The 230,686-nt window shown below is 59.7% G+C and carries 182 protein-coding genes, 10 tRNA genes and 1 pseudogene (2 of these 193 only partly in view); 63 read left to right on the forward strand and 130 right to left on the reverse strand.

Translation table 11 applies throughout. The features are described 5' to 3' along the window. Window positions 1-104, reverse strand: partial view of a cobalt transporter CbiM gene (cbiM, locus tag ACI3L3_RS00280; RefSeq protein WP_404843093.1) — the start only. 511 nt of this gene lie to the left of the window's left edge; the window shows 104 of its 615 coding nt (coding positions 1-104); it begins with the start codon at window positions 102-104; the stop codon falls past the left edge of the window. Between the two features lie 312 nt (window positions 105-416). On the opposite strand from cbiM, the gene ACI3L3_RS00285 reads away from it, so the two are divergent. From ACI3L3_RS00285 to ACI3L3_RS00305, 5 genes are all read left to right on the forward strand, one after another. After that, window positions 417-812, forward strand: coding sequence for a cytochrome c3 family protein (locus ACI3L3_RS00285; protein ID WP_404843094.1), 396 nt, complete (start codon window positions 417-419; stop codon window positions 810-812). A 194-nt stretch (window positions 813-1,006) separates the two neighbouring features. Next, window positions 1,007-2,338, forward strand: a complete 1,332-nt coding sequence (locus tag ACI3L3_RS00290) for an ATP-dependent 6-phosphofructokinase (protein ID WP_404843095.1) — start codon at window positions 1,007-1,009, stop codon at window positions 2,336-2,338. Window positions 2,339-2,474: 136 nt separating this feature from the next. Further along, window positions 2,475-2,894 (forward strand): hypothetical protein, encoded by a 420-nt coding sequence (locus ACI3L3_RS00295; RefSeq protein WP_404843096.1) that lies wholly within the window; start codon window positions 2,475-2,477, stop codon window positions 2,892-2,894. A gap of 121 nt (window positions 2,895-3,015) precedes the next feature. Beyond that, entirely contained in the window at window positions 3,016-4,008 is a 993-nt protein-coding gene (locus tag ACI3L3_RS00300) for a zinc dependent phospholipase C family protein (RefSeq protein WP_404843097.1), read from the forward strand. 11 nt (window positions 4,009-4,019) lie between these two features. Beyond that, on the forward strand, window positions 4,020-4,520 hold the full coding sequence (locus tag ACI3L3_RS00305) for a hypothetical protein (RefSeq protein ID WP_404843098.1): 501 nt from the start codon (window positions 4,020-4,022) through the stop codon (window positions 4,518-4,520). 379 nt (window positions 4,521-4,899) lie between these two features. Here the strand turns inward: ACI3L3_RS00305 and ACI3L3_RS00310 are convergent, their stop codons facing one another. Beyond that, window positions 4,900-5,139, reverse strand: a complete 240-nt coding sequence (locus ACI3L3_RS00310) for a hypothetical protein (RefSeq protein ID WP_404843099.1) — start codon at window positions 5,137-5,139, stop codon at window positions 4,900-4,902. A gap of 298 nt (window positions 5,140-5,437) precedes the next feature. Between ACI3L3_RS00310 and ACI3L3_RS00315 the strand changes: the two genes are divergently transcribed. From ACI3L3_RS00315 to ACI3L3_RS00350, 8 genes are all read left to right on the forward strand, one after another. Continuing rightward, the gene (locus ACI3L3_RS00315; protein WP_404843100.1) at window positions 5,438-7,072 is read left to right on the forward strand and encodes a glycoside hydrolase family 3 protein; all 1,635 of its coding nucleotides are present in this window, start codon (window positions 5,438-5,440) and stop codon (window positions 7,070-7,072) included. A gap of 146 nt (window positions 7,073-7,218) precedes the next feature. Next, window positions 7,219-7,689 (forward strand): chemotaxis protein CheX, encoded by a 471-nt coding sequence (locus ACI3L3_RS00320; protein ID WP_404843101.1) that lies wholly within the window; start codon window positions 7,219-7,221, stop codon window positions 7,687-7,689. A 121-nt stretch (window positions 7,690-7,810) separates the two neighbouring features. Further along, the gene (locus ACI3L3_RS00325; RefSeq protein ID WP_404843102.1) at window positions 7,811-9,967 is read left to right on the forward strand and encodes an AsmA family protein; all 2,157 of its coding nucleotides are present in this window, start codon (window positions 7,811-7,813) and stop codon (window positions 9,965-9,967) included. Between the two features lie 173 nt (window positions 9,968-10,140). Then, on the forward strand, window positions 10,141-11,019 hold the full coding sequence (locus ACI3L3_RS00330) for a DMT family transporter (protein WP_404843103.1): 879 nt from the start codon (window positions 10,141-10,143) through the stop codon (window positions 11,017-11,019). Window positions 11,020-11,058: 39 nt separating this feature from the next. After that, entirely contained in the window at window positions 11,059-14,313 is a 3,255-nt protein-coding gene (locus ACI3L3_RS00335; RefSeq protein WP_404843104.1) for a UvrD-helicase domain-containing protein, read from the forward strand. Continuing rightward, window positions 14,306-14,761, forward strand: a complete 456-nt coding sequence (locus ACI3L3_RS00340; RefSeq protein WP_404843105.1) for a DUF523 domain-containing protein — start codon at window positions 14,306-14,308, stop codon at window positions 14,759-14,761. Before ACI3L3_RS00335 ends, ACI3L3_RS00340 begins: the two co-directional genes overlap by 8 nt. Beyond that, window positions 14,749-17,652, forward strand: coding sequence for a PD-(D/E)XK nuclease family protein (locus tag ACI3L3_RS00345; protein WP_404843106.1), 2,904 nt, complete (start codon window positions 14,749-14,751; stop codon window positions 17,650-17,652). The genes ACI3L3_RS00340 and ACI3L3_RS00345 overlap by 13 nt, the downstream gene beginning before the upstream one ends. 293 nt (window positions 17,653-17,945) lie before the next feature. Further along, entirely contained in the window at window positions 17,946-18,260 is a 315-nt protein-coding gene (locus tag ACI3L3_RS00350; RefSeq protein ID WP_404843107.1) for a hypothetical protein, read from the forward strand. Window positions 18,261-18,452: 192 nt separating this feature from the next. Here ACI3L3_RS00350 and ACI3L3_RS00355 read toward each other — a convergent pair whose 3' ends face one another. Genes ACI3L3_RS00355 through ybgF form a run of 3 tightly spaced genes read right to left on the reverse strand, consistent with a single transcriptional unit; the run spans window position 18,453 to window position 21,561 of the window. After that, window positions 18,453-19,376, reverse strand: a complete 924-nt coding sequence (locus ACI3L3_RS00355) for a tyrosine recombinase XerC (protein ID WP_404843108.1) — start codon at window positions 19,374-19,376, stop codon at window positions 18,453-18,455. 53 nt (window positions 19,377-19,429) lie between these two features. Continuing rightward, window positions 19,430-20,737 (reverse strand): DNA-processing protein DprA, encoded by a 1,308-nt coding sequence (dprA, locus tag ACI3L3_RS00360; RefSeq protein ID WP_404843109.1) that lies wholly within the window; start codon window positions 20,735-20,737, stop codon window positions 19,430-19,432. 17 nt (window positions 20,738-20,754) lie between these two features. After that, window positions 20,755-21,561, reverse strand: coding sequence for a tol-pal system protein YbgF (gene ybgF / locus ACI3L3_RS00365; RefSeq protein WP_404843110.1), 807 nt, complete (start codon window positions 21,559-21,561; stop codon window positions 20,755-20,757). A gap of 202 nt (window positions 21,562-21,763) precedes the next feature. Here ybgF and ACI3L3_RS00370 point away from each other — a divergent pair, with 202 nt between their 5' ends. Next, window positions 21,764-22,723, forward strand: coding sequence for a hypothetical protein (locus ACI3L3_RS00370; protein WP_404843111.1), 960 nt, complete (start codon window positions 21,764-21,766; stop codon window positions 22,721-22,723). A 90-nt stretch (window positions 22,724-22,813) separates the two neighbouring features. Here the strand turns inward: ACI3L3_RS00370 and ACI3L3_RS00375 are convergent, their stop codons facing one another. From ACI3L3_RS00375 to ACI3L3_RS00410, 8 genes are all read right to left on the reverse strand, one after another. After that, window positions 22,814-25,726 (reverse strand): Hpt domain-containing protein, encoded by a 2,913-nt coding sequence (locus ACI3L3_RS00375; RefSeq protein WP_404843112.1) that lies wholly within the window; start codon window positions 25,724-25,726, stop codon window positions 22,814-22,816. An 85-nt stretch (window positions 25,727-25,811) separates the two neighbouring features. Next, window positions 25,812-26,183, reverse strand: coding sequence for a response regulator (locus ACI3L3_RS00380; protein WP_404843113.1), 372 nt, complete (start codon window positions 26,181-26,183; stop codon window positions 25,812-25,814). A gap of 9 nt (window positions 26,184-26,192) precedes the next feature. Continuing rightward, complete coding sequence (locus ACI3L3_RS00385) at window positions 26,193-26,876, reverse strand: chemotaxis protein CheW (RefSeq protein ID WP_404843114.1); 684 nt, start codon at window positions 26,874-26,876, stop codon at window positions 26,193-26,195. After that, on the reverse strand, window positions 26,863-27,645 hold the full coding sequence (locus tag ACI3L3_RS00390) for a ParA family protein (RefSeq protein WP_404843115.1): 783 nt from the start codon (window positions 27,643-27,645) through the stop codon (window positions 26,863-26,865). Before ACI3L3_RS00390 ends, ACI3L3_RS00385 begins: the two co-directional genes overlap by 14 nt. An 87-nt stretch (window positions 27,646-27,732) precedes the next feature. Beyond that, the gene (locus tag ACI3L3_RS00395) at window positions 27,733-28,125 is read right to left on the reverse strand and encodes a PilZ domain-containing protein (RefSeq protein WP_404843116.1); all 393 of its coding nucleotides are present in this window, start codon (window positions 28,123-28,125) and stop codon (window positions 27,733-27,735) included. A gap of 41 nt (window positions 28,126-28,166) precedes the next feature. After that, a complete protein-coding gene (locus ACI3L3_RS00400) occupies window positions 28,167-29,042 on the reverse strand; it encodes a CheR family methyltransferase (RefSeq protein ID WP_404843117.1) in 876 nt (291 codons plus the stop codon). Window position 29,043: 1 nt separating this feature from the next. Continuing rightward, window positions 29,044-30,975 (reverse strand): HEAT repeat domain-containing protein, encoded by a 1,932-nt coding sequence (locus tag ACI3L3_RS00405; protein WP_404843118.1) that lies wholly within the window; start codon window positions 30,973-30,975, stop codon window positions 29,044-29,046. A 52-nt stretch (window positions 30,976-31,027) separates the two neighbouring features. Next, window positions 31,028-32,107 (reverse strand): chemotaxis response regulator protein-glutamate methylesterase, encoded by a 1,080-nt coding sequence (locus tag ACI3L3_RS00410; RefSeq protein WP_404843119.1) that lies wholly within the window; start codon window positions 32,105-32,107, stop codon window positions 31,028-31,030. 299 nt (window positions 32,108-32,406) lie between these two features. On the opposite strand from ACI3L3_RS00410, the gene ACI3L3_RS00415 reads away from it, so the two are divergent. Then, a tRNA-Pro gene (locus ACI3L3_RS00415) sits at window positions 32,407-32,483 on the forward strand. Window positions 32,484-32,685: 202 nt separating this feature from the next. Here ACI3L3_RS00415 and ACI3L3_RS00420 read toward each other — a convergent pair. Both ACI3L3_RS00420 and ACI3L3_RS00425 read right to left on the reverse strand, forming a co-directional pair. After that, the gene (locus tag ACI3L3_RS00420) at window positions 32,686-33,756 is read right to left on the reverse strand and encodes a hypothetical protein (RefSeq protein WP_404843120.1); all 1,071 of its coding nucleotides are present in this window, start codon (window positions 33,754-33,756) and stop codon (window positions 32,686-32,688) included. A 33-nt stretch (window positions 33,757-33,789) separates the two neighbouring features. Beyond that, window positions 33,790-35,208, reverse strand: a complete 1,419-nt coding sequence (locus tag ACI3L3_RS00425) for an MBOAT family O-acyltransferase (protein ID WP_404843121.1) — start codon at window positions 35,206-35,208, stop codon at window positions 33,790-33,792. Between the two features lie 317 nt (window positions 35,209-35,525). On the opposite strand from ACI3L3_RS00425, the gene ACI3L3_RS00430 reads away from it, so the two are divergent. Further along, window positions 35,526-36,530 (forward strand): hypothetical protein, encoded by a 1,005-nt coding sequence (locus ACI3L3_RS00430; protein ID WP_404843122.1) that lies wholly within the window; start codon window positions 35,526-35,528, stop codon window positions 36,528-36,530. Between the two features lie 393 nt (window positions 36,531-36,923). Here ACI3L3_RS00430 and ACI3L3_RS00435 read toward each other — a convergent pair whose 3' ends face one another. The 4 genes from ACI3L3_RS00435 to cbiB form a co-directional block, all read right to left on the reverse strand. Continuing rightward, entirely contained in the window at window positions 36,924-38,648 is a 1,725-nt protein-coding gene (locus tag ACI3L3_RS00435) for a bifunctional sulfate adenylyltransferase/adenylylsulfate kinase (RefSeq protein ID WP_404843123.1), read from the reverse strand. 25 nt (window positions 38,649-38,673) lie between these two features. After that, a complete protein-coding gene (locus ACI3L3_RS00440) occupies window positions 38,674-40,080 on the reverse strand; it encodes a UTP--glucose-1-phosphate uridylyltransferase (protein ID WP_404843124.1) in 1,407 nt (468 codons plus the stop codon). Window positions 40,081-40,530: 450 nt separating this feature from the next. Continuing rightward, window positions 40,531-40,860 carry a hypothetical protein gene (locus ACI3L3_RS00445; RefSeq protein WP_404843125.1) on the reverse strand — a complete coding sequence of 110 codons (330 nt, stop codon included), beginning with the start codon at window positions 40,858-40,860 and terminating at the stop codon, window positions 40,531-40,533. A 141-nt stretch (window positions 40,861-41,001) separates the two neighbouring features. Further along, window positions 41,002-41,961 carry an adenosylcobinamide-phosphate synthase CbiB gene (gene cbiB, locus ACI3L3_RS00450; protein WP_404843126.1) on the reverse strand — a complete coding sequence of 320 codons (960 nt, stop codon included), beginning with the start codon at window positions 41,959-41,961 and terminating at the stop codon, window positions 41,002-41,004. A 186-nt stretch (window positions 41,962-42,147) separates the two neighbouring features. Between cbiB and ACI3L3_RS00455 the strand changes: the two genes are divergently transcribed. Beyond that, on the forward strand, window positions 42,148-43,134 hold the full coding sequence (locus ACI3L3_RS00455) for a TAXI family TRAP transporter solute-binding subunit (protein ID WP_404843127.1): 987 nt from the start codon (window positions 42,148-42,150) through the stop codon (window positions 43,132-43,134). A gap of 91 nt (window positions 43,135-43,225) precedes the next feature. Here ACI3L3_RS00455 and ACI3L3_RS00460 read toward each other — a convergent pair whose 3' ends face one another. From ACI3L3_RS00460 to ACI3L3_RS00515, 12 genes are all read right to left on the reverse strand, one after another. After that, window positions 43,226-43,684: a tRNA (cytidine(34)-2'-O)-methyltransferase gene (locus tag ACI3L3_RS00460; protein ID WP_404843128.1), complete on the reverse strand. Its 459-nt coding sequence runs from the start codon at window positions 43,682-43,684 to the stop codon at window positions 43,226-43,228. 6 nt (window positions 43,685-43,690) lie between these two features. Continuing rightward, the gene (locus tag ACI3L3_RS00465; RefSeq protein ID WP_404843129.1) at window positions 43,691-44,305 is read right to left on the reverse strand and encodes a hypothetical protein; all 615 of its coding nucleotides are present in this window, start codon (window positions 44,303-44,305) and stop codon (window positions 43,691-43,693) included. A 307-nt stretch (window positions 44,306-44,612) separates the two neighbouring features. After that, window positions 44,613-46,016 carry an MATE family efflux transporter gene (locus ACI3L3_RS00470; RefSeq protein WP_404843130.1) on the reverse strand — a complete coding sequence of 468 codons (1,404 nt, stop codon included), beginning with the start codon at window positions 46,014-46,016 and terminating at the stop codon, window positions 44,613-44,615. A gap of 132 nt (window positions 46,017-46,148) precedes the next feature. Further along, the gene (locus tag ACI3L3_RS00475) at window positions 46,149-47,417 is read right to left on the reverse strand and encodes an aromatic amino acid transport family protein (RefSeq protein ID WP_404843131.1); all 1,269 of its coding nucleotides are present in this window, start codon (window positions 47,415-47,417) and stop codon (window positions 46,149-46,151) included. Window positions 47,418-47,427: 10 nt separating this feature from the next. Next, window positions 47,428-48,771 carry a branched-chain amino acid transport system II carrier protein gene (locus ACI3L3_RS00480; protein ID WP_404843132.1) on the reverse strand — a complete coding sequence of 448 codons (1,344 nt, stop codon included), beginning with the start codon at window positions 48,769-48,771 and terminating at the stop codon, window positions 47,428-47,430. An 80-nt stretch (window positions 48,772-48,851) separates the two neighbouring features. Next, window positions 48,852-51,956, reverse strand: coding sequence for a beta-ketoacyl synthase N-terminal-like domain-containing protein (locus tag ACI3L3_RS00485; protein ID WP_404843133.1), 3,105 nt, complete (start codon window positions 51,954-51,956; stop codon window positions 48,852-48,854). Beyond that, the gene (locus ACI3L3_RS00490) at window positions 51,953-55,423 is read right to left on the reverse strand and encodes a non-ribosomal peptide synthetase (protein ID WP_404843134.1); all 3,471 of its coding nucleotides are present in this window, start codon (window positions 55,421-55,423) and stop codon (window positions 51,953-51,955) included. The genes ACI3L3_RS00485 and ACI3L3_RS00490 overlap by 4 nt, the downstream gene beginning before the upstream one ends. Before the next feature lie 84 nt (window positions 55,424-55,507). Continuing rightward, on the reverse strand, window positions 55,508-57,652 hold the full coding sequence (locus ACI3L3_RS00495; RefSeq protein WP_404843135.1) for a TonB-dependent receptor: 2,145 nt from the start codon (window positions 57,650-57,652) through the stop codon (window positions 55,508-55,510). 154 nt (window positions 57,653-57,806) lie between these two features. Next, entirely contained in the window at window positions 57,807-63,515 is a 5,709-nt protein-coding gene (locus ACI3L3_RS00500) for a condensation domain-containing protein (RefSeq protein WP_404843136.1), read from the reverse strand. 102 nt (window positions 63,516-63,617) lie between these two features. Further along, window positions 63,618-65,339 carry an ABC transporter ATP-binding protein gene (locus ACI3L3_RS00505; protein ID WP_404843137.1) on the reverse strand — a complete coding sequence of 574 codons (1,722 nt, stop codon included), beginning with the start codon at window positions 65,337-65,339 and terminating at the stop codon, window positions 63,618-63,620. Further along, window positions 65,332-67,122: an ABC transporter ATP-binding protein gene (locus ACI3L3_RS00510; protein ID WP_404843138.1), complete on the reverse strand. Its 1,791-nt coding sequence runs from the start codon at window positions 67,120-67,122 to the stop codon at window positions 65,332-65,334. The genes ACI3L3_RS00505 and ACI3L3_RS00510 overlap by 8 nt, the downstream gene beginning before the upstream one ends. A gap of 33 nt (window positions 67,123-67,155) precedes the next feature. Further along, window positions 67,156-68,073 carry a thioesterase II family protein gene (locus tag ACI3L3_RS00515; protein WP_404843139.1) on the reverse strand — a complete coding sequence of 306 codons (918 nt, stop codon included), beginning with the start codon at window positions 68,071-68,073 and terminating at the stop codon, window positions 67,156-67,158. Window positions 68,074-68,129: 56 nt separating this feature from the next. Here ACI3L3_RS00515 and ACI3L3_RS00520 point away from each other — a divergent pair, with 56 nt between their 5' ends. Beyond that, entirely contained in the window at window positions 68,130-69,137 is a 1,008-nt protein-coding gene (locus tag ACI3L3_RS00520; RefSeq protein ID WP_404843140.1) for a helix-turn-helix domain-containing protein, read from the forward strand. Between the two features lie 42 nt (window positions 69,138-69,179). On the opposite strand, the gene ACI3L3_RS00525 is transcribed toward ACI3L3_RS00520, so the two are convergent. Genes ACI3L3_RS00525 through ACI3L3_RS00555 form a run of 7 tightly spaced genes read right to left on the reverse strand, consistent with a single transcriptional unit; the run spans window position 69,180 to window position 84,100 of the window. Next, window positions 69,180-69,974: a thioesterase II family protein gene (locus tag ACI3L3_RS00525; protein WP_404843141.1), complete on the reverse strand. Its 795-nt coding sequence runs from the start codon at window positions 69,972-69,974 to the stop codon at window positions 69,180-69,182. Next, window positions 69,967-71,208 carry a class I SAM-dependent methyltransferase gene (locus ACI3L3_RS00530; protein WP_404843142.1) on the reverse strand — a complete coding sequence of 414 codons (1,242 nt, stop codon included), beginning with the start codon at window positions 71,206-71,208 and terminating at the stop codon, window positions 69,967-69,969. The genes ACI3L3_RS00525 and ACI3L3_RS00530 overlap by 8 nt, the downstream gene beginning before the upstream one ends. A gap of 1 nt (window position 71,209) precedes the next feature. Further along, window positions 71,210-74,584: a non-ribosomal peptide synthetase gene (locus ACI3L3_RS00535; RefSeq protein WP_404843143.1), complete on the reverse strand. Its 3,375-nt coding sequence runs from the start codon at window positions 74,582-74,584 to the stop codon at window positions 71,210-71,212. A 13-nt stretch (window positions 74,585-74,597) separates the two neighbouring features. After that, window positions 74,598-77,234: a beta-ketoacyl synthase N-terminal-like domain-containing protein gene (locus ACI3L3_RS00540; RefSeq protein ID WP_404843144.1), complete on the reverse strand. Its 2,637-nt coding sequence runs from the start codon at window positions 77,232-77,234 to the stop codon at window positions 74,598-74,600. Further along, window positions 77,231-81,421 carry a condensation domain-containing protein gene (locus ACI3L3_RS00545; protein ID WP_404843145.1) on the reverse strand — a complete coding sequence of 1,397 codons (4,191 nt, stop codon included), beginning with the start codon at window positions 81,419-81,421 and terminating at the stop codon, window positions 77,231-77,233. The genes ACI3L3_RS00540 and ACI3L3_RS00545 overlap by 4 nt, the downstream gene beginning before the upstream one ends. Further along, window positions 81,418-83,325, reverse strand: a complete 1,908-nt coding sequence (locus tag ACI3L3_RS00550) for a non-ribosomal peptide synthetase (RefSeq protein ID WP_404843146.1) — start codon at window positions 83,323-83,325, stop codon at window positions 81,418-81,420. The genes ACI3L3_RS00545 and ACI3L3_RS00550 overlap by 4 nt, the downstream gene beginning before the upstream one ends. Next, window positions 83,315-84,100 carry a 4'-phosphopantetheinyl transferase family protein gene (locus ACI3L3_RS00555; RefSeq protein ID WP_404843147.1) on the reverse strand — a complete coding sequence of 262 codons (786 nt, stop codon included), beginning with the start codon at window positions 84,098-84,100 and terminating at the stop codon, window positions 83,315-83,317. The genes ACI3L3_RS00550 and ACI3L3_RS00555 overlap by 11 nt, the downstream gene beginning before the upstream one ends. A gap of 363 nt (window positions 84,101-84,463) precedes the next feature. Here ACI3L3_RS00555 and ACI3L3_RS00560 point away from each other — a divergent pair, with 363 nt between their 5' ends. Further along, window positions 84,464-86,365 (forward strand): non-ribosomal peptide synthetase, encoded by a 1,902-nt coding sequence (locus ACI3L3_RS00560; protein WP_404843148.1) that lies wholly within the window; start codon window positions 84,464-84,466, stop codon window positions 86,363-86,365. An 11-nt stretch (window positions 86,366-86,376) separates the two neighbouring features. After that, window positions 86,377-93,141, forward strand: a complete 6,765-nt coding sequence (locus tag ACI3L3_RS00565; protein ID WP_404843149.1) for an AMP-binding protein — start codon at window positions 86,377-86,379, stop codon at window positions 93,139-93,141. 312 nt (window positions 93,142-93,453) lie between these two features. Here the strand turns inward: ACI3L3_RS00565 and ACI3L3_RS00570 are convergent. After that, window positions 93,454-93,530, reverse strand: a tRNA-Val gene (locus ACI3L3_RS00570). A 130-nt stretch (window positions 93,531-93,660) separates the two neighbouring features. Next, a tRNA-Val gene (locus tag ACI3L3_RS00575) sits at window positions 93,661-93,737 on the reverse strand. Between the two features lie 273 nt (window positions 93,738-94,010). On the opposite strand from ACI3L3_RS00575, the gene rfbB reads away from it, so the two are divergent. The 17 genes from rfbB to recJ all read left to right on the forward strand — a co-directional run bounded on the left by rfbB (window position 94,011) and on the right by recJ (window position 112,550). Next, on the forward strand, window positions 94,011-95,036 hold the full coding sequence (rfbB, locus tag ACI3L3_RS00580; RefSeq protein WP_404843150.1) for a dTDP-glucose 4,6-dehydratase: 1,026 nt from the start codon (window positions 94,011-94,013) through the stop codon (window positions 95,034-95,036). Then, window positions 95,033-95,920, forward strand: coding sequence for a dTDP-4-dehydrorhamnose reductase (gene rfbD / locus ACI3L3_RS00585; protein WP_404843151.1), 888 nt, complete (start codon window positions 95,033-95,035; stop codon window positions 95,918-95,920). Before rfbB ends, rfbD begins: the two co-directional genes overlap by 4 nt. A 39-nt stretch (window positions 95,921-95,959) precedes the next feature. Beyond that, complete coding sequence (gene hrcA, locus ACI3L3_RS00590) at window positions 95,960-96,988, forward strand: heat-inducible transcriptional repressor HrcA (protein ID WP_404843152.1); 1,029 nt, start codon at window positions 95,960-95,962, stop codon at window positions 96,986-96,988. 33 nt (window positions 96,989-97,021) lie between these two features. After that, a complete protein-coding gene (grpE, locus tag ACI3L3_RS00595) occupies window positions 97,022-97,570 on the forward strand; it encodes a nucleotide exchange factor GrpE (protein WP_404843153.1) in 549 nt (182 codons plus the stop codon). A 147-nt stretch (window positions 97,571-97,717) separates the two neighbouring features. Then, window positions 97,718-99,619 carry a molecular chaperone DnaK gene (gene dnaK / locus ACI3L3_RS00600; protein ID WP_404843154.1) on the forward strand — a complete coding sequence of 634 codons (1,902 nt, stop codon included), beginning with the start codon at window positions 97,718-97,720 and terminating at the stop codon, window positions 99,617-99,619. Window positions 99,620-99,765: 146 nt separating this feature from the next. Beyond that, on the forward strand, window positions 99,766-101,961 hold the full coding sequence (locus ACI3L3_RS00605) for an ABC transporter substrate-binding protein (protein WP_404843155.1): 2,196 nt from the start codon (window positions 99,766-99,768) through the stop codon (window positions 101,959-101,961). A gap of 36 nt (window positions 101,962-101,997) precedes the next feature. After that, on the forward strand, window positions 101,998-102,282 hold the full coding sequence (gatC, locus tag ACI3L3_RS00610; protein ID WP_404843156.1) for an Asp-tRNA(Asn)/Glu-tRNA(Gln) amidotransferase subunit GatC: 285 nt from the start codon (window positions 101,998-102,000) through the stop codon (window positions 102,280-102,282). Window positions 102,283-102,319: 37 nt separating this feature from the next. Then, the gene (gatA, locus tag ACI3L3_RS00615) at window positions 102,320-103,789 is read left to right on the forward strand and encodes an Asp-tRNA(Asn)/Glu-tRNA(Gln) amidotransferase subunit GatA (RefSeq protein WP_404843157.1); all 1,470 of its coding nucleotides are present in this window, start codon (window positions 102,320-102,322) and stop codon (window positions 103,787-103,789) included. A gap of 76 nt (window positions 103,790-103,865) precedes the next feature. After that, the gene (gene mnmA / locus ACI3L3_RS00620) at window positions 103,866-104,900 is read left to right on the forward strand and encodes a tRNA 2-thiouridine(34) synthase MnmA (protein WP_404843158.1); all 1,035 of its coding nucleotides are present in this window, start codon (window positions 103,866-103,868) and stop codon (window positions 104,898-104,900) included. Further along, on the forward strand, window positions 104,897-106,303 hold the full coding sequence (gene mtaB, locus ACI3L3_RS00625; RefSeq protein ID WP_404843159.1) for a tRNA (N(6)-L-threonylcarbamoyladenosine(37)-C(2))-methylthiotransferase MtaB: 1,407 nt from the start codon (window positions 104,897-104,899) through the stop codon (window positions 106,301-106,303). The genes mnmA and mtaB overlap by 4 nt, the downstream gene beginning before the upstream one ends. A gap of 111 nt (window positions 106,304-106,414) precedes the next feature. Next, a complete protein-coding gene (locus ACI3L3_RS00630) occupies window positions 106,415-107,296 on the forward strand; it encodes a YicC/YloC family endoribonuclease (protein WP_404843160.1) in 882 nt (293 codons plus the stop codon). Between the two features lie 30 nt (window positions 107,297-107,326). Beyond that, window positions 107,327-107,593, forward strand: a complete 267-nt coding sequence (locus ACI3L3_RS00635) for a DUF370 domain-containing protein (RefSeq protein ID WP_404843161.1) — start codon at window positions 107,327-107,329, stop codon at window positions 107,591-107,593. Beyond that, complete coding sequence (gene gmk, locus ACI3L3_RS00640; RefSeq protein ID WP_404843162.1) at window positions 107,586-108,212, forward strand: guanylate kinase; 627 nt, start codon at window positions 107,586-107,588, stop codon at window positions 108,210-108,212. The genes ACI3L3_RS00635 and gmk overlap by 8 nt, the downstream gene beginning before the upstream one ends. Before the next feature lie 13 nt (window positions 108,213-108,225). After that, complete coding sequence (gene pyrF / locus ACI3L3_RS00645) at window positions 108,226-108,930, forward strand: orotidine-5'-phosphate decarboxylase (RefSeq protein ID WP_404843163.1); 705 nt, start codon at window positions 108,226-108,228, stop codon at window positions 108,928-108,930. 19 nt (window positions 108,931-108,949) lie between these two features. Then, on the forward strand, window positions 108,950-109,813 hold the full coding sequence (locus ACI3L3_RS00650) for a tetratricopeptide repeat protein (RefSeq protein WP_404843164.1): 864 nt from the start codon (window positions 108,950-108,952) through the stop codon (window positions 109,811-109,813). Then, window positions 109,810-110,697: an HDOD domain-containing protein gene (locus tag ACI3L3_RS00655; protein ID WP_404843165.1), complete on the forward strand. Its 888-nt coding sequence runs from the start codon at window positions 109,810-109,812 to the stop codon at window positions 110,695-110,697. The genes ACI3L3_RS00650 and ACI3L3_RS00655 overlap by 4 nt, the downstream gene beginning before the upstream one ends. A gap of 155 nt (window positions 110,698-110,852) precedes the next feature. Further along, window positions 110,853-112,550 carry a single-stranded-DNA-specific exonuclease RecJ gene (gene recJ / locus ACI3L3_RS00660; protein WP_404843166.1) on the forward strand — a complete coding sequence of 566 codons (1,698 nt, stop codon included), beginning with the start codon at window positions 110,853-110,855 and terminating at the stop codon, window positions 112,548-112,550. Between the two features lie 423 nt (window positions 112,551-112,973). Here recJ and ACI3L3_RS00665 read toward each other — a convergent pair whose 3' ends face one another. From ACI3L3_RS00665 to ACI3L3_RS00675, 3 genes are all read right to left on the reverse strand, one after another. Further along, a complete protein-coding gene (locus tag ACI3L3_RS00665) occupies window positions 112,974-114,653 on the reverse strand; it encodes an ASKHA domain-containing protein (protein ID WP_404843167.1) in 1,680 nt (559 codons plus the stop codon). Between the two features lie 24 nt (window positions 114,654-114,677). After that, entirely contained in the window at window positions 114,678-115,724 is a 1,047-nt protein-coding gene (gene selD / locus ACI3L3_RS00670; RefSeq protein ID WP_404843168.1) for a selenide, water dikinase SelD, read from the reverse strand. A gap of 68 nt (window positions 115,725-115,792) precedes the next feature. Continuing rightward, window positions 115,793-116,716, reverse strand: coding sequence for a selenium metabolism-associated LysR family transcriptional regulator (locus ACI3L3_RS00675; RefSeq protein WP_404843169.1), 924 nt, complete (start codon window positions 116,714-116,716; stop codon window positions 115,793-115,795). Between the two features lie 141 nt (window positions 116,717-116,857). Between ACI3L3_RS00675 and ACI3L3_RS00680 the strand changes: the two genes are divergently transcribed. Beyond that, window positions 116,858-117,343 carry a hypothetical protein gene (locus ACI3L3_RS00680; RefSeq protein WP_404843170.1) on the forward strand — a complete coding sequence of 162 codons (486 nt, stop codon included), beginning with the start codon at window positions 116,858-116,860 and terminating at the stop codon, window positions 117,341-117,343. Window positions 117,344-118,064: 721 nt separating this feature from the next. Here the strand turns inward: ACI3L3_RS00680 and rplQ are convergent. The 53 genes and pseudogenes from rplQ to rpmE form a co-directional block, all read right to left on the reverse strand. Beyond that, window positions 118,065-118,436, reverse strand: a pseudogene (rplQ, locus tag ACI3L3_RS00685) (50S ribosomal protein L17); the annotation flags it as partial. Continuing rightward, window positions 118,426-119,469: a DNA-directed RNA polymerase subunit alpha gene (locus tag ACI3L3_RS00690; RefSeq protein ID WP_404844101.1), complete on the reverse strand. Its 1,044-nt coding sequence runs from the start codon at window positions 119,467-119,469 to the stop codon at window positions 118,426-118,428. The pseudogene rplQ and the gene ACI3L3_RS00690, both read right to left, overlap by 11 nt. A gap of 11 nt (window positions 119,470-119,480) precedes the next feature. After that, window positions 119,481-120,107 (reverse strand): 30S ribosomal protein S4, encoded by a 627-nt coding sequence (rpsD, locus tag ACI3L3_RS00695; RefSeq protein ID WP_404843171.1) that lies wholly within the window; start codon window positions 120,105-120,107, stop codon window positions 119,481-119,483. A gap of 27 nt (window positions 120,108-120,134) precedes the next feature. Further along, window positions 120,135-120,524 carry a 30S ribosomal protein S11 gene (gene rpsK / locus ACI3L3_RS00700; RefSeq protein WP_404843172.1) on the reverse strand — a complete coding sequence of 130 codons (390 nt, stop codon included), beginning with the start codon at window positions 120,522-120,524 and terminating at the stop codon, window positions 120,135-120,137. Between the two features lie 80 nt (window positions 120,525-120,604). Then, window positions 120,605-120,976, reverse strand: a complete 372-nt coding sequence (rpsM, locus tag ACI3L3_RS00705) for a 30S ribosomal protein S13 (protein WP_404843173.1) — start codon at window positions 120,974-120,976, stop codon at window positions 120,605-120,607. Between the two features lie 16 nt (window positions 120,977-120,992). Further along, window positions 120,993-121,106: a 50S ribosomal protein L36 gene (rpmJ, locus tag ACI3L3_RS00710; RefSeq protein WP_404843174.1), complete on the reverse strand. Its 114-nt coding sequence runs from the start codon at window positions 121,104-121,106 to the stop codon at window positions 120,993-120,995. 83 nt (window positions 121,107-121,189) lie between these two features. After that, window positions 121,190-121,960 carry a type I methionyl aminopeptidase gene (gene map / locus ACI3L3_RS00715; protein ID WP_404843175.1) on the reverse strand — a complete coding sequence of 257 codons (771 nt, stop codon included), beginning with the start codon at window positions 121,958-121,960 and terminating at the stop codon, window positions 121,190-121,192. A gap of 2 nt (window positions 121,961-121,962) precedes the next feature. Continuing rightward, window positions 121,963-123,276: a preprotein translocase subunit SecY gene (secY, locus tag ACI3L3_RS00720; protein WP_404843176.1), complete on the reverse strand. Its 1,314-nt coding sequence runs from the start codon at window positions 123,274-123,276 to the stop codon at window positions 121,963-121,965. 6 nt (window positions 123,277-123,282) lie between these two features. Further along, a complete protein-coding gene (gene rplO, locus ACI3L3_RS00725) occupies window positions 123,283-123,729 on the reverse strand; it encodes a 50S ribosomal protein L15 (RefSeq protein WP_404843177.1) in 447 nt (148 codons plus the stop codon). Next, window positions 123,729-123,905 carry a 50S ribosomal protein L30 gene (rpmD, locus tag ACI3L3_RS00730; protein ID WP_404843178.1) on the reverse strand — a complete coding sequence of 59 codons (177 nt, stop codon included), beginning with the start codon at window positions 123,903-123,905 and terminating at the stop codon, window positions 123,729-123,731. Before rpmD ends, rplO begins: the two co-directional genes overlap by 1 nt. 10 nt (window positions 123,906-123,915) lie before the next feature. Next, window positions 123,916-124,440 carry a 30S ribosomal protein S5 gene (gene rpsE, locus ACI3L3_RS00735; protein ID WP_404843179.1) on the reverse strand — a complete coding sequence of 175 codons (525 nt, stop codon included), beginning with the start codon at window positions 124,438-124,440 and terminating at the stop codon, window positions 123,916-123,918. A gap of 17 nt (window positions 124,441-124,457) precedes the next feature. Next, on the reverse strand, window positions 124,458-124,820 hold the full coding sequence (rplR, locus tag ACI3L3_RS00740; protein WP_404843180.1) for a 50S ribosomal protein L18: 363 nt from the start codon (window positions 124,818-124,820) through the stop codon (window positions 124,458-124,460). 14 nt (window positions 124,821-124,834) lie between these two features. Then, entirely contained in the window at window positions 124,835-125,368 is a 534-nt protein-coding gene (gene rplF, locus ACI3L3_RS00745) for a 50S ribosomal protein L6 (RefSeq protein WP_404843181.1), read from the reverse strand. 12 nt (window positions 125,369-125,380) lie between these two features. Further along, complete coding sequence (rpsH, locus tag ACI3L3_RS00750) at window positions 125,381-125,764, reverse strand: 30S ribosomal protein S8 (RefSeq protein ID WP_404843182.1); 384 nt, start codon at window positions 125,762-125,764, stop codon at window positions 125,381-125,383. Between the two features lie 11 nt (window positions 125,765-125,775). Beyond that, complete coding sequence (locus tag ACI3L3_RS00755; RefSeq protein ID WP_404843183.1) at window positions 125,776-125,961, reverse strand: type Z 30S ribosomal protein S14; 186 nt, start codon at window positions 125,959-125,961, stop codon at window positions 125,776-125,778. A gap of 12 nt (window positions 125,962-125,973) precedes the next feature. After that, entirely contained in the window at window positions 125,974-126,513 is a 540-nt protein-coding gene (gene rplE / locus ACI3L3_RS00760) for a 50S ribosomal protein L5 (protein ID WP_404843184.1), read from the reverse strand. A 10-nt stretch (window positions 126,514-126,523) separates the two neighbouring features. Beyond that, window positions 126,524-126,847: a 50S ribosomal protein L24 gene (gene rplX / locus ACI3L3_RS00765; RefSeq protein WP_404843185.1), complete on the reverse strand. Its 324-nt coding sequence runs from the start codon at window positions 126,845-126,847 to the stop codon at window positions 126,524-126,526. An 11-nt stretch (window positions 126,848-126,858) separates the two neighbouring features. Continuing rightward, window positions 126,859-127,227, reverse strand: coding sequence for a 50S ribosomal protein L14 (rplN, locus tag ACI3L3_RS00770; protein WP_404843186.1), 369 nt, complete (start codon window positions 127,225-127,227; stop codon window positions 126,859-126,861). Window positions 127,228-127,238: 11 nt separating this feature from the next. Further along, window positions 127,239-127,502: a 30S ribosomal protein S17 gene (gene rpsQ, locus ACI3L3_RS00775; protein ID WP_404843187.1), complete on the reverse strand. Its 264-nt coding sequence runs from the start codon at window positions 127,500-127,502 to the stop codon at window positions 127,239-127,241. 3 nt (window positions 127,503-127,505) lie between these two features. Continuing rightward, complete coding sequence (gene rpmC, locus ACI3L3_RS00780) at window positions 127,506-127,700, reverse strand: 50S ribosomal protein L29 (RefSeq protein ID WP_404843188.1); 195 nt, start codon at window positions 127,698-127,700, stop codon at window positions 127,506-127,508. Further along, window positions 127,700-128,113 carry a 50S ribosomal protein L16 gene (gene rplP, locus ACI3L3_RS00785; protein WP_404843189.1) on the reverse strand — a complete coding sequence of 138 codons (414 nt, stop codon included), beginning with the start codon at window positions 128,111-128,113 and terminating at the stop codon, window positions 127,700-127,702. The genes rpmC and rplP overlap by 1 nt, the downstream gene beginning before the upstream one ends. 2 nt (window positions 128,114-128,115) lie before the next feature. Then, window positions 128,116-128,754: a 30S ribosomal protein S3 gene (gene rpsC / locus ACI3L3_RS00790; protein ID WP_404843190.1), complete on the reverse strand. Its 639-nt coding sequence runs from the start codon at window positions 128,752-128,754 to the stop codon at window positions 128,116-128,118. A gap of 10 nt (window positions 128,755-128,764) precedes the next feature. After that, window positions 128,765-129,094, reverse strand: a complete 330-nt coding sequence (gene rplV / locus ACI3L3_RS00795; RefSeq protein ID WP_404843191.1) for a 50S ribosomal protein L22 — start codon at window positions 129,092-129,094, stop codon at window positions 128,765-128,767. Between the two features lie 18 nt (window positions 129,095-129,112). Then, the gene (gene rpsS, locus ACI3L3_RS00800) at window positions 129,113-129,394 is read right to left on the reverse strand and encodes a 30S ribosomal protein S19 (RefSeq protein WP_404843192.1); all 282 of its coding nucleotides are present in this window, start codon (window positions 129,392-129,394) and stop codon (window positions 129,113-129,115) included. 8 nt (window positions 129,395-129,402) lie between these two features. Further along, window positions 129,403-130,233: a 50S ribosomal protein L2 gene (gene rplB, locus ACI3L3_RS00805; protein ID WP_404843193.1), complete on the reverse strand. Its 831-nt coding sequence runs from the start codon at window positions 130,231-130,233 to the stop codon at window positions 129,403-129,405. Between the two features lie 2 nt (window positions 130,234-130,235). Then, window positions 130,236-130,526 carry a 50S ribosomal protein L23 gene (gene rplW / locus ACI3L3_RS00810; RefSeq protein WP_404843194.1) on the reverse strand — a complete coding sequence of 97 codons (291 nt, stop codon included), beginning with the start codon at window positions 130,524-130,526 and terminating at the stop codon, window positions 130,236-130,238. Next, a complete protein-coding gene (gene rplD / locus ACI3L3_RS00815; RefSeq protein ID WP_404843195.1) occupies window positions 130,526-131,146 on the reverse strand; it encodes a 50S ribosomal protein L4 in 621 nt (206 codons plus the stop codon). The genes rplW and rplD overlap by 1 nt, the downstream gene beginning before the upstream one ends. A gap of 13 nt (window positions 131,147-131,159) precedes the next feature. Then, entirely contained in the window at window positions 131,160-131,789 is a 630-nt protein-coding gene (gene rplC / locus ACI3L3_RS00820; RefSeq protein WP_404844102.1) for a 50S ribosomal protein L3, read from the reverse strand. 15 nt (window positions 131,790-131,804) lie between these two features. Beyond that, entirely contained in the window at window positions 131,805-132,122 is a 318-nt protein-coding gene (gene rpsJ, locus ACI3L3_RS00825; RefSeq protein ID WP_167942579.1) for a 30S ribosomal protein S10, read from the reverse strand. 3 nt (window positions 132,123-132,125) lie between these two features. Further along, window positions 132,126-133,319, reverse strand: coding sequence for an elongation factor Tu (gene tuf / locus ACI3L3_RS00830; protein ID WP_404843196.1), 1,194 nt, complete (start codon window positions 133,317-133,319; stop codon window positions 132,126-132,128). Between the two features lie 13 nt (window positions 133,320-133,332). Beyond that, window positions 133,333-135,402, reverse strand: a complete 2,070-nt coding sequence (fusA, locus tag ACI3L3_RS00835; RefSeq protein ID WP_404843197.1) for an elongation factor G — start codon at window positions 135,400-135,402, stop codon at window positions 133,333-133,335. A gap of 15 nt (window positions 135,403-135,417) precedes the next feature. Next, complete coding sequence (gene rpsG / locus ACI3L3_RS00840) at window positions 135,418-135,888, reverse strand: 30S ribosomal protein S7 (RefSeq protein ID WP_404843198.1); 471 nt, start codon at window positions 135,886-135,888, stop codon at window positions 135,418-135,420. A gap of 17 nt (window positions 135,889-135,905) precedes the next feature. Then, entirely contained in the window at window positions 135,906-136,277 is a 372-nt protein-coding gene (rpsL, locus tag ACI3L3_RS00845; RefSeq protein ID WP_404843199.1) for a 30S ribosomal protein S12, read from the reverse strand. Window positions 136,278-136,678: 401 nt separating this feature from the next. Continuing rightward, complete coding sequence (gene rpoC, locus ACI3L3_RS00850; protein WP_404843200.1) at window positions 136,679-140,836, reverse strand: DNA-directed RNA polymerase subunit beta'; 4,158 nt, start codon at window positions 140,834-140,836, stop codon at window positions 136,679-136,681. Between the two features lie 75 nt (window positions 140,837-140,911). Next, window positions 140,912-145,024, reverse strand: a complete 4,113-nt coding sequence (gene rpoB / locus ACI3L3_RS00855) for a DNA-directed RNA polymerase subunit beta (protein ID WP_404843201.1) — start codon at window positions 145,022-145,024, stop codon at window positions 140,912-140,914. A 338-nt stretch (window positions 145,025-145,362) separates the two neighbouring features. Beyond that, window positions 145,363-145,746, reverse strand: coding sequence for a 50S ribosomal protein L7/L12 (rplL, locus tag ACI3L3_RS00860; RefSeq protein WP_404843202.1), 384 nt, complete (start codon window positions 145,744-145,746; stop codon window positions 145,363-145,365). Window positions 145,747-145,796: 50 nt separating this feature from the next. Then, window positions 145,797-146,327, reverse strand: coding sequence for a 50S ribosomal protein L10 (rplJ, locus tag ACI3L3_RS00865; protein ID WP_404843203.1), 531 nt, complete (start codon window positions 146,325-146,327; stop codon window positions 145,797-145,799). 193 nt (window positions 146,328-146,520) lie between these two features. Beyond that, entirely contained in the window at window positions 146,521-147,228 is a 708-nt protein-coding gene (gene rplA, locus ACI3L3_RS00870) for a 50S ribosomal protein L1 (RefSeq protein ID WP_404843204.1), read from the reverse strand. Between the two features lie 11 nt (window positions 147,229-147,239). Continuing rightward, window positions 147,240-147,665 carry a 50S ribosomal protein L11 gene (gene rplK, locus ACI3L3_RS00875; RefSeq protein WP_404843205.1) on the reverse strand — a complete coding sequence of 142 codons (426 nt, stop codon included), beginning with the start codon at window positions 147,663-147,665 and terminating at the stop codon, window positions 147,240-147,242. 61 nt (window positions 147,666-147,726) lie between these two features. Continuing rightward, entirely contained in the window at window positions 147,727-148,281 is a 555-nt protein-coding gene (gene nusG, locus ACI3L3_RS00880; protein WP_404843206.1) for a transcription termination/antitermination protein NusG, read from the reverse strand. 30 nt (window positions 148,282-148,311) lie between these two features. Then, on the reverse strand, window positions 148,312-148,563 hold the full coding sequence (gene secE / locus ACI3L3_RS00885) for a preprotein translocase subunit SecE (RefSeq protein ID WP_404843207.1): 252 nt from the start codon (window positions 148,561-148,563) through the stop codon (window positions 148,312-148,314). A gap of 24 nt (window positions 148,564-148,587) precedes the next feature. Further along, window positions 148,588-148,664: transfer RNA gene (locus tag ACI3L3_RS00890), tRNA-Trp, on the reverse strand. A 122-nt stretch (window positions 148,665-148,786) separates the two neighbouring features. After that, on the reverse strand, window positions 148,787-148,936 hold the full coding sequence (gene rpmG / locus ACI3L3_RS00895) for a 50S ribosomal protein L33 (RefSeq protein ID WP_404843208.1): 150 nt from the start codon (window positions 148,934-148,936) through the stop codon (window positions 148,787-148,789). Window positions 148,937-148,939: 3 nt separating this feature from the next. Then, a complete protein-coding gene (gene tuf / locus ACI3L3_RS00900; protein WP_404843209.1) occupies window positions 148,940-150,133 on the reverse strand; it encodes an elongation factor Tu in 1,194 nt (397 codons plus the stop codon). 69 nt (window positions 150,134-150,202) lie between these two features. Then, a tRNA-Thr gene (locus ACI3L3_RS00905) sits at window positions 150,203-150,278 on the reverse strand. A 55-nt stretch (window positions 150,279-150,333) separates the two neighbouring features. Further along, window positions 150,334-150,410: transfer RNA gene (locus ACI3L3_RS00910), tRNA-Gly, on the reverse strand. A 67-nt stretch (window positions 150,411-150,477) separates the two neighbouring features. Beyond that, window positions 150,478-150,563, reverse strand: a tRNA-Tyr gene (locus tag ACI3L3_RS00915). Window positions 150,564-150,572: 9 nt separating this feature from the next. Beyond that, window positions 150,573-150,648: transfer RNA gene (locus ACI3L3_RS00920), tRNA-Thr, on the reverse strand. A 226-nt stretch (window positions 150,649-150,874) separates the two neighbouring features. Then, window positions 150,875-151,798 (reverse strand): UDP-3-O-acyl-N-acetylglucosamine deacetylase, encoded by a 924-nt coding sequence (gene lpxC / locus ACI3L3_RS00925; RefSeq protein ID WP_404843210.1) that lies wholly within the window; start codon window positions 151,796-151,798, stop codon window positions 150,875-150,877. Window positions 151,799-151,929: 131 nt separating this feature from the next. Next, the gene (gene prmC / locus ACI3L3_RS00930) at window positions 151,930-152,820 is read right to left on the reverse strand and encodes a peptide chain release factor N(5)-glutamine methyltransferase (protein WP_404843211.1); all 891 of its coding nucleotides are present in this window, start codon (window positions 152,818-152,820) and stop codon (window positions 151,930-151,932) included. Continuing rightward, complete coding sequence (prfA, locus tag ACI3L3_RS00935) at window positions 152,817-153,890, reverse strand: peptide chain release factor 1 (protein WP_404843212.1); 1,074 nt, start codon at window positions 153,888-153,890, stop codon at window positions 152,817-152,819. The genes prmC and prfA overlap by 4 nt, the downstream gene beginning before the upstream one ends. Window positions 153,891-153,907: 17 nt before the next feature. Then, window positions 153,908-154,855, reverse strand: a complete 948-nt coding sequence (locus tag ACI3L3_RS00940) for a DUF1385 domain-containing protein (RefSeq protein WP_404844103.1) — start codon at window positions 154,853-154,855, stop codon at window positions 153,908-153,910. Between the two features lie 174 nt (window positions 154,856-155,029). Continuing rightward, window positions 155,030-155,263, reverse strand: a complete 234-nt coding sequence (rpmE, locus tag ACI3L3_RS00945; protein ID WP_404843213.1) for a 50S ribosomal protein L31 — start codon at window positions 155,261-155,263, stop codon at window positions 155,030-155,032. A gap of 188 nt (window positions 155,264-155,451) precedes the next feature. Here rpmE and gpmA point away from each other — a divergent pair, with 188 nt between their 5' ends. The 3 genes from gpmA to mutY all read left to right on the forward strand — a co-directional run bounded on the left by gpmA (window position 155,452) and on the right by mutY (window position 161,239). Next, on the forward strand, window positions 155,452-156,195 hold the full coding sequence (gene gpmA / locus ACI3L3_RS00950; RefSeq protein ID WP_404843214.1) for a 2,3-diphosphoglycerate-dependent phosphoglycerate mutase: 744 nt from the start codon (window positions 155,452-155,454) through the stop codon (window positions 156,193-156,195). 62 nt (window positions 156,196-156,257) lie between these two features. After that, entirely contained in the window at window positions 156,258-160,067 is a 3,810-nt protein-coding gene (locus ACI3L3_RS00955; protein ID WP_404843215.1) for a class I adenylate cyclase, read from the forward strand. Window positions 160,068-160,138: 71 nt separating this feature from the next. Then, on the forward strand, window positions 160,139-161,239 hold the full coding sequence (gene mutY, locus ACI3L3_RS00960; RefSeq protein WP_404843216.1) for an A/G-specific adenine glycosylase: 1,101 nt from the start codon (window positions 160,139-160,141) through the stop codon (window positions 161,237-161,239). 72 nt (window positions 161,240-161,311) lie between these two features. Here the strand turns inward: mutY and ACI3L3_RS00965 are convergent, their stop codons facing one another. The 4 genes from ACI3L3_RS00965 to ACI3L3_RS00980 form a co-directional block, all read right to left on the reverse strand. After that, window positions 161,312-162,070 (reverse strand): hypothetical protein, encoded by a 759-nt coding sequence (locus tag ACI3L3_RS00965; protein WP_404843217.1) that lies wholly within the window; start codon window positions 162,068-162,070, stop codon window positions 161,312-161,314. Window positions 162,071-162,135: 65 nt separating this feature from the next. Then, a complete protein-coding gene (locus ACI3L3_RS00970) occupies window positions 162,136-162,582 on the reverse strand; it encodes a DMT family transporter (RefSeq protein ID WP_404843218.1) in 447 nt (148 codons plus the stop codon). A gap of 60 nt (window positions 162,583-162,642) precedes the next feature. Then, window positions 162,643-163,554, reverse strand: coding sequence for a dihydroorotate dehydrogenase (locus ACI3L3_RS00975; RefSeq protein WP_404843219.1), 912 nt, complete (start codon window positions 163,552-163,554; stop codon window positions 162,643-162,645). A 19-nt stretch (window positions 163,555-163,573) separates the two neighbouring features. Continuing rightward, the gene (locus tag ACI3L3_RS00980; RefSeq protein ID WP_404843220.1) at window positions 163,574-164,332 is read right to left on the reverse strand and encodes a dihydroorotate dehydrogenase electron transfer subunit; all 759 of its coding nucleotides are present in this window, start codon (window positions 164,330-164,332) and stop codon (window positions 163,574-163,576) included. Window positions 164,333-164,441: 109 nt separating this feature from the next. Between ACI3L3_RS00980 and ACI3L3_RS00985 the strand changes: the two genes are divergently transcribed. Together ACI3L3_RS00985 and ACI3L3_RS00990 are read left to right on the forward strand one after the other, a co-directional pair. Continuing rightward, complete coding sequence (locus ACI3L3_RS00985; protein ID WP_404843221.1) at window positions 164,442-166,487, forward strand: peptidase U32 family protein; 2,046 nt, start codon at window positions 164,442-164,444, stop codon at window positions 166,485-166,487. Between the two features lie 193 nt (window positions 166,488-166,680). Then, window positions 166,681-167,808 carry a (Fe-S)-binding protein gene (locus tag ACI3L3_RS00990; protein ID WP_404843222.1) on the forward strand — a complete coding sequence of 376 codons (1,128 nt, stop codon included), beginning with the start codon at window positions 166,681-166,683 and terminating at the stop codon, window positions 167,806-167,808. Between the two features lie 163 nt (window positions 167,809-167,971). Here ACI3L3_RS00990 and ACI3L3_RS00995 read toward each other — a convergent pair whose 3' ends face one another. From ACI3L3_RS00995 to ricT, 12 genes are all read right to left on the reverse strand, one after another. After that, entirely contained in the window at window positions 167,972-168,319 is a 348-nt protein-coding gene (locus ACI3L3_RS00995) for a phenylpyruvate tautomerase MIF-related protein (protein WP_404843223.1), read from the reverse strand. Between the two features lie 37 nt (window positions 168,320-168,356). Then, window positions 168,357-170,759 (reverse strand): PAS domain S-box protein, encoded by a 2,403-nt coding sequence (locus ACI3L3_RS01000; protein WP_404843224.1) that lies wholly within the window; start codon window positions 170,757-170,759, stop codon window positions 168,357-168,359. Between the two features lie 472 nt (window positions 170,760-171,231). After that, window positions 171,232-172,125: a flagellin gene (locus tag ACI3L3_RS01005; RefSeq protein ID WP_404843225.1), complete on the reverse strand. Its 894-nt coding sequence runs from the start codon at window positions 172,123-172,125 to the stop codon at window positions 171,232-171,234. A 402-nt stretch (window positions 172,126-172,527) separates the two neighbouring features. Then, entirely contained in the window at window positions 172,528-174,909 is a 2,382-nt protein-coding gene (locus tag ACI3L3_RS01010; protein ID WP_404843226.1) for a penicillin-binding protein 1A, read from the reverse strand. Beyond that, window positions 174,906-175,475 carry a zinc/iron-chelating domain-containing protein gene (locus ACI3L3_RS01015; protein WP_404843227.1) on the reverse strand — a complete coding sequence of 190 codons (570 nt, stop codon included), beginning with the start codon at window positions 175,473-175,475 and terminating at the stop codon, window positions 174,906-174,908. The genes ACI3L3_RS01010 and ACI3L3_RS01015 overlap by 4 nt, the downstream gene beginning before the upstream one ends. A 2-nt stretch (window positions 175,476-175,477) precedes the next feature. Beyond that, window positions 175,478-177,031, reverse strand: coding sequence for an ArnT family glycosyltransferase (locus tag ACI3L3_RS01020; protein WP_404844104.1), 1,554 nt, complete (start codon window positions 177,029-177,031; stop codon window positions 175,478-175,480). Window positions 177,032-177,128: 97 nt separating this feature from the next. Further along, a complete protein-coding gene (locus tag ACI3L3_RS01025; protein WP_404843228.1) occupies window positions 177,129-178,121 on the reverse strand; it encodes an SIS domain-containing protein in 993 nt (330 codons plus the stop codon). 29 nt (window positions 178,122-178,150) lie between these two features. Continuing rightward, window positions 178,151-179,539, reverse strand: coding sequence for an amidophosphoribosyltransferase (gene purF / locus ACI3L3_RS01030; protein WP_404843229.1), 1,389 nt, complete (start codon window positions 179,537-179,539; stop codon window positions 178,151-178,153). A gap of 39 nt (window positions 179,540-179,578) precedes the next feature. Next, window positions 179,579-182,812 carry a carbamoyl-phosphate synthase large subunit gene (gene carB, locus ACI3L3_RS01035; RefSeq protein ID WP_404843230.1) on the reverse strand — a complete coding sequence of 1,078 codons (3,234 nt, stop codon included), beginning with the start codon at window positions 182,810-182,812 and terminating at the stop codon, window positions 179,579-179,581. 190 nt (window positions 182,813-183,002) lie between these two features. Next, window positions 183,003-184,028, reverse strand: coding sequence for a glycosyltransferase (locus ACI3L3_RS01040; protein ID WP_404843231.1), 1,026 nt, complete (start codon window positions 184,026-184,028; stop codon window positions 183,003-183,005). A gap of 55 nt (window positions 184,029-184,083) precedes the next feature. Further along, window positions 184,084-186,057 carry a methionine--tRNA ligase gene (gene metG / locus ACI3L3_RS01045; protein ID WP_404843232.1) on the reverse strand — a complete coding sequence of 658 codons (1,974 nt, stop codon included), beginning with the start codon at window positions 186,055-186,057 and terminating at the stop codon, window positions 184,084-184,086. 27 nt (window positions 186,058-186,084) lie between these two features. Then, on the reverse strand, window positions 186,085-187,296 hold the full coding sequence (ricT, locus tag ACI3L3_RS01050; RefSeq protein WP_404843233.1) for a regulatory iron-sulfur-containing complex subunit RicT: 1,212 nt from the start codon (window positions 187,294-187,296) through the stop codon (window positions 186,085-186,087). 239 nt (window positions 187,297-187,535) lie between these two features. On the opposite strand from ricT, the gene ACI3L3_RS01055 reads away from it, so the two are divergent. Both ACI3L3_RS01055 and ACI3L3_RS01060 read left to right on the forward strand, forming a co-directional pair. After that, window positions 187,536-188,141: a nitroreductase family protein gene (locus ACI3L3_RS01055; RefSeq protein WP_404843234.1), complete on the forward strand. Its 606-nt coding sequence runs from the start codon at window positions 187,536-187,538 to the stop codon at window positions 188,139-188,141. 29 nt (window positions 188,142-188,170) lie between these two features. After that, window positions 188,171-188,881: an N-acyl homoserine lactonase family protein gene (locus ACI3L3_RS01060; protein WP_404843235.1), complete on the forward strand. Its 711-nt coding sequence runs from the start codon at window positions 188,171-188,173 to the stop codon at window positions 188,879-188,881. 92 nt (window positions 188,882-188,973) lie between these two features. On the opposite strand, the gene ACI3L3_RS01065 is transcribed toward ACI3L3_RS01060, so the two are convergent. The 9 genes from ACI3L3_RS01065 to lysS form a co-directional block, all read right to left on the reverse strand. Further along, window positions 188,974-189,801, reverse strand: coding sequence for an LpxI family protein (locus ACI3L3_RS01065; RefSeq protein WP_404843236.1), 828 nt, complete (start codon window positions 189,799-189,801; stop codon window positions 188,974-188,976). A gap of 9 nt (window positions 189,802-189,810) precedes the next feature. Continuing rightward, on the reverse strand, window positions 189,811-190,620 hold the full coding sequence (gene lpxA, locus ACI3L3_RS01070) for an acyl-ACP--UDP-N-acetylglucosamine O-acyltransferase (protein WP_404843237.1): 810 nt from the start codon (window positions 190,618-190,620) through the stop codon (window positions 189,811-189,813). Then, complete coding sequence (fabZ, locus tag ACI3L3_RS01075) at window positions 190,620-191,093, reverse strand: 3-hydroxyacyl-ACP dehydratase FabZ (protein WP_404843238.1); 474 nt, start codon at window positions 191,091-191,093, stop codon at window positions 190,620-190,622. Before fabZ ends, lpxA begins: the two co-directional genes overlap by 1 nt. After that, window positions 191,086-192,132 (reverse strand): UDP-3-O-(3-hydroxymyristoyl)glucosamine N-acyltransferase, encoded by a 1,047-nt coding sequence (gene lpxD / locus ACI3L3_RS01080; RefSeq protein WP_404843239.1) that lies wholly within the window; start codon window positions 192,130-192,132, stop codon window positions 191,086-191,088. The genes fabZ and lpxD overlap by 8 nt, the downstream gene beginning before the upstream one ends. Before the next feature lie 17 nt (window positions 192,133-192,149). Further along, window positions 192,150-192,665: an OmpH family outer membrane protein gene (locus ACI3L3_RS01085; RefSeq protein ID WP_404843240.1), complete on the reverse strand. Its 516-nt coding sequence runs from the start codon at window positions 192,663-192,665 to the stop codon at window positions 192,150-192,152. Between the two features lie 109 nt (window positions 192,666-192,774). Then, complete coding sequence (gene bamA, locus ACI3L3_RS01090; protein WP_404843241.1) at window positions 192,775-195,459, reverse strand: outer membrane protein assembly factor BamA; 2,685 nt, start codon at window positions 195,457-195,459, stop codon at window positions 192,775-192,777. After that, a complete protein-coding gene (locus tag ACI3L3_RS01095; RefSeq protein WP_404843242.1) occupies window positions 195,443-196,132 on the reverse strand; it encodes an ABC transporter ATP-binding protein in 690 nt (229 codons plus the stop codon). Before ACI3L3_RS01095 ends, bamA begins: the two co-directional genes overlap by 17 nt. Continuing rightward, window positions 196,125-197,360 carry a lipoprotein-releasing ABC transporter permease subunit gene (locus tag ACI3L3_RS01100; RefSeq protein WP_404843243.1) on the reverse strand — a complete coding sequence of 412 codons (1,236 nt, stop codon included), beginning with the start codon at window positions 197,358-197,360 and terminating at the stop codon, window positions 196,125-196,127. Before ACI3L3_RS01100 ends, ACI3L3_RS01095 begins: the two co-directional genes overlap by 8 nt. Continuing rightward, window positions 197,357-198,874: a lysine--tRNA ligase gene (gene lysS, locus ACI3L3_RS01105; protein ID WP_404844105.1), complete on the reverse strand. Its 1,518-nt coding sequence runs from the start codon at window positions 198,872-198,874 to the stop codon at window positions 197,357-197,359. Before lysS ends, ACI3L3_RS01100 begins: the two co-directional genes overlap by 4 nt. A gap of 289 nt (window positions 198,875-199,163) precedes the next feature. On the opposite strand from lysS, the gene ACI3L3_RS01110 reads away from it, so the two are divergent. The 4 genes from ACI3L3_RS01110 to ACI3L3_RS01125 all read left to right on the forward strand — a co-directional run bounded on the left by ACI3L3_RS01110 (window position 199,164) and on the right by ACI3L3_RS01125 (window position 200,854). Continuing rightward, window positions 199,164-199,239, forward strand: a tRNA-Asn gene (locus ACI3L3_RS01110). A 130-nt stretch (window positions 199,240-199,369) separates the two neighbouring features. Then, the gene (locus ACI3L3_RS01115) at window positions 199,370-199,717 is read left to right on the forward strand and encodes a DMT family protein (RefSeq protein ID WP_404843244.1); all 348 of its coding nucleotides are present in this window, start codon (window positions 199,370-199,372) and stop codon (window positions 199,715-199,717) included. A 203-nt stretch (window positions 199,718-199,920) separates the two neighbouring features. After that, a tRNA-Asn gene (locus tag ACI3L3_RS01120) sits at window positions 199,921-199,996 on the forward strand. Between the two features lie 132 nt (window positions 199,997-200,128). Next, window positions 200,129-200,854 carry a tetratricopeptide repeat protein gene (locus ACI3L3_RS01125; protein WP_404843245.1) on the forward strand — a complete coding sequence of 242 codons (726 nt, stop codon included), beginning with the start codon at window positions 200,129-200,131 and terminating at the stop codon, window positions 200,852-200,854. 69 nt (window positions 200,855-200,923) lie between these two features. On the opposite strand, the gene ACI3L3_RS01130 is transcribed toward ACI3L3_RS01125, so the two are convergent. Then, the gene (locus ACI3L3_RS01130) at window positions 200,924-202,747 is read right to left on the reverse strand and encodes a methyl-accepting chemotaxis protein (RefSeq protein WP_404843246.1); all 1,824 of its coding nucleotides are present in this window, start codon (window positions 202,745-202,747) and stop codon (window positions 200,924-200,926) included. Window positions 202,748-203,208: 461 nt separating this feature from the next. Here ACI3L3_RS01130 and ACI3L3_RS01135 point away from each other — a divergent pair, with 461 nt between their 5' ends. From ACI3L3_RS01135 to ACI3L3_RS01150, 4 genes are all read left to right on the forward strand, one after another. Continuing rightward, on the forward strand, window positions 203,209-204,435 hold the full coding sequence (locus tag ACI3L3_RS01135) for an EAL and HDOD domain-containing protein (protein WP_404843247.1): 1,227 nt from the start codon (window positions 203,209-203,211) through the stop codon (window positions 204,433-204,435). 150 nt (window positions 204,436-204,585) lie between these two features. After that, window positions 204,586-205,776 (forward strand): Re/Si-specific NAD(P)(+) transhydrogenase subunit alpha, encoded by a 1,191-nt coding sequence (locus ACI3L3_RS01140; RefSeq protein ID WP_404843248.1) that lies wholly within the window; start codon window positions 204,586-204,588, stop codon window positions 205,774-205,776. Between the two features lie 11 nt (window positions 205,777-205,787). Continuing rightward, window positions 205,788-206,069 (forward strand): NAD(P) transhydrogenase subunit alpha, encoded by a 282-nt coding sequence (locus tag ACI3L3_RS01145; protein WP_404843249.1) that lies wholly within the window; start codon window positions 205,788-205,790, stop codon window positions 206,067-206,069. A gap of 4 nt (window positions 206,070-206,073) precedes the next feature. After that, a complete protein-coding gene (locus ACI3L3_RS01150; RefSeq protein ID WP_404843250.1) occupies window positions 206,074-207,468 on the forward strand; it encodes an NAD(P)(+) transhydrogenase (Re/Si-specific) subunit beta in 1,395 nt (464 codons plus the stop codon). Window positions 207,469-207,553: 85 nt separating this feature from the next. On the opposite strand, the gene ACI3L3_RS01155 is transcribed toward ACI3L3_RS01150, so the two are convergent. From ACI3L3_RS01155 to ACI3L3_RS01170, 4 genes are all read right to left on the reverse strand, one after another. After that, window positions 207,554-209,368, reverse strand: a complete 1,815-nt coding sequence (locus ACI3L3_RS01155) for a DegV family protein (protein ID WP_404843251.1) — start codon at window positions 209,366-209,368, stop codon at window positions 207,554-207,556. 127 nt (window positions 209,369-209,495) lie between these two features. Next, entirely contained in the window at window positions 209,496-210,902 is a 1,407-nt protein-coding gene (locus ACI3L3_RS01160) for a class II fumarate hydratase (protein ID WP_404843252.1), read from the reverse strand. Next, the gene (locus ACI3L3_RS01165; RefSeq protein ID WP_404843253.1) at window positions 210,899-212,146 is read right to left on the reverse strand and encodes a DNA polymerase IV; all 1,248 of its coding nucleotides are present in this window, start codon (window positions 212,144-212,146) and stop codon (window positions 210,899-210,901) included. The genes ACI3L3_RS01160 and ACI3L3_RS01165 overlap by 4 nt, the downstream gene beginning before the upstream one ends. 109 nt (window positions 212,147-212,255) lie before the next feature. Further along, entirely contained in the window at window positions 212,256-212,792 is a 537-nt protein-coding gene (locus tag ACI3L3_RS01170; protein WP_404843254.1) for an OmpH family outer membrane protein, read from the reverse strand. 194 nt (window positions 212,793-212,986) lie between these two features. Between ACI3L3_RS01170 and lhgO the strand changes: the two genes are divergently transcribed. After that, window positions 212,987-214,183 (forward strand): L-2-hydroxyglutarate oxidase, encoded by a 1,197-nt coding sequence (gene lhgO / locus ACI3L3_RS01175; protein ID WP_404843255.1) that lies wholly within the window; start codon window positions 212,987-212,989, stop codon window positions 214,181-214,183. A 71-nt stretch (window positions 214,184-214,254) separates the two neighbouring features. Here the strand turns inward: lhgO and ACI3L3_RS01180 are convergent, their stop codons facing one another. From ACI3L3_RS01180 to glnD, 3 genes are all read right to left on the reverse strand, one after another. Beyond that, window positions 214,255-215,847, reverse strand: coding sequence for a gamma-glutamyltransferase family protein (locus ACI3L3_RS01180; protein WP_404843256.1), 1,593 nt, complete (start codon window positions 215,845-215,847; stop codon window positions 214,255-214,257). A 202-nt stretch (window positions 215,848-216,049) separates the two neighbouring features. Continuing rightward, window positions 216,050-216,421 (reverse strand): TraR/DksA family transcriptional regulator, encoded by a 372-nt coding sequence (locus tag ACI3L3_RS01185; protein WP_404843257.1) that lies wholly within the window; start codon window positions 216,419-216,421, stop codon window positions 216,050-216,052. A 291-nt stretch (window positions 216,422-216,712) separates the two neighbouring features. Beyond that, a complete protein-coding gene (gene glnD / locus ACI3L3_RS01190; protein WP_404843258.1) occupies window positions 216,713-219,322 on the reverse strand; it encodes a [protein-PII] uridylyltransferase in 2,610 nt (869 codons plus the stop codon). 478 nt (window positions 219,323-219,800) lie between these two features. On the opposite strand from glnD, the gene gpt reads away from it, so the two are divergent. The 9 genes from gpt (at window position 219,801) to ACI3L3_RS01235 (ending at window position 229,604) form a co-directional block, all read left to right on the forward strand. Further along, entirely contained in the window at window positions 219,801-220,292 is a 492-nt protein-coding gene (gene gpt / locus ACI3L3_RS01195) for a xanthine phosphoribosyltransferase (RefSeq protein WP_404843259.1), read from the forward strand. A gap of 109 nt (window positions 220,293-220,401) precedes the next feature. Further along, window positions 220,402-221,469, forward strand: a complete 1,068-nt coding sequence (locus tag ACI3L3_RS01200) for a BMP family ABC transporter substrate-binding protein (RefSeq protein WP_404843260.1) — start codon at window positions 220,402-220,404, stop codon at window positions 221,467-221,469. A 17-nt stretch (window positions 221,470-221,486) separates the two neighbouring features. Further along, entirely contained in the window at window positions 221,487-222,557 is a 1,071-nt protein-coding gene (locus ACI3L3_RS01205; RefSeq protein ID WP_404843261.1) for an ABC transporter permease, read from the forward strand. Further along, window positions 222,557-223,483 carry an ABC transporter permease gene (locus tag ACI3L3_RS01210; protein ID WP_404843262.1) on the forward strand — a complete coding sequence of 309 codons (927 nt, stop codon included), beginning with the start codon at window positions 222,557-222,559 and terminating at the stop codon, window positions 223,481-223,483. Before ACI3L3_RS01205 ends, ACI3L3_RS01210 begins: the two co-directional genes overlap by 1 nt. Before the next feature lie 6 nt (window positions 223,484-223,489). Further along, window positions 223,490-224,992 carry an ABC transporter ATP-binding protein gene (locus ACI3L3_RS01215; RefSeq protein ID WP_404843263.1) on the forward strand — a complete coding sequence of 501 codons (1,503 nt, stop codon included), beginning with the start codon at window positions 223,490-223,492 and terminating at the stop codon, window positions 224,990-224,992. A gap of 189 nt (window positions 224,993-225,181) precedes the next feature. Further along, window positions 225,182-226,930, forward strand: a complete 1,749-nt coding sequence (locus ACI3L3_RS01220) for an ARMT1-like domain-containing protein (protein ID WP_404843264.1) — start codon at window positions 225,182-225,184, stop codon at window positions 226,928-226,930. A 164-nt stretch (window positions 226,931-227,094) separates the two neighbouring features. Continuing rightward, window positions 227,095-227,733 (forward strand): endonuclease III, encoded by a 639-nt coding sequence (gene nth / locus ACI3L3_RS01225; RefSeq protein WP_404843265.1) that lies wholly within the window; start codon window positions 227,095-227,097, stop codon window positions 227,731-227,733. After that, window positions 227,733-228,881: a tRNA guanosine(34) transglycosylase Tgt gene (tgt, locus tag ACI3L3_RS01230; protein WP_404843266.1), complete on the forward strand. Its 1,149-nt coding sequence runs from the start codon at window positions 227,733-227,735 to the stop codon at window positions 228,879-228,881. The genes nth and tgt overlap by 1 nt, the downstream gene beginning before the upstream one ends. 240 nt (window positions 228,882-229,121) lie before the next feature. Further along, window positions 229,122-229,604: a GNAT family N-acetyltransferase gene (locus ACI3L3_RS01235; protein WP_404843267.1), complete on the forward strand. Its 483-nt coding sequence runs from the start codon at window positions 229,122-229,124 to the stop codon at window positions 229,602-229,604. Between the two features lie 910 nt (window positions 229,605-230,514). Here the strand turns inward: ACI3L3_RS01235 and ACI3L3_RS01240 are convergent. Next, window positions 230,515-230,686, reverse strand: partial view of a PEP/pyruvate-binding domain-containing protein gene (locus ACI3L3_RS01240; protein WP_404843268.1) — the final stretch only. The gene runs 2,501 nt beyond the window's last position; 172 of the gene's 2,673 nt are visible here — the last part of the coding sequence; its start codon lies off the right edge, out of view — the gene reads right to left on this strand; it ends in the stop codon at window positions 230,515-230,517.

Genomic DNA, 230,686 nt, shown 5'->3' on the forward strand with positions numbered 1-230,686 from the left:
CTGTCGTAATCCACAGCGCGCAGGCCAAGCGCCGTACCAAGGGTTGTCAGTGCCGCGCCGCCAAGCAGAACCGGGGCCGTCAGCACGCCTTCGGAAATATGCATACATCCTCCCTGATGGTTCCCACCGGATTACACGAACCCTTGGCGCGTGTCACGCGTCGATACGGCGACGAGCGGAATTCATCAATCAGTGGGCGGGCTTCCACTACGCCGATGCGGCCCTGGGGTAAAAGCGCTTCTGCGGCGCGGACTTTTGGGGCATAGCCTCTCTGTACCACCTCTGGTAAAAGGAATGGATTCATGCATAGTTGCACTTGCACGGAGTAACCGCTTGCTGATATTGTGTCCGGGATTTCCGTTTCTTTGTCTGTTTTATGACGCATTCACCTTTTATGGTACAGAACGGAGGTTTACATGTCGCGCACAGTTGTTCTTTTCATGGGCATTCTCGCCCTTGTGGGCCTGTGTTTCGCCCCGGCCTTTGCCGGGATGGAAGCCCCGCAGGACCCCATCACCATGATGGTGCCTGATGGCGAAAAAGCCACCAAGCCCCCGGTGGTCTTCCCCCACGCCAGCCACGGCGACCTGGAGTGTACAGCCTGTCACCACACGTGGGACGGCTCCTCCGACATCATGAAGTGTAAAAGCTCGGGCTGTCATGACCTGTACCCGGACAAGAAGGGCGAGCAGTCCTACTACCGGTCCTACCATGCCAGCACCGAGGGCAGCTGCCTCGGCTGTCACCGCATCAAGCGCAAGGCCAAGGAACCCTACGGCCCCACCAGCTGTAAGCAGTGCCACGCCGAGTAGCTCCGCGTAACGCCACGTATCCGCATCCGGGGACGCGCAAGCGCCGCGCCCCGGATGCGCTTTTTTCCACTCCCGGACGCGCCGGAGTTTTCCAAGCACGCGGAGTATGCTAGACAGAAACAAGACGCCCACGACCAACACACAAGCAGGCCAACGTCTGGCCACGCACTGGCAACCCCGGAGGAACACCCCTCATGCCGACGTCCAAGAAAGGCGGCAAGCGTCTGGATACCAAGATTCCCACTCTCGGCCCGGCAAAAATACCGTCCAACATGCCCTACTGCCGGTTCACGGACGACTCCGCCACCACGGAAATCAACATCGCGCAGGATTTGGACCACGGCACCGCGCCCAACCAAATTCTCAAGCTGGAGCTCGCCGGCCCGCGCGAGCACACCTATTTCGACCCATCCAAGACCAAATGCGCCATCGTCACCTGCGGCGGACTGTGCCCAGGGATCAACGACGTTATCCGCGCCATCGTCATGGAGGCGCACCACAACTACCGCGTGGCCGCAACCCTCGGCATCCGCTACGGCCTTGAGGGTTTCATCCCCAAGTACGGCCACCCCATCGAGGAACTCACCCCCGAGTCCGTCTCGGACATCCACATGTTTGGCGGCACCATGCTCGGTTCCTCACGCGGGCCGCAGCCGCCGGAGGAAATTGTGGACGCGCTGGAGCGCATGAATATTTCCGTCCTCTTCCTTATCGGCGGGGACGGCACCATGCACGCCGCCGAAAGCATCCTTGAGGAAGTCACGCGGCGTAAACTCAAAATTTCCATCATCGGCATCCCAAAGACCATCGATAACGACATCAACTTCGTCTATCAGTCCTTTGGGTTCGACACCGCCGTCGAGGCCGCCACCCTCGCCATCGACTGCGCCCACACCGAGGCTACAGGCGCCTACAACGGCGTCGGCATGGTCAAGCTCATGGGACGCGAGTCCGGCTTCATCGCCGCGCAGGCCACCCTTGCCCTCAAGGTGGTCAACTTCGTCCTCGTTCCCGAAGCCCCCTTCCCCTTGGAGGGCGAAGGCGGCCTGCTGGATGCCATTGAGAAGCGCCTTGAAAAGCGCGGGCATGCCGTCATCGTCGTGGCCGAGGGCGCAGGGCAGGACCTGTGCGAAACCTCCGGCGACACCGACGCCTCCGGCAACCCCATCCTTGGCGAAATCTGCACCATTCTGCGCAACCGCATCGGTGAACACTTCAAGGAAAAGGACCTGCCCCTTACCCTCAAATTCATCGATCCCAGCTATATTATCCGCTCGGTCCCGGCCAACGCCAACGACCGCGTCTACTGCGGCTTCCTCGGCCAGCACGCGGTACACGCCGCCATGGCGGGCAAAACCGGCATGGTCATCAGCAAGATGCGCGGGCACTACATTCATCTGCCCCTGCATCTTGTCACCACCAGCCGCCGTACCATCAAGACGGATTCCGACTACTGGCGCTCCGTCCTCGAGTCCACGGGCCAGTTCATGTACATGCCGTCGTGCTTTAGCGGAAAACACAAGTAGCACATCCTGCCCGCCCGCCACTCACCGGGCGGGCAGGACAGACAACTCCGCGTCACGCGACCGCCGCTCCCACAGAGCGGCCTGCAAACGCTCAACAGACCACCGCCGCATACACCGCTTCTTCCTATGGTGACATATGCTTCGATGCCTCGCCACGCTGCTTCTGGTGCTCACCCTCTGTGCCGCCATCCCCTGCGCCGCCCATGCGCAGGAGGAGCGCGTCACCATGAAATTTCACGGCCCAGACGTCTCCATCCCTGAACTCACCGTCCTCGATGGCGCCCAGCCGCGCATCGTGCTCGACGTCACCGGCGTAGACCGCTGGAATGCCCCCGCACAGCAAGACCTTGACGGCCAGCATCTCACGCGCCTCACCAGCGCCTACCGCCGCGTCGGCGGGCAGGTTCAAGTCGTCATCGGCCTTCGCCAACCGCCCTCGCACTACACAATTTCCACGTTCTACGAGGTTTTTGGCGACACCCTTGCTTTTGTGGTCATCGTCGAGCCGCGCGGCGACAGCCCCCAACAGCGCGCCGCGCCACACAAATCGCCCTAGGAGCCTCGTTCCGCTCTTCCGCGCCCGCACCCCAGCACGCGCAAAATCGCACGAAAAACCAAGCATCTCAGGTCATTACACCCCGAATTGACAAGGGCTCACCTATGGCTATTGTATAGGGATGCGCAACACTCATTTCGCCAAGGCCCTTGTGGCCCTTGTCGCCTGTATTGGCGTCATTCTTTATCCGGACCGCGACGCACTGGCGTGGGGACCCGGCGTGCACATCGCCATTGGCGAGTATTTTCTGAGCAATCTGTCCCTGCTGCCGCCCCTTGTTGCGGAACTGCTGCGGACGTACCCCAGCTCGTTCCTATACGGCGCGCTCAGCGCCGACATCTTCGTCGGCAAAGGCTCCACCGTACACCCAACGCACAGTCACAACTGGAACGTCGCCCAGACCCTGCGTGCCTCCGCGCCCAGCCCCAAGGTGCAGGCCTACGCGCTGGGTTATCTGTCGCACCTTGCTGCGGACACCATCGCCCATAATCACTACGTGCCCAACATGCTCTCCGCCATGCCCATGGCCGGAAAGCTCAGTCATGTCTATACGGAAATGCTGGCGGACAACCTTGTGCGCTGGGACAAGCGCAAGGCCCGCCGCCTGCTGCGCCGTCAAAACGCCGAAGCCGACGTCACCCTGCTTGCCGCCATGGGCTGCACCAAGCTCCCCTTCGTGCTCAAAAAGCACCTCGTGCACAACAGTCTGCGGCTGACCGAGCGCAAAAGCCTCGGTCATTCCCTCGACATCGCCCGGCGACATCTTGCCCCTACCGGCGTGCGGCCCTACTTTCACGACATGTTCGCCCTCAGCATCAACGTCGTCGGCGAAGTGCTCCGCAATCCGGACTCCGCCGCCGCCCTCGCTCACGACCCCGTGGGCACCCGCGCCCTGTGGAGCGTCAAACAAATCATGCGCAAACGCTACCGCCGCAAGATCCATCACGGCCCGCGACGCCTTGGCACCATGTATCCCGTGCCGTCCGACCTCGTGGACGTTCGACCGCCCCTGCGCAGTGCGCACGTCGACGCCGCCCTGCTTCTGAAACATCTGCGCGGGACGCGCCGCCGTTCCGGCTCGCAGTCCCTGCCGCCCACCGGCACCACCGGCTAACCCTCACCACGATGCGACTCTGGCGACGAAGCGTTTCCTACGTTCGGGCGACACCGCTCCCCCACGCCACCAAGTGCGTCTTCCTCTTCCTCTCGTGCCTCAGCGGCATCGAGGCCATAGACGCCATCGCCCATGGCCGCGTCGCCCTCGCCGTCCTCCTCTGGGTCTCCGCCTTCGCCACCCTCGGCGTCAGCATTCTCGCCGCCGCCGACGCCATGACGCGCTATCGCGAATACCAGCGTCTGCGCGATGCCTTCGAGCGCTTCGGCTTCCATCCGCGCATCGTGCACCACGTCGCGCACTCCCGCTGCCAACGCGATGCCGCCCTGCGCGCCGCCGACGAAACCGGCTTCGCCCAGCACACCCGCACCTACTTTCACAGCCTCGGCTACCGCTGGTACCACCTCCTCCCAGATGCCTTCATCCGCCGCCCATGGCTCGCCCTCTCACCCTCCTTCCTCAGCCGGACCTTTCTGCCCGGCAAGCGAGGGCGTCGAGGTACAGGAAAATAAAGAGAGCCACCGGCACTTCGACACGACCCGGCAAAGGGAAAAGCCTCCGGCGGGTTAAGGGCCGTGGGCCCTTAACAATCCCATTTATACGCCAGTAATGCGTCCCGCACACGCGGCCTCTATCTGGCCCCGACAACGGCGCCACGCCCACGCGGGCAACTGGACCCACGTAAAGGGCATACCCACCCGACCCCTTTTTTCGGGCTGGCTTCCAGCCCGAAAACCTCGGGATTCTTAAGGGCCCATGGCCCTTAAGCCGCCGGAGGCACCCTCTCGAACCCGGCGTAACGACCCGGCCCATCGCATGGCACCCAAAAAAAGGCCCGCCGCGATGCGGCGGGCCTTCACTCTTCCCCCGGGAGGTAAAGAGTTCAGGGCGCTAGGCTTTTTCAACCTTAAGCGCGTCTTCGAACAGGGCGGTCAGCTTGAAGGTTTTGCCTCCGGCCTCGAACGTATGTTCGTTGGCGGGAAACAGTTGCACGGTTGGGGACCAGGCATCGCCTAGGAAGACATCCTTGGCTTCGCCGTTGCTTTCGAAGCGCAAGGCCGTCCCGTCGTCTAAGGTCAGTATCTCCCCGTGATGAATCTCAACGGGCAGATCGGATTCCTTGTATTCCATGGTTCACCTCCGAGCACCACCGGGGGACGCCTCCACTATACCCCCACAAAAAGAAAACACAACACTTATTCAAGCAATACAAAAGCATACCAGCGCATTAGGAGATTTTCTTTTACCGCCAAACTGGCAACGCGCAGCAGAGACAGTACACGAGCAATGAGGCGCTATACACATATTGCACATTGACATTGTACAACCATATTGGACCACACAGCGTGTTTAACAGTTCCTAAAACGACGTTGCGGGAATACGCCAAAGGGGGTTGACGAACCCTGTGCTTTTCCAGATTGTTGGCGCATGCAACGATTTTTCCTGACATTCATCCTGTGTGCTGTCCTTGTCTGGGCGCCTCGTGTGGGAGGCGCCGCGGCGCAGTCCACTGTGGACGCCACGCTGTCCCGCATGAGCCTTGAGGAAAAGGTGGGGCAGTTGTTTATGGTGTGGTTTGAGGGGCGCGAAAATGCGCCGCTGCTGCGCGAAGCCATCACCCGCCGCCACGCTGGCGGCATTATTTTGTATGACATTACGGACAATGTTGGCACCCCGACGGAGGTCGCCCGGCTGACCAATGCGGCGCAGCGCATGGCGGCGAAATCTGGTGCGGGCGTCGGCCTCCTGATTGGTATTGATCAGGAAGGCGGCCCTGTGGTGCGGCTGAAGAATGGCTTCACCGTGTTGCCGTCCGCGGCGGCTATCGGGGCCAGCGGCTCGCCGGACCATGCGGCGCGCGCGGCAAGCATCATGGCGCAGGAAATGCGCGCGGTGGGGATCAATGTCACCTTTGCACCGGACGCGGATGTCAATTCCAATCCGGATAATCCCATTATTGGGGTACGCTCTTTTGGCGGCACGCCGTCGCAAGTCACGGCCATGGCCCGCGCGGCCATGGAGGCGACAATGGAGCACGGTGTCTTGCCGGTGCTGAAACATTTTCCGGGGCATGGGGATACGGGATTTGACTCCCATCTGCACTTGCCCCGCGTGGCGCACCCACGTAAGCGGCTGGACGCCGTGGAGCTGGCCCCGTTTCGGGAGCTGGCCCAGTCGGCACCGGCCATCATGACCGCACACGTTGCCGTCCCCGCCCTTGAGCCGAACCCGGATGTTCCGGCCACTCTCTCGCGCCGGGTGCTGACGGACGTCCTGCGTGGACAGCTAGGCTTTGCGGGCCTTGTTGTGACCGACTCCCTCGGCATGGGGGCCATTGCCAACACCTTTGGTGCGGGCGATGCTGCGCTTCGGGCCTTTCAGGCTGGGGCGGACTTGTTGCTCTTTGGCGCGGACAAGGGGCATTCGCCACATGAGGCGCTGGACGCCATGGACACGGTCCTGCGCGCCGCGCGCCGGGGGGATATATCGCGGCAGCGGCTGGACGCATCTGTCCGGCGCATCCTGCACGTGAAGGCGCAGCTTGGCGCGTTGCAGCCACGGCTGGTGGATGCCAAGGCCGCCGTGCGCCGTGTTGGCACGCTGGGCAACCGCCGCGCCGCGGACGCCATTGCTCTGGCCGGAACCCGCATTCTGCGGGACACGCATAATGCGCTCCCCCTGCCCCAAGACTCCGCGCCGGTGGTGGTCCTTCCCAAGGGCGTTGCCACGGCTGACGATATTCTAAAGGCGTTCCCAAGCGGCACATGCCTTATCCGCATTCCCGCGCGCCCGGCGGAACAGGACGCCGCCACGGTGGCGGCGCGGGCAGGCGAACGCCCCATCGTTGTACTCATTGGCAAGACGGGGAAGTCCCCGAAACAGGTTGCCTTTCTCCGCGCCCTTGTGCAAAAGGCGGGTGCGCAGGCGCCCGTGGTTGCGGCTGCGCTGGACATGCCCCACGCGGTGCTTGCAGAGACGGACATCCCGTGCATGGTGGCCACGTGGTCATCGGTCCCGGCCAGCATCCGGGCCTTGGCGCGAACCCTGTTTTACGCCGAATAACGACTGGCGACGCATTTGGCCGCCCACCACCGCCATACGCGCGATAAAGCCGCACCAGAAACGCTCTGGTCATTGATTCCACCACGCATGGCTGGTACATTTAATGGACTCCCAATCATTCCCACAACCGAGCAAGGAAACAGCACATGAGCATCCAGGACGATGTGAGAATAGTTAAACCGTTCCTGGCCGCAGTAAAAAGCGTCATCTCGACCATGGCTATGATCGAGGTTAAATCCGGCCAGCCCTACATCAAGCGCGACACGGTCGCCATGGGAGACGTCACCGGCGTCATCAGCATGTCCGGTGAGCGCAACGGCACCATCTCCGTCACCTTTACGGAAAAAAGCATTCTGACCATCGTCAGCAACATGCTGGGCGAACCCATCACCGAAATGGGGCAGGACATCCGCGACGCCGTGGGCGAAATCACCAACATGATCTCCGGTCAGGCGCGCAAGGGCCTTGCCGAAGTGGGCATGACGTTTGAAGGCGGCATCCCCACGGTCATCATGGGCACGAATCACACCATCACCCACATTTCCAAGGAACCTATCCTCGCCATCCCCTTCTCCACGGATCAGGGGGACTTCACCGTCGAGGTCTCCTTGGAGTGATGCCCCGCGCACGCGCGCTGGCACCTTGCGCCGGTATGTCGGCGGCGCCTTGCCCACTCCCCATTGCTCACACGCCCATGCGCATCTCCGGCACAACTTCCTCCGGCAGTGAGGCTTAATCATGAAGAAGACCTTTATCATTTTCGGCCTTATCGGGGCGGTGCTCGTTACGCTCGTCGCCCTGGCAACCGTGCTGGCCCCCATTTATTTGAATCCCAACGACTACAAGGACGAAATAGCCGACCTTGTGCACAAGCACACCGGCAGAACGCTCACCTTCAATGGTGACATCGGCCTGTCCGTGTTCCCGTGGCTTGGGGTAGAGCTTGGGCCGGTTGCGCTGTCCAACGCGCAGGGCTTTGGGGAGGCGCCGTTTGCCGAGGCCGCGCATACGTCTATTCAGGTGAAGCTGCTGCCGCTGTTGAGTAAGGACGTCCACGTCAAGCATGTAAACGTTGACGGCCTGTCCCTGCACCTTGCGCGCGATGCCAAGGGGGCAACCAATTGGGCGGACCTTCAGGCCAAGAAGACGGCTCCCGCTGCCGAACCAGCCAGCCCAGCCCCGCAGACGGATGCGGGCGGTCCGGCGCTTCCTGTGTCCTCCCTTGCCGTTGGCAGCGTGTCCCTGAATAACGCCCGCATCGCGTGGGACGATGCCACAACCGGCGACAGCTACCGCCTGAGCAGCCTGCAATTCAGCACCGGTCCCCTTGCGCCGGGGCGTCCCTTTGACTTTACCTTTGCCACCACGGCGGCGGCAAACAAGCCCGCCCTCAGCGGCGATGTCCGCCTTGCGGCGCAGGCCGAAGTCTCGCCGGACTTCACCCGGCATACGCTCAAGAACGCTTCGCTGAATCTGGCCGTGGCAGGAGAGGACATCCCCGGCGAGGAAATCGAAGCCGCCGTCTCCGCCGACATTATGATTGACCTGAACAAGGGCAATATTTCCATTGAACAGTTGGCGCTTAAGGCCGCCGGGCTGGACGTGACGGGCAATGTGGACATCAAGCACTTTGACGCCACGCCGCAGGTGGACACGGACCTGTCCTTCAAGCAATTCAACCCGCGTCAGGTTCTGCGCACGCTGGACCTGCCGGAGCCCGAAACCGCAGACCCCACCACGCTGCAAAGCGCTAAGCTGGACATCACCGCCTCGGTTACGCCTACGTCGGTGAACGTGCCAAAGCTGGACCTTGTGCTGGACGACACGTCCCTGTCCGGCTCCGCCCGCGTCAGGGATTTTGACACGCCGGACGTGGCGTTCAACCTTGTGGCGGACGCGCTGGATGTGAACCGCTACCTGCCTCCTGCGCAGGAGGAGGACGGCGACGGGAAAGCATCCACAGGCGGTAAAAACGCAACCTCCGCCGAGGGCGACGGTGCAGGCATCGACAAAGCGTTCCTGCGCTCCCTCAAGGTGGACGGCTCCCTCAAGGTCGGCACGCTCAAGGTGCACAAGCTGCGCTTCAACGATGTGCAGGTGAAGGTGCAGGCCCTTGACGGCCTCATCCGCATCAACCCGTTCTCCGCCGGGGCCTTTGGTGGCCGCCTGCAAACGGCCTTCACAACGGATATGCGAACGGACACCACCACGTCCTCCCTGAAGGCCAACGTGGACGGGCTGAACCTTGGCTCCGTACTTACGGAGTTTGCGGGCAAGGACTACGTGACGGGAACCACCACCGCCAGCCTTGATGTTTCCGGCACGGGGGAAGACTGGTCCACCCTCAGCCGCACCCTCGACGGCGTGGCGGCAGTCACCCTGCGCGACGGCGTGTTCAAGGGCTTCCAGATTATTCCGGAGCCGGTGCGGGCCGCAGCGGCGCAGCACGACCCGCAAAACCGCACCAAAAAGAACATCGAAAAGCAGCAGCCCTTCCAGAGCCTCAGCGCCAGCCTCAAGGTCCGCGACGGGCTGGTCTCCACCAACGACACCGTGCTCACCGCCCCGCACCTCAAGGGCGTGGGCAACGGTACGCTGGACCTGTCGCGCAACTGGGTGGACTACAACACCGCCATCAGCATCTCCGCCCTGCCCAGCGTGCCCTTTAGCATCAGCGGCCCGGTCACGGACCCGTCCTTCTCCCTCAACAAGACGGCGTTCCTCAAAAACCTTGTCACCAGCCCGCTGGATGTGGGCAAAAAGGCCCTCGACATCGGCGGCGATGTGGGCAAGGGCACCATCGACATCGGCAAGGACGTTCTTCAGGGTATCGGCAAAGGCATAGGCAAGGGCCTCGACTCCATCTTTGGCGGCAAAAAGCGCATCGAAGAATAGTCCCCACCGCCCCGGCTTTTCCATCCACCCACGCCGTCTGGCGCACTCCTTTTTTCCCTTTCGCGCCGGACGTCTTCCCGGTTGCTTTTCTCCGGCTTCAAAGGCATGGTTCCCCGTTTGCCAACGCAGACGGATGACCGCACCTTGTGAACCTCTACGCCCGGAAAAGACCAATGACCGCGAAAGGCTACCTCTACGTCATCATCGCCGCCACGCTGTGGGGCATCACCGGCCCGCTGGCCAAATATGCCTTCTCCTATGGCGTGCAGCCGCTGGAAATCGCCTTCTGGCGCTGCGCCATCCCGTTTGTTCCCTTCGCCTTCCAAGCCCTGCGCGGCAGAAGCCTGCGCATTGACCGTGGCGACAGGTTGGCTGTGCTGTCCTTTGGGCTAATCTGCGTTGCGGCGTTCTATGGCGTGTATCAGCTGGCTATTGAGGCTGGCGGCGCGGCCATGGCCTGCGTGCTGATGTACACCGCCCCGGCGTGGGTCGCCATTATGGCGTGGCTGGTGCTGGGCGAAACAATGACGCCTGCCAAGGTCGCCGCCGTGGCCGCCACCCTTGTGGGCGTGGCCGGTGTGAGCGGCGTCTTCTCCAGCGCGGACGCGGGCACGCTGTCCGTCACCGCCATTGTCTTTGGCATCGCCTCGGGCATGACCTACGCCATGTACTTTATTTTCGGAAAGCGCCTCATGCCGCGCTATACCACGCCGCAACTGTTCTTCTACGGCCTGCCCGTCGGCGCGTTGGTGCTGTTCCCCATGGTGGAGTTTCACGACAAGACCCCCGGCGCATGGGCGGCCATTTTTGCGGTGTGCATCCTGTCCACCTACCTCGCCTACTCCTTTTACTACGCCGGGCTGAAGCATCTGGAGGCCACGCGGGCGTCCATTGCCGCCACCATTGAGCCTGTTGTCGCCTCATCCATCGCCTTCGTATGGTGGGATGAAAGTTTCAGCATTATGGGATATATGGGAAGCGCGCTCATCCTCGGCGCCGTCATCCTCATCATCCTCGACGGCAAACGCGCCGAAGCGCCCCTCCCGGACTAACGCCCGGACGCACCCACAACCCGCATCCGCAAAGACGCTATGCTCGTACAAGTGAAGGCTTCCGCCGGTTCCGGCAAGACGTTTGAACTCACCTCGCGCTTTCTGCGCCTGCTCCAGCAGGCCAGCGACGGCGTGCCCGCCGCGTGCGGCGCTGTCCCCGGCGAAGGGTACGGCTGGTCCGAAATTATGGCCGTCACCTTCACCAACAAAGCCGCCGCGGAAATGAAAGAGCGCGTGGTCTCCTCCCTCAAGGACCGCGCCCTCGGCGAAACGGGCGGCCCCGCTGGGGAATGGAGCAAGGGCGAAGCCGCACTGTGGCTCACCCGCATCCTGCGCCATTACCACCAGCTCAACATCCGCACCATCGACAGCCTGCTGAATATGTTCATGCGCATCTTTGCGCTGGAAATCGGCGTCGCGCCGGACTTTGACGTGATTTTTGACGTGGACGAGGTCTTTGCGGAACTGTTCGACGGCCTCACCGCCCGCGCCGAGGACGGCGGCGAGGATGAACAGCAAATGATCCGCGACGCCCTGAGCGCCATGCTCCATATGGAGAATAAGCCCGGCTTCAACCTGTGCCAGAGCTTCCGCGAGCGCCTCACCGCCGTGCTGCGCTACCGCCTGAGCGACCCCGCGCCCTTCCAGACGGACCCGCGCATCCTGCACGATGTGGTGGTGGACCACCGCCAACGCTTTACGGATGCCGCCCGCTCCATGCAGGAGGTCATTGCGGAGCACAACGTGGACGTGCTGGCCAACTTTGCCAAATTTCTGGACAAATGCGTCGCCCACACGGAACGAGACGATGTCCCCAAGTCCACCTATATCCACAAGGACTGCCTTGCGGACTGCGTCAAAAAAGCCGCCAAAAACAGCGTGCCGGACGCCGCGGAGGACGCCTTTGCCGCGCTGCAAACCGCGTGGACCATTTATAAGGACCTCCGCCCGGTCTTTGAGAGCGCGCGCAACCTTGCGCCCTTTATCCCCTTGGCGGACCGCCTGCTGGATGGGCTGAAAAAGCTGGAGGAAGACTCCGGCGTGCTCCTTAATGGGCAATGCCCCGCCATTGCCCACCGCCTGCTGGACGACGCAACGGGCGTGCCCGATGCCTACTGCCGCATGGGCACCCGCCTCATGTACATGCTTATTGACGAATTTCAGGACACGGGCCGCGACCAGTGGCTGGCGCTGCGCCCGCTGACCACGGAATGCGTCGCCAAGGGCGGCGGCATGTTCTTTGTGGGCGACGTCAAGCAAGCCATCTACGGCTGGCGCGGCGGCGACGCCCGCCTGTTTGACGAAATTCCAGAGGACGAAGAGCTTTCGGCCATGGTGGAGGCCACCCGAGCCACCCTGCCCCGCAACTGGCGCAGCAGCGAAGTCATTGTCGATTTCAACAATCAGGTCTTTGAGCGGCTGGCGGACCCCGCCACGGCGCGCGTTGTGGCAAACGCCATGCAGGACGGCGCGCCCAAGCACGCGCGCGAAGCCTTTGCGGAAAACCTCATCACGGCCTTTACCGGCACCGCGCAGGAAGTGGCCCCGCCCAAGGCCGGGTCCGGCGGCTACGTGCGCCTTGAGCGCGTCTTCCGCGACGACAAAGCCGAACTCTTCGAGGCCGTGCGCGACCGCCTGCACGACATGTTTCTTGGCGACCTACTGCGCCGCCGTCCGTGCTCCGACGTGGCGGTGCTGGTACGCTCCAACGCCGAGGCGTCGGAAGTGTCACGCTGGCTCATTGAATGGGGCGTTCCGGTCATTACCGAAAACAGCCTCAGCCTTGCCGAGCACCCCATCATCCGCCAGCTTGCCGCGCTGATGACCTTCCTTGACTATCCCTTTGACGACCTCGCCCTGTGGGAGTTTGTCTCCGGGCATGAAATCTTCCTGCGCCACACGGGGCTGGACATCGACACCCTGACGGACTGGCTGGCCACCTGCGAACGCGGCCCGCTGTTCCCGCGCTTCCGCGAGGCCTTCCCCGAGGCATGGGACAGGCACATTGCGCCCTTCCAGCAGCAGGCCGGGCTGATGAGCCCCTACGACATGGTCCGTGAAGTGGCCGCGCACTTTCACATCATCGAGCGCCACCCGCAGGACGAGCTGTTTGTGCGCCGGTTTATGGAAGTGGTCCACGCCGCCGAGGAATCCGGCAGGCAATCCCTGTCTGCCTTCCTTGAGTATTGGACGCAGTCCGGCGGCGAGGAAAAAGTGCCCCTGCCGGAGAGCATTGACGCCGTGCGCGTGATGACCATCCACCAGTCCAAGGGGCTGGAATTTCCCGTTTGCGTGGTGCCTTTCCACCACTGGAACGCGGACCCGCGCAACGAGCTTGTGGCCGTTGAGCAAGGCGCCACCCGCCTGCTGGTCCACCTGCGCAAGGAGCTGGACGACCTGTACTGGAACCACACCGCCAAGGTCATGCAGGAGCAACTGAACCTGCTGTACGTGGCGTGGACGCGCCCGGTGGAAGAACTCTACTGCCTGCTTACGTCCACCAAACGCTTTCAGGGCTACCCCTTCGTCAAGGGCGTGGACGCCCTTGTGGGCGCGGACCTGTGGCAAACGGCGGATGACGCGGAATTCCGCGAGCACGGCGTGCGTCCACGCATCCCGGACGCGCCCCTGCCGGACACCCTTGCCGGTTCCCAGCCCGAAGGCGGCGACATCGCGCCCCTGTCCGCCGAGGACCGCCACACCGCCGAGACTCCGGCGCGCCCCATGGCGTGGCTGCCGCGCCTCAAGATTCACCGCCACTTCGAGGACGACCTCTCGCACGAGGAACTTCTCGCCGGGCGCACATGGGACGAACGCGCACGCGGCACCCTCATGCATACCGCCCTCGACCGTCTGCGCGTTGAGGACGACATGGACGCCGCCACCCGCCGCGCCGCAGAAAGCGCCGTGGCAACGCATGCGGACATCCTGCCCGTTGGCGCAGAGGCCCGCTCCGCCATCACGGCAGAGGCCGAAGACATCCTGCGCTGGGTGGTCACCGTGCCCGGCTTCCTCGGCTGGCGCGAGCATGGCGCGCCCGAATGCCCCATCCTCGACGCCGAGGGCAACGAACACCGCCCGGACCTGCTGGTTACAGGCCCAGAGGGCACCCACGTTGTGGAGTACAAAACCGGCGCGCCAGACCCGGCGCACGAGGAACAGGTCCGCCGCTATCTGCGCCTTGTGGCGGCCATGGACGCCCTGCCCGCGCCCCACCACGGCACCATCATTTATCTGGACCGCAAAATCACAGTCGACGTCAGCCCGCGTCGTCAGGAGCCGACCAATGCCTGATACTGAAATCTTCATCGTCAGCGCCTGCCTTGCCGGGTGCGCCACCCGCTACGACGGCAAGGACAATGCCTGCGACGCCGTGGTGGAACTGGTGCGTCAGGGCCGCGCCATCCCCGTGTGCCCGGAACAACTGGGCGGCCTGCCCACGCCCCGCCCCTGCTCGGAGCGCCGCGAAGGGCGCGTGGTCACCGACGGCGGCGAGGATGTCACGGACGCCTTCACCCGCGGGGCGCATGAGGCCCTGCGCCTTGCCCGCCTTGCCGGATGCCGCACCGCCGTCCTTAAAATGCGCTCCCCCTCCTGCGGGGCGGGCCGCATTTACGACGGCACCTTCTCCGGCACGCTCATCCCCGGTGACGGCATTTTTGCGGCTCTGTGCAAGGCCGAGGGCATCACCGTCCTGAGCGAAGAGACCTTCACCGCCGAGGGCGCCGCATGTCCCGAATAATCCTTGTTGACTGGCGGCAGGACTTCATCCCCGCCCTGCGCGATATTCTTGTGGAGCGCACCGGCGGCGACATGCGCGGCGCCGTGGTGGTCTTTCCGCATCAGCGCCCGCGCCGCCACCTTGTGGAACTGCTCTGCGCCGACGAGAGCCTGCCCAAGCCGCTCTTTCTGCCCGAAGCCCTGTCCGTGAACGACTGGATAACGGACCTGCGCCACCAGTTGGACCCCAGCCCCCTGCGCACGGTGAATCTCCTTGACCGGGCGGGCCTGCTCTATGACGTGGTGGCCGAACTACGCCAAACCGAAGGCGGTCTGCTTGACGAACTGCCCGTGGAGCGCGAGCGCTTCTTCCCATGGGGCGCGCGCCTTGCCGAACTGCTGGAGGAGCTGTTCCGCCACTCCCGCACGCCGCGCAACCTGCTCCACCTCTCCACGGAAGTGCAGCCCATGGCCGCCGCCCTGCTGGAACATCTGGCCCGCATTCACGAGGCCTATGACGCCCGCCTGACCGAGCGCGGCTGGACCACGCCGGGGCGCGACGCCCGCTATGTGGCCGAGCGCGGCGAGGAGGCGGCGCGGCTCATGGACGGCAAAACCATCATCCTTGCGGGCTTCTACGCCACCACGGGCACCGAGGACGCGCTCTTCCGCGCCATGTGGGAGCACGCCGGGGCGGATGTGGTACTGCACACGGACCCGCAGCTAGCAACCTTTCCCGATCAAGCCCACTGGACGTGCAGCGAGCATCAGCGCTGGCTGGAGCGCTGGGGCGCCATCCCCGAATGCCGGGAATCCGCCGCGCCCATCGCGGAGCCGGAACTGTCCTTTGTGGAGGGCTTTGACCTGCACTCGCAGCTCAGCGCCCTTGAGGACACCCTCACCGGCGCAGAGCCGCGCGACACCGCCGTGGTCATTCCGGACACCGCCTCGCTGATGCCCGTGCTGCACCACCTGCCCGTCAAGGACGTGAACGTCTCCATGGGCTATCCGCTGTCGCACTCCAGCGTGCACCGCCTTGTGGAAATCATCCTGCGCCTGCAGGAGACCTCGCAAGGGCCGGGCCGCTACTACTGGCGCGAGGTTGTCGCGCTGCTGCGGCATCCCTACCTCAAAATGCTGGAACCGGGGGACACCGCGCCCATGCGCGGCATTCTGCGGCATTTTGAAAAATCCATCCGCTCGGGCGGCACCTTTTTAGATCCGCTGGACTGGACGCCGGAGCCGGACGCATGGCCCGAGGACGCGGACCAGCACTTCAAGGACGTGCAGCTTGCCTGCCTGCGCGACGTGCTCACCGCCTGCCTGACGCGTTTTGAACACGTGCGCGACCTTGCAGGCCTTGGCGACGCCCTGCTCGGCGTGGCCGCCGTGCTGGTGCCCGAGGATGGCGCAGGCCCATGGCACCGCTTCCCCATTGACGCGGAGTGCCTGTTCCGCCTTGTCAAAAGCACCATTCCGGACCTAACGGACTGCGCCATTAGTCATGACCCAACCTCGCGCAGTGTGTTGTTCTCCATCCTGCGCCAGCTCATCCGGCGCGAGCGCGTGCCCTTTGAAGCGGAACCGCTCACGGGCCTGCAGGTGCTGGGTATGCTGGAATCGCGCCTGCTGAAATTCTCCACCGTGCACATTGTGGATGCCACGGACGACAAGCTCCCCGGCGCGCCCGCCTACGACCCGCTGCTACCGGACCCGCTGCGGCGTGAACTGAACCTCCCGGACGGCCGTCACCGGAGCCTTGTCTCCGCGCACAACTTCCACCGCCTTATCGCCGGGGCAAAGAGCGTGCGCATCTACTACCAGAGCGGCTCCGACGGCGCAGGTCCCCTTGGCGGCAAAAGCGTGCGCAGCCGGTTCGTGGAGGAACTGCTGTGGCAGGAGGAAAAAAAGCGCGGCCACCGCATCGAAAGCGGCGCGCCGCCGCTGGAGACCGTCTCCTTCCCCGTGCGCGGCATCCCCACAGCGGAGCATGCCATTGAAAAGACCGCCACCATTCAGGACGCGCTGGAGCGCATGCTGGCGACCAAGTCCATCTCCGCCTCACGGCTGGACGCCTACCTGCGGTGCCCGGTGCGCTTCTTTTATCAGGTGCTCACGCCCCTGCGCCCTGTGGACGAGGTCAGCGAGGACGGCGACCCGGCGGAGCTTGGCACCCTTGTGCACGGCGTCCTCCAAAGCTTTTTGACGCCCTATGTGGGAACGCCAACGGACATCGGCGCGCTGTCTGCCAAAGAACTCATGGCCCTGTTCTCAGAGCAGCTCCATGCGTCGGCCTTTTTCTCGCAGATGCCGTGGGACATGCGCACCGCCCTGGAAAGCACCGGGCGCGAACGCCTGCGGCGCTTCCTTGCCGGGCAGGGCATGACCACCATCCTCAAGCTGGAGGACCGCTTTGAAACGCCGTTTGAGGTGGACGACACCTCCGTTCTCATCAACGGCGTCTTTGACCGCGTGGACGAGCGCGACGGCGACGTGCTCATCCTTGACTACAAGACCGGCGGCATGGGCGTGCCTGCCCACGGACTGTGGACGGATGACGACCTGTGGGACCGCGTGACCGCATGGGAGCCGGGAGACGACTCCCCCCTGCCACACCTTGCAGACCGCCTGCCCAGCATCCAGTTGCCGCTGTACTGCGCCATTTACGCCAAAACCACCGGCACCCTCCCCGCCAACGCCGCGTGGGTGGAACTGCGCTCCCAAGGCGCGGAGAACCCGCTCTTCAACGCCAAGAAGGCCGACGACGCCCTGCGCGAAGCCGTCATCACGGACCTGACGCCAGCGGCGGTGCGCTTTCTGCTGCGCCACCTCAGCGCGTGCGAACGCTTCGAGGCGCGGCCCGGACGGCACTGCGAGTGGTGCCCCTACGGCTTTGCCTGCCCCAAGGCATAACGGACCACACGCGCGCCCCGGCCCCACGGCTTGGGGCGCGTTTTTTATCAGCAAAAATATTCCCTTCACCCACGGCCCTTCCCGCAGATTTACCCAATTCCATCCCATCAACCCGTTGCCTCGACGCGACTTTTGGTCTATCTTCACACGTAGGGATACAAATCAAGCAAACCATGCGTGATGTGTAGCACCAAGCCGTATTTCGTATATCTCATCACACGCGTGAAAGACGGCCGCCCTCCACTGCCCCCACATCGGGGCCGTATGGGGACCGCAAGGGAGAACCAAAGCGTATGACGCTTTACAAGACCTACAGCGGTGAACACTTTCCAAAGGTCTACCTCGTCGTCCGCAAGGGGGACATGCCCGAAAAAATCGTCCCCTTTAACATCCTGTACCTCTTCGGGCCGCTGACGCTCTCCAAAGGCTCCATCAACGCCTCGCACCTGCCCTTTGCCAAAGGCGGCCAGCACCGCATAGAGCAAACCATTGAAGAGGACGGCTACTGCTTCTACAAGTGGCCGGGGAAAATCCTTGGCAGCACCCTTGGCGACGTACTGGAGCCGCTGGACGCTCCGCCGCCCCCACGCTCCTGCAACGCGTCCTAATTTCCCTCGCTCTCCCCCCAATGCAGACAAGGCCGCCCGGCACCATCCAGTGGATGGTGCCGGGCGGCCTTGTCTGTGGCGTACAGCGCTCCAGAGCACAAAGGGCGCGGACAACAGCCCGCGCCGTGGCACGGCGGCCACCACAGCCGCCATGCGGGCGCAGGGCGCGCACACAACGCGTCCAAATTCGTATTACTTTTTGCGCGCCAGAGGGTGCGCCTTGTCGTACGACTGCATGATCTTGGACATGGTCAAATGGGTATAGCGCTGGGTGGTGGTCAGGCGCGAGTGGCCCAGCAGTTCCTGCACGCTGCGCAGGTCGGCCCCGGCCTCCAAAAGGTGCGAGGCAAAGCTGTGCCGCAGCATATGCGGATGTACGTCCTCCGGCAGGCCCGCCAGCTTCGCCAGCCGCTCAAGGATGCGGTTGGCCTGCCGCCGCTGGAGCGCGCCGCCACGGTCGCCAAGAAACAGCGCCGTCTGCGTCAGGCTCTGCGTAAACTCATCCCGCACGGCCATATACTCATCCAGCCGCCGCGCCCCGGCCTCGGACAAGGGACACAGACGCTCCTTGGAGCCTTTGCCCAAAACGCGAACCACGCCGGAACCGGTGTCCACATCATCCACGGACAGCCCCAGCGCCTCGCTGATGCGCAGGCCCGAACCATACAACAATTCCGCGAGCGCCATATCGCGCAGGGAGCGCGGGTCGGCCCCGGTCTTGGCTTCCATCAGCGCAAGGGCTTGATCCACATTCAGCGCCTTGGGGTGATGCACCTCCTGCTTGGGGTTCTTCACGCCCGCAACAGGGTTGGACATCGCCATGCCATTCTTGGCCATATACTTAAAGAATGCCCGCAGGCTGGACAGCTTGCGCCCCACGGTCGTCTTCGCCAGCTTGCGGCGGTGCAGGTCCGCCATGAATGAGCGTACGTGCGTGCGGTCCACGCTGTCCGGGTCGGCAAGGCTGAGGCCCCGGCCGTCCAGAAAGCCCTCAAACTGCTCCAGGTCGCGGCCATAGGCGCTGACCGTGGCGGAGCTGTAGCCCTTTTCCACGGCAAGCCAGCCCAAAAAGGCCATGGCCGTATCCGGCAGAGAAAAATCGTCAAACGTATCCATGCTGTATGGTCCTTGTCTCCTTGCGCGGCGGCGCGCCGCTCACGCGGGGCGCATCACTCAAGGCTATATTCCATGCCCGGCCACTGGTGCACCAGCCCCTGCACCTCAAGGAGCAGAAGCACGCTGCTGGTCTGCGCCGCAGGCCAGCCCAAATCGCGCGAGAGGGTATCAATATGCACGCGGTCCTTGCCGCGCAGGGCGTCCACCACCAGCCGGGAATCGTCATCCAACCCGGAAAAGCAGTCTTCATCCTGCCCGTCCGTCACTGGGGCCGCGCCGCCCGCGGCAGCCGCAACACGGGTCCCAGCGCGGGGGACAACGGCGTCCGTGGCCGAACCAACAACCGGGACTGCGCCAGACGCACCGGACGCGCCAAAGGCATCAGCAAGCCGCCCCTGCTCCGGCTTTGGGCGCTCACGCGGGGTGACGGCCTTTTGGGGTCGCACGGCCGCTGCGCCGCCCTCCATCACCGCGCGAATCTGCGGAGCAAGGTCGCGCAGGATGTCCGAGGCGTGGCCCGCAGGGGTTGCGCCCTCGTCCAAAAGCCCCCGGCAGCCGTCAAAGGACGGCATATCGTCCGGTCCGGGCACGGCGTAGACCTCGCGCCCCTGTTCAAGGGCCATCCGCGCCGTAATGCGCGAGCCGCTGCGCCGCGCGGCCTCCACAACCACCACGCCAAGGGACAATCCGCTGACGATGCGGTTGCGGTAGGGAAAATTCTGCGCCACCGGGCCGGTGCCCGGTGCAAACTCGGAGACGAGAAGCCCGCGCTGCTCCAACAGGGCGCGCACATCGGCATTCTCCGGCGGGTAGGTGCGGTCCAGCCCGGTGCCGAGCACGGCAATGGACGAACCGGGACCATCCAGCCCGGCCAAATGCGCCTGCCTGTCTATGCCCCACGCCAGCCCGGAGACCACAGTCACGCCGGCGCCGGACAACTCCGCGCTGATGCGCCGCGCGTGCGAGATCCCCGTGCCGCTGCAACTGCGCGAGCCAACCACGGCAACACAAGCCCCGCGAAGCAAGTCCACGGCGCCGCAATAGTACAGCATAAGAGGTGGGTCGGGGAGCCTGCGGAGCAGGTCCGGAAAACGGGGGTCGTCGTAAAGCAGGACGGGTTGGCGGCATTTGCGGGCGGCCTCGTGCTCTTCGTCCACGGCGGCTTCCCACGCGCCGCGGACGTAGCTCTCCACCTGTCTGGCGGAGGCAAGGCCAAGCCCGCACCACTGGCGGACATCATCGGCGGCGTCACGGGCGCAGCCGTAGTGGTCAAAAAGGCGCTTCCATGTGCGCGGGCCAATGTGCAAGCAGTGGCGGAGAGACAGACAGGCCCGGTACTCGGCAAGACGCTCGGCGTTCATGGCGGCAACGGCTCCGGCTAGCGCAAGGCCCGGAGCTTCTTGCGGCCAAGGGCGGCGGGGTCCGTGGAGCCGTAATCGTCAAGCAGCACGTTCAGATAAAAACGGGCGTTGCCCTTGTCGCCAAGGGCGGCGTAGGCATACCCCAGCTTCAGGAGCGCTGCGGCGGCCTTTTCGTGCTTGGGATATAAGCGGTGCACATCCTTGAAGGCGACGACGGATTCAGGGTAGCGCTTTTCGTGGTAGTAGCTTTCGCCCAGCCAGTACCGGGCGTTGGGCTGGAGCGTACTTTTGGGATAGGTGGCGATAAAGCGCTGGAGTTCGGCGCGGCCTTCTTTGGTCTTGCCCGCCAGAACATGCTTGAGGCCCGCATCGTACAGCGCCTTGGCGCTCATGGCGGAGGCAGACGCTTTGGCGGGTGCGGCTTTGGCAACCTTTTTCGGTGCTTCCACCTTGACCGTACGCGCTCGCTTCTTACCCTTCACTTCCGGATAGGCGTCCCACTTCTTGTCGCTCTGCGGCGTTTCGGCGGCATCCGTGGTGACCGGGCCGGGTTCCGGCAGGTCCTGAGAGGTCAGCAGAGGCTGGTCCTTCTGCTGGGCAGGCGCGTCGTCACCGGGCTGGCTTTCCAGTTGGTTCAAACGCTTTTCAACGATGTCCAGCCGCTCCGCGTGGCTCAGCTGGGTGTTTTTGAACCCGAGGGCTTTTTCCTCAAGGTTTTGAAGCCGCCATTCTTCGCTCTTGCTCCATTGCTTGCCGGTCTGACAACCGCCAAGCAGAACAACGAGCGCCGCGGTAAGAAGTGTTGCCCGAACGCTAAGGGCCATTTCCGCCTCCTGTTGATGTGGTTCTCCGCATTGGTTGCGCATATTAAATAGGCGACAACGAAGGAAAACTCAAGGTGTCCCGGCGGAAAAGAAATGCCCACAGAACTTCGGCAACCTTGCCCTGAGGCGGTTTTTAGGGCAAGTAAAACCCGCCTGTACACAATATGAATCGTCCGTATCCCTATCGAAGGAGCCTCTTGCAATGACGTTTCCGGATTTCAATCCCCGGCTGCTGGGGGGGCATGCACTGCTGGCCATCCATTTTGCAGTGGTACTGACCGGTCTCGGCGCTTTTCCCCTTGCCGTCGTCAGTGAATACATCGCTGGCGCCAAAAAGAAAGTGTTTCTGAAAAAGTTTGCCCAGCAGGTCAGCCTGATGGGTGTGCTGTTCGTTTTCGCCGCGCTGCTTTCCGTGTTCGGCTCCATGGCCTACCTGCACTACACCGGTGCGCAGGACATCCGGCCGTGGCTCACCACACTGCGCCCCATCACCTCTGCCAACTTTGGCGCCCTTGGCGTCACGGCTCTCTTCGCCACCATTTACGCCTTTACGTGGAAAGGTTCGCGCAAGGCTCCGGGCCTGCACAAGCTGTGGGGCGTGCTCGCCAGCCTTGGCACACTGGCCACGCTGGCCTGCCCGCTCAGTACCGAGCTGATGTCCATGGCCAACCGCCCCCTGCCCGGCACCGTGCAGGAACTGAGCACCTTCCTGCTTTCCGGCATGGGCAGCCTGTTCTTTGCGCCGCTCTTTTTGCTGACGCTGACCCTTGCCGTGGCCTTTGCCGCCGCCTTCGGCCTGGTGTGGATGATTCTGCGCCGTGGCCGCGATGACTGGGGCCGCGACTACTACAGCTACGCCAGCCGCTACTGCGCGGGCTGGGCCGCTGCGGCCAGCGTTGCCGCTGCCGCCTGCACCGGGTGGCTGTTCTACACCATCCAGCCCACCGTCGCCGCCGCATCCCTCGGCGAAATGACGCGCTATTTCACCATGGGTGGCGCTGGCCTTGCCGTACTCGCCAGCCTGCTGTGGGCTGTGGTTCTTAAGGCCGCAACCCCCATGCGCCATAAGCCGACCATGGTTATCGCCGCCCTGTGTCTGCTTGTTGCCGCCATGGGCATGTTTGAAACATGGGCCATGACCCTGCTGGCCGCCACGCCGTAATACGCCTGCGCGGACCATTCGTACGCCAACAGAAAAACGCCGGAGTGCACTGCACTCCGGCGTTTTTGTATTGCGATATGGTCTACGGGGCTAAGGGACAGCAGCCGTCGCCCTCGTGGACATGCGGTAGATTTCGTGCGGGTCGAGGATAAGCACCACGGAACCGTCACCCATGATGGTGGCACCGGAGATGCCTTCCTTCTCCCCAAGGTAGTCGCCAAGGGGTTTAATGACGATTTCCTGCCGCTCCAGCAGGCTGTCCACAATGATGCCAAGGCGGCGGTTGCCATCCTGAATCACCACGATGGGCAACTGCTTGCGCGTATCCTCTTCGCCCCCTGAGTCGGAGTCGATTTCCAGAATCTCGGAGAGTTCCAGAATGCCAAGGACCTCGCCGCGCATGGTGACGGCCTTGCGGTTGTTGACCTCGGTGAGAAGGTCGGCATCCAGCTTGGTCGTCTCGGACACGGCTTCAAGGGGAATGGCGTAGACCTGACCGCCCACGGTAATCATCAGTGCGTCGATGATGGCAAGCGTCAGCGGCAGGGACAGGGTAAAGCGCGTGCCCTTGCCGACGTCGGTCTGCACGTTGATGGAGCCTTTGAGGTTTTTGATGTTCGTCTTTACGACGTCCATGCCGACACCTCGGCCCGAGATATCCGTAATCTTCTCCGCGCCGGAGAAGCCCGGAGCGAAAATCAGCTCAATGGCCTGCTGGTCGTCCAGCGCCTTGGCCTCTTCGGGCGAGATAACGCCCTTCTTGACGCCGACTTCGCGCATGCGCTGGGGGTCAATGCCCTTGCCGTCGTCCTCGACCTCAATATTCACGGAGTTGCCCGCGTGGTAGGCGCGCAGGTAGACCTTGCCGGTTTCGGGCTTGGAGGTTTCCTTGCGCTCCGCCGGGGATTCCAGACCGTGGTCCACGGAGTTTCGGATAAGGTGGACAAGCGGATCGCCGATTTCCTCGATGACGCTCTTGTCCAGTTCCGTCTCTTCGCCTTCCATGATGAGTTCCACATTCTTGCCGCTCTTGCGCGACAGGTCGCGGACAAGGCGGGGGAAGCGGGTGAACACGGTCTTCACGGGCACCATGCGCACTTTCATAATGGTGTCCTGCAGGTCATCAGAAATGCGGGCCATTGCGTAAGTGGTTTCCGTCAGATTCGATGCCACGTCCTGCAGGTCCACGCCTTCGCCGCTTTCGCCGCCCTCTTCCAAGTGGCGGGCCAGCATGGTGAACCGGTTGCGGTTGATGATCAACTCGCCAATGAGGTTCATCAGGTGGTCCAGCTTCTCGTGGTCCACGCGGATGGTGGAGGAGACCTTGGGCTTGTGCGCGTCCTTGGCGGCAGCTTTGGCCGCGGGCTTGGCGGCGGGCTTCTTAGGCTCCGGCGCGGGCGCGGGCTTGGCGTCAGCCTTTGGCTCGGGCTTGGGTTCCGGCTTCGGTTCCGGCTTTGCCTCGGCTTTCGGTTCCGGTTTCGGCTCAGGCTTGGGCTCAGGCTTGGGCTCAGGTTTCGGCTCTTCCTTAGGCTCCTCTTTGGGCGCCGCCGGTTCGGGCTGCGGCTCGGCCGCGGGAGCATGCTCCAGCTCCTCTTCGGCAGCGGCGGCCAGTTCCTCTTCGCCACCGCCCTTCAGGCGGGTCACGATACCCTGAATCTGGTCACTCAGGATGCCGCATTCCTGACGCAGGATGTCCAGCATCAGGGAAAAATCCATATCCGCCGTACGGGCCTGATCCACCAGTCCTGCGGTGCGGCCAGCATTGAGCTTGATGTCTTCAAAGCCCATGTATCCGGCGGAGTTCTGCACGGTGATGAGCGAGCGGTACAGCGCGTCCACAAAGCTGGACTGCGAGGGGTCCTTGCCCAGCTCCTCAAGGGAGAGGTTGATGGCGGCAATCTGCTGGTCCACCGTGGCGATGAAGATACCGGCGTCCTCTTCGTCCACCTCCAGCGAGGGCTGAGGCTCGGCGGCGGGCTTGGCGGCCTGCGCGGGGGCGGGTTCTTCGGCTGGTGCGGCCTCCTCCGCGGGAGCCTCCTGCGCTTTGGATTCCTCGTCGCCCTCTGTCTGGGGCAGAAGAATTTCGCCGGTCTTCTCGGCGTGCTGCAGGGCATGCACCAGCTTACGCGTGTCCAAGGATTCCGCCTCGGCGCTCTCGGAGTCCACATTGCCGATGAGGGTTTCAATGGCGTCGGCCACCATGAGCAACAGATCAACCAGCGGCTGCGAGACCTTCATCTCGCCGCGGCGCACAATGTTGAGCAGCGTCTCGGCCTCGTGCGTCAGGGAGTTGAGGTCCTTGAAGCCGACAATGCCGCTGTTGCCCTTGAGGTTATGGTAGTACCGGAAGATGTCGTTGACGGTCTCGTCGGGCGTTTCGTCCTTTTCCAGACCGAGCAAGGCTTCGTTGAGATTCTGGACGATCTCTCGGGCTTCTTCGAGGAAGTCCTCAAGGTGTTCCTTAGCCGCCACGGTGAGGGTGTACCTTTCTACCACGAAGGGTTCCAGCTCCTCCTCCGGCTCGGCGGCTGGCGGCGCGGGGGCGCCCGGCTCGGCGACCGCCGGGGTCTCATCGACCTCGGGCGCAGCGGGGGCGGCCGGAGCTTCACCACCCGCAAGCAGGGCGTCCAGCGTGTTCACCGTGTCGGTGATATCCACATCGCCTTCACCGCCCTCCGTCTCCAGATTATCAATCATGGTCCGTAAGAGGTCCGTGGAGCTCAGGATAACGTCCATAATCTCAGACGTGACCACCATCTTGCCTTTGCGCAGCTCGTCCATAACGTTTTCCGCGCGATGGGCGAGCATATTGATGGTGTTCAGCCCAAGAAAACCCGATGCCCCCTTGAGGGAATGCATGGGCCTGAAGATTTCGTTCAGGAGGTCCAGATTCTCGGGGTTGTTCTCAAGCTCAAGCAGATTTGGCTCAATCGTCTCTAGATGCTCTTTGGCCTCTATGATGAAATCTGCAAATATTTCAGGATCCATGAACTCCTGACTCATTGCCCTACCTCAAAAGTTCGGCGTTCCGGAGTGAGAAAGACCAACCGGACACCCGTTGGAAACAGTCCAGGCGCAAATCGGCCGATTACGCGCCAAGGAGCATTTTGACGTTCTTCACCATGGTATCGGGCTGTGCGGGCTTGACCATGTACAGGTTGGCCCCAAGGTTCAGGCCGGTTTGGATGTCCTTGTCCTGGCCTTCCGTGGAAAGCACGACGATGGGCACATCCCTGTAGGTATCCTGCTCGCGGACCGTCTTGATAAAGGTGAAGCCGTCCATGCGTGGCATGTTCACATCGGAGATGATGAGGTCCACATGCTCTGCGGAGTACAGCTTCTCAAGACCATCCAGCCCGTCTTCGGCGGTCGTCACCTTGAAGCCTTCCTTCTTCATGATGAAGGCAACCAGATTCCGCACAGTCTTTGAATCGTCCACAATAAGAATATGTTTAGACATTTTCTCTCCCTATCCCTTGAGAACCTTGTCCACGATGCGGTCAACCGAAAGGATGCCTACCAGCCTCGCGTCCTCAGCCTTGAGGAGCCCTGCCACGTATTCGACGTTGCCGCCGAGGTGGGTTTCCACTCCCCAGTCGATGCTGTCCTGCTCAACCCTGTACATCGTCTTCACCGATTCAATCAGAAGGCCCACCTGCAACCCCTTGCGTTTACAGACCACGATGAAACGGCAGTCTTCTTTCGCCACGGGGATGCCCATCAGCATGCCGGTCATGACCAGTGGCGTGACGCGGCCTCGCAGGTTCACGATGCCCGAGATAAATCCCGGAGCCGCCGGAAGCTTGGTCGGAGCGACATATTTGATGACCTCCTGCACGGTGTCGATGGGCACCGTAAACTCCTGCCCGCCAAGCGAGAAGGCAACCAGCTGGAGGGAAGGCTCGTTCTTGAGGCTTTCCATCAGGTCTGGTTCGTCTACGGATTCCTGCGCCGTCTGCCCGTCATCAGAACGCCGTGCAAAGCCCGGGGCCGCCTGCACCTGTGCAGGGTCCGGCAGGCTCTGTCCTACGGCGTCCGCGTTTTCCCCGTGCCCCATGTATTTCTTCAGAAAGGCCTGTTCGGCCTCCGTCAGATTCTCATCGGACTCCGGGAGAAAATTGCGTTCCAGAAAGTATTCCTCAGGCGTCTTCATTCGCTACGATCTCTTTTGCTAACAGGGAGTATTCGATGGCGCCGCGGGAGTTTTCATCTATCTCGTAGATAACCTTGCCCTTGGCGCTCGCCTCGCGAAAGTTGGTGTCCAGATTGATGACCGTTTCAAACATCTTGTCGCCGAGCTTCTTTCTCAGCAGATTCAGCACCCGTCTGCACGCCCCGGCCCTGCGGTCGAACATTGTCGGCAGAGCCCGAAACCGGATGGGGCGTGCCAGCACCCGGTTCAGCGTGCGTATTGTGTCAAAGAGCAGCCGCAGTCCATGCAGGGCCAGAAAGTCGGTCTGGATGGGGATAATCACCAGATCCGATGCCACCAAGGCGTTGACCAGAAGCACACCGACATGCGGTGGACAGTCCAAAACGATGTAGTCGTACTCGCCCTTCAACGGCTCCAGCGCATCCTTGAATATTGCCCCGCGCCCTGGGCGGGACTTCAGGTCCATCTCCAATTCGGAGAGGCGGATGCTTGCCGCGGCAAAATCAAACCCCGGTTTTTGCTCCTGGTGGATGATCTTTTTCCACAGCTCGGGGACGTCGTCCTTCTCGGCATAAAAGATGTCGAGAACGGTGTGGGTCAGGTCCTCCGGGTAGTGCGCCAGATGGATGGAGGCGCAGGCATGGGGGTCCAGGTCCATGACCACGGTCTTCTTCCCCAGCCTGTGCAGCGCGGCCCCGAGGCTCAGCGCTGTTGTCGTCTTCCCTACGCCACCCTTTTGGTTGGCGACGGCGAGCACCTTAATACCCAACGTTTTTCCCTCGTCGTGTACGCGCCCGTCCCGCATGGGGCGCATTGTGGCGTCAGCGCGGGACTTTTCTTCCGGGCCTGTCCCCTCTTACACTGCTCTTGAGATAAATCTCCTCAGTGCCTGCAGGTCGTCAAAGTCCACATCCAAAAAGCGAATGCCGTGCTTATAGCGCGTCAGCGGCATAATCTCCTCAATGCGGACAACCTCGGCAATGGCCTGCAGGTACTGGCCTGCGTCACTTTCAAAGACCTTGAAGTAACCGGAATGGAACTTGTTGAGGCTTGGGATAAAAATCTTCACCTGCAACTTGTCCCCGTCCTTGAACTTCTGCCCGCAGACGACGCTCATTCCACTTGCGCTGATGTCCGCGCAGCTGACTTCATGTTTCTTCTGCCGTGCCAAAGGAAAGCGAAACTCTCGCAGCTCCACACGAAAATTCTTGGGGAGTCGGACTTCCCTGCGTCTCTCGGTTGCATTCATCGCGACGGATTTCCTCCTGCATGCAAGTACCACGAGGCACGTTAACCCTTCTTATAGACAATGGCTCCGGTGTAGTGCATCGGCTTGAATGCACGGGTGATGTTATGCAGCGACTCGGAGTGTCCAATCAGCAGAAACCCTCCGGGCAGAAGATTGTCGTAGAATGAACTGATGACATTCTTCTTCATGGCATCATCAAAGTAGATGATGACGTTGCGGCAGAAGACGATGTGAGAGCGTTCCACACGCTTAAGCTGCATACGATCGCTGAGGTTGATTTGTCCAAAGGTGATGAGCTTTTTCAGCTCTGGCTTCACCTTGAATTTGCCGTCTTCCTCATCGAAGTACTTGGGAATAATTTCCTTCGGTGTCGTGCGAAGCGCATACTCCGTATACACGCCCCGGCGCGCCGACGCCAGCACCGCGTCCGAAAGGTCGTTGGCGGTGATGCGAATATCCCAAGAACTAATCTCACTGCGCAGGGTTTCATGCAGCTGGATGGCCATTGTGTAAGGCTCTTCGCCCGTGGAACATCCTGCAGACCAAATGCGCAGCTTTTTGGTGCCCTTCTTGCGCTGCTCATCAAGGATTTCCTTCAGCACATTTTCCTGAAAGACCTTGAGCTGCGGCGGATTGCGAAAAAAGCTCGTCTCGTTGGTGGTGACCACCTCAAAGAGCTTGCTCAGCTCCTGCCGTTTTTGCGCGTCGTACTGCAAGTAGTAATAGTACTCGCCAAAGGACTTGAGGTTCAGGTGCTTCAGCCGGTTCCGGAGTCGGTTTTCCAACAGATACTTGCGGTTATCTGCAATATAGATGCCGCACTTATCGTAGATGAAATCCCGGAGCTGTTTGAACTCCTCCGGAGAAATCGTGAACTCCTTCTTCAGGGAGATGGTCTTGGAGAAGAGAGAAGACATGTTAGCTACCCTCCCCGCCTTGTTCATCCTGAATTCGAGCGAGCGCGTCCTCGGCTGCCGCGGAAAGTTCGGGGTTCTCGGAATTGACGATTTCCAAAAGCGCGCGGAACGCGTTTTCGCCGCCAATGGAGCCAAGGGTCTCCACCACCTTAATCTGCACCAGCGGGGATTCGTCCTCCGCAAGGTCCATCAGGCGGGGAATGGCCTTCTTGGCGGCCTTTTGTCCCAGCGCCTCCACTGCGCGCACACGGACCCAGTCGTCAGCGTCATCAAGCGCGACAAGTAGCATGGGCACCACAGCGTCATCGTCACAGCCGCCCATAAGGTCCACAACGGCCAGCCGCACTTCGCGGTTTTCGTCGCTCAGACGATTCTCGATAACCGGGAGCCACGTCTGCAGGTCTGCACACATGTGGGAGAAGGCCTCAAGGGCCACCTTGCGGATGTCGGGGATTTCGTCCTCAAGGGCGAGCTTGATGTCATCGATATTGGCAGCAATATCCAGCTTGCCCATGGCGTAGACGGCCATAAGCCTGTGGATGGGTTCCGGACTGCGGAACAGCGTGTGGAAGCGCTCGTTCATCGCCTCGCCGCCCACGTTCACGCAGGCTTCCAGCGCGGCTTCCTTCACGTCGTCGTAGGGATGTTCGAGGAAGCCGAAGAGCACCTCTCCGGTGTCTTCGTCCTTGAGCACGGTGCCGAAGTAAGCCAGCGCGCCCTTGAGCACGGTGCCGTCGTTATGCTTCTGCAGCACATCAAGGAAGAAATCCTTCACCACCGCGCCGCAATTGGTGAGCGCGGTAATCAGGGCGCGCTGCACATCGCGCTCGCAGTCCCAGAAGACGTTGGTCATCAGTGAGCAGACCGCGTCGTCCTTGGTCCGGCCCAGCGCTTCCACAGCGACCAGCGCCCTGTGGGTGTCCTTGCCGTGCAGGCCGTCCCTCAGGGCCTCGGTCAGGCCGATATTGGCAAGGGCGTCCACGGCAATGCCAAGGCGCTCCGGCACACGCTCGGGGTCCATGTGCGAGGCGAGCTCCAGAACCTCTGCCGAGGCCTTTTCGCCGCCCACAAAGCCGAGGCCAAGGATGGCGGCGTCCTGGATGTCCTCTTCCTCATCATGGATGGCGATGAGCAGGTACTGCCGGAATTTTTCGCGCTCTTTCTGCGACAGCAGCTTGAGCGACTTGCCGCCGAGGATGTTGACGATGGCTTTGACGATTTTATTGCGCAGAGCGGTGGGAGAGGAGTCCATCTGCGCCAGTAGCATAGGCACGGCCTTGACGTTGGCCATCTCGCCGAGGGCCTCGACGATCATGGACGCAACAAGGTCGGAACTACGGCCCATGGCTTTGGCCAGTGCGCCGATGGAACTGTCTTCGCGCACCTTGGCCAGCGCCTCGATGACGGCGAACTGAATCCATTCCTCATCCTTGAGGGCCTGATTCAAATATTTGGCGCCATGCTTCAGCTGCAATTCACCAAGGCTGACCGCGGCCTGATACCGCACGTTCACCTCGGGGTCCTTCAGCAACATGTCGCCAAGCGGCGACACCGCCTGGGAACTGCCGCTGGAGCCGAGAATGTCGGACACAAATATCCGAATATCCGGGTCCTCGTCGTGCACCAGCTTGGTCAACGACGACATGGCCTCCCCCGCTATCTCGCGGAGGATGTCCATGGACAGGTTACGCACGGGAGCATCATCGGAACGCAAGAGAGGAATGACGGCCTCTGCCGTCTCTACGCCCCCCAGCTTACGCAGCGCCATGTCCGCGGCTTCCTGCAACCCCAAATTGTCCGACAGCAAAAGCTGGGCAAGGTCTGGAATGGCCTCTCGGCATTCCTTGTCTCCCGCGAGGAAAGCGGCTTCGCGCTTGTCCTCCACCTCGCCGGTTTGCAGGACTTTGGCTATCTCCTTGCAGTTCTCCATCATTCTCCCATCCTTGCATCATTCTCCCGGGTTGACGCCCGGGGCGGCATATGGGTCACTTGTAAAGATTGTCGATTATGGCACTGGCCATGTCGTCGATGTCCACAATCTCATCTGCCAGGCCCGCGTCGACTATCGCCTTGGGCATTCCATACACAACGCATGTTGCGTCACTCTGGGCCAAGGCCCGTCCGCCGCGCTGTTTCAGGACCTTCATACCTTCCATGCCATCATTGCCCATACCGGTCAAAATGACACCGAGTGCACGCCGTCCAACCCCTCCGGCTACCGACGCGAGCAATTCATTCGCAGACGGTTTATACAGCGCCTCGGCCGGCCTTTCGGACACGACCACATCGATGCGGCTCACCTTCTGTTCAATGCGCAGATGCTTGCCGCCGGGGGCGACGTACACCGTACGCGGGGCGAAGCGTTCACCATTTTCGGCCTCCTTCACACGCAGCGGGCAGACGCTGTCCAGCCGCTTGGCAAAAGGACCGGTAAACGCGGCAGGCATATGCTGAGCAATCAGTATGCCAGCGGGGAAATCCGCAGGCAGCTGCGACAGCACTTTTTGCACCGCAGGCGGGCCACCGGTGGATACGCCAATGGCGACAACGTCGCGCTTCAGACTGCCACCGATTTTGGGCTTCCTGGGGGCTGCGGGTGCGGCAGGAGTTGCCGCGGGGGACGCCGCCGGTGCGGCCTTGGCCCGGACAGGGGCCTTGGGCGCGCGGAACTTGCGGCGGCCAACAGTGAGCACCTTTTTCCGCAGGTCTTCCTCGATTTTGATGATATCCAAGGAAACCTTGGAAAGCTGCTTGGGAATAAAATCAACAGCCCCAAGCTCCATGGCTTTCAGGGTAGACTCGGCCCCTTCGGTTGTCAGAGAACTGACCATAAGCACAGGTCTGGGCATCTCCATCATAATATGCCGCAAAGCAGTCAATCCGTCCATACGGGGCATCTCGATATCGAGGGTCACCACGTCTGGCTGGTGTTTCCGCACCATCTCAAGCCCTTCTTCGCCATTGCGGGCAGTCGCCACAACACGAATATTGGGGTCTTTTTCGAGCATGGTCTGGATTGCTTTGCGCATGAAGGCGGAATCATCCACCACTACGACCGTCACCACGTCGGGAACTCCTTTTCAACAGCAGGCTATGACACGACGCCTCTGGCACAGAACGAGCGGGTACCAAGGCGAATCTTACCATGATTAGGACACCAATCACAGCAAAAATGGTTTAAGACAAGGGTGTAAAAGAAATACGAGGTGGAGACAACTCCAATTTCCGCCACAGAGGTGCCACACGACTCACTTTCTGCCCCCTTCCCCCTTTGCGGGGCAAAAAGTCTCGACGAAATTTTCAAAATAATCGTAAAAAGTACTTGCCAAACAGGGATAAAACACCTAATCACTCTCTCCGTCGACGGGATGTGGCTCAGTTTGGTAGAGCGCTGCGTTCGGGACGCAGAGACCGCGCGTTCAAATCGCGCCATCCCGACCAGAGAACATAGGGACGTAGAGGCAACTCTACGTCCCTTTTTCCTTTTGGTCAGACAGCCGGGGCCGACATCTTCGCCCCGTCATCCCAAAACGGCCCCGCAAGCCCGCTTCAGGGGTCCACCTGCATTATTCCTTAAGCCCAGCCTTCCCCTCTAAGGAGCCCCCCAGCATTCTAACGGAACTGTCTGCGAGGTATACAAGGGCTATTCTTTTTGTGCGTGTTCTTCCAAGGTTCTGATTGTCGCTCGCCGAAATGTTCGTTTGAATGCATCGGCGAATATATGGCTCATGTATTGGCTCCCTGGCTTATGAAAATGGCGCCCGTCTCCGTACAAAGAGCTGGGCGCACCAGGTGCCGTTTCAATATACTGTGAACGAGGCAGGCCTAAATATTCAAGGAGTGCCGACGCAGACTTGGCATGCTTAGCCAATTTTTTTGGGGGAGCATTATCTGGAATAGGCAAAACTGTGAGAAAGAATCGACTGAATCCATACTTTTGTATGACACTTTTAAGCTTGCCGAGTACCGCGATGTACTCAGGGGTCATATCGGGCACAAACCCACCTCGCAATTTCCAGGAGATGGGCTCTGATTCCTGACTCATATACTCCTCGAGCGACAGATTCATCCCACTGACAATCTGCGGAGATGGATAGTTCCCTGTCTCTGCAATTATGCGCTGAAAATGCGAATAGCCCCCAAATGCCTGGTTCATTGGGGCAGAGACAAAGGGAGTGTCCAAAAGTCTTTTGGCATACAATTGTATTGGAAGTAGACATCGACGGTAAAAAGGGCCCCCAGCAACCGACGCTTTCGCTTCACGCTGAAGAACCTGTGCTATTTTCCTCACCTTACCGTACGGACGCCACTCAGGAAGTCGATAGAACTGCGTTGGGCTTATTGCGATGACGGCATAGGAGTCCGGGTTATAGGTGAAAAAGACATCAACAAGCTCTGCATACCCCTCAGGACCACAGTACCCCGTCGTAGAGAACGATTCTATTGAGAATCCTGTTTCTGTTGCAATTTGCTGTGCAACAAGAGAGTTACTTGCAATACTGTCTCCGAATATCCCTATGTCCGCCCGTATTCCATGCACCCTCATCCACTGCGTATAGGCTATCACAGTACTTGTTTCTTTTTTTATATTATTCAAGACTATTTCATTTTGATCAACATACTGTCCCACATACAGACCAATCGCAAAAAGAATTGTCACAAACAAAGCAACGGATGATAGGTATGCCATCAAGTTTACCTTTGTATTCTTCATTCCGCCAACATGCTCCGTTGCAATCGCTGCTTGCTAGAAATTATAATATATAAAGGCCTGACCAAATTCTTTTTCATACAAGGCAAAACATAGCGTCACCATGATAGCTGTTATTGCAGCCCGGCGTATCGACTGGAACACAAAAAGGCCATCATATTCAATTATTCTCTTTTGAATTAGTTCGACAACCGCTATGACAAACAGAAAAAGTACTGCAACTTTTAACATCATTGTATGCCCAGTAAGCCACGACATATTCGAAAACGAATTGAAACAGTTCATCAATTGCTCAAGTGACCGCACCCTGAACAAAAACCATCCGAATTGAACAGCCAGAGTTGTTAACACCCATCCTAACCAATCCCCTGTGCGAAAAATATTAAGCTTCTTTATTGATCTCATTATATGAACAATGGCCACAAGGAATCCATTATACACACCCCAGACAACAAAATTCCAACCAGCACCGTGCCAGAGCCCACATAGCGTAAATGTTGCAATAATATTAACAACTGCACGCCCAGCCCCCTCCCTGCTACCACCAAGAGGAATATACAGATAATCACGAAGCCATAAACTTAAGCTTATATGCCAACGTCTCCAAAAATCGACTATAGAAGTTGCGGCATAAGGAGCGTTAAAATTCCATACTAGGTCGATACCAAAGAGCTTTGCCGATCCTTTTGCAATAAGGCTGTACGCCCAGAAATCACAATAAATTTGAATAGAAAAAAGCACTGTCGCAAGAACGGTTGTCCACCCCGTATACAGCTTATGGTTGAACGCAGCATCCACGATAATTCCGCAATAATCGGCAATGCAAATCTTCAAAAAGTAACCGATTGTTAATATATATAAACCGCTTTGTATATTCTGCGCGAGCACATTCCTCCTCACACTAATTTGAGGAAAAATGTTATTCGCCCTCTCTATTGGACCCGCTACAAGTTGCGGAAAGAAAGAAATATACAGCGCATAGTCAACAAAGCCACGATAACTACACTTTCCGCGCAATACATCAACTATGTAAGAAATCGCTTGAAACGTAAAAAATGATATCCCAACTGGTAAAACAATCTCACTTGAGACGCCCGTTTTTTTCAAATCTAGAATCAAATTTATATTTTCAAGAAAAAACGATGCATACTTAAAGTATGCGAGATTCATAACAAGGACACCTATCCCAATCCACGCAATACTATATTTAAACCTTGTATAAGTCCGTATTAAGCACGAACACAAATACGACGAAACAAAAGTAAACACTAAAACTGGCAAAAAGTGTATATTTATAAAGGAATAGAAAAACAAACTTGCGCACAGAAGGACAACATTTTGCACGCGTGCCGACCTTGCAAGAGCGTGCAAAGTGAAAGTTACAAGCAATAGGATGGCGTAGACTTGTGTTGTAAACAATACAACTCCCCTCAATATATACTTATCAATATCCACATGGCTTGCTTCATTTTTCCTCTCTCAATCGTAACTCCATCGCTCTATACATCAGTATACTCACGCGACTTTTCACAACAAAAATACACCACCACACTATTTTAATCTCGAATTCCCTCTCTATTGTCAATCCTTCATATACCGAAAAACATTCTTTGCCTTCTTCACCGCACGCTCTATGGATAACAGCTCAACTCTCTTCAATCTCCTACAACGCTCCCCCAGTGTCAGTTGAACACCAAACACGGATGCCTCGACGACATCGACAAAAAAAGATACACAATCTTTTCAGGCTGTTAACATCAAGGAGTTCCTGCATGGGTGCCCCACCTCCCCTTTCGGATCAGGTTACTTGGACTCGCGTTGCGCTTGCTTTGGGCGCGGTGGTCTATTTTGGCGCGTGTTACGGGGCGCTCTTTGTTCCTGTGCTGCGGCGCTATTTTCTCTATGTCACCCCAGGCCTCACATTATGCTTTCTGCTTCTGACGGTCTTCCTGCGCCAGGCAAACGCCCGAAAAGCCGGTGAACTTGCCAAGCGATACGACGAAATAGGGGGAGCGGAGCACAGTGAGAACGACGCCCTTCCTGCGTGGCTTCATCCGCAGCAGGACGCCTTTCTCGCCTTTTCCGTCGGGGCAACCACCGCGTTGTTCTTTTCCATCGATATCGAAGTCATGCTTATCACAATGCGCGACGGGCACATGGTGGCCCCCTTTGATAGCCTCCCGGATTTTTCACTTCTTCTCTACTTCCTCCCGCTGTTCGCCTTCATATCCAAGGCAACACCGCCCCTTCTCGCGCCCTGCGCGCGCCGCTTACGCAGCAGAGGATTTCGTCTTGGCCGAGCCATCATCGTTGCGTCCATTGCCGCTCAGGGTATGACAGCCATTTTTTCGGCGTATTTGCCTACGTTTTCAATCATGGTCAGCATCAGCGGGGCGACGTGCGTGGCCTTGTGCGGTGTGCTTTTCCTCAGCGCCCGGTGGAGTCGCGCCGCTTCCATTCCAACGCAAGTCGCTCCCGGAACCCCCATAATCACCGTCCTCGGCACCGAAATGGACCTCCACCGCACCCGCACCCTGTGCATTGCGGGCATCGCCTTCAGCCTCCTCCACATCGGCCTTGCGTCCCTCTCCCTCATCCACGGCACAAGCTTCAGCCCCCTCATTGGCACCACAGTATGCATCTTGGGACTCAGCGGCATCGTCCTGCACAACAACGCTCATCCTGTGTCGGTCTATGCCAGCGCAAAACTTCTGCCAAATAGTCACCGCCACAGGGGGCCAGCCCAACAGGAGAATCGCGAAGAAGCCCCGGTATAGGCTAAAATTCCCCTTGCCAAAGCTGGCAGGTGTCTTATGTAGAAAGCGGGGGAGGGAAACGCTGATGCAGCGCTCGCGCCGAGTCAGGACAGCTTCCCTCCCAGTTCACCAGCACAGCCCCCACACTGCACCAACCCGTTCCTTCTCCCGTATTTCCTCCGGCTCCTTACCCTCTGGCCGCCTCTTTCATACGCCACGGCGCGACTCGCTTTCGCCAGTGTTCCGAAGCCCGCGATCCGCCACCTCTCCCGCGGCTGGATGCTCCCGGGCGGAGCACCCCGGAACGACATCGCGCAGGAGCCTCACGCGCCGCCCTCCCCCCTTTTTTGCAACGCAAAGCCCCCGCCTGCATGACAGACGGGGGCTTTGCGTTTCGGGGCAATATGGCTGGGGCTAGACGATATACCCCTGCACGGCAAGGTAGCGCAGCACCTCGTGCGCTGCTTCCTTGGGCGTGCGTTCGGTGGTGTCTATTGCAAGGTCGGGCTTCACCGGCGGCTCGTAGGGCGCATCAATACCCGTCACCCCGGCAATACGCCCGGCCCGCGCTTTGGCGTACAGTCCTTTGCGGTCGCGCTGCTCGCACACGGCCAACGGCGTGGACATATAGACCTCCACAAAACCGCCGTACTGCCGCACCAAACGCCGCGCCGCCTGCCGCGACTCCTCATAGGGCGCGATGGGCGCGCATAGGGCGATGCCACGGTTTTTGGTGATTTCACTCGCCACGTAGCCAATGCGGGTCACGTTCAGGTTGCGGTGCTCGCGGGAAAACGTCAGTTCGCTGGACAAATTGCGGCGGACGATGTCGCCATCAAGCAGCGTGACCGGGCGGCCATTCATTTCCAGGAATTTATGCAGCAGCACCTTGGCAAGGGTGGATTTGCCCGCGCCGGACAGCCCGGTGATGAAAATCGTAAAGCCCTGCTTGTGTCGAGGCGGGTGGGCCTTGCGCAGTTCCTCCACCACCTCGGGAAACAGGAACCACTCCGGAATTTCCAGCCCGTGTTCAAGCCGCCGCCACAACTCGCGCGAGGAAATTTCCCTCACGCGCATGTCCTCGGTGACGGCGTCCAGCGGCACGTATTCTCCCCTGCCCTCCACGAAGCACCGGGGGCGCTCTGCAAGGGGCGTCACTCCCGCCTCCTCGGCGTAGCGCTGCACAAGCTCCATCGCAGCGTCGTCCCCACCACGTTGAGGGCGCAGGCCGCCCTCCGCACAGGCGTCATCCTGCCCCTGCTCCTGCCCCTGCAACAGCACGTGCGTACAGCCATAGTTGCCGCGAATCTGCGCCTGCCACAGAGCCTCGCGCGGGCCCGCGCCGCGCCCGGCATACGGGAGCAACGCCAAGGCCGCCATATTTCGCGGAAAGCGCTCCAAGAATTTTCGGTAACTGCGGATAAGCGGGAAGATCTCGGCGCGTCGGTCCCGGCCGGGACTGACATCGAGCATAATGAAAATATTGGCTTCGGCCTCGCGGGCCGCGGCGAGCATCATGTCATGGTGGGCGCAATGCGGCCATGACGCCATCTGAAAGCCCACCACGCGCCGCCACCCACGCTGGGCAAAGGCGCGGTGCACATCGGCGGGAGAAAGTCGCAGTTCGGGGAAATCGTAATGCTGGGGCAGGTGCAGTCCTTCCACACGCCCGCCCACATACCACTCGCCTACCTCGTTATACAGGCGGCGAACCCCGTCATGGGCGGCGGGGTCATCCGTGCCGTACAGCGCGCGGGCTTCGCGGGCCTTGTCCGGCTTCCACACGTCCTGCACGTGCAACACCGCCAGCATAAACCCCTCGCTGTCACGTAGGGCCAGCGGCAAACCGGGCCGCAGCGATTGCGCGACGGCTTCCGGTACATCAAGGCACACCGGCATGGCCCAAAGCGCCCCATCGGCCAAACGCATATCGTCCAGCACCCGCTCATAGTCCTCCCGCCCGAGGTAACCCTCCAGCGGATAGAACGCCCTCGTGAGCAAAAGCTCCAAATCGCACAGCTGACGCCGCCCCAAGTCGACCGAGGCAAACCCCACGGCTTCGCGCCGCAGGACGTCAATGCGCCTTGGGTGCACAAGCAGACTCTCGGAATACGGCGTCATGGGCGGTGCGGGATGCATACCTCCTCCCTTGGGCGCGGGACAATCAGCGGAACACGGACGCGGCCCCCTCTGCACGAATACGTACGTCGCCCTCCAGGGCAACATCGGCGGCAAACGTCACGTCGCCGCACACATCCAGCGATGAGCAATCCATCAGCGACGGAACCCCTTCCGGGAACCGGCACAGAAAATCATCAATGCATTTGTAGTAGTCACCGTCCAAAGACACCTGCGGCAAGTCCTCGGCACGCTCCTCACGCGGGACAAGGGCGTAGTCGTCGCGCAATTCGTAGCAATCGGACATAACGGTCATCAGGTCGGCGGTGGTCTTAACGGGGGAGAAGCGGCGGCGGGGCACCTCCACGGCGGCGGCATCGGCAAAGCACGATATGGCCGCGCCCATGGCGGTCTCCAGCTGAATGACGCGCGGCGAAGAGGCATCGCGTGGGTCAAGGGTCTTCTCGTTGCGGATAAGAGACAGCGGCACCATCCCCTCTTCCAGAATCACCTGCCGCACGGCGGCAAGGTCCAGCCAGATGGAGTTGGTGTTGAAATAGCTGTGCCGGCTTACATCCTGAAATGCCTGACGGTCGGCCTCCGGGCACTGGGCAATCTCGCGCAGGGCCAAACGGCCATCCTTTAAGCGCGCCAAATGTCCGCCCTTGCGGTCCGTCTCCTGCCTGCGGGCCACTTCCATCACGAAAGGCAGGCCTTCCTTGACCATATAGCCAAGCAGAGACGGATCAAACAGCGCGCCAAGGTTATCCACATTGGAAACAAAGGCGTACCGGATGCCGGAATCCAAAAGCTGGGGCAAAATGTGCGAGGTAATAAGCGCTGTATAAATATCGCCGTGCCCCGGCGGATTCCACTCAAGGGAGCGGTTCTCCGGACAATCGGCAGGTTCCAGCGTGTCCGCCAGCACCTTGGGGAATTTGTTCTGCACAAAGGTCAGCGGAATGCCGCAACTGCCGTTGGTGCAATCGCGCGTGGCAGTGAGGGTATCCTGATGGGTCCGGAAGCTATCCATGAACAGCAGCGGCACCGGCACATTATAGCGGGTGCGCAGGGCGTCCACCTGCGCCAACGTGAGTTGCAAAAAGGACATCCCATCGCGCACGGGGATAAGCGACTTAGCCTTCTCCAGCCCCATGCTGGTCCCAAGGCCGCCATTCAGCTTGATGATGGCCACCTTGCCCAGATGGTCCATCCCGTGCCGGGTATACCCATCCAGACTGCCATAGCGCGCCAGTTCGTCACCAGCCAGTGGCGTAATGTCCGACTCAGCCAGTGAACCGGGGTCGCCGTCCAAAAGCCGCGCGTACAGCGACTTGAAAACATTGAGGACCATGGGGTGCTGCCCCGCCTCTTCCATCCGCTCCGCAAAGGGGCGGAACCTGCTATGCAAATCGTTGCCCGAATAAGCGAGCAAATCCCGTAAAGCGTTCATGCCGTCTCCCTGTCCGGTTGCCGGGGTCCGCGCCCGGAGCGACCAGACATTCCGTCCGGGTTTTCTCCATCCCGCGGCGGTACTGCCGCGCTGTGCCCCGCGTTCGGGGCGGCCTGCCAGCGCCTTGACCTCGCCACAAAATCCCTGCCATTTCGGCAGAATAGCGGCATACTTCGCCGCCTTGCGTAGGACAAAGGCATCACATCTTACCGCACTCTGCTGGCTTGCGCCACACCGGCCGTATTTTTCCTGTGGGCCCCTGTCACCCGGACGAAAGTGCCCACATGAGCGTACGGATGCACTGAATGTACCCGGACGCGACAAAAGCCCCCGCGCCCACCGCGTTTGGGGCGCAGAACCGATGTGTTTCGCAAAGGATTTGGGGAATATAGAAAAAACGGAAAAAACGCAAAAAAAAACGCGCCGCAAACTCTGCGGCGCGTTGAAGCGTCAGTGGATGTTGCTGGTGAACATCATATTGGCATAGAGGCTTTTATAAAAATCGTTCACCCGTTCGGCCAGCTCCATACGGGCGGCCTCGGCCTCGTCCTCGGTCTCGAAGAAGGAAGCCAAGTCGCGGGCGACACCGTCTCCGCTGTCACCAACGGGCTGATCCAGGTGCACTCGGAAGTAATACTGTTCCTTCTCGTAGGGACGCGCCGGGTCGGGAAAGGTCTTCTCCACCCAGCCTATGGCCTTAATATGGGCGATGGGAACAAGAAACCCCTCTATAAACACTAAGTAGTCGAATTCAGGATATTCATCCAGCTCTGAATGCATGGCTCATACTCCAATCTTTTTTCAGGGGATTCCCTGCCGCTCTTCCGGCCGGGTGGCGACACTGCGGCCAGAACCGAACGGTCTATACGCATTCCGCCCGAAGGGCAACACCCCTGCGGCCCAAAGGCCCTCCTGCCCCGCCTAGACGAGGCAGTGCGTCAGCCCCAAGACGCCAAGCACCAACGCAGCGCACGCCAGCCCCGAGAGCAGCACCAGCCGCATCAGGCGCTCCGTGGCCTCGGTATCCCAGTCCAAGCGCTTAGGGCCAAGCTGGGGCTTATGCTTGAGCTGACCAAAATAGATGGCCGGGCCGCCCATGGACGCCCCTATAAGCCACGCCGCAGCGGCCATAGGCCACCCCGCATTGGGGCTGGAGCTTTTCCCGGCGTCTGCGGCAATGCGCGCCCACACGCCTTTGGTCCGCGCGCCCATGCACCACGCAACCAGTACCATCACCACGGCTGTCAGCCGCGCAGGCGCCCATGCCAAAACATCGTCAAGACGCGCCGCCGCCCAGCCAAACTGGCGATAGCGCGGCGTCATATACCCCCACATGGAGTCCAGCGTGCTCACGGCCTTGTACACCCACAGCGCCACAGGACCGCCAAGGGCCAAATAGAAAAACGGCGCAACAAAGCCGTCGTTGAGATTTTCGCTCAGGGTCTCGGCAAGGCCGGAGCGCACTTCCGCCTCGCTCAGGTGGGCGGTGTCACGGCTGACCAGCATGGACAGCGCCTTTCGCGCGCCGTCCAGGTCGCCGCCGTCCATCAGTCGCGCAACGCTGCGCGCCTCGCGCAGGAGCTGCCCAAGGGCCAGCCCTGCATACGCAAGGTACAGCCCCACCGCCATGCCGATGACGGGCAGATGAATCAGTCCCCACACCGCGGCGCCACTGCCCCCTGCAAGGATGCATACGCCAAGCACGCCCTTCAGGCGCATGGCGCCGGTGGTGCGGCGTGCGGCCTCCTCCAGGCGGGCCGCAACCCAGCCAAGCAGGCACACCGGATGCGGCAGACGGTGCGGGTCGCCAATCAGCACATCCGCAAGAACGGCAACCACGGGCAGAAAGAGAGCCACAAGGAAATCCTGATGTACGATCATATCATCCCACCGTATGCAAACTCGTCAGTTATGTAATGATGCGCTGCCCACGCCTGGCGGAGACGTCCATGCGACGTGCCGCCCGCCGCTCCGGTTATAAAGTCGTCACAAAGCCTTGACGGTTCTCACCGCCTGCGTGGTATGCTGGCGTGGTGTGCTCAAACCTGTATTCAGGAGCAGTCGGTCATGAAAGGTGGCATCTGGCGCGCAGCGCGCTGTCTTGCGGCCCTTGCCGTCGTCGCCTGTTTGGCGGCGTCCCCGGCTTTGGCCAAAAAATCATACATTGCCTTTGGCGGCGGCCCTGTCGGCGGCACGTTCAACTACTTTGCCAACGCCATGGCCAACCACATTTCGCAGACCTATGACGATCTGGAAATCACGCCGGAAGGGTCCGGCGGTTCGGCGTCCAACCTCAAGCGCCTGCACAAGGGGCACATTGAATTCGGCATCGTCTACTCCGGCGACGCGTACCTTGGCCGACACGGACGGCTGCCGCAGGATACCACCCGCTACGACAACGCCCGCGCTGTGGCCTACCTTTACGGCGCGCCCGCGCACCTTGTGGTGCGCAAGGACAGCGGCATAACCGCCGCCACGGACCTTGTGGGCAAACGCGTCGGCATCGGCAACGCCGGGTCCGGCGCCGCAGCCGCCGCGGAGCGCTTTTTCCGTCACATCGGCATCTGGGACAAAATTAAGCGCCTTAATATGGGCTATTCCGCCGCCGCTACGGCCTTCAGCGCGAAAAAAATCGACGCCTTTTGGGTGCTGGCCGGCGAGCCAAACGCCTCCGTCATCGAGGCATCGGCCCGCAGCCCCATCGCCCTTGTGGACTTGCACAAAACCGCAGTTGCCACAGGATTTTACGACGTCTACCCGTTTTACACCCCTATTCAAATCCCCGGCGGCACCTACAGAAATCTTGATTCGCCGGTGAAGAGCTTTCAGGATGCGGCCTACTGGTGCGCCAATGCCCGCGTCTCCAACCACATCGTCCACCGCGCGCTGTCCAGCATCTTTTCCGCAGCGGGGCTGCGTTATATGACGTCCGTCAACCAAACTGCCAAAGCCATGAACATCGTGGACGGCCTCAAAGGCCTCTCCATCCCCATCCATCCCGGCGCCGCGCGCTTCTGGGAAGAACAGGGACTGAACATCCCCACGCCGCCCTAACCCGCACCGCCCGGCCCAATTGGACCAAACGCCTCCGCATCAAGACAGATGTGGAGGCGTCTTCATTGGCGCGGCATACCGCCGCGCGGCGTTATCCAACAGGAAGAGTCTGCGTCTGGCGCATCGCCTCATACAAGACGATGCCCGCCGATGTGGACAAATTCAGGCTACGCACCTTGCCCCGCCGGATAGGAAGGGTGATGCACTGCCCTATGTCGTCAATAACCTCCACGGGCAGCCCCCGCGTCTCCGGGCCAAGGACGAGCATGTCCGCCGCGGTGTACGAAAAGCGGTCGTAGCGCTCGCCCTGCTTGGAGCTGGTGCACACCAGCCGCTTGCCCTCCGCCGCCGCAAGCAGCGACGACCAGTCCGGGTGGACGGTCACATCCACGTGCGGCCAGTAGTCCAGCCCGGCACGCTTGAGGTAACGGTCCTCCAGGCTGAAACCCAGCGGCTCCACAAGGTGCAGGCGTGTTCCGGTGGCGGCGCACAGCCGCGCGATGTTGCCTGTATTAGGCGGTATTTCCGGTTCGTAAAGAACAATTTCCATGCAATGTCACCCCTCGCCGAATACGGCTGTATGCCGTGTACTGGCATTTCCGCCCCGGCGCAAGCCTTCATATGTCGCCCGGATGACAGATGCAGGACACTCAAAAAGGGGCATGTCGCAGACCTTTGCAGGGTCATGGCGCTGCCGGAGCAGGTGCAGGTGCGCGCACCTCGCCCACCCCGCGCCGTCGCGGTACACGGTCAGCCGAAACCCCATATTTTCATAAAAGGCATTGCGAAGCGGGGTATCCTGCCGCGCAATAAGATTCAGCGAGCGCACATGAGCATCGCCGCATCCATGGGCAACGCCAAAGCACACCAAGCGGCACAGCAAATAGGTCCCAAGCCCCTTGCCCCGCAAACACGGCGGCAACAAAAACTCCCGCCCAAAACACGCCTTGTCCCGGTGCACTGCCAGCTCAAAGCCCTTGGCCCGCACCCGCTGCACACAAACGCGGCCACCAGCCACCCCGCACAGCACCAACGGCGTCACCGCCACACGGCATCCATCCTCCGTTGGCCCGCCGCTGGTCCGCATAAACAACCACTCCCGAACAGAGCCGTCATCACAGACGAACCCCGCCACATGCACCCCGGCATTCTCCAGCCATTTCGAACGCATGCGCGCCTCCTTGTCGGCAGTAAGCATTACCCACCACAGCGACAAGCGCAACGCAAACACAAAGAAAGATCCTCCCCAGCCTCCCTCTCCAATTCTAAAGTGGGGGGGGCAACTCAACGCCTAACAACATCCCCAAGCCCCCGCTTCACGAAACAATGCGGTAAGCGCCCGAGTAGGAAAAGTGGCCCAGCCCTGCTATGACGCGCACACGGAAAAGGGGCCGGATACATTCATCCCGCCCCTTGAGCCCGGGATCCGGGCCGAGACAATTCTTGACAGCGTATAATCACAGAAAACGGAAGTCCATTTACCCCGCGACGCTGACAGGCTCTGTGCTTGGCTCCCGAAAAGCCCAAAACGTATTGCGGACGCGATGTGCAAGAAGCAAACTGACTATAAAGAGCGTAATGGTCAGCGCCAGCCACCAGCCACGTATGCCAAGCACATCAGCGGAAAGGCCCAAGCCCCATGGCAGTGGCATTCCCGACAGCACGTATCCGACAGGAATGCAGACCAGCCAATACACGACAGCGGTAAGCATGAAAGGAATTTTGGTATCCCCCACCCCTCGCAGTATACCATTAAGGCACACCTGAATGGAGTCCGCTAATTGGAAAAACGCACCAAAACGCAAGGCCGAAGCAGCCAACAGCACAACAGCCATATCCGTTGAGAACATTCGCGCAAGTGGCAATGACGCAACAAGCATAAGCACGGTAAACGCCCCGCCTATAAGCACGCTCAGAGTCATAATCCCCTTAATAGCTGTACGCGCCTGTTCATGATGACTTTCGCCCCACAGATTTCCAACCCGGATGGATGAAGCCATAGAAAGAGCCGCTGGTGTAGCAAAAAACAACATCATGCAACTAAAAGCCACCTGATGTGCTGCGACGGCTGTCACCGTCGTCGTACTAATAAAGATAGTAATGACAGACGCCACGAGATATTCAGACGTTATGCCAAAAGCGATAGGAAGGCCCAGGGTAAAAAACTGTTTGATAATCTTGAAGTTTATCCGCTGGAAATGGCGCATAAACCGGACTTCAACAAAATTCTTCGACAGCGCAATATACCCTGTGAGCAACACAAAAAGTATTACCATAGATATAGCTGTGGCGAGGCCGCACCCCTGTATGCCAAGGGCAGGCGCACCAAGTTTGCCAAACATCAACGCATAGTTCAGCACAGCATTACAAAATACGATGATCACAGCCATAACCGTGACAGGGAACACAACATTTTGCCCCTCACAGAAAAATCGCAGGCTCACGGCCATCGCACCCAGCGGAAAGCCCCAAGCTACAGCCCAAATGTACGCTCGGGAGGCCTGCATAAGCGACGCATCTGCGCCATACCACGTGGCATATTGAGAAAGCCCGATAATAATGCATGAAGCCACGACCCCCAGGATGCCGCCCATCCAAAGTCCCTGGTGTCCCAAATCGACAGCGCCTTGCTTATCGCCCGCTCCATGACGCTGAGCCACAAGAATGAGCACACTGATAAGCAGACCAATCACAAACATGTAGACAGGCATCCAGATCGCCACGCCCACAGCCACGCCTCCAAGGTCGGTTGTTCCTAGGCGTGCGGCCATTGCCGTGTCGATAATTCCGTTGGCAATTTGCGCATATTGTGAAATCAACAACGGCCCAAATATCTTAAAAATATCAGGAGCTTCCTGCCGCAAAGCTTTCAAGTAAGACATCACATTCTCCAGCAAAAAGTTAAACGGCCATCGGAGGTCCGAAGATCTGAAGAAACGTATCTGTCTTTACAGCCGAATACTGCTCCATTTGGCAGGAAATATGTACAAAAGGGGCCGCCAAAGCCGCACGGACTACCACGCGGAAGGAATCAGCCCCGCTACAGACAAAGCGGCGTATGCGCCGCTCCCCCAATAAAGAAGGAGAATTATGACCTGAACGGGCCGGCAGGCATACCAACCGCACTGCCATGCCAAACGCTTTGGATTCGTCTTGCGGGCTCGGTTCAACATAAACACAGGCAATGTTGCGATTAACACACCTCCAAATGTCCCGGCAAAGTAGAGGGCATCAACAAAACCAGCAGCATTCGTATATGCAATGAAAAAAGGAGGGAGACACACCAAGCCGAGAACCGCAACGCGCTTGATGGGAACTGTGTCATTTCCAATTTTGAAGTGGTCAAAAATATTGCTTAAAAAACTGCCGCCAAGACCTAAATACGACGACAGCATTGCCAACAATGCAAAAACGTTGGCGGTATAATATGCCCATGGACCAAGTGTACTTCCCCAAGTGATGGTTGCCACCTGACTCAAATTCTTTACCCCCACCAAACTGATCGCAGCCGCCGGTACCACGGCCAGCACAATAAACGTACTTGCAATTCCGATAATAATAGCCGGCGCAAGCCGGCAGGGCGTTTCCTTGTTGCCACGGGCAATTTCAGGAACCATATACTGTGCGGAGAAGCAAAAGACCGCGATATTAAAAATCGGGAGCATATTCGGCCAGTTGGCGTCCCACAAGTTGTGTACGGTTGCATCGTCATGGACAACAGTCGCTACAATTAAAACGGCAATAAGCACGACCATATAGCCGCTCACCATGGTCATGCCCTTGCCGACAGCCTTAAGCCCCAAATACAAAATGGTCACGGCGGGTATAAAAAAAAGCAGACTCCCCAGTGGCCCCGTAAGGCCTACGGAACCGAAAAATGTCTTCATAATTTCACCGCTGCCAGCCATATATGCCGTCAGCGCGCCATAACTGTTGGCCGCCCCCCCCGCAAAGAGCAGCCATGCGCCAAGCTTGCCCATATGGCGATTGGCCAGCCCGCTTAGCTGATGATTTCCTTCGGTCCGCAGGCAAATTTCGGCCACATACAGCATCGAAATACACGTAAAGACACCAGCCACAGCAAGCCACAACAACAGGGGCAAATACCCCGCCTGCCGCGCGGCATAGGCCAACCCCAGTACGCCTGCCCCAATGTTGGTTCCAAGAATGATCCCGATGCCTTCCGCAAATGTCAGTTTATGTACGGAGAGGCCGGAATCGCGCACCGCGAAGTCCTTGCCGTCCAAAACCGTATCCGTATACGTCCGTGCCTGAGTCGGCATAGCGGTGCTCCTATGTTACCGGGGCTTTTTCATGAGTACGGACACGTAGGGCCTCATGGGTCTGCCCAACTACCCAGCCAGCCACCGTCGGCAAGGCAAACGCAAGGCCATATTCATAGCCGGGCACTTGAGCAAGGAGCAGGCTCAAATCTTGACTGCCGAACAGCTTTAGGTATTCCGCACCAGCATCCACGGCGCCCCATAAGGCCGCCGCATAGCATGCAGCTCTCAAACCGCCCCGATATCGGTTGAACAGCGCGTAGCATAAGGCAAGTGCAATGCAAGGCGGGTAAATGAACTGCAACAGCGGTGTCGCCCATGTAAAAATGGCCTCAAAGCCCGCGCAGCTCACAAGAAAGGAGACGACAAAACACAACAGTGACGCTGTCTTATAGGTAATTTTCCCCTGCGCGGCCTCCTCGATAAACGAGGCCGTCCCAGCAAGCAGTCCGATGGCGGTGGTCAGACAGGCCATAATCAAATACACATTAAAAACAGCGCCTCCCACCATGCCCAACTGCCTCATGGCAAGTGTAGCTGACAGCTTGGCATAGCTAAGATCAGGGAAAACACCACTGGCGGTACTGCCCCTGTACATCTCGCCAAACTGCGCGCAGGACATAATCAAAAAACCCAAAAGCCCAGCTACAGCTAAAGCCCTGTTGATGGACCGCTCGTCGTTGTTTAACCGCTTTTGCAAATCACAAATGATAAAGCCAGAGAACATTATGGCGCAAATCAGGTCCATGGTCTGATAGCCGTTCAGAAACCCATATCCTAGAGGATTCAGGGTATAGTTTGGCGCGACGGGTGCCCCCAATGGCTCAAAAATGGAAACAGAAATAATAATGATTTCCATTAGGAGGAAAATAGGAACAAGTATTTTCCCCACCCGATTGATGATGGCCCCCTTCTGATAAAAAAACCATAGCGTTACACCATAGAAGACAAGCATATAGACGATGGACAACGCGAAGGTGTTCCCTCCGGGGTCCATAGCCAAAAGGCTGCTGAGCCCGTCCCACGACGCGGCGCTCATGCGGGGCACGGCAAAAAGCGGCCCCAATGCCAACACCGTTATCCCGCCATATATCAAACTAAATTTATGGCCTACGCTTCGCGTCAGCCCATAAAAGGTTGCCTTTCCTTTGCTGACAGCAAGATACCCCATCCATGGCAATACTATCCCTGAGAGAAAAAAACCCGCGAATGCGACGGTAAAGCTGGCCCCGGAATCCCGCCCCCAAGTCGTTGGCCAAAGCATCGAAGCAGCACCAAAATGCAAAGAAAATATCGTGACCGAGACCAAAAGCAGTCCGCGGAAAGACAAAGTGGAGTATCGAGTCTTGCCCATCGTACCTCCGCCATATCTGGCGATATATTAAGGTTGGCGCAAAAGCGTTTCCTAAATGCCGTCAGCTCATCACAAGATTCTTACGCCTCCTTCGTACCCAAAAGGCGTTGCAAAACAGCCAAGTCCCTACTGTCGACGTCGACGGTTGGCGTCTCTGCATCGGCCTCCACCGCCTCAGGCGCCGAGGATTTGTTTCTTACCTTGCAGATTCGTCGCCCCAATTCCGCAATACTTTTTGTTTCAAAAACATCCTTCAGACTGAACACAATGCCCTGCTCCTGCGCCAGACGAATCATATGCAGAACATGAACGGAGTTCCCGCCAAGCTCTATAAATGAGACGTGACGCTCCACATGGCTCACGCGGAGCACTTTCTTCCATATCTGGGCAAGCACATCCTCCAAACGGTCATCGCTCACGCTAGGCATGGCTGTCCTCTGCGGGGCACAACCTTGTGCCATCCGGCAGACGTCTTCACTTTTGTGTGATTGCGCTTCCGCGCGAAGGGAATCAGCAGATACGGCGCTTGAGACTGGAACTTCCGGCGTAATCCAGAGACGCCTTTTGCGCATAGGGAGTTCAGGCAGAGGGCACCTGCACGCATCTCCGACAAGTTCGTGCAAGAGGATATCCGCGCCATTATGCCACAGCTTTTCCGCTATGGCCCCGGCGGTCGGGCACTCGTCCCCTTCGGCAAAAGGCGAGTAAGCAAAGATGTCCGGGCTCATATGCTGTAGCAACAACGAAGATAAAACCCTGCCGGGCCCAACCTCCAATGCCATGCGCGGCTGGGTAAAGGCGGCCTCCAAGCCTTTATCAAACTGTACGCAGGAGCGAATGTGGCGCACCCAATACTGCGGCGAGGCAATGTCATCACCCGCCCAGCCGCCGGTCACGTTACTGATGACAGGAATCGACGGTGCACTCATGGGAATGGTTGCGGCAACGGACTCAAAGTCGTCCAAAATGCAATCCATGGCGGTAGAATGAAATGCGTGAGAGGTACGCAAGAAAACGCCAGCTCCGCCTGCACGCATCAAGGCATCGCGCACCTTGGCTAGCACATCGTCCGGCCCTGCCACCACGCAGTTGGTTTTGCTATTGGTCACAACAAGCTCAACCTGCCCCCAAAGCGGACCAAGGGCCTGCGCCAACATGTCGTGCGGAAGCAAGGCGGCGAGCATTTTCCCTTTTGGAGCCTGCTGCATCAACGTCCCGCGCGCGGTAACAAGCCGGGCCGCATCAGACGGAGAAAAAACACCTGCAAAGCACGCGGCGGAGATTTCACCCAAACTATGCCCAAGCGCACAAGACGGCCGGATGCCGTTCTCCCAAAACAATGTCGCCAACCCCAGCTCTATGGCGAAAAGAACCGGCTGCATCATGTCCGTCTGGCTAATGCGCTCGAAAGCGCCTGGCTCATCATTCCAACTATCGGAGAGAAGGTGCAGAATATCCGGGCCATTGGCAGCGAGGACATGCTTACGACTTTCCTCCAACAATTCACGAAAACGCGGAGTCTGCTGATAAAAAGACTTAAGCATATGCGCAGATTGCGCCCCCTGACCGGGAAAGAGAAAGCAGACCTCCCGCGCAGGACCAGTAGCGATAATCGGAAATTGCTCATGATCGCCAAGATTCTTCGAAATATCTTGCCGTTCAGTCCCGGCAACAACACGCCGCAACCGCCCATGACGCCGACCGCTCGCAAGCGTAAATGCAACATCCCGCAAAGGTGCATACTCTGAACCGTCATCACCAAGGCATGTAATAAGCCCCTGCTCCAGGTCATGGAGATCCTGCTCCGAGTCTGCCGACAGAGCAAAAGACACTGGCAACTGCCCAAAGTCCTCTCTGCTGGCCCCCGGCTCCGCAACCCCTTGCAGGATCATATGAACATTGGTGCCGCCAAAACCAAAGGAGCTCACCCCGCCGATACGATTCTGCGGATTCTGTGCAAGCGAACGTGATTCAGCGCAGACCTCAAATGGGACAATGCTGTCTCCAAACCGTGGATTAATGCGAGAAAAGTTCGCCGTGCCAGGGAAAATGCCATGGTGCAGACTCAAAGCGGCCTTGATAAAGCCGGCCAAGCCGGACGTTGCATCAAGATGCCCCACATTCCCTTTGACCGAACCTAAATAAACCGGCTGATCATACTGAGCGGCGTATTCATCATACGCCATGCGAAGGGCCGCAACTTCGATGGGATCCCCAAGCGGTGTCGCGGTTCCATGCCCCTCCACAAAGGACATATCCTCCGGCCCGACCCCGGCCATGAGCATGGCCTCGCGAATGACCGTCGCCTGAGCCGTCTGGTTCGGCGCCGTAAAGCTGACCTTCTCACGCCCATCATTGTTGAGGGCGCTTCCTCGCACAACGCACCAAATTCTGTCTTTGGCCTCGACAGCGTCTTCAAGCCGCTTCAGCACAACCGCCGCCACGCCGCTCCCGAAAATGGTCCCGGCCGCATCAGCGTCGTAAGGACGGCAATGCCCATCCGGCGAACGCATTCCGCCGGGTATATACATATACCCAAGTTCTGCGGGCAGAGGGATCGTCGCCGCTCCCACCAAGGCCCTGTCGCATTCACCCGCAACTAAAGCCTGACAAGCTACATGCAGGGCCGCCATGGAAGATGAGCACGCAGACTGCACACCAACAGCAGGACCGTGCAGACCAAGCTTGTACGCAATGCGGGTGGCCAGATAATCTTTGTCATTGCCAAGCAGAACCTCGAATGGATCAAGGGTTCCATTCACCATATGGGTATAGAGATTGCCCATCATATATGAGCTGACGTTCACACTGGCATACACACCGGTCCGCTGTTCCGGGCCGTCACTTCGTGTATCCCCGGCATTTTCAAATGCGCGCCATGCCACTTCCAAAAGCAGACGGTGCTGTGGGTCCATTATTTCCGCCTCAGCCGCGGCATAGCCAAAAAATTCCGGATCAAAGAGATTCACATCCTCAAGGCAGGAGCACATTCGCACATACCCCGGCAACTGCCATGTGTCCTTATGCGGCCCATTTCTCAGGCTCTCTTCCTTGGCCGGACGCATGGATTGATGCCCTGTCAAAAGATTTGTCCAGAATGCATCAAGCGACCCCGCTCCCGGAAAACGGCACGCCATGCCGACCACGGCCAAACTTTCATTGTGCTCTGTATCGCAAGGCATCATGACGAAGACTCCTGACGCGCAATACCTGCTCTCGCGGCCATTCTCCGCGCGCGCAGACCCGCCACGGGTCGCCCCGCCGCAGACAGCGCCGCCGTTTTGACGCCCCCCTGCTGTCTACGCAGGAAAGCCGCCTGACTTTCAATTGTGGGGTGCTGAAATAAAACGGTAAGAGGGAATGTCGTCTCGAATTCCCTCTGAATGCTTTCGTGAAGCTGAACCAACAAAAGGGAATTCCCGCCCGCCTCAAAGAAATTTCTCTCTGTGCATATATTCTGAAGGCCAATAGCCTCACGCCAAAGCTGCTCGAGACTCCTCTCAACAGAACCATGCTCTTGCCGAGTGCAGGTCGGCCCCTCCGGGGCGCGCTCAATCAATGTTCTCACAAGCGACTGTCTGTCTATCTTCCCAGAGGATGTCCGGGGCCACTGGGCGACAACGTCGATGACGTCGGGGACCATAACCGCGGGCAACCGTTCCATCATAAAACTGCGTAACGCTCCCGTCCCCTTGAACTCCCCCTCCGAAGAAGCGCATTCTTCAACCATAATGAACCCCGCCAGCCGCTTGTGCCCAACTCCGTCACGCCACACACTGACAACGGCTTCCTGTACCCCGGCGAACCCCTGCATCACATTTTCAACTTCGCCCGCCTCGATTCGAACGCCGCGAATCTTGATTTGTCGATCTCGGCGTCCCACATAATGCAGATTACCCTCCTCATCTATCCACCCCTCATCATCAATGCGGAACCAGTGACAATATTCGTCCTCATGAGCAAAGGACAAAAAGGCATTGTTATAATTGTCCCCGGCATAGCCCCGTGCCAAGCTCGGCCCGGCTATATGGATTATCCCCGTATTTCCAGCAGGGACCGGAAGCGAAAAATCATCCATCAAGGCCACCGTCGTCCCACCTATAGGAACGCCTAACGGCACATCCTCCATGTGCGCCACCTCGTCTACATTGCTCGGCGATATGCAGAAATATGTGGCGTCCATCACCTCTGTGGACCCATACAGATTGACAATACGAAGCCCGGGCATGGCTCTGACCGCCCAAACGGCAAGTTCCGGAGACAACGGTTCACCACTGCTCAAAATGGTCTTCAGTCGAGGCAACGCCCCGCCACTCGCTTCCGCCACACGCATCATCGCCGCAAGCAGAGAAGGGACAAGCACCATCTGCGTCACAGCATGACGCGTTATCTCCTCCATCATGGCGGGAACATTTCGCGCCGAAGACCGGCCTGTCACAACCAGCGGTGCCCCACCAAGAATCGCCCCAAAAACCTCCCACAAGAAATCCACAAAAAGCGGTGAAGTTTTCATATAGGCGACACTGTCTGCCTCCCAAGGCAAATATGCCCACATCCACTCCCAACGGTGGGTCATGGCACCATGAGTCAGCTCAATGCCTTTGGGCGTGCCTGTGCTGCCGGAGGTATACAGAACGCAGGCCACATCATCTGCGGCAATGGCATGCGCAGGGAGCGACAAGGCCGAACAATCAATTGTGGTCCAATCCTGAGACGACGGCACCAACCGGACCGCGGCGTCATCTCCACCACAACAGAGCAGATTCTCCGCCTGCATGGGGGGGGCAACCAGTATGGAGGCGCCAGAAGTCTTCAAAACATCCGCGTTGTGAAGCGGCGGATGCTCTGGGTCGAGGGGGACCCAAGCCGCTCCGGTCTTCCAAACCGCAAGCATAAAAATGATCAATTCAAGTGGCGAATCTGGCATCAAAGCAACAATTGAGCCTGGCCCCGCCCCCTGATTCGCCAAAAGCCAAGCCGCACCGTTAGCCATCCCCCCAAGCCGGGAATACGTGACATCCTGCGCAAGCTCGTCCCCCAACTCCCGAGGTCGCCACTTAACAACCGTATCCTCAGACCGGTTGTGGACCAATTCATCAAGCCTGCTCCAAGCATCCCGAAACGGAGCCACATTCCCGTCGCCGGAAAGAACAGAAGTCTCGCCTTGAGTCGCAAAGGAAAAAACATCCGGATCTCCCAACAGTTGCCGCAATGGCGTTGCCGGGGCTGTCGACAGTTTTCCCGCTATGGCAGTCAACGCTTGTCCAACCATTTCGGCGGTCCGGTGAGAAAAAATATCTGTTGCATATGTCAGATAAAGCGTGTGCCCCCCTTCCTCGGGTTCGACAAGCAGCTCCATGTCCAGATGCGTCGTAGTAGGAGGAATAAAGAGGGACCGTAACGCCAGCCCAGCTGGAAGCCTTTGGGGCATGGGCGCATTTTGGTAGGTCAGGGCCGCCTGATAGACTGGGTTACGGCTTATATCGAGGTTCTGCCCAAGACCTTCAGCTATGTACTGGAAAGGGAGGCTGGAATGCTCAAGGGCAAGCAGCACGCCTTGGCGCATATCCTCCAGATGGGAGACAAAGTCTCCGCTGGCGTCAATATTGGTCTTGACCACAAGATTATTCAGGAAAAAACCAACCATCCGTTCCGTCTGAGGGTGTTCCCTGCCGGATACGGAGCTGCCGACCGCAAACGAGGCTTGCCCGGACATACGGCCGAGCACCAAAGAATACATTGCCAGCCACACCATAAACGGCGTCGCCCCGTGCTGATGCGCCAAAGCATCAAGGGGAGCGCTTACGGACTGCGGCACAAAAAACGAAAGGGTCTTTCCCTGAAAACTCTGCACGGATGGCCGCGCAGCCCCCTGACGCATATCAAGGCTTGGCACATCACGAAGGTGCTCCTTCCACCACCGCCTTTCACGCTTAGCCCATTCACCTTGCATTTGCTCGCGCTGCCATCTGGCAAACTGAACATAACTGGCAGGCTCAGGCAGATTCGGAGCTGTCCCTGCGCATATTCCCTCATACACGTCAAAGAGTTCCTCAAGGAACACCGCCAACGACCATCCATCAAAGACACTATGATGGAATGTGTAGAGCAGAACGCTTTCATCATCCTTCAGCAGATATACTGTGCCGCGCACCAGCGGGCCACTCTCAAGCGAAAATCCTGTTTTGGCCTCCTTGTCCTTGGCGTCATCCAGCGTCTCTTTCTGGCTTGCATTATCCAAGGCCCTCAGATCAATGGTGCGCAAAGCGCACTGCTCGGGGGCAAGACTCCCCAACACAGGGATGCCGCTTGCCGTAGCGGGAAAAACACTCGTCAGGCACTCATGCCGAGCAACAATGGCTAGCCACGCATCCTGCAAAGCGTCGCAATTAAGCGCACCCCGAATCTCAAGGCCAAACGGAATATTATAAAAGGGATTCTGAGGCGAAAGACGATCCATAAACCACAGACGCTCTTGGGCGAGGGAAAGCCGCTGTTTCCCATCCCCGTCAGACGCTGACAACTCCGCAAAATCCTGAGGGAAGGGTGTCCCGTCTTCAGCGGAGGATGAATCCTCAGAATACACGGAAGATGCAAGGGCCGTGAGCTCTTCAATGGATAACGAGCGCAAATTTTCTCTGGATATGCCCATGTTATGTCCCCATAGCAGGTAAAGGAAGGAGTCAAAAAAGAGGTTCCGTCAGGACAATTGCCGGACGGAACCTCAGGGGGGTAATTAGAAGCGGTAGCTCAGCTCCACGCCCACGGACTGGGGCGGAGCCATGACGCCGACAGCTGTCGTTCCCGCAAAGGACTGGAGATAACGCTCGTCGAAGATATTCTTGCCATAAAGATAGATGTCAAAGTCTTCCGTCTCGTAGCCAATACGGGCATTAAAGACGGTAATCGCATCACGCGAATACTTGTTGGCGTCATCCCAGTAGAGCTTGTCTGCGAAGACACCTTCCACGCGGCCAAAAAGACCTGTTGCATGCCGGTACTGCAAGCCTACCGTTCCAGAGAACTCGGGAGTGTAGGGAATGCGGTTGTCCTCGTAGGAGACTTCCTTGCCCGTACTCATATCCAAGACGGAGTAGTCGTCATACTGCGAGCAGGTGTACCCGGCGCCCAGGTCAAAATCGAGACCTTCGGCAATCCTCCAGTTCACGTCCAGTTCCGCGCCATAGCTCGACGCTTCACCGGCGTTTCTTGCCTCGTAGGCGGTAAGGGCAGGATTATATTCCATAATCTGGAAGTCTTCGAAGCTTGTATAGAACAGGCTCACGTTTGCCAACAGGGAGTTGTCAAACCACCCCGTTTTGGCGCCGACCTCGTAGTTCCAAGCGGTCTGAGAATCATAGGTGAGACTTGTCGGCTTGGATGCGGCGTAGTTGAAGCCGCCGGGAACTGTGCTACGGCTCACGCCCGCATAGACCATGTCGCTGGGGTTGATCTGCCAAGTCAGGGCAAAGCGAGGGAGCAGTTCGCTCCAGTCGTCGTCCGGGCTTGTGCTCATAGGGCTGGCACCAAAGGCCGCCTGCATGTCGGCATTCGGCTCATAGCTGATGGTGGCGGATTTGTACGCATTGTACCAGCGCAGACCAGCGATGGCATGAATCGAATCCGTCAGGGGCACTTCAATCTGACCAAACGGAGCAAACTCCTTGGTGGTCTGCTTAAAGGGCTGGTTCAGCGCGGGCTTCAAGGCGCCCATGGGCATATAGTCGGCATAGATATTTTTGACATCCAGGTCGGAATAGCTCCCGTACAGGCCAAGCAGCCACTTCAGATCACTCTGGGCAGGAGAACTCATGCGGAATTCCTGCGTTACCTCGTCGCGCTCAATATTACGGCCAGACGTATTGGCTATGGGCATAACCGGATGCAGGTACGACTGGAAATCAATGGCTTCATTTCTGTAGGTCGTTACGGAGTCAAAAACCATTGAATCCCAATCCATCGTCGCTGTCAGCGCCAGGTTCAACGTGTCGCTATCAGAAAAGTCGTCGTCATTGGAAAACGAGTCGAGAGTCGCGTCGTTGCCCTTGACGTATGCGGGGCGCTCACGAGACTCGGTGTAGTCGCAGTGCAGGGCAAGGTCGAGAACTTCGGAAGGCGTGTATCGGAAGACGCCCTTGACCCTTTCCTTCTTGTCCGTATTGCTCCTGTCGCGCCCTTCAGCGTCCATGTAGCCTTCGGACTGCTCGTGTAAAGCGGACAAAGAGAAGTACAACATGTCTTCTATAACAGGCCCGCTCACCGTACCGCCAAGACCATAGCCTTCATATGATTCTGCGCGGGTAAAAACCTTCCCCTTGGGGTTGTTGTCGGGTTTCTTTGAGATAATGTTGATGACGCCGCCAAAGGTATTCTTGCCGTACATAACACTCTGTGGACCACGCAGTACTTCAACACGCTCAATGTCCATCAGCGGGGCGTCCAGATTCATGAACGTATCCGCGGGAACACCATCAATATAGATGACCAAAGGGTTCGTCTCGGTAGGGATGGCTGTCGGCGCACCACGGAAGGACATATAGGTCAGCCCACCCATGCCTCGATTCACGGAAAGGTTGGGAATCCTATACAAAACATCATCGATTTCATTAACGCCTCTGTCATTGAGCTTCTGGGAATCGAAGACCGTCAGAGACATCGGCGTTTTCTGCACTTCTGTTTCGCGTTTATCCACAGTCACCACAACAGCAGGCAGCGTACAAGACACCTCGGAATTATGATCCTCAGCCGCACTCGTCGCCTGCTGCTCCGCCTTGGTGTCTTCCGTTTCTCCAGCTATGGCGTCGCCCGGAGACATATACACGCATACTGCGAGCAACGCCGCCAAGCAGCATTGTCCCAATGTCTTCATGAATGGAAACATAGACCCCTCCTCGATGATATTGAATGTCCTTATCAACAGCAAGCTCTTCGTCTTCGTTTCGACATATTCAAAGCAAAGACGACCCCCAAAACAATTTGCCCAAGATAATGACCCCCAAATAAAAAGGCACCACCAGAAATGCACAAAAAGTGTCCTATCTCGTCTTCGGACCGGGAAGCCATCCCTCTTTCATCATAACGCTGTGATACTTTGAAAAAAGATCAAAGGAGAAGCGAGGAATTTGTGGCGAAGCCATGTCCAACGTATTGCTCATGTCAATACCAAGCGACTTAATACTATCCGTTCCATCTTGGCGAACCATGGAAAGCAGTATCCGCAGGTTGTCATCATCAAGCGTTGCCCCCAGCTGTTCAAGATGCCGCACCCACTCAATAGCGGGAACAAGTGAAGCGACGTAGCCGAGGCGCTCCAGATAGGCAGGCCAACATCCCCACGGCTCAGGATTCGGATTACAAATATGGTAGGCGCGGCCATAGCACTGCTCTTGCTCTGCTATGCGCGGAACCAAAGATGCCGCAACATCCACGGGAACAATATCCACAAGCCGCTCGCTTTCAGGGACAAGCCCCGTTTGGCAGCACACTCGAAGCAAACGCCAATAAATCTCCGTGGTGTCGCAATGATGTGTGATTGAGTCACCGCCAACGGTGTTGAATCTGTACAACGCGACAGGCAATCCCCTGCCCCTCGCCCTGCGCACCATATTGTCCATGACCCAGCGGCTGAGGATGTATCCGCTTGAAAGTCCCCTGTTGGAGGCAAAATCCTCATCCTCACGAATAACACTTCCCGCTTCGCGCATACTGTGATCCGCGATGGAAAGGCTGCTGATGAAATGCAGCGGCTTGCACCGTCCCGTGCAGCAGAACTCAATCACATTCTTCGTTCCTGCTACGTTCACCTGTCGTAAATTCCGGTAACTCTGGGCGAGATTGACCTTAAGGCCGCTATGGACAACCATATCAACCTCATGAGCCAAGCGGTCCCATCCTTCGCCAAGTGCAAAGTGCTCCTGGCCAAGTCTTCCGGGCACCATCTGTACGCGTCCGGCGTAGTCACTGCGCCAGCAATGTGCCTCGCGCATCCGCTTTTCTAAGGACTCTAAAGCGTCAGCCTGCCCTGCCCCCTCTGGCTCCTCAAGGCACAGCACGGTGCAATCGCGCCGCTCAAGCAAATGCCCCAGCACCCAAAGCCCAATGGCCCCCGGAGCACCCGTCACAAGGATACGCTGCCCGGAGCTAAGCGGTGCAGCAAAGACGGAATCCGGCACAATGCCGTCGGCCATGCAAACGTCATCATCCGGCAGTCCTTCGGGAATATTAAGATGGGCGTCGGACACGCCTGCCGTATCAGCTCCGGCATCCAACTCGCCAGCAAGATACGCCGCCATGTCGCGAAGCGTCGGAACCTGATACAGATCCCTAAAATTCACCTGCTGCTTAAACTCCTCGCGAAGCATAAAAGCCAACTGCGTGATAGAGATGGAATTCCCGCCCAGCCTAAAGAAATCATCCTCCCGGAAAACGTGCTGGACCGCGAGCAAACCGCGCCATATCTCAGCCAGCTTTTTCTCTTCAACAGTCTGGGGCGGCGTACCATCCGCATGCTGTTCCTGCCGGAAGGGATTGGGAAGCTGTTTGACGTCGATCTTCCCGGTGACGGTTTTAGGAATAGATTTGGAGAAAAGAAGAATCTCTGGCCGCATGGGCCCGCTCAGTTGCGCCTTGAGGTATGTTTCCAGCTCCATACGCAAATGGAGCTGGATGCGGGCATCGGTTGGAGCATTGGACAACGGCGCATCCATACGGACGTCAACGCCAAACGCGGGAAAAGCTACTCTGCCGCTTCCCAAAGGCCGAAAAACAGCATCAAGAGCAAGGCCATCATCCGAGAAATGCACATCCGCCTCGCATCCTGCGTCCTTCGCAAGATCATGCAGGCCTTCTCGCGAAAATCCATCAATCTCGGCAGACGCCTCGCTTCTCTCCAACAACCTGGACATTGGGGCAAACATATCCCCGCAGGACACTGCATCTTCCAACATTTCGTCAAAACGCTGCCATGGTCTCAACCGCACGTTGGCTATGCGGCGCACGCAAAGATCACGCCCCAACTGGACAGCCTCCCGCACCATATGCACCAACTCCTGCCGCCCATGCCGAAAGGCGTCCCATTCAACGGTCTCTCCACAAAATTCACGCAACGGGTTCTCATCAAGGTACAAGACCGCCTCGTACCTAAAGCCCGTCAGTTCATTATCGGCGTATCCACGCTTTGGCATGATACGCACTGCGCAAACTCGAGGCATGATATTCGGCAATTGCTGGAAAAAACGCGGGGACACCAGCAACTCATTCTCACTGCTGTTCATCCGCGCTGTTCGACTCAACACATCGGCAACGAGCAATTCGCTGTGCGCACTCTCCTGATTCTTGTGACTGTGTATCAACAGACTGTAGCGGAAGATGTCCTGCGCATCGTAATTTCTCAGATCGCCAAGATATATCCTTCCACCATACTCAAGCTTTGCCGCCGCCTGTTCCAACGCAGTTACGAGATATTCCCTATCCGGAAAATATTGCACCACGGAGTTATACACCGCCGTGTCATAAGTCTCATCAGCAATCATGGAAAGGTCATGCGCATGCCCCTTGTACAAGGTGAGGCCATCAGTCGAAGCCCGGTCGTCCCGCCACGTTGTGCCCAGTGTCTGGCAGAGACGCATCAAGGCCTCTGGCGCATTGTCCGTTCCTGTATAACGGCGACAAATTTCCCTCAGCGGAAATAGCAGGAAACCCTGCCCACAACCAATTTCCAAAAGTTTTTCAGGGGTCAGTTCATTGATTGAGCGCACGGTTTCCGCCATGCACTCGTCCATTTCAGCCTGCGTTAATGGCTGCCCCGTATAACTGCTCACCCAAATGTGATAGTCAGTTGTAAAATTCCCTTTTTGCGCAATTTTTTCGTATGTCGTATTATACAGATGTTGCCACTGTTCAATGTGACTTGTACTGACGTCAGCATAGTCACTACTTGTGCTATCCGGGGCAATGAAAGCTACCAGCCTTTTTTGCTCCGTTCTGTCCAGAACACCGTAGACAATCGCCTCCGACACTGCGGGGTGCTTCTCCAAAACGTGCCGCACTTCGTCCGGTTCCACGCGCACACCGCGAATCTTAATCTGACGGTCCTTACGCCCCTTATAATAGAGGCAGTCCCCTTCTCCTATATGCGCCAGATCACCGGTTGCGAACCAAATTGCATTTGCTCCAAAGCCTTCCAAAGCCGGGAACTCGCGGAAGCACCTGCGGGTCATGTCGGAATTGTTATGGTACGCCGTCGCAAGGCAAGCTCCGGAAAGAACCACTTCGCCCTCTTCGCCCCGCGGCACAGGGCGTCCGTTTTCATCCACAACTGCCACAACGGTATTGGCTATGGGCCTACCGATGGGAAGCGCCTCGCCATGGGCATCACATGCCGCAACCTCATGCCATGTCGCGTCGGCAGCAAGCTCCGTAGAGCCATACAAATTCAAAAGCCGTATCCTGGGAGCGATCTCTTTCACCATTCGCGCCAACCGCATTGGCAACGCCTCGCCGCTGCATGACAAGACGGCAAGGCCGCTCATCCACCGCGTAAACACCCCTGTTCCTATCGCGGCTGAAAGAAGAGATGGAGTGATGACAAGGCGGCTCACGCCATGATCGTGGATCAATTCCGCAAGCGATGCGATGTCCTTGGCGGAATCCGAAGAAGGAACAACAACCGGCACCCCTGCCAGGAGGGCCCCAAATATCTCCCAAAAAAAATCTGCAAACGCGGTTGTGGTCTTTGCACAAGCCCGCTCCCCCTCCTGCCAAGGATATTCCGCCCACATCCACTGCAAGCGATTCCCCAGCGCCGCATGACTCAGACGAACACCCTTAGGCCGCCCTGTCGAACCTGAGGTGTACAAAAGGCAAGACATATCGTCTCCACGCGCAACATACTCCGGCAACGACGATCCAGCGGCATCCACCACCAAAGCATCATGTGCCTCGCGCGGACAAAAGACATGCCGAAGGGATCCGGGCTTTTGGGTCCTGTCCCACAGGCTCTCCTCGCAGATGAGAATGGAAACACCGGAATCCTCAACAATTCTGGAAGCTTGCTTTGCAGGATACACTGGCGGCAACGGCACCCACGCACCATTCAGTCGCCATACGGCCAGCATGGCGGCGATCATATCCGCTCCGGGTTCAAGCCGGATTCCTGCCGTGTCACCGGCAACAAAGCCAAGGGCATGCAGCTTGGCGGCAAAGCGATGCGCACTTTTCAACAGTTCGCCATAGGTAACAATGCCATCATCCACACCACTCTTTCGCTTCTCTGCCGGAGGTGCCGCCAGCACTAACGCCGTCGCCGCCGGCTGTTTACTCGCCAGCGAATCAAAAAGCCCCCACGGGTCAAAGGGAGAAAAGGACAGCTCCTGCCCAACAAGCACAGAGGCGTCCTTCCGCGGCGAAGCAGAAAGGCTGGAAACCACTTGAGCCAGCGGTTTCTGCGCATCACGCGCCAAGGCAAGAATAAACCGCTGCATGCGCCGGAGGATGGATTCCGCATCCGATGCGCCAAAAAGCTTCTGATCATAAATCAATACGAGACGAAACGGCCGCTCGGGGAAGCCCATGACAGTGAGGGGGTAGCTTGTTTTTTCAAAGCTCTCCTCAACCGTCATCTCGAAGGGCAAGATTCCATCACCCTGCCCAGCAACATTTTCAAACACGGTCATGGTATTGATAAAACTGCCATCCGCGCTCTCATTGCACAGTTCGCGCAACGTCGTAACCGGAACATGACCATACTCAGCAGACTCAAGCATATCGACCTGGATAGACTGGAGCCATTCCTCGCAGGTCTGCCCGTTAAACACAACGCGGACAGGGAGCACATTTAACAGGGGGCCAAATATTCGATCGACCTGCGGCACATCAACCGGACGCAAAGCAAAGCTTGAAGCAAACAGCACATCGGCTCGGCCAGAATTCTCCGAAAGGACATACGCCCAGGCTGCCTGAAAAAAGACATTCAGGGTCAAGCCCATCTCTGCGGCTGCCTTCTCTAGACGCTCTGTCTCCTCCTCAGAGAAGGACAGTTCAAACCTGCCCGGAAAAACGTTGAGAGCTGAGGGGTCCACGGCATCCTGCGACCGCTGTGCACTCCGGGGCAATTGAGGGCACTTGGCATTGTCGAGCTTCGCGCCCCACCACCGAAGCGCTGCCTCGTCACTTTGCTCAGCCAAATAGGTCACGTATGAACGCATGGAAGGAAGGCGACCTTCGCCATCCATAACCGAATTGGGTTCCCCCAAGTAATTGGTACAAAATTCTTCAAACAGCACCCCTATGGACCAGCCATCAGCCACAATGTGGTGCAAAGTCAAAAGCATGTGCAGATGATCGATCTCAAGCCGATGAAACACCAATCGGACGAGCGGCGGGCTATCCAGCGAAAAACTTTTGGAACGGTCTTCCATGACAAAGCGCCGCAATTGCCCTTCCCGCTCATCCGGCGGCAAGGCACGCAGGTCCACATGATGGATGGCATTGTCTACGGATGTATGAACAGCCTGAAGTGGCTGGCTCAGTCCCTCCCAATGAAAGGACGTACGCAAGGAGGGAATCTTGTGAAGGCTCTGCCTCCAAGCTTCGTCGAGCTTTTCCATGTCGAATTCGCCGCGGATGGAAAACGCATACTGTTGTATGTAGACGGAAGAGTCCGGCTCCTTGAGGTCGTGAAAAAGCATCCCGGCCTGAAGTGGAGTTACTGGGAAAACATCTTCAATATTGGCAGGCAAATCCATAACGACCTCGCGTTGGACACATTGGATGGTGTAAAAAAGGGGACCTTCGCATAATAAATGCTGCACCGATGGCCGGGGAACTCAGGCAACCGGTGCAGCGCACTATTGGATACTCCAAGACTTCATTCTTTCCTGAGACTGCCAGAATTGATGGTAAATTCCCTTCTGACTTATCAGCTCTTCATGAGTGCCTCTTTCGGCAATGTCACCCTGCTTCAGCACAAGTATCTGATGCGCCCCACGCACGGTAGACAACCTGTGGGCTATCACCAAAAGCGTCTTGCCCTGAACAAGAGCGCCTAAGGCCTGCTGAATCAGCAATTCATTTTCCGGGTCAACCGAGGCGGTTGCTTCATCAAGCACAAGGAGAGGCGCATCCTTCAGAATGGCTCTGGCTATGGCAATACGCTGGCGCTCGCCACCCGAAAGCCTAGCTCCGCCCTCGCCCACCGGCGTGTCGTACGTCTCTTCCAGTTCCATGATGAATTCATGGCAATGCGCTTTCCGGGCAGCATCCATAACCTCTTCGCGGCTCGCCTCAGGACGAGCCATGCGGATATTATTCAGCACCGTATCGTTAAACAGATAGACATCCTGAAAAACGACACTAAACAGCTTATAGAACTCACTCTGCGAAAAGGTCCGAACATCCGTGCCACCAATGCGGATGCGCCCACCACTGACATCCCAGAAGCGGAGCAGAAGATTCGCGGTTGTTGTTTTCCCGCCGCCGGACTCGCCCACCAAGGCGGTGACTGTCCCCTGCGGCATATGGAATGAGATGTCGTTTAAGACTTGGCGTTGACCATAGGCAAACGACACATTCTCGAAGGCAACGCCCAGATCTTTCGGCGGCGTGTATCCTGGCATCTGCTGGAGGGGCTCTTCCTCAAAGATCGACGCAATGCGCCGCAAGGACTCTGTGGCAAACCGAAACTCCGCCAAAAACACCCCAATATTCTGAAGTGGCTCATAGAACCGGCCACTAATGAGTAAAATAAAGAGGAGAACGCTGGCGTCCGCCCTATTGGTGGACACCGCCCAGCCCCCGACTGCCATAGTCGCTGCAAAGGTGATATCAAGCAGAGAGATATAAGATCGACAAAGGTTGCCAACCTTGACTTCCAACGCGAGGGCAAGCCTGCGGAAATTCTCATTGGCAGTGGCCCAGGGTGTGAAGTCGCGTCCCAAAATACCATTGGCCTTAAGCTCTCCAATACCTCCGAGATATTCCAGAATCGTCCCGTCGGCCAACGCCCGGCTCTCCAAGAACTCCTGCGTTTGCGTACCTGTAGAGGTGTAGGCCTTGTACAAAAGAGGCACCGACGCCGCCACGCCCACAAGAGGAATGAGGCTCAAAAATCCGGTCACAACCCCCATGGCGCCCCCAAGCAACACCACAATGGCGACGCAGGCGGTCATCTCCTGGAGGTACACACAGAATATCGATTCTGCATCGACCATATCGTGCAGAAAGCATCCGCTGATCTTGGAATTATTTGTGCGTCTGAAATATGAAAGGGGCAATCTCCGCAAATGATCGACAAGCCGCACGCGGATGTCCGCCACTATGCCATACCCGGCCTTCAGTGAGGCGGATGTGCCCGCAACGCTCACGAAGTAATACGCAACAGCCAACGCCAAGAGGAGAACGCTAAACCCAAACACACCCCAATACGACGGATCGCCCGCCAAATACAGCATCAAGAAAAACACAACGATATACGCAGCGGTCTGCACTGCCTGAACGGAAAAGGTCCAAACTGCAGCCCGCAACAGCGTCTTTTTCCTACCTTCAATAAAATCCATTATGCTTTTAATCATCTGCGTTCCCGGAGCGGTGAGTTGTTTCAGGAGAGCACAGTTGCCACGACCGCGTCGTCTGCCAAGCGTCCCACAACCGGCTATACACACCGTTTTGCTCCAGCAGGCTGGCATGGGTACCGCTTTCCGCTATAACGCCCTTATCGAGTACAATTATGTTGTCCGCATGGGCGATGGACGACAGCCTGTGTGCAACCACAAGCACTGTCTTATCCTTCAGGAATTGTGACAGACCTTTTTGGATAGCCTCCTCGCTTTCTGGATCAACAAAGGCACTGGCTTCATCAAGCAAAACAACGGGCGCATTTCGCAACGCCATACGGGCAAGGGCCAAGCGCTGTCGCTGACCTCCACTCAAGTGCACATCTCCGCCGGAACCTATCAACGTGTCGTACCCATTTGGCAAATCTGCGATCAATTTATCGCATTGCACCATTCGTGCAGCAGCTTCAATTTGCTCCTGTGAGGCATCCTCCACCCCAAGGCACAGGTTCTCACGCACGCTTCCAGAGAAGATGAAGGGGCGCTGAAAAACCAAAGCCATCAACTTGCCAAGTTCTTCAGCGGCAAACTCGTTCAACGCATGCCCCGCAACAGCAATTTTACCGGAACTGAGACTCTCCATTCCCGCGAGCGCTGAAACCAGAGTGCTCTTGCCCGACCCACTGGGACCGACTATGGCAGTAATGGTAGATGCTCGGGCCTCAAAGCTAATGTCATGAAGCACGGGCTTGCCGTCATAAATCACTGACAGATTCTCAACCCGAAGGTCGGGAACCATGTCACTCTTGTATTTAACGTCGCCTCGCTCTTCGACAGGCTCGTCCAGAAGTTGTTTCATACCCTGGTAGCCCATTCCTGCCTTCCATAAGAACGTGATGAACCGGGGCATCCGCGCAAGCGGAACGAAGGAAATCCACCCCGCCATGATGAACAGCAACACCACATCCAACTGAACGGAGCCAAACTTGTACAAATAGGCTCCAACGATTGCCACTATGACAAATGGCATTGAAGTTATGGTGAGAAAATACATCGATCGTCGCAAAAATACTTCCTGAATAACGCCCTGAACTCTTTTCAAGTCTTCAATAGCGCCATTCATCCTTCGATATGATTCTTTCGTTTTGTTAAATATTTTTATATCCTGCATACCGTGTATGAATTCTACAGCATCAGAATGCAGGACAGCGACAGTTTTGAAATACTCATCATTGAGTGTTGTTGTCTTTATAAGATTCATAGTTATATAGTGCACAGAAATAGCCAACACAGTGACTGACAAAATAACTAATGACAACCTTGCATCAACAAAGAACAACGCAAAAATGCAAAAGAGCGGCAAAAGTACGCAGGCGATGCTGTCTGATATATGATGAGCAATGAAGTGCTCTATCAATTCAACATCATGCTTCAATACCTTTTTGAGTTCGCCTGTGCTTCTCTTGGCAAACCAATGCAAAGGAACCTTTCCAAGATGGCCCATCAGCGTTGCGCACACTTTCGTTCCAAAAGTAAATGAAGCCTTGTGCGCCAAGACCGTACATTTCGCTCGACACCGAGCCCCAAGAACTATCGCACTGACAGCGACAGTAAATAGTATAATGAGCGCCCCAACACTTGCGTTACCTGTGTTAAGCCCCCGATATATCAGCCACGCCATGAATATCGGTATAGGATAGAACAACGCCGCAGCAGCAGCGAACAACACGGATTGACGCAATGGAGGCACACTCTCTGGCGCCAACTCCATGAGGTGACGCACAGCAGATATACTTTTCATATGGCATCTCCAAATATGTTGAACATTTTGTCTCTACTCAATAAGCGAGATGCATCCATTGGCAACACAGCCAATAAAAGCATCATGCTCTTTTACGAAAAACAACTGATCGCCATCAAACGTCTGCATTGCGAAACGACCTGTGCTATATCTATTCCACTCCTTAACGCTTGATTCTGGAGTTATAGAATCATTCACTCCATACAATGATAAAACCGGGAACGAGAATTCCCTGACTACAGAATCAACGATAAACTTTTCGTCCATGCAAAAATCCGCATAGAGCATTGGCAAGTATAAATCGAGAAGCTCTCGATTCTGCAGTACGACGTCAGATACGAAGCCCAAATCAGCCAATGTATCGATAAACGACTCGTCCGACATTGTACTGACTGGAACAGGAGGAGGTGTATGAGGCGCTCTTCCCCCGACAACAATAAGTCCCGAAGGAGGGCGACCCGCCGCCGCTGTTGCTTTGGCGGTGAGGTAGGCGAGGCTGGCACCAAAGCACAGCCCTAAAAGAACATATGGCGTATGAATGTGGGCAAGAATCGCTGCAGCCGCATCCTGCGCGACCTCACCAATATCTTCGGGCAAGCTCTCAGCTTGCCGTTTTTCTTTGCCCGGCAGGGCCACCGGACAAAGCCGCAACCGATGGGGGACAAGATCTTTCTCCCACCCCCTAAAAACCGAAGGACCGCCCCCGGCATAAGGGAATGCGACAATTGCGGCTCTGTCATCCTCTGTCGGCAATTGTGGCAACCACTTTTGTACAGCAGCACCCCGTGAAGCCAAAACACGATTAGGCATGAGCATCCTACTTGTTTGTTTTTTTAGTAGGAGTAGCTCAAAAGGCTGCCTTCCTCTGCTCGAAAGGGCATGAAAAATATCCAGTTTGACGACACAGACAGTACCCAGCAACGCCCAAATGGAATTGACTTTCAATATCAAGACAACTATTGTCTCCTCACAGCGCCACTATTCGCGTTTGACGAGGAGAATGGGTCATGAATGCACAGAATCTATTTGACAAGAACCTTACTCTTTCCCGCGTAGCAGAAATCAGCCGCACACACGGTTGTCACAAAGGGCCACGGGATGTGTCGTTTTCCTGTGACTGGGCAGAAGGCAACGGTGTCGCTTTTGAACCTTTTGATGGAGTTCAGTTTGGGATTTGCGGCCCGCTCACGGTAACAAAAGACAAAATATCCTTATTGCGTTGCGAGGCCCCCGTACTGGTCTGCATTGTGGTTGTCTCCGGCGAGACACAGCTTAAATTCGCAGGAAATGAAGGGGAAGCCATATCAATAAGCTCCAGCATGTTTGCTATCGGTGAGCTCTCTGATGTTGATATTGCTTTGCGGTTGCCAAAACAAAAAGACTACATGCATGTTGCTCTCTTCATGTCCAAAAACTTCTTGGAAAGCATTTTTGGGCAAGGTTCCTATACGAATCTAAAGAAAGTACTCCAGAACATAAAAGACACCAGCGGAGCACCAACGCTTGCCGCAGGAATCGCCAGCGCAGAATGCATGAAATGCGTCAAATGCTTTATTGAAAACAAGGGTTGCATTACGGGAAACGACCTGTATGCAAAGTACTCCATCCTTGAATTTTTCTTCAAAGCAGTACGCAGTGCGGAAACACAAAAGAAAAGCATCCCCGCAAGCTTCATGGATGATGAGATACAAAAAATTCAAGATTTAAAGAACGAAATTGAGCAGTGCTTTTTGATGATAGACAATGCCCGGGAGCTTTATTCCAAGGTTGGGATGAACCGCTCAAAAATTAACCAAGGGTTCAAACACCTTTATGGCGTGAGCGTTGCGAAGTTCGTCCACAAGTGCAAAATGGAATATGCCTACTCCATGCTCAAAGAACGAAAAATGAATGTCAGCCAATGCGCATTCGCTGTGGGGTATTCCAATGTTGGCCACTTTATCAGCGCTTACAAAAAACTATATGGCATTACTCCAAAGCAAACCATGCGACAAATGCAGGAGCTTGCAATATAACTTAGTAGCCATCAGAACTTCGTACTGATGGCTACTTCGCGTTTACGCCGTGTTGCTTTCTGCTCCAACGACCAAGGAAGACGTATGCCGCCGAATGTGCTGGGCTAAAACGCCCGGCACATTGTTTTCCGCTTCGTAAAGATAAAAGTGCCCGCCAGGGAAGAGCTTCACGCTGCACGCCCCCGTCGTCAGCTCCTCCCATCGCCCGAGGAGATGACAAGGCGAATCCTGATCACTGTCGCCGCAATAGACGCAAATGGGACATGTCACAGGTGGCCCAGCCGCGGACACATGCGTTTCTACAAGACGAAAGTCATCCCGCACCACGGGCAACAATTCATTGAGGAAATCTTTGTTTTGGAGAACCTCCTCCGGCGTGCCGCCCAATCTGCGCAATTCGTCAAGCAAGCACTCCGTGGACGCCTGGTGCATCTGCTTAAAGTCCTGCTGGATATGTGGGGGATACCTTCCGGAGACAAACAGCGTTGAAGGTGGGCGTTCCCCTTGCCTTTCAAGTTGCCTCACAGTCTCCAGAGCTACAATGCTCCCAAGGCTGTGCCCGAAGATATAATACTCCCCTGCGGGCATACATGCCGCTATACCCTGCGCCGCCATTTTGGCCGCAAAGGCAACCGAAGAACAATACGCCTCGGCCATACGGCGTCCGCGCCCGGGTAATTCCATAGGATATATCGTCACGCATCCTGCCAACGGACTGTGCCATTGGCGATAGATATCGGCGCTTCCTCCTGCGTGAGCAAAACAAAACAGCGGCGGGCCTGATAGCTGTCCTGACCCCACTTCCGGCAACCACGCAGCTCTTTCCGCATCAGACATATCCGCCTCCCTCCTTCCCTCCACACGAGGTTGCTTTATCCAAATCGTTTTGTGCTGTGTCAAACTGCACAATCAGCGATGCTCCATCCATATGATCAAGGCGAATATCAGCCGTCATGCCATGCTGCGTTGCCAAAGCGATTAACTCCTCGGGAGAAACGCCCCGATGCTGAAGCAAACATCCATCTGCGGCGTCAACCATTGCAACCGCAGCAGCAAGCGAAACATTAGGGCCAAAGCGCTCACCGAACATAATTTCATAAACACAGCGTTCTTTATAGGTTCTGGAATCGGGGATGCCTGTAACACGCACTCCCCGTGTCCACGCTGAACTGTGCTTCGGCAAACGGACAAGACGTTCGTCAAGCACATCCCAAGCACCATGCGAAGCTGCAATATCAGCCCATGAAACCACTGTCCCGGTATCCAAAGCTACAGACTGCTCCCCAACTAGCGTCACATCGTAACGAAACTTCATAAGTTCATTACAGGACGACCCCATTTTGGGTCTGGTAATGCCCCTCATCTGCGCAAGGCGTTTCCCCGGCAAGGCATGCCAAAACGCTGGAGACAACAACAACTCATCCTCAGCGGCCAGTGAATCAAATGCCCTGCGAAATTCTGTCGCTGTCGTGTGTTCCGGAAGCTGATGCAAAAGTCGAGACACACGATACAAATTCGCCGTGTCTGCATTTCGCACGTCTCCGACAAACACCTTACCCCCACTGCGCAAGCGCTCCAAACCTTGCTCCAAGGCGCGCTGCAGATATTCCACATCAGGGAAATATTGCACAACGGAGTTGTAAACGAGGGCATGAAACTCCTCCCCACCTATGGCGCCAAGGTCCGCAGCTTCTGCCTGGCATAAGTCAAGATCAAGCAGTTCCAACTGCTCGGGTGGCAATTTTTCAACAGCCTCACACACGCGGTGCAAGGCCGCAGACGAAAAATCCACTCCAACATAACGCGTGCACTCGCATGCCAAATTCAACAAAACGAGGCCGTGTCCACAGCCAATTTCCAAGATAGATTCGGCGTGAAGGCTTCGAATGGCGTCCAAGGTATTGTTCAACCACTGCCGCATCTCTTCTTGCGGGATAGGATCCCCGGTGCACGCACTTTTCCACAAGGAAAAATCCTCTCCGGCCGACGCGCCGCTTCCCATATGCTGATATGTTTCATCATAGACCGAAGCCCACTGGCGGAGCCTTTCTTGGCGTTCCTGTTCTGTCATTCTATGCGTCCTGCGCGGCGTGAGGTGATGGGGAGTTACCAACGAGACGTTCAAGGATGGCATTCACCACCCCCTCAACCGTTGGGGTGGTAAAGAAGACGGAAAGCGGCAGAGGCACAGGGATAACCTCTCGAATGCGCCCAATTATCTGCATTGCACGCAGGGAATCCCCCCCTGATTGGAAAAAGTTGGCATCCAAATGCGGATCCTGCATCCCAAGCACATCGCCCCAGTGATGCGCAACAAGCTTTTCCAAGGGCGTCTCTGCAAAGCGCAGGGAAGAACCAGAGGCGGCGCACTGCTGCTTCGCTTTGTCCGCAAGGATATGTTCTATGGTCTTTCTGTCCACTTTGCCATTGGCGGTTACCGGAGTCTCATCACCCATCGCCCAAAGACGCGGGATCATGGTCAGAGGTAAGGTTTTTTGCAAACGATGCGACAACTCCTCGGGAACCAGCTGCACGCCGTCTGTCTCCACCCAAACTCCCAGACTTTCCCGCTTCTCATCTCCACGGCTCTGCGTATTGATGCAGACCGGCATAAGCACAGCGCGCGTTACGCCGGGGCATGCGGCAAGCGCGGACTCTACTTCGGCGGGATTGAATCTGTACCCTCCGATGTTTACTTGAAAATCACTCCGGCCCAAAATCTCCACAATCCCACCAGGCCGATACCGCCCCATGTCCCCAGTTCTATACAACCGTTCTCCAGTGCGAGGGTGCGTCGCAAACGCACGCTCATCCGGGCTTGTCGTATGCATGCACACGCCAACGCCGGAGCAATAGAGATCTCCCGGAACCCAGTCGGGCAACTCATTAAGCGCAGCATCCATGACATAATACGAATTGTTGGCGATGGGCATCCCATAAGGAATTGAAGCCCACTCCGGATGCTCTCCCTGTACCGGATACAGGATGTTCCAGAGGGTAGTTTCCGTGGGGCCACCGCAGGAATAGAGTTGGGCTCCCGGACACACAGTCTCAACATTGGCTGGCGTATCCGGAGGTATCCAATCTCCTCCCAGAATATGAAGACGCAGCGGCAACTGCACACCCTGCGCCATGCAATGCTTCATAAGCGCGGTATGAAATCCGGGCACGCTGTTCCAAATGGTTACGCCATGCCGGACAATACACTCAACCCAATGCTTAGGCTCATAGGCCCTTTCCGGATCAAGGGTGACGATGGAGGCTCCTGCCGTTAACGCGCCGAAGACATCATACATCGCCATATCATGATGCATGGCCGTCACAGCAAGAAACGTATCGGCGGCCGTCACGTCAAAACGCCTATTTGAATGGCAAATAGCGTTCAACAACCCCTGCTGGCCAATAGTGACTGCCTTGGGCTTTCCCGTCGTTCCAGACGTCGACATCACATATGCTGCCGTATGGGGCGCGCACAGCTGTTCGCTCTGTTCTGTGCCGCCCCCCCCCACAGCAGCGCTGGTAGCCTGCGAGCCAAACACATACATCGGCAGAGATAATTTTTGCGCGGTCGCGCTATGTGCATCGTCCGCAACGAGAGCGATGGCGCCGCCGATATTTACAAGAGTTTGAAGCCGTTCATCAGGACAAGAGACGTCAAGCGGCATAAAAGGCCTGCCCGCCGCCATCACGGCAAGGGCCGCGGCAAGAGCATGCCACCCGCGCCGCATAAGAATCGCAACGCATCCTCCATGGGGCGGCAACGCCTCCGAAGCACCATCACAATTGCGCACCAAACGCTTCACCTGCTGAGCAACGCGTCCAACTTCTTCTCGCAAAGTCCGGTAGGAAACGGCGTCATCGCCGCACAAAACAGCTATACGATCCGGGCGGGCTTTGGCCTGCTGGTCGAACAACGCCACAAGGTCTGTATTCGGCAGCGCTTCCGGAGGAGCGGCCGCCGCCTGCCGCGCCTCATACTGCGCGGCGGGCAACTTCGCCAAACGTTCGCACTCCCACGCCTCCTTGTTTGTCGCCAGCTGGCGAACAACGCGCGTGAACTCCTGAAACATCGCATCGACCAAACCATCGGGAAACTCATCATCTCTGGAATCCCAATATATGTGCAACCGTCCGGAAAAGATCGAAAAAACGCAATCTAGATGCACCTGAGGTGTCGACCCATAAAGCCGGCGCAACGTACCAATGGGTCGAATGCGCTCATCCAGCCCATCCCCACCCGAACTGTCGTCCGGCATAGCCGTGAAAACAACAGGCATAGCCGCAGCCTCAGCATCTCCCTTTATCCGCGCTAATTCACGCAGCAAAGACATACCGGAAACCCGGCCATGCCGCAGACTCGTCCACGTCTCCTCCTGAAACTTTCGAGCCTTGTCCTGAAAAGACGCTCCGGAATCGTTAACTTCCAGCAACGTAAACGAAGCAAATTCGCCAATAATGTTGTTGATGTCGGGATGCCAACTCAAATCCCTATTGAAGCGGGGCGCATTCAGGGTAAAACGGCTGGTTCCGCTCCACAGGGCCAGCACTTCACCATATGCAGCTCCTAGCGCAGAGGCATAGGACACCCCCTGCGCAGCGCAACGGCGATTTAAACTTGACGTATCGTCAACTGACAACACGCTCTCCCGTCTGGTCACGGCAGTATCTTTGTCGGTGGGAATCAAAGGACTGCGCTTCGGCAGGGACGGGGCCGAAGCCATCTCATGAAGCCTCGCCTTCCAGTAGTTGTCGCTTTTGATATATTCTGCGCCCTGCTGCGAACGCTCCAGTGCGGCCATATAATCACGAAAAGTCATACGCAAAGCTGGCAGATCAGCCTGCGGGGAGGCATACAGCGCCCCCAATTCCTCAAAAATAATCTGAAAGCTCCGCCCATCAATGGCCCATTGATCAAGCCGAAAATGCAACCGTCCAACACCGGATGCCCCCATGCGGCTAAACCGTACCTCTGACTGTGGCCAGCGTGACAGGTCGCTAACCGTAGCGATCATTTCCTCTGCGATGTCCTGAAGACGCCGCTCCTGCGCACTGGCATCAAGGTGACTCAAATCCTCCTCACGGACGGGAAAGGGGGGAGGCGTCTGCAAAATGCGCTGTTGCCCATTTTCAAGCACCACGGCCCGAAGCATGGGATGCCTCTCCACAAGGACATTCAGAGCCTGCTCCAGACGGCCCACGTCCAAAGCTGGGCAGTCAATCTCCACATAACTCTGCATGGCGATCCCGCCACCGCCAATATCCTTATCTCTTCCTATCCAATACGCCTGCTGCATATCGCTCAAAGCAAACGGCTCGGACTGCGGACCGGGAGCAGGCTGAACGAACCATTGGACGGCCTGCTCCTTTTTCCTTTTGGCCTTCAAGGCAAGGGCATTTAATTTTCCCATGCCCGACACGGCTGTTCCTGAAGAATGGTCTGACTGCATAAAAGGCCCCCCGCTATATGGACAACTCTGGCGCGGCTTCAAGTTGTTCGGCAATTGTTTGAATAAGCCCTTCAACCGTTCGAGCCTCCATAAAGGCGCTCATGGTAAGCTCCACGCCAAGCTGTAATTCAATATCTGCAAGTATCCGCAAAGCCGTCATAGACGTTCCGCCTGCGTGGAAAAAATCGTCGTTTGTACCCAATGTCTCTAGGCCCAAGGCGTCTCGCCAAATTGTCAGCATAAGCTGTTCAATCGGTGCGCCGTCGTCAGCAGCGTCCGATGCGGAAGCCTGCGGTGCGGGTGTAGGCTCGTCAAACTCCAGCGGTAGCCAATATCTCTCCGGTGCAAAGGCATAGCCAGGCAAGGAAGCGTACTGCGGCTTCTCACTGACGGAAAAGGGGGAAACACCTCTCAGGAAAAGCTCGCCAAGCGCAATGTCCCAACTTTGAACAAATGAAGCGTCCAGATCAGAGAAATCAACCACAACAGCATGTTCAGATGAAGGCGACTTCTCTTCGCCTGCGGCCTTGGCGGTCAACCGATACTTCAGGAAAACAACGGGCAGTCCGTCTGCAATGTTTATGTCTTCCGCCTTGGCGAAATACGGCACCACAGTCGAATCACTCTTTTCCCCAAACGGGGGTCTGTATGGCTCTGTCGGGGAAAGGGACAACTCCCGCAAACTCTTCTCCCGCGAAAGGATTTTGGCTTGGCACGTCCCTGCAACCTCACCCATGCAGCATTCTGCCACACCGCCAACTGGCAGTTCCATCGCACGCACAAGCTCAGTCAAAGCATGTCCCAATGCGAGGGCCAAACGTTCAAGGCACAACGCGTCCTTCTCCAACACAGGTAGAGACGACACCACATCTTCCACCGCAATTTCATATTCTTGGAGGAAGAACGTAAAGACACCATGCAATTCTGGATATTCGCGGATCAGTTTCATCGCCAAGGCAACCAGACGACTTGGGGAGAGCTGTGAGTAGTCTGACAGAAGAACAACAAGACGAACCGCTTGCGCAGGCTGAGCCGTGCGGACGCGTCCTTCGCGCAGGGCCAAAGCCGCTTCACCTGCGCTGGCGGCCATAAGCATCGCCCTATGGGAAAAATGCTTTCGTTGACCGCGCAAAACAGCGCTCACTGCGGCAATGTCGGCATTGGCGTTGTCGGAGAACCACGTCTCAAAGACCTGAAGCTGCCTCTGTAGCCCTGCCTCATCTGGCGCGCTGAACATCAAGGGATGCTCCCTTGGCACGCCCGTCATGCTGGCATCAGCCTCACAACTATGGGCGCACCTCCCCAAAGCAGAGTCGCGCCGCGCCCAGTCGGGAGTCCGCTCAACAACCATATGGCAGTTGGTGCCTCCAAAGCCGAAAGAACTGACGCCCACTAGTCGAGGCATATCGCGAGGCCAGTCCATGCCCTCAACACAAAGCTGAAACGGGCTGCCGTCAATGGACATCTCCGGATTGCACTTGCTGTAGTAGGCAAGAGGCGGCATGTAGTCATGCTCCAGCATAAGCGCGGCCTTCATAAGCGACGCTGTTCCGGCGGCGATATTCAGGTGCCCGATATTGCCCTTTACGGAACCGATGCGGCAGGGGTGCGCCCTTGGTTCATCAAAGGCCGCGCACAGTCCCGCGAATTCAACAGGGTCACCCAGCTTGGTACCTGTGCCATGGGCCTCTATATAGCTTATGTCCGCACTGCTAACGGAAGCGGACCTGTGCGCCATACGGATGACAGACTCCTGCCCCTTAACACTGGGTGCGGTATACCCGGCCTTTCGTGCGCCATCGTTATTCACTCCATAGCCGCGTATAACCGCATGAATATGGTCCCCGTCGTTTATGGCATCATCCAGCCTTCGTAGCAGCAAGGCGCAGACGCCTTCGCCCATGATGGTGCCGCTGGCGGTGGCGTCAAAGGGGCGGCAATACCCGTCAGGCGAAAGAATTCCGCCCGGCTCAGCCCAATAGCCCCAATGCCGGGGGCTGAAGACGGAAGCCGTAACGACCAAAGCGGCATCGCAACTGTAATCCAGCAAATTCTGGCAGCCCGTTGCCGCCGCAACAAGTCCGGTGGAGCAAGCGGTATTGATATTCACGCTTGGCCCGGTAAGGTTCAGTTTGTGTGAGATCCACGTACTATTGAACCCTTGGCCGCTCAGGACCAAATTTTGACCAAACGCAGCCCCCAAGTGGTCCCTAACCGAGGGGCGCGTATGAAAGAGCCAATAAAAGCTCTGTGCCGCACCGGCAAACACACCCGTAATTCCTGCACGCTCCTCACCCGGAACATGCCCCGCATCCTCAAAGGCATGCCACGATGTTTCCAGCATCAACCGCAACTGCGGATCAAGAGCAAGCGCCTCAGCCGGAGTAAACCCAAAAAAGTCGGCATCAAACTCCTCCGCCCGCTCAAGCTGAGCTGTGACCGGCACATGACAAGGGTGCTCCTTAATTTGTGACGGGCACTCCATAGCTATCAGTTCGGCTTGTGTCATGCGGTGCACCGTTTCACGTCCATCACGCACAACATCCCATAACGCTTCGACAGCATTGGCACCACGAAAGCGCCCTGCCATGCCGACAAGAGCTACGGCATTAACATATTCTTCCTGTTCCCAAGGGGCGGTAGCACTCATGAAATAACCTCACGCTGGCGTTTTCTTTGTCGCCGGGCTTTGCGTTGACTCGCTTCTCTGGATTGCGTGGAAACCCCGGAAGTGACCGGGACGGAACATGCGGCCGCCTTCACCAAAGACGAAATATGCATATGGAGATCCTTGAGGTTAGAGTATGTAAAGATACCCGCCATCCCGATGTCCACGCCAAGGGTCTGCCGTATCTTGTCCCGAAGCGGCGGGATGAGTACCGAACTGCCTCCCACGTCAAAAAAGTTGGCATCAGGGTCGGGCGATTGCACGCCCAGAATGTCCTGCCAAATCCGAACAAGCGCTGACCATGTGCCGCCGGATTCATTTTCGGGTGGCCGCGACACGAGGTGCGGCGCTATCGGAAGGCCACAACGACAAACGAGGGGATGTGGCAACAAGGGCAGCGTCTCGCCCTGCTCTGCGCTGATATGAATATACCGACGGGGGGAGGCAAAGCCCTGCATAGCTCCGGAAGCAATCGCCTCCGTCAGGGACCTGCCTGCAATGGCATTATCGCATCCACTTTGCAGCATGCGCAGAATGTTAAGAATTGCCTGCCGGGCCATGCCCGCGCTGTTGCAATGGGGAATGTGGAGGCACAGATGGGTATGGGGCGCGATCCTGTTCTGGCAGGCAAAATACTCGCAAAGGTTATCGAAGAGTTCGCCAGCCATCCCCGTCCGATACGGAGTTGAGGTCCCTGACGCCCCATCCTCCTGGACGAGACAAAGAACGGGCGCTTCAGGCGCCGCGTGGTGGAATGGGCGGAACAGCGTCTCACCCCACTTTTCGCAAAGCTCATGTAAAGCAGTTCTCGCAGGAAAAGCTGGAAGATGGAGCAGTCCACCTGGCCTGCCCCCGTAACGCAAGCGGCCCTGTTCAAGGGCATGCTGAATTTCCCCGGCTGTCCAAACCGGTCCGGCATACTCGGCCGACCCAGACGCTTCACAAAAAACAACACGCGCCGAAGTCTGCTGCTCCAACTCTTGAATCAACCGTCTGCCAGCTTCACCCTGCTCATTGGCGACAAGGCAAAAGCGATCCGCCGCAAAAGGTTGATCCCAGTCAGGAACACGCCTTCCTCCGGGCATAACCGGATGCACAAAGCGGTCAGCATCCTGCGTGAACAGCACATCAGAGATCGCGTGGTCTGGTTCAGCCGATGTGTCCTGTCCACCAAGGCCATAGCTTTGAGACAATTTTCGCACCACATCAGCATTGCAGACGTTCTCCCCAAGGCTCACTCGCTGGCTTAAAGACGCATCATGTGCATTGCGTTGAACAAACCGCTCAATGAGAGCCTCTGTCGCAACAGGCAAAAGAGACAAAACATGCCGGTCAGGATAACAATCTCGTGTGCAAGGAATTTGCGTCACTTCGACAACATGAGTGCAAGGAAGCCAGCTTGGCATACGAGTCCGCAGTTGCTCCGCAGCAGCGCAGGTCACGTTTGCGTCATGCCACAAAACGCACTCCCCTCGTTTGTCCAGCAGGGAGCCTTCACTTTCATGGGCGACAAAGGTGAATGCTATACGGGGCAACGCCTCTGGTTGGCGCGTGCAGAGTTCATCCGCCAAGGCGTTAAGCGCCACGGATTGCCCCTTTTGCCAAACATGGCCAGCGACTGCGCACGGCAAAGGCACGGACAATATTCCGGGAGCAAGCGGGACAACGTGGAACCATTTGCCCAACCTCGCACGTTCACCATAAGTACAACCGGACGGCAGAATGCCCTGCCCGATGGCAACGCGGCAAAAAAGCTCCGTTCCTAGCCAGGCTTCTTGGTTCAACAGCACTTTACCCCATCGCAATTGGCGCGGAATGCGCACAAAGACATTGCAACGATCGATAACTGCTTGATTTTGTGCCAAATACGCTGCGGGGGGCAAATCATCCATAATCCACAGCGAGCTCGCCCCTTTTTGCAACAGGATGAGAGCGTTTTCCCATCTTGCCGTTACGGGAAGGGCGTCCTCATGAATCGCAGTATCCCAATGCCCCCACGTTACAGGCATATTCTCCATCCAGGCAGCCAATGCCACGAGGCCCGCGCGGTCGGCGTCTTCATCCTCAAGAAAGCACACACGCCTTTTTTCGCCTTGCAGGCGTTGGCGGACTTCATGCAGTCCCGCGACAATGGCATCAGCGCCATACACCTGCCACGCGCCCGGCGTCTCGCCATCGCACACCACAAGTGGTGCAATGTCGTCCGAGTCATGCAAGGCGCTCCGTTCCGCAACCGAGCCTTCCCCGCCACCTGCCAAATCACTCCACAACACACTGACGGCCGGGATTTCCTCACTGGTCATGTCCAAGGCATCAGCGCCACTTTCGCTGACCACTACAATGCCGCGTGGTGCTCGCTCCACAACACGGGTAAGAGCAGAAACATCCTGCCCCTCATGTGCGAGCGCCAAAGGCAATCCACCAAGCACGCATGCCCGCTGTACGAGATGCCGCGCTTCAGTATTCCCTCCCCTCCATATGCAGAGGAGTTCGGAAGCAGAAACCGCAGGAAACGCAACGCCAAACGCATGCCGTATCCGGGCGAGCACCCGTTCTGTTTCATCCGTACGCAAGGCGTTCATGAGCTCTTGCTTGTGCTGATTCAACGCGGCATCGCTCTGCGCCTCCTGCGGTCGAAACGCACAACGACCAAGGGGCAAGCTTCGGCTGGAGTCCATTTCTGAATGCGGTAATACGGCGCAGGCATCGGCGAAACGCTCCATCACAAGCTGAACACGTTCTCGCTCAAAAAGATCTTCCCTGTATTCGACGTGCAGCCATGCCCCATCTTCGGCAAAGTCCCATACGATGAACGACAATTCATGCTCTGTAATGGGATGTAACGGCAGGCGCACCCGCATCTTTTCAGCATTCCGACCTGAAAAAGCGTTCTGCAAAAGGAGCATAACTTGCCCAACAGGATGCCATGAACTGGCACGCGGCACAGCGAGGGCATCAACCATTGCACCAAAAGGAATATCCTGATTGTCCAGCGCCTCCAAAATGGTGGTATGGCTTTGCCACAATGCGTCACCAACGAAGGCGTCCACGTCCAAAGGACTGTACAGCGGCAGGACATTGATGAAACACCCCACCATCCTTTCCGTACCCGCCAACTGCTGTCTATTGGCAGAGACTGTGAGGATTGGAGTCTCCCGCTCCCCGGCCGTCCGATACAGCGCAATGCGCAACGCCGTATGCAACGCCGCGAACAAACTGCACCCGTGCCGCGCCGCCCATTGACGAAGATTCGTCAGCACATCGTCTTGAATCGGCACTTGCAGGAGCCCGCAACGTACGCCGCCGCGCTCTGCTCCGCGGGCAACCCGTGTTGGAAATGCATGAGGTCGCGACCAAGGCGGCAATGTCGCCCGCCAATACGCAGTCTGCTTTTCTTGAATGGCAGGGACCATAACATCAGCGGCCCACGCGGCGTAGTCCGTATACTGAAGCCCCTGCCCCAGACCTGTGCCATCGGCTTCGTCTTCTTCTGTCATCAAAAAGCGCTGCCAATCCTCTAAGAGAATCCCAACGGACCACCCGTCCATAACCAAATGATCCACGCACAAGACAAAAGCGGCCTTTTGTCCCTCTGTAGACACAAAAGCCGCGCGAATAAGGGGCCCGGACGTCATGGAAAAGGGTTCTGCCTTGTATGCGTCCAAAAGATCGACAAGCGTGTGCTCAAAATCCTCCTGCGCCACGCGGAGGCAATCCGGCCGTATATCGCTACGCACGCTGCGAACTTGCTCCGGCCTCCCGGCCGAATCCATACGAATGGCAAGACGCAATGCGCCATGGTGTTCAAGCAGTTTCTGAAACGAGGCGAGAACCTGCCGTTCCGTTGGAACAAATGTTAGATCAAGAACCCCCGTCTGATTAAGCACATTGGTATTGTCGCGTTCACCACAATGCAGGTTGTACAACCCCAACTGATATGGGGATAAGGGAGCGGTTTGCGCATTGGAGGTGACTGGTGCCGGAAGATGGTGCTTGTGTGCGGCATCCGTTCTTTCAAGATGCCGCACTAACGCCCGCGAATTACGCCGCAAGTCCATACGCAACTCTGGAGTCAAAGTACGAGCCGGGCTAACGCAGAGTCGACCATTTCGCCCCTCAACTTTCAGGTTGCGGGCGGCGCAGCGCCGCAGAATATCCTCTACTTTCATCGTTCATTCCCGGAAGCTTTTGCATGCGCGGCAGAACGATTTACTCGCCTGCGAAATGAAAACTTTACAGGAGCGGCCTCGCGGGGCGCTTCAAGGCCGTCTCCATCGGCAGCGCGAGCCGCATCAACATAAGCTTGGACCTTTGCGGCGGTATGCTCTTCAAGCAGAAGGCTGAATGGCACTGGCACCTTCGTCGCCTGTCGAATTTCGCCAATCAGGCGAGCGGCTTTGATTGATGTGCCGCCCATCTCGAAAAACGAATCCTGAAAGCCAAAGTCGCCATAGCCAAGGACATCGCGAAACATCCCGAGAATGCTTCCGTCGCTTAATCCCGTTTGTGCGGTGACCTCAGGAAGACGCGCGCGGTCGACCTTTCCATGCGCATTGAGGGGCAGAGTCTCCACAAGCATATAGTGGCGCGGGGCCATATACTCCGGCAGATGGGCAAGCATATGGTCCTTTAAGGTCGCCATAAACTGCGCCCGAAGAGTTGCGTCCTCCAGCACGGCGACCGAACTGGGAATGATGTACGCAGCAAGCTCCTTCTCTGCCCCTTGGGTCAAGGCAATAAACGCCATCTTCACATCCGGCGCTCCCATCACTGTGGAGCAGATTTCTCCAAGCTCCACCCGGCGACCCGAGACCTTCACCTGATTGTCCTTTCTCCCGAGAACCGTCAGTCGCCCGTGAGCATCTACGCTGCCATAGTCACCGGTACGGTACACACGTCCAGACACACCCGGCACATTCACGAAAGCACGGGCTGTCCGCTCCTCATCGCCAAGGTACCCCAGCCCCACACACGGTCCGCCGATGAGCACTTCGCCGACCTCGGTGCAAGGGAGCACAGTCATATCATCATCTGCGATCATTATTTCCGCGCCACAAATGGGCAGGCCCGCAGGCACAACGGCAGGCTCAAGACTTTGGGGCGTAATGCGCTCCCGCGTAACGTATATGGTGCACTCCGCAGGCCCGTAGCAGTTGAGAATCGTTGTTTCCGGACAAGCGGCGCAGACCCTCATGATGGCCTCCCGGTTGGGCATTTCGCCGCAGATGCAGACATCACGCATCGCCTTAAGTACGGATGCATCCTGAGTAGAAAGAATATTGAAGACACCCGTGGAAAGTATGGCCCAACGGATGCCAAAACGGGCAATATGGGTCTTCAGCCGTTCCGCATCCAAGGTGATATTGGTTTCCGTCACCACAATCGTGCCCGCGTGCAAAAGTGCTCCCCATACCTCCATCATGGAAAGATCAAATGTAACGGCGATGACATGGGCCATCCGGTCATGCCTGCGCACTCCAAACTCCGCAGGGTCCCGCAACACCGCGTAGGCGTTTTCGTGCGTCAGTGCGACGCTCTTGGGCTCTCCCGTCGACCCGGACGTATGAATGACATATAAAGGCAATGCCCCCTCATCCGCCCGCACACATCGAGCCTCAATCTCCGGCGCCTCCTCTGCAACGCCACACAATGCCGCAACATCCAGCACATCCACCGGCCATTCGTCCGGTATAACGTCCGCCCATTCAGCGCACGTAAGCACCACTTTTATCTGACAACGACGCACAATGTTCCGAATCCTCGCCTGCGGCCAATCCTGTGCAATTGGAGCATATGCGATGCCCGCCTTAGCTGCGCCAAGCCAGCACGCGATATTCTCTATGGAGCGAGGCAACGCAACCCCAACCACCTGTACTGTAGCGTTAGCTGTATTGCGGTACGTTTGCTGCAAATGCAGCGCAATACGGTTCGAAACGGCATCAAGCTCGGCATACGTTATGCTTCGCTCGCCCTCCACAACAGCCTCCTGCTTCGGAAAGCGTCGTGCATTCTCCAGAAAGGCAGAAACAAGTTTCGACAATGCAATCTCAAGCAAAGCGGTCTTATTGCACATACTGTTCACCCACATGCCTGACACGTCCCGTGCCCGCATCAAATTGACGTATTCGGCAACAAAGGGGCGTTGCCGTGGGACCGGCCCATGCAACACATAGCGTCCCCTCCTCCAGACAGTCCGCCAAATGAATAAAACGCGCCTGAGCGGGCAACCCGCGAATGTGGAGGCTCCCGGTCCGCAAGTTCATCTCCATAGAAGTAAAACCAATAGACAACCCCCGCCCGATGGCTTTGGAAACGGCCTCCTTCGCCGTCCACACGTGGAGGAATTCTTCTGCCGAAGCGTCTCTTTGATTTAGAGAATCAATTTCATTCTCATGACAAACGTCAGAGAGGAGCGACTGCCAGTTGCCAACATGTTGAGGATGCTCCACGTCCACGCCACAACGGCCGTTACGACAAAGAACGATGACGGCCCAAGGCCAAGAATGAGAAATATTAAAATCGCAAAAGGCATCGGCTGCAAGATACGGCCTGCCATAGGCACTTCTGGCAAAACGCCACTGACGCGGTGCACGACGCCCGCCCGCCACGCTCAGGACCTCACGCAACGCGGCATGGGCCACAACATACAACACGCCATCCTCAAGACGATAAAACCGTCGCGCTTTCTCTTGCTCGTCCGCAGAAAGAACAGAAAATGCCCGTGGCAAAGCGCTTACGCAATCTCCGCATTGCAGCACAGCATCCAACCGGCATCCGTGTGCTATGTAACGCGCCATTTCCGGCACGATGTCCGCCCGGACAATGTACACATCGATATTTTCATTCATCCCTGAAGCCTCATACCAAGGCGGAGCACACGTCCGCCGGATAAAGTGACAGAACTTTCCTGCGAAACCCTCACACCGGAGCACCTCATCCCAAATGGCACTGTCGTTCGACGCTGAGTACGATAGCGCAACGAGGCGATACAGGGTGCCCTTTTTTGTGTTTTTTATGACCAAAAGTTCACTCCCAGCTTACACACATTGCAAAGAGGCTCTCCCCTGGAGCCAATACATTACTCGACCTGTATTTATGGACAAAAAAACACGTAAAAGGGGCATGACCTGGATTTAAACGTGTGTATTGTCTTCCAATCTCCATATTCAGCTTTACGCAAATCAGACATCTTGACTCGCAAGAGAGGAAACATGGCGACTCATCTCCTAAGACGCTTTACAGACGTCGTGCGCTTAAGCCCCAATACGCCAGCGGTTGTCGAGCCAGAATTCTCCATCTCATATGCAATGCTCGACGAACTCTCCGACAATGCCGCCGCATTCTTAACGCAATCTGCACGCACCGAAGAGCTGCAAAACAGCGCGAAGCGCATGCCGCATTCATTGTCCGTGCTCGGGTTTTATCACAGTCGTTCGGCCCGGCATGTCATCGCGGCAGTGGGAGCGGCCAAAGCAGGCATCCCCTACATGCCCATGGGACTCAACTGGCCACCACACCGCCTCAAGGCTGTCATGGAGAACTGCCATGCATGTCTGCTAGTTTGCGACAACAAAACGGAGACATCCGAATGGAGAGGGGATACCCCCTGCATCACTACCGAAGATCTCATCCATGCCGAGAGCGGTCCCTCGACCTGGGATGCGTCAAAGATGGCCGACGTGTTCAAAGCCCGATATGAAAGCACTCCTCCGCCACTTTATGTCATCCACACCTCAGGCTCCACCGGTGCCCCCAAAGGTGTAGCCCTGCCGCATGACGGTATTTGTGCCAACTTCGTCGGATCAAGGGGCATGCCCGGATTCGAGCCCGGAAAACGTGTCCTCTACGGCGGCGCGCTCACGTTCGACCTCTCCATCATTGAACTGTGGATCAGCCTCCTCAATGGCTGCACTCTTGTCCTCACCCAGGAAGAAACCCTGCTCGACGCACAAATGCTGAAGGCCCATCTCGAAAAATGGAGCATCACCACGGCGGCTATGCCCGTCAGCGTCATGAGCGCCCTGGCGGCGCAAGATGCGCATGTATTTAGCCCACTTGAGATTCTCATCTTCGGCGGGGAACTGCCTAACAAAGACGTTATCAGGTCAATCTTGCACGCCTGTCCCAACCTCGTCATGAATAACTCCTACGGCACAGCTGAAACCTGCGCCGTCGCTGCCGCAGAAAATTTGACGCTCCCCCTGCCAGAGGGACCGCTTCCTGTTGGCAAGCCTTATGGCGATGCCGAACTCTATGTCGTTGATGAGGACCTCACCCACTTGCCCGCGGGACAAATAGGCGAACTGCTTATCGGCGGACCGGGTGTCGGCCTTGGATATATCAACGATCCTGAGCGAAACGCCCGCGTATTCGTCACGGACCCGCAAACAGGACGATACTGCTATCGCACGGGCGACATGGCCTACATGCGGCCTGACGGTCGACTCGTTCTGGTGGGGCGCAGTGACGCGCAATTTAAAATTGGCGGGAAACGAGTCGACCCAGAAGAAATCAGCGCAGCCATCCTGTGCAAGCCGGGCATATCCAGAGTGCATATTTCCTTTATCCGAGGGGAATTCCCCGCCATTGTGGCCTATGTCGTACCCCGGCACTGGAATCCAAGCCACCAGCAGGACAATGCCTTTTCAGAAAATCTGCGCACGGCTCTTCGCAAGGAGCTCCCGGCCTACCTTATCCCCAAGCATATTATTCTTCTGGAAACCATCCCGCTCACAGCTCACGGTAAAGTCGACGAAAAAAACCTGCCTGCGCCACCCGCTATGGACTCTTCCTCTGTGGATAACGACATCTGCGCGGCCTTCCAAACGGCGCTCCGTGAGCGCAACTTCTCCGAAGATGACACGTTTTTTGAACACGGCGGCACTTCGCTGGTGGCAGCGCAACTTATCGCTCACTTCCGCTCCACCCATCATGTAGCAGTTCCCTTCAGCCTCTTCTCCCGCCCCCGCACGGCGCACGTCGTCCGTCTCTTTATTGAAAACACATTAATGACAAGCCAAACGCACCCCATCGCGGATGGGGCCACACCATGCCCCTCGGCGCAGGACGACACAGGCCGCACCCCCGAGAACGAGTTGACCTTTACGATTTAGAGGAAGATGCAATGAATGCCGGATATCCAGCCGAACTTCTTGAATTTATCTACACCCTGCGTAGCGAAGGCGTCGTCCTTGCCTCCGATGGCAAGGAAATGACCTGCCGAGGCCCACGAGAAGCGTTAACACCCGCGCGCCTCAGCACACTCAAAGAAAACAAAAAACACGTGCTGCATCTCCTAGAGGAAGAGCGATGCGCCCTTCAAGAGGACATCCCGCAACTCACCCCAGATGCCCCAGGCCGCTTTCTTCCCTTTCCCCTAACCGATAACCAGCAAGCTTACTGGATAGGTCGCGGCGACTCGCTGGATTACGGTCAGGTCGGCATCCACGCATATATTGAACTGGCAGTGCCGCACCTTGACGTGGCACACCTCGAACACTGCCTTAATATCCTCGTCCAAAGGCATGACATGCTGCACGCTGTCGTTGTCGGCGACGGCATGCAAAAAATCCTTGAGGACCATCCTCCTATCACGGTCAAATACACCGACGCCTCAACCCTCTCAAGGCAGGAAGCGGACCAAATTCAAGATGCTATCCGGCAGGACTTTTCCTGCCGATGCTACGCATTAGAAACATGGCCGCAGTGCGCATACCATGCCGTACGCCTTCCGGAAGGAACCGACGTCCTGTTCATAAGTCAGGACACATGGAGCCTTGACGGACAAAGCTACCGCGTTCTCATGGAGGAGCTGGCCGCCTTGTACCACGGACACCCCCTGCCCCCTGCCCCGAACCTGACATTCCGGGACTATGTCCTCGCTATGCAGGACTTCAATACATCCCCCACTTACCAAAATAGCCTGTGGTACTGGCGGCGTAAGGTTGCAACTCTGCCAACCTGTCCCATATTGCCCACCAAGGCCAAACGGGGCTACCACGCGGACAATCAATGCGCCACCTCAACGACGCCGCAATGCACCCTTGAATTTTCCAGACAAGAAACCTGCCTGTCGGAACATGAACTCGCTCCCCTTCGAGCCTCGCTCAAAGAAAAAGGCATCACCTTGGCGGCATTTCTGCTTACGTGCTATACGGAAACGCTGGGGCACTGGGCCGAAGACACTGCATTCACCATCAACGTTCCGTGGGGAAACAGGCTCCCCGTCCATGCGGATGTGGAGTCATGCGTTGGCGAATTCGCCAGCATGACCTTGATACAATTCGACAGCACGGCAGGCGGAAATATCCATGAACGGTCGCGTGTTGTGATGGAACAACTTTTAGAAGACCTGCAACACAGCCATGTTTCGGGAATAACGCTTTTGCGCGAATGGCGTCAGGCCAATGGCCTTGGCCCTGAAGCCTGCATGCCATTTGTCTTCACCAGCGAAACGGACACTGGGGATGGCGCAAGCTCCTCATGGATGGAACCACTTGAACGAATCGGGCGCATACGCCGCAGCCTCAGCCAAACGCCGCAGGTATGGATTGACGCCCAGTATGCCGTTGTCCATGGAGAACTGCGACTGTCGTGGGACATTTTGACGGGCATTTTCCCTGAAGGACTTGCGGAAAGGATGTTTGACGCATTTTCAACGCTTGTCCGCGCCTGCGCGAGCGATGAAGCAATTTGGCATGAACAATTCCCCGTATCTGCCCTCAACTTGCCCATTCCATACAGCTCCGCCTCAGGCGCTCAACGCAGCGTTCCGGATATCGACATCGCGGCTGTTGTGGAAGATTGGGCAGCTACGCAAGCTGGACGCCCATGCATTCAGGACACCCATGGCACTCTTCTCTGGGATGCCATTCCAGAAAAATTCCACATGCTGTCGGACAGTTTGCGCAAAGGTGGCCTGCGTGACGGCGATGGAATCGCCATTCTTCTCGACAAATCACGCTGGCAAAGCCTCATCCCCTTTGCTGCAAAGCATGCCGGAGGAGTCTGCATCCCCCTTGATGTAGAAAGCCCAGCAGAACGCCTGGCAGCAATCGTGCTTCGCTGCGGCGCGGCTATGGTTGTGACCGACACTTCACTGTACAGCAAAGCAAAAACATTTGGTCTGCCCATCTTTAACGTGGACTCCGGCACATGGTCGACGAAGAGCCTTTGGCCCACACAGCGCCGTACATGGGATGCGGACACCTTCTGCATCATCCACACCTCAGGCAGCACCGGCATTCCCAAAGGGGTAGAATTGCCCTTCCCTGGTATTCTCAATGTACGCGACCACATGAAAGACTTAGGACTTGGAACCGACGATGTGGTCCTCGCGCTGTCCCCCCTACAGCACGACATGTCCATTCCCGAATACATGGGCAATATGCTCTGCGGCATGTGCGCGGTCTATCCCACGCCCAGCCTGCGCAAAGACCCGCAGCACTGGTTTGAACTCATCAAGGCGCACCGGATAACATTCTGGCACACTGTGCCTGCCATGCTCACCATGCTTGTAGACTTCTGCCGCGGCCTGCCGGAAAAAGAAGTCACACGCGTTCTCTCCTCCCTGCGCACAATATGCCTCGGCGGCGATTGGACGCCTTTGGAAACAGCCCGCACACTCCTCAAATGGGTGCCCAATGCTCGGATCGTCTCGGTGGGCGGCCCCACAGAAATCACGGTATGGAACGTCACCCACACAGTCACACACGTCGAGGACGGCTGGACAAGCCTCCCCTATGGCACGCCTATCGCCAACTGCGGCTGCACGGTTGTAGACACAGCAGGTAATCCCCGCCCCCGCGGGGTTGTTGGCGAGATGTCCTGCACCGGGGCATTTATGTCACCGGGGTATTTCAACGACGCCCAACTGACAAAACAGGCTTTCCCCCTCTGCCCTCAAACTGGCAAACGTCAATTCAGAACAGGCGACATGGTTCGTATGCATGACGATGGCGTTTTGGAATTTGTTGGGCGTAAGGACAACCGGGTCAAAATTGGTGGCTACCGCATAGAACTCAGTGAGGTCGAACTTCATATCCAATCCTTCCCGTCTGTGGAGCAAACGGTAGTGCTCACCCAAACCGGTCCAGCAGGCACACCCGTCATGGTCGCATGGGTCACAGGCTATAGGGAGTGCGACATAAACATCAATGAGCTCAAAACCCATCTTTTACAGACGCTCCCCTCCTATATGGTTCCCGCATTTATTGGCGTATGCCCGGCCTTTCCCGTGACCACTAACGGTAAAGTAGACAGGAAAGCCATCCGCGAATGGCTGTTGCCTCAATCAGCCGAAAACATCAGGCTCGACACGCCACTGCGGGCCACCCTCGCCAAAACATGGGAGGACGTGCTTGGCCGCAGACCAGAATCAGAAACGAGCAACTTCTTTGAATACGGCGGCGACTCCATTACAGCCATTCGCCTCCTCAACAAACTTATGTCGGCCGGTTTGCCCCATCTGAGCATCATGAAGGTTTTCCAAAATCCTTCATTCGCAGCCCTTGCTGACTGCCTAGGGGAAATCAGTGCAAATTCAGACGCCGACACGCTTCCGTCCCTCAAAGAAGCTGCCGCCACCTCGCCCCAACAATCCGGCACACATCCCGCCTCACACGCACAGCAACGCATCCGGGTTGACGAAATGATCCAACCTGTGCCCGGGCTGTACAACCTGCCTTTCAGGTTCAAACTCCATGGCGAAATCAATACCAACCGAATCATCGCCGCATTCCAAACGGCAGTGAACGCCAATCCGGCACTTCGGACGGTTTTTATCGAAATGCCAGAGGCCGACGGCATAACACTCCACCAACAGGTTCTGCCCAGCATCGATGTTCCTTTCGACATTCTGGACTTCCAACAGATGACCCCGGGCAGCGCCGCCGCAGAGTGGATGGCCATAGCCACGCAAAAAGGCGCACAGCCGCTCAGCATGATGGAAGGCCCCCTTATCCGAGGCTTTCTAGCCCTTATGCCTTCGCAAAACGGAACCGCCCAAACAGCTGAACTCCTCCTTGTGGTGCATCATGCGGTCTTTGACGGCTGGTCAATGAAGCTCTTTCTGGAACAATGGCAGCAGGCTATGACCAAGACAGAAGTCCAGCCAACGCCATACTCTTACGGCGACTTCACGCGTTGGGAACGCTTGCCAAAGGTTGCCGAAGCCATGAAGCACCACACGGCAGCATACAGCGCAGCCCTGCGCGAAATCGATGCGCAACCAGCGGGCTTCCATTCAAGCCTTGCCTCAACAGAAGAACACCTCCATGGCACAAGGGGTCGCCAATGCTTCCATAGGCACACAATGCCCCGCGCCCTCTCAGAGCGCGTACGCCGGACCGCGGTGCAACAAAAGGTCACGCCGTTTATCTTCCTCCTGGCCAGCTTCGGTCTGCTGACCTCTCGCCATACGGGAAGCGAACGTATCATCCTTGGCACATACTCCGCACAACGCTTCCTCCCGGATCTGGAAAACATCGTAGGCATGCTGGTCAATCCCCAGCCTCTAGCCTTTAACTTTGAGGGGGCCCATAACTTTCAGGATATTCTAAATGCCGCGCACAAAGGGCTAATGCTCGCCAAAAAGCATGAACTTGCCCCGTTCGAATTATTGGTGCGGGACCTTGACGCAAGCACGGACTCATCCGGTCAAGCTCTCTTTACCATTACCTTCAGTCAGGACAACACGGATAAAACCCCGATTTCGGCCGGTGATGTCACCTTGTCCATCGACGCAGGCGGAGACCACAAAAGCAGCATGGATATGGAGGTTGCTCTGCATGAAGCGGACAACAGCTTCGGCTTTGTCGTCATATTCAACGACGCAGTGATTGCCCGGCCGCATGTGGAGGCGCTCTTTGCCAGACTCGATCACATTGTCTCCCAGTTCACCCATGACCCCATGCTCCCCCTCTCCGACGTCCGCTACTGCTTAGAACACGAGACAACACTTCTTGACGCCATAAACAATGACGCCAATGCCCCTTTACACCATGCGTCCCTGTGGGCATGGTTTGTTGAAACTGCGCGTCAACATCCACACCAAATCGCCACAATGGAGCACGCTGACGGGGTGCGGCGGGAATATTCCTATCTTGATATCTATGCCCGAGCGATAAGCATATCGGAAGCCATGGAAGAGGCACTCCCCGCCCTTGGTGACGATTCCTCTCCCCTGCATCCTCACGTGATGGCGCTCTTCATGTCGCGGGGAACGGAGCTTGCCGCTGCCATGCTCGCGGCGTGGAGACTGGGCATAGCAGCAATGCCCATCAGCACCACGCTTCCGGCCCAAAGAGCACGGGCCATACTCAAGCACTCTGCCCCCAGCATCCTTGTCGCGGGTCGCACCGACGATGCCACGCACCTTTGCTCGCCCCCGGACAACACGTTCTCCGGGCCTATTCTTGCCACGGAACAATGCCCACACCGCCAACTCAAGGAATCCGCCCTCACAGCGGAACAGCCAAGAGACACCACGGCACACACGGCCTGGGTCATCTTTACCTCCGGTTCCACTGGCAAACCTAAAGGGGTAGCGCTCTCCCATGCCGGTCTTATCGGACGGCTTGAATGGGGTGCCCAAAAGATGCCGCCGCTTCACGGGGAAAAAGGCGGCTCCAAAACGGACATGGCCTTCGGCGACTGCCTCTGCGAAATCTTCGGGCCGCTCCTGTACGGCTTCCCTGTATACTTCATGGAAGAGAAGCACATCGCTCATGTGGACACGCTGTACGAAACCATCAAAACGGAAAAAATCACGCGTCTGGTCGCGGTGCCGAGCCTCTTGCGCGAATTCGTCGGCATAGCGCGCCAGCGCAACGAGTCCTTAACAAGCCTCAAGTACGTTGTTTCCAGCGGGGAGGCCCTCCCCGCTCTCTTGGCCGATGAGGTCCAAAACATGTGCCCTTCGGCGAAGGTCTATAACTTCTACGGAAGTACGGAAATAACCTGCGACGCGGCGTGGCATCACTTCTCTCCATCCACACCCAAAACCGCTGCCATTCCGGCAGGCAACCCCATCGCCGGTGGCCGCATTCAACTTATGGATCAAGCCCAAGCCGTCCTGCCACCTACCATGCGCGGACAAATATGCATTCGCGGTAGGATGGTCTGCCAAGGCTATCTTCAGGAAGATGGGAACATTTCCAAAACCAACGCGTTCTTTACGCATAATGGTGAGCCTGCCTTTAACACTGGCGACATGGGCATTTGGCTGAAGGGTGGTGAGCTTCTCTGCCTCGGCAGAACAGACCGTCAAATTAAAATCCGTGGACAAAAAATTGCCCCACAAGAAGTAGAAGCACAACTGCTGGCCGCAGGCGGCATTCAACAGGCCTCCGTGCTGTGCATTGACGACAACGGAAACGACAGTCTAGTCGCATGCCTTGCCACTGGCCCTGGGAATATGCCTCACGGCTACAATACTCCAAAGATGGAAATCCTCCCCCCCGCGTTGCGCCGCCACCTCAAAGACAAGCTCCCCCCGGCCTTCATTCCCCGCTACACACTGTGGATGGAAGACATGCCGCGCATCCATACGGGCAAAGTCGACCACACAGCGCTCTGCACAATGTGCAAGGAAGGACTAACCCTTCTGGTGGAGCAAACTAGCCAACAGCCTTCTGCTCTTGACGACGGCCCAGCGAGAGCCCTGAGGGATTGGTGGGTCGACATGTTCCATGTTCACCCCGCAAGCGACAGCAACTTCTTCCATGACGGTGGCAGTTCCTTGCTTGCTGTTCGCCTGATCCATTTTCTGCAGCAGGAATTCGACATCTCGATGAATGTTCGTCAAATATATAATGCAGTTACGTTCTCTGGCCTTCTACAAGCCATAACGGACATACAATGCAACGACGAAGAATGGGAAGAAATATGACCAGCAGAAGACCGTACTCATTTGGAAATGGCACACAGACGGTGAACGCTTCTCAGATCAGCTAACAAAAAGAATCACCCGCCGTCACAATCACAGTGTCCCGGGAGAGACGCGGCGGACAAGGGCTTGCCCCCTCTTTGTCCCCTCACACTCCTCGCCTGCCTGCAGGAACCTTAAGAAGGCACAAGCACGTGAGACATGAAAGGGGGATGCTGCACAGCCGCAAAGCGGCGGCAGCATCCCCCCTTTCAGGAAGCAAAAGCCCATACAATAAAAAACCCCGGCCTTTTCAGACCGGGGTTTTGAAATCGATGGTGGGCGATACTGGATTTGAACCAGTGACTTCCACCGTGTGAAGATGGCACTCTGACCAACTGAGTTAATCGCCCGTTTTTTCTACGGCATTCAGCCGAGAATGTTTTATGCCCGACAAGCTGCGGGTTGTCAATGCTGCGGCATTGGCTTTCGCGGCTTTCTCCCCGATGTGGGGACGGGCTGTCGGGACCCGGAGGAGCAAAGTGGTGGGCGATACTGGATTTGAACCAGTGACTTCCACCGTGTGAAGATGGCACTCTGACCAACTGAGTTAATCGCCCACTTTGCCATGCATGCGACTGCACCCTGTCAATATTGCATGACTTCGTGCTCGTGTCGCTGCGGGAAATGGTTGATAGCTCCACAGCCCCCAAAGGGTCAAGGGATTTTTTCATTTTTCCCCAAATGGACCTTTTTTCCTCCGTAATTGCCGGACTTTGCGGACGGGCAATTTTACGCTAGAGTCTGCGCTGTACCGGAGATATGGTCCGGACTCCCGCACGGGGCGGGGCTGGCGCACATGCCAGCGGCAACCAGCAAGCAAAGGATTGGACATGCGACTGCTCGTCACCGGTGGATGCGGATTCATCGGTACCAATTTCATTTACCATATGCTCGGCACCAACCCGGATGTCGAAATCGTCAACGTTGATAAACTGACCTACGCCGGAAACAAAGCGAACATGATTCCGCTGGAACAGTCCGAAGAAGGCAAACGCTACGCCTTTTGCCGGGCCGACATCGCGGACATGGACGCCATGCGCGCCATCATCGCCGAGCACAAGCCCGATGCCGTGGTCAACTTTGCCGCGGAATCGCACGTGGACCGCTCCATCCACGACCCCTCTCCCTTTGTGACCACCAACGTCCTCGGCGTGCAGACGCTTATGACCGCCGCCATGGACGCCGGCATTGAACGGTTCGTGCACATCTCCACGGACGAGGTATATGGCACACTCGCCCCGGACGCGCCCGCCTTTACCGAAGGCCACCCCCTTGAGCCAAACAGTCCGTATTCCGCCTCCAAGGCCTCGGCGGACCTGTTCGTGCGCTCGTTTTGGAAGACCTACGGCTACCCCGCCGTGATCACGCGCTGTTCCAATAACTATGGCCCGTGGCAGTTCCCGGAAAAGCTCATCCCGCTGATGATTACCCTCGCCGAGCAGGACAAGCCCCTGCCCATCTATGGCGACGGCATGCAGGTGCGCGACTGGATTTACGTCACCGACCATTGCCGCGGCGTGGAAATGGCGCTGAAGGCCGGACGCCCCGGCGCGGTGTACAACTTTGGCGGCAATGCGGAAAAGGCCAACCTCGACGTGGTGCGCGCCATCTTGTCCGCCATGGGCAAGCCCGATGACCTCATTTCCTATGTGAAGGACCGTCCCGGGCACGACCGCCGTTACGCCATGGATTATTCCCTCGCCAAGGACGAACTTGGCTTTGAGCCGCTGTACGACTTTGAGCGCGGCCTTGCCGAAACCCTCGCATGGTACACCGACCACCGCGCATGGCGCGACAGTGTGCAAAGCGGCGAGTACCGCTCCTTTATGGACGACTGGTACGGGGAAAGACGATGAGCGAAGAGCAATTACCACGGGCGCTTGTTCTGGGCGGAGCCACCGGACTGCTGGGCATGGCCCTGAAAAGCGCCCTGACCGCAAAAGGCTGGGACGTCACCACCACCCCCCGTCCCGGCGACTGGGCCTTTGACGTGGAGCGGCTGCGGGACTTTATTGCCACCGCGCGCCCCGACGTTATTTTCAATACGTGGGCCTACACACAGGTGGACCTTGCCGAGGACGAACCCAAGGAAGCCCGCCGCGTCAACGCCATCCTGCCGGGCATTCTGGCCCGCGCTGTGAAGGATATGGACCTCACCCTCGTGCACTACTCCACGGACTTCGTCTTTGACGGCAAAAAGGAAACACCCTACGCCGAGGACGACACCGTGGCCCCGCGCTCCGTCTATGGCGAAACAAAACGCGCCGGAGAGCAGGCCCTTCTGGCCGAGGAGCTTCACCGCCTCATCATCATCCGCACCGCGTGGCTGTTTGGCCCGGACAAACGCAACTTTGTGCGCACCATGCTGTCCCTGTGCGCGGAGCGCGACACCCTCGGCGTGGTGCACGACCAAGTGGGCTCGCCCACGTACACGCCGGACCTTGCGGTCTACTCCCTCGCCCTTGTGGAATCCGGCGAAACGGGCATCTTTCACATCACCAACTCCGGACGCGCCAGTTGGTGCGAACTGGCCTGCGAGGCCGTGCGCTCGGCGGGCCTACCCTGCACGGTCACGCCCATTGCCACGGACGAGTACCCGCAAAAGGCCACACGCCCGGCATTCTCCGTACTCGATACCAGCCGCTTCACCGCGGCCACGGGCATCACGCCCCGGCCATGGGTGCATGCCGTGCAGGAATACGTGTACAGTGAAACGGCACCGGAAACGCCCATAGACTAGACAGCACCGGACGCCAGCCGTCCGCAGCGGAAAACCACCATGCCCCTGAGTTCACGTGAGACAGCAGTCCTGACCACCATTGTCGAGGACTACATCCGACAAGCCACGCCCCAAGGCTCGCGCACCGTTGCGCGGCGCTGTGGGCTTGGGCTGTCTGCGGCCAGCATCCGCAACACCATGGCCGACCTCACGGAAAAGGGCTTTCTGGCCCAGCCGCACACGTCCGCGGGGCGCGTTCCCACGCCCCGCGCCTTTCGCCTGTATTTGGATACGGTCCTCACGCCCCCGGAACTGGCGGGCACGGAGCGCGAAGTCATCCGCGAGAGTTTGGACAAGGCCGGGCTGGAGATTGCCGACATCCTGCGGCAGTCCTCGCGGCTTTTGGCCGCGCTGTCCCAGCAGGTGAGCATGGTGCTTGCACCCGGACACTCCGACGTGCGCTGGCGCAGCCTCGACTTTGTCCCCGTGCGCACGGGGCTGGTAATGGCCGTGCTGATCATGGAAGGCGACATGGTGGAGCACCGCCTTGTGCCCGTGGAGCACGGCGTCACCCGCGACGACCTGACGGCGTTCAGCAACTACCTGAACCACCACTACGCCGGAAAAACCCTCGGGCAGGCGCGCGCCCATATCCATTTGGAACTCAAAAGCGCCCACCGCCGCCTGAACCGCCTGTACCTGCAGGCGCTGACCCTTGCCCGCGACACCTTTGAGATGGACGCGGAGCGCGACTTCTACCTTGATGGCACCGCCCACGTCCTGACCCAGCCCGAATTTGCGGACGTGGACACCATGCGTGAACTGCTCCAGCTTCTGGACGAACGTTCGCGCCTGCTGGAACTCTTGGACGGCACCATCGATGCCGGGCACACCAACGTCACCTTCGCCAAACACGACCCCGCCATTTCCAAAGGCCCCTACGGCCTCATTTCCGCGCCATTCGGCGCGGCGGACACCAGCAAGGGCGCTCTTGGCGTCATCGGTCCGCTGCGCATGGACTACGCAAAAATTCTCCCGGTGGTTGACTTCACCGCCCGGATGCTTACTGAACTTCTCAGCAATCGCTAACACCAGCACATCCAAGCGATCCTGGAGACCGCAATGACAAAGAAGCAGAATGTTGAACCTGCCGAAACCGAGCAGGAAACTCCCGAAGTGGAGGAAATTGAACTCACGGACGAAGAGCTGAGTGCCCTGTGCGCCGAGCGCGTCTGCCCCGAATGTCCGGAAAAGAAACACGCCGACGACGAGCGTCTGCGCCTGCTTGCGGATATGGAAAACACCCGCAAGCGCCTTGAGCGCGACAAGGACGAGTTCCGCAAGTTCGCCGCCGACAAAATTCTGGGCGACATGCTGCCCATTCTGGACAACCTGGACCTTGCCCTGCAACACGCACCAGACGACGAAGCCTGCAAGAACTTCGTCCTTGGCGTGCAGATGACGCACAAGATGTTCCTCGACACCCTTGCGGGGCACAACCTTGAGCCTGTGGGCGAAGTGGGCGAGGAATTCTCCCCCGAAATCCACGAGGCCGTGGGACAGGAAGAGCGCGAAGGCATGGAGGCCGGGCGCGTCGCAACGCTGATGAAAAAGGGCTATAGGCTCAACGGTCGCCTGCTGCGTCCGGCCATGGTTGTGGTGAGCAACTAACCCCCAACCAACCCCGTCGCCTGCGCTTTTGGTGAAAAAATTTTCACTCCCCTCTTTACAGCCGGGTCAGGCGCATTACTTTGAACAGCGTAAGTGACAAACGACTTTTCACGTCGAAAGTTTTTTCCAAGAGGAGGAATTCATAATATGGGCAAAATCATCGGTATCGACCTGGGAACCACAAACTCCTGTGTCTATGTGATGGAAGGCAAGGACCCCAAGTGCGTCTCCAACCCTGAGGGTGGCCGCACGACCCCGTCCATCATCGCCTTCACCGATAAGGAACGCCTCGTGGGCGAGCTGGCCAAGCGCCAGGCCGTCACGAACTCCGACAAGACCGTCTTCGCCGTTAAGCGCCTGATGGGCCGCAAGTTCGAGGATCCGGCCATTAAGGGCTGGGCCGACAACTGCCCTTACAAGATTGCCGCACACTCCAACGGCGACGCCTACGTCGAGCTCGACGGCAAGCTGCTCAGCCCCGCAGAGCTGTCCGCGAACATCCTGCAGAAGCTGAAGTCCGACGCCGAATCCTACCTCGGCGAGACCGTTACCGAGGCCGTTATCACCGTTCCGGCCTACTTCAACGACTCGCAGCGTCAGGCCACCAAGGACGCAGGCCGCATCGCCGGTCTTGAGGTGAAGCGTATCATCAACGAGCCGACCGCCGCGTCCCTCGCCTATGGCTTCGACAAGAAGGCCAACGAAAAGATCGCCGTGTTTGACCTTGGCGGCGGCACCTTTGACATTTCCATCCTCGAAGTCGGCGACAACGTCGTGGAAGTCCGCGCCACCAACGGCGACACCTTCCTCGGCGGCGAAGACTTCGACAACCGCGTCATCGACTACCTCGTTGAGGAGTTCAAGCGCGAAAACGGCATCGACCTCTCTCAGGACCGCATGGCCCTGCAGCGCCTCAAGGAAGCCGCAGAGAAGGCCAAGAAGGAACTGTCCTCCTCCATGGAGACCGAGGTCAACCTGCCGTTCATCACCGCTGACCAGACCGGCCCCAAGCACCTGCTGGTGAAGCTGTCCCGCGGCAAGCTGGAGCGTCTGGTGGAAGACCTTGTGGCCCGCACCGTGGAGCCCTGCAAGAAGGCCCTGTCCGACGCCGGCCTGTCCGCGTCCGACATCGACGAGATTATCCTCGTCGGCGGCATGACCCGCATGCCCCTCGTGCAGCAGAAGGTCACCGAGTTCTTTGGCAAGGAGCCTAACCGCAGCGTGAACCCTGACGAAGTGGTCGCCATGGGCGCATCCATTCAGGGCGGCATCCTCGCTGGCGACGTAAAGGACGTGCTGCTCCTCGACGTTACCCCGCTGTCCCTCGGCATCGAAACCCTTGGCGGTGTGTGCACCAAGCTCATCGAGCGCAACACCACCATCCCGACCAAGAAGAGCCAGGTCTTCACCACGGCGGCTGACAACCAGCCCTCCGTGTCCATCCACGTGCTGCAGGGCGAGCGCCCCATGGCCGCGGACAACAAGACCCTTGGCCGCTTCGAGCTGACCGGCATCCCGGCCGCCCCCCGCGGCGTGCCGCAGATTGAGGTCACCTTCGACATCGACGCCAACGGCATCGTTAACGTTTCCGCCAAGGACACCGGAACGGGCAAGGAACAGTCCATCCGCATCACCGCCTCCAGCGGTCTGTCCGAGGACGAGATCGAAAACCTCGTCAAGGAAGCTGAAAACCACGCAGAAGAGGACAAGGCCAAGCAGAAGCTCATCGAAGCCCGCAACCAGGCCGACACCCTCATCTACACCACCGAAAAGTCCATCACGGATCTGGGCGACAAGCTCGACAGCGCCGTGAAGACCGACATCGAGACCAAGGTAGAAGCGCTGAAGAAGGCCATGGAAGGCGACGACCTCGCCGAGATTGAAGCCGCAACCAGCGCCCTTGCCGAAGCCTCCCACAAGCTGGCTGAGCAGCTCTATGCCCAGCAGCAGGACGGCCAGGACGCCGGTGCTCAGGCTGGCGGCGCCCAGGCTGGCGGTGCAGCCAAGGACGACGATGACGTCGTTGATGCCGACTACAAGGAAGTCTAAAAACCATTCGGCGAAGTACCGCGGGGCCACCGGCCCCGCGCTTGCCTTCGCTCTGGAACGGGTATAGCTTGGCCTGTCCGCTCATCATGGGCGGACAGGCCGATTTTTATATCCAGCCCATAGCGGCGACACCCCGAACACCACTTATGCCGATGAAAAACGCACGCGACCGTTCCCCATATTCGCCAGCGGCCCGCTATGCCGCCCTGTTTCTGATGCTCCTGTTTCTTGTGACGGCCCTTGGCTGTGGCAAGAAATCCCTCCCCACCACACCAGAGCCCATGCCCGGCACGCCGCGCGCACTCCCGCTGGACCAGCGGGCCGAAAACGCATGGAAGGCCAAGGACTACGGCGAGAGCGAAATGCTCTACGCGCGCCTTTTGGAGCGTGGCGGCCTTGCCGCCGCTGATGAGCGCCTTGCCCTGATGCGCCTTGGGCAGAGCGCCGTCAAAAACGGCCACGCCCACATTGCGCTGGACGCACTGGACACGCTGGCCACCACCGACCCCACGGTCCGCGACGCGTGGGACTGGCATATCATCTTTGCCGACGCCATGGACCTGCTGGGCAAGCGCGATGAAGTCCGCCAGCACCTCACCGGTCTGCTGCATGACACCAGCCGCCCGTGGGAGTTGCGCTTTAAGGCGGGCATCACCTTGGCGCGCCTGCAGTGGGTGGATCAGGAGCTGGACAATGCCATGCGCACCCTTGATGGCATCTACGCCAACTCCCCCGAACCCGCAGAGCTGTCCCACGGTCAGCTGGAACGCGCCCTTGCTGTGGAACTGCGCGACGAGCGGGCAGACATCCTCGACGCCCTCGTGGACATCATTCCCCCCTCCCGGCAAAACGAATTTCCCTACACCATCATCCGTCTGGAAAAAGCCCGCCGCCTCGCCCAAAGCGAGGACACGTGGTCCAGCGCGTGGCACAGCCTGAACCGTCTCTCCCGCGAGGGGAACTTCGCGGACAAAGGACTGGTCAGCAGCATCCTCGCGCCGCTTCTGGAGCAGCGCGACGTGCCCGAAGAGGCCGGCGGCATCGCCCTTGCCCTGCCCCTGTCCGGTCCCTACGGCGAAATCGGCTGGAAGATTCTGCGCGGCGCGGGCGTGGCCCAGTGGCGTATCCTGATGCAGGGCGGGCACATGAACATCCGTGTCATCAACACCGCCGCCCATGGCTGGCAGCAGAAGCTGGCGGCCCTGCCGGACACCATCCGCGTTGTGGGTGGTCCCCTGCGCATCAGTACCTTTAAGACCATCCACGCCAACGGCCTGACGGACGGGAGGCCCTACTTCGCCTTTCTGCCCAGCCTTGGCAGCGCCCGCGAGGGCCGCGACGCATGGCGCTTCTTCTCCAGCCCGCAGGATCAGGTCAGCACGCTGCTGGATCTTGCCGTTGATACCTACGGCATCACCGACCTTGCGGCCCTGCATCCTGACGAGCCGTTCGGCACGCGCCTGACGGAGATTTTCCGCGCGGAGGCCGAAGCGCGCCTCGCCAGTGTGAACGCAACCGAAAGCTATCCGCCGTCCGCTCCCACCAAGTGGGGCGCGCCGGTGCGCCGACTTGTCAACACGCCAAAGCTTGACGAAAACGGCGAAGAACAGCAAAAACCTGTGCTCGCCAACGGCGACCCACTGCCCCCGAACCCGCCCTTCAAGGCGCTGTTCATGCCGGACGGCTGGGCGCAGGCCGAGCAACTGGTGCCGCAGCTGTTCTTCTACGACGAAGACCGACTGCTGCTTATGGGGCCGTCCCTGTGGGCGCAGGGCATCGCCCGGGACAATGACATCGAGGCGCGCTACTTCCGCCTTGCGGTGTTCCCCGGCGCATGGTGGGACGACAATCCCTCCCCGGCCGCGCAGCAACTGCGCACCGCCCTTGAGCAGGACGGTTTGGGCGCTCCGGATTTCTGGATTGCCCTCGGCTACGATTTCGTCCATTTTGCGCAGGCCCTCGGCCCGGTGAAGAGCACGTGGTCCTCCCGCGTCAACTCCGCCGTGCACGACGCGCAGTCCATCACATGGAGCATGGCTCCCATCCAGTGGGACGACGCGGGCAAGGCCCATCAGCAGATGTTCCTGTTCCAGCCCACGTCCAGCGGCTTTGTGCCCGTGGACAAGGACCGCCTGAAGGCCCGCCTTGACCGCGTGCGCGCCCAGCATGCCGAGCGCGTGCAGATGCTGAAGGACAAAAGCGAGCTGGAGGAGCTGAAAAAGCTCCTCAAGGACGGCAACACCAGCGGCACGCTGGACCAGCGCGTCCGCACACTGCTTGAGAAACTCAATCGCCGCGCCGACGAAACCGGCGCAGATGCGCAGCAGGACAGCCTGCAATAAGACGGGCGTCTACGCCCCCTCTAAGGAGACCACGTTATGAAAATCAGTCCCGAACAGGTCGCTTCTGTGGCCCGTCTGGCCCGGCTTAGCCTGGGCGACGAGGAACTCGCCCGCTTTGCAGGGCAGATTGACGATATTCTGAACTACATGGACCAGCTGGGCGAAGCCGACACCGAAAACGTGGAGCCGCTGTACTCCCCGGTGGAGCACGTCTCCCGCCTGCGTGAGGACGAAGTCCGCCGCGACTGCGAGCGCGAGGACGTCCTCGGCAACGCGCCCGAGCACGACGGCAGTTCCTTCATCGTGCCCCGCATCGTCTAGAGCCACGGCAAACAGACTCTTTTTTAAGGATTCACATATGTCCGAGCTGACCACAAAGACACTGACAGAACTGCGCGACATGCTTGCCAGCGGCAGCATCAGCGCCACCGAAGCCACGCAGGCCTGCCTTGACCGCATCGCGGCCACAGAGGACCGCGTCGGCGCGTTCACCTCCGTTCAGGCCGAGGCCGCCCTTGATTACGCCAAGGCCCTCGACGCCGAAGGCCCGCAGACCGACAAGCCCCTGTGGGGCGTGCCCGTCAGCGTCAAGGACATCCTTGCCACCAAGGATGCCCCCACCACCTGCGCCTCCAAGATTCTGGAAAACTTTACGCCCTTCTACGATGCCACCGCCGTGGCCCGCCTGCGCGACGCCGGCGCGGTGATCATCGGCAAGACCAATATGGACGAGTTCGCCATGGGTTCCTCCACGGAAAACTCCGCCTTCGGCGTCACCCGCAACCCGTGGGACACCACCCGCATCCCCGGCGGCTCCAGCGGCGGTTCCGCCGCCAGCGTGGCCGCGGGGCAGTGCTTTGGCTCCCTCGGCACGGATACGGGCGGCTCCATCCGCCAGCCCGCGTCCTTCTGCGGTTGCGTGGGCCTCAAGCCCACCTACGGACGCGTTTCACGCTACGGCTGCGTGGCCTATGCCTCCAGCCTGGACCAGATTGGCCCGCTGACGCGCTCCGTCCCTGACGCCGCGCTGCTGCTCTCCGCCATTGCCGGCTACGACGAGCGCGACTCCACCTCCGTGGACTGCCCGGTGCCGGACTACGTGGCCGCCGCCAACGAACGGCAGGACCTGACGGGCGTCCGCCTTGGCATGCCCAAGGAATACTGGGCCAACGGCCTCGCTCCCGAAGTGGAAAAAGGCTGCCGCGCCGCCATCAAGCGCGCCGAAGAACTGGGCGCGGAGCTGGTGCCCGTGGACCTGCCGCACACCAAGTACGGCATCGCCAGCTACTATATTATCGCCATGGCCGAAGCCAGCTCCAACCTTGCGCGTTTTGACGGTGTCCGCTATGGCAAGCGCGCGCAGGGCGCACACGACCTCATCGACATGTACACCGCCTCGCGCAGCGAAGGCTTTGGCGACGAGGTCAAACGCCGCATCATGCTCGGCACCTATGTGCTCTCCGCCGGGTATTACGATGCCTACTACCGCAAGGCCGCACAGGTGCGCCGTCTGGTCCGGCAGGACTACCTCGACGCCTTCGAAAAGTGCGACATCATCTGCGGTCCGGCCTCGCCTGTTACAGCGTGGGGCCTTGAGGAAAAAACGGACGACCCGCTCCAGATGTACCTGATGGACGTGTACACCATCAGCCTGAACCTTGCGGGCCTGCCCGGCATTTCCCTGCCTGTCGGCCTTGGCGAGGACACGGGGATGCCCGTTGGCCTCCAATTGCTCGGCCCGGCCTTTGCGGAAGACCGATTGCTTGCCGCGTCCGGCGCGCTCATGCGCGGACTGGACCCCTTGCCCGCGCCAAAGGGCCTGGAATAGAACAACATCACACGAAGCCCCGCTCTGCGGGGCTTCGACGTATCCTGCACAACGTGCAAAAAGAAACGAACTGCATATGAAGACAGCGGTAGCCGTCAGCGGCGGTACGGATAGCCTGTTCACCCTCGTTCTGCTCAAGGAGCGCGGGCTGGACCTGTTTGCCGTACACGCCCACTTTCTTCCGCCTTCGCCCGCCACGGCGCAGGCCCTTGAGGGGCTGGAGCGCCAGTGCGCCAGCCTCGGCGTCCCCTTCACCGCCGTTGACCTCTCTCGGGAGTTTGACGAGCAGGTCATCTCGCCCTTTGTCCAGTCCTACGTGGACGGCGAAACGCCCAACCCCTGCTCCCGGTGCAATCCGGCCATGAAGTTCGGCCTGCTCTTTGATGCGGCGCGAAGCATGGGCGCGGACAGCATCGCCACCGGGCACTACGCCCGCATGGTCCACGCAGGCGGCAGGCAGGTACTCCGGCGCGGCGAAGACCCGGTGAAGGACCAAAGCTACTTCCTCTCCCTCGTCCCGGCAGGCCGGCTGGCCCACGCCGTCCTCCCCCTCGGGGAGTGGCGCAAGACCGACGTGCGCGGCGCGCTGGTCGAGCGCGGCATCACCCCGCCCCTGCCGTCCGAGAGTCAGGAAATCTGCTTTGTGCCGGATGACGACTACTGCGCGTTCTTGCAGTCGCGCGTGGACACGCTGCCCGGTCCCGGTGCCATTACCCTTGCGGACGGCACCAAGCTCGGCAGGCATAACGGCCTGTGGCGCTACACCCTTGGGCAGCGCCGGGGCATTGGCGTGGCATGGTCCCAGCCGCTCTACGTGGTGGGCAAGGATACCGCCGTCAACACCCTCATTGTCGGCCCCAAGGACGAACTGCCCGCGCCCGGCTGCGACGTTGCAGACGTGAATATCCTCGTCCCGGCGGATGAATGGCCCCAGACGGTCCTCGTGCAGACGCGCTACCGCCAGCGGCCCAAGCCCGCGACGGTCACCCTTCGCGGCAATGCCATGCGCATTGCCTTCATCGAACCCCATACCCGCCCAACGCCCGGACAGGTGGCCGCCGTCTACGACGCTGACGGCACCGTTCTCGCCGGTGGCATCATCACAGCATGAACAGCGTCAAAACGTTCCATATTTCCACCCTCGGCTGCAAAATCAACCAGTACGAAAGCCAGTCCATCCGCGAGGCATGGACCAGCGCGGGCTACGCCGAAACGGCCGACCCGGCCGGGGCGGACATCATTTTGCTGAACTCCTGCGCCGTTACCGCGCAGGCCGTGCGCGACCTGCGTCAACGCACCCGCAAGCTCAGCCGCACCGCGCCGCAGGCCCGCATCATCATCACCGGCTGCGCCGCGCAGGTGATGCAGGACGACCTTGCCAAGGACTTTTCGGACGCGCTCATCGTGCCACAGTCCAGTAAGGAAGAGCTCCTCACCCTGCCCATGGCCCACGACGCCCCACAGCCCTCCTGCGCGCCTGAACATCCTTGCGCTCAGAAGCAGGCTGACGGCGCAGACACAGCCGCGCCGCACTTCCCCGAATTTTCCATCACGGGCTACAACCGCGTGCGCGCGGTGGTGAAGGTACAGGACGGCTGCACCCACCGCTGCACCTATTGCATCATCCCCAGCACGCGCGGCGCATCGGTCAGCCGCCCCATGCAGGGCGTTGCCGAGGAAGTCCGCCGCCTATTCGAAGCCGGATGGCACGAGGCCACACTCTCGGGCATCAACCTGCGCCAATTCGGGCGCGACCTGCCCGGCTCCCCGGACTTCTGGGACCTGCTGGAATATCTGGAGCGCGAGCTTGCCCCGGACTGGGCCGGCAGCGCGCGCCTGCGCATCAGCTCGCTGGACCCGGCGCAGCTCACGGACCGCGCGCTTGAGGTGCTGGCCGCCTCGCGCCTGACCAGCCCGCAACTGCATATTTCCCTGCAAAGCCTTGCCCCGGCGGTGCTGCGGCGCATGGGCCGCGGGCATTACGGTCCGGACGAAGTCGCCGCATGGGTGGAACGTCTGCGCGGCGTGTGGCCGCTTTTTGGCCTTGGCACGGACCTTATTGCGGGCTTTCCCGGCGAAACCGACGAGGACTTCCGGCAGACCCTTGCGGCCTGTACGGCCTTGCCGCTTTCCTACGCGCATGTTTTCCCGTATTCTCAAAGGCCGGGAACCCCGGCCGCGCGCTACCCCAATCAAGTGTCGCAAGCGGTCAAAAAGGACCGTGCGCGCCTGCTGCGTGAGGTGGCGGCGGACAAAAAGGCGGCCTTCCTCGCCACACTGGCCGGGCAGGAGCGTCTTGACGTGGTTTTGGAGAAGCTGTCCCCGGCGCGCGGCATCTGCCAATATTACGCAGACTGCCGCTTTACGGCCGATGTTCCGGGCGGCGCGCTGCGCCGCATGGTGGCGGCGCGCCCCGTGGGGGTGGACGGCACCACCCTGCTGGTTCAGCCCGCAGAGTGCGCCTGTAGTGTCAAAGCGCCAACACCTATGGACATCGCGGGAAAAGGCGACTAACACACCCACACCACTACATCCAAAGAACACGACGCCCAATGGTCCGCCAGTGGGCGTCTTCAGCACATACGACGGGGGAGAACGCCTCCCCTCCCCAAAGGAAAGGGTAGAATGATCAAAAGCATGACAGGCTTCGGCCGCTACGCATCACAGGGTGACGGCTGGTCACAGGCATGGGAAATCCGCAGCGTCAACGGCCGCCATCTGGACCTGAAGTGGCGTTTGCCGTCCAGCGTCCGCTCCCTTGAGACACGGTTTGAAAAAATCGTCCGCGAGCACGCCACCCGTGGCCGCGTGAATGTGCAGCTTAACCTGCAAATCTCCCGCCCGGACATCCTTGGTCTTTCGCTGAACAGCACCATGGCCACCGCCATGCTCGACCAAATCAGCGCCTTCGCCACCGAGCGCGGCGACGACTTTACGCCGGACTACATGCGCCTTATGGGCATGTCCTTTTTGTGGGAAGACAGCTCCAGCGAGCCGGACCCCACCCTGCAGGCCGGTCTGGAAGAGGGCCTCGTCAAAGCCCTTGATGACTGGAACGACGCCCGCCACGTTGAAGGCGAAGCCATGAAGGACGACCTCCTCGTGCGCGTCAAACGCCTCTCGAAGTGGCTGGAGCAGCTCAAGGAGCGCACCCCGCAGGTGAAGGAAACCCGGTTTGAAACCGTGGAAAAGCGCATGCAGACCGTGCTGGACAAATACAGCGTGGAACTGGATCAGGACCGCCTGCTGCAGGAAATCGCCGTCATCTCCGACCGCATCGACGTCACCGAGGAGCTCACCCGTCTGGACGCCCACCTCGTGCGCCTTGACGAAGTGATGCAAAACGGCGGGGACGCAGGCAAGCGGCTGGACTTCATCCTTCAGGAGTGCTTCCGCGAGATCAACACCTGCGGCAACAAGGCGCAGGACACCGACGTCAGCCGCATTGTGGTCGACTTTAAGGCCGAGCTCGAGAAATGCCGCGAGCAGGTCCAGAACATCGAATAACACCGCCAACCTTCACAACACATACGAGTTATGATTATGCAAAAAAACGGTCTGCTCAACATCGGCTTCGGCAACTTTGTCGTAAGCACACGGGTTATCGCCATCGTCAACCCGTCGTCCTCGCCCATGCGCAGACTGCGCGAAGACGCACGGCAGGCGGGCCGCCTCATCGACGCGACCCAGGGCCGCAAGACCCGCTCCATCATCATTTCCGATTCCAACCATGTCATCCTCTCCGCCATTCAGGCCGAGACGATTGGACAGCGCTTCAGCCAGGAGGACGAAGAGAATGAATAACCGCCGCGGGCTGATGCTGGTCATCTGCGCCCCCTCCGGTACCGGCAAGAGCACGCTCATCCGCCGACTGCGCGAGGAATTCCCGCGTATTTCATTCTCCATCTCCTACACCACCCGTCCCGCGCGCGAAGGCGAACGGGACGGGGTGGACTACCACTTCGTCAGTATGGAGCGCTTCCGCGCACTGGCCGCAGAAGGCTTCTTTGCCGAATGGGCCGAGGTGCACGGCAACTGCTACGGCACCCCCAAGCAGGCCATCCTCGACCTGCTGGAAGAAGGGCAGGACATCCTGTTCGACATCGACGTGCAGGGCGCGCGCCAGCTACGGCAGAACACGGGCGAAGGCAGCTTCATCTTCCTGCTGCCCCCCACCATGACCGCACTGCGCCAGCGTCTGGAGAACCGCAATACCGACGATGACGACACCATTCGCCGCCGCATCGACAACGCTCCCGGCGAAATAGCCAAGGCGACGGAGTTCGACCACTGGATCATCAACGATGACCTCGACTCCGCCTACAGGCTGCTCAAAAGCGTCTACCTCGCCGAAGGAACGCGCCCGCGCCTGATGCCCGGATTGCTGGAGCGCATCCTCCACGTCAAACCCGAAGCCGAATAGACAAGGAACGTACATGGCCGAACTCGTCCTCGCCCTCGATTTCCCCGACAGCGACAGCGCCCTTGCCATGGCAGAGCGCGTGAAAGGCCGCCTGACATGGGTCAAGGTCGGCCTAGAGCTGTACACCGCCACCGGCCCTGGCATCATCACGGCCCTGACGGAGATGGGCTTTAAGGTCTTTGTGGACCTCAAGTTCATGGACATCCCCAACACCGTGCGTGGCGCGGTGCGCTCCGCCGTTGTGGCCGGGGCGGACATGGTCAACGTGCACGCCTGCGGTGGCCGCCGCATGCTTATGGCCGCGCGTGAAGGCCTGAGCGACGGCGCGCAGATCACCGGGCGCTCCCCGCTGCTCTTTGCCGTCACCGTGCTGACCAGCATGGACGAAACGGACCTCGCCCTGCCGGAGGGCGTCACCGTCGCCGACGTGGCGCTTGGCTACGCCCGCCTTGCCGCAGACTGCGGACTGGACGGCGTGGTCTGCTCCGGGCACGAGGCCGCCGCCATCAAAGACGCCTGCGGCGCGGACTTCATGTGCCTGACGCCGGGCATCCGCCTTGCCGCAGCAGGCGACGACCAGCGCCGCGTTATGACGCCCGCACAGGCCGTTGCCGCCGGGTCGGACTTCCTCGTCGCAGGGCGGCCCATCACCGACGCGGATTCCCCGGCCGAGGCGACTGCGGTTTTCCTTGAACAGATGGCGTCTGTCGTTTTATAACGCACGAAAGGGGTACGTCATGACTGATGAGCATACACAACACAGCTCGCACGCTCCCGGACACAAGGACCACATCAAGGGTGTGTTCTCGTCCCAAACCGTGCAGAAGGTTGGCACCGGAACCACCACCCGTAAAACCATCAAGAAAACCTTCTGGTACGCTGTAGAAGGTGACGGCGGCACGGTTCTCGTGCAGCCGCTCAATGTCAACTACGTGCCCGCCGGCGCCAAGCGCAGCGTCCCGCGCGATGAATTCCTTGAGAAGTTCTCGCCGGAGCCGGAATTCTACGTTTCCAACGTGTTCCCCAAGATGAAGGAGCTCCAGCAGAGCGTGGAAAGCGGCGAAAAGCACCGCGAAAAGGGCGAAACCTTCAGCGCAGAGCTGGAGTTCAACAACGCCCTGAGCATCGACGAGGAAAACGTCCGCGCCAACTTCGGCCTTGGGCTGACCTACCTCGAACGCGGCGACGACGCCAAGGCCAACGACATCTTCGAACGCCTCGTCAAGCTGGACGCCGCCTTTGAGCCGGAGCACAAGCATCTGTTCAACGAGTTCGGCATCAACCTCCGCAAGAACAAGATGCTCGACCAGTCCGTGGACTACTACGCCCGCGCGCTGGAGCTTTCTACCGAGGATGAGCACCTGCACTACAATATTGCGCGGGTCTGCTTCGACAAGGAGGACTGGGGCGGCGCGGCCAAGAGCCTGATGCAGGCCCTTGAACTGAACGCCAATTTCGAAGAGGCCGGAAAGTTCCTTGAATGGCTCAAGGAAAAGGGCCTTGTGGACAGCGAAGGCAACGCCATTCAGGGGGCAACACCCCCTGCTCCCAAGAAAAAAGGTGCAAAAAAATCCAGCGCGAATTATAATGTTCAACTATGATGTCACATGACAAGGGTTCCGAACTTCTGTCCAGTGTCACAGCGCTCAAGGACGATCTGCCGTTCTCACCGCAGATTCTCACGACCCTGTTCGCCCAGACGGACGAAGATTCCAAGGCATCCCTTGGTGACATCGCAGATAGCATCGCCGCCGATCAGGGCCTGACCGTCAAGGTCCTCTCCATGGCGAATTCCGCATATTACGGCCTGCAGTCCGAGGTAGAATCCCCGGCGCGGGCCGTTTCCCTTTTAGGGCTGGAGACCATCCGCTGTCTGGTGCTGGGTATTGGCGTCAAGGGGCTGGCCGCCAAGATGAAACGCGGCGTGTTGGACCTCAAGAAATACTGGCGGCATCAGCTCATCACCGCCGCCACGGCCAAGCACATCGCCTGCCACGTTGGCACCCTGCCCCTTGCCAAAGACGCCGAAGCGCTCATCCCGGACCAAATCTTCACGGCGGGGATGCTCCACGACTTTGGCAAGCTGCTCACTGCCCTGCTGCGGCCTGAGGACTGGGAACGCATCACCCAGTTAGCCAAGGACGAGGCCCTCTCCATCGCCGAGGCCGAGGACGAATACTGGGGGCTGGAGCACGGCGTGGTTGGCGCCATGGCTCTGCGGTCCATGAATCTGCCGCCGTCGCTGACCGAACCGGTCAACTGGCACCACGCCCCAAACAATGCCCCGGACTACGTGCTCCACGCCAAGATTCTGTGCCTTGCGGACGCCATGGCCGTGCGCTTTGACGGCCCGGACCGCAAGGTCGCCGGACCGTGGGAAAGCATCCTTGAGGAGTTCGACCTTGACGCGGACACCCTCATGGCCGAGGTGGCCGAACTTGCCGAAGACGAAGGCATCAGCGACCTGCTGCGCGCCCTCACCTAACCGCCCGCATCCATCAACGCTTCACGCCCTCTGCGGCCCGCCAGTCTTCACCGGTGGCGCGCCACGCGCCCCTGCGTCCCGCCGGTTGACGCCACAGCGCAGGACCACTACACCGCTAGTGACGGTATAACGAACGACTCACCGAGGCTTCATCAATGTCGAAAATATGGATTCCCCGCCCCAATGGCTCCGAAGCCCCTTCGGACATCGCCACATGGGCCGACTCACTGAGCGTGACGCCCCTCATCGCCAACCTGCTGTGGCAACGCGGTCAGCACAGCCTGCAGGATATGGATATCTTTCTGAGTCCCGGACTCAAACATCTGGCCCCGCTGGACGCCCTGCCCGGCCTCACAGAGGCCGCACAGGTGCTGGCCGACGGTCTCACTGCCGGCAAGACCTTTGCCGTGTGGGGCGACTACGACGTGGACGGCGTCACCTCCACCGCGCTGGTGACGGACTTTTTGGAGCGCCGTGGCTACACTGCGCGCCACCACCTGCCAAACCGCTTCACCGAGGGCTACGGCCTGAATATCGAAGGGCTTGAGGCCCTCGCCGCTGAAGGCGTTGACCTGCTGCTCACCGTGGACTGCGGCATCACCAGCATTGACGAAATCGCGCGCGCCAAGGAGCTTGGCATGACGGTTGTCGTCTCCGACCATCACCTTCCCGGCGAGACCCTGCCCGCGGCCGACGCTGTGGTGGACCCACGCCTTGCGGACTGCCCCTGCCCGGACCTTGCCGGTGTGGGCGTGGCCTTTTTGCTGATGGCCGCCCTCAACCGTCTGCTGCCCGGCGACCCCATCGACGTGCGCCAATTCCTCGATCTTGTCGCCCTTGGCACCGTGGCCGACGTCGTCAAACTGCAGGGCGAGAACCGCATCCTCGTCAAAAACGGCCTGCTCCTGCTGGGCGAAGCGCGCCGCCCCGGCGTTGCCGCCCTCAAGGAAGCCAGCGGCTTCTCGCCGTCCGCCGCCCTTGGCGCAGGACAGGTGGGCTTTGGCCTTGGCCCGCGCATCAACGCCGCAGGCCGCATCGGCGAAGCGGAAAACGCGCTGAAGCTCCTGCTGGCCAAAGACTACGACACCGCGCGCCCCCTTGCCGCCAAGCTGGATACCCTCAATACCGAGCGCCGCTCCACAGAGGACACCATCCTCAAGCAGGCCAAGGAGCAAGCCGAACAGCAGCTGGACCGCCTCGGGCTGGTGCTCTACCACCCGGACTGGCACCCCGGGGTCATCGGCATTGTGGCTTCGCGCATTGTGGAGGCCCATTACCGCCCAACGCTCATCATTACGCAGGAAAACGGCCACCTGAAAGGCTCCGGGCGCAGCACCAAGGAATTCGACCTCTACGCCGGACTTTGCGATTGCGCAGACACTCTCCTCGGCTTCGGCGGGCACAAACAGGCCGCGGGTCTTTCCCTTGAGGAAGCCAATCTGGACGCCCTGCGGGACGCCTTTGACGCCGCCGTGGCCAAACAGTGCGGCGATGAGCCACTCACCCCCACCCTCTACGTGGACGGCGAGCTGGCCTTTGCGGACATCGACTTCACTTTGCTCAAGGAACTGGAACTCCTCCAGCCCTATGGCATGGGCAATGCCGAACCGGTGTTCACCTCCCGCGCGGTGCGCGTGCAGCGCCGCCGCGTGTTCGGCAAAAACCACGTCAAGCTGGACCTTGTGGAGCCGGACTCCGGCGTCTGCCTCAGCGCCAAGGCGTGGCGGCAGGCCGAGCATATCCCGCCGCACATCGAGGGCGCATCCGTGCAGTTGGCCTTTACGCCCAAGATTGACCGCTACCGCGGCACGGCGTCCATCGACCTGCAAATCAAGGACTGGAAGACGGTCTAGCTGACGGCACAGCACGCTGCCTCCAAGGAGCGACGCTCGCTATGTGCGCCGCGCGGTGTCCCGCTCCGTGCCCGCCGCGCCCCGCTCTTTCGCCGCGCATGCTTCCTTGGTGGTTGGACAGAAACATCTCACGCGCCAGCCGCGCCAGCGCCCCATACCACACGCAAAAGCCGCCGCCCTGATTCACCGGGACGGCGGCTTCTTTTGCATGCCTCCATGCAACGCACAGACATACTCTGTGGGAGTAGCGGCGGCAGATTTGCGCGCTCTCGCCTCAGGCTCTGAAAAAGGAGTGGGGAATGGCAGGCTGGGGAGGCACAATCGCCGCCGTCTGGACATCACTGCGGCCCAATTGGAGTGCGGGACACTGGCGGCAGGCGGCGCGCCCTACCGCGAGTCCGTTCAGGGACGCCGCAGCGTTCATCACAGCCCGCTGTTATCGGTGTGGAGGGTCACGTGGTCGAAGGTCATGCAGGCCAGATATTGCGCGCTGAACTGGGCATCTTCGGCCAATTCCAGCACCTTGGCGCGCGTGGAGACATCGCGCGCGGTCTCGCGCAGGACAATGTCCGCGCATTGGCGCTCGGCCCCGGCAAGGGCGGTGTTCCCGGCCATGGTCACGCGGGCGCTCGCTCCCGGCGGCAAAAAGCCCAGCGTCTCAAGGGCGCGCGGCGGCACATGCTCCCCAAGGGCGCCCGCAAGGTATATACCCGCAAGCTCATGGGCGCGCCGCCCTGCGCCGCGCAACAGCCGCGCAAAGGCGAGATTGAACGCCGCCTTCACCTTCAGCACTTCCTCCACATCTGACGCGGACAAATACAGCCCCTCGCCAAGGTCAAGGCGCGCCTCGCCGTCCACAGTATGCAGCCCGCGCGCCAGGCTCCGCGCCAGTGGCGTTGCACCGGGCGAAAACTGCCCGCCAGCGTCCATCATGCCGCTGGAACGCAACTGGGACAGCAGAGACAGGTACCCCGTACCGCTGATGCCCCGCGTAGTGCCCGCTCCAAGGCGGCGCGGCTGAAGACCTCGCGGCGTTAAGGCAAAGCTGGTCACCGCGCCGGGCGCGGCAACCGTGCCGCAATCAAGCCCCACGCCCTCAAGGGCAGGCCCAAGGGGCACGCTGGCGGCCAAAAATTCGGTAGGCGACAGGGCAAGGAGAAACTCGCCGTTCGTGCCCATATCCGCAAACAGGAATGGATATTCCGGCGGCGTGTCCGCTGAAAGCAGCCACGCCATCCCCGCGGTAATATCGCCGCCGATAAAGGGACCGATGTGCGGAAAAACATACGCCGGGGGCACGCCGGGAGCCACACGGACAATTTCGCCTTCAAGGTGGGAGAGGCAGTACGGGGCGGCGCACAGCCCGTCCGACGGACGCTCCAAGAGCAGCGAGGTCATGGCCGGGTTTCCGGCAAGGGCAATGCGGGCAACTGGCGATGGGAGCTGCGCAATGCACTCCTGCAGGCGCTCCACAACAAGGCGGCGCATAGCCTCAGCGCCACTGGCCGACCGGGCAAAGGCGAGCCGGGACATAATCTCGCTGCCAGCGCCCATCTGCGGGTTCAAAAACACACCAGAGGCAACACGTTGCCCCCCGCGCAGGGCCGACCAATGCACCGAAGTTGTCCCAAGGTCCACAGCAAGACACAGCGGCTCTCCAGCTTCATGCCCGCGGCCGTTTGCCGCCCGGACGCGTGGGCGCGCGGGGATTTCCACTTCAATGCCTTCCACGGCGAGATGACGGCACCCAAGCCGCCACCCGTCGTCCACCGCATCCTGACCGAGCAGGCGGACCTCTTCGTCCAGCGCCTGCGGTGGCTGAGAAAGAAAACGCATCCGGCACAGGCCGCACCGGCCAACGCCCGAGCAGAGCGCCGGGGCTTCCCACTCGCCGCTGACATACACCACCTGTGCAAGGGTTCGCCCACTGACCACAGGCACGGACAAGCCGCGCCCGGAGGCGTCATGCACCGTCAGCCAGCCCGCCATCAGGCCGCACCCACGGCGTCGGCAAAGACGGCAGGAGCGCATGCGGCGCATGGCATCACACAGCGCGGCAGACGCCGCACGGTCGCAGCGCCAATTGGCCCACGGTGATTGCAATGCGCCAACATACACCCCTCCCCGTTATACAATGTTCAAGCTGGCGTCCGCGTTCTCGCGAGGGACCACCCTGCCGATGCACGCGGCCATGTCGCCTCGCTCGCGCAGGAAAGCCTGAACAGCCTCCACGCGCTCCTGCGGCACAGCAAGCACCAGCCCGCCAGAGGTCTGCGCATCAAACACAAGGTCCACGCGTACGGCATCAAGGCCATCGGCAACCGCCACCTGCGAACTGCAAAAGTTCTTGTTGGCAAAGCTGCCAGCCGGCACAAGGCCCATACCCGCAAGGTCCAGTGCGCCATCCATAATGGGCACGTCCGCAAGGGTCAGCTCCACGCCAACCTTGGACGCGCGCGCCATCTCCAGCACATGCCCGCCAAGGCCAAAGCCGGTCACATCCGTGGCGCCCAGCAGGCCAAAGGTCTGGATGGCTTCGCCACCCGCCTTATTCAAACGCCCGGCCCAACGGCCAAGGCAGGCCTCAAGTTCCGCGCTGTTCTCCCAGCGCCCTTTCACAGCCGTCGCCAAGACGCCCGTGCCGATGGGTTTGGTCAGCAGCAGGCGGTCCCCGGCGCGCAGGCCGCGGTTGGTGGCCATATGCTCCGGATCAATGCATCCGGTCACAGCCAGGCCGTATTTGAATTCCTCATCCTCAACGCTATGCCCGCCGGCAAGAACGGCTCCTGCTTCCAATATAGCATCATATCCGCCTTGGAGCGCGTCGCGGAGCATCTCCTTGGGCAGATTCTTTACCGGAAAACAGACAATATTCATCGCCGACCACGGCTCACCGCCCATGGCATAGACGTCCGATAGCGCATTGGCAGCGGCAATGCGTCCGAACAGATACGGATCGTTGACGACTGGCGTTAAGAAATCCACGGTCTGCACCATAGCCTTCCCAGCGGGAAAGCGCAGTACAGCCGCGTCCTCGTTATCCCCGGCACCGACCAATAGCCGGTCATCCGGGCGCTGCGTCAACCCCGCCAAAACCTGCTCCAAGTCCCCCGGAGCGATTTTGGCGGCTCAACCCGCAGCGCGTACGGTCTCGACCAGCTTCTTCTCGGCCATGACGTTTCCTCGTCTTCGTGTTGGGGTTACAAAAAAAGCGTGGGGCTTCGCGCCCCTTTCCGCGACGCTTACGCGCCCTGACGAACTCCGCCGATGCCCATGCGGCACCGCTCACGCAGGTACTCCATAAAGTAGCGCGAGGCCGGAAACAGGTGGCGCCGGTCGTTGTAAGCCAGGTAGAAGCTGCGCTCAATGCGAAGCTCCGGAACCTGTACCTCAACCAACTCGCCCCGTTCCAGCATGCTTCCCGCCGCAAGACGCGAGGTGACGGACACGCCAAGCCCGGCCTGCACATAGTGCAACACGGACTGCGTGCTCTCCACGGCCACGGCCACCTGCATGCTGCGCAGGTCCACGTCACGCTGCATCAGCGCGCCTTCCAGCGCCCTGCGCGTGCCGGAACCCTGCTCGCGCATCACCCACGGTACCTCCAGCACCTCGGCGAGGCGCACGGTCCGGCCACTCAGGCCAAACCGGCCGGGCGGGGCAATAACGATGAGTTCGTCATCCAGAATGCGCTCAAACCGAACGTCCGGCGCAGGGGCCTTGGCACCCACCATTCCAAGCAGGTACTCCCCTGACGAAATGCCCGCGATGATGTCGCGCGTATCGCCCACGCTCAAATGCAGCCGCACATCCGGGTGCGAGGCGGCAAACCCCGCAAACACCGACGGCAACACAAAATGCGCAGGGATAGTGCTTCCGCCCACAGTCAGGTTGCCCGCCACGCGGTCCTGCACCAGCAATATTTCGGTGCGGGCCTGCTCCAAGCAGGAAAACACCTGCTGGGCATGCGTGTACAAAATCTCGGCAGCCTGCGTGGGCAGCACAACGCGCCCCATGCGGTCAAACAGCCGAACGCCCAGCTCTTCCTCCAGTGCGGAAACATGCGCCGAAATAGTCGGCTGCGACAGGAAAAGTTCCTGCCCCGCGCGGGAGAAACTGCGGCATTCATAGACCTTTGAAAAGGCTTCTAATCTCCTGATGTCCATGATGGAAATACGTAATACATTTGCCAAGGTTTGGAAACTGGGGCGTTTGACCACACCGGGCAGAAAAGGGGTTGACCCAACCACGCATGCAATATAGGGCATGCTATATATATTCACTGAAACAGACCTGCGGGGGAGAGAATGGACCTCATTCACAACGTCCGACATATGGTGGAAACGCATCTTGGCGTCACGCCACACGGTCTGCTGAGCCTCCATGCACGCCTCAGTGTCCCTTGCGCCACCAAAACCGAACACATCGCCGGGTGCGACTTTACCGTCCGGTGGGAAAGTGGATGTCTGACCTTTTACGCCGCCATGCCGCCGCTGGAAGGGCACACCATCCCGCGCCCATCCGTCTGCCCCATGGGCGTGCGCCTTATCCGCTCCATCAGCGTAGAGATGCCGGAAGCCATCGACCGCTTTCATGCGGCAAAGCGCTGGCGGTATTTCACTGAGCTTACCCTGGCGTGGCCCATGACCACCCAATGCGACGAGCCCTTGTGGAACTTCCGCGCAGGGGACCAGCACTGCATTATCGGCGCGCAGTCCGGACGCATGGAAATGTGGCGCGGTTTTGACGCTGTGCGGCCAGACGCAGGGGCCTCTGGGTTGCCTCTGGGGTAACCCACCGGGGCCGCCCGTGCCCTTGTGCCGCGCGGACAGCGGGCCTCACCGTCCCGCCATGAGCCATACCGCTTATGCCTCCTGCATTGGTGGCCCCCACCCGTTTGGGCGTCGCCCGTGCGGGGCACATGGCACCGTACCGGACCATTCGGGACAGCGTAGTGCAGCCCTCACCTCCGGCGCGCACCGCTACAAATCCAACCGCACCGCCAGCCCCCCACAGGACCGGCCGGACCGGCCGGACTCTCTCAGACGACAGCAGAGAGAACCCACCGCCCCACCGGTCCCCCGCCGTGCGCCGCAAAAAGCGCGTCCCCCACGCGGCCGAAACCACAGGGATACGCGCCCTAAGCGTCCCGCGCCACCGCAGGAAAACACCCACCCACGGAAAACCAAAAAAAACAGGCCCCGAGGGGCCTGTTCTATACGTAAGGTGAAGGGAGAGAGTGAAGAGCTAGTCTTCCTTCTTCTCTTCGTCCTTCTTGGCGGCAGCCTTTTTGGGAGCGGCTTTCTTAGCAGGAGCCTTTTTGGGCTTCTCCTCGTCGGCCTTCTCTTCCTTCTTGGCGGCAGCTTTCTTAGGAGCGGCTTTCTTGGCAGGAGCCTTCTTGGGCTTCTCCTCGTCGGCCTTCTCCTCTTTCTTTTCAGCAGCCTTTTTAGGGGCGGCCTTCTTGGCGGGAGCCTTCTTTGCAGGGGCTTCCTTCTTGGGCGCTTCCTTCTTCTCCTCAACTTCACCAGCGGTGCGGGTGAACTCGATGATTGCCATGGGAGCGCAGTCGCCCGTGCGGGGCTGACCCAGCTTGACTACACGGGTGTAGCCGCCGGGGACACCGACAAAACGGGGGCCAATCTCGTCAAACAGACGCTTAACGAGAGTGTGGTTGCCAAGAACCTTATATGCCTGACGGCGAGCGGGGACGTCGTTCTTACGAGCAAGCGTCACCAGCTTCTCAACAACTCGGCGCAGTTCCTTGGCACGGACTTCCGTGGTACGGATGGACTCGTGCGTGATCATGGCCTTGGCCATGTTGCGGAACATCGCTTTGCGGTGGGACGCAGAGCGGTTGAGTTTCTTTCCGGCTTTTCTATGCCTCATCGCTTTCTTTCCTCTTCAGCCATTCCTGGTAGCGTTCGTCGAAATTCTCAATGGTCATGCCGAATTCAAGTTCCATTTCGGCAAGGACCCTGCGAATCTCATCCAAGGACTTGCGACCAAAGTTCTTGGTCTTGAGCATTTCTCCCTCGGAACGCTGCACAAGCTCGCCGACGAAACGAATGTTTGCGCTCTTGAGGCAGTTGGTAGCACGAACGGAAAGCTCGAGCTCGTCAATGCTCTTAAACAGGTTGGGGTTCAGATCGACACCACCCTGCGATCCAGTCTGCTCCTCATCAGAGGTCTGCTCATCAAAGTTGATGAACACCGACAGCTGGTTCTTGAGAATCTTGGCGCTGTAAGCCACGGCATCCTCAGGGATGACGGAGCCGTCGCACCAGACTTCCAGAATGAGCTTGTCGTAGTTGGTCATCTGACCCACACGAGCCTGCTCAATGCTGTAGGCAACCTTCTTGATGGGGGAGAAGCTGGCGTCGAGGCGGATAAGACCGATTTCGTCGCTCAACCCTTCCTGCATTTCAGCGGGGACGTATCCCTTGCCCATTCTGATTTCGAGTTCAGCCCGGAAGGGGATGTCCTCGGTCAGCGTGGCAATGTGCTGGTCCTTGTTCAGAACGGTGACGTTCTGGTTCTCCGAGATGGCGGCAGCGGTGATCTCGCCCTTCTTGTCGGCGGTGAGGGTGAGGTGCTGCGGCTCCTCGGTGGTCATCATGAACCTGACCTGCTTGAGGTTCAAGACGATGTCCGTAATGTCCTCGAGCACACCCGGCATGGTGGTAAACTCATGCTGAATGCCCTCGATCTTCACCGCTACAACTGCGGCGCCCTGCAACGAAGAAAGCAGAACTCTGCGCAGGGCATTTCCGATGGTCGTACCAAAGCCGCGTTCCAAGGGCTCGCAAATGAACTTGCCATAGCGGTCGTTGCTCTTGGGGTCGCGTACAATCTGCTCTGGTTTGACCAGCTCGGACCAATTCCGGGTGTTGATCAATTTGTCGCCGTCTTGGATGATCATCACTACACCTGTTACTTGGAGTACAATTCGACGATCAGCTGTTCATTGATGGGGAACTGGATGTCCTCGCGGACAGGCATTGCCTTAACAGTGCCCTTCAGAGCAGTTCCATCAACCTCCAGCCAATCAGGGCAACCGCGGCGGGCGATCACTTCCTGGGCTTCCTGGATCACGGGGATCTTATTGCTCTTTTCGCGCACGTTGATCACGTCGCCTTCCTTGACCTGCAAGGAGGGGACATTGACCTTGTGGCCGTTGAGCTGGAAGATGCCGTGGCGGACCAGCTGACGGGCCTGAGTGCGGGAATTCGCAAATCCGAGACGGTACACCACGTTGTCGAGCCTGGTTTCAAGCTGGACGAGCAGGTTGGTACCGGTCACACCCTTTTTCATGTCAGCGCGATGGAAGTAGGAGAGGAACTGCTTCTCCTGCACACCGTAAATACGGCGCACTTTCTGCTTCTCGCGCAGCTGGATGGCGTAGTCGCTGGTCTTCTTGCGTGCGCGACCGTGCTGGCCCGGAACATAGGGGCGGCGCTCATAGGCGCACTTATCGGTATAGCAACGGTCACCCTTGAGGAACAGCTTCTGCCCCTCTCGGCGGCAAAGGCGACATTTCGCTTCAGTGTATCTTGCCAAAACGTTTCCTCCTAGTGAACAGCCGGGTTAGACCCTGCGGCGTTTAGGCGGACGGCACCCATTGTGTGGAATGGGAGTGATGTCGCGCATGAAGCTGACTTTGAAGCCGGCATTGTTGATGGCGCGCATAGCGGCCTCACGTCCAGAGCCGGGGCCCTTGACGAAGATGCCGACGGTACGCATACCGTGCTCCTGAGCAGTGCGTGCGGCACGCTCAGCAGCAACCTGGGCAGCAAAGGGAGTGCTCTTACGAGAGCCCTTGAACCCGGTGCCACCAGCGGACGCCCAACTGATCACATTACCTTTCATATCAGAGAAGGTGACAATAGTGTTATTGAACGTGGCCTGGATGTGGGCAATGCCCGCAGGTACGTTCTTCTTCTCTTTCTTTTTCCCGGAGCGTCGGGGGTTGGCCATAACCTTTTCTCCGTAAATCTGAAGTGTTCAGTTCTGCATCCCCCAAGGAGAATCCCTAAGCGGGGGATGCAAACTGATAACTACTTTTTCTTTCTACCAACCGCAGAACGCTTGGGGCCCTTACGGGTACGAGCGTTCGTGTGGGTGCGCTGACCACGGCAAGGGAGACCACGGCGATGGCGCAGGCCGCGGTAGCAGCCAATGTCCATCAGGCGTTTGATGTTGGCGGTCACCTCGCGGCGGAGATCGCCTTCAACTTTAAAGTTGGTCTCGATCTCCTTGCGGATGGTGTTCACCTCATCAGCGGTCAGATCGTCGGTCTTCCTCGTCCAATCGATTCCGGTGGAATCCAGAATCTTCAGGGCTGTGGTGCGACCGATGCCGTAGATGTACGTCAGACCAATGTCCAGACGCTTATTCTTGGGCAAATCAACACCTGCAATTCTAGCCACGATAAATCCCCTTTACCTAGCCCTGGCGCTGCTTGTGCCTGGGGTTTTCGCAGATAACCCGGAGCACGCCCTTACGGCGGATCAACTTGCACTTCGGGCACATCTTTTTAACTGAGGGTCTAACTTTCATGACCTTCTCCCGCTTCTTTCCTTATTGAGCACCCCGGTCCTCGGGACAACCGGGAAACTAAGGTATATATGCAAGCACGAACCTTAATGATCGCTTCTGCTCAATATCTCTGGCCCGTTGTGGGTCAGAGCGATAGTGTGTTCAAAGTGGGCAGAGAGTTTACGATCTTTTGTCACTGCTGTCCACTTGTCTTCCAGGACCTCGACATCTGGCGATCCTAAACAGACCATCGGCTCCACCGCTATGACCATTCCGGCCTTAATCGGCGGCCCCGTTGCGCCCCGAGGGACGAAGTTGGGGACCTCCGGCTTTTCGTGAAGATTCCGGCCTATACCGTGCCCGACAAACCTCTTTACCACAGAATACCCGTTAAGCTCCACAAATTCTTGGATTGCTTTGGATACGTCGTAAAGGCGGTTACCGACCACGGCGCGCTCAATGCCACGCATGAGGGACTCACGCGTGACATCAATGAGGCGCTGCGTTTCCTCGGGGATGGCTCCCACCGCGAAGGTGCGGGCCGAATCGCCGTAGAATCCGTCATAAATGACGCCCATGTCAAAGCTGACGATATCGCCCTCTTCCAGCACCCGATCAGACGGGAACCCATGGACAACCTGTTCATTGACGGAACAGCACAGTGCGTAGGGAAAGCCGCCGTAGCCCTGGAAAGCGGGCGTGACGTCGAACTTCCTGCACATTTCCTGAGCGATGTTTTCAAACCGCATGGTCGGAACACCCGGCCGCACGGCTTCGCCCATTTCATCAAGTATCACGGAGACGATGCGGTTCGCCTTCCTCAGGAGGGCGATCTCCGCATCGTTCTTCAAGAAGATTCCGCGAAACTTTTTCAATGCTATCGCCGTCCCTTGGCCTTCGTCTTGCCCATCAAACCTTCATACTGACGATTGATGAGGTGCGACTCGATCTGGGACATGAAGTCCATGGCCACGCCGACGACGATGAGCAGGCTGGTGCCGCCAAAGTAGAACGGCACATGCATCTGGCTAATCAGAAGCATCGGCAGCACACAGACTGCAGCGATATACAGAGCGCCCCACAGCGTGATCCGGGACAGAACCCTATCGATATACTCGTGGGTCTTGGCACCGGGTCGGATGCCGGGGATGAAGCCGCCCTGCTTGCGGATGTTGTCCGCAATGTCCTTCGGGTCGAAGATAATGGCTGTGTAAAAGAAACAGAAGAAGAAGATCATTCCGATAAACAGCACATTATACAACACCGAAGCAGGTGTGAACCAGGCGGAAATCTCCTGCAGCCACTCCACCCGGGAGAAGTTCGCCAGCGTTGCCGGGAACATCAGGATGGAAGAGGCGAAAATGGGAGGAATAACGCCTGCGGTATTGATTCGCAGAGGCAGATGGGTGGTCTGACCACCGTACATCCGCCGACCCATCATGCGCTTGGCATATTGGATGGGGATGCGCCTCTGCGCACGTTCCATGTACACGATGAGCGCCAGCACACCGGCCATGAGCGCCAGTACCAGCAGCAGCACGAACAGGGACATCTCGTTCGTGGTCATCAGTCGCCATGTGTTGGCAATGGCGCCAGGAAGCCCAGCGACAATACCGGCGAAGATGATGAGCGAGATGCCGTTTCCGAGTCCCCGTTCCGTGATTTGCTCGCCGATCCACATGATCAGCACGGTACCGGCAGTAAGGGTAATAATGGTCACAAGACGGAAGCTCCAGCCTGCGTCGAGGACCACGGGAGCGCCGGTGGGGCTGGTCATGCTCTCCAAACCGATTGCGATGCCCAGGCCCTGTACGATGGTGATGAGCACCGTCCCGTAACGGGTGTACTGGGTAATCTTTTTGCGTCCGGCCTGCCCCTCTTCCTTCGACAATCGCTTCAGCTCGGGGCTGACCACGGTCAGCAGCTGAATGATAATCGATGCGGAGATGTAGGGCATGATCCCAAGAGCAAAGATGGAGAGATTTCTCAAACCACCGCCCGAGAACATGTTGAACAAACCGAACAAGGTGTTCTGAACGCTATCGAAGAAGTCCTGCAGCGCGACAGTGTCGACGCCCGGAGTCGGCACGTGAATGCCGATCCGGTAAACCGCCAACAGCAGGAACGTCCACAGGAGCTTCTTCTTCAACTCCGGTAACTTGGTGAGATTCTCAACCCCAGTAAGCGCCACGTCTATTTACCCTTCCAGAGCCTTGGCGGTGCCGCCAGCGGCGGTAATCTTTTCCTGAGCGGACTTGCTGAACCGATGTGCCTCAACCGTCACAGCGGCCTTGGCCTCTCCGTTGCCGAGGATCTTGACCAGGCTACCAGCCTTGACCAGACCACGGGCATAGATGTCGTCGAGGGTGATCTCGGACTTGCCTTCGAACATAGCGAAGAGACGGTCCAGGTTCACAGCCTCATAGGACTCACGGAAACGGTTCTTGAAACCACGCTTAGGCAGACGACGGGCGAGGGGCATCTGGCCACCTTCGAACCAAGCGGGGACACCACCACCAGAGCGGGCGTTCTGCCCTTTATGGCCCTTGGCGGATGTCTTACCCCAGCCGGAGCCTGCGCCCCTGCCGACCCGCTTTCTGTTCTTGCGCTCTTCATCGAAGGGGTACAATTCGTGAAGTCTCATTATTCAACTACCTCAACAAGATGGTGCACAGCCTTGATCTGGCCAAGGGTGCTATCGTTCTTGGGAAGCTCGTTCACCTGGCGGATCTTGCGCAGGCCCAGGGCAGCGACGGTCTTGCGCTGCTTGGGAGTGCAGCCGATCAAGCTCCGAACGAGTCTGACTTTGATCTTATCCATGTCGCTCCCTCTACTTCCTCGGGGTGCTGACTTCCTTACCACGCAGTGCGGAGACATTCTTCGCGCTGCGCAGAGAGGTCAGCCCCTCGACGGTAGCCTTAAGCACGTTATGCGGGTTGTTGGTACCGATGGCCTTAGTCAGGATATCGTGAACACCCACAGCCTCCATGACGGCACGCACCGGGCCGCCGGCGATGATGCCGGTACCCTTGGATGCGGGCTTCATGACAACACGGGCGGCGCCGAAGCGACCGAGGGTCTCGTAAGGAAGCGTGCCGTCCACGAGGGCGACGGGCTTCATGGTCTTACGAGCCTTCTCGGTGGCCTTGCGGATAGCCTCAGGGACTTCCACTGCCTTACCGAGACCGTAGCCGACAGAACCCTTGCCGTCACCAACTACAACGAGTGCGCTGAAGTTGAAGCGGCGGCCGCCCTTGACAACCTTGGCCACCCTATTGAGGTAGACAAGCTTCTCAATGTGGCCGAGTTCTTCCTGCTGCTCCCTACGGGAGTCTCTGCGAGGGCCTTTTTCCATTGTTACCTTCCGCAGTCTTAGAATTTAAGCCCGGCCTCTCGGGCGCCGTCGGCCAGAGCCTTGACCTTGCCGTGGTAGATATAGCCACCACGGTCAAAGACCACGCTCTCGATATTGTTTTCCTTAGCCAGCTTTGCGATCTCCTGGCCAACCCGTGCAGCGCCTTCTTTATTGCACTTCAGGGTCTCGCCGTCCTTCTTGTTCAGAGCAAGAGTGGAGGCAGAGGCCAGAGTGACGCCCGCGACATCGTCGACGAGCTGCGCGTAGATATGCAAGTTGGAGCGGAAAACGCAGAGCCTGGGACGATCCGGAGTGCCGCTAACTTTCTTGCGGATGCGGATCTTGCGGCGGGCGCGTGCCTGCTCTTTGGTCATTTTCATCGTATCACCCTACTCTATTTGGCGGACTTACCGGCCTTACGGCGGATGACCTCGTCAACGTACTTGATGCCCTTGCCCTTGTACGGCTCCGGCTTACGGACGCGGCGGATCTGTGCAGCGACTTCGCCCACAGCCTGCTTGTCGCAGCCGGAGATAGTCAGCTTGGTTCCCTCGGCCTTGGCTTCGATGCCCGCGGGCAGATCGAACTCGACCGGGTGGGAGTAACCAACGTTCAGGACAACTTTCTTGCCCTGAACATTGACCCTGTAGCCAACGCCAACCACTTCGAGCGTCTTTTCGAAGCCCTTAGTGACACCCTCGACCATGTTGGCCAAGAGGGAGCGGCGAAGGCCATGCTGGGCACGGGCAAGGCCAGAGTCGTCGACACGAGTGACGACCAGCTCCGAGCCTTCCTGCTTGACCTCAATCTTATGATGCAGCGGCGTGGAGAGGGAGCCCTTGGGGCCCTTCACATCAACCTGGCTTTTGCCGACCGTGATTTCCACCCCGGAAGGGACGGCGATAGGCCTTTTACCGATTCTGGACATGTTCCTTCCTCACTACCAAATTTCGAACAGCAGTTCGCCGCCGACGTTCTTTTCCTGTGCCACAGTGCCTTCCATCACACCGTGAGAGGTAGACAGAACGCAGATTCCGAGGCCGTTCTGAACACGGGGAATCTCGGAAGAGGCAACATAGACTCTACGGCTCGGCTTGCTGATGCGCTTCATACCAGCGATCAGGGCCTGGCCGTCAGCGTATTTGAGGGTCAGACGGATGTCACGCTCCTCAACGCTGTAGTCGGTGATATATCCTTCGTCCTTCATGATGGCCGCGATGGACTCCTTCATGTTGGACTTGGGGATGAGGACCTCCTGGTGCAACGCCTGGTAGGCGTTGCGCACACGGGTCAGCATATCCGCAATGGGATCAATAACAGACATCGTGTTACTCCTTACCAGCTGGACTTACGGACCCCGGGCAGTTCGCCGGCAAGTGCTTTGTTACGGAAGCAGATACGGCAGATGCCGAACTTCCGCATAAAAGCGCGGGGACGTCCGCAGATGGGGCAGCGGTTGTAGGCGCGGGCCGAGAACTTGGGCTTCTGGCCAGCCTTATTCATGAGAGCTTTACGAGACACTTCGCTCCTCCATTACTTCTTGAAAGGCATGCCCAGCATCTGCAGCAGGACTTTGCCTTCCTTGTCAGTGCCGGCGCTGGTCACGACGGTCACGTTCATGCCCTTCACACGCTCAACCTTGTCAACTTCCAGCTCGGGGAAGATCGTGTGATCTTTGATACCGAGGGTAAAGTTGCCACGGCCGTCAAAACCGCGGTCCGGGATACCCCGGAAGTCGCGGACACGAGGCAGAGCGAAGTTGACCAGCTTGTCGAAGAAGTCCCACATGCGATCGCCACGAAGGGTCACGCGGCAGCCGATGGCCATACCCTCGCGCAGCTTGAAGGCCGCAATGGACTTCTTGGCGCGGGTGGGGACGGCACGCTGGCCGGCAATGCGGCTCAGCTCTTCAACGGCATCCTCAATGAGCTTATTGTTCTGGCTGGCTTCGCCCAGTCCGATATTCAGGCTCACGCTCTTCAGCTCGGGGAGCTGCATGGGCGACTTGTACCCGAACTCTTTCTGCAGGGCGGGAGCAACCTTCTCATTGTATACTTTCTCAAGACGAGTCATGGATGCTCCCCTAGTCGATGATTTCGTTACATTTTTTGCAGAAGCGGACTTTCTTTCCGTCTGCAGTCACCTTGTACCCGATGCGGGTCGGCTTGGTGCATGCATCGCAAATCACGGCCACGTTGGAAATTGCAACGGGCGCTTCCTTTTCGATGATGCCACCGGCCTGCTGGGTGTAAGGGTTGGCCTTGGTATGGCGCTTGATCATGTTCACTTTCTCGACAAGAACCTTGTCTTTCTTGCGCATGATCTTGAGCACCTTACCGACCTTGCCCTTATCCTTACCGGCGATGACCATGACTTTGTCATCTTTGCGGATCTTGAACTTTTTCATGGGGCAAACCTCTAGAGCACTTCGGGCGCCAGGGAGACGATCTTCATAAAGTTCTTCTGACGCAGCTCACGTGCCACGGGGCCGAAAATACGGGTCCCGACAGGCTCATTCTGCTTGTTCAGCAGAACGGCGGAGTTGTTGTCGAACTTAATGTAGGTTCCGTCCGGACGACCAACTTCTTTTTTGGTTCGAACGACGACCGCCTGCATGACATCACCCTTCTTCACTTTGGAGTGGGGCATGGCTTCCTTGACGGAAACCATAATGATGTCGCCAACGGATGCATAACGACGACGGCTGCCGCCGAGCACCTTGATGCAGGACACCTTCTTGGCGCCGGAGTTATCCGCAACGTCGAGCTTGGATTCGACCTGAATCATCTTGTAAGCTCCTAGACGGCTTTTTCAACGATGTTGACGAGATGCCACCGCTTACGAGCGCTCAGTGCGCGATGCTCGACGATCTGCACCTTATCCCCAACTTTGCAATCGTTGTTGGGATCGTGTGCCATGAGCTTGTTGCGGCGACGGATATACTTCTTCAGCAGAGGATGCTTAACCAGGGTCTCTGCACGAACGACAATGGTCTTGTCGTTCTTGTCGGAGACAACGATGCCGGTCAGCATACGCTTGTTGGAATTCTTCACTTCAGACATTGCTTACGCTCCAGTTTCCTTTTCGCGAAGGATGGTGAGAATACGCGCGATGGCCTTCTTCACCTCGGGAATACGCTGGGTATTCTCCAGCTGGGCCGTGGCATGCTGAAAACGAAGGTTGAACAGCTCCTGCCGAAACTCGCCGAGTTTCTCATTGAGCTCGGAAACGGACAGTTCCCGGAGTTCTTTGGCAGTCATTACAGGCCCTCCCTGACAACAATGGCGGTCTTGATGGGCAGCTTATGCGAAGCCCTGACCAGTGCTTCCTTGGCCAGAGCCAAGTCAACACCCTTGATTTCGTACATGATCCTGCCAGGCTTGACGGGAGCGTACCAGCCGGAAGGAGCACCTTTACCTTTACCCTGACGCACTTCGGCAGGCTTGGAGGTAAGGACCTGGTCCGGGAAAATGCGGATAAAGACCTTACCGCCACGCTTGATGTGACGCATCATGGCCACACGAGCGGATTCAATCTGCTGGTTGGTGAGCTTGCCGTGCTCCAGCGCCTTCAGGCCGATTTCACCGAAAGCAACAGTGTTGCCGCGGGTGGCTTTGCCACGCAGACGGCCCTTCTGGCGCTTGCGGAATTTAGTCTTTCTCGGAGAAAGCATGACTATTCACCTTCCTGATCCAGAATTTCACCCTTGAAGATCCAGACCTTCACGCCGATGACACCATAGGTGGTGTGGGCTTCGGCAAAGCCGTAGTCCAGATCGGCGCGCAGGGTGTGCAGAGGCACACGGCCTTCGCGGTACCACTCAGTGCGAGCGATCTCAGCACCGGCCAGGCGGCCAGCGCAGTTGATCTTGATGCCCTCTGCGCCAAACTTGCGAGCCATGCTCACAGTGCGCTTCATAGCGCGGCGGAAGGCAACTCGACGCTCAAGCTGGAGAGCGATGTTCTCTGCAACAAGCTGGGCATCCGTCTCGGGACGGCGCACTTCGTTCACCTCAATGGCGAAGTCGCGACCGAACTTATGACGCAGCTCACCGCGCAGCTTCTCGATCTCTACGCCCTTACGTCCAATAACGATACCGGGACGAGCAGTGAAGACGAGCAGGCGGACTTTGCCGCCAGCGCGCTCGATCTCCAGGCGGGAAATACCGGCGTGATAGAGTTTTTTCTTAACGAACTTACGGATCTGGTCGTCTTCGAAAACGTTGTCCGCGTAGTTCTTATTCGCGAACCAGCGGGACAACCAATTCTTATTGTAGCCCAACCGGAATCCGTAGGGATGTACTTTCTGACCCACTTCTGCCTCCTTAGGCCTCGGCCACAACCACAGTGATGTGGCTGGTGCGCTTCAGGATTCGGTTCGCGCGCCCCATGGCTCGGGGCATGATCCTCTTGAGGGTCGGACCCTCATTGACGATCACCTGCTTCACAACCAGGTTATCGACTTCCACCCCGGTCTGCTCAGCATTGGCAACAGCAGAGTGAAGGACCCTATTGATCAGCTTCGCGGCCTTCTTGGGCGTAAAAGTCAGAATATTGATTGCGTCCTCCACGGAGCGGCCCTCAACGTTGCGAGCAACGAGACGAGCCTTCTGTGCGGAGATACGCGTATGCTTGGCAACAGCTCTGGTTTCCATCGAAGTCACCTTAACCCTTTATCGTTTGGCCTTGCTTTTCTTGTCCGCAGCATGACCGAAGTACGTCCTGGTCGGGGCGAACTCGCCGAGCTTGTGCCCGACCATGTTTTCGCTCACGAACACGGGGATGAACTTGCGGCCATTATGAACGGCAAAAGTCAGACCAACCATTTCGGGGAAGATCGTGGAGCGACGCGACCAGGTCTTGATAACGCGACGGTCGCCCGTCTCGCCTGCCTGAACAACCTTCTTCATCAGGTGGTCATCAATGAAAGGACCCTTTTTCAGCGACCTAGGCATGACAACTCCTATTTCTCACCGCGGCGCTTAATAATGAGCCGGGAAGAGGATTTCTTCTTGTTACGAGTCTTGTAACCCTTGGTCGGCTTACCCCAGGGGGTAACGGGATGACGACCACCGGAGCTACGACCCTCACCACCACCGAGGGGGTGGTCAACGGGGTTCATTGCAACGCCACGGACTTCGGGGCGACGGCCCTGCCAGCGAGAGCGACCAGCCTTACCGACGGTCACGGACTCGTGGTGGACGTTGCCAACCTGGCCGATAGTGGCGCAGCAGGTGGCCAGCACGTTGCGGACTTCGCCGGAGGGCATACGCAGCAGGGCGTACTTGCCTTCCTTAGCAACGAGCTGGGCATACGTACCGGCGGCGCGGCAAAAACGGCCGCCCACGCCGGGCTGCAGCTCAATGTTGTGAACCGTGGTACCAACAGGGATACGGAACAGGGGCAGAGCGTTGCCGGCCTTGATGTCGGCATTCTCGCCAGCCTGCACGGTGTCGCCAACCTTGATGCCCACAGGGGCCAGGATGTAGCGCTTGTCGCCGTCAGCATAATGCAGGAGGGCAATGCGCGCGCTACGGTTGGGGTCGTACTCGATGGTAGCGACCTTGGCCGGCACGTCGACCTTGTTCCGCTTGAAGTCAATCACGCGGTACAAACGCTTGTGCCCGCCACCGCGGCGCCTGGAGGTGACGCGACCAAAGTGGTTGCGTCCGCTCTTCTTGGTCAGGCCCTTGGTCAGGGATTTCTCAGGGGTCGTGCTGGTGATCTCCTCGAAGGTGGAGATCGTCTGGAAGCGGCGACCCGGAGAAGTGGGTTTCAATTTGCGCACTGCCATGCCTAGACTCCTTCGAACAGTTCGATCTTATGGCCTTCGGCCAAGGTGACGTAGGCCTTCTTGTGGCCGGATTCCGTCCCGACGCGACGGCCGAAGCGGCTGCGGACACGGGGACGGCGACGAACAACGTTCACGCCAGTAACCTTCACATCGAATGCCTTCTCAACCGCTTTGGCGATCTCAATCTTGTTGGCCTCGGGGTGCACGTAGAAGACAACCTGGTTGCCTGCTTCGTGCATTTCGGCGGCCTTCTCAGAGATGAGCGGCTTGATGATAACCTTCGTGTAATCCATTACTTCAACCTCTCTTCGACGGCCTTAGCGGCATCTTCCAGCATGATGAGCTGGTTGTGCCTGAGCACGTCGTAGACATTGAGCTGGGCTTGCGGAAGGATGGTGATACCGGGAATGTTGCGTGCGGAGAGACCCAGAACCTTATCGTCGCCATTGGTAACAATCAAGGCCTTTTTGAGGCCCAGGTTCTTGAGAATCTGCGCGAATTCCTTGGTCTTCACTTCCTTCAATTCGAAGCCCTTAAGCACCGTCATGCTCTCCTCAGCAACCCTGGCGGACAGGGCCATACGCAGAGCGAGACGGCGAACCTTCTTGTTCACCTTGAACTCGTAGCTGCGGGGCTGAGGACCGAACGTGGTGCCACCACCCTTCCAGATGGGGCTGCGCAGGGAGCCGGCGCGTGCGCGACCGGTGCCCTTCTGGCGCCAAGGCTTCGCACCGCCGCCGCGAGACAGGGCGCGATTTTTCACCATATGGGTGCCAGCGCGCTGCTGCGCACGCTGTGCACGAACAACAAGGTTCAAGATTTCGGGCTTGACCGGAACCTCGAAGACCTCGGAAGCGAGGGTCAGCTCGCCTACTTCCTTCTTTTCCTGGTCGTATATCTTCAAAACAGCCATGATATCATCCTCATTACTGCTTGCGGACCATCACAAGGCCGTTCTTAGGACCGGGAACCTGACCTTTGAGGATGAGCAGGTTGTCCTCGGGGCGGACATCGAGCACTTCGACATTAGTACAGGTGACTTTCCTGTTGCCCATCTGGCCGGCCATCTTCTTGCCCTTGAAAACCCTACCGGGCCAAGCGCACTGACCAATGCCACCGGGGGAACGGTGTACCTTTTCCACGCCGTGAGTTGCGGCAAGGCCACGGAAGTTCCACCGTTTCATGGGGCCCTGGAAGCCCTTACCTTTGGAGGTGCCGGAGATCTTAACTTTCTCTCCGGGCTCAAACATGCTGACGGTCAGGTCCTGGCCGAGCTCGTAGCCTTCAATGGAGTCCACGCGGACTTCCTTGAGGTGACGGTAGCAGCCACGGTTTGCCTTGGCCATGTGGCCCTTGGTGGGCTTATTGGCCTTCTTCTCGTCAACTTCTTCAAAACCGATCTGAAGAGCGGCGTATCTATCGGTCGCATCGTCCTTCGTCTGAAGGATGGGGCACGGCCCGGCGGCAACGACGGTGACGGGGATAGCAGTGCCGTCGTCACCGAAGATGCGGGTCATGCCCAGCTTGCGTCCCATGATGCCAAGCGTCTTAGCCATCATGATATCCTCTTTCTAGAGTTTGATTTCTACGTCCACGCCGGCGGGGAGGCTGAGCTTACCCAGCGCGTCCACGGTCTGCTGCGTGGGCTCGAGAATGTCGAGAAGGCGCTTGTGCACGCGCATCTCGAACTGCTCCCTGGACTTCTTATCCACGTGCACCGACTTCTGAATGGTGTACTTGTGGATATTGGTCGGAAGGGGAATGGGGCCCGCGATGCTGGCGCCGGTATTCCGGGCCGTGTCGACGATCTCGGCTACGGCTTTGTCCAGAATCCTGTAGTCGTACGCTTTCAGCTTGATTCTGATGCGATCGCTCTGCATGGAAACCATGACTTACTCCTCGATTTCGGAAACAACGCCAGCGCCGACAGTGCGGCCGCCCTCACGGATGGCGAAGCGAAGGCCCTTCTCCATAGCGATGGGCGCGATAAGCTCAACACCGAAGGTTGCGTTGTCACCGGGCATGACCATCTCGACACCGTCGGCAAGGGTAACCACGCCGGTGATGTCAGTGGTGCGGAAGTAGAACTGAGGACGGTAGCCGGAGAAGAACGGAGTGTGGCGGCCACCTTCGTCCTTGTTCAGCACGTACACCTCGGCCTTGAACTTGCGGTGAGGGGTGATGGAACCGGGAGCTGCCAGAACCTGGCCGCGCTCGACTTCGTCACGCTTCACGCCGCGGAGCAGTGCGCCGATGTTGTCGCCAGCTTCGCCCTGGTCGAGCAGCTTGCGGAACATCTCAACGCCGGTGCAGGTGGTCTTGGTGGTGTCATGGATACCGACGATCTCGATTTCCTCACCAACCTTGATCACACCGCGTTCCACACGACCGGTCACGACGGTGCCGCGGCCAGAGATGGAGAACACGTCCTCGATGGGCATCAGGAAGGGCTTGTCGATGTCGCGCTCGGGAGCGGGAATGTAGGAGTCGCAAGCGTCCAGGAGTTCCTGAATGGGCTTCAGGGCCTCATCGTCTGCGGACTCGGCTTCCAGTGCCTTCAGAGCGGAACCCTTGATGACCGGAATGTCGTCGCCGGGGAAGTCGTACTTGGAGAGCAGCTCACGAACTTCGAGTTCAACGAGTTCCAGCAGCTCTTCGTCGTCGACGAGGTCAACCTTGTTCAGGAAGACAACCAGAGACGGCACGCCAACCTGACGGGCGAGCAGGATGTGCTCACGGGTCTGGGGCATGGGGCCGTCAGTGGCGGCGACAACCAAGATACCACCGTCCATCTGGGCGGCGCCGGTGATCATGTTTTTGATGTAGTCGGCGTGACCGGGGCAGTCCACGTGTGCGTAGTGGCGCTGGTCGGTCTCGTACTCGACGTGAGCGGTGGCGATGGTGATGCCACGCTCTTTTTCCTCAGGAGCCTTGTCGATTTCGTCGAAAGCGACAAAGTCACCACCGCGCAGCAGAGCGGAGCCCTTGGTGATGGCGGCGGTCAGAGTGGTCTTACCGTGGTCAATGTGGCCAACGGTACCGATATTTACATGAGGCTTCTTGCGCTCAAATTTAGCTTTAGCCATGACTGACTACTCCCTAGTTCTTCTTCATGATTTCTTCAGCCACGCTGTTCGGCACCTTCTCGTAGTGGTCGAACTGCATGGTGAAGTTGGCACGGCCCTGCGTGTTGGAACGCAGGTCGGTGGCGTAACCAAACATCTCGCTCAGCGGCACCATGGCCGAAACGACCTGGGCATTGGCGCGGGAGTCCATGCTGGACACCTTGCCGCGGCGGGAGTTGAGATCGCCCATCACGTCGCCGAGGTATTCCTCGGGGGTGACGACTTCCACTGCCATAACGGGCTCCAGAAGGGCCATAGCGGCCTGCTTTGCAGCTTCCTTGATGGCCATGGAACCGGCGATGTAAAACGCCTGCTCGGAAGAGTCGACTTCGTGGAAGGAACCGAAAACAAGTTTCACCTTCACGTCCACAACCGGGTAACCGGCCATGATGCCGTTCTTCAGAGCGTCCTGAATGCCCTTGTCGACCGAGGGGATGTATTCCTTGGGAATGACACCGCCAGTGATGGCATTGGTGAACTCGTATCCCTCTTCGGGATTCGGCTCGACCTCAATGACAACGTGGCCGTACTGTCCGCGACCACCACTCTGCTTGGCGTACTTGTGGTCCACCTTCGCAGCCTTGGTGATGGTTTCGCGGTATGCAACGCGGGGGGCGCCCACGTTGGCGTTAACGTTGAACTCGCGCAGGAGGCGGTCAACGATAATTTCAAGGTGCAGCTCGCCCATACCGGCGATGAGGGTCTGTCCGGTTTCGTCGTCGGAGGACACCTGGAAAGACGGGTCTTCCTTGGCGAGCTTGACGAGTGCTTCGGACAGGGAGTCGCGGTCGCCCTTGGACTTGGGCTCGATGGCAACCTGGATAACCGGATCCGGAATCTCCAGGGACTCGAGCACAACAGCCTTACCGGGCTCGCAGAGCGTGTCACCGGTGGACACGGTCTTCAGGCCAACAGCAGCGACGATGTCGCCAGCGCCGGCCCACTTGATTTCCTCGCGATCGTTGGCGTGCATCTTCAGGAGACGACCGATGCGTTCCTTCTTGCCGGTGTCGGCGTTGATGACGGTCATACCGGACTCGATGGTACCGGAGTAGAGTCGCAGGAAGGTCAGGTGACCAACGTAGGGGTCGGTGGCAAGCTTAAACGCCAGAGCGGCGAGGGGCTTGTCATCGTCACAGGGGCACTCGATCTTGTCTTCGGTGCCGGGAGCGTGACCAACCATCTGCTCGATGTCGAGCGGAGAAGGCAGGAAGTTCACGACAGCGTCGAGCAGAGGCTGAACGCCCTTGTTCTTGAACGCGGTGCCGCACAGAACCGGCGCGATGGCCATGTTCGTGGTGGCGACGCGAATGCCGTTGATGATCTCTTCCTCAGTCAGCTCTTCGCCGCTCAGGTATTTGTCCATCAGGGCTTCGTCTTCTTCCGCGATGGCTTCGATCATCTCGGTACGCAGGGTCTCGTACTGTTCCTGCAGATCGGCAGGGACGGGCTCGACAGCGAACTCGGCGCCGCGGGTCTCGTCGTCAAACAGCAGAGCCTGACCGGTGATGAGGTCGACCATGCCACGGAACTGGTCTTCGTTGCCGATGGGCAGCTGCAGCGGAACGGCCTTGGCACCAAGGCGATCCTTCAGCATCTCGACGCAACGGAAGAAGTCGGCGCCGATGCGGTCCATCTTGTTAACGAAGGCGATGCGGGGGACGTTGTAGCGGTCAGCCTGACGCCACACCGTCTCGGACTGGGGCTCAACACCGGAAACGGCGTCGAACACAGCCACAGCGCCGTCAAGCACGCGCAGTGCGCGCTCAACTTCCATGGTGAAGTCAACGTGGCCGGGAGTATCAATGATGTTGATACGATGTTCCTTCCAGAAACAGGTGGTAGCAGCGGAGGTAATGGTGATGCCTCGCTCCTGCTCCTGCTCCATCCAGTCCATCGTGGACTCGCCATCATGGGTCTCGCCGATCTTGTGGGAAACACCAGTGTAAAAGAGAACACGTTCGGTAGTCGTGGTTTTGCCCGCGTCGATGTGGGCCATGATACCGATGTTTCTCTGTTTTTTGATGGGGACTTTGCGTGCCACTTTCTTACTCCAATACTACCAGCGGTAATGGGCAAAAGCCTTGTTGGCTTCGGCCATGCGGTGGGTATCTTCTTTCTTCTTCACTGCGCCACCGCGGTTGCCGTAAGCATCCAGCAGTTCGTTGGTGAGGCGGGCGGTCATGCCCTTCTCGCCACGGGAGCGGGCGTAGGTGATGAGCCAGCGGATAGCCAGCGCGACCTGACGGTCGGGGCGGACTTCCATCGGCACCTGGTAGGTCGCACCACCAACACGGCGGGACTTGACTTCCAGCTGCGGCTTCACGTTGTCCAGAGCCTTTTCAAACGCCTTGATCGGCTCTTCACCGGACTTCTCGGCAAGGGTGTCGAGAGCGGAGTAGAAAACCTTCTCAGCAATGCTACGCTTACCGTCGCGCATCAGGCGATTGATAAACCTGGAAGCAAGCACGCTGTTGAACTTCGGATCAGGCAGAATTTCTCTTTTTGGTACGGGACCTTTTCTCGGCATTACTTAATTCTCCCAGCTTACTTCGGTCGCTTGGCGCCGTATTTGGAACGGCCCTGTCGACGGTCAGCAACACCGGCCGTATCGAGGGAGCCACGGACAATGTGGTAACGCACACCGGGCAAGTCTTTGACACGACCGCCGCGGATAAGCACCACAGAGTGTTCCTGCAGGTTGTGGCCCTCACCAGGAATGTAAGAAGACACCTCAATACCGTTGGTCAGGCGCACACGGGCAACCTTACGCAGAGCGGAGTTCGGTTTCTTCGGGGTAGTGGTGTACACGCGGGTACACACGCCACGGCGCTGAGGGCAAGCCTGAAGAGCAGGAGTCTTCTTGCTCTTCGTGCGCTTCTTACGAGCACCGCGGACAAGTTGGTTAATGGTAGGCATTCAGTTCCTCCGTCGTATTTTGGGTCCCGGGTACGGGTTTTGCGTTGTATATCGCGCCCACCCGGTCCTCCGACAGCGTCTCTCTGGTCCCGGGCACCCGGCCATTCGACGCTAAACACCTAAACAGTATAAAAAAAGCGAGGGGAAGACTCCCCTCGCTTTCCTACGAAGTTATATCTTCCATCACCAGAGGACCCGTAGGTCATTGCGCGTGGACGCTCACCTTCCCGCAAGTGCGGAAGGCGGTTTATGTTCGAAAGCTCGGGTTTGATAATCCCACACGAGCACATTTGTCAAGCGTATTGGAAAATCTTTTTTTCCCACACCGCAAGACAGGTCTTTATACCAAAAAAGGCGGAGGGAGCCAACTCCCTCCGCCTATTTATGCAAGTGCCCTGCTTCTATCGGGATTCGATGAGCAGCGGATCGCTTTCAAGCTCCTCAAGGAACTTGTCGGCGCGCTCGGACTGTTCGGGAACCGCAATGTCGGCGTCCATGTACCGGCGGTAACCAGAACCAGCCGGGATGAGGCGACCAACAATAACGTTCTCCTTGAGACCGCGCAGGTTGTCGTCCTTGCCCTGCAGCGAGGCTTCCGTGAGGACCTTGGTGGTCTCCTGGAAGGATGCCGCGGAGATGAAGGACTCCGTAGACAGCGAGGACTGGGTGATACCCAGAACCAGCGGTTCGGCCACGGCGGGCTTGAGGCCCTGAGCGATGGCGCTGGCGTTTTCGGCGTGGAACTTGGTCTTGTCCACGTGCTCGCCAACGAGGAAGTGGGTCTCGCCAGTGTCGACGATGTTCACCTTCTTCAACATCTGACGCACAATGATTTCAATGTGCTTGTCGTTGATGCCAACGCCCTGGAAGCGGTACACGTCCTGGATTTCGTCCACAAGATAGTTGGCGAGGTGCTTCTCGCCCTTAATCTTGAGGATGTCGTGCAGGTCGGCGCTGCCCTCGGTGAGCAGTTCGCCCGCTTCAACAAAGTCGCCCTCGGTGACGGTGACGTGCTTACCCTTCGGAATGAGGTATTCACGCGGCTCGCCGGTTTCGGGGGTGACGATGATTTTGCGCTTGCCCTTGGTTTCCGGGCCATAGCTGCAAATGCCGTCCACTTCGGAGACGACGCCGAGGTCCTTGGGCTTGCGGACTTCAAAGAGTTCCGCAACGCGCGGCAGACCACCGACGATGTCCTTGGTCTTGGAGGACTCACGCGGCTTACGTGCGAGCACGTCACCAGCCATGACGTCGTCACCGTCGCGCACCATGATAATGGCGCCGACCGGCAACGAGTACGTGGCCGGGATGGAGCTGCCCGGACGCATCTTCACGTTGCCGTCCTCGTCCACCACGGAGATGGACGGACGGAGGTTGGTGGAACGGTACTCGATGATGGTCTGAGAGGCCTTCATCGTGGTTTCGTCCACGTTCTCCTGATAGGTCTTGCCCTCGATAATGTCGTTGAACTTGATGGAGCCGCCGACTTCGGTGACGAACGGTTCGTTGAAGGGGTCCCACTCGGCGAGCAGTTCGCCCTTCTTCACTTCCTGTTCGGACACAACGTGCAGCACAGCGCCAGAAGGCAGGACGTGCTTTTCACGCTCGCGGCCCTCGTCGTCAACAACGCCGACCTGACCGGACTTGCCGAGGACCATGTACATGCCATCGCGGTTCTTAACCGTCTTGACACGGGACAGGGTCACGCGGCCCGGATGGGTCGCAATGTGCGAGGACTGTTCGATTTCCTTGGATGCGGTACCACCGATATGGAAGGTACGCATCGTCAGCTGCGTTCCCGGCTCGCCGATGGACTGGGCGGCGATGATGCCGACCGTCTCGCCGACGTTGACCAGATGTCCGCGAGCAAGGTCGCGGCCGTAGCACATGGCGCAAACGCCGTGCTCGCTCTGGCAGGTCAGGCCGGAACGAATCGTCATGGACGACACGCCCGTCTCGTCGATGAGCTGCGCAAGCTTCTCGTCGATGAGGGAACCTGCGGGGATAATCTCCTCGCCGGTGTCCGGATGATGCACGGGGTGCAGCGTCACGCGGCCAAGCACGCGGTTGGACAGCTTTTCCTGGATTTCGCCGGCCTTGATGAGGTCGGTCATTTCCAGACCGTCCACAGTGCCGCAATCCATTTCGCTGACGGTCATGTCCTGAGCAACGTCGACGAGTCGGCGGGTCAGGTAACCGGAGTTCGCGGTCTTGAGCGCGGTATCCGCAAGGCCCTTACGAGCACCGTGAGTGGAGTTAAAGAACTGCAACACGGAGAGGCCTTCGCGGAAGTTGGAGGTAATCGGCGTCTCGATGATTTCGCCCGAAGGCTTGGCCATCAGACCACGCATACCTGCCAGCTGGCGCATCTGGTCCTGGTTACCACGAGCACCAGAGTTCGCCATCATGAAGATCGGGTTGAGGGAGGGATTTTCCTCGGTCTTGCCGGTCTTCGGGTCGGTGACGACGTCGATGGACATGGCCTGCATCATCTCGCGGGAGATGTCGTTGGTGCACTTGGTCCAGACGTCGATGACCTTGTTGTATTTCTCTGTACGCGTGATGATACCATCACGGTACTGGGATTCGATGGAGTCAACTTCGTCCTGCGCGTCGCCCAGGATGCGAACCTTGCGTTCAGGAATCTTGAGGTCCTGAACAGCAACGGTCACACCCGCACGGGTGGCGTACTCGTAACCGAAGTTCTTGATACGGTCACAAAGGATGACCGTCGCCTTGGTGCCGGCGTGACGGTAGGTCTCGCCCACAAGGCGCTTGATGTTGCCCTTGTCCAGCACGCAGTTGACCAGCTCGAAGGGAACGCCCTCGGGCAGCAACTCGCTGAGGAGGATGCGGCCGGGGGTGGTCTCCACAAGCTCGCCGTCCATGCGCACCTTGATGCGGGCATGCTCGCTAACGGCACCAGCATCCACCGCGGAAATGACTTCCCACTTGTCCGGGAACACCTTGCCCTCGCCGCGCTGGAAGGAGCGCATGCAGGACATGTAGTACAGGCCGAGAACAATATCCTGAGACGGCACAATGATAGGCGAACCGTTGGCCGGGGACAGGATGTTGTTGGTGCTCATGAGCAGAACACGGCACTCGATCTGTGCTTCCACGGAAAGCGGGACGTGGACGGCCATCTGGTCGCCGTCAAAGTCCGCGTTGTACGCGGCGCAGACCAGCGGATGCAGGCGGATGGCCTTACCCTCAACAAGGGTGGGCTCAAAGGCCTGAATACCGAGTCTATGCAGCGTGGGCGCGCGGTTGAGCAGGATGGGGTATTCGCGGACAACCTCTTCGAGGATATCCCACACCACCAAATCCTCACGCTCAACCATCTTCTTGGCGCTCTTGATGGTGCTGGCCAGTCCCCTCGCCTCCAGCTTGGAGTAGATGAAGGGCTTGAACAGCTCCAGAGCCATCTTTTTGGGCAGACCGCACTGATGCAGTTTCAGGTGCGGGCCCACGGTGATGACGGAACGGCCGGAGTAGTCGACACGCTTACCGAGCAGGTTCTGACGGAAGCGGCCCTGCTTACCCTTGATCATGTCAGACAGGGACTTCAGGGGGCGGCCGTTGGTGCCGGTGATGGCACGGCCACGGCGGCCATTGTCGAACAGCGCGTCAACGGATTCCTGCAACATACGCTTTTCGTTCCGGATAATGATATCCGGAGCGCCAAGCTCCAAGAGGCGCTTGAGGCGGTTGTTACGGTTGATGACACGGCGGTACAGGTCGTTCAGGTCGGAGGTCGCAAAGCGGCCGCCGTCCAGAGGCACCAGAGGACGCAGCTCGGGCGGAATGACAGGGACAACGTCCATGATCATCCACTCGGGCTTATTGTCGGACTCAAGGAAGGCCTCGACAATCTTGAGGCGCTTCGTGAGCTTCTTCTTTTTGGTCTGGGAGCGCGTGGTCCGGGTCTCTTCACGCAGCTGGGTCCGCAGGGTCTGCAGGTCCAGCTCTTCGAGCAGAGCCTTGATGGCCTCGGCGCCCATGCCGACCTCTACAGCGTCTTCGCCGTAGTGGTCCATGACCTGATAGTACTGCTCCTCAGAAATGATCTGATGCTTCTGCAGGCTGGTCTGACCGGGGTCCATGACCAGGAAGGAATCGAAGTACAGAACCTTTTCAAGGTCGGCCATGGTCATGTCGAGCAGGGTACCGATCTTGGAGGGCAGGGTCTTGAGGAACCAGATATGGGCAACGGGCGCGGCCAAATCGATGTGGCCCATACGCTCGCGGCGCACCTTGGACGCAATGACTTCAACACCGCACTTTTCGCAGACGATGCCGCGGTGCTTCATGCGCTTGTATTTACCGCAGTTACACTCATAGTCCTTCACAGGACCGAAGATCTTGGCACAAAACAGGCCGTCGCGTTCGGGCTTGAAGGTCCGGTAGTTGATGGTCTCAGGCTTCTTGACTTCGCCGAAGGACCATTCCCTGATCTTTTCCGGCGACGCCAGGGCAATCTGGATGGACTTCAGCATACGGCTCGCCTGACCGTCTGCGGCAGCCCCTCGCGTTGCGAACAGATCATCCAAAGACATTGATCTACCTCGCGGTACTAGTTGTTAAAGTTTCATCCGGGACAGGCGCGTGCTGCGCCTGCCCCGGTTACGCTCTTATTCCGCCTTGGTCGGCAGCTGCTTGCGGACGGGTTCGTCCTGGTGCAGCTTCACGTCCAGTCCCAGAGCCATCAGCTCCTTGACCAGAACGTTGAACGACTCGGGCAGGTTGGCTTCGAGGAAGTTATCGCCCTTGACGATCCGTTCGTACATCTTCACGCGTCCGCTCACGTCGTCAGACTTGACGGTGAGGAACTCCTGAAGCAGGTACGCTGCGCCGTAGGCCTCCAGGGCCCACACTTCCATCTCACCCAGACGCTGGCCACCAAACTGGGCCTTACCGCCAAGCGGCTGCTGGGTCACGAGGGAGTACGGACCGGTGGAACGGGCGTGGATCTTCTCGTCAACAAGGTGATGGAGCTTGAGCATGTACATCACGCCCACCGTCACCCTGTTCTTGAACGGCTCGCCGGTGCGGCCGTCGAAGAGAATCATCTTGCCGTCTCGGGGCACGTCCGCCCTTTCGAGCCAGTTCCAGATTTCATCCTCTTCGGCGCCGTCGAAGACCGGAGTCTTACACACGATGCCGTTCTGGAGCTTCTTGACCGCGCCCTGCAGGGACTCGTCGTCGAGGTCGTCAACAAGGTCAGCGATGACCGGGTTGCTGAACACGTCCTTGACTTCGCTGCGGAGCACGTCCATGTGGGCGCCGCTGTCGAGCATTTCGGCAAGCTGGCGGCCCAGCTCCTTGGCGGCCCACCCAAGGTGGGTCTCCATGATCTGACCGATATTCATACGAGACGGTACGCCGAGGGGGTTCAGCACGATGTCCACAGTGCGGCCATCGGCGAAGAACGGCAGGTCTTCCTCCGGCAGGATGTTGGAGACAACACCCTTGTTGCCGTGGCGACCAGCCATCTTGTCACCCACGTTCAGCTTACGCTTCACAGCGAGGTGGACCTTGACCATCTTGATCACGCCCGGAGGCAGGTCGTCACCCTCGGTGACCTTCTCGCGCTTGATGTCGTAGGCTTCGCGGATGAACATGACCTGACGGTCGTAGGCATCCAGCATGGCCATGACGGCATCATTGGTATCCTTGTCCTTGAACACACCGGCAAGCTTCTTGAGCGGCAGGTCGAAGAGGACTTCTTCGGTCATAACCTGACCGGCCTCAACGAGCACTTCGCCCTTGCGCTTACCGCTGATGTTCGCACTCACCTGCTTGTTAAGGCACACGTCGCGAAGCTTTTCGCGGGTGGAGTCCACAAGGGCGGCGATGTGCTGCTCTTCCTTACGGTCGAGCTTGGCAAGTTCGTAGTCTTCGATGTTCTTGGTGCGCTGGTCCTTCTCGCCGGAGCGGCGGTTGAAGACCTTGACGTCGATGACCACACCTTCCATTCCCGGCGGAACCTTGAGGGAGGTGTTTTTGACGTCGCGCGCCTTGTCGCCGAAGATGGCTCGCAGGAGCTTCTCTTCGGGGGTGAGCTGCGTTTCACCCTTGGGGGTGATTTTGCCGACGAGGATATCGTCGGGTTCCACGCGCGCACCAATGCGGATGATGCCGGACTCGTCGAGGTTCTTCAGCATGTCCTCGCCGACGTTCGGGATATCGCGGGTGACTTCCTCCGGTCCGAGCTTGGTGTCTCGGGCAACGAGTTCAAATTCCTCGATGTGCACCGAAGTGAAGACGTCCTCTTTCACCATCCGTTCGGAGATGAGGATGGAGTCCTCAAAGTTATATCCGCACCAGGGCATGAACGCGACCACAAGGTTCTTGCCGAGCGCCAGCTCGCCGTCCTTGATGGCCGGTCCGTCAGCAAGCACATGGCCCTTCTTCACACGCTGTCCGGGGACAACCGTGGGCTTCTGGCCAAAGCTACTGCTCTGGTTGGACTTGTGATATTTCAGCAGGTCGTACGACTTGCAGCCGCCGGAATTGTGACCAATGGACGGATCGTCGTAGGCCATGACAACGCGCTGGGCGTCGGCATAGTGAACGATACCGTCGCCTTCGGCCAGCAGGCAGCTACCGGAGTCCTGCGCCACACGGTCTTCCATGCCGGTACCGACAAGGGGACGCTCGCTGCGCAGCAGCGGCACAGCCTGACGCTGCATGTTCGAACCCATCAGAGCGCGGTTCGCGTCGTCATGCTCCAGGAACGGAATAAGCGCGGACGACACGGAAACGATCTGGCTGGGCGAGATGTCCATGGCCGTGACTTCTTCCTTGGGCACAACCGTCACTTCACCGCGGATACGGGCGTTGACCATATCGTTGACGAAGTCCTTGTTCTCATCGAGAGGCGCGTTGGCCTGCGCCACCACCTGATCCGACTCCTGAGAGGCGTCCATGTAGCGGGTTTCGTCCGTCACGTGACCGTCCTTGACGATACGGTACGGCGTCTCAATGAAGCCGAAGTCGTTGACCTTGGAATGCGTGGTCAGCGAAACGATCAGGCCGATGTTCGGGCCTTCAGGCGTTTCGATGGGGCAAATACGGCCATAGTGACTGGTGTGCACGTCACGGACTTCGAAGCCGGCACGCTCACGGGTCAGGCCACCGGGTCCGAGAGCGGACAGGCGGCGCTTATGGGTGACCTCGGAAAGCGGGTTGGTCTGGTCCATAAACTGCGAGAGCTGAGAAGTACCGAAGAACTCCTTGAGCACCGCAGCCACCGGCTTGGGGTTGATGAGGTCGTGCGGCATCAGGGTGGCCACTTCCTGCAGGCTCATGCGCTCCTTAATGGCGCGCTCCATGCGGACGAGGCCGATGCGGTACTGGTTCTCCACCAGTTCGCCAACGGGACGCACACGACGGTTGCCGAGGTGGTCGATGTCGTCGGCGGGACCGTGGGAGTCCTTAAGCTGGCACAGCGTGGTGATGGCCTTGAGGATGTCCTCGTTGGTCAGGGTACGCAGTTCCAGCGGCTCATCAATGCCCAGACGGGTGTTGAGCTTGTAACGACCAACAGCGGAGAGGTCGTAGTAGTCGGCGTTGCGGAACAGGTTCTCAAAGAACGTTCCGGCAATCTCCGGGGTCGGCGGAGAGCTGGGACGCAGACGGCGGTAGATTTCAATCTGCGCGGAGGACATGTCCGTAGTCTTGTCCAGCATGAGCGTATCGCGCATGGAGGACGAGACGTCCGTGCCACGGGTGTAGAGCACGGGCAGACGGGTCACACCGGCTTCAAGGAACTTCTCCACCAGCTCGGCGTGCATTTCCTCGCCAGCCTCGGCGAGAACCTCGCCACTTTCGGCGTCGAAGATGTCCTCGGCGAGGAACAAGTTCGGCAGCATGGCCGGGTCCACCTCATAGGCTTTGACGCCATCGCGGACCATCTTCTTATGGACACGCTTGGTGAGGGGCTTGCCAGCCTTGACGAGCACGTCGCCTTCGCTGTTGACGATGTCAACAAACGCGGCTTCCTTGCAGAACTTGTCGGCTTCGACTTCGCGCTGCAGCTTGCCGTCGCCGATAACGTAGTATTCCTTTTCATAGAAGTAGTTGAGGATGTCCTGCTTGGACATTCCCATCGCCTTGAAAAGGATGGTTGCGGGCATTTTTCTGCGACGGTCAATACGGACATACAGGATGTCCTTATGGTCGAAATCAAAATCGAGCCAAGAACCGCGCATGGGGATGATGCGGCTGCTATAGAGCACGCGGCCGGAAGAGTGGCTCTTGCCGGAGTCGTGCTCAAAGATGATGCCGGGGGAACGCTGGAGCTGGTTGACGATGACGCGCTCGGTACCATTAATGATAAAGGTACCTTTGTCGGTCATAAGCGGCAACGTGCCGAAATAGATATCCTGTTCCTTGATGTCGCGGATGGTGCGGCTTTCCGTCTCTTCATCCACGTCATAGACAACAAGACGAACGGTAATGCGGATGGGCGCCTCAAAGGTGAGGCCCTTGGCGATGCATTCCGCCTCGTCGAATTTGGGAGTGCCAACCTCGTAACTGACGTACTCAAGGCTGGCGGTCCGGTTGAAGTCCTCGATGGGGAACACGGACCTGAACACGCCTTCCAGTCCCTCATCGGCGCGGCTAGCCGGAGGAACGTCAAGCTGCAGGAATTTCCGGTACGAATCCACCTGGAGATTCAGGAGATTAGGTACCGAATGCGTGCTGGCGATCTTGCCAAATTTTTTTGTGAGTTGGACCATTTTTCCCTCTCAAGCGAGAAATTTGACCGTTGGCGGGGGCGGCGGCCCTCAGACAAACCGATTAAAATGGTAAATGAATCAAGTTGTTAAAGGATGCCTTCACAATGCCCAACGCTGGGCGGCAGGAAATGAACGCACCAAAAGAATACACGTGCACCTGTGGTGATATGCATTGTAGATGAGCCATACGGGGGATGTGGTATTCATTGTCGACACGAAGAGAAAATACTTATCAAAAGACGGCACCGAGGGCAAGGGGAAATTCGACAAAGAATACAAAAAAAGGGAGCGTAGCTCCATACGTCGCTACGCTCCCAAAAAGCCGTGATATGGCTGTGCTACTTAACTTCGCACTCAGCGCCGGCTTCCTCGAGCTGCTTCTTGGCTTCCTCGGCGTCTTCCTTGGAAATGCCTTCCTTCAGCGTGGAGGGAAGCTCGTCAACCTTAGCCTTGGCTTCCTTGAGGCCGAGGCCGGTGAGTGCACGGACAACCTTGATGACGGCAATCTTGTTGCCGCCGGCGCCCTTCAGCACAACGTCAAATTCGGTCTTCTCCTCAGCAGCGGCGCCGCCGTCAGCAGCGGGAGCAGCGGCAACGGCCATGGCCGGAGCAGCAGCGGAAACGCCGAACTTGTCTTCCAGCTCAGAGATAAACTCGGAGAGCTCGAGGACGGTCATGTTGGAGATAAACTCGACTACCTGATCTTTAGTGATGTCTGCCATTTGGATTTCCTCCTAAAAAGTACTTTGGCTCTTCGCAATGTGCGTTGTTGTTAAGCAGCGGCGCTGTCTTCTTTCTGATCCTTAATGGCCGAAAGAGCGTACAGGAAATTGCGCTGCAGGTTAGCAAACAGACAAACGAAGTTGGTGGGCACGGCGTTCATGGTACCCAGAAGCTTACCAAGCAGTTCAGGCTTGCTCGGGAGCTTGGAGAGTTCGGCGATAGCTGCTGCGTCGAGCGGCTTGCCGTCCAGGCTACCGGACTTGATGATGAACTTCTCGTTGGACTTGGCGAACTCGCTGAGAACCTTAGCCGCGGCCACGGGGTCTTCGGTGCCGAAAGCGATAGCGCAGTTTTCCTTAAGGTTGTCCTTAAGGTTCTCATGCACTCCGCCATCCAGCGCGATCCGGGCCAGGGTGTTCTTCACGACCTTGTAGCTGACGCCAGCTTCGGTGAGCTTGGCGCGCAGTTCGGTCATGTTTTCCACCTTGAGGCCCTTGAAGTCGGTGACGATCGCGATGGATGCTTCATCGGCCTTGGCTTTCAGCTGGCTGATAAGCTCAGCTTTCTGTGCCCTGTTCACCGTTAACTCCTTGGCTGAAGGTTTCGTCCACAAGAAGAAGGGCCAAAGTGGTCTCTACAGGAAATTAAGGGTTGCCCCACCTGTTGTCTCCGACTCTTCTTCCAACCGATAGTCCGGCCGAAACCGGACTGCAATATACATAAAACGGTTGCCACGCCGCGAGGGCGTGGCATCCGCTCGATGTCGTCGTTGTCTAGCCTTCCACGTGCTTACGCACGCTTGCGGTGTCGACCTTGATTCCCGGGCCCATGGTGGTGGCCAGGGTGATGCTCTTCAGGTACGTGCCTTTGGCCGCGGAGGGCTTAAGGCGGATAACCTGATCCATCAAAGTTTTGAGGTTGTCAAGAATTTTCTCGGTGCCGAAGGACACCTTGCCGAGAGGAGCGTGCAGAACACCGGCCTTGTCGACCTTGAACTCCACCTTACCGGCCTTGACTTCCTGGACAGCCTGGGCAACGTCGAAAGTGACGGTGCCGGTCTTGGCGTTAGGCATCAGGCCACGCGGGCCGAGGATGCGGCCAATCTGGCCGACCTTGCCCATCATGTCCGGAGTAGCGACAGCCTTGTCGAACTCCAGCCAGCCACCCTTAACCTGTTCCACCAGGTCGTCGCCACCGACAAAGTCGGCGCCGGCGGCCTTGGCTTCGGCTTCCTTGTCGCCCTGACAGAACACAGCGACGCGAACTTCCTTGCCGAGACCGTGAGGCAGGGAGACAGCTCCGCGCACCATCTGATCGGAGTACTTGGGATCGACGCCGAGCACCATGGCAACGTCAACGGTCTCGTCGAACTTGGCGACAGCAGTCTTCAGCGCCAGTTCAACTCCTTCGGGCATCTCATAGCGGGCAGAGAGATCAATGCCCTCGATAGCCTTGCGATATTTCTTTCCATGCTTGGGCATAGTTGTTCCCCTTAATCGATGACGTCGATTCCCATGCTGCGAGCCGTTCCGGCGATATTGCTCACCGCGGCGTCGAGATCATTTGCAGTGAGGTCGGGCTGCTTGATCTTAGCGATCTCCTCGAGCTGCGCGCGAGTGATCTTGCCGACCTTGTTCCTGTTGGGCTCGCCAGAACCCTTGTCTACACCGATAGCTTTCTTAATCAGCACAGATGCCGGAGGCGTCTTCGTGATGAACGTGAAGGAACGATCCTGGTACACGGTGATTTCCACCGGGATGATCATACCCTTCTGGTCCTGCGTTTTGGCGTTGAACGCCTTGCAGAATTCCATGATGTTCAGGCCGTGCTGACCAAGTGCGGGGCCGACCGGCGGGGACGGATTGGCAGCTCCGGCGGGAATCTGGAGCTTAATTTTCGCCAGTACCTTTTTGGCCATTGCTACATCCTCATGTCTACGTATTTGAAATCAGGCATGCTTCGGCGGACCGGGAGTCGTCCTACCCTTTGCTGACCTGGACAAAGTCCAGTTCCACCGGGGTCTGGCGGCCAAAAATGGATACCGAAACCCGAAGCTTTCCCTTGTCGTAATTGACATCTTCCACAACCCCGTTGAAGCCGCTAAACGGACCGTCAACGACCCGGACTTCATCCCCACGGTCAAAGTTGAACTTGGGGCGGGGCTGTTCCTGACGCTGTTCCATCATGGAGAGAATCTTCTCCGCCTCGCTGTCGCGCATTGGTGCCGGACGGGTCTTCCCGCCGACAAACCCCGTAACGCGAGGGATGGACTGCACCAGGTGCCAGGAATCATCGGTTAGAATCATCTTGAGCATTACGTAGCCGGGATAAAACTTGCGGGTGGAGGTTTTCTTCTCCCCTTTCACCAGTTCTATCACCTTCTCGGTGGGCATCACGACCTCTAAAATAAGGCCGTTGTCCTGCCCTGTGCGCATCATCTCCTTGAGGGTCTGCTCAACGCGCTGCTCAAAGCCGGAGTAGGTGTGGACGATGTACCAGCGGGCTTTCGGGAGGCTATCGATCTGCTCGGTCATAGTTCACCAAACCTTTGCGGCGTGAGCCGCTTAAGACAAGATGGCCTCGATGGCTTTGGTCAATCCTGCATCCACAAGACCCAGGAAGACCGCCATGACCACGACCAGGACCAAGACGGCCACACTCGTGGCAATGGTCTCCTTGCGCGTAGGCCAGGTGACCTTTTTCATCTCCACCTTGGACTGGTCAAAGAATTCCTTGAGCTGGTTGAGCTTCCCAACAGCTCCGGATTCTGGTGCAGTCTTCGTGGCGCCAGCCGATTTGGACTTCTTTTTCGCCATGATTCCTTCCGATGGTAAAAAAAATGGCAGGCCAGGAGGGATTCGAACCCCCAGCATCCGGTTTTGGAGACCGGCGCTCTAGCCGTTAGAGCTACTGGCCTGCATCGCTTGCGGTCACGTCGTGGAATTGTATCAGGGACCGGACCGTGGCCCGGTCCCTGTCAATCGCTGTCGTGACCAGCCCTTCGCGGGTTCAGTATGTTCCCGCAAGGAGCCTGCTACACTACTTGGTCTCGCGATGGAGCGTGTGCTTCTTGTCCCAGGGACAATACTTTTTCACTTCCAGGCGGCCAGTGGTGTTCTTCTTATTCTTAACCGTCGAATAGTTCCGACGCTTGCATTCAGTGCAGGCGAGCTGGATCTTGACTTGCATTGTTTACTCCTCGATTTCGGAGACAACGCCAGCGCCGACAGTGCGGCCACCCTCACGGATAGCAAAGCGGAGGCCCTTCTCCATAGCGATGGGGGCGATCAGCTCAACACCGAAGGTTGCGTTGTCACCGGGCATGACCATCTCGACGCCGTCGGCGAGGGTAACCACGCCAGTGATGTCGGTGGTACGGAAGTAGAACTGAGGACGGTAGCCGGAGAAGAACGGAGTGTGGCGGCCACCTTCGTCCTTGTTCAGCACGTACACCTCAGCCTTGAACTTGCGGTGAGGAGTGATGGAGCCGGGAGCTGCCAGAACCTGGCCACGCTCGACTTCGTCACGCTTCACGCCGCGGAGCAGTGCGCCGATGTTGTCGCCAGCTTCGCCCTGGTCGAGCAGCTTGCGGAACATCTCAACGCCGGTGCAGGTGGTCTTGGTGGTGTCATGGATACCGACGATCTCGATTTCCTCACCGACCTTGATCACACCGCGCTCCACACGACCGGTCACAACGGTGCCACGGCCGGAGATGGAGAACACGTCCTCGATGGGCATCAGGAAGGGCTTGTCGATGTCGCGCTCGGGAGCGGGAATGTAGGAGTCGCAAGCGTCCAGGAGTTCCTGAATGGGCTTCAGGGCCTCATCGTCTGCGGACTCGGCTTCCAGGGCCTTCAGAGCGGAACCCTTGATGACCGGGATGTCGTCGCCGGGGAAGTCGTACTTGGAGAGCAGCTCACGAACTTCGAGTTCAACGAGTTCCAGCAGCTCTTCGTCGTCGACGAGGTCAACCTTGTTCAGGAAGACAACCAGAGACGGCACGCCAACCTGACGGGCGAGCAGGATGTGCTCACGAGTCTGGGGCATGGGGCCGTCAGTGGCGGCGACAACCAGGATACCGCCGTCCATCTGGGCAGCACCGGTGATCATGTTTTTGATGTAGTCGGCGTGACCGGGGCAGTCCACGTGTGCATAGTGGCGTGCGTCGGTCTCGTACTCGACGTGAGCGGTGGCGATGGTGATGCCACGCTCTTTTTCCTCAGGAGCCTTGTCGATTTCGTCGAAAGCGACAAAGTCACCACCGCGCAGAAGGGCGGAACCCTTGGTGATGGCGGCGGTCAGGGTGGTCTTACCGTGGTCAATGTGGCCGACGGTACCAATGTTTACATGCGGCTTTTTACGCTCGAATTTTGCCTTGGCCATGACTCTTTCCCCCGTAGAAAATTCGTTTACGGTTGGTTGATGGTCTAGGGACAATAAAAAAATAGACTATGGAGCCCACGACCGGACTTGAACCGGTGACCTCTTCCTTACCAAGGAAGTGCTCTACCGACTGAGCTACGTGGGCTTTATAAAAAAACTGTAGGGAAAAATAAAGAGGGGGTGGGCAGGGTATGTAGAGATGGAGCGGGAAACGGGACTCGAACCCGCAACCCTCAGCTTGGAAGGCTGATGCTCTAGCCAATTGAGCTATTCCCGCGCACTACTCTGCAGTCAAGCAACAGGTCCACCCTGTCTCCTACAGTTCTTTTAGCGCTAAATATTGATGGTGGAGGGGGGAGGATTTGAACCTCCGAAGGCAATCGCCGACAGATTTACAGTCTGTTCCCTTTGGCCACTCGGGAACCCCTCCATTCTCTGCTGGAGCTGGTGATAGGAATCGAACCCACAACCTGCTGATTACAAATCAGCTGCTCTGCCAATTGAGCTACACCAGCGCAGGTATTTTCAAAGTGCCGTCGGTGAGTGCGTTTCGCTCTCCCCGTCGGCGAGGAGCAGAACTATCTGGAACTGCCACCGGGGTCAAGCGAATTTTTCAACTTTTTTGATTTTCCCTGCAAAAAAGTGGTTTTCCCCCTTGTCCGTCGCACCGATTCCGGAGCTTATCACAAAAAAAACCGCCCCGGAAGCGGGACGGTTTTTTTGACGAAACCCAGACAGGGCCTAGGCTAACGCGGGCACACCCACGGCCTCGGATTCCTTTTCGGCGCTGCGGGCGGCCATTTGCGGCTCCACGGCTTCCACCGTGCGCAAATAGGACGCGCCGTTGTCGATAAGTTCGCGCAAAAAGGCATTATTAAATGCGTGGCCGGAGCAACGCACCTCAAAATGCCCAAGAAGCGGCAACGGGCTCACGGCCATGTCGCCAATAAAATCGAGAATTTTGTGCCGGACGAACTCGTCCTCAAAGCGCAGACCCTCGGCATTCACCACGCCGTACTCGTCAAGGACCACGGCATTTTCAAGCGAGCCGCCCAGGGCGAGGCCATTTTTCTGCAAATATTCCACATCGCGCAGGAAGCCAAAGGTCCGAGCCTTGGCAATTTCCGCCTCGAAGGTTTCGGGCGTCAATTCAAAGCTGCGGCGCTGCTCGGCAATGAGCGGATGCTTGAAGTCAATAATATAGTCCACGCGGAACCCGTCGTAGGGGCTGACGCGGATGGCCTTGTCCTCATCCTTATGGGAAAAGGGCTTGGCCACGGCGAGTGCGCGGCGCGGCTTGCCCTGCCTGCGGATTCCCGCCCCCTTGAGCAGAAACACGAAGGATCCGGCGCTGCCGTCCATGATGGGCACTTCCCCGCCCGTCACTTCAATCTGTATATTATCTATACCAAGACCACGCGTGGTGGCCATCAGGTGCTCAACGGTGGCAACGGAGTCCTTGCCCTGTCCGAGGGTGGTGGCGAGTCCGGTCCCGATCACGCTCTCGGGCGTGGGGGTCAGAAAGCGCGTGCCGTTTTCGTTCTTAATGACGAAAACGATACCGGTATCCTCGTCCGCGGGACGAAGAACAAGTTCCACCTTGCGGCCACTGTGCAGGCCGATGCCGGAGCATTTGACTGATTTTTGGATTGTCGTCTGTTGCATTCATAGCCTCCGCCACGCTTAGAGCAAAATACGTGCCGGAATTTTAAAAGTCATAACATGTTGAAATTACAAGTCTTTACGCCAAGAGCGCTGTGGTGCACGTGTTACAAATAAGCAACACTCGTGTGTTTTCACACACACTTTTCGCTACGCCGGGCCAGCACGTATCTGTCCTTTCCGGCAAGGTCGCGGCGGATGGTCACCGAAGAAAACGCGCCCTGCCCTTCCACGATGCGGCGCACGGCTTCGCCCTGCGCCCAGCCAAACTCCATCAGGAACAGTCCACCCGGCCGCAGCGCACGGGCCACCTGCGGCAGTAGCGCGCGCACGCACTCCAGACCATCGGACTCCACATGCCCGTCCGGGACCAGCGCGGTTCGCGGTTCAAACTGTGACACTTCGGGGTCCAGTTCACGGTATTCGGCCTCGCTCACATAGGGCGGATTGGACACCACAAGGTCCAAACTCCCCTCTGCGGCAAAGGGCTGGGCAAAGTCGCCCTGCACAAAGGCCACCTGGTCGGCCACACCATGCCGGGCGGCATTGGCGCGCGCCACGGCCAGTGCGTCGGCGCTCATATCCAGCGCCACGCCGCGCGCCTTGGCAAAAAGGTGCGCCACGGTCACGGCCAGACAGCCGCTGCCCGTTCCAAGGTCCGCAAAGCGCAACGGCGCATCCGCGGCAAAGTGCGCTTCCACATCCTCAATAATGTGTTCCGTCTCCGGACGCGGCACAAGGACGGCGCTGCTGACGCTAAAGTCGAGGCCGTAGAATTCCTTTTCTCCAAGGATATAGGCCACCGGCTCCCCTGCGGCGCGGCGGGTGATGGCGACCTGCACGGCCACGGCTTCGGCGGGGGTGAGGACTTTGTTTGGATGCACCAGAACGTCGAGGCGGCGCATACCCAAGGTATGCGCCGCCAGAATTTCTGCCGAGAGGGCTGGGCTGTCGACACCCGCCCGCTCAAGCTGCGCGCGGGCTTCGGTAATGACCGCGCGCAGTGTCGGGTTTTCCCGGATCACGAGTCCTCCGCCTGCTGCCGGAGTGCCTCGGCCTGATAGTGGCTGATGAGGGACTCGACAAGCTCGTCGATGTGACCCTGCATGACTTCATCGAGGCGGTACAAGGTCAAGTTGATGCGGTGGTCGGTGACGCGGCCCTGCGGGAAGTTGTAGGTCCTGATGCGTCCGGAGCGGTCGCCGGAGCCAACCTGAGCGCGGCGGGCGTCGGCCTGCTCCTGATGCTGCTTGTCCTGCTCCATCTGCAGCAGGCGCGAACGCAGAACCTTCAGCGCCTTGGCCTTGTTCTTGTGCTGGGACTTTTCGTCCTGACAGGTCACAACGAGACCGGTAGGCAGATGGGTCACGCGGATGGCGGAGTCCGTGGTGTTGACGCTCTGGCCGCCGGGACCGGAGGAACGGTACACGTCAATGCGCAGTTCGTCGGGGCTGAGGTTGATCTCCACGTCCTCGGCCTCGGGCATAATCGCCACGGTACAGGCGGAGGTGTGGATACGGCCCTGCGACTCGGTGGCGGGCACGCGCTGCACGCGGTGGATGCCGGACTCGTACTTGAGGCGGCTGTAGACGCGCTCGCCGGAGATGGCGGCGATGACTTCCTTGTAGCCGCCACTGCCGCTCTCGCTGGCGCTCATCATCTCGGTCCGCCAGCCGTTGTGCTCGGCAAAACGCATGTACATGCGGAAGAGGTCCGCGGCGAACAGTGCGGCTTCCTCACCGCCCGTGCCCGCACGGATTTCGAGAATGATGTTCTTCTCGTCCATGGGGTCCTTGGGCAGGAGCAGAATCTTCAGGTCATGCTCCAGACCGGGCAGACGCTCTTCCAATTCCGCAATTTCGGCCGCAGCCATCTCGCGGATGTCCTTGTCGTCGTCGTGAAGCATCTCACGGCTTTCGGCAAGGTTCTCCTCCAGTGTGCGGTACTCCCGGTACGCTTTGACGATTTCACCAAGGTCCGAATGGGTCTTGGTGAGCGTCCTGTAGCGATCCTGATCGTTGAACACATCGGGAGAGGACAACTCGCGCTCAAGTTCCTCGAACCGGCGCTCTATGCTATCGAGCTTGGCGAACATTGTGACGACCTCTCAAATCATTTATCAACAGCGCCTTTCAGCGCGGCGATGGCCACTTCCAGCTGCCCGTCGTCGGGCTCACCAGTGGTCAGATATTGCAGCATGAGACCCGGCCAGCACAGCACACGGCACAGCCGGGCGTTGCCGTTGGTGCCCGTGTACTTGATCAGCTCATAGGCAACGGCGCTGATGGGAATCATCATGAAAAACTTGGCGAAAACCACATACGCCTGTTTGGCTACGGCGGCGTCTGGGGTATACACGGCCAGCATGCCCGGAATCAGCACGGCATGCAGGGCGATGGAAAGGGACAGGACAAACAGCAAAAACGCCGTCCCGCACCGGGGATGCAAGCGGCTGTAGCCGCGCGCCGCTGCGGGAGTCAGCTCCCCGCCTTCCTCGTAGGTCCAGATGGTTTTATGCTCGGCCCCATGGTACTGGAACACGCGCTTAATATCGGGAATACGGGAAATGGCAGCGATATAGCCCACAAACACGGCCAGCTTAAACAGCCCATCCCATGCGTGGAAGCTAAAGGATTCCGTTCCGCCGCCAAGCCCCAGCACCTTGATGCCAAGGGAAAACATGTGCGGCAGCACAACGAACAATCCCAGCGCCAGCGCAATGGAGACGGCAACGGTCAGGGCCAGCTGCCATGGCTTCACTTCCTCTTCGCCCTCTTCCTCCAGCGCGGTCTGCGCCGAGAAGTTGAGCGCCTTGATGCCATTGACCAAGGTTTCGATGAGGACGAAGAATCCGCGCACAAAGGGGCGCTTCATCCACTCGGCCCGCAGCAGGGTAAACCAGGGGCGCGTCTCCAGCGCAATGCTGCCGTCCGGCTTACGCACAGCGATGGCCAAACGGTCCTGATTGCGCATCATGACGCCTTCCACAACGGCCTGCCCACCAACGGTGGTGGCCCCGCGCAAAAACAACGAAACACCGTGCACGGCGGCCCGGCGCATGGCGCGGAAAGCGCCCATCACGGATGCACTCTGAGCTGATGACATACCCGCCTCCTACCGGACACGGCGTCATGCAGCACGGTCCGGCTTAAATGAAAAGACGCCTCCGACAGGTACGATCCCTGACGGAGGCGACTGCCGGGCGAGCTCCATGGCTCGCGAAAAAGGGAGATGCTAGTTCTCCTTGCCAGCGCCCTTGTTCTCACCAAGCTTGCCGAACTTCTTACGGAAGCGGTCGATACGACCAGCGGTGTCAACAAAGCGCTGCTTGCCGGTGAAGAACGGATGGCAGTTGGAGCAAATTTCCACATGCACTTCTTCACCCTTGGCGGTCAAAAGCTCGGTCTCGTGACCACAGGCGCACTGAACTTTGGCCTTGTAAGTCTTAGGATGGATATCTTTTTTCATGGTGTATTCCTCCACAGGGTTCCGAAAAGACGGCATGGATACCCTGTTTGCAAACGTTTGGCAAGCACATAATGTCTGGACCGGACGTCCTGCGTGGACGTGCTGCCTTTTCACGGCCACGGCTCTCATGTATATAATGACAGGCGTGGAATAAGCAAGGAGCACTCAGCCAACAATTCGGAGGCATCATGCACAAGCTCGTCCTCGTCCGTCATGGGCAGAGCGAATGGAACCTTGAAAACCGCTTCACCGGCTGGACCGATGTCGGTCTGACCCCGCAGGGCGAGGCCGAGGCGCAGGCCGGGGCGCAACTGCTGCACGACAGCGGCTTCGTCTTCGACGTGTGCTACACGTCTTTGCTCAAACGCGCTATCGAAACCTTGTGGATCATCCAGCGCGAAATGGACAATATGTGGCTGCCCGTCATCAAAAGCTGGCGGCTCAATGAGCGCCACTACGGCGCGCTGCAGGGGCTGGACAAGGCCGAAACCGCGCAGAAATACGGCGACGAGCAAGTCTTCACCTGGCGGCGCAGCTACGACATTCCCCCGCCGCCGCTTGAGGCCGACGACCCGCGCCACCCCTCGCTGGACCCGCGCTACGCACACATTCCGCCCAGCGACCTGCCTGCCGGAGAGAGCCTCGCCCTCACCGTGGAGCGGGTGCTGCCCTTCTGGCATCAGGTTATCGCGCCGGACATCCGCGCCGGACGCCGCGTGCTCATTGCCGCCCACGGCAACAGCCTGCGCGCGCTGATCAAATATTTGGACGATATGTCCGATGACGACATTACCGGGCTGAACATTCCCACCGGCATTCCCCTCGTTTATGAACTGGACGCAACGCTCAGGCCCATCAAACACTCTTACCTCGGCGATCCGGAAGCCGCAAAACGGGCGGCGCAGGCCGTGGCCAATCAGGCCAAAGCCTAAGCGCGCCGCACTCGCCCAAGGTCCTTCCCCCTTGGGACGGCCCGGCACCCGGGGGGAACGCCATGGCCCCAGAGCAGTTCACGTTCCCGCAGTCTTTAAAACGACTCACCAGCCTGACGGCGCACCCGCCGCCGGAACGCACGCGCACGGACATCACCAGTCTGGTGGACCGCATCCGGGCGCTGTGCGCGGCAGCCGGCCCTGCCGAGGCGCGCCGCATGGGCGACGAAACGGCCCTTGTCCTGCACTGGCGCGCCGCAACATCGGACGACGCCGAATTGCAGGTCTACTATATCGGCCTGCTGGCGGACCTTGGCCCCCTTGCCGCGCCCTTGGCCGCATCCCTCCTGGCATCGGCGCAGGGCATAGATGCTCCGGGCGTGCTGGACCTCTTGCCCGGCGGGTTCCGGTTGGCCGTGGTCAACCATCTGCTGCTGGACGATACGGGCCGGTACGAGGCCCTGCGCCCCGTCGCCATGAGCGCCCTGCCGGACCTTGCAGCCCTGCCGCCAGAGGATATCGCCGCGCAATTGGAGGCCCTGCACGCCAACGGCGGCATCCTTGCCTATCCCCTGTCCCACGCACTGGGAACCGGCCCCTTCGGCAACGCCGTTGAAGCCGCCATCACCGCGCAGGAGTCCCTGCTCCAAGCCTCGCGCCGCCCGGATGACGCCCTGCACACCTACGTCCCGGCGCTGGCCGTACTGGATGCGCCAGAGATGCACCTGCGCCTGCTTCCACTGTTGGTCACGCGCGACCTCGGGGCGCAGCGCACCCTGCTGGACACCATCGCCGCTGTGGCCCCGCGCCACGACAAGCGCTACGTCAAGGCGCTTCTGCCGTCCCTGACGCACCCTGACCTGCGCGTTCGCACCGCGGTGGTCGCCTGCCTCGCGCAGATTATGCCGGACAGCATAGGCCGCATCCTTGCCGCCTGTTTCAAGCGCGACCCCGCCCTCAAGGACACCATCCTCGCGGCGCTTCCCCTTGTACCATCAGAAGAGGCCGCATTCTTCATCAAGGCCACCGGGGAGAAGCCGGAAGCCTTTGCGGCCACAGCCTTCCCGCTCATGGCGGCCCTTGACCCGCCCATGGCGCGCATGAGTCTTGCCGCGGCCGTCTCGGACGCCCCGCAGGCGCTCGCCCACGCCATCCCGGCCAGCACCGGCCCAAAGCCCGACGTTGAGGCCGCGCTGGCAGGCTTTACCGAGCGCCCCCAGAAAGATGACGCGGCGCAGAAGCCCAAGAAGAAAGACAAAGGATTCCTTGGCGGGTTGTTCGGCGGGGACGAAGGGGAAGCCATCTCCATCCAGTTTGGCGGCGATATGGTCCTGCAAAGCGAAAACTCCGGGCGGCGGTTCTCCCCCATCTACGAGGAACGCACTCTGCGCGGAACCAAGTTCACGGATTCCCTCATTGAGAGCGCCACCTTTGAAGACTGTACCTTCGTGGATGCCGACTTCTCGGGGACAATATTCCACAAGACGCGCTTTTCCCGGTGCACCTTCACCGGCTGCACCATGAACGGCACCCGGTTCTTCGACTGCTCCCTGCGGGAAATCACCATCACCTGCGGCAACGCGGAACAGACCGAACTCACGGACTGCACCTGCGGCCTCATCGACATTCAGGGTACCAAACTGCGCGGCCTGCACCTCTTTGGCGGCAGGCTGGAGGCCCTGCGCGTTACCGCCTGCGACCTTTCGGACGCGCGCATGGAGGCGGTCACCCTTGCGGGGACGGAGCTTCGGCACTGCTCGGGCGCCAGCCTTGAGCTGCTGGACTGCTCCATCATCTCCAGCACCGTGCACGCGTGCCTGTTCTCGGACATCACCATCACCGGGGCGCATGGCTCCTGCCCCTGCGCCCTCACCCTGCAACTGCGCACTAACGCGGCGCGCGCCATGGCGGACACAACACCGCCACCGCCCCTGCCGCCGCAAGCCGGGGCCAAGGCCAAGCTGGCTATGGACGCATGGTACGGCCTGTGGGACATCATCCGCCGGGCCGCAGCATTTATGGGTAACAACGCCCGGCGCGAACACTGGTGTATGCAAAAGCTCGGCGCGCCCCGGCGCGACTTTGTCCGCCTTGCCCCGTTCTTTCTGCATACGGAAATTTTTGAGCGAAACAGCGAGGAGCTTGAGCCGCTGGCCCTTGCCTGCCGCATGGGCAACTACTGTCCGGACTATTCAACCATCGAGGCCGCGCGCCGCCACTTTCCGGACGCCACCCTGCCCCCGCGCGCGCCGGACCCCATCACCTTCCGCGCGCTGTATACCATAGGCAGTGTGGGCACCATTGCGCAGTCCGAGGCCTCGGACCTTGACTACTGGCTGTGCTACGACCCCGACGACATGCCGGAAATGCTGCTGGACGGGCTGGCCTTTAAGATTGAGGCCATCGAACAGTGGGCGGACGCCACCTTTGGGCTGGAGGTGCACTTCTTCACCATGAACGTGGAGAGCATCCGCGCCAACAACTTCGGCGTCAGCGACGCGGAAAGCTCCGGCACGGCGCAGGCGCTACTGCTCAAGGAGGAATTCTACCGCTCCGTGCTGCATGTGGCGGGCAGCCTGCCCATGTGGTGGACCACCCCGGCAGGCAGTACCGATGCCGACTACGCGCAGAATATGGAACTGCTCGCCCACGCCCCGTGGGATGCCCCGTTCATCGACCTCGGCAACCTGCTGCGCATCCCGCCGCAGGAATTCTTTGGCGCGTCGTTGTGGCAGATTGTAAAGGCGCTGAAGAGCCCCTTCAAATCCATCATGAAGTTCGGCTTGCTGGAAAAGTACATCGCGCCGGACGCCGATTCCGAAAGCCCGCTCCTCTGCGAGCGTCTCAAAGCGGGCATCCTCTCCGGCGACCCGCGCCTTGACGCTGTGGACCCCTACGTCCTCATGTACAAGGAGGTCCTGCTCCACTACGCCCAAAGCGGCGACAAGGACTCCGCCAACCTCATCCGGCTGTCGTTCTTCCTCAAAACCAAACTCGGCGCCAAGGCCGCCCTTGCGGTCCCCACACGACGGGAGGAAGCCGAAGGCGCGCAGATTGCCGCCACCATGCCCGCCGCCCTGCAAAAAAGCTCCGAGTGGCCCTTCCAAAAGCTGGTCAGCATTGGCTCGTCCGTGAACCGGTTTATCGTGCAAACCTACATGCGTGTGCGCGACAGCCAAAAACACACCGACGTCAGCATCTCGCCCGAGGACATCACCAAGCTGGGGCGCAAAATCTTTTCCACCTTTTCACGGCGCAAGCACAAGATAGAGCATATCCCCTTTGTTTCCCTTGGCGGCACGCGCTTTCGGGTCCTGCACTTTCAGGCGCAGGCCAAGAAGCTGGGCGAGCCGTCCTCGTGGGAGGTACAGGGCGCGCAGGAAGTCGCCACTTCGCAGCGGCTGGACCTCGTGAACCTGCGGCAGGGGTCGGACCTTGCCGAACACCTTGTGTGGCTGGCGGCCAACGGCATCTACCACAAGGACATTGAAATCCGCGGCGACCCCACCATCTCCCCGGTCACCGTGCGCGACATCCAGCGGCTGCTGAACGCCCTGCTCGACTTCTTTCCGCCCAAGGAGACCTTCAACACCGACATCGCGGAAATGCTGAACCCGGAGCGCATCGTCCGTGCCTTCTTCATCCTGAACCTCACCAAGCAGCGTGAGCTGGCGCGCATTGCGGAGGTCTCCGTGGTGTACAGCACCAACTGGGGGGAGCTGTTCTGCCGCACCGTCTCCGCCGAGGATAACGAAGTCATCGACAACCCGGTGCAATTTTTGCTGAATAATGTGGAACAGGAATTTGCGGAGCCGCCGGCGCTGGACTATTTTGTGCCGGACCGCAGCAGCAGCCCGCAGCCACGGCGCTAGCCGCCACCGCCCGCCAGCCTTGCCAAACCCGGCGGGTCATGCTCTGTTGCCAGCTTCCAAGGAGACAGACCATGACCACACACCACCACATCGCCGCCACGCTGGTGGACTGGTTCCACGCGAACCAGCGCCCCCTGCCGTGGCGCAAGACCTATTCGCCCTACCATGTCTGGGTGTCGGAGATTATGCTCCAGCAGACCCAGATGGACCGCGCCGTGCCCTACTTTGAGCGCTGGATGACGCGCTTTCCCGATGTGCCCACCCTTGCGGCGGCCAGCGAGGACGACGTGCTCAAATACTGGGAAGGGCTGGGCTACTACTCCCGCGCCCGCAACATCCGCAAGGCCGCGCGCATCATTATGGACGAGCACGGGGGCGTCTTCCCCGCCGACGTTGGCGGCCTGCTGGCCCTGCCCGGTGTTGGTCCCTACACTGCCGGAGCCATTGCCAGCCTAGCCTACCAGCAGGACGTCCCGGCCATTGACGCCAACGTGGAACGCGTGTTTGCCCGCCTGTTCGACATCGACACCCCGGTAAAGGAAAAGGACGCCAAGCGCGCCGTGACCGACCATGCTGACCGGCTGCTGCCACCGGGCGGCGCGCGGGACTTTAATCAGGCCGTGATGGAATTTGGCGCACTGGTCTGCACGCCGCGCGCCCCGCGCTGCGAAGCCTGCCCCCTCAGCGCGCAGTGCGAGGCCTATCGCCTGGGCATTGTGGCGCACCGACCCGTGCCCGGAAAACGGCAGGATATTACGCCGCTCAGCATCGTGGCGGGCGTGCTACTGCACGAGGGCCGATTCTTCATCCAAAAGCGGCTGGAGGACAGTGTGTGGGGCGGACTCTGGGAGTTCCCCGGCGGCAGCATTGAGGACGGCGAAACGCCCGAACAGGCCGCCGTGCGCGAATTTCGCGAGGAAACGGACTTCCGCGTCAGCGTGGTGGACAAGATTGACGTGGTCCGCCACGGCTACACGCGCTACCGCATCACCCTGCACTGTTTTCTGCTCTCCCTTGAGGGGACGGGCACCACGCCTTACCTCACCGCCGCGTCCGAGTACCGCTGGTCCACGTCCGAGGGGCTGGACGGTCTTGCCTTTCCCGGCGGGCACCGCAAGCTCATCGACATCATGCGCACCGACCTGCGCTACGCCCACCTCTTTTCAGCATAAAAACAGGGCGGCCCGTTACGCAACGGACCGCCCTGTGGCTTTTCATCTTCCCCAGCAATGCGCCGGAGCGGACTACTTCAAAATGCCGCGCAGGCCTTCACCCACGGAGCGTAAGGTGCCGTTAATGGCATCCACGCCCTTCTTTACGCCGTCCTCAAGGCCGCGCGTTACGCCGGGCAGGCGCTGGGCAACGGCCCGGTTGATGGCGGCGAGCACCTGCCGCGCCGCATCAGCCATGGAGACGTCCTTCTTCTCGCCAATGTCGCGCAGATGGATATCGTCCAATTCCGCGTGGGCAAGCTCGCCGCCAAGGGCCGCAATGCCAAAGTTCACCCGCGCATTGCGGATGACAATATGCTTGATGACCACGGACTTGCCGCCGGCATCGCCCGCTTCCGCGCTCTCGCCACCACCGGAACCAGCGTCACCGCCTTTGGCCGAGCGGGTCACGTTGTCCACAAGGGTTTGCAGGTTGCTGGTGCGCCCCGCAAGCTCGTAGGTAATGACCGGCCGGTCAATGACAATGGCCTCAATGATCACCGTGGGTTCGGACAGGCTGGAGATGTCCAGCTTCATGCGGATGGAATCGGCCTGCACCACGCTCTCGGACTTGTAGCCCGCAGGATTGCCCACGAACAGCCCACGCAGTTCCCCTTCGCCGCTCAAAATCGACAAATCGGACTCCGCAAGGCGCACGTCCGCGCCCACATAGCGGGGGCCAAAGTACTCTACACCCTTTTTGACCAAGGGATTCACGGACAACAGGGTAAACACCACAACGCCGACAAACACGACGCACACAGCCACCAGCAGATAGAAAAACTTTTTCATCAGCGCGAACCTCCGGTTGAACACGAAACCGCCTGCCCCGCACGGCAGCGGAGCAGGCGGCGGCATTAGAACTTGCGGATGAGCACCACACCAAGCACAACCAGTACCACGCCCGCAACGCGCAGCGGGCTAATGGAATGCTGCGGCAGACCGAACAGGCCAAAGTGGTCCAAAATCAGCGACATGGACACCTGCCCGGCCACCATCAGCGTAAACATCGTGGCGGACCCAATGCGCGGGCCCACGATAACGGCCGAGGCCACCACAAACGCGCCAAGCACGCCGCCGGACCAATACCACAGCGGCAACTTGCCCGCATCGGACAGGCTGGGCAGCGGAATGCGCGTGGCAAAGGCGTAGGCCGCAAGGGCCAGCGTCCCGACAAAGAACGACACAAACGCCGCCAAAACAGCGTCCTTGGTCCACGACCCCAGCCGGACGTTCACGCCCAGTTGCACGGCCATTGCCACTCCGGCCCCAAAGGCCATCGTCAGGGCGGTTACGGCAGACATCGCCCGCCCCCTGCTTCACTGTGCATTACCTAGGCCTCCCAGCGTCTGAGGATGCGTCCGCTACAGCTGGAGGCTCCCGCGGTACGCATCCCATGAGGAAATGCCATAGGTATCGCAGAGTTCGGCCAGTTCGTCCACAAGCCGGAAGGCAAAATCCGGACGCAGGAAGTTGGCGGTACCCACCTGCACGGCGTGCGCGCCCACTAGGATGAATTCCAGCACATCCTCGGCCGAGGAAATACCGCCAACGCCGATAACCGGCACATCAACGGCCTGACACACCTGATGCACGCAGCGCAGGGCCACGGGCTTCACCGCCGGGCCGGACAGCCCGCCGATGACATTGGCAAGGCGCGTTCTGCGGGTGCGCGCGTCCACGGCCATACCGGACAGCGTGTTGATGCAGCTAAGGATGTCGGCTCCCCCGCTTTCGGCAGCGCGGGCAATCTCCGTAATGTCCGTCACATTGGGGGACAGCTTGATGATGACGGGCTTGTCCCCGGCGCGGCGCTTGACCGCCTCGGTCACGCTGGCCGCCATTTTGGGATCCTGCCCAAACAGGATGCCGCCGGAACTCACGTTGGGGCAGGAGATGTTCACCTCAAGGGCGGCGATGCCCGGCTGGTCGGCCAGCACCTCGGCCAACTGCGCAAACTCATCGGCGCTGCAGGCGTACAGGTTGGCCACCACGGCAAGGTTGTCCGCAGGCAACCGGTTCAGCCGCCCGGACAGGAACTTTTCCACGCCGATATTTTGCAGGCCAATGGCGTTCAGCATGCCGGAGGGCGTCTCCGCAATGCGCGGCATGGGGTTGCCTGCGCGCGGGGACAGGGACAGGCCCTTCACCACAATGCCGCCCAATTTTTCAAGGTCGCCAAAGCGCGAGAACTCAAGGCCGTAGCCAAAGGTGCCGGATGCGGTCATCACGGGGTTTTTCAGGTCCAGACCGCCGAAGGAAACGTGCATATCCATAGTATTGAAACTTCCCTGTTTAGAACGTTATCTCGTCGGACCAGAACACCGGGCCACGCGCGCACACGGAAACAGGACCGCTGTCCTTGTGCTCGCACACGCAGCCAAGGCACGCGCCCACGCCGCAGGCCATGCGGTTTTCAAGGGACAACTGCGCCCTGCCGCCCGCCTCGGCGGCAATGGTCTGGATGGTCTTCAGGAAGGGAAGCGGCCCGCAGGCCACAATGTGTCCGTCCGTGGCGTATTCGGGCACAATATCGCCCAGCAGGCCGATAAAAGCCTTCAGGTCCTCGGGGCCCTTTTCGCGGTAGGCCTCGCACTTCACGTACTTTTCCATGATGCCAAGGGGGTAGCTTTCCGCCGGGGGGCGGTGGCCGAATACCAGCCGCAGCTTGTCCGGGCTGGGGTGCCTGCGCAGGTACTCATAAAACGGCGCAATGCCGATGCCGCCCGCCAAAACAAGGGTCGGCCTGTCATCTCGCACCGCAAATGCGTTGCCAAGAGGCCCCCAGACGGTTACCTCATCACCTGGCGCAAGGCGGGCAAGCCCGCGAGTGCCGCGACCAATGACCTGAAAAAAGACCGATAGCGTGTCGCCATCGGCCTTATGAATAGAAAAAGGACGTCCCCAAAGCGGGTTGTGTTCCCACGCCGTGGGACGAACCATTACGAACTGGCCGGGCTTCCAGTTCTGCCACGCTGTGCTTGCGGAACCGGGATGTTCAAGCGTAAGCTCGTAAAACTCTCCGTCGGCGCCTTGCGTGCCGAATCGGAGCAAGGACCGTACCTTCACGTCAGTACATGCATTTGCAAACATCGATGCAATCCCTTATTGGTCGCCGTCGCGTTAATTGAACGCTCCACCGTAAAAACTCAGGCGAAGCAACATGAATATATCCAGACAACCCGAGATCCTCGCTCCTGCCGGGGACCGTCCTGCATTTTTGGCGGCGCTCGCCGCTGGTGCAGATGCGGTCTACCTTGGCCTGAAGCATTTCTCCGCCCGCGCGGAAGCCGGGAACTTTTCCATCGCGGAACTTGCGGCGCTCACCGAGCTGGCCGCAGAAAAGAACTGCCGCGTCCACGTCGCCATGAACAGCATGCTCAAGCCCGGCGAAGCCGAGGCCGCAGGTCGTCTGCTGGACCGGCTGAACAAGCACGTGCGTCCGGCGGCACTTATTCTACAGGATCCCGGCATGGTCAAGCTCGCAAAACAGAGCGGATTCGCTGGCGAACTCCATCTGTCCACGCTGGCCAACGCCGGTTCCCCCGCCGCACTGCCCCACATGCGGGAATCCCTGGGCGTAGACCGCGTCGTCCTCCCGCGTGAGCTGAACATCGACGAGATCCGCGCCTGCGGCAAGGCCTGCCCGGACGATTTGGACCTTGAGGTCTTCGTCCACGGCGCGCTGTGCTACAACGTGTCCGGCCGCTGCTACTGGAGCTCCTACCTTGGCGGCAAGAGCGGCCTGCGCGGGCGCTGTGTGCAGCCCTGCCGCCGCGTCTACACCCAAAAGAGCACCACAGGGCGTTTCTTCTCCTGTAACGATCTCACACTGGACACATTGGTCAAGACCCTGCGCGAAGTGCCCGAGGTCCGCTCGTGGAAGATTGAGGGCCGCCGCAAGGGGCCGCACTACGTCTACTACACCGTCAAAGCGTACAAGATGCTGCGCGATCACGGCAATGACCCCGAGGCAAAAAAGATGGCCGTGGACTTTTTGAAGCAGGCCCTTGGCCGCCGCGGCACCCACTACGCCTTTTTGCCCCAGCGCCCCTACGTGCCCACGGACCCGGACCGCCCCACGGCGTCCGGCCTGCTTATCGACAAGCTGGGCAAGGCCAAAACGCGCAAGCTCAGCTTTTCGCCCCGCATTCCCCTCATCCCCGGCGACCTGGTGCGCGTGGGGTACGAGGATGAACCCGGCCACCAAATCATCAAGGTCCGCAAATCCATCCCCAAGGGTGGCCGGCTGGACTTTTTGGCCAAGGGCCGTCCGCCGCGCCCCAGCAGCCCGGTGTTCCTCATCGACCGCCGCGAGCCGGAGCTGAGCAAGGAACTGAACGCGCTGGAAAAGCGCCTGTCCGCCATTAAGGTCAAGACCGGCGAGTCGTCCTCCTTTGAGCCGACCATGCCCCGGCCCGTCAAACCCGCCGCGCGCCCGCTGCATCTGCATGTGTCGCGCCGGCAGGGTAACAACAAGCTCAATGACGGCTCCGGCGTATGGCTGACGCCCAAAGCCGCGCGCGAGGTCAAGCCCGGCCTGGCCATGCGCCTGTGGTGGTGGCTGCCGCCCGTCATTTGGCCCAACGAGGAGCAGGAATGGCAGGACTGCATTACCCGCCTCGTCAAGGGCGGCGCGCGCCGCTTTGTCCTTGGCGCGCCGTGGCAGAAGTCCCTGTTCCCCACGGAACTGCCCCGCCTGCCCCGCGCCGTGGCCATCAAGCGCAAGCCGAAAAAGCCCGGCACCAAACACCGCGAAAAGGAAGACCGCCTCATCATGTGGGCCGGCCCCTTCTGCAACATCGCCAATCCCCTTGCCCTTGAGTGGCTGGGTGAGATGGGCTTTGACGGCGCCATCGCCAGCACCGAACTCAGCCGCGACGACGCCCTTGCCCTTGGCAAATCCACGCCGCTGCCGCTGGGCTTCGTGACCACGGGCCAATGGCCCCTTGGCATCACGCGCATTGAGCCGTCGGGCTTCAAGGCGGAAAAGCCCTTTATCAGTCCGATGAAGGAAGTCTGCTACGCCCGCCGCTACGGCCAGAACCACTGGATTTATCCCAGTTGGGGCATCGACCTTCGCGAAAAGGAACAGGAGCTGTCCAAGTCCGGCTACAGCGCCTTTGTGCACCTGCACGAGTCCAAACCCCGCGACGTGCCCCGCGCCAACCGCGTGAGCACCTTCAACTGGGACCTCAAGCTCCTGTAGTTGTCCCTGTCATAGCGCACCACAGCGCCGCCCCGCATGATTCATGTGGGGCGGCGTTTTCTTTGCGCAGGCGCGCAAAACGTCCATGCTACGCAATTTTCTGGGGGAGTTGGGGCCAATGTGCTGTGCAACGTCTTGCCCTGCGTCCTGTCCCGGCCTATACTCGGCGGTCAAAGCATAAGCAGGAGCCAGTATGTCCCCGTCTTCACTCATGAACGCCTCCGCCACCATCGCCGCCGTGGCCGACACATGCATCGACTGCGGCAAATGTGTGGACGAATGCGCCTTTTTGACAGCATCCGGCACGCCGGGGTCCATCGCCCGGTGCGTCGACACCGCCCATAAGACCCTCAATGCCTACCAGTGCAGCCTGTGCGGGCTGTGCGCCGAGGTCTGCCCCGTGGACCTCAACCCCCGAACCATGTTCCTGACCCTGCGGCAGGAAGCCGTGCGGCGTGGCGTTGGTCCCCTGCGCGAGCACAAGCGCATTATCAGCTACGAGCGCACCGGCACCTCGCCTCTTTTTTCATGGTACGGCCTGCCCGAGGGGTGCGACACAGTCTTCTTCCCGGGCTGCACCCTCAGCGGGACGCGTCCGGCACTGACCAACACCCTCTACGAGCACCTTGCCAGCCATATTCCCGGCCTTGGCATTGTCCTTGACTGCTGCTCCAAGCCCTCGCACGACCTTGGGTGCGCGCGGGACTTTGACGACGCCTTCGGCGACCTGCGGCAGTGGCTTGTGGACAATGGCGTCACCACCGTGCTCACAGCCTGCCCCAGTTGTCACGCCATGTTCTCGCGCTACGGCGAGGGGCTGACGCCTGTTACGGTCTATGAAATCCTGGCCGCCAATCCCCTGCCGCCCGAGGATGCCGTCTCCGGTACGGTCACGGTGCACGACCCCTGCGTCCTGCGGGACCACCCGTCCTCGCAGCAGGCGGTGCGCACCCTGCTTGAGCGCCGGGGGCTGGATGTTGAGGAGATGCCCCACCACGGCGCAAAGACCCTGTGCTGCGGCGAAGGCGGCGCCGTGCCCCTTGTGGCGGCGGATATGGGCAAGACATGGACCACCCGCCGCGCCAAGGAAGCAGGCGGACGCACCATCGTCACGTTCTGCGCCGGATGCGTCAACACCTTGATGCGCAGCGCCCCTACTGTGCATATTCTGGACCTTGTCTTCTGGCCCCAGCGCACCATGCTGGGTTACGCGCGCATCTCCCGCGCGCCCGTCACCTACTTGAACCGTCTTGGCCTCAAGCGCCGCCTGCGCAAGACCCTGACCACCCAAACCTCGCGGCGGCGGGAAAAAACGCCCTAACAGGGCAACTCCGTGCCACAGAATCTTCCCCGTACAATAAAAAAGGCCCCCACAGAGCGCATCTCTGCGGGGGCCTTTCCGTGTCACGACGGGCGTCGTCTTCTGCGGAAGCGGCGCGCCTCATGGGGCAGCCTGCCCCGCCACGCGCTCAAAGCTGGGCGCGCTAGCCCAGAGTGCGGCCGTTCCAACCAAACAGGCGGCGCTCCAGACTCTTAAATTCCACATACACCCGTTCCGGGGGCACCCCGCACTGCGCGCTGAGCAGGGCGCACAGGCTGTCCGTAATGGACGCACACGCGCCAGCATCCAGCCCCACATTTTTAAATTCCACGTACGCGGCCGGGTCGTCTGTGCCGCCATAGCACAGCGCCTGTCCCGGCTCCACACGCGCCATAACCCACTGTTCATCCTTGCCCGTGGCCTGAACGGCACACTGCGACACAAGGCGGGCCACGCGTCCGGCCTCGCCCGCGTCCATGGGCACATTGGTCGCCACACTCACATACGGCATAGTCCGCCTCCTTAAGGCTGGTGGTCTTTTTTCCGCGTTACAGGGACCGGGGCATGGTGGCGTCGTCCCACGCCCTGTCTATGGGCACCTCCAAAGAAATGGCCGTTCCCTTGCCGGGGCGGGACACAATCTGCAACTCCCCGTCCATAAGCCGCGCGCGTTCCTTAAGGCCCTGCACGCCCATGCGCCGCGAGCGCACAGCATTCTCCTGCTGGCGTTCGGGGTCAAAGCCCACACCGTCATCGCGGATGCGCACAATGAGATTGGGGTGCGAGGCGACGAGCTTCACGCTGGCCTTGCTGGCCCGCGAATGGCGCGCCACATTGCGGAGCGACTCCTGCACGATGCGGAAGATATTAATCTGCACCTCCGGCGCAACGGGCACACTCTCCATCCCTGCGGCAGAGAAGGACACCGGCACGCCGTAACGCTGCTCGAACTCGGAGCAGAACAATTCCAGCGTGCGCACCAGCCCCAATTCATCCAGCCCGGAGGGGCGCAGCTCATAGGCCATATTGCGCACGGCGTCGATGGTTTCCGAAAGCACGCGCGCAAACTCCTCATGCAGGGAGGAGTCGCCACCCGAAGCACGCTCGGCCATGATACGGGACTGGATTTTCAGATACGACAGGTTCTGGGCGATATTGTCGTGCAAGTGCAGGGCAAGGAGCTTGCGCTCGTGCTCCTGCGCCATGAGCAGTTCCTTGTTCAGGGCGTGGATGCGCTCCTGCGCGTTGCGGCGTTCGGTCACGTTCTCCAGTAGGCCGGTAAAGCACACCACCGCGCCGGTGTCGTCCCGCGTGCTCTTGCCCTGCCAGCGCGCCCAAAAGCGGGTGCCGTCGCGACGCATCAACTGCGCCTCAAAGACAAACGGTTCCATCCCCTCGACAACACGCAGGATAAATTCCTCGCGCATTTTGGGGTCTGCGTACACCTGCTGTCCCACGTCGCTGACCTCGGTCAAAATCTGCTCTGTGGACGCGTAGCCCAGCATGGTGGCCAAGGCCGGGTTGGCGCTGAGCAGCCGCCCGCTGAGGTCCGTCTGGAAGATGCCTTCCACCGCATTCTCAAAAATGCTGCGGTAGCTGCTTTCGGCCTGCGCCAAGGCATCACGGTTTTTGGCGATTTCAAAGGTCATGGAGTTGAACGCTCGGGCCAATTGACCGAACTCGTCATCCCGAAAGCCCTCCAGCCGGTGCTCAAGCCGCCCGGCGCCCACGGCCTCCGTGGCATCCACAAGCTTGCGGACCGGCGTCAGCACCCGCCGCCGCACAAAGCCCGTCAGGATAAAAAACATCATGCCGCCAACGCCCACCGCCAGCAGCGTATGCGTCACACGCGCCGTGCCTACGGTGTTGCTCATGGCTGCGCGGGTCACGGAAACGGACGACAAAATGGACGCGCACGGGACAACGGTCGCAAAGCTCCACTTGGTGGATGGCAAGGGATGAAAGCCCAGCAGATAGTCCTTGCCCCCAAGGTTCACCGTCCGCACCCCGGAGCGCCCGAGTATCATTTCCTGCGCGGCGGTACGCATGGCGGGTTCATCGCAGTGGTTCAGGTCCGCGTCCTGCGGCGTGCCCGCCGCGCCGACCTCTGGCGACAGGCCCAGCACGGAGGCGTGGCCGATGGGCATCACCACCACCCGCCCCTGCCCGTCCAGCAAAAAGCTGAACTCGCCGGGCCGATGGCTCAGGCCGCGGATATCATCCACCAAAAGATCAAGGGAAAAATCGACGCCTGCCGCGCCAAGAAAGGCGCCGGAAGAGGATATCACCGGCGCGACAACCGTCACCACGTACGCGCCATGGTCAGCGGTATCGCGATAGACCTCGCTCCACACGCTGTTGCCGTCTGGGTTTACATCCGGCAGGGCAAGGCTGTAGCTGGTGAGCTTGCGGAAATCATAATCGCCGGGGTGCGGCACGTCGGCAAACAGCGTTCCCACCGGCGCAAAGCGGGCGCTGCCGTCATCAAGCATCACCCATGCGCTCTTCACGCCGGGGAGCCTGCGGGTCGCCTGCACAAGGATGGAGTCCACCGAAGCCAGCGCGCCAAGGCGCTCTCTTGCTCGCGGCAACTGTTCCGGCGCGCCCCAATACAGGCAGGTGACCGCCGCATCCTGCCCGGAGTTGTACACACCGCGCGTCTCGTCCAGAGTCAGCCGTTCCGGCGCAGAGCCAACCGCATGACGCACGTCCAGAGACCGTGCGGCCTGAATCGCGGCGGCCTCGGCCAATGCCTGCGCGCTGCGGGCGATGGTGTCGTAGCGCATGGCGCTCTCCCCCACCGTACGCCCGATATATTGCGTGGCAAGGGAGTGGATGTTCTGTGCGTTGACCTGCGCGGCAAATTCGCCAACCGTGCCGATACCGCGCACGGCCACCAGCCACAGCAGCACAGCGCAGCACACGATGGCGCAGCCTGCAAGCCAAACCAAATCCCTGCCTATGCGAGACCCCGATGAAAAGCCCATAACCCCTCTTGTTCCCCCTTAGGTGTGTCCGCTTTTTGGTGGTAAGAAATGTCAAGTACGGACGGCCCCCTCAAGCCGCCATCACCGAGCACGTGCCTGCGCCCGCATGCCCCCGCTTATCGTGTGCGCCGTTGGCGCTGTATGACGCCGAAACATGCCCGGCATCAACAGCGCCCCAAACGCCGCCAGCATCATGAACGCCACACGCACCGCACCGTGTTTCTAAAAACTGGCGTCAGGGACAACTCTGGCATCTGGGACACCACGGGCATTCACACCGTGATGTAATCTTTCAATGCAAAAATCACAACTGGAACCATACGCAACAAAAGGGCGAAACCGTTACGGTTTCGCCCCTTGTTTACGCGGGGGATGCTTCAGGTCAGACGACAAACAAGCCGGTCACAGCCATCCGGCATCGTGCCGGAACGTTCAATTATGCGCTGAGCAGAGTCATGGCCATACGAGGCAGCGCGTTAGCCTGTGCGAGCATGGCTACGGCCGACTGTGAGAGAATCTGGTTTCTCACGAACTCCGTCATCTCTTGCGAAACGTCCACGTCGGAGATGCGGGACTCGGCCGCCTGCAGGTTCTCGGCCTGAATCTGCAGGTTGGAGACCGTGTTCTGCAATCGGTTCTGAATGGCCCCGAGCTTGGCGCGGATGTTGTCCTTGGAGACAATGGCATCCTGCAAGCCCTCAAGGGCATTCTGCGCCGCGGACTGGGTGGATACGGTGTACCCTTCGCTGGAGGACCCGGCACCGTTGCCGATGCCAAGAGCGGAGGCGGTCGCCGTATCGACCTGGATGTAGTAGTAGTCCTCGGCGCTGTCATTCGCCGTACCGAAGTGGATCTTGAGCTTTCCCGTCGGTTGCAACCCCGAACCATCGTGGGTTGTCGTGGAAAGGTTGCCGTTTAACAGCGCAATGCCGTTAAAGTCCGTTGCGTTGGCGATTCGGGTAATCTCCGAGGCCATGGCCTGGTACTCCGAATCAATGATCAGGCGCTGCTCCGAACTGTAGGAGCCTGTCGCGGCCTGCGAGGCCAGCTCCTTCATACGGATGAGCTTTTCGTCAATGACCTGCAACGCGCCGTCCGCCGTCTGGATGAGGGAGATAGCGTCGTTGGCGTTTCGCACCCCCTGATTCAGGGACGCAATGTCCGCCCGCATCAATTCGCGGACAGCCAATCCTGCCGCGTCGTCGGACGACATCCCCACACGCAGTCCGGACGACAGGCGCCGTGTTGACACCCCAAGGGCCCCGAACGACACAGCCAGGTTTCTGGCGGCGTTCATCGCCATCAAGTTATGATTGATGATAAGTGACATAGCCTTTCCTCCTTGAATGCAAAGGCTTCCTTGCCGTCAGGGGCCAGTGTCCTTATCTTCCCCCAAAGTGGACCTGTTGCCCCTCCCCACTTGCAAGATGTATCGACCTTTACAAGGCGTCACTTTATACCGGCGAATGCACAACATTCAGCAAAACAACACAACACACCGAAAATGCATTGCATTTTTCTTTAAAAAACCAAACACAACATAAATCTATATTCTTTTGAGCGGCTTACAGATAATAAATCACAAAAGCACAATACGCGCAAAGGCCTAGATGCCTTTCACTCCATTCGAATCGCAACACATATCAGGCAGATACCTCACCCTGCCCACGCATAAAAAAAGCGCACCATGCCAAGGCATGGTGCGCTGTCGAGTCGTGGTAAGGCCACCGGGCTAGAAAATCTGCTTCAGCAGGTCTTCTCCCGCAGCGCCCTTGGCCCCGCCGGAAGGCGACGCCGTGGACGGCTCCGCGGTTTCCGTGGGCTGGGTGCCAGCCTTGTAGGGCAAAGTGAAGGTCTTCTCGGTGCCCGGCCCGGCCAACAAGCCGCTGGCCGCATCCACACGGGCCATAACAATGCCCGCAGGCTGCTGGAAGTCGCGGACGGGATACTCCGCCTCCACGGCCTGCCGGTAGCCAATCCAAATGGGCGACGCCGCGCGGGAGCCGGTTTCCCATTTGCCCATGGGCGTCATTTTGTCAAAGCCCACGTAGACCGTGGTCAGCAGGTCCGGGGTGAAGCCCACGTACCACGCGTCCTGTTCCTCGTTGGAGGTGCCGGTCTTGCCCGCCATGGGGCGGGAGAAGGCGCGGCGCACGCGCCATGCGGTGCCATCGCTGACCACCTGCTTGAGCAGGCTGGTGATGATGTAGGCCGTCTCGGGCGAGATGGCCTCGTGCACCTCGGGCTTATTCACATAGAGCTCTTCGCCCCACGCACTTTCCACGCGCAGGATAAGGCGCGGCTTAATCCAACTGCCCCCACGCGCAAAGGCCGAGTAGGCCTGCGTCAGATTGATGGGCGTCACAGGCGAGGAGCCAAGGCTGACCGAGAGGTCCTCGGGGAACTCGCTCTCAAGGCCAAGGGCCCGCGCGCGGTCAATGATGGTGCTGATGCCCAGTTGCTGGGCGATGCGGATGGTCACAAGGTTGCGCGACTTCACCAGCGCGGTGCGCAGCAGGGTCGGGCCGTAGAACACGCCCTCGAAGTTCTCGGGCTTCCACGTGCGGTCGTTCTCATAGTCCGTGTAGACGATGGGGGCGTCCAGCAGCACCGTGGACGGCGTCATGCCGCTGTCGATGGCTGCGGAGTACACAATGGGCTTAAACGCGGAACCGGGCTGGCGGCTGGCCTGCGTGGCGCGGTTGAACTGGCTGGTCTCAAAGCTGTAGCCGCCCACAAGGGCGCGGACCTCGCCGGTTTCCGGCACCATGGATACCAGCGCGCCCTGCACGTCGGGCATACGCTCCAAGTCCAGCGGCCAGATGACCTCTTCCGCCGGAGCGGAGCCGTCGGCAACGCCATCGGGGATGGCCTTCACCGAGGTCCAGATAATGTCGCCCTCATGCAAGACAAGGCGGCAGTCCTTGACGCTTGGCACCTCATCAGTGGCCTTGCTTGGGTCAAGCTGGCGCGCCCAGTGCACGTCCTCCACGGTGACAACGCCGTGGAAGTCGCCAAAGCGGACCTTGGCGCGCTGTTTGGTGACATCCGTCACCAGCACTTCAACCCACTCGCCAACATCAAGGGCGTCCACCACGTAGGGGTTTTGCTTGAGGAAGTCTTCCCACTGGGCTTTGTCCAGATGCTGGTTAGGGCCGGTCCACCCACGGCGCTTGGCCGAGGCGATAAGCCCGTCACGCACGGCCTTCTCCGCCGCAAGCTGATGCGTCAGATTAACGGCGGTGTACACGTGCATGCCGGAGTTATAGACGAAATCCTCGCCGTAGCGGTCGATAAGACGGCGGCGCACTTCCTCAAGGTAGTACGCACCCTGCCGCCACGAGGGGTCTTCCATGCGGCGCAGGACAATCTCTTCGCTCAGGGCCTGTTCGTACTGTTCGTGGGTAATCCACTTGAGTTCCAGCATGCGGCCCAGCACATAGCGCTGGCGCTTCTTGGCGCCGGCCATGTTGTGGTACGGATTATAGGCGCTGGGCCCCTTGGGCAGCCCCGCCAGCATGGCCGACTGCGCAAGGGAAAGCTCCTGCACATGGCAGCCAAAGTAGGCACGCGCCGCGGCCTCAATGCCGTAGGCACGCGCGCCGAAGAAAATCTGGTTCAGATAGATGGTCAGGATGTCATCCTTGGAAAGGTGACGCTCCAGACGGTAGGCAAGGATGGCTTCCTTGAGCTTGCGCTGGTAGCTGCGCTCCGGCGTCAGCAGCAGGGATTTGATGACCTGCTGGGTGATGGTACTGCCGCCCTGCACCACGTGCCCGGCCTGCAGGTTCTTCACAAACGCGCGGAAGATGGCCACAAGGTCCACCCCGTCGTGCTCATAGAAGCTGGAGTCCTCGGCGGCGAGGAAGCACTGCGGCACATAGTGCGGCATGTCGTTCAGCTTCACGAGGAAACGCTTTTCCTTGTAGAAGTAGCCCAGAACTTGCTCGTCCTCCGAATACACGGTGGTGACGAGGGGCGGAGTGTAGTCCGTGATGTTTTTAAAGCTCGGCAAATCCTTGGACGCCCAATAGTACAGGCCGCCAAGCGCGCCAAGCCCACACACGGCGCCTATGCCGCAGATGATGGCTATCGCAATGAGAACTTTCTTCATATGTCGAACCGTTTATGCCGTTTTGAGTCGGTAGGCTCCCCGTCTTGTGGGTCCAGCCCCCATGCCAGCCGAAGCTGCCCGTGCAGGCGGCGGACCTCCTTTTCCGTGGTGCCCAGCATGGCGGACAACCGGCCAAAAGCCGTGGATGTCTGCTGCGCAAGGCACGTCTGGGAAGCGAAGATCATCACCCGCCCACGGGCAACCCAAAAGGGGAACAGCTGGCAGTAATACGGACGGACTTCGCGGGGCAGCACGCATCCCTCGGGGCCAAGCAGCACGCAGGCCCCGCCCGCATGGGTCGCCAGACGGTAGTGCGTGCTGTGCCCATCCACGGGAAAGAGCGCCGCAATAGCGTCCTCATCTCCGGGAAAGGCGCGCTTTACCCCAAGGACGAACGCGCCGGTGTTCACCTCCAGGGCGAAGGCTCCGGCGTCGCCGCAATACGACAGAATCCGCTCCCGCTCAGCGGCGGAAAGCGGAAAGCAATGTTGCTCCTGTCCCGGCGTCAGCACGCAGCAGGATGTACCCTGCTGCCCGCATCGCTCGCACACATGGGGGTCCGTCATCGTTAGTACCCGTCCGATCCTGTAATGGCTGGCCATGTCCCGTTATAGTCATAGCACAGATAGATGGTGAAACGCCGCGCAGGGCGTCCCCCGTGACGAGACTGGTACTGGATTGTTTCATATCTTGCAAAATATTTGAGCAAGCCGTCATTTGGTCCCTTGAACTTCTTGCGCACAAAGATGGCGTCCCAACCGGCCTTGGCCTGCGGTCCGGGCCACAGGTCGTACTGATTCAGGCGGCGGCCGCCGGGCAGGCAATAGGCCCGCTCCTTGCCGGGAACGTGCCACGACAGGGCCGAGGTCACGTCGTAGTTCTCGCCAAACAGGAAGACCTTGTCCGGATCGTCAAAGCGTGTGCGGCGCATTTCGTCCACGGTGTCGCCAAGGTCGTCCCAGCCCTTCAGGTGCAGGATGGGATTCTCAATGTGCACCTGCCCGGCAAAGGGCACGCGCCCTTCATAGCGCCACGGCAGGGGGAAGAGGTCATGCACCATGAGCATGGTCATCAGCACCAGCCCCACAAGGGGCCACGGCCACACCCGCCAGTTGCGCCCACCCCGGCGACGCCACACCGCGTCCCACGCGGCGGCGGCAAGGATGAACCCGCTGGCGTAGCTGACTGCCGACCAGTTGGGATTAATCTTGGTGTGGAACGACCACAGGATGAAGAAGCCCCAGATGGGCCAAAATCCGGCGGCCAGCAGTGCCTTCTGCCGGTAGCCCAGCGTCTCCACGTTGCGCGCGGCCTTGCCCGGCGCATCGCGCAGCGAGGTCACGACGCCAGCCGCGCCCATCATCATAAAGGCAAACCACCACGGCATCAGCAGGCCAATCTGGCTGCCGATGTACTCCGGAAACTTGTCAAACCGCAGAAAGGCTTCGGCGCGGGAGCCGGACATGCCGCCAAGGTGCAGCACATGGCGCACGCCAGCAAAGTCGTTCTGCACGTTCCAGATCATAATGGGCAGCATGCCAAGCACGCCGCCAAGAATGCAGCAGCCCAGCACGCGGCGCACAAAGGTGCCCGTAGTCAGTCCGTTGCGCGACAGCAGCCACATAAACACCAGCGCCACGGGCACAAAGGCCAGCATCATGTACTTCGCCAGCGTGCCGACGGCCATGGCCAGCAGCAGCAGAATATACGGCAGCCAGCGGTCCGGCTCGCGCGAGGCCCAATACAGGCTAAATAGCGCCGTCAGCCAGCACACCAGCAACGGGTTGTCCGTGGTCATCAAAATGCCCGACGCCATGGCAAGCAACGAGCAGTTGAGCACCACGATGGACAACAGCGCCAAACGGGGCCGTCCCCACAGGCGCGCCACGCCAAGGTACATCACCAGCTGCGTTGCCGCCGCGCCAAGCACGGCGCCAATGCGCACGCCAAGGGCCGTATCACCAAACACCGCCGTGCCCGCTCCAATAATCCACGCAATAAGCGGACCCTTGGTGAAGTAGGACAGTTGGAACGTGCGCGACCAGTCCCAATACTGGGCCTCGTCCTGCACAAGGTCGAGCTGGCCGGACAGGATGAAGGCGATGCGCGCCACGGTCGTCATCAAAATGAGAACGCCGGCCAATACACCAGGCCGGCATCCCAATACGCGATTGTCAGTTGTGAATGTCTGTTGATCCATGCACTCTTCCATGCTCCGCCTACGCGGAGAACTTGAGGTGTCCCTTGCCCAGCAGGTCGTGCAGGTGCACCATCCCGAGGAGCACGCCGTCGTCGTCAACGACGGGAATAACCGTAATCTCGCGCGCCTCCATCATGTCCAGCACCTCGGCGGCCGCGATGGCAGGCGACACGTGCGAGGGATTCTTGGTCATGACATTGGCCACGGAGGCCTGCGGATCGGTGTCCCCGGCGCACAGGGCGCGGCGGACGTCGCCGTCCGTCAGGATGCCCTGCAGGCGGCCCGCCGCATCCGTGAGGGCCAGGGCGCCAAGGCCCCCCTCGTTAAGGGCAATAAGCGCCTCGCCAAGGGACGTTTCCACGTCGGCCACGGGCAGATCGTCGGTATGCATCAAATTGCGGACACAGGCCTTCAGGCGCTGGCCGAGGGAGCCGCCGGGATGCCGTGTGGCAAAGTCCTCTTTTTCAAAGCGGTTCCACGTGATGAGGCACGCCGCCAACGCGTCGCCAAGGGCCAGCGTCGCGGTGGTGCTTGCCGTTGGTGCAAGGCCCAGCGGGCACGCTTCACGCGGGACGCCGCTGTCCAGCACCACATCGGACAACTGACCGAGGGAGGAATCCTCGCGCCCGGTCATGCCGATGATGCGGATGCCAATCTTCTTGAGGGCCGGAAGAATGGCGTTGAGTTCGTCGGTCTCGCCGGAGTTGGAGATGGCAAGGACGACGTCCTCGGCACGGAGCATGCCAAGGTCGCCGTGCGCGCCCTCCACCGGATGCAGGAAGAAGGACGGCGTGCCGGTGCTGGAGAGGGTTGCGGCAATCTTGCGGCCCACAAGGCCGGACTTGCCAATACCCGTCACCACCACACGGCCGGAGCAGCCGCCCATCAGTTCCAGCGCGGCCACAAAGCCACCGTTCAGCTTGTTCTGAACGGCCTTCAGGCCTTCGATTTCGATATCGAGCGTCTCGCGGCCAAGGGCCAGCCAGTCGCGTTCTTGTGACTTGGGTGTCATCTGATTCGTTCTACCTACAGGTTAGGGACCTACTCCATGCACAGCTTGCCGCCATTCTCGCAGGGCGGGATGGGGTAGTTGCCGTCAAAGCAGGCCAAACAGAAGTTATCCGGACCTTCCACGGAGGAAAGCAGTCCGGGAATAGACAGATAATGCAGCGAGTCCAGTCCGATGTAGCGGGCAATGTCGTCCACGGCATGGTTGGCCGCGATAAGCTCGCCCTTGCTCGAAAAGTCAATGCCGTAATAGCACGGGAACTTAATGGCCGGACAGGCCACACGCATATGAATCTCGCGCGCGCCAAGCTCGCGCAGTTTCTTCACGCGGGTGCGAATGGTGGTGCCTCGGACGATGGAATCCTCCACCACCACAATGCGCTTATCCTTTACCATGCTGCGCACGGGATTGAGCTTCACACGTGTGCCGAAGTCGCGCATATCCTGCGAGGGCTGGATAAACGTGCGGCCCACATAGTGGTTGCGGATCATGCACTGCTCAAAGGGCAGTCCGGACGCCTGCGCGTAGCCCACAGCGGCGTAGTTGCCGGAATCCGGGAACGGCATGACGAAGTCCGCGTCAACGGGCGCTTCCGTTGCGAGGGCCATACCCATGGCCTTGCGCCGCTCGTACACATTCTGCCCAAAGACGTCGGAGTCCGGGCGCGCAAAATAGATCAGCTCAAAGATGCACTGCTTGCAGCCGTTGGGCTTGGCATACAGGCGGCTGCGCTGGCCGTCCTTGTCCAGGACGAGCATCTCGCCGGGACGCAGGGAGCGCAGACAGTCGGCCTCAAGCAGGTCAAAGGCGCAGGTTTCGGAGGCCAGCACGTAGGAATCGCCCACGCGGCCCAGAGACAGCGGCCTAAAGCCCCACGGGTCCTTGACGGCGATGAGCTTGTCGTTGGCCTGCACCAGCAGGGCAAAAGCGCCCTTAACGCGTGCGCAGGACTTGGCGACCGCTTCCTCAACGTCGTCGCCCTCCACATTCATGTACCGGGCGATGAGGTGCACGATGACCTCGGAATCCATGGTGGTCTGGAAGATCGCCCCACCCCGCTCCAGTTCCAGGCGCAGCTCGTGGGCATTCACCAGATTGCCGTTATGGGCGATGGCGAGCATGGTGTCGCCAAAGCGCACCATAAACGGCTGCGCGTTGCGCAAAAGGGAGGCACCGGTGGTTGAGTACCGGATGTGGCCGATGGCGGTTTCGCCTTTCAACTGACGGCTGAGGTGGCTTTCGTTGAACACGTCAGCCACCAGACCCATCCCCTTCTGCTCGCGCAGTTTGCTGCCGTCCCAAGTGACGATGCCAGCGCTTTCCTGTCCACGATGCTGCTGCGCGTAGAGGCCGAAGTAGGTCATCCGTGCAGCTTCCGGATGATTGTATATACCGAACAGTCCGCAGTATTCCTTCTTCATGGTGATGCTGGTGCCGTCCCTTGGGCGGCGTAGTTGAGATTAAAGACCGTAGTATTCCTGCAGGCTGCACACGCCGGGTTCACGCTGCTTGAGTTCTCGCAGTGCGTGGGCCATGGCGCGGGCACCCGCCACCGTGGTGGTGTAGGGGATGCCGTACAGGAGCGTATTCTGGCGGATGACCGAGGAGTCGCCCACCGTCTTCTTACCGGACGCCGTATTGATGACAAGGTCCACTTCACCATTCTTGATGCGGTCCACCACGTGGGGGCGGCCCTCGTACACCTTGTAGACGGTCTGGGTATCGACACCCCGGCGCGACAGGAATTCCGCCGTGCCGCTGGTGGCGAGGATATTAAAGCCCAACTGCGAGAAGGTGGCGGCAACGTCGACGATGCCTTCCTTGTCGCGCTCATTAACGGAGATAAACACCGTTCCGCTGTCCGGCAGCTTCTGGCCCGAGGCCAACTGGCCCTTAAGGAAGGCCATGCCGAAGGAGGAATCAATGCCCATCACCTCGCCGGTGGAGCGCATCTCGGGTCCAAGCAGAATGTCCACATTGGGGAAGCGGTTGAAGGGGAACACGCTCTCCTTCACCGCCACGTAGCCACTCTTGCGCATGGACCACGGGTCGATGTCCTTCAGGCGCTGGCCCAGCATGACCTTGGTGGCCAGCTTCGGCAGCGGCACACCCGTCGCCTTGGAGACAAAGGGTGCGGTACGGCTGGCGCGGGGGTTCACCTCAAGGATGTAGATGATGCCGTCCTTGACCGCGAACTGGATGTTCATCAGGCCCACAACGCCCAGCTCCTTCGCCAGCGCGATGGTCTGGCGGCGGATTTCCTCGACGATAAGGCCGCCGAGGGTGATGGGCGGGATAACGCAGGCGGAGTCGCCGGAGTGGATGCCCGCTTCTTCGATGTGCTCCATAATGCCCGCAACGTACACGTCGCGGCCGTCGGACAGGGCGTCTACGTCCACCTCTACGGCATTCTCAAGGAACTTGTCGATGAGGATGGGATGTTCGGGCGCGGCGTGCACTTCCTCGCGGAAGTAGGTGCGCAGACCCTCTTCGTCGTAGACAATGTCCATGGCGCGGCCGCCGAGCACGTAGCTGGGGCGGACCACAACGGGGTAGCCAACGGTTTGGGCCTCTTTCACGGCCTGCTCCACGCTCATGGCCGTGCCGTTATCGGGCTGGCGCAGGCCCAGCTTCTTGAGCAGTGCCTGAAAGCGCTCACGGTCTTCGGCGCGGTCGATGGAGTCGGGATGGGTACCAAGGATAGGCACGCCGGCACGCAGTAGCTGCGTCGCCAGATTCAGCGGCGTCTGGCCGCCAAACTGTACGATGACGCCCTCGGGCTTTTCGAACTCCACAATGTTCATGACGTCCTCGAAGGTCAGCGGCTCAAAGTAGAGCTTGTCCGAGGTGTCGTAGTCGGTGGAGACGGTTTCGGGGTTGGAGTTGACCATAATGGAGGTCACATTCTCCTCACCGAGGGCGTAGGCCGCGTGGACGCAGCAGTAGTCAAATTCAATGCCCTGACCAATGCGGTTGGGACCGCCGCCAAGGATCATGACTTTCTTGCCCGCTTCGGCTTCCACTTCCGTGCCGTGCTCGTAGGTGGAATAGAAGTACGGGGTATGCGCCTCGAACTCGGCCGCGCAGGTGTCCACAAGGTAGAAGGTGGGCTTCACGCCGGCGTCTTCACGCAGGCGGCGCACGTCGCTTTCTTCCATCTTCCACAGGGTAGCCAGCTGGCGGTCGGAGAAGCCATATTCCTTGGCCTTGCGCAGGATGGTGCGCAGCTCCGCGCTGTCGGCGGACATGGTCTGGCGCAGGCCAAAGCGGCGCAGTTCCTCTTCCGCATCCACAATGTCGCGAATCTGGCGCAGGTACCACGGATCGATGAAGGAGGCGTCGAAAATCTCCTGATCGGTCAGGCCGCAGAGCATGGCGTAGCGGATGTAGAAAATACGCTTGGAGTTCGGCTTTCTGAGCTTGGCCAGAATCTCGTCCTTGTCCGGGCACTGGCTGACAAAGTCCTTGCCCAGACCGGGCATGCCGATTTCAAGCGAGCGCAGCCCCTTCTGGAGGGACTCCTTGAAGGTGCGGCCAATGCTCATGGCCTCGCCAACACTCTTCATGGCGGTGCTCAGCACATCCTCTGCGCCGGGGAACTTCTCAAAGGTGAGGCGGGGAATTTTGGTGACCACGTAGTCGATGGACGGCTCAAAGGAGGCCATCGTCTCGCGGGTGATGTCGTTGGGGAGTTCGTCGAGGGTGTAGCCCACGGCGAGCTTGGCGGCGATTTTGGCAATGGGGAAGCCCGTCGCCTTGGACGCCAGCGCGGAGGAACGCGACACACGGGGGTTCATCTCGATGACGACCAAGTCGCCGTCCTCGGGGTTCACCGCAAACTGCACGTTGGAGCCGCCGGTCTCGACGCCGATTTCGCGCATTACGGCGATGGAGGCGTCGCGCATGGCCTGATACTCAACGTCCGTCAGGGTCTGGGCCGGGGCAACGGTGATGGAGTCGCCGGTGTGCACGCCCATGGCGTCGATGTTTTCGATGGAGCAGATGATGACGCAGTTGTCATTCTTGTCACGCATGACCTCCATCTCGTATTCCTTCCAGCCCAGCACGGACTGCTCCAGCATCACCTCATTGGTGCGGCTGGCGGTGATGCCGTGGTCGGCAATCTCCAGCAGATCTTCCATGTTGTAGGCCACGCCGCCGCCGGTGCCACCAAGGGTGTAGGCAGGGCGAATGATGATGGGGAAGGGAATCACGGTTGCGGCCTCGCGCACCTCGTCGAGGTTGCGGGCAATGCGGCTGACGGGAACCTTGAGGCCGATGTTTTCCATGGCCTGTCGGAACAGCTCGCGGCTTTCGGCTTTTTCGATGACGTCGCGCGCCGCGCCAATAAGTTCCACGCCGCACTTCTCCAGCACGCCCATCTCCGCCACGGCCAGCGCCGTGTTGAGGCCGGTCTGTCCGCCAAGGGTCGGCAGCAGCGCGTCCGGGCGCTCCTTCTCGATGATGCGGGCCACGGTTTCCGGCTCGATGGGTTCAATGTAGGTTCTGTCGGCCAACTCCGGATCGGTCATAATGGTTGCCGGATTGGAGTTGACGAGCACCACCTCATATCCCTCTTCCTTGAGGGCCTTCAGGGCCTGGGTCCCGGAGTAATCGAACTCACAGGCCTGGCCGATGACGATGGGCCCGGAGCCGATCAGCATAATCTTCTTGATGTCGGTACGTTTGGGCATGTCGCTTTCGGTATGGTTCAGGTTATAAATCGTGCGTGCCAGAGGGTTCGGCCCGCAGGGGCACGCCAGTTGAATTGCCTGGAAGGTGGAGATGAGAGATTGCTTTGGAACCGATCTCCCGAAGCGGAGATGCGCGTGTTATAGTTGAGCACGCCTTCGGAGTCCAGCAAAAAGCGCCTCGTCCCACAGCCTACCTCGTATACAAGTGGGCCAGCTCCGCATAGTGCCTGCGATGTTCTTCCGGCAACGGAAGGGTGTCATCCGTTGCGAGGGCGATACAGGTTTTTGCAAGTTCCGCTTCAATTAACGTGCGGCGTTTCATGCGCTGCTTCCACGAGGCCTTGCGCAACAGCCTTTCGCCTTCGCTGACGATGGTCCGTGCACGGCTGGCCACGCTGTGCCGCCGCAATACCTTGTCCCGCCCCGCCGCCGCAATTTCCGCCAGCCGTCCGGGCTGGGCCAGCATCAGGCGCGCCACGCCCGCCGCCGAAGCCGCATCCCCGCGCGTATAGACGAGGATTTCCTCGTCCACAGCAAAGAGATCCGTCAGGCCGTTTTGGGTGGCTTCCGTCAGCACGGCGGCGCCGCAGGCCGCGGCCTCAAAAAGGCGGAAGTTCAGCTCGCCCGCCGCGCTTTGGTTCAGCACAATGCGGCTGCGGCCAAACACGGGAGCATACGCGCCCTGCGTGACGTACAGCGGATGCTGGCGCTTGAAGTCCTTGAGGAAGTGTTTGCGCGCGGCGTTAATGGTGCCCTCCACCGTGCCGACGAAGCTGACGGGAATATCCCGCTCGCCGCCGGGGTCCACATCCACGTCCGGCTTGCAGAACAGCGGGAACCAGCGGATGCGCCGGGGATGGTCCACGTGCTCGAACAGGGGCAGATAATCCTTCTGCGCCACCAGCACGAGGTCGAACCCCATGCTGTAGGGCACGTGCCACGGATTGAGGTATTGATCGATGGAATAGGCGATGGTGGGCGCGGGGAGTTCCGACAGCCCAACAACGCAAGGAGGGATGGAGGTATCGCACCAGAACACAAGGTCCGGCACAAAACCGTTGGCGTCCAGCACCTGCGTCAGCCGCTGCAGGGACATGGTGGTGTCGATGTCGACATCCAGCCCCCGGCGGCCCGCAGGGCCGATGGCGAGTACCTCGTGCCCGAGCCGTCGAAACTCGGGCACGAAGTACGTACCGTCAATATTCAGTATTCGCATGAAACGCCATCTTGCGGAAACGCCGGATGGCGTTTCCGGCAATGTGATTAAAGAATTACGAAACCTTGGTACCGTTCCCGGTGGCACCGGAAACAGTCAACAGCTGCATACCGCCATCAGTCTTGGCGGCAAGAATCATCCCCTGCGAGACCTGCCCGCGCAGCTTGCGCGGCGCAAGGTTCGCCACAACGACAACCTGCCGTCCGACGAGGTCATCGGGGCTGAAGTATTCGGCCAGACCGGCCACCACCTGACGCGGCTCGTCTTCGCCAAGGTCCACCTTGACGAGGAGCAGCCTGTCCGCATCGGGGTGCGGCTGACAGGACACCACGGTACCGACGCGCATATCCACGTTCTGGAAGTCCGCGAAGTCGATGATGCCGTCCTTCGGTTCGGCCTTGGCAGCCTTGGCGGCCTTGTCCTGCTTCTTCTGCTTTTTGGCGGCCTGCTTTTCGGCCTTGACGGCGTCCTCTTCCTGCTTTTTCTTCAGGTCCACGCGGGGGAAGAGGTTGGACGCCTTGGCAAGGTGCAGTCCCGGCTCCAAACGGCCAAAGGTCTCCACCTCGTCCTTGATGTTCACGGCGGCGGGATCAAAGTCCGCGCCCTGCCCCAACTGCTCCAGCATGGTCTCTGCCGTGGTGGGCATGACGGGCCAGATGTGCAGGGCAATTTTGCGCATAAGCATCAGGAGCACGTACATCACATCGCCGAGGCGCTCGGTTTCGCCGTTCTTGAACAGCGCCCATGGCTGGGTGCTGTCCACGTACTTGTTCAGGCCGCGCACCAGTTCCCACAGGGACTCGATGCCGCGCCCGAACTCAAACGCGCCGAACAGCTGCTGGTAATTCTTAAAGGAATCAATGGCCAGCTGGAGCACCTCAAGGTCCACACTCTCGTGCTTGCGGCTGGGGGTTGGCACCTCGCCGCCGAAGTACTTGTGCGTCATGGACAGCACGCGGGAGAACAGGTTGCCAAGGTCGTTGGCAAGGTCCGCGTTCAGGCGGCCCACAAGGGCGTCCTCGGAAAAGGACGCGTCGCGGCCAAAGCGCATTTCGCGCAGGAGGAAGTAGCGGAATGCGTCCTGCCCGTAGGTGCCCACCATGGACAGCGGGTCCACCACATTGCCGATGGACTTGGACATCTTGGTGTCCTTGACCAGCCAGTAGCCGTGCACGTTCAGGTGCTGGTACGGCTCGAAGCCTGCGGCCTTGAGCATGGTGGGCCAGAATATGGCGTGGGGCTTCAGGATGTCCTTAGCCACAAGGTGATTGGCGCTGGGCCAGAATTGGTCGAACTTCTCGCCCTCGGGCCAGTCCAGCGCGGTGATGTAGTTGAGCAGCGCGTCAAACCACACATAGGTGACGTAGTCCGTATCAAAGGGCAGCTCAATGCCCCACGACAGACGCGTCTTGGGACGCGAGATGCACAGGTCGTCCAGCACGCCCATGTCCAGCATGGAGAGCACCTCGTTGCGGTAGCGCTCCGGGCGGATGAAGTCCGGGTTGTCCTCGATGTGCTTCTTCAGCCAGTCCTGATACTTGGACATGCGGAAGAAGTAGTTCTTTTCGCGGATAACCTCGGGTTCCTTGTCATGGTCGGGACACTTGCCGTCCACGAGGTCCTTTTCGGTAAGGAACTGCTCGCAGCCGTAGCAGTACAGTCCCTCGTACTCGCTCTGGTAAATGTCGCCGTTGTCGTAGACCTGCTGGAGCACCTTCTGCACCGTCTTGATATGACGGGGCTGGGTGGTCCGGATGAAGTCGGAGTTCTGGATGTTCAGCTTGGGCCAGAGGTTCTGGAACGTTCCGCTGATGTCATCCACAAATTCCTTGGGGGTCTTTCCGGCGGCCTCGGCGGCCTGCATGATTTTATCACCATGCTCGTCGGTTCCGGTCAGGAAAAACGCCTCTTCACCGGAAATACGGTGAAAGCGCGCCACACTGTCTGCCACGATGGTCGTGTAGGCGTGGCCCAGATGGGGCTTGGCGTTCACGTAATAGATGGGCGTGGTGATATAAAACCGGCTCAACTTGGTTCCTCCTGAATTATCTCTTCGCTATTCGCTTTTGTTGCCCTTGTGCCGCGGTTTACGGCGGGGCTTGCGGCGCGGTCTGTTCTTTTGGCGCGGGTCACCGCCCTGGCTGTCGCCAGCGGGCTTGCCCTTGGCGCGCTGCTGGGGGCGGCGCTTTTTGCCCTTGCCCTTTGGCGCGTCCTTGCCCTGCTTGTCGCTGCGCTGCGCGTCGTCCGCCTCGGCGGGCTGGGGCGCATCGGGCTGGCCGGGCTGTTCGGCAGGCGCGGCGTCCTGCTCGGGCTTTGGAGCCGCCTCGTCCTGCTTGGGCGCGCCCTTTTCAGGGCGGTGTGGCGGTTTGCCGCCCTTGCCACGCGGACGCGGCGGACGGGGCTTGGACCGCATGCTGGCCTGCGCCTCCTGCAGGCGGCGTTGCAGCTCCTGCGGGTCGATGCGGCGGGGATTGAGGGCGTGCCATTCGTCCAGCGTCAGTTCGCGCTCCTCGCCAAATTCCGAGAGCACGGCGATGCTGTTGCGAAAGAAGTTGGCACGCAGCACCTTGAGGATGCCGTCGTCCGTCTCCATCCGCTTGCCGATTTTGGGGCACTGGCGGTAGAACTCCGCGTAGTTTTTTTCCTCAAAGCTCAAGCAGCACAGCAGGCGGCCGCAGATGCCGGAGATTTTGGTCGGGTTCAGGAACAGGTTCTGCTCCTTGGCCATCTTGATGGTGACCGGGGCGAACTTGCGCATGAACCTGCGGCAGCAGGTCACCATGCCGCAGTTGCCCACCGCGCCGAGCATCTGGGTTTCATGACGCACGCCAATCTGCCGCAGCTCAATGCGCGTGCGGTAGTTTTTGACGAGGTCCTTCACCAGCTCGCGGAAGTCAACGCGTCCGGGCGCGGTAAAGTAGAAGATGATTTTGCCGCGGTCAAAGAAGACTTCCACATCGACGAGTTTCATCTCCAGACCACGTTCCGATATGCACCGACGGCAGAACGAGAAGGCTTCGCGCGCAAGGGTGTCATTTTCCCCGGCGGTGACCATGTCCTCCTCCGTCGCCAGACGGAAGATGGGCTTGAGCTCCTCCTCGGGAATATCCTTGGGAGCTTCCGGCGACACGGTAATAACCGTGCCCAGGCCCATGCCCTGGTCGGTCTTGACGATGACGCTGTCGTCCTTGTTCACGACGAACGCGCCCGAGTCGAAATAATAAATCTGGCCGTAATCGCTGAATTTCAATCCAAGTGCGTGGCCCATGTCGCCTTCCTATCTGTGTTCATGTATTGTCCAACGCGCCTGTATAAATCAGTTCCGCGCGAACTTCAAATGCCGGCTTGGCGTGTTTGCCGGGTGCCGTCGCCCTCCGCCCCGCCGCTTCGGCCTCGCGCCCGTGCGGTTTTGCGGCCGCTTCTGCCCCGCTTGCGGCCCCCCTTGACTTGCCGCGGCCACAGGCACACTATTTCCCGTGTCAGCCACATGGACAAGGAGGACATGCCATGAGTGCAGAGCGAACCAACGCGGGTCCGGACATCATTGCAAATTTGGCGCAGCGCTGGAGCCCCCGCGCCTTTGACGAGACAGTCCCCGTCACTGACGAGCAGTTGCGTATGCTGCTGGAGGCCGCCCGCTGGGCGCCCTCGTGCTTCAATGAGCAGCCATGGTCCTTCGTCGTTACCAGAAAGGGCAACGACGATCACGCCCGCTTGCTCGACTGCCTTATGCCCAAGAATCAACTCTGGGCCGGGTCCGCCCCTGTGCTGCTCCTGTCCGTGGCGCACACGGTCTTTTCCCACAACGGCAAGTCCAACAGGCACGCCGTCCATGACGTGGGGCTGGCCGTTTCGCAGCTTATCCAGCAGGGCATGGCCATGGGCCTCAGCGTACATCAGATGGCCGGATTCTCGGTGGATAAAGCCCGCTCGGCCTTTTCCATCCCCGACGAATACGCCCCGGTGGCCGCCATCGCCCTTGGCACGCCCGGTTCACCGGACATTCTGCCCCCGGACCTGCGCGAAACAGAACTCACCCCGCGCACGCGAAAGCCGCTTTCGGAGATGGCCTTTGGCGGCCACTTCGGCCAACCATCCCCCCTCGCCGACTGACGCGCCAGCTTCAACCCACCGGAGATCGCATGACGTATACCATCACTCCCCTGCTCACCGGCGTCCGCAACCCGGACCAAGGCATCATGACCTACCAGCAAGGCTACGGAAAGCCCATCTGGCTGCCCATCTACGCCTTTCTTGTCCGCGGCGACGGCGTCAACATTCTCATCGACACCGGCCTTGATGAAGACGAAGTCATCATCCCGCGCGGCTTTGCCGAGGAAACCGGCCTTGAGGTCAAAACCATCACCGAATGTCTGGAAGACCACGGCCTGACGCCGGACGATATCTCCCTCGTCATCAACACCCATCTGCACGACGACCACTGCGGCAATAACGGCCTGTTCACCAAGGCCCAGCACATCGTCCAGCAGAAGGAGCTGGACTTCTGCCGTCACCCGCATCCGCTGGACCACCGCTACGACACCTACTTTATCGAGGATGTCCAGTTCACCACCGTCGACGGGACGGCCGAGGTGCGTCCCGGCATCCGGGTGGAACTGACGCCCGGACATACTCCCGGCATCCAGACCGTCACCATCGACACGGCGGACGGCCCCGTCATCGTGCCCGGATTCTGCTGTAACGAAAAGAACTTTCAGCAAAACGGCAAGGTCGTCTGCCCCGGCGTGCACTGTGACGCCTTCCTTGCCTACGACACCGCCCAGAAAGTCGGCGCCATGGAGGGCACCATCCTGCCCATGCACGGCCTGAGCATTGCAGGCAAGACCTACTAGCCCCGCCTCCCGCGCGCAAAAAGGGCCGGAAATGGCGAATGCAAACGATTCGCCCCTTCCGGCCCTGTGCTGATACTGCTGCGTCGCAAAAGCTAGGCGCGCTCCATTTCTTCCGGAGTCAGCCCCACGATGCTGATGCCATGGGCATCGGCAAGGGCAATGGCTTCCTCAAGGTCAAAGAACAGGCTTTTGCCTGCCTCTATGCCGATACAGGCGCCGCCGATGTCTATCATGGTGCGCACCGTTTGCAGACCCGCCGCCGGCAGGTCAATGCGGTCGTCCTGTCCGGGCTTGTAGACCTTCACCAACACGCATCCCTCGCCCGCCAGTTCCCCGGCGCGGCGCAGGGTGGCGTCTGTGCCCTCCGGGCCTTCCACGGCCACAACCATACCGCTTTTCACCACAAGGGACTGGCCGATGTCCATGCTGCCGATGCTCTTGGCCTTGGGCCAGCCATAGCGCAGGTCGTCCAGCACCTCCTGCGGGAGCGCGGTACGGGTGAGCACACCTGCTGGGGTGCCGATATTCGGCACCAGCGACAGGGCGGAAACCACGTGCAGCCCTTCGGCCTCAAGCTCCGCGGCAACGGTGGTCAGGATGGCGTCGTCGCCCTTGGTCTTGAGCTTGAAGAGCAGCTTCACGGCCTTGAAATCCGGGCGGATTTGCAGGGCCTTGGGCTTGTTGATGGCACCGGCGAGCACCACGCGGGTGACGCCTTTGTCGTGGAAGAAGGCAAGGAGCTTGGCAAGCTGCCCGATATGAAGCTCGCGGAACGCATCGGTCTTCTCGGCAAGGGACATGTCCGTATGCCCGGAGAAGCCGACGGCGGCGACCCGCAGCCCGGCCTCGCGTGCGCCCTGCGCCACAAGGAACGGGAACTGGCCTCCGCCGGCGATGATGCCGATGGTTTCAGTGGTCATGGGCGTCCGCTAGTCTCCGTGCTTGCAGTTCTTGCCAACGTCGGACAAACAGCCGCGCTCGCTGGAGCGGATAAACTCCACAAAGTGCTGCACCTGCGGAATCTCGCTTTCCTCGGCGGCCAGCATCTCCAGCGCTTCCTGACGCGTGTGCTCGGAGCGGAAGATAAGCGTATAGGCGTGCTTGAGGGCGCGGATGACGTCGCGGTTCATACCCGCACGGCGCAGGCCGATGGTGTTGAGTCCGCGCAGGGAGCCGCGCGTTCCGGCAGCCATGCAGTACGGGGGCACGTCCATGGTCACACCGGTCATGCCGCCGACAAAGGCGTAGTCGCCAATGCGGCTGAACTGATGCACGCCGCACATGCCGCCCACAACAGAGTGCAGGCCAAGCTCAACGTGGCCCGCCAGCATCACACAGTTGGTGAGGATGGCGTGGTCGCTGAGGGTGCAGTCGTGCGCGACGTGGGCGTAGGCCATAATCATGCACTTGGAGCCGATGTGCGTCTCGCCGCGGCCTTCGGGAGTGCCGCGGTGGATGGTGACAAATTCGCGGATGATATTGCCGTCGCCCACCACCAGCTTGGTATCTGCGCCCTTGAACTTGATGTCCTGCGGGTCGCCGCCAAGCAGGGCATTGGAGTGCACCTGATTGTCGCGGCCAAGGGTGGTGTAGCTTTTAATCTGGGCAAAGGCGTCGATGTGGGTGTTGTCGCCGATGACGGTGTTCTTTTCGATGATGGCGTAGGGGCCGACGACAACATTTTCGCCGAGCTGCGCGCTCGGGTCGACCACAGCGGAAGGATGAATCTCGGTGGGCACTAGATGTCCTCCCTCTTGACCAGCGCGGCGCTCATCTGACCCTGACAGGCCACTTCGCCATCAACCAGCGCGGTACCGGTCATCTTGACCAGATGCATCTTGCGGCGCACGTCGGTGACGCGCAGTTCCAACCTGTCGCCTGGGCGCACGGGGCGGCGGAAGCGGACCTTGTCCATGCCCGTGAACATAAAGACGCCGTCGGAGGTGTCCTTTTGGTTCAGGGAGTCGGACAGGTGCACAAGCAGACCGCCAGCCTGCGCGAGGCTCTCGCAAATGAGCACGCCGGGCATGACGGGAAGCTCGGGGAAGTGCCCCTGAAAGAACGGCTCGTTAAAGCTGACGTTCTTGTAGGCGGAGATGGTTTCGCCGGGGGTGAAGTCCGTGATGCGGTCCACCATCAAAAAGGGATATCTGTGCGGGAGCATTTTCAGGATGCCCTGAATGTCCACGCTGTTCAGGTCAAGATTACTCATCGGTGCCTCCCTGACAGGCTGCCTTGAGCGCTGCCAGTTCCTTCTCCAATTTCTTCACGCGCTTGAACAGGTCCGGCATCTTCGGTGCCAGCGACATGTTGCGCATGTATGTTCCATATTCCATGGCCGGATGCCCGCCCATGCGTTTGCCTTCCGGAATGTCCGTACGCACACCGCACTGGGGGCCAACCACAACATCGTTGCCGATGGTCACATGGTCTGCAATGCCCGCCTGTCCGGCCATGATGACATTGCGGCCCACCTTGGTGCTGCCCGCAATGCCCACCTGCGACACGATGGTGCAGTGCTCATCCAAATCACAGTTGTGGGCAATCTGCACGAGATTGTCCACCTTGGTGCCACGGCCAAGGCGCGTGGTGTCGAGCATAGCGCGGTCTATGGTGGTGTTGGCGCCGATTTCCACATCGTCCTCCACCGCCACGCGGCCAACCTGCGGAATCTTCTGGCGGCCGTCCTCCGTTGGGACGTAGCCAAAACCGTCGCTGCCCAGCACGGCGCCCGGATGCACCATAACGCGGTCGCCAAGGACCGAGCCGGCCATCAGGGTGGCGCTGGGGTACACGGTGCAGTCCTCGCCAATGACGCAGCCCTCGCCCACATAGCAGCTTGGGAACAGGCGCGTACGCGCCCCAACCTTCGCCCCCGCCGCCACAAAGGCGAAGGGATAGACGTCGGCATCGGGGTGCACGTCGGCATCGGGGTGGACATAGGCCATCTCGCTGACGCCCTGCCCTTCCAGGCAGCCCTGCGGCGGCGTGAAGAGCATAAGCAAACGCGCGAAATCCATGTACGGGTTGGCGCTGACCAGAGCGCGCCCGACCTTGCCCGCAAAGTCTTCAGAGACCACGACCGCTGCTGCGGCCGTGGTCTCCAGAAGTTCTGCGTATTTGACATCGGCAAGGAAGGTCACGTCGTTCGGCCCTGCGGATTCGAGGGTGCCGACACCAGAGACGGTGCAGTCCTCGCCGCGCAGGGTCAGCCCCAGCTTGGAGGCGAGTTCCGAAAGGGTGAATTCCATGATGCGTCCTGTTTATTCTACTTGCGGGAAGCCTTGTTCACTTCAACAATGATCTTGTTGGTGATGTTGCTGGCGTCGTCCACGTAGAGCACACCGGCAGCCTTGCCGTCGAGAATCATGGAGTAGCCGTGCTTCTTGCCGTAGTCTTCCATGACCTTGAAGATGGTGTCGATGATGGGCTGGGAAAGGCGCTCTTCCTCGGTCTTAATCTTGCGCTGGTAGTTGCGCAGGGCGTCCTGGAAGTCGCGCACCTTGCGCTTGAACTCGATTTCCTTGTCCATCTTGGCTTCCTGAGACAGCACAAGGCTCTGCTTCTGCATCTCGCTGCGCATCTGCTCGATGTCTTTCTTCTGCTTGTCCAGCTCGTCCTTCACACCCTTGAACTTGTTCTGCAGGGAGCCCAGAGCCTTCTGGCCGGGTTCGCAGTTTTTAATGATGTGGGGCATGTTCACCACGGCAACTTTGCCCTGTGCCCACGCGGCGGTGGGGGCAAGCAGCATGACGGCGACAATGGCGAGAAGCATCTTACGCATGATTCGACTCCTTTAGGGAGAAAGTTGTTTTCGATTTCACACCGAAAAAAGCGCCCCGGGCACGGTGTCACACGACGCCGGGCCTCGGGGCGCGGGTTTACCGTTTTGCCTAGAAGAACTGGCCCATGGAGAATTCAAGCTTGCCCTTGCCACCCTGGTCGGGAACATCGTCAAGCGCGTACCCGTATTCAAGGCGCAGAGGACCGAAGGCGGAGTACCAGCGGATGCCGCCACCAACGCTCTTCTTCCAATCCAGATCCATGGATTCGTCATCATCCCATACGTTACCTGCGTCGAAGAACACAAGGCCCTTAACGCCCAGGTCTTCAAGCAGCGGGAAGATGTATTCCACGTTCACGAAGGCCATCTTGTCGCCGCCGATGCGGTCGCCCGTTTCGGGGTCGATGGGCGAAATGCGGCGGGACTTGTAGCCACGCACGGAGCTGATGCCACCAAGGTAGAAGCGCTCGAAGACCGGAATCTCGTCGCTGCCGTTCTCGAAGGCGTAGCCCATGCGGCCGTGGAAGTGGAACGTGGTGTCCAGCCACAGCGGGATGTACTGGCTATGGTCACCCACCAGTTTCACGAACTCGTCGTCGCCCATGAGCACGCCACCGGCGTATTCCAGAGACAAACTGGAAATGGAGCCCTTCGACGGGTCAAAGCGCTTGTCGGTGGTCCGGCGCTTGAGGCCGAAGGTCATGGAGCTGAGCCAGTGGTTGCCTTCCACCTCGCGAATCTGCCACGCGGCGTCGTCGTCAACGTCGCTGACATCGTAATTCTCAAGGCGGTAGTTCCAGATGAAGTTGGTGTATTCGCCAAGGGGGTAGCCAAGGCGGACGCGGCCGCCGAAGGTGTCCCTGTCGTAGTCGTCCCAGTCCACGCGGGTCATGTACAGGTCGCCACCAGCGGACCACGGCCCGTCATTGACGTGCGGGTTGGTGAAGCTCACCTTAAAGCTGGAGTCCGAGCCGCCAATGGTGCCGGTGAAGCCGGTGTAGTAGCCCTTGCCGAAGAGGTTGCGCTCTTCGATGGAACCGGTCAGGAAGCCGCCGTCGGCGCTGGAGTAGCCAACACCTGCGGACAGGCGTCCGGTGTTCTTCTCCTTCACGCGGACCTTGAGGTCCATCTCGCCGGGGGTGCCTGTGGGCACGGGCTCGATGTCGGCGCTGTCGAAGAAGTCGAGGTAGCCAAGGCGCTGGCCGGAGCGGCGCAGCTTGGAGCCGCTGTACAGGTCGCCGTCGGAGAGTCGCATCTCGCGGCGGATGACGTTGTCGCGGGTCTTGGAGTTGCCCTCGATGGTGACGTGACGGATGTAAATCTTGTCACGCTTCTTGAGGTCGAAGGTCACGTCCACGGTGGCGGTATCGCGGTCCGGGGCGAGACGGTAATCGGCCTCGGCGTAGGCGTAGCCGTAGTTGGAGTAATATTCGGTCAGGCGCTGGGAGTCCTTGTGCAGGACGGCGCGGCTGAAGAATTCATCTTCCTCGGCGAGGTCGTCGATGGCGATGACCTTAGACAGCGTGTCTTCGGTTTCGAGGATGTCGCCTGTGAAGGCCACGTGGCCCACCTTGTAGCGGGTGCCCTCTTCCACCTTAAAGGTGATGTAGATGCCGTCCTCGCGGTAGTCCACCTCGGGCTGGCCGACCTTCACGTCAATGAAGCCGTGGTTGCCGTAGTAGGCCTCAATGGCGGCGGTGTCGCGGGTGAGCAGGTCTTCCTTCAGCACGCCGCTGCCCGTAATCCACGAGAAGATGCCGCGTTCGTCCAGAGCGAGTTCGTCCTTGAGGTCGTCCTCGTCCACCTGCTCCGCACCTTCGATGGCGATGCCCTTGATGTAAAGCTTATTGCCTTCGTCGATGGTGATGTTCAGGCGGGCCTGACCGTCGGACTGCTCCAGATTGTAGCTGACCTTGGCGTTGTAGTAGCCTTCCTTACGGTACTCTTCCTTAATCTTGCCGAGGTCGTCGGACAGGACCTTGGGGTTCAGGACCGCGCCGGTCTTGGTGGACATGAGCTCCTGCACCTCGTCGGTATCCAGCTCCTCGTTGCCGAGAATGCTGACGGCCTGAATGCGGGGGCGCTCCTCCACCACGAAGGTGAGGCGGATGCCATCAGGAAGGTCGTCCATACGGACCTGCACGTCGCGGAAGTAGCCGAGGTCGTAGATGCGCTTGACCTCGTCGTTGACGGCTTTGGGGTCGTAAATATCGCCCTTGCGGGTGCGCAGGCGCATGAGCACGACGTCCTTTTCAAGGATGCGCGTGCCCTCGACGTTGATGTCGGCGATGCTCTGCTTACGCAGCAGTTCCATCTTTACCTTTTCGGCCAGGTCTTCAATGGCGGGGACCACATTGATGAGGCCCTCCTTCACCACGAAGAGCGGCTTGGCCTGCTTGAGGCCAAACGCCTCAACCAGCCGAACGTCCAGACTCAGGGTTTCCCCGACCTGGTTGAAACTGCCGTAAACGGCATAATTCGCGCCGGCAAGCAGCGCGAGGTCCTTGGCGGAGGCGATATCGAGGTAATCGATGTCGTTTTCCTCCAGCAGGGAGTACATATCATCATGCCCGACCACTTCGAAGCCGAACGCTTTCAGCTTGTCATTGAGCAGTTCGGGCAGACTGTCCTTGAGGTAATCAAGTTCCTGATCGGCGCGCACCTCAAAGGGCAGCACGATCACCTTGACCTTGGACGCATCGGCGGCTTTTGCAGCCGGGCAGATGCCAACGATGGTTGCGCAGGCCACAAGGCACGCGCAGATGAGCCGCATCCGCTCAATCAGCTTGTTCATACAATTCTCCGGAGCGCAGTTCCAACCGTCTTTCCATTTTTCCAGCCAGGTCGTGATTATGCGTCACCACAACCAGCGTCATTCCCAATTCAACATTCAGGTCGAGAAGCAGAGAGCCGACGTTTTCACCATTGGTCTCGTCCAGACTGCCCGTGGGCTCGTCGGCAAGGAGCACTTTGGGCCGGAGCAGAATGGCCCGCGCAATGGCCGCCCGCTGGCGTTCGCCGCCAGAGAGGGTGGTCACGCGGTGGCTTTCGCGCCCCGTCAGTCCGGAGAGGGCAAGGGCCTGCCGTGCGCTTTCCAGCGCCTCCGCACGCGCCATACCGGAAATAATGCCCGGCATAGCTACGTTTTCCAGAGTGGTGAACTCCGGCAGCAGGTGGTGGAACTGAAAAACAAATCCCACCTCACGGTTGCGCAGTGCGGCGCGGTCGCGTCCGCCAAGGCGCTTTAAGTCCTTGCCAAGAAAAAAAATCTCGCCAGCCGAAGGCGTGTCGAGCGTACCAAGAAGTTGCAGCAGCGTGGACTTGCCAGAGCCGGAAGCCCCCACAATGGCAAGGCTCTCGCCGGACTGGATGGACAAGTCCACCCCGCGAAGCACGCTGACGCGTTCGCCAGGTCCGGAGAACTCCTTACCAACACCCCGCAATTCATACAACGGGAAATTATTCATAGCGCAACGCCTCTGCGGGAACCAAACGCGCGGCCTGCCGCGCCGGGTAGATCGTTGCGAGGAAACACAGCGTCAGCGCGCTCACCCCAATGAGGGTCATATCCAGCCAATCAAGCAGCACGGGCAGGTGGTCCATGGAGTAAATGCCCTTGGGCAACTCAATGAACTGGTACTTTTGCAAAAGCCAGCACAGGGTCAGCCCCAGCGCGTAGCCGAGCACCGTCCCCGCCACGCCGATAATCATCCCCTGCATGGTAAATATGCGGCGGATGCTCTCACGCGTGGCGCCCATGGACATCAAGATGGCAATATCGCGGGTCTTTTCCATCACCAGCATCACCAGCGTGGTGACAATGGAGAACGAACCGACCAGCACAATCATTACCAAAATGACGAACATGCCCACCTTCTCCAGCTTGAGCGCGGCGAAAAGGTTGGCGTTCATTTCCTGCCAGGAGCGGACATAGAACGGATAGCCGCCCACAACCTCTCGCACGCCCTTGCCGATTTCCGTGGCGCGGTCCACATCGCTGACGCGAAGCTCCAGCCCGCTGACCACATCGTCCTTCAGGCCCAGCAGGTCCTGCGCGGCCGGAATGGCCACGTACGCCAGCGAGGAGTCGTACTCGTACATGCCGGTCTTGAACACGCCCGCCACGCGGAACACCTTCACCGTGGGGGTAAAACCCGCCGCAGTGCGCTTGCCCGCCGGGGAGAGCAAATTCACAAGGCTGCCCTTGCGCACGCTCAGGCGCGCGGCAAGCTCGGAGCCGATAATAATGCCGGGGGGACCGGGACGCGCGCCAATGCGCAGGTCCTCAAGGGAGCCTTGGTTCAGGTCGCGGGAGAGGGTCAGCACGTCGCGCGCGCTGTCCGGGTCGATGCCACGGAGCACCGCGCCCTTCACGCCCTGCCGGGTACTGAGCATAACCTCATAGTACACAAAGGGCGTCACACCAGTGACGCCCTCCACCTCGGCAACCTTAGCGCCAAGTGTTTGGTAGTCCGGGATTTTTGCTTCAGCGCTGGCAACCACAAGGTGGGCGTTCACGCCGAGGATTTTATCCCGCATATCGGTGCTCATCCCGTTCATCACCCCAAGGACCACAATCAAGGCGGCCACACCAAGGGCCACACCAAGAATGGAAATGACCGAGATGACCGAGATGAATGCCTGCCCGCGACGGGCAAGCAGGTACCTCAGGGCAACGAAGGATTCAAAACTCATGATCCGGAACCGACCTCCGGACGCAGGAGCGGGAAGAGGATAACCTCGCGGATGCTGGGAGAATCAGTCAGCAGCATGACCAAGCGGTCAATGCCAACACCCTGACCAGCCGCCGGGGGCATGCCGTACTCCAGAGCGCGGACGTAGTCCGTATCCATGAAGTGGGCTTCCTCGTCGCCAGCTTCCTTCTCCGCCACCTGATCCTCAAAGCGCATGCGCTGGTCCACGGGGTCGTTCAGCTCGGAGAAGGCGTTGCCCATCTCGCGGCCCGTGATGAACAGCTCAAAGCGGTCGGTGATGGTGGGGTCATCATCATTACGGCGGGACAGCGGAGAAATCTCCGTGGGGTAGCCGTAGATGAAGTGGGGCTGGATGAGCTTTGGTTCAACGAAGATGTCAAACAGCTTCGCCTGCACCTTGCCCAGCTTTTCCCCTTCGACAACCTTTTCGCCTTCCTTTTTCACAAGGGCGACGGCGGCGTCGTAGTCGTTGTAGATTTCAGGGCCAACACCGCCCACCTTCTCAATGGACTCATGGAAGCTCAGGCGCGTCCATGCTCCACGGGACAGGTCGATGATATCACCCTGATACGGAACCTTGGTGGTACCGCAGGCTTCTTCGGCCACGTAGGAGAACAGCTCTTCCGTCAGGTCCATGAGGTCATGAAAATTGGCAAACGCCCAGTAGAACTCACACATGGTGAACTCGGGGTTGTGACGGGTGGAGATGCCCTCGTTACGGAAGTTTCGGTTGATCTCGTAGACCTTTTCGAAACCGCCGACGAGCAAGCGCTTAAGGTACAGCTCCGGCGCGATGCGCATGTAGAGCTTCATATCCAGCGCATTGTGGTGCGTCTCGAAGGGTTTGGCCGTTGCGCCGCCGGGAATGGGCTGCAGCATGGGCGTTTCCACTTCGAGGAAGCCTTTGGAATCCATGAAGTTACGGAACGCACGCACGACTTTGGAGCGCGTCTCGAAAATCTTTTTGGTCTTTTCGGTAACGATGAGGTCCACGTACCGCTGGCGGTAGCGGGTCTCCACATCTTTGAGACCATGGTATTTTTCCGGAAGCGGACGCATGGACTTGGTGACCAGTTCCACGGATGTCGCAAGGATGGTCAGCTCGCCGGTTTTGGTGCGGAACAGGCCGCCACGCACACCGACAATGTCGCCAAGGTCGTATTTTTTAAAGACCTTGTAGTCGTCCGCGCCCAGTTCGTCGCGGGCAACGTAGACCTGCATGCGGTCGGTGCCGTCCTGCAGGTGGAAGAAGGTCACTTTGCCGAAGGAGCGGTGCGCGACGATGCGGCCGGCTATGGCAAACTCGTCTTCCATCGCCTCCAAGGCTTCGCCGTCGTAGGCATCATAATTCTTTTTGATGTATGCGACGTCGGTGTCCTTACGAAATGTATTCGGGAACAGGCTAAGACCCTCATCAAGGAGGGTACAGGCCTTGCCGACGCGGTTCTTGAGCACTTCGTTCAGTTCTTCGGACTCCTGCATAGCGCGGAGCATGGGCTGAAACTGCTCAACGAACGGGGACTTAACGGGAAGCTTTATCTGCTTTTGCTGAGGCTGGTTGCCTTTCTTACTCAAGGTAATCTCTCCAAACCGTGACGTTCATCGTGAAAGAACCCGTGAGGTGTATTCGCATTGGGGCGCGGCGTCAAGAACAGGCCCACCAGCGCCGCCTTCCAGCACCCACATAAACTTTTTTGCCAGCAATTGGAAATTTCTTCTTGACGGGCATTTGCGAAATCCCTATTAACCCAATCCGCGGACGGCAAAACCGTTCACGCAAGATTCCCCGGTGGCTCAATCGGCAGAGCGGGTGACTGTTAATCACTAGGTTGGCGGTTCAAGTCCGTCCCGGGGAGCCAGAGAGTACAGCCCTCACCATCATGGTGGGGGCTTTTTTTATGTGACTGGCGTGCAATGCGATCCCGCGCGCCCCAGACCAAAACGCCCAGCCCCCCTCTTCCACCTTGCACACCATGAGAAGGACTGCCCATGCGAATTATGCCCATCGGCCTGCTCATCCTCTCCAATATATTCATGACCTACGCGTGGTATGGCCACCTCAAAGACATGCGAGCCAAACCTCTCTTCATCGTCATCGCTCTGAGCTGGGGCATCGCGTTTTTTGAATACTGTCTGCAGGTACCGGCCAACCGCCTCGGCAGCGGCATGTTCACCCTGCCCCAACTTAAGGTATTGCAAGAAATCATCTCGATGGCCGTTTTCGCAGGATTCTGCACCTTCTATATGAAGCAGCGGTTGGACTGGGACTACCTGTGGGCTTGCCTGTGTCTGGTTGGGGCCGCGTACTTTATGTTCCGCAACCTGCCCTCAGCCTAGGAGCGCCGCCCTGCGCCTTTGCCCCCCCTCTGACTCCCCGCAGCGATGTATGCCAGTTGTTTTAACGCCTTGGCACCTGGCCCCATCACTCGCCGCCCGCTCAAAAATCCGGGGGGAAAACAAAAAAAGTGCTTTTTCCGCTTGACGGGCGGAGCAAATCTCCTTAAATCCCTTTCTCGACGGCGGGCAACGCCGTCCAGCATTCCCCGGTGGCTCAATCGGCAGAGCGGGTGACTGTTAATCACTAGGTTGGCGGTTCAAGTCCGTCCCGGGGAGCCAGAGAATTCAGCCCTCACCATCATGGTGAGGGCTTTTTTCATGCCCTGAGCCGCTTTCGCCCCGCCGCCTCGCCATCACCGCGCCATCCGTGGTACACTGGTCCTTCACTGGAACCTGCGGAGGTACCGCGCAATGTATCCACGAACCCTCGGCGTCTACTCCAAGGCCGCCGCCGGGAAAACCGGCGTCGGCACGACCCTGTCCGACAAAGCATCCAGCACCTACTGGTACGCCCGTCGCCTCAGCGACGAGACCTACGAAGTGCAGCCCCTCAATGAAAACAACGTCCCCTCCGGCATGCGGCATGAAGTCTCCAAAGGCGACTTTATGCGCGACTTCACCCCGGAGCCGGGCTTCTATGAGCAGCGCACCCTGCCCCAGATGAAATCGCTGCAAAAAAAGCTGGAACTTGGCGCGCAGTATCTGGACCAGCGCCTCTTTGGCCCAGCCGAACGCGAATTCCTCAAGGCCACGATGATTGATGAGGAAAACGTGGAGGCCAACCTCGGCCTTGGCACCGTGTACAGCGAAAGCGGCGAAGCCCAAAAGCTCAAGCAGGTGCTGGACATCCTGCTCAGCAAGGACGAGACCTTCAACGAAGAACAGCGCCACATGTTCAACACCTTTGGCATCAGCCTGCGCAAGCAGGGCTTGCACGAAGAAGCCATTGCCTACTACGCCAAGGCGCTGGACTATAACGACGGCGACGAGAACCTGCACTTTAACATCGCCCGCGCCTACTACGCCCGCGGCGAGCCAGAGGACGCCGAACTCACCGAAAAGCACCTGCGCCGCGCCCTCAGCCTGCGGCCAGGCTTTGCCGAAGCCCAAAAGTTCCTCAAGCTCTTCAAAAACTAGCCCCACAAAAATGCGGGCCTTCTCCTGCCGGAGAAGGCCCGCTTTCGTCTACCGCTTCAAGGGGAACGGCTAGTCGTCGCTACGCTGTCCTTCTTCCTTTAGCTGCGCCACAAGGGTATTCAAGGTCTCGGCCTGTTCGGCAAGCTCGCGCAGGGCCTCAACGGTCTCACCAACACGCTGGGCTGTTTCTCCGGTGATGACGTTGACCTCTTCAATGGACTGGTTGATTTCCTCACTCGCCGCGGACTGTTCTTCGGCAGCGGCGGCGATGCCCTGAATCTGCTCGGCGGAGGATTCCGTCTCCTGCACGATTTCTGTCAGCACCGTACCGGACTGGTTGGAGTACTCCACGGCCTGTTCAAGGTCTGTCAGCGCCCGCTCCATGGAGCTGACGTTCTCCTCGGCCACCCGCTGGATGGCGTCGATGGAGTCGCCCACTTCCTTGGTGGCGCCCATGGTCTTTTCAGCCAGTTTGCGCACCTCGTCTGCAACAACGGCGAACCCGCGGCCTGCCTCGCCAGCGCGCGCCGCCTCAATGGCTGCATTCAGCGCCAGCAGGTTCGTCTGGTCCGCGATATCCGTAATCACGCTCATAATGTTGCCGATGGCCTGCGCCTGCTCGTCCAGCTGGGCCATATTTTCCTTGAGCTGCTCGGCCTGCTTGTAGGTGGTGTTCATGGCATCCACAGACTGGTTGACCACCTCTGCGCCGTGCTGGGCCTTTTCGCGCGCCTCTGCGCCGCGCTCCGCGGCGGAACCGGCGTTCTGCGCCACTTCAAGCACGGTGGCGTTCATTTCTTCCATGGCTGTGGCCGTCGTTTGGATGCGCTCCTTCTGCACATCCGCGCCCTGACGGATATCCTCGGACTGTGCGGAGATTTCCTCGGACGCGGCGGAGATGCGCGTCACCACCTGCTCCAGACTCATGGCCGCCTGCAACAGCCCCTCGGCCTTGGCTCTGGTGGCTTCCTTGCGGGCCTCTTCGGCCTCGCCCATGGCGACCTCTGCGGCGTGGGCCTTGTCTTCAGCTTCCTGCGTCTTGCGGGTAATTTCCTCAATATTCTGGCGCAGGGTTGCGGCCATGGAATTGAGGGCCTCGCTCAGTTGGGCCGCCTCGTCGCGGCCGCGCTCGTCCAGATTTACGTCGTACTCGCCATTGGCAATGCCTGCGGCGGCGTCGGTCGCGGCCTTGATGGGCAGGACGATAGTCCGGATGATGAGGAACAGCGCCGGAAGAATACCCACGCCGAGGCCGATGACAATGATGATGACGATAAAGCGCGTGTTCTTGGACACCACGTCATCAATGTTTGCCGAAATGCGCTCTTTTTCACGCTGGATATTGTCGATGTACACACCGGTACCTATCCAGTACGGGGTACCGGGAACAGGCGTGGCGTAACTGATTTTCGGCTGCTCGCCAGCGCCGGGCTTGTCAAAAACATACTGCACATAGCCGCCGCCCTTGTCTGCTGCCTGGGCCAGCTCTTTCAGGTAATACTTTCCGGTGGGGTCGCGCGAGTCGCCGCGCTCCGTCCCCTCAAAATCCGGGCGGGTAGGATGCACAACGTTTGTCGTGCCTTCGTACACGAAAAAGTAGCCGGATTCGTCATCCTCGAAGCGGATGTTTTTGAGCGCCTTACGCATGAATGCGGCGGCTTCGTCAGGAGACTTGCCCTGGAGCGTGTCGCCAAAGGACCGGGCCAAGGAATTTGCGGCCACGGAGATTTTGGTCTTCTGCCCCCGGAACATGATGTTTTGCACTTCCTGCGTGCTTATTTGCTGAACCTTCGTGGAATTATACATAAAGGCCAGTATAATTCCGACAATGAACACCACCATCACACACATGACGATGGTTATGCGCACCCCTATAGACACTTTGCGCAGCATACCGCTTCCCCCTGTAAGTGGTTTGTTCCCTAGTATTACATATACCGCGTCGACCCTTCTGCCACAACGTTTTTCCGTTTTTTCACCACCCTCCATGTCGCTGGCGACATACGCCTTTGTTGCGCCACACATTATTGATAGCGCAATATAGAACAGACGCAGACTCACAGTCGTACCGCGTCACCTCCTGCCAAGCCCCTCCCCGCGTGCCATACGGCCAATCCCGCCACCGAGGCGCGCCAGTTGCCACACACACGCGTCACACAGTGCACAATGCTGTTTCACGAGGAGTTCTCACAGCTTATGACAACACCTACACATCTTTTGTTACAATCAGGTTACAGCCGCCACATTCCGTTGCAATTGAACAACTTTCCACCCTTTTGGTGAATTCCTTGCCCCGGAATATGTATATGCTGTATGTTGAAAACGATAGTCAAAACGCACTCTGTGGAGGATGCATGTCCAAGCCCGCGCCCACATCCAATGAGGTGATGACGACCTACTTCACGCGTCAGCCCATCTTCTCCAGCGATTATTCGGTGTGGGGCTACGAATTGCTCTTTAGCACCGCGCAGGGGCATGAGCTTGACGCATTGGTGGACATGGGCCCCTCCGACCCGGACACACGCTCCACCATCACCAGCCTGTGCGAAGCCGGAAAGATGATCTGCGTCGACTTCCGCCAAAACGCGCTCTCCGCCCTGCCCCCGGACAAAACCATCATCATCGTCCCCGACCAAAAACACAGCAACGACATGGAAATGGTCTTCACCCTGCTGCGGCGGCGCGGCTACAAGGTGGCGGTGGAGATTGACTTCTACTCCTCCATGCAGGACAGCTCCGCGCCGCTGGCGGACTATGTGCTAGTCAACTCCGAACTGCTCTCGCTGGAACAAGTGGAGGAAATAGCGGGAGAAAGCGACACCATCGGCGCACACGTCATCGCCCGCCACATTCAGGACCGCTTTCAGCTTGCCGAAACGCGCGAGGCCGGGTGCTCCCTTTTCCAAGGCCCCTTCTTCGCCATCCCCGAGAATCTCGACCGCCGCGAGATGACCTCGCACGAGGCTTCACGCTTTCGCCTGCTGCAAATCATCGAGCACCCCTCCGGCGACTTTGACGAGCTGGCCCACACCATCCAAAACGACGCGGCCCTCAGCTATCGACTGCTCACGTACCTCAATTCCGCAGCATTCAGCTTTCCCGACAAAATCAACACCATCAAGCAGGCCGTTGTGCTCCTTGGCTGGAAGCAGCTTCGCCGCTGGCTGCGCATTATCGTCTTCACGGACCTGAACCCCGACGTGCGCACCGAGGAACTGCTCATCACGGCCCTCAAGCGCGCCAAGTTCTTTGAAACCCTCGCGCGCGAGCGCCCAACGGGCACGGAGCCTGACAGCCTGTTCCTGCTCGGCCTGTTCTCCATGCTGGAATCCATCCTTGAGATGCCCATGCAGGACATTGTGGGCCGGCTTCCCCTTGAACAGGACCTCAAGGACGCCCTGCTGGGCCGCGACACGCCAAACACCATTTGGCTCACCCTTGCCACGGCCTACGAGCTTGCCTCGTGGGACACCATAGACGCCACCCTGTCCGAACTAGGCATAGCCCCAGATGCGGCGGCGACAGCGTACACCGCTGCGCTGGAATGGGCCGACGCCTTCACCCGCAACGCCGCCGGGTAATCCCCCCATATCGCGCAGCTTTTGCGCGCCCTTTTCCCCGATGCAACGCTCCCCCAAACAAACCGCATGCAACATGTGGTTATTTTTCATGAAATGTTTTACAGATGCACTGCATCCAGGAGTCTTTAGTCCATAAGGAGCGTGCAGCACATGAACGTTGCTATTCCAAGGGAAACCTATCCGGGCGAGGCGCGCGTGGCCGTGCCTCCGGCGGGGCTGGCCCCGCTTATGAAGGCGGGCCTCGGCGTGCTTGTGGAAGCGGGAGCCGGCGACGCCGCCGGATTCCCCGACACAGAATACGAGGCCAAAGGCGCGCGCATTGTCGCAGACAAGGCCGCCCTCATGGCCGAGGCCGACGTTATCCTTTGCGTTCGCACCCCCGGCGCCAACCCAGAGCGCGGGGCCGAGGACATTCCCCTGCTGCGGCAGGGGCAGTGCATTATCGGCCTGAGCGAACCCTTCACCTCCGCCGATGAAACCAGCCGCATTGCCGAAACCGGGGCCACGCTCCTGTCTATGGAGCTTATCCCGCGCATCACGCGCGCCCAGAGCATGGACGCCCTGTCGTCCATGGCGACGCTGTCGGGCTACAAGGCCGTGCTCATGGCGGCGGATACGCTCCCCAAAATGTTCCCCATGATGATGACGGCCGCAGGCACCATTGCCCCGGCGCGCGTCTTTGTGGTGGGCGTTGGTGTGGCCGGGCTGATGGCCATTGCGCAGGCCAAGCGCCTTGGCGCGGTGGTGGAGGCCTACGACGTCCGCCCCGCCGTAAAGGAGCAGGTGCAAAGCCTTGGGGCAAAATTTGTTGAAATGGAGCTGGACGCCGACGACGCCGAGGACTCCGGCGGCTACGCCAAAGCCCTTGGCGACGACTTCTACCGCAAGCAGCGCGAGCTGATGGCGCGGGTTGTGGCGGCTAACGACGTGGTCATCACCACCGCGGCCATCCCCGGCAAAACCGCGCCCATGCTCGTCACGCGCGAGATGGTGGAGTCCATGCAGGCGGGGTCCGTGATTATTGACCTTGCCGCGCAAACCGGCGGCAACTGCGAGCTGACGCAGGCCGACACCACAGTGCGCCACCACGGGGTCACCATCCTCGGCCCCACCAACCTTCCGGCCACGCTGGCCCGCGACGCCAGCCAGATGTACGGCAAAAACATCACCACCCTGCTGCTCGCCATGACCAAGGACGGGCAGGTGCAGGTGGACCTTGATGACGAGGTCATCGCCGGAACCACCGTGACGCACGGCGGGCGCATCATCCACCCAACCGTGCTGGAGCGCCTGTTCCCCGATGAGGACGCCAGCGCCATCAGCAAAACCGCAGCCAACTAAGGGGGCCGCATATGGATACCTTCGTTATCGGGCTTAGCATCTTTGTGCTGGCGGTCTTCGTCGGCTTTGAGGTTATCACCAAGGTTCCGCCAACGCTGCACACGCCGCTGATGTCCGGCACCAATGCCATCTCCGGCATTACCATTGTGGGCGCGCTGCTTGCTTCCGGCAGTCAGCATTCCACACTGGCGACAGCGCTTGGATTTGCCGCGCTGGTCTTTGCTACGGTCAACGTGGTGGGCGGGTTCCTCGTCACGCACAGAATGCTCGCAATGTTCCAGAAGAAGAGGTAACCGCATGACGCTCTCCATCATCAACCTCATCTACCTGCTGGCCTCGGTTCTGTTCATCCTTGGCATCAAGGGCCTCACCCACCCCCGCACCGCCGTGCGGGGCAATATCATGTCCGCGCTGGCCATGCTGCTGGCCGTGGTGGTCACGCTCTTTGATGCGCAAATCCTCAGCTTTGAATACATCCTCGCGGGCATTGTGGTGGGCGCGGCCATTGGCGTGCTGCTTGCCGTCCGCATCGAGATGACCGCCATGCCGCAGCTAGTGGCCGTATTCAACGGCCTTGGCGGCGGCGCGTCGGTACTGGTGGCCGGAGCGGCGCTGGTGCAGGCCACAGGCGCCGGCGCATCACCCAGCCTGCAAATGTCCATCGCCACGGCGCTGTCGGGCATTATTGGCGGCGTCACCTTCTGGGGCAGCCTTGTGGCCTTTTCCAAGCTCCAGCGCCTGATGCTGGAAAACGCCTGTTCCTTCCCCGGCCAGCGCGTGGTGAACGTGCTGCTCCTTGCCACGGCCATCGGCCTTGGCGCGGTGGTGGCTGTTTCGCCGGAGAACCATATGGCCTACTGGGCCATGGTGGGCGCGGCCTCGATCCTTGGCGTGCTGCTCACCGTCGCCATCGGCGGCGCGGACATGCCCGTGGTCATCGCGCTCCTGAACTCGTACTCCGGCCTTGCGGCCTCAGCCACGGGCTTTGTGTTGCAAAACAATATGCTCATTATCTCCGGCTCCCTTGTCGGCGCGTCGGGCATCATTCTCACCAAAATCATGTGCAAGGCTATGAACCGCTCGCTGGCCAATGTGCTGTTTGGCGGCGCGCTTGGCCCGGTGGAACAGCAAGGCGAGACGCAGGACGACATCTACGCGGGTAACGTGAAGGCGACCTCCGGCGACGAAATCGCCATGATTCTGGACAGCGCCCAGCGCGTTGCCATTGTCCCCGGCTACGGCATGGCCGTGGCGCAGGCCCAGCACGCGGTCCGCGACCTGATGAACCTGCTTGAGGCGCGCGGCACGGATGTGGAGTTTGCCATTCACCCCGTGGCCGGACGCATGCCCGGCCACATGAACGTGCTGCTGGCCGAGGCCGAAGTGCCTTACGACAAACTCCGCGAAATGGACGCCATCAACCCGGAAATGAGCCAGATTGACGTCGCCATCGTCCTTGGCGCCAATGACGTGGTCAACCCGCTGGCCAAGACCGACCCGGCCAGCCCCATCGCAGGCATGCCCATCATCAACGTGGACGAATGCCGCACCGTGGTGGTTATCAAGCGCAGCCTGTCTCCGGGCTTTGCCAAGATACCCAACCCCCTCTTTGCGGCGGACAACGCGCTGATGTACTTTGAGGACGGCAAAAAGGCCGCGCAAAACATCTGCGAGGCCCTCAAGGAAGCCTAAGTTCCGCCCGCCCGAAAACGCAAAAAAGCGCCCCGGTCCGCAAGGACCGGGGCGCTTTGTCGTCTGTATCAGGAGGCGCTGGCGTCTAATCGCCCAGAACAGCCACGGCGGCCGCGCCAAGGCCGGAATAACAGCCCAGCACAGGAGAGGCCTCCATGGAGAACAGCGGCTCAACGCCGAAGGTGCTCCACAGCATCTCGCCGTAGCATTTGGCGGTTTCTGGAGCGGCAACGTGGGCCACGGCAAAACGCAGGTTATGCTTGCCGTTGGCGACCTTTTGCACTTCCTGCATCAGCTTGCGGCGGGCATGGCGTTCGCCAAGGCCCTTGCCGATGACTTCGGCCTTGCCCGTCTCCGGGGAGAAGGTCAGCACGGGCTTGATGTTCAGGGTCTTGGCAACAGCGCCCTGACTCTTGGACACACGGCCACCGCGCACGGCAAAGTCGAGGGTATCCAGCGTGACGAAAATACGCACGCGCTTGGCGGCGTCGCGCGCAACGTCGGCCACCTGCTCGGCGGACAGACCACGCTTGGCGGCAAGGGCGGCCTCACGCACCACAAGACCAAGGCCTACGGTGAGGTTGTTGCCGTCCACCACCTGAATGCGCTCGCTGTCCAGATTGGTCGCGATGGCGCGCGAGCCCTGATAGGTGCCGCTGCTGCCGGCGGTCACATGCACGGCTACCACATTCTGGTACTGGTCAAGCATGGAATCATAAATACTGCGGAACTCCGCAGGCGCAGGCTGGGAGGTCTTGGCGGAGGTGGAAACCTTGAGGCGGTCGTTGAACTCCTCGGGGCTGATGTCCACCTTGTCCAAATACTCCTGCCCATCCAGCTTCAGCGTCAGCGGGGCGATGCCGATGCCGTACTTGTTCAGGAATTCCTGCGGCAGGTCACAGCAGGAATCGGTGACGATGCCCACTTCCATCTTGGCCTTGGCCACGAGGTCGCGGTGCTGCTGGAGCATGTCGTCCACTTTTTCGCGGGAAATCTCGCCGTAGGTTGCGGCAATCTTGAACACGGCGTCCGGCTCGTTGGTGTGCACGTGCACGCGCACCGTCTCCGATGTGCCGGCCACGATAAGACTGTCACCAAGGGATGCCAGCTCGCCGCGCAGGGCGTTGCGGTCGATGTCCGTTCCGCTGATGAGACACTCCGTGCAGTAGCGGAAGGTCAGGTCCTCCACGGCCACACGTTCCTGCACCTGCCCGCTGCTGGAGCCGCCCTTGGACAGAATCTGGCGCTCAATGCTGGTGTCCAGCCGCCCGCGCTCCACAAACTCCACAATGCCGTCCAACAGGTACACAAACCCCTGCGCTCCGGCGTCCACAACGCCAGCCGCCTTCAGGGAGGCGAGGCGCTCGGTGGTCCCGGTCAGGGACTTGCGGGCGTTCGTCAGGGAGTCGTTCAGCAGTTCGGGAAAATCACCGTACTTTTCGCAATTGTCCCGCAGGTGGTTGGCCCAGTCCGTGATGACGGTCAAAATCGTGCCGTCCTTGGGCGAGGACATGGACTCCTTGGCGCGCTCCGCGGCCTTGACCGCGGCGTCGGCAAACTCGCGCGGGGTGATGCGGCACAGGTCCTTCACGCCTTCGGAAAAGCCGCAGAAAAACTGCGCAAGGATGACGCCGGAATTGCCGCGCGCGCCCAGCAGGGCGGACTCGGCAATAATCTTGCTCATCTTGTCGATGGATTGGTCGAGAGAGTGGGACACCCCGTCGATGATGGACCGCATGGTCCCGGCCATATTGGAGCCGGTATCCCCGTCGGGCACGGGGAAGACATTGATCTCGTCGAGGTGACGATGCTTGTCGATAAGATTCTTGGCGGCGGCGCAAAGTATCCGCTTAAAGCGGATGCCGTCTATGTACTGTATTCTCTGTGGCGTATGAGCCATGAGTTCTCCTCTGTGCACTGCAATTTCACACCGGAGGGAACGCACACCCCTCCGCACAGGCCTCATAGCGCTTTTCTGCGATTGAAGCAATGCGAATACTGCGCACGCAACAAAACTCGTTGTGTCTCTACTCCATCCTGCCAGTCATGTGTTGGGGTTGCACTAGTGTATCAAACTCTTCCTCTGTCATCACCCCCAAAGCCATACAGGCTTCCCGAAGCGTTACATCATGCTCCCACGCATGGTGCGCCACACGGGCCGCAGCGTCATATCCAATACTCGGTGCAAGGGCCGTGGCCAGCATCAGCGAGCGCTCCACAAAGGCGGCTATGCGGTCCCGGCGCGGGGTCAGTCCCGTCACCGTGCCGCGGCAAAAGGCTTCGGTCACATCCGCCAGCGTCTGCATACTGCGCAGAACGTTGTCCGCAATCAGCGGCTTAAACACGTTCAGCTCAAAGTTGCCCTGCGTTCCGGCAAAGGCCACTGCGCCGTCCTGGCCCATCACCTGCGCGCAGGCCATGGTCAGAGCCTCGCACTGGGTGGGGTTCACCTTGCCGGGCATAATGCTGGACCCCGGCTCATTGGCAGGCAGCAGCAATTCGCCTATGCCGCAGGACGGCCCACTGCCCAGCCAGCGGATGTCGTTGGCAACCTTGTACAGCGCGCCCGCCGCCCCGCGTAGCGCGCCGGAGCACGCCACCATGGCGTCATGGGCGGCCATGCCCGCAAAGCGGCTGCGCGCAGGGACAAACGGGTGCTCCTGCGACCGGGCAAGGCGCTCAATGACACGCCGGGCAAAATCCGGATGCGCGCTGAGTCCCGTGCCGACGGCTGTTCCTCCCAGCGGCAGTTCCAACAGGTCCGGCAGGCACCCCTCAAGGCGCGCCGCCGCAGCGCGCACCTGCGCCGCGTAGCCGGAAAACTCCTGCCCAAGGGTCATGGGCACGGCGTCCATCAGATGGGTGCGGCCAATCTTAACTACGTCGTCCCACTCTGCGGCCTTGGCGGCGAGGGTGCGGGACAGTTCCTCCAGCACGGGAACAACGCGTTCGCTCAACACACCCACCGCGGCCACGTGCATGGCGGCGGGGAACACATCGTTGGTGGACTGGCAGCGGTTCACATGATCGTTGGGGTGCACGGGATCCTTGCGGCCCATCTCGGCCCCGGCAAGCTGCGCCGCGCGGTTGGCCAGCACCTCGTTGACGTTCATATTCGTCTGCGTGCCGCTGCCGCTTTGCCAGACGCCAAGGGGGAACTGCGCGTCAAGCTCGCCCCGCTCGCCCTCTTCGGCGGCGGTGGCAATCCATCCCGCAACGTCGCGGGGGATGAGGTCAAGGTCCGCATTCACCTCAGCCGCCGCGCCCTTGATGGCGCACAGCGCGTGCAGGAGCGTGCGGGGCAGTGGCTCGCCGCCGGGAAAATTCTGGATGGCCCGCTGGGTCTGCGCGCCCCACAGCGCCTCGGCCGGGACGGCCACCTCGCCAAGGGTGTCGGATTCCATGCGGACAGCGCCGCGTGCGGGTCTACTCATAGTGTCTCCTTGTCGGCATTGTCTGGTGACGCATTGGGGCTTGCGCTTGGGGCATCCGCCGCGTCATGCCTGAGGGCCAGCACGTCCCCGCGCAGCACCGCGCCGCCGCCAAAGCGCTGGCGTATGGCGTCCAGCGCGCGGTCAAGGCGCGGCGCACGGTCTGACGTGGCGGCCTCTGCGGATTCTATCTCAAAAAGGCTGAGTTGGCGCTGGGGCTGACGGAAGTTGGACACGCCGACGCCAATAAGGCGTACCTTGCGCGGCAAACGCTCCGCCGCAAGGAGTTCGCACGCCGTCTCGTAGATGAGGGACGTGGAGTCCATACAGTCGTCCAGCGTCCGGCTGCGGGTGCGGTTGGTGAAGTTGTCGAACTTGATCTTGAGGGTGATGGTGCGCCCACGCAGGCCGTGCTTTCGCAGGTCCGCGCCCACGCGTTCGGCCTGCACCAGCAGCCACTGCCGCAGCACCGCAAGGTCCGAGGTATCATCGTCCAGTGTGTTTTCGGCGCTGGAGGACTTGGGCTCGTGCTCGGGAACCACGGGGCTGTCGTCCTCGCCAAGGGCGCGGGCGTAAAGCTTGCGGCCCATGCTCCCAAGGCGCTGCTCCCAAAACGTGGCCGGGCGCTTCAGAATGTCCCCCGCCACACTGACGCCGTAGCGCCGCAGTGTCTCCTGCGACTTGGGACCAATGCCGGGAATTTTGCGCACCGGAAGTGTTTCCAAAAAGGCGGCCACGTCATCCTCGTGCAGGATGAACACGCCGTTCGGCTTGTCCATATCCGAAGCGATCTTCGCCAGAAATTTGTTGGGGGCCACGCCAACGGAACAGGTCAGCCCCGTGGCGGCGAGCACCTCGGCCTTGAGGTAGGCGGCAAGGGCGGCAGGCTCGCCAAACAGGCGCTCCGTCCCTGTGGCGTCAATATACGCTTCATCCACGGACACCTGCTCCACAAGGGGGGATACGGTCCGCAGGATGTCCATCACCACGGCGGAGACCTCCTTGTAGCGGCGCATGCGCACGGGCTGATAGGCCCCATGCGGGCACAGGCGGCGCGCGGTGGCGATGGGCATGGCGGAGTGCACGCCATAGGTGCGGGCTTCGTAGGATGCGGCGGACACCACGCCCCGGTGCGAGCCGCCCACGATAACGGGCTTGCCCTTCAGGCTGGGGTCGTCAGCCTGTTCCACGCTGGCGAAGAAGGCGTCCATATCCACATGCAGAATGATGCGGCGAGGTTGGTCCATCCCCTTCATTTCGCACCCGCGCCCGCAGGTGTCAATGCCGCGAAAAGCCCACAAGAAAGCCCGCACGGCGAACCGTGCGGGCCTACAGGGCGAGTTTGGCCGGTTATGGCTACTCGGCGGACTCGGCGTTGTCGTCAGCGGCTTCTTCGGCCTTGGCGGCGGGCTCAGCGGTTTCGCTGACAATGCCAAGATCGATGTTGCGGGCGTTCATGGCTTCCACAACTGCTGATGTGATATCGGCATCCTTGCCAAAGGACAGGGCCTGCTGCTTGTTCAGAACAACGCTAATGCCATTCTTGTCGCGGTATTCGTCCAGCACGGCGCTGAATTCTTCATTAAGCTTTTCGACGATGCGGCGCTGTTCGCCACTCATGTGTTCCTGCATCTGCATGAACTCTTCCTGAGCTTTTTTCAGCGCGCCGTCATCGGCGGAATCGTCCGCGGGCTTCTGGATTTCGGCCAGACGCCCCTGCAACTGCTGCCCCATGCCGCGGAGGTAGTCCCCACCGGCGACACAGGCATCGCAGGACTGAAAGACTTCAGCGGGGTCGACGATGGCAATCTTTTCTGCGGACTGCTGCTGACATCCGGCAAGTCCGGTAAGAGCCAACATCAGCGCGGCGGCGAACATCAGTTTCAGTTTCATTAGGTACTCCAGCGTTGAAAGTGAATGCAAAGTTTTCTTGCGTTCTCAAAGTTCCAATTCATACCTGTCCCGGCCAGCCATGGCAAGGGGAGTGGAAAGAAAATCCCACTTACGCCCCCCTTGTACAGACACGCCAAACCCCGTACAACGTCTTACATATTCCACCCCCTCGCCTTCAACAAGGACGCGGCCCCATGATACATGCCCATACTGTCATCTGCGGCGCGGGAATACTCGGTCTGACACTGGCGCGTGAACTGCTCCGGCGCGGCGATACGGACATTTTGATTCTGGAAAAGGAACGCGCCTCCGGCGCGCATGCCTCGGGCCGCAACAGTGGCGTGCTGCACGCGGGCATCTATTACGCCCCCGGCTCCGCCCGCGCGGCCACATGCAGACGCGGCGGCGCGCTCATGCGCGAGTATTGCCTTGAAAACGGCCTCCCCCTCAAGGACAACGGCAAGGTCATCGTCGCCGTCAATCCGGAACAGCTTCCCGCGCTGGACAACCTGTATAAGCGCGCCACAGCCAACGGCGCCACGGTCCGCCTGATTGACGAAGCCGAGCTTGCCCGCATTGAACCCCATGCCCGCACCGTGGACCGCGCCATCCACTCTCCCTGCACCGCCGTGGTGGACCCGAGAGCCATCCTCAAGCGGCTGACGGACGAGCTGACCTCTTCCGGCAAGGTCCGCATTCTGTACGGCGTCCGCGTCACCGGGGCGGGGCAGCCGGGTACCGTCGCCACCACGGACGGCCCTGTGGGCTTTGGCCGCCTCGTCAACACCCTTGGCTCGCACGCGGACACCCTCGCCCACGCCTTCGGCGTCGGCAAGCAGTACCAGCTTATCCCCTTCAAAGGCGCGTACAAACGCCTTGCCCCGGACGCCGCCGTGCAGGTGCGCGGCAGCATCTATCCCGTGCCCGACCCGCGCAATCCCTTCCTTGGCGTCCACTTTACCCGCGGGGTCTCTGGCGCGGTGTACGTTGGCCCCACAGCCGCCCCGGCCTTTGGCCGCGAAAACTACTCCGGCATAGCAGGGACCGGTCCCGAAACCCTGCGCATCCTCTACCGCGACGCAATACTCTTCTGCACCAACGACGCCTTCCGCACCGTGGCCGTGGAGGAAACGAAAAAGTACGCCTTCTCCCACTTCTTCCGCGAGGCGCGCCGCCTTGTGCGGGGACTGAGGCCACGGGACATCCAACCCAGCCCCAAGATAGGCATCCGTCCCCAACTGGTGCACATCCCAACCGGGGAATTGGTCACGGACTTTCTAGTGGAGACCGAAGGAAACACCACCCACATCCTCAACGCCATCTCCCCGGCGTTCACCAGCTCCATGGCCTTTGCCCAGACCGTCGCGGACACCGCCATCCCCGACGTGTAGCCCCGCCATAAAAAAACGGGAACGCCACGCGGCGTCCCCGTCCTCATATGTCAAAGCGCAAGCGCCCGGCCCTAGTAGCCGAAGGCGCAGCCGTCGGCGCGGCAGTCACTGCCCGCAGTGAGCCAGCCCGTTGCTGCATCGCGCAGGATAATCTGCCCGCGTCCGAACAGCCCCCGGTCGTAGCCGGACACCGTCTTCACCGGATGCCCAAGGTCGGCCAGTCCGGCCAGCACCTCGGGGGACGTTGTCTCCTCCACGGCCAGCGCCGCGCCGGCCGTTCCGTCCTCAAGGCAGAACCGTGCGCGGTCCAGCGCGGCCTGCGGGTCCACCTCGTCATCAAGGAGCGCGCTCACCACCTGCACATGCCCCTGCGGCTGCATAAACCCGCCCATCACGCCAAACGGTCCGTACAGCGAGCCGTCCGCGTTCAGGAGCATGCCGGGAATAATGGTGTGGTAGGTACGCTTGCCCGGCGCAAGGGCGTTGGGGTGCTGTGGGTCCAGCGAGAAGTTGTGACCCCTGTTCTGCATCACAAAGCCCGTATCGCGCGGGACAATGCCCGTACCAAAGGTCATGTAGCAACTGTTGACCATGGAGCAGGCGTTGCCGCGCTCGTCCACCACGCAAAAATAGACCGTATCCGACGAGGCAGGCGGCGTGCCGTGGGTGATGTCCGCCGCGCGGGTATGTGTGACCAGCTTGGCGCGCTCGCGGGCGTATTCCGGACGGAGCAGGCCGCGCACAGGCACCTCGGCCGCATCCGGGTCCGCCACATACCGGCGCGAATCCGCAAAGGCGAGGCGCAGGGCCTCCACCATGGCGTGGGTGCGCCGCGTGGAACCGGGCGCGCCCAGCGTATACGGCGACAGCTCGGCCAAAATGTTCAGCGCCATCAGCGCCGTGATGCCCTGTCCGTTGGGCGCGCACTCCACCACCTGCTTGCCGCGGTAGGTGGTGCTGATGGGCCGCGTCCAGTCGCCATGGTGCGCCGCAAGGTCGGCGGCATCCAGCACGCCGCCGCGCTCCTGCACGGCGGTCACGATATCCTGCGCTATCTCGCCGGTGTAGAACGCCTCGCGCGCGGACTGCACGTCCCCCGCGTTCATGAGGATATCCAGCACCCGCGCCATGCCCGGATTGGTCATCAACTCGCCAAAGCGCGGGGCCTTGCCGCCGCGCAGCAGGGCCTCGCCGCCGGCAACGCGCAACGCGTCGGCCCCTTCGTCCCACAGGTTCGCCGTCACCGGTCCAATGGGGAAGCCGTCCGCCGCCAACTCCCGCGCCGGGCCGAGGGTTTCCGTAAGGGGCAAAACGCCGTGGCGCTCCACAAGGCGGCACCACGCATCGCACGCACCGGGCACGGTGACGCTCAATGGATGGCGCGGAGGAAGCTCGCCGCCGGTGCGGTCCGCAAGGCAGGCAAAATCAAGGGCGCACGGCGACCGGCCCGACCCGTTCAGGGCCGTGACCTCACCGCGCGAGGCGTCGAAGTACAGGGCAAAGGCGTCGCCGCCAAGGCCCGTGGAACACGGCTCCACCACCGCGAGCACGGCGGCCATAGCCACAGCGGCGTCAGCGGCAGTCCCGCCCGCGCGCAAGGTGGCAAGACCGGCCTCAACAGCGACGGGCTGGCTGGCCGCAGCCATGGCATGACGCGCAGACACAGGCGAACGCCGGGGGCCGCCAAATCCCGGAAGAGCAGAAGCACAAGATGCGGACATGGTTGACTCCATGAATGTTGATTGCGTGATGTCCGCAGGATGCCCGGTTCCCCCGCTCCCTGCAAGGGGCTGCGCCAAAACACAACGCCCCGGCCCGGAGCGGGCAAGGGCGCTGTCATATGCCGATGAGGAGAAAACGCGCAGACTAGGCCGGTGCGGCCATAAAGGCGGCGCGGGGCGCCCGGCGGGCCGTGCGGGCCTCGGTGGCGCTTTGGCAGTGCACGCACAGGGTGGCGGCGGGATAGGCCTTCATGCGCGCAAGGCCGATGGGCTCGCCGCATTCCTCGCACAGGCCAAATTCCGGATCGCTCATGCGGTGCAGGGCGGCGCGGATCTCACGAAGGCGCGCATCGCGGATGCGACCAAGGGAGAGGTTGGTGTGAACATGGGACAGAAGGGACGCATACTCATTGTCATCAGGGCAGCTTGCGGTCCGAACGTCAACGTTCTCCCGTTCGAGGTCGCGAAGCAGTTGCTGCAGAAAAACACGGATAGTGAATCGGTCCTTGGCAGTCATACGGTACCTCCATGAGATTTTGGGGCACCCTATCCACCATGTCTGACAGCCGTATTGTGGCCCGGTGACGATCGCGCGACGTCACCACGAAACGCTCAGCCCGCACACACCGCCCCGCAGGGCACTGGCCAACGCGCGGCGCATCTGCGCCCTTCGTCCTGCTCCCACGCCGCACCTCCGCCACGCCCGCCCCGCTCCCGGCCGCACCGCAGCCCCCACCGCACCACTGCTGGCCACATACAACAGGCAACCTTCAAAGGCGCGTAGCGGGGTCCACCTTAGCGGAGTCTGTTACGCTCCCTCGCGCTGGTCCAGGCGCTCGTGCAGGGCGCGCTCCACCTCGCGCAGACGCTGGGGCGAGGTCACTTTCTTGCCGCCATCGCGCACGTAGAAGGCGTCCGAAGCCTTGTCGCCCTGCGTCAGCACCTTGGCAAACACCACATCAAGGCGGGCGTCGCGCAGGGTACAGGCGATGTCATACAACAGGCCAAGACGGTCCGTGGTGACGACTTCAATAACGGTGTGGAAGTCCGACGCATCGCTGCCGATGGACACCTGCGTCTGGTGCCGCGCCGGGCTTGCGGACTGCGCGGCCTGCCGCTTTTCGGCAAGGTGGGCCTCCAGCCCAAGGCGTCCGGTAAGCGCCGCGCGCAGGGAAAAGTCCAGCCGCCGCCACAATTCATCGGCCTCTGCCGCAGGCAGTCCATTGACCATAAACACGTCCACGGTCATGCCGTTGCGCCACTGGTAGGACTCCGCCGACAAAATATTCAGTTCCAGCAGGGACAAGACGCCCGTCACGCAGGCAAACAGCCCCGGCGACGACATGGCCGCCACGGACACTTCCCACGCCTCACCGTCGGGCACATAGCGGGACTCGCGGATAAAGATGCCATCCCCGCCCTTGCCGCCGGGCTTGATGCACTTGTCCTCGTCCACACTGCCCCGCAAGCGGCGAAGCATATCCACATGATGCAAAATATCCGGCACATCCACAGCCATGGCGTAGCGCGCGGGCATGGCGTCCAGCACGGCGTCCACCGTGGCGTCGCCGCTGTCCTCCTCCAGTCCGGCGCGCACGGCGTCGCGGATGCGCAGCACCCGGCGCACAGCCTGCGCCCCGTCCGGGCCGCCCTGCTCCATCATGCGCCGCACACGGTCGGCAAGGTTGCCCACAAGGCGCGAGGTCCAGCGCGTCCACGCTCCCGGCCCCGTGGCTACGGAGTCCGCCCACGTGAACAGGTGCAGCATATCCAGCCGTTCCGGCGTCCCCACCACAGCGGCGCATCCCGCCACTTCGGACTCGTCGCCGATGTCGCGGCGGGTGGCCGTATGCCGCAGGATAAGGTGGTCGCGCACAAGGGCGCTCACCTGCCGGATGCGGTCGGCATCCATGCCCCAACGGGTCAGCACCTGCTCCGCCACCACCGCGCCGCGCGCCGCGTGTCCGGAGCCTTGCCCCTTGCCAATGTCATGGAACACAGCGGCCAGCATAAGCACGATATCCCCGGCAAAACGCCGACCCAGCACCACAAACGGCTCCGGCGCGGAAGACACGGAGCGCTCCAGCGCGGCCAGCATACGCACCGTGTGCTGGCCCACAGGATGGATATGATACGCGTCGAACTGCACATAGTCCTGCGACGTGGAAAATTCCGGGATAAACGCGGCCAGAAAGCCCGTCTCCAGCATCTGCTCCACCACCTGCGCCGCGCGGCCCGAGGTCAAGATGTCCTCAAACGCGCCCACGGCCTCGGGGGAAGCCTGCAAATCGCTGCGCACCTGCGCAAGGTGGGCGGCCACAAGGTTGCGCGCCTGCCACGACAGTGGAAGCGCGCGCTCGGCGGACAGACGGAAGGCCTGCACCACGTCCTCGGCATCAAGGTGGGCGTCGGTGGCGTCAAAGTGAAGCTCTCCACCAATGGCGACAAAGCCGGGGGCAATGCGCACCACGCGCCGCTTGCGCCCCATCTCGTCCGGCAGCGAGGCCGTAAAGGATGCCCGTAGGGACTTGAGCGCCGCCATCTCGCGGTGCAGACGGCCCAAAAACCGCTCCACCGCCGTGGCGCTGTCCGTGGGCAACACGCCCAGTTCCTCGGCCACCTGCGGCTGCAATTCACGCGTCAGGCGGTCCTGCCGCGCGTCGCATCTGGCGTGCAGGGCGTTGCGGACATCATGCAAAAAACTCGCGTGGCGGAGCAAAACGTCCACCTCCGCCTGCGCAAGGCGGCCATCGGCGCGCAGTTCTTCCACGCCGTCCGCGCCGTAGAAGACTTTTCCTAGCCACAGCACCTGATGGTAATCGCGCAGACCGCCAAGGCCCTCCTTGACGTCCGGCTCCAGCAGGGCCGACGCGTCACCAAACTTCCGCAGGCGCGCGGCGTTATTTTTATTCAGGAAGGAGAGGAAGGCCTTTTTCTTCTTGGCGACGACCTTGCGGGAAAATTGCTCCGCAAAGGAATCAAACACCGCGCGCGAGCCGCCAATGTAGCGGGCATCCAGCAGCGCGGTGAACGTCTGAAAGTCCTTGCGCGACTCGCTGAGGATTTCCTTGATGCTGCGAAAGGCGTGGTCCAGCTCATACCCCATGTCCCACAGTGGATAGAACAGCGGCTGGGCAAGGTCGAAGGCCTCGGGCGGCGCGGTCTTTTCATACAAGAGCACCACGCCGACGTTGGAACGCAGGCACACGTCGCCGCGGCCATACCCGCCAACCGCCGCCAGCGCAAAGGGCGCGCCATCGTCGGCGGCCTCCGCGCCGGAGAGGAGTTCCTCAAGGCGCATGGCAAAGTAGGCATCCAGAATGCGCGTGTGCTCCTCCGGCCGTGGCTGTAGGGTGCCAAAGCCTTCACGCTCGCGCTGCAAAATTCCCGCGGCTCGTGACTCGTTCTTCCCGGACATGTGTCTCCTGCATCTCGGTGGTGTCGTCCTGCGGCCCGCACCCCGGTCGCCATGGCGACCCAGCCGGACCGGCCCACACGGCGCACCGTGCGAACCTGCGACCTTGTACGAAACATTTTCCATAAGGACAATACACACGTATCGCCGTCAGCTCACGCAGAAATCTACATTAATGTAAAAAACACAAAAAGCTTGATTTCTCATGCCAGCTCACTTACAGACCCTTTTTCTCATTCGTTACCGTGACGCTCCACAAGCACCACAAAAGGCAGCGCGGGACGCCTGAGGTCTGTGACGCACCACTATGCACAGTATAGCGCACACGGTTTCACGCCCCGCTCCGCATGGCGCAACAGCGCGCAAAGCAGTACATGGGCCACATTCGCCCCCGCGCCAAAGCATTCATGAAAAGGTTGCGTTCCACGGAAAAATTTATAAAAGTGCGGTTTTTTACAAATCGCGATTCAGGAAGGATCCGATGAAGAAAAGTGACAGGTATAAAAAGATGTACCCGGTCTCCTGGGAGCAGCTGCACCGCGACGGTAAAGCACTGGCCTGGAGGCTGATCGAGAACGGCCCGTTCAAGGGCATTATCGCAGTCACTCGCGGCGGCCTTGTTCCGGCTGCCATTATTGCCAGAGAGCTCGACATCCATCACATCGACACCGTGTGCATTTCGTCCTACGACTGGAAGGAGCAAGGCAAAGCCAACATCCTTAAAGGCGTAGACGGCGACGGCGACGGTTGGCTCATCGTCGACGACCTCGTCGACACCGGCGGCACCGCGCAGGTTATCCGCGAAATGCTGCCCAAGGCCCACTTCGCCACGGTGTACGCCAAGCCCAAGGGCCGCCCCTGCGTGGACACCTTCATCACCGAAGTCAGCCAGGACACCTGGGTCCTGTTCCCGTGGGACGCTTCCACACAGTTTACCGAACCGCTCATCAACATCGTCAACAGCGACGACTAGAGCGTTTTTCATTCCAGCCGAAGACCCGAGGATACGCGTGTGACGCCTTGCCTGAATCGCCGGGCCGGGCTACGTTTTCAATCATAGCGAACTCTGCGGAGGAGGAAGGATGCGCAAGTTCTGGTATCTCGTATTGCTGGCTGCCATGGTTGCCGTACCGGCCATGAGCGCCACGGCCCACGCCAAAGACATGAAGGTGGGCTTTGTCTACGTCTCTCCCATCGGTGACGCGGGCTATTCCTACGCTCACGACCTTGGCCGTCAGGCCGTGGAAGAAATGCCGGGCGTAACCACGTCCTACGTTGAGTCCGTTGCCGAAGGCCCGGACGCCGAACGCGTTGTGCTGAACATGGCGCGCAAGGGCTACGACCTCATCTTCGCCACCAGCTTCGGCTACATGGATTCCGTGCTCAAGGTTGCCAAGCGCTTCCCCAACGTGGAGTTCATGCACTGCTCCGGCTACAAGACCAACAAGAACATGAGCGCCTACTTCGGCCGCATGTATCAGGCCCGCTACCTTGCAGGCATGGTCGCCGGTTCCATGACCAAGTCCAACACCCTCGGCTACGTTGGCGCCTTCCCCATTCCTGAGGTGATCCGCGGCATCAACGCCTTCGCCCTTGGCGCGCAGGCCGTGAACCCGGACGCCGAAGTCCGCGTGGTCTGGTCCAAGACCTGGTACGACCCCGCAACCGAAAAGGAAGCCGCCAAGAGCCTGCTGGACGTTGGCTGTGACGTCATCGCCCAGCACCAGGACTCCCCGGCTCCGCAGGAGGCCGCTCAGGAACGTGGCGTGTACTCCATCGGCTACAACACCGACATGTCCCAGTTTGCCCCCAATGCCCACCTGACCGCCGCCGTGTGGAACTGGACCGACTTCTACACCGAAGTTGTGGACAAGGTCCGCAAGGGCGAGTGGAAGAGCGGCAGCTACTGGATGGGCATGGACAAAGGCACCATCGGTCTTGCCCCCTACGGCAAGATGGTTCCCCAGTCCGTGCGCGACAAAGTGGACGCCCGCAAGAAGGACATCCACGACGGTGCGTTTAAAGTCTTTACCGGTCCCATCACTGACCAGAAAGGTGCAGAGCGCATCCCGGCAGGCAAGGTTGCCACCGACGAAGAGCTCCTCGGCATGACCTGGTTCGTGAAGGGTGTCATCGGCACCACCGAATAGCCAAAAAGAATACGGAAATGTTCGGACTACATGTCGTAAAAAGACAGGAGCCTCCCCGGTGGGGCTCCTTTTTCATTTACCCGGCAGCCATTGTGATCTCCCTTGGGATCAGTTGCCTGCTGTTGGCCGCACAGGGCAAGCCGCCGATCACTGGCATGATTATGCTGTGGCAGGGGGCCTTTGGCGCGGGCTACGCCATTGAGGACACCATCCTCAAGACGGTGCCCATCTTCCTGTGCTCCCTTGGCGTTGCCATCACCTTCCGCATGCAGGTGTGGAACATCGGCGCCGAGGGCCAGTTCGCCCTTGGTGCGGTGGGCGCGGCGTGGGCCGCCCTCACCTTTCCGGGGCTGCCCGGATGGCAGCTTATGCCGCTGATGTTCCTGTCCTCCGCCGTTGCCGGCGCGGTGTGGGGCATCATCCCCGCCCTGCTCAAGCTGCGCCTGCAGGTGAACGAGATCATCACCACCTTGATGCTCAACTACATCGGCATCCTGATTTTGCAGTATCTCGTGTACGGCCCGTGGAAGGCCGCCGCCAGCTTTGGCTTCCCCATGACGGACGAGTTCCCCGGCGCGGCCATCGTTGCCGCCATGCCGGGAACCAGACTGCACTGGGGCGTCATTATCTGCATTATCGCGGGCATTTTGATGTCCATCTTCCTCACCCGGTCGCGCCTTGGCTTTGAGCTGAAGGCCAGCGGAGAGAGCCTTGGCACCGCGCGCTATGCCCGCATGCCCTACGGCTTTTTGGTGGTGATGGTGATGGGCGTGTGCGGCGCACTGGCGGGCTGGGCAGGCCTGCTGGAGACCTCCGCCGTTGTGGGCCGCCTGCAGCCCTCCATCATGGTGGGCTATGGCTACACCGCCATTGTTGTGGCGTGGCTGGCCCGGCTGAAGCCGTGGGCCATTGGCCTTGCGTCCATCTTTTTGGCCGCCCTGCGCGTTGGCACCGAGAACCTGATGCTGGAGCTTCAGGTCCCCGCAGCCTTCGGGCACATCATGGAAGGCCTTATTCTGGTGACGGTCATCGCGGGGCAGTTCTTCTTGGCCTACGCCATCACTGTCCGCTCTCGGGAGGTGTCCTGATGGGTCCTGAAATGATCATCCCCCTGCTGGCTGCAGCAGTGCAGTCCGGCACGCCGGTGCTTTTTGCCACCCTTGGCGAAATGTTCACCGAGCGCTCCGGCGTCCTGAACCTTGGCGTTGAGGGCATGATGATGGTGGGCGCGCTGGCCGCATTCCTCACCGCCAAATTCACCGGCTCGCCGTGGCTGGGCCTTATGGCCGGCGGCGCGGCGGCTGCGGCGCTGGGCGGCATCCACGCACTGGTGTGCCTTGAATTCCTTGGCAACCAGACGGTGTCGGGCCTTGCGCTGACCATCCTTGGCACCGGCCTTGCCAACTACCTCGGTACGCCCTTTATCGGCCAAAACGCACCGGGCTTCTACGCCTTTGACGTGCCCGTGCTGTCGGCCATCCCCATGCTGGGCGATATTTTCTTTAAACAGGACGCCATGGTCTACCTGTCCTACTGTGCTCCGCTGCTGTTCTGGTTCTTCTGGCACAGAACGCGCACGGGCATGGCGCTGACCGCCACGGGCGAGTACCCCAAGGCCGCGGCGGCCGCGGGTCTCAATCCGGTGGGCCTGCGCTGGGTCGGCGTGCTGGTGGGCGGATTTTTGGTGGGGCTTGGCGGGGCGTATCTGTCCCTGGCCTACACCCACCTGTGGACCAACGGTATGAGCGCAGGACGCGGCTGGATTGCCGTTGCGCTGGTCATTTTCGCCTTTTGGCGTCCGGGCCGCGCCGTGTTTGGCGCGTACCTGTTCGGCGGCGTTATGGCCTTTCAGCTCCGGCTGCAGGCCACGGGCACCAACCTGCCCTCGTCCTTGCTCTTGATGCTGCCCTACGCCCTGACCATCTTTGTGTTGCTGTTCTCCGCCATGCGCGGCAAGGGCAAAAGCTCCGCCGCTCCCGCCGCCCTTGGCGTTAACATTGAGCCGGAAGGATAGACCGCGATGACCACGCAAACCACACCCAGCACCCATCCGCTGGTCCGGCTTGAGGGCATCTGTAAATCCTTCGGGCCGGTGAAGGCGAATCAGGATATCTCTCTGGACATCCACCCCGGACGCATCCTTGCCCTGCTGGGCGAGAATGGCGCGGGCAAGTCCACGCTGATGAACATGCTCTCCGGGCGCTTCAAGCCCAACGCGGGCACCATCCACGTAGACGGCACGCCCTGCGAGTTCAACTCCTCCAAGGACGCCATCGACGCGGGCGTGGGCATGGTCTACCAGCACTTTATGCTGGTGAACTCCATGACCGTGACCCAAAACGTCCTGCTGGGGCAGGAGGACTCGTTCATCCTGCACCCCAAGCAGATGCAGCGCCGCGTGGGCGAGCTTGCCAAGCAGTTCAACCTGCGCATCGACCCCGCCGCACTGGTGGCGGACCTGTCCATGGGCGAGCGCCAACGCGTGGAGATTTTAAAGCTCCTCATGCGCGACAGCCGCGTGCTCATCTTTGACGAGCCAACCGCAGTGCTCACCCCCACGGAAACGCCCCAGCTCTTCGACGCCATGCGCGAGATGACGCGTCAGGGCAAGGCCGTGGTCTTCATCAGCCACAAGATGGAAGAAATCATGGACATTGCGGACGATGTCGCCATCCTGCGGCGCGGACGCATTGTGGACTCCATGAAGAAGACCGACATCACCAGCACCGAGGAGCTCGCCAGCCGCATGGTCGGGCGCGAGGTTATCCTTGAGATTGAAAAAGCCCCCGCCCCCAAGGGCAAGGCTGTGCTGGAAATTGACGGACTGTCCGGCAATGGGCTGAAGGATATCTCCCTCACCCTCACACGCGGCGAAATCGTCGCCATTGTGGGCGTGGCGGGCAACGGACAGAAGGCCCTTGTGCAGACCGTGACGGGCCAACGCGCGCCCGAATCCGGCAGTGTGCGCCTTCTGGGCAAGGAGTGGAAAAACTTCTACACCCGTACCCCGTGGAAGAACACCATCAGCTACATCCCCGAGGACCGTTTGGGCCTTGGCACCTGCCCGGAGCTGGACCTTATCGACAACGTCCTGCTCACCACGCGTCAGGCATTCGCGCCGGGGCTGTTCCTTGACAAAAAGCGCGCCTTTGGCGCGGTCAAAAGCATCATCCGCCGCTACCACGTGCAGCCGCCCATCCCGGAAATCCGCGCGCGGCAGCTTTCCGGCGGCAACCTGCAAAAGCTCGTCCTCGGGCGCGAATTCTTCCGCCAGCCCAAGATCATTGTGGCCGAGCAGCCCAGTCAGGGCCTTGATATCTCCGCCACGGAGGAAGTCTGGCACCGCCTGCTCAACGCGCGCATGAAGTCCGGCGTTCTGCTCATCACCGGCGACCTGAACGAAGCCTTCCAGCTTGCGGACCGCGTTGCCGTCATGTTTGAAGGCCGCTTCATGGACGTGTTCGACATGTCGGACACCGCCAAGGTGGACCGCATCGGCCAGATGATGGCCGGCATGCAGTAGCCAGCGCGCCGACTCCCGCTTTCCCCACGCCGCCGCCCTTTCCGGGTGGCGGCGTTTTTGTTGTGCGCAGGCAGCACCGCCGCGCCACCGTCACCGTCCCGACACGGAAAATTCTCCTGCCTACAGGGTTCATGTCCGGCCCGTTTCTTTGTATGCTCCATAAAACCACCCAGATAAAAAGGGAGTGTAATGCAGGATATACAGGACACAACGACCAATTCGTTTCGTTTCGGCCAGTCAGCCCGCCTTGATGCATGGCTCTTGCACTTTCTCACTGAAAACGACCTTGAATACTCCATCCATCCGCACAAGAATGCGTCCGGAGAGCAGCTTCGATTTATGGTCCATCTGGACGAGGGGCAGGTGTTTTTGCCCTGTTCGGACAAGCTCGTCCCGCATCTGTTAAGCTCGCGCATGAATGACGAGCTGGGGCGGCGCTATAACGCAAAGTGGTGCGCCCTTGTGGACCTTGTGCGCGGATACGTGCCGGACCGCTACATTCGAAAGCGCATCCTGCACCTGTGCCGCCACAAATTCCGGCAGATTCAGGCCTCGCCCATCATTATTCCCTCGCGCATGATGAAACGCTTTATCACCATCTTCATGACGCAGTCCGGCATCATGGACCCCTACCGCGGGCGCAAGGCGCGCTACAACAGGCAAGCCTTGGAAGCCATTGAATCCCCGGAAATCGACCGCCTCCTCAACATCTGCCCGGAGGAGCGCATGGTCTGCCGCCGCCTGCGGGACCTACGCTTTGAGCTGGATATGCTGGAGCTGGAGCGCCTGATTATTCTGTCCACCGTGTCGGGCATCTGGACCGACGTGTACTATCAGGCCGCCTTAGAACGCATGACCTCCAGCGACCTCGCCTCGCCCGCGGCCATGCAATGTCTGGAGCAGGTGTTCCGCAACGGCAAACAGGCCCCGAAGAAAATCCTCTACCTGCCAAACACCTCAGGCGGCATCATCTTTGACCTGCTCATCATCCGCGCCCTTATGCGGCAAGGCCACCGCATTGTCCTCGCCGTCAAAGAGGGCTTCCACTTCGAGAGTGCCTCGTTTTGGGATTGGGAACACGACCCCTCCCTTGCCAGGGCCCTTGAGGGCGCGCACTTCCTGCAGGACAGCGAAATCAGCAAAAACGCCCTGCTGGCCGAACAGCGCATGCACCCGCTGGTGGTCATCTCCGACGGCACGCGCGAGGACCTGAACCTCTACCGCACGTCCGTCACCTTCGCCCGCGCGTGGAAGGAGGCCGACCTCATCATGGCCACAGGCAACCAGCACTACCGCCGCCTCATCGACACCAGCACCACCTTTACGCGGGATATCCTGTGCTGGGGCCGCGACGAGGAAGGCACCTTTAAAATCAACCTTAAGCGCCGCCCCGAAAGCATTATCACCTTCTCGGAGAAGGACCTGCAGGCCAAAGCCGACGAAATCATCGCCGAAATGCGCGTCGCCCACGCCGAGGGCAAAAGCGTCATGTTCTACAGCGCCATCATCGGCTCCCTGCCTGGGCAGGTGACCACCGCCATCAAGGTTGTGGACACCTTTGTGCGCCATCTGCGCCAGCGACTGGAAAATACCTACATCATCAACCCCGCCGAGCACTTTGAAGAAGGCATGGACGCCGACGACCTCATGTACATGTGGGAAAAGGTGCAGCGCAGCGGCATGCTTGACGTGTGGCGCTTTCAGACCGTGTCCGACATTGAGCGCAGCTTTGAGCTCATGGGCATGCGCGTGCCCCCCATCTGGGCGGGCAAGGACTCCACCTTCTCCACCGGCTGCACCAAAGAGATGCGCATCGCCCTCGACATGCAGCGCAAGAATCCGGAAATGCAAATCATCGGCCCCGCCGCGGAGCGCTTCTTCCGCCGCAGCGAGTACGGCGTCGGCAAATTCAGCGACGCCGTACTGGATAACGTGTAATGTCCACGCGGCGGACGGCGCGTGCTCTCCCGCCTCACTCCATAAGCGCCGCATCCCCACCCGCGCCGGGGCCGCGCGCAACACGGCGCTGGAAAATTTCGGCCGAATCCGCTACACGCTCTGTGCGCGCCCCGCGCGAGAATCACACCACCGAAGAGGCTTCCATGACCACGAAAGAACGCGCCCTCATCATTTATGACAGACTTTCCGAACGCTTTCCGGCTCCGGAGTCGGACCTAACGTGGACAACGGCGTGGGAGCTGATGGTCGCCACGGTCCTCGCCGCGCAGTGCACCGACGCCCGGGTGAACAAAGTGACGCCCGTGCTCTTCGGCCGCTGGCCCGGCCCCGCTGAAATGGCCACAGCCGACGTTGCGGAGGTGGAAGAGGTGGTCCGCTCCACGGGCTTTTACCGCAACAAGGCCAAAAACCTCGTTGCCGCCGGTCGCCTCATCATGGACCAGCACGGCGGCGACGTGCCCCGCACTATGGCGGAACTGGTCAAGGTGCCCGGCGTGGCGCGCAAAACGGCAAACATCGTCCTCTCGAACGCCTATGGCATTCACGAGGGCGTGGCCGTGGATACCCATGTGAAGCGCTTGTCCTTCCGCATGGGGCTGACAACCTCCACCAACGTCAGCGTCATTGAAAAAGACCTTATGAAGCTGTTCCCCCGCGAAACATGGGGGGATGTGAACCACAGGCTGGTTCTGTTCGGCCGCGCGGTCTGCAACGCCCGCAGCCCCCGCTGCGCCGAATGCGAACTCGCCGATATCTGCCCCAAAGAAGGCGTCACGTCATAATGACTCATCAGCATATCATCGACCAACTTACCGCACCCGGCGACTTCCGCGTCGCCGCTACCGAAGGCAAGGCGCGTCAGGGCTACCTGATGACCGCCCACGGTCTGGTAAAGACCCCCGTCTTCATGCCCGTCGGCACCGTCGGCAGCGTCAAAGCCGTGGACCCGCGCGACCTGCACGACATCGGCGCGCAGATTATCCTCGGCAACACCTATCATCTGTACCTGCGCCCCGGTGACGAACTGGTGGCCCGCCGCGGCGGCCTGCATGAGTTCAACCGCTGGGACGGCCCCATCCTCACGGACTCCGGCGGCTTTCAGGTGTTCAGCCTCAGCGGCCTGCGCAAAATCACCGACGACGGCGTGGAATTCCGCTCGCACATCGACGGCTCCAAGCATTTCTTCACGCCCGAGAAGGCCATCTCCATCCAGCAGAACCTTGGCTCGGACATCATGATGTGCTTCGACGAATGCGCCGCCTACGGCGCAACCCGCGAGTACACCGAAAAGGCCCTCAATCTCACCACCAAGTGGGCCCGCCGCTGCCGCGAATTTCACGAGCCCGGCCACAAGGGCCAGATTATGTTCGGCATCACGCAGGGCGGCTTCTTCAAGGACCTGCGCGAACGCAGCATCGAAGAGCTTACCCAGATGCCCTTTGAAGGCTTCGCCCTCGGCGGACTTTCCGTCGGTGAACCCAAAAACGAAATGCTGGACATTTTGCGCCACAGCGCGCCCCTGCTTCCGCAGGACAAGCCGCGCTACCTCATGGGCGTGGGCACGCCGCTGGATATTCTGGACGGCATCGAGGCCGGCATTGATATGTTCGACTGCGTGCTGCCCAGCCGCAACGCCCGAAACGGCACGCTGTTTACCTCCATGGGCAAAGTGAACATCAAGCGCGCCGAATTCAAAGAAGACGACAGCCCCCTTGACCCCAATTGCGATTGCTACACCTGCCGCACCTTCTCCAAGGCCTATCTGCGGCACCTGTACACCGCCAAAGAGCTGCTGTCCGCGCGCCTGAACACCATTCACAACCTCGCCTACTTCCTCAAGCTGACCCAGCAGGCCCGTCAGGCCATTCGCGAGTCGCGCTTTGCTTCCTTCAAGGCCGAAGTGGAAGCCGTATACGGAAAAAACGGCTGATTTCACCACAGTTTTCTCTACCAGACACCACACATACCAACGCCCACCCGGAGCATCCGGGTGGGCGTTGTCTCTTATTAAACACCATACGGCTTATGCAAAAGTGTGGTGTTGTTCTACGTACTGGACATATCATACGTTTTTGTTCTTGAACTGGACGCTACGCAGTCAATGTGCATAAGATGCCCCATCGCCATCACGACTGTTCCTGACGGCAACGCGGCACAAGGAGAGAACACAATGCCCGGAAGCTCCATACTGTATCGTACCGGCGGCTCGGAACTGCTTAAAGCCATCCGCCCCCTGTGGGAAATGAACTTTACGCAGGACGGCCCCTCCGCCGACGACCTCGCCAACGCCTTCCCCCCCGAGGAACTCGCCGACCTGCGCGCCCTGCTCGCCAGCAAGCCCGGCTCCTCGCGCCTGCGCGTTACCCTCGCGCTGGACCAAGACAACGGCGAGCTGGCAGGCTTCTGCCTCAGCACAGGCGTCCCCCGCCAAACCGGCGAAATCAACTGTCTGTTCGTGTTCCCCGAATACCGCGAGTGCGGCATCGCCGAAGGACTCATGCGCGACGCCACGCAATGGCTCGACGACATGGGCGTGCAAAAACGCTCCCGCCAACTCGGCGCAGACCGCGACCGTGACTACCGCTTCTACAGCGACTTCGGATTTCTGCCACGAAATATCGTGCACGAAGAACACGGCCTCATGGCCCAATAGGATGGACGTGGCACCACGTTAGGTTAGGGTGGGGCCACACGAAATATCGCCTCCGGCGAGGGAGGGGGGGCGAAGAGCGTTTTTTCGCCTCCGGCGGGGTGTTTTTGCCTCCGGCGGGTTAAGGGCCGTGGGCCCTTAACAATCCCGTTTATACGCCAGTTTATCGTTCCAGACGTACGGCCTCTATCTGGCCCCGGCACTGGAGTCGCACCCACGCGGGCAACTGCCCAGCCCTTTCAGCACAGCCCCACCCCACTTTTTTCGGTCTGTCCCCAGACCGAAAAACCTCGGGATTCTTAAGGGCCCGCGGCCCTTAAGTCACCGAAGGTATCCTCTTGACCCCAGCATTACGACCCGGCCCAGCAAAAAAGGATATTGCTCCGCAGGGTTAAGGGCCGAGGGCCCTTAACGATCCCGTTTATACGCCAGTTTATCGTTCCAGACGTACAGCCTCTCTCTGGCCCCGGCACTGGAGTCGCACCCACGCGGGCAACTGCCCAGCCCTTTCAGCACAGCCCCACCCCCCTTTTTTCGGTCTGTCCCCAGACCGAAAAACCTCGGGATTCTTAAGGGCCCGCGGCCCTTAAGTCACCGAAGGTATCCTCTTGACCCTAGCATCACGACCCGGCCCAGCAAAAAGGATATTGCTCCGCAGGGTTAAGGGCCGTGGGCCCTTAACGATCCCGTTTATACGCCAGTTTATCGTTCCAGACGTACGGCCTCTCTCTGGCCCCGGCACTGGAGCCGTACCCACGCGGGCAACTGCCCAGCCCTTTCAGCACAGCCCCACCCCACTTTTTTCGGTCTGTCCCCAGACCGAAAACCTCGGGATTCTTAAGGGCCCGCGGCCCTTAAGTCACCGAAGGTATCCTCTTGACCCCAGCATTACGACCCCGTCGGCCAAACAGCATCACGACCCGGCCTCTCCCGACAGCTCCTCGTCTTCTTCGGGGTTGCGGCATTCGCTGCCTTCGCCGATGAGGGCTTCGATATCGGCCATGATGCGTGTGCGGTGCTGCCACGTAGCGGCTTGGTCGGCCATGATCATGTCGAGTTGGCGGGTGTGCATGGTGAGATAGCCC

It is taken from the genome of Desulfobaculum sp. SPO524 (assembly GCF_044987625.1).
In the GTDB taxonomy this organism is placed as follows: domain Bacteria; phylum Desulfobacterota; class Desulfovibrionia; order Desulfovibrionales; family Desulfovibrionaceae; genus Desulfobaculum.

Bases quoted from the DNA above. Each gene is read 5' to 3' on its own strand.
- ACI3L3_RS00690 (WP_404844101.1), bottom strand. From the start codon at position 119,469: ATGATCATCCAAGACGGCGACAAATTGATCAACACCCGGAATTGGTCC.
- ACI3L3_RS01100 (WP_404843243.1), bottom strand. From the start codon at position 197,360: ATGAGTTTTGAATCCTTCGTTGCCCTGAGGTACCTGCTTGCCCGTCGC.
- mnmA (WP_404843158.1), top strand. From the start codon at position 103,866: ATGAAGACAGCGGTAGCCGTCAGCGGCGGTACGGATAGCCTGTTCACC.
- ACI3L3_RS01020 (WP_404844104.1), bottom strand. From the start codon at position 177,031: ATGACGACCGTGGCGCGCATCGCCTTCATCCTGTCCGGCCAGCTCGAC.
- rpsS (WP_404843192.1), bottom strand. From the start codon at position 129,394: ATGCCTAGGTCGCTGAAAAAGGGTCCTTTCATTGATGACCACCTGATG.
- rplE (WP_404843184.1), bottom strand. From the start codon at position 126,513: ATGACTCGTCTTGAGAAAGTATACAATGAGAAGGTTGCTCCCGCCCTG.
- ACI3L3_RS00630 (WP_404843160.1), top strand. From the start codon at position 106,415: ATGATCAAAAGCATGACAGGCTTCGGCCGCTACGCATCACAGGGTGAC.
- ACI3L3_RS01115 (WP_404843244.1), top strand. From the start codon at position 199,370: ATGCGAATTATGCCCATCGGCCTGCTCATCCTCTCCAATATATTCATG.
- ACI3L3_RS01210 (WP_404843262.1), top strand. From the start codon at position 222,557: ATGGGTCCTGAAATGATCATCCCCCTGCTGGCTGCAGCAGTGCAGTCC.
- ACI3L3_RS00970 (WP_404843218.1), bottom strand. From the start codon at position 162,582: ATGTCTGCCGTAACCGCCCTGACGATGGCCTTTGGGGCCGGAGTGGCA.
- ybgF (WP_404843110.1), bottom strand. From the start codon at position 21,561: ATGGCCCTTAGCGTTCGGGCAACACTTCTTACCGCGGCGCTCGTTGTT.
- ACI3L3_RS00405 (WP_404843118.1), bottom strand. From the start codon at position 30,975: ATGATGGAGAACTGCAAGGAGATAGCCAAAGTCCTGCAAACCGGCGAG.
- rpsK (WP_404843172.1), bottom strand. From the start codon at position 120,524: ATGGCCAACCCCCGACGCTCCGGGAAAAAGAAAGAGAAGAAGAACGTA.
- rfbD (WP_404843151.1), top strand. From the start codon at position 95,033: ATGAGCGAAGAGCAATTACCACGGGCGCTTGTTCTGGGCGGAGCCACC.
- ACI3L3_RS00955 (WP_404843215.1), top strand. From the start codon at position 156,258: ATGGCCCCAGAGCAGTTCACGTTCCCGCAGTCTTTAAAACGACTCACC.
- ACI3L3_RS00510 (WP_404843138.1), bottom strand. From the start codon at position 67,122: ATGAAAAGTATATCTGCTGTGCGTCACCTCATGGAGTTGGCGCCAGAG.
- ACI3L3_RS01025 (WP_404843228.1), bottom strand. From the start codon at position 178,121: ATGACACCCAAGTCACAAGAACGCGACTGGCTGGCCCTTGGCCGCGAG.
- ACI3L3_RS01015 (WP_404843227.1), bottom strand. From the start codon at position 175,475: ATGACGGACCCCCATGTGTGCGAGCGATGCGGGCAGCAGGGTACATCC.
- ACI3L3_RS00315 (WP_404843100.1), top strand. From the start codon at position 5,438: ATGCAACGATTTTTCCTGACATTCATCCTGTGTGCTGTCCTTGTCTGG.
- hrcA (WP_404843152.1), top strand. From the start codon at position 95,960: ATGCCCCTGAGTTCACGTGAGACAGCAGTCCTGACCACCATTGTCGAG.
- ACI3L3_RS01185 (WP_404843257.1), bottom strand. From the start codon at position 216,421: ATGACTGCCAAGGACCGATTCACTATCCGTGTTTTTCTGCAGCAACTG.
- ACI3L3_RS01125 (WP_404843245.1), top strand. From the start codon at position 200,129: ATGTATCCACGAACCCTCGGCGTCTACTCCAAGGCCGCCGCCGGGAAA.
- ACI3L3_RS00375 (WP_404843112.1), bottom strand. From the start codon at position 25,726: ATGAGTCAGGAGTTCATGGATCCTGAAATATTTGCAGATTTCATCATA.
- ACI3L3_RS01145 (WP_404843249.1), top strand. From the start codon at position 205,788: ATGGATACCTTCGTTATCGGGCTTAGCATCTTTGTGCTGGCGGTCTTC.
- carB (WP_404843230.1), bottom strand. From the start codon at position 182,812: ATGCCCAAACGTACCGACATCAAGAAGATTATGCTGATCGGCTCCGGG.
- ACI3L3_RS00555 (WP_404843147.1), bottom strand. From the start codon at position 84,100: ATGAATGAAAATATCGATGTGTACATTGTCCGGGCGGACATCGTGCCG.
- ACI3L3_RS00335 (WP_404843104.1), top strand. From the start codon at position 11,059: ATGCTCGTACAAGTGAAGGCTTCCGCCGGTTCCGGCAAGACGTTTGAA.
- ACI3L3_RS00340 (WP_404843105.1), top strand. From the start codon at position 14,306: ATGCCTGATACTGAAATCTTCATCGTCAGCGCCTGCCTTGCCGGGTGC.
- dnaK (WP_404843154.1), top strand. From the start codon at position 97,718: ATGGGCAAAATCATCGGTATCGACCTGGGAACCACAAACTCCTGTGTC.
- rplC (WP_404844102.1), bottom strand. From the start codon at position 131,789: ATGGCTAAGACGCTTGGCATCATGGGACGCAAGCTGGGCATGACCCGC.
- dprA (WP_404843109.1), bottom strand. From the start codon at position 20,737: ATGAACGCCGAGCGTCTTGCCGAGTACCGGGCCTGTCTGTCTCTCCGC.
- ACI3L3_RS00490 (WP_404843134.1), bottom strand. From the start codon at position 55,423: ATGGGCATATCCAGAGAAAATTTGCGCTCGTTATCCATTGAAGAGCTC.
- ACI3L3_RS00545 (WP_404843145.1), bottom strand. From the start codon at position 81,421: ATGAAAGTAGAGGATATTCTGCGGCGCTGCGCCGCCCGCAACCTGAAA.
- ACI3L3_RS01085 (WP_404843240.1), bottom strand. From the start codon at position 192,665: ATGCGTAAGATGCTTCTCGCCATTGTCGCCGTCATGCTGCTTGCCCCC.
- secE (WP_404843207.1), bottom strand. From the start codon at position 148,563: ATGGCGAAAAAGAAGTCCAAATCGGCTGGCGCCACGAAGACTGCACCA.
- ACI3L3_RS01005 (WP_404843225.1), bottom strand. From the start codon at position 172,125: ATGTCACTTATCATCAATCATAACTTGATGGCGATGAACGCCGCCAGA.
- mutY (WP_404843216.1), top strand. From the start codon at position 160,139: ATGACCACACACCACCACATCGCCGCCACGCTGGTGGACTGGTTCCAC.
- rpsG (WP_404843198.1), bottom strand. From the start codon at position 135,888: ATGCCGAGAAAAGGTCCCGTACCAAAAAGAGAAATTCTGCCTGATCCG.
- ACI3L3_RS00330 (WP_404843103.1), top strand. From the start codon at position 10,141: ATGACCGCGAAAGGCTACCTCTACGTCATCATCGCCGCCACGCTGTGG.
- ACI3L3_RS01170 (WP_404843254.1), bottom strand. From the start codon at position 212,792: ATGAAACTGAAACTGATGTTCGCCGCCGCGCTGATGTTGGCTCTTACC.
- ACI3L3_RS00460 (WP_404843128.1), bottom strand. From the start codon at position 43,684: ATGGAAATTGTTCTTTACGAACCGGAAATACCGCCTAATACAGGCAAC.
- rpmD (WP_404843178.1), bottom strand. From the start codon at position 123,905: ATGGATAAGATCAAAGTCAGACTCGTTCGGAGCTTGATCGGCTGCACT.
- ACI3L3_RS01220 (WP_404843264.1), top strand. From the start codon at position 225,182: ATGCAGGATATACAGGACACAACGACCAATTCGTTTCGTTTCGGCCAG.
- grpE (WP_404843153.1), top strand. From the start codon at position 97,022: ATGACAAAGAAGCAGAATGTTGAACCTGCCGAAACCGAGCAGGAAACT.
- ACI3L3_RS00485 (WP_404843133.1), bottom strand. From the start codon at position 51,956: ATGATGCCTTGCGATACAGAGCACAATGAAAGTTTGGCCGTGGTCGGC.
- ACI3L3_RS01055 (WP_404843234.1), top strand. From the start codon at position 187,536: ATGAGTGCAGAGCGAACCAACGCGGGTCCGGACATCATTGCAAATTTG.
- purF (WP_404843229.1), bottom strand. From the start codon at position 179,539: ATGAAGAAGGAATACTGCGGACTGTTCGGTATATACAATCATCCGGAA.
- mtaB (WP_404843159.1), top strand. From the start codon at position 104,897: ATGAACAGCGTCAAAACGTTCCATATTTCCACCCTCGGCTGCAAAATC.
- ACI3L3_RS00940 (WP_404844103.1), bottom strand. From the start codon at position 154,855: ATGCGCCGGGCCGCCGTGCACGGTGTTTCGTTGTTTTTGCGCGGGGCC.
- ACI3L3_RS01205 (WP_404843261.1), top strand. From the start codon at position 221,487: ATGTTCGGACTACATGTCGTAAAAAGACAGGAGCCTCCCCGGTGGGGC.
- rplX (WP_404843185.1), bottom strand. From the start codon at position 126,847: ATGAAAAAGTTCAAGATCCGCAAAGATGACAAAGTCATGGTCATCGCC.
- ACI3L3_RS00430 (WP_404843122.1), top strand. From the start codon at position 35,526: ATGGGTGCCCCACCTCCCCTTTCGGATCAGGTTACTTGGACTCGCGTT.
- rplA (WP_404843204.1), bottom strand. From the start codon at position 147,228: ATGCCCAAGCATGGAAAGAAATATCGCAAGGCTATCGAGGGCATTGAT.
- lysS (WP_404844105.1), bottom strand. From the start codon at position 198,874: ATGCTCCGCGCTATGCAGGAGTCCGAAGAACTGAACGAAGTGCTCAAG.
- ACI3L3_RS01155 (WP_404843251.1), bottom strand. From the start codon at position 209,368: ATGGCTCATACGCCACAGAGAATACAGTACATAGACGGCATCCGCTTT.
- prfA (WP_404843212.1), bottom strand. From the start codon at position 153,890: ATGTTCGCCAAGCTCGATAGCATAGAGCGCCGGTTCGAGGAACTTGAG.
- rpsQ (WP_404843187.1), bottom strand. From the start codon at position 127,502: ATGTCTGAAGTGAAGAATTCCAACAAGCGTATGCTGACCGGCATCGTT.
- rpoB (WP_404843201.1), bottom strand. From the start codon at position 145,024: ATGGTCCAACTCACAAAAAAATTTGGCAAGATCGCCAGCACGCATTCG.
- ACI3L3_RS00635 (WP_404843161.1), top strand. From the start codon at position 107,327: ATGATTATGCAAAAAAACGGTCTGCTCAACATCGGCTTCGGCAACTTT.
- rpmG (WP_404843208.1), bottom strand. From the start codon at position 148,936: ATGCAAGTCAAGATCCAGCTCGCCTGCACTGAATGCAAGCGTCGGAAC.
- rplN (WP_404843186.1), bottom strand. From the start codon at position 127,227: ATGATTCAGGTCGAATCCAAGCTCGACGTTGCGGATAACTCCGGCGCC.
- rpsH (WP_404843182.1), bottom strand. From the start codon at position 125,764: ATGTCTGTTATTGATCCCATTGCGGATATGCTGACCCGTGTGCGCAAC.
- ACI3L3_RS00525 (WP_404843141.1), bottom strand. From the start codon at position 69,974: ATGTCTGATGCGGAAAGAGCTGCGTGGTTGCCGGAAGTGGGGTCAGGA.
- ACI3L3_RS00440 (WP_404843124.1), bottom strand. From the start codon at position 40,080: ATGAACGCTTTACGGGATTTGCTCGCTTATTCGGGCAACGATTTGCAT.
- ACI3L3_RS01160 (WP_404843252.1), bottom strand. From the start codon at position 210,902: ATGAGTAGACCCGCACGCGGCGCTGTCCGCATGGAATCCGACACCCTT.
- lpxD (WP_404843239.1), bottom strand. From the start codon at position 192,132: ATGGAATTCACCCTTTCGGAACTCGCCTCCAAGCTGGGGCTGACCCTG.
- recJ (WP_404843166.1), top strand. From the start codon at position 110,853: ATGTCGAAAATATGGATTCCCCGCCCCAATGGCTCCGAAGCCCCTTCG.
- ACI3L3_RS00990 (WP_404843222.1), top strand. From the start codon at position 166,681: ATGTCCCCGTCTTCACTCATGAACGCCTCCGCCACCATCGCCGCCGTG.
- ACI3L3_RS00325 (WP_404843102.1), top strand. From the start codon at position 7,811: ATGAAGAAGACCTTTATCATTTTCGGCCTTATCGGGGCGGTGCTCGTT.
- ACI3L3_RS00480 (WP_404843132.1), bottom strand. From the start codon at position 48,771: ATGGGCAAGACTCGATACTCCACTTTGTCTTTCCGCGGACTGCTTTTG.
- lhgO (WP_404843255.1), top strand. From the start codon at position 212,987: ATGATACATGCCCATACTGTCATCTGCGGCGCGGGAATACTCGGTCTG.
- rpsJ (WP_167942579.1), bottom strand. From the start codon at position 132,122: ATGGTTTCCATGCAGAGCGATCGCATCAGAATCAAGCTGAAAGCGTAC.
- ACI3L3_RS00655 (WP_404843165.1), top strand. From the start codon at position 109,810: ATGATGTCACATGACAAGGGTTCCGAACTTCTGTCCAGTGTCACAGCG.
- rplB (WP_404843193.1), bottom strand. From the start codon at position 130,233: ATGGCAGTGCGCAAATTGAAACCCACTTCTCCGGGTCGCCGCTTCCAG.
- bamA (WP_404843241.1), bottom strand. From the start codon at position 195,459: ATGAACAAGCTGATTGAGCGGATGCGGCTCATCTGCGCGTGCCTTGTG.
- ACI3L3_RS00420 (WP_404843120.1), bottom strand. From the start codon at position 33,756: ATGAAGAATACAAAGGTAAACTTGATGGCATACCTATCATCCGTTGCT.
- ACI3L3_RS01060 (WP_404843235.1), top strand. From the start codon at position 188,171: ATGACGTATACCATCACTCCCCTGCTCACCGGCGTCCGCAACCCGGAC.
- rplV (WP_404843191.1), bottom strand. From the start codon at position 129,094: ATGGAAACCAGAGCTGTTGCCAAGCATACGCGTATCTCCGCACAGAAG.
- ACI3L3_RS01165 (WP_404843253.1), bottom strand. From the start codon at position 212,146: ATGGACCAACCTCGCCGCATCATTCTGCATGTGGATATGGACGCCTTC.
- ACI3L3_RS00605 (WP_404843155.1), top strand. From the start codon at position 99,766: ATGCCGATGAAAAACGCACGCGACCGTTCCCCATATTCGCCAGCGGCC.
- ACI3L3_RS00550 (WP_404843146.1), bottom strand. From the start codon at position 83,325: ATGTGCAATAAGACCGCTTTGCTTGAGATTGCATTGTCGAAACTTGTT.
- ACI3L3_RS01150 (WP_404843250.1), top strand. From the start codon at position 206,074: ATGACGCTCTCCATCATCAACCTCATCTACCTGCTGGCCTCGGTTCTG.
- gatA (WP_404843157.1), top strand. From the start codon at position 102,320: ATGTCCGAGCTGACCACAAAGACACTGACAGAACTGCGCGACATGCTT.
- ACI3L3_RS00565 (WP_404843149.1), top strand. From the start codon at position 86,377: ATGAATGCCGGATATCCAGCCGAACTTCTTGAATTTATCTACACCCTG.
- rplK (WP_404843205.1), bottom strand. From the start codon at position 147,665: ATGGCCAAAAAGGTACTGGCGAAAATTAAGCTCCAGATTCCCGCCGGA.
- ricT (WP_404843233.1), bottom strand. From the start codon at position 187,296: ATGGGCCACGCACTTGGATTGAAATTCAGCGATTACGGCCAGATTTAT.
- ACI3L3_RS00395 (WP_404843116.1), bottom strand. From the start codon at position 28,125: ATGAATGCAACCGAGAGACGCAGGGAAGTCCGACTCCCCAAGAATTTT.
- rpmE (WP_404843213.1), bottom strand. From the start codon at position 155,263: ATGAAAAAAGATATCCATCCTAAGACTTACAAGGCCAAAGTTCAGTGC.
- ACI3L3_RS00975 (WP_404843219.1), bottom strand. From the start codon at position 163,554: ATGGATATGCACGTTTCCTTCGGCGGTCTGGACCTGAAAAACCCCGTG.
- tuf (WP_404843196.1), bottom strand. From the start codon at position 133,319: ATGGCTAAAGCTAAATTTGAGCGCAAGAAGCCTCATGTAAATATCGGT.
- ACI3L3_RS01215 (WP_404843263.1), top strand. From the start codon at position 223,490: ATGACCACGCAAACCACACCCAGCACCCATCCGCTGGTCCGGCTTGAG.
- rpsL (WP_404843199.1), bottom strand. From the start codon at position 136,277: ATGCCTACCATTAACCAACTTGTCCGCGGTGCTCGTAAGAAGCGCACG.
- tuf (WP_404843209.1), bottom strand. From the start codon at position 150,133: ATGGCCAAGGCAAAATTCGAGCGTAAAAAGCCGCATGTAAACATTGGT.
- ACI3L3_RS00675 (WP_404843169.1), bottom strand. From the start codon at position 116,716: ATGGACATCAGGAGATTAGAAGCCTTTTCAAAGGTCTATGAATGCCGC.
- ACI3L3_RS00400 (WP_404843117.1), bottom strand. From the start codon at position 29,042: ATGTCTTCTCTCTTCTCCAAGACCATCTCCCTGAAGAAGGAGTTCACG.
- ACI3L3_RS01130 (WP_404843246.1), bottom strand. From the start codon at position 202,747: ATGCTGCGCAAAGTGTCTATAGGGGTGCGCATAACCATCGTCATGTGT.
- ACI3L3_RS00985 (WP_404843221.1), top strand. From the start codon at position 164,442: ATGAATATATCCAGACAACCCGAGATCCTCGCTCCTGCCGGGGACCGT.
- ACI3L3_RS01135 (WP_404843247.1), top strand. From the start codon at position 203,209: ATGTCCAAGCCCGCGCCCACATCCAATGAGGTGATGACGACCTACTTC.
- nusG (WP_404843206.1), bottom strand. From the start codon at position 148,281: ATGACCGAGCAGATCGATAGCCTCCCGAAAGCCCGCTGGTACATCGTC.
- ACI3L3_RS00345 (WP_404843106.1), top strand. From the start codon at position 14,749: ATGTCCCGAATAATCCTTGTTGACTGGCGGCAGGACTTCATCCCCGCC.
- ACI3L3_RS00305 (WP_404843098.1), top strand. From the start codon at position 4,020: ATGCGACTCTGGCGACGAAGCGTTTCCTACGTTCGGGCGACACCGCTC.
- ACI3L3_RS00370 (WP_404843111.1), top strand. From the start codon at position 21,764: ATGACGTTTCCGGATTTCAATCCCCGGCTGCTGGGGGGGCATGCACTG.
- ACI3L3_RS00445 (WP_404843125.1), bottom strand. From the start codon at position 40,860: ATGCATTCAGAGCTGGATGAATATCCTGAATTCGACTACTTAGTGTTT.
- ACI3L3_RS00320 (WP_404843101.1), top strand. From the start codon at position 7,219: ATGAGCATCCAGGACGATGTGAGAATAGTTAAACCGTTCCTGGCCGCA.
- glnD (WP_404843258.1), bottom strand. From the start codon at position 219,322: ATGTCCGGGAAGAACGAGTCACGAGCCGCGGGAATTTTGCAGCGCGAG.
- ACI3L3_RS00475 (WP_404843131.1), bottom strand. From the start codon at position 47,417: ATGCCGACTCAGGCACGGACGTATACGGATACGGTTTTGGACGGCAAG.
- rplW (WP_404843194.1), bottom strand. From the start codon at position 130,526: ATGGATTACACGAAGGTTATCATCAAGCCGCTCATCTCTGAGAAGGCC.
- rpmJ (WP_404843174.1), bottom strand. From the start codon at position 121,106: ATGAAAGTTAGACCCTCAGTTAAAAAGATGTGCCCGAAGTGCAAGTTG.
- ACI3L3_RS01040 (WP_404843231.1), bottom strand. From the start codon at position 184,028: ATGCGAATACTGAATATTGACGGTACGTACTTCGTGCCCGAGTTTCGA.
- ACI3L3_RS00495 (WP_404843135.1), bottom strand. From the start codon at position 57,652: ATGTTTCCATTCATGAAGACATTGGGACAATGCTGCTTGGCGGCGTTG.
- ACI3L3_RS00465 (WP_404843129.1), bottom strand. From the start codon at position 44,305: ATGCGTTCGAAATGGCTGGAGAATGCCGGGGTGCATGTGGCGGGGTTC.
- ACI3L3_RS00560 (WP_404843148.1), top strand. From the start codon at position 84,464: ATGGCGACTCATCTCCTAAGACGCTTTACAGACGTCGTGCGCTTAAGC.
- rplF (WP_404843181.1), bottom strand. From the start codon at position 125,368: ATGTCCAGAATCGGTAAAAGGCCTATCGCCGTCCCTTCCGGGGTGGAA.
- ACI3L3_RS00650 (WP_404843164.1), top strand. From the start codon at position 108,950: ATGACTGATGAGCATACACAACACAGCTCGCACGCTCCCGGACACAAG.
- ACI3L3_RS00520 (WP_404843140.1), top strand. From the start codon at position 68,130: ATGAATGCACAGAATCTATTTGACAAGAACCTTACTCTTTCCCGCGTA.
- ACI3L3_RS00455 (WP_404843127.1), top strand. From the start codon at position 42,148: ATGAAAGGTGGCATCTGGCGCGCAGCGCGCTGTCTTGCGGCCCTTGCC.
- rpoC (WP_404843200.1), bottom strand. From the start codon at position 140,836: ATGTCTTTGGATGATCTGTTCGCAACGCGAGGGGCTGCCGCAGACGGT.
- pyrF (WP_404843163.1), top strand. From the start codon at position 108,226: ATGGCCGAACTCGTCCTCGCCCTCGATTTCCCCGACAGCGACAGCGCC.
- ACI3L3_RS01140 (WP_404843248.1), top strand. From the start codon at position 204,586: ATGAACGTTGCTATTCCAAGGGAAACCTATCCGGGCGAGGCGCGCGTG.
- ACI3L3_RS01200 (WP_404843260.1), top strand. From the start codon at position 220,402: ATGCGCAAGTTCTGGTATCTCGTATTGCTGGCTGCCATGGTTGCCGTA.
- ACI3L3_RS01235 (WP_404843267.1), top strand. From the start codon at position 229,122: ATGCCCGGAAGCTCCATACTGTATCGTACCGGCGGCTCGGAACTGCTT.
- ACI3L3_RS00285 (WP_404843094.1), top strand. From the start codon at position 417: ATGTCGCGCACAGTTGTTCTTTTCATGGGCATTCTCGCCCTTGTGGGC.
- ACI3L3_RS00505 (WP_404843137.1), bottom strand. From the start codon at position 65,339: ATGATTAAAAGCATAATGGATTTTATTGAAGGTAGGAAAAAGACGCTG.
- ACI3L3_RS00300 (WP_404843097.1), top strand. From the start codon at position 3,016: ATGCGCAACACTCATTTCGCCAAGGCCCTTGTGGCCCTTGTCGCCTGT.
- ACI3L3_RS00965 (WP_404843217.1), bottom strand. From the start codon at position 162,070: ATGAAAAAGTTTTTCTATCTGCTGGTGGCTGTGTGCGTCGTGTTTGTC.
- rplP (WP_404843189.1), bottom strand. From the start codon at position 128,113: ATGCTTTCTCCGAGAAAGACTAAATTCCGCAAGCGCCAGAAGGGCCGT.
- fabZ (WP_404843238.1), bottom strand. From the start codon at position 191,093: ATGAGTAATCTTGACCTGAACAGCGTGGACATTCAGGGCATCCTGAAA.
- ACI3L3_RS00530 (WP_404843142.1), bottom strand. From the start codon at position 71,208: ATGACAGAACAGGAACGCCAAGAAAGGCTCCGCCAGTGGGCTTCGGTC.
- ACI3L3_RS00385 (WP_404843114.1), bottom strand. From the start codon at position 26,876: ATGAAGACGCCTGAGGAATACTTTCTGGAACGCAATTTTCTCCCGGAG.
- ACI3L3_RS01095 (WP_404843242.1), bottom strand. From the start codon at position 196,132: ATGAATAATTTCCCGTTGTATGAATTGCGGGGTGTTGGTAAGGAGTTC.
- ACI3L3_RS00680 (WP_404843170.1), top strand. From the start codon at position 116,858: ATGGACCTCATTCACAACGTCCGACATATGGTGGAAACGCATCTTGGC.
- gpt (WP_404843259.1), top strand. From the start codon at position 219,801: ATGAAGAAAAGTGACAGGTATAAAAAGATGTACCCGGTCTCCTGGGAG.
- ACI3L3_RS00290 (WP_404843095.1), top strand. From the start codon at position 1,007: ATGCCGACGTCCAAGAAAGGCGGCAAGCGTCTGGATACCAAGATTCCC.
- rplR (WP_404843180.1), bottom strand. From the start codon at position 124,820: ATGAAAATGACCAAAGAGCAGGCACGCGCCCGCCGCAAGATCCGCATC.
- rpsE (WP_404843179.1), bottom strand. From the start codon at position 124,440: ATGGAAAAAGGCCCTCGCAGAGACTCCCGTAGGGAGCAGCAGGAAGAA.
- ACI3L3_RS00355 (WP_404843108.1), bottom strand. From the start codon at position 19,376: ATGGATACGTTTGACGATTTTTCTCTGCCGGATACGGCCATGGCCTTT.
- rplL (WP_404843202.1), bottom strand. From the start codon at position 145,746: ATGGCAGACATCACTAAAGATCAGGTAGTCGAGTTTATCTCCAACATG.
- ACI3L3_RS00350 (WP_404843107.1), top strand. From the start codon at position 17,946: ATGACGCTTTACAAGACCTACAGCGGTGAACACTTTCCAAAGGTCTAC.
- tgt (WP_404843266.1), top strand. From the start codon at position 227,733: ATGACTCATCAGCATATCATCGACCAACTTACCGCACCCGGCGACTTC.
- ACI3L3_RS00535 (WP_404843143.1), bottom strand. From the start codon at position 74,584: ATGCAGTCAGACCATTCTTCAGGAACAGCCGTGTCGGGCATGGGAAAA.
- gmk (WP_404843162.1), top strand. From the start codon at position 107,586: ATGAATAACCGCCGCGGGCTGATGCTGGTCATCTGCGCCCCCTCCGGT.
- ACI3L3_RS00540 (WP_404843144.1), bottom strand. From the start codon at position 77,234: ATGAGTGCTACCGCCCCTTGGGAACAGGAAGAATATGTTAATGCCGTA.
- ACI3L3_RS00310 (WP_404843099.1), bottom strand. From the start codon at position 5,139: ATGGAATACAAGGAATCCGATCTGCCCGTTGAGATTCATCACGGGGAG.
- gatC (WP_404843156.1), top strand. From the start codon at position 101,998: ATGAAAATCAGTCCCGAACAGGTCGCTTCTGTGGCCCGTCTGGCCCGG.
- ACI3L3_RS00500 (WP_404843136.1), bottom strand. From the start codon at position 63,515: ATGGATTTGCCTGCCAATATTGAAGATGTTTTCCCAGTAACTCCACTT.
- cbiB (WP_404843126.1), bottom strand. From the start codon at position 41,961: ATGATCGTACATCAGGATTTCCTTGTGGCTCTCTTTCTGCCCGTGGTT.
- ACI3L3_RS01065 (WP_404843236.1), bottom strand. From the start codon at position 189,801: ATGACCACTGAAACCATCGGCATCATCGCCGGCGGAGGCCAGTTCCCG.
- gpmA (WP_404843214.1), top strand. From the start codon at position 155,452: ATGCACAAGCTCGTCCTCGTCCGTCATGGGCAGAGCGAATGGAACCTT.
- lpxC (WP_404843210.1), bottom strand. From the start codon at position 151,798: ATGCAACAGACGACAATCCAAAAATCAGTCAAATGCTCCGGCATCGGC.
- ACI3L3_RS00380 (WP_404843113.1), bottom strand. From the start codon at position 26,183: ATGTCTAAACATATTCTTATTGTGGACGATTCAAAGACTGTGCGGAAT.
- ACI3L3_RS00470 (WP_404843130.1), bottom strand. From the start codon at position 46,016: ATGTCTTACTTGAAAGCTTTGCGGCAGGAAGCTCCTGATATTTTTAAG.
- ACI3L3_RS00435 (WP_404843123.1), bottom strand. From the start codon at position 38,648: ATGCATCCCGCACCGCCCATGACGCCGTATTCCGAGAGTCTGCTTGTG.
- nth (WP_404843265.1), top strand. From the start codon at position 227,095: ATGACCACGAAAGAACGCGCCCTCATCATTTATGACAGACTTTCCGAA.
- rpmC (WP_404843188.1), bottom strand. From the start codon at position 127,700: ATGACTGCCAAAGAACTCCGGGAACTGTCCGTTTCCGAGCTCAATGAG.
- rfbB (WP_404843150.1), top strand. From the start codon at position 94,011: ATGCGACTGCTCGTCACCGGTGGATGCGGATTCATCGGTACCAATTTC.
- ACI3L3_RS00295 (WP_404843096.1), top strand. From the start codon at position 2,475: ATGCTTCGATGCCTCGCCACGCTGCTTCTGGTGCTCACCCTCTGTGCC.
- rplO (WP_404843177.1), bottom strand. From the start codon at position 123,729: ATGAGACTTCACGAATTGTACCCCTTCGATGAAGAGCGCAAGAACAGA.
- ACI3L3_RS01010 (WP_404843226.1), bottom strand. From the start codon at position 174,909: ATGAAGAAAGTTCTCATTGCGATAGCCATCATCTGCGGCATAGGCGCC.
- ACI3L3_RS00995 (WP_404843223.1), bottom strand. From the start codon at position 168,319: ATGCCGTATGTGAGTGTGGCGACCAATGTGCCCATGGACGCGGGCGAG.
- rplD (WP_404843195.1), bottom strand. From the start codon at position 131,146: ATGGCTGTTTTGAAGATATACGACCAGGAAAAGAAGGAAGTAGGCGAG.